At 35.0% G+C, this 230,686-nt stretch carries 243 protein-coding genes and 5 pseudogenes (1 of these 248 cut by a window edge); 76 read left to right on the top strand and 172 right to left on the bottom strand.

From position 1 onward, the window contains the following. The 3 genes from D2K40_RS03155 to cbpB form a co-directional block, all read right to left on the bottom strand. On the bottom strand, window positions 1–252 hold the 5' portion of the coding sequence (locus tag D2K40_RS03155) for an N-acetyldiaminopimelate deacetylase (protein WP_117152904.1). Its footprint begins 864 nt before the window's first position; the window shows 252 of its 1,116 coding nt (coding positions 1–252); it begins with the start codon at window positions 250–252; its stop codon lies off the left edge, out of view. A gap of 160 nt (window positions 253–412) precedes the next feature. Further along, window positions 413–1,135: a 2,3,4,5-tetrahydropyridine-2,6-dicarboxylate N-acetyltransferase gene (dapD, locus tag D2K40_RS03150; protein ID WP_117152902.1), complete on the bottom strand. Its 723-nt coding sequence runs from the start codon at window positions 1,133–1,135 to the stop codon at window positions 413–415. 124 nt (window positions 1,136–1,259) lie between these two features. Beyond that, window positions 1,260–1,715, bottom strand: a complete 456-nt coding sequence (cbpB, locus tag D2K40_RS03145) for a cyclic-di-AMP-binding protein CbpB (protein ID WP_117152900.1) — start codon at window positions 1,713–1,715, stop codon at window positions 1,260–1,262. 332 nt (window positions 1,716–2,047) lie between these two features. Between cbpB and D2K40_RS03140 the strand changes: the two genes are divergently transcribed. After that, window positions 2,048–2,509, top strand: coding sequence for a YkyB family protein (locus tag D2K40_RS03140; protein ID WP_117152898.1), 462 nt, complete (start codon window positions 2,048–2,050; stop codon window positions 2,507–2,509). 18 nt (window positions 2,510–2,527) lie between these two features. Here the strand turns inward: D2K40_RS03140 and D2K40_RS03135 are convergent, their stop codons facing one another. From D2K40_RS03135 to D2K40_RS03125, 3 genes are all read right to left on the bottom strand, one after another. After that, window positions 2,528–2,932: a hypothetical protein gene (locus D2K40_RS03135; RefSeq protein ID WP_117152896.1), complete on the bottom strand. Its 405-nt coding sequence runs from the start codon at window positions 2,930–2,932 to the stop codon at window positions 2,528–2,530. 81 nt (window positions 2,933–3,013) lie between these two features. Beyond that, complete coding sequence (locus D2K40_RS03130) at window positions 3,014–3,865, bottom strand: patatin-like phospholipase family protein (protein ID WP_117152894.1); 852 nt, start codon at window positions 3,863–3,865, stop codon at window positions 3,014–3,016. A gap of 158 nt (window positions 3,866–4,023) precedes the next feature. After that, on the bottom strand, window positions 4,024–4,173 hold the full coding sequence (locus D2K40_RS03125) for an FbpB family small basic protein (protein ID WP_117152892.1): 150 nt from the start codon (window positions 4,171–4,173) through the stop codon (window positions 4,024–4,026). A 119-nt stretch (window positions 4,174–4,292) separates the two neighbouring features. On the opposite strand from D2K40_RS03125, the gene D2K40_RS03120 reads away from it, so the two are divergent. Next, a complete protein-coding gene (locus D2K40_RS03120; RefSeq protein WP_117152890.1) occupies window positions 4,293–5,444 on the top strand; it encodes an aminotransferase A in 1,152 nt (383 codons plus the stop codon). Window positions 5,445–5,480: 36 nt separating this feature from the next. Here the strand turns inward: D2K40_RS03120 and D2K40_RS03115 are convergent, their stop codons facing one another. Continuing rightward, on the bottom strand, window positions 5,481–5,666 hold the full coding sequence (locus tag D2K40_RS03115) for an aspartyl-phosphate phosphatase Spo0E family protein (RefSeq protein ID WP_229666581.1): 186 nt from the start codon (window positions 5,664–5,666) through the stop codon (window positions 5,481–5,483). 383 nt (window positions 5,667–6,049) lie between these two features. Between D2K40_RS03115 and lepB the strand changes: the two genes are divergently transcribed. Genes lepB through nfsA form a run of 5 tightly spaced genes read left to right on the top strand, consistent with a single transcriptional unit; the run spans window position 6,050 to window position 10,425 of the window. Then, window positions 6,050–6,571, top strand: a complete 522-nt coding sequence (lepB, locus tag D2K40_RS03110) for a signal peptidase I (RefSeq protein ID WP_117152888.1) — start codon at window positions 6,050–6,052, stop codon at window positions 6,569–6,571. Window positions 6,572–6,604: 33 nt separating this feature from the next. Beyond that, complete coding sequence (locus tag D2K40_RS03105; protein WP_117152886.1) at window positions 6,605–7,747, top strand: tetratricopeptide repeat protein; 1,143 nt, start codon at window positions 6,605–6,607, stop codon at window positions 7,745–7,747. 20 nt (window positions 7,748–7,767) lie between these two features. Continuing rightward, on the top strand, window positions 7,768–8,904 hold the full coding sequence (locus tag D2K40_RS03100) for a S1C family serine protease (RefSeq protein WP_117152884.1): 1,137 nt from the start codon (window positions 7,768–7,770) through the stop codon (window positions 8,902–8,904). A gap of 19 nt (window positions 8,905–8,923) precedes the next feature. After that, the gene (locus tag D2K40_RS03095; protein WP_117152882.1) at window positions 8,924–9,658 is read left to right on the top strand and encodes a hypothetical protein; all 735 of its coding nucleotides are present in this window, start codon (window positions 8,924–8,926) and stop codon (window positions 9,656–9,658) included. Window positions 9,659–9,678: 20 nt separating this feature from the next. After that, window positions 9,679–10,425: an oxygen-insensitive NADPH nitroreductase gene (nfsA, locus tag D2K40_RS03090; protein ID WP_117152880.1), complete on the top strand. Its 747-nt coding sequence runs from the start codon at window positions 9,679–9,681 to the stop codon at window positions 10,423–10,425. Between the two features lie 193 nt (window positions 10,426–10,618). Here the strand turns inward: nfsA and D2K40_RS03085 are convergent, their stop codons facing one another. Beyond that, window positions 10,619–11,068, bottom strand: a complete 450-nt coding sequence (locus D2K40_RS03085; protein WP_117152878.1) for a hypothetical protein — start codon at window positions 11,066–11,068, stop codon at window positions 10,619–10,621. A gap of 138 nt (window positions 11,069–11,206) precedes the next feature. Here D2K40_RS03085 and D2K40_RS03080 point away from each other — a divergent pair, with 138 nt between their 5' ends. Further along, window positions 11,207–11,707, top strand: coding sequence for a YhcN/YlaJ family sporulation lipoprotein (locus D2K40_RS03080; protein ID WP_117152876.1), 501 nt, complete (start codon window positions 11,207–11,209; stop codon window positions 11,705–11,707). Window positions 11,708–11,795: 88 nt separating this feature from the next. Then, window positions 11,796–12,146: a stage V sporulation protein AE gene (spoVAE, locus tag D2K40_RS03075; RefSeq protein WP_117152874.1), complete on the top strand. Its 351-nt coding sequence runs from the start codon at window positions 11,796–11,798 to the stop codon at window positions 12,144–12,146. 98 nt (window positions 12,147–12,244) lie between these two features. On the opposite strand, the gene D2K40_RS16750 is transcribed toward spoVAE, so the two are convergent. Next, window positions 12,245–12,352, bottom strand: coding sequence for an alcohol dehydrogenase catalytic domain-containing protein (locus D2K40_RS16750; protein WP_373285538.1), 108 nt, complete (start codon window positions 12,350–12,352; stop codon window positions 12,245–12,247). Window positions 12,353–12,424: 72 nt separating this feature from the next. Here D2K40_RS16750 and D2K40_RS03065 point away from each other — a divergent pair, with 72 nt between their 5' ends. After that, complete coding sequence (locus tag D2K40_RS03065; protein WP_117152872.1) at window positions 12,425–12,703, top strand: hypothetical protein; 279 nt, start codon at window positions 12,425–12,427, stop codon at window positions 12,701–12,703. Window positions 12,704–12,715: 12 nt separating this feature from the next. Here D2K40_RS03065 and D2K40_RS03060 read toward each other — a convergent pair whose 3' ends face one another. From D2K40_RS03060 to D2K40_RS03050, 3 genes are all read right to left on the bottom strand, one after another. Continuing rightward, window positions 12,716–14,503, bottom strand: coding sequence for a M3 family oligoendopeptidase (locus tag D2K40_RS03060; RefSeq protein WP_117152870.1), 1,788 nt, complete (start codon window positions 14,501–14,503; stop codon window positions 12,716–12,718). Between the two features lie 85 nt (window positions 14,504–14,588). Continuing rightward, window positions 14,589–15,404, bottom strand: coding sequence for an N-acetylmuramoyl-L-alanine amidase family protein (locus tag D2K40_RS16695; protein ID WP_117152868.1), 816 nt, complete (start codon window positions 15,402–15,404; stop codon window positions 14,589–14,591). A 17-nt stretch (window positions 15,405–15,421) separates the two neighbouring features. Beyond that, on the bottom strand, window positions 15,422–15,664 hold the full coding sequence (locus tag D2K40_RS03050) for a phage holin (RefSeq protein WP_117152866.1): 243 nt from the start codon (window positions 15,662–15,664) through the stop codon (window positions 15,422–15,424). Between the two features lie 212 nt (window positions 15,665–15,876). Here D2K40_RS03050 and D2K40_RS03045 point away from each other — a divergent pair. Continuing rightward, window positions 15,877–16,823: pseudogene (locus tag D2K40_RS03045) on the top strand (potassium transporter TrkG). A gap of 65 nt (window positions 16,824–16,888) precedes the next feature. Here the strand turns inward: D2K40_RS03045 and D2K40_RS03040 are convergent. Further along, window positions 16,889–17,347 carry a DUF6884 domain-containing protein gene (locus D2K40_RS03040; RefSeq protein WP_117152863.1) on the bottom strand — a complete coding sequence of 153 codons (459 nt, stop codon included), beginning with the start codon at window positions 17,345–17,347 and terminating at the stop codon, window positions 16,889–16,891. Window positions 17,348–18,097: 750 nt separating this feature from the next. Here D2K40_RS03040 and ilvB point away from each other — a divergent pair. The 7 genes from ilvB to leuD all read left to right on the top strand — a co-directional run bounded on the left by ilvB (window position 18,098) and on the right by leuD (window position 26,222). After that, window positions 18,098–19,831 (top strand): biosynthetic-type acetolactate synthase large subunit, encoded by a 1,734-nt coding sequence (gene ilvB / locus D2K40_RS03035; protein WP_117152861.1) that lies wholly within the window; start codon window positions 18,098–18,100, stop codon window positions 19,829–19,831. After that, window positions 19,828–20,352: an acetolactate synthase small subunit gene (ilvN, locus tag D2K40_RS03030; protein WP_117152859.1), complete on the top strand. Its 525-nt coding sequence runs from the start codon at window positions 19,828–19,830 to the stop codon at window positions 20,350–20,352. The genes ilvB and ilvN overlap by 4 nt, the downstream gene beginning before the upstream one ends. Window positions 20,353–20,415: 63 nt before the next feature. Beyond that, window positions 20,416–21,447 carry a ketol-acid reductoisomerase gene (ilvC, locus tag D2K40_RS03025; protein WP_117152857.1) on the top strand — a complete coding sequence of 344 codons (1,032 nt, stop codon included), beginning with the start codon at window positions 20,416–20,418 and terminating at the stop codon, window positions 21,445–21,447. Then, window positions 21,434–22,960: a 2-isopropylmalate synthase gene (locus D2K40_RS03020; RefSeq protein ID WP_117152855.1), complete on the top strand. Its 1,527-nt coding sequence runs from the start codon at window positions 21,434–21,436 to the stop codon at window positions 22,958–22,960. Before ilvC ends, D2K40_RS03020 begins: the two co-directional genes overlap by 14 nt. 42 nt (window positions 22,961–23,002) lie before the next feature. Next, entirely contained in the window at window positions 23,003–24,079 is a 1,077-nt protein-coding gene (leuB, locus tag D2K40_RS03015) for a 3-isopropylmalate dehydrogenase (protein WP_117152853.1), read from the top strand. A gap of 42 nt (window positions 24,080–24,121) precedes the next feature. After that, window positions 24,122–25,537: a 3-isopropylmalate dehydratase large subunit gene (gene leuC / locus D2K40_RS03010; protein WP_117152851.1), complete on the top strand. Its 1,416-nt coding sequence runs from the start codon at window positions 24,122–24,124 to the stop codon at window positions 25,535–25,537. Window positions 25,538–25,613: 76 nt separating this feature from the next. Next, window positions 25,614–26,222, top strand: coding sequence for a 3-isopropylmalate dehydratase small subunit (gene leuD, locus D2K40_RS03005; RefSeq protein ID WP_117152850.1), 609 nt, complete (start codon window positions 25,614–25,616; stop codon window positions 26,220–26,222). A 48-nt stretch (window positions 26,223–26,270) separates the two neighbouring features. Here the strand turns inward: leuD and D2K40_RS03000 are convergent, their stop codons facing one another. From D2K40_RS03000 to D2K40_RS02970, 8 genes are all read right to left on the bottom strand, one after another. Then, the gene (locus D2K40_RS03000) at window positions 26,271–26,576 is read right to left on the bottom strand and encodes a hypothetical protein (RefSeq protein WP_117152848.1); all 306 of its coding nucleotides are present in this window, start codon (window positions 26,574–26,576) and stop codon (window positions 26,271–26,273) included. Window positions 26,577–26,711: 135 nt separating this feature from the next. Then, window positions 26,712–27,761 carry a lactonase family protein gene (locus D2K40_RS02995; protein WP_117152847.1) on the bottom strand — a complete coding sequence of 350 codons (1,050 nt, stop codon included), beginning with the start codon at window positions 27,759–27,761 and terminating at the stop codon, window positions 26,712–26,714. Window positions 27,762–27,872: 111 nt separating this feature from the next. Next, complete coding sequence (locus D2K40_RS16330; protein WP_162879122.1) at window positions 27,873–28,022, bottom strand: hypothetical protein; 150 nt, start codon at window positions 28,020–28,022, stop codon at window positions 27,873–27,875. A 102-nt stretch (window positions 28,023–28,124) separates the two neighbouring features. Further along, window positions 28,125–28,727 carry an alpha/beta hydrolase gene (locus tag D2K40_RS02990; protein WP_117152845.1) on the bottom strand — a complete coding sequence of 201 codons (603 nt, stop codon included), beginning with the start codon at window positions 28,725–28,727 and terminating at the stop codon, window positions 28,125–28,127. A 98-nt stretch (window positions 28,728–28,825) separates the two neighbouring features. After that, window positions 28,826–30,124, bottom strand: coding sequence for an APC family permease (locus D2K40_RS02985; protein WP_117152844.1), 1,299 nt, complete (start codon window positions 30,122–30,124; stop codon window positions 28,826–28,828). Continuing rightward, complete coding sequence (locus D2K40_RS02980; protein WP_117152842.1) at window positions 30,121–31,233, bottom strand: DUF58 domain-containing protein; 1,113 nt, start codon at window positions 31,231–31,233, stop codon at window positions 30,121–30,123. The genes D2K40_RS02985 and D2K40_RS02980 overlap by 4 nt, the downstream gene beginning before the upstream one ends. Window positions 31,234–31,236: 3 nt before the next feature. Then, window positions 31,237–32,205, bottom strand: coding sequence for an AAA family ATPase (locus D2K40_RS02975; RefSeq protein ID WP_117152840.1), 969 nt, complete (start codon window positions 32,203–32,205; stop codon window positions 31,237–31,239). Window positions 32,206–32,368: 163 nt separating this feature from the next. After that, window positions 32,369–32,581, bottom strand: coding sequence for a hypothetical protein (locus D2K40_RS02970; protein WP_117152838.1), 213 nt, complete (start codon window positions 32,579–32,581; stop codon window positions 32,369–32,371). A 145-nt stretch (window positions 32,582–32,726) separates the two neighbouring features. On the opposite strand from D2K40_RS02970, the gene sda (D2K40_RS02965) reads away from it, so the two are divergent. After that, window positions 32,727–32,867, top strand: a complete 141-nt coding sequence (sda, locus tag D2K40_RS02965; RefSeq protein ID WP_117152836.1) for a sporulation histidine kinase inhibitor Sda — start codon at window positions 32,727–32,729, stop codon at window positions 32,865–32,867. Window positions 32,868–32,974: 107 nt separating this feature from the next. Here sda (D2K40_RS02965) and D2K40_RS02960 read toward each other — a convergent pair whose 3' ends face one another. From D2K40_RS02960 to D2K40_RS02895, 14 genes are all read right to left on the bottom strand, one after another. Further along, window positions 32,975–33,412, bottom strand: a complete 438-nt coding sequence (locus tag D2K40_RS02960) for a DUF5392 family protein (RefSeq protein ID WP_117152834.1) — start codon at window positions 33,410–33,412, stop codon at window positions 32,975–32,977. A 165-nt stretch (window positions 33,413–33,577) separates the two neighbouring features. Then, the gene (locus D2K40_RS02955; protein ID WP_117152833.1) at window positions 33,578–34,300 is read right to left on the bottom strand and encodes an amino acid ABC transporter ATP-binding protein; all 723 of its coding nucleotides are present in this window, start codon (window positions 34,298–34,300) and stop codon (window positions 33,578–33,580) included. Then, window positions 34,293–34,952, bottom strand: coding sequence for an amino acid ABC transporter permease (locus tag D2K40_RS02950; RefSeq protein WP_117152831.1), 660 nt, complete (start codon window positions 34,950–34,952; stop codon window positions 34,293–34,295). Before D2K40_RS02950 ends, D2K40_RS02955 begins: the two co-directional genes overlap by 8 nt. Window positions 34,953–34,989: 37 nt before the next feature. After that, window positions 34,990–35,721, bottom strand: coding sequence for an ABC transporter substrate-binding protein (locus tag D2K40_RS02945; RefSeq protein WP_420816043.1), 732 nt, complete (start codon window positions 35,719–35,721; stop codon window positions 34,990–34,992). Between the two features lie 132 nt (window positions 35,722–35,853). Continuing rightward, complete coding sequence (locus D2K40_RS02940; RefSeq protein ID WP_117152828.1) at window positions 35,854–37,023, bottom strand: M20 family metallopeptidase; 1,170 nt, start codon at window positions 37,021–37,023, stop codon at window positions 35,854–35,856. Window positions 37,024–37,129: 106 nt separating this feature from the next. Continuing rightward, the gene (locus tag D2K40_RS02935) at window positions 37,130–37,723 is read right to left on the bottom strand and encodes a 3'-5' exonuclease (RefSeq protein WP_117152827.1); all 594 of its coding nucleotides are present in this window, start codon (window positions 37,721–37,723) and stop codon (window positions 37,130–37,132) included. Window positions 37,724–37,873: 150 nt separating this feature from the next. Next, window positions 37,874–38,593, bottom strand: coding sequence for a YebC/PmpR family DNA-binding transcriptional regulator (locus D2K40_RS02930; protein ID WP_117152825.1), 720 nt, complete (start codon window positions 38,591–38,593; stop codon window positions 37,874–37,876). A gap of 347 nt (window positions 38,594–38,940) precedes the next feature. Next, window positions 38,941–40,149 (bottom strand): NAD(P)/FAD-dependent oxidoreductase, encoded by a 1,209-nt coding sequence (locus D2K40_RS02925; protein WP_117152823.1) that lies wholly within the window; start codon window positions 40,147–40,149, stop codon window positions 38,941–38,943. 195 nt (window positions 40,150–40,344) lie between these two features. Beyond that, window positions 40,345–40,521 (bottom strand): FeoB-associated Cys-rich membrane protein, encoded by a 177-nt coding sequence (locus D2K40_RS02920; RefSeq protein ID WP_117152821.1) that lies wholly within the window; start codon window positions 40,519–40,521, stop codon window positions 40,345–40,347. 42 nt (window positions 40,522–40,563) lie between these two features. Beyond that, a complete protein-coding gene (feoB, locus tag D2K40_RS02915; protein ID WP_117152819.1) occupies window positions 40,564–42,576 on the bottom strand; it encodes a ferrous iron transport protein B in 2,013 nt (670 codons plus the stop codon). Further along, the gene (locus tag D2K40_RS02910) at window positions 42,573–42,800 is read right to left on the bottom strand and encodes a FeoA family protein (protein WP_117152817.1); all 228 of its coding nucleotides are present in this window, start codon (window positions 42,798–42,800) and stop codon (window positions 42,573–42,575) included. Before D2K40_RS02910 ends, feoB begins: the two co-directional genes overlap by 4 nt. A gap of 363 nt (window positions 42,801–43,163) precedes the next feature. Further along, a complete protein-coding gene (locus D2K40_RS02905) occupies window positions 43,164–44,054 on the bottom strand; it encodes a GNAT family N-acetyltransferase (protein WP_476704038.1) in 891 nt (296 codons plus the stop codon). A 296-nt stretch (window positions 44,055–44,350) separates the two neighbouring features. After that, a complete protein-coding gene (locus tag D2K40_RS02900) occupies window positions 44,351–45,136 on the bottom strand; it encodes a Cof-type HAD-IIB family hydrolase (protein ID WP_117152813.1) in 786 nt (261 codons plus the stop codon). 76 nt (window positions 45,137–45,212) lie between these two features. Continuing rightward, on the bottom strand, window positions 45,213–46,175 hold the full coding sequence (locus D2K40_RS02895; protein WP_117152811.1) for a LacI family DNA-binding transcriptional regulator: 963 nt from the start codon (window positions 46,173–46,175) through the stop codon (window positions 45,213–45,215). A gap of 169 nt (window positions 46,176–46,344) precedes the next feature. Between D2K40_RS02895 and D2K40_RS02890 the strand changes: the two genes are divergently transcribed. From D2K40_RS02890 to D2K40_RS02855, 8 genes are all read left to right on the top strand, one after another. Next, a complete protein-coding gene (locus D2K40_RS02890) occupies window positions 46,345–46,524 on the top strand; it encodes a YjzC family protein (protein ID WP_117152809.1) in 180 nt (59 codons plus the stop codon). A 67-nt stretch (window positions 46,525–46,591) separates the two neighbouring features. Continuing rightward, window positions 46,592–46,813 (top strand): DUF1659 domain-containing protein, encoded by a 222-nt coding sequence (locus D2K40_RS02885; RefSeq protein WP_117152807.1) that lies wholly within the window; start codon window positions 46,592–46,594, stop codon window positions 46,811–46,813. Window positions 46,814–46,850: 37 nt separating this feature from the next. Further along, window positions 46,851–47,063, top strand: a complete 213-nt coding sequence (locus D2K40_RS02880; protein ID WP_117152805.1) for a DUF2922 domain-containing protein — start codon at window positions 46,851–46,853, stop codon at window positions 47,061–47,063. 64 nt (window positions 47,064–47,127) lie between these two features. Further along, entirely contained in the window at window positions 47,128–47,265 is a 138-nt protein-coding gene (locus D2K40_RS02875) for a YvrJ family protein (protein ID WP_117152803.1), read from the top strand. 611 nt (window positions 47,266–47,876) lie between these two features. After that, window positions 47,877–48,785 (top strand): homoserine O-acetyltransferase MetA, encoded by a 909-nt coding sequence (gene metA / locus D2K40_RS02870; RefSeq protein ID WP_117152801.1) that lies wholly within the window; start codon window positions 47,877–47,879, stop codon window positions 48,783–48,785. A gap of 274 nt (window positions 48,786–49,059) precedes the next feature. Then, window positions 49,060–49,989: an ABC transporter substrate-binding protein gene (locus D2K40_RS02865; protein WP_162879121.1), complete on the top strand. Its 930-nt coding sequence runs from the start codon at window positions 49,060–49,062 to the stop codon at window positions 49,987–49,989. After that, the gene (locus D2K40_RS02860; protein WP_117152797.1) at window positions 49,986–50,723 is read left to right on the top strand and encodes an ABC transporter ATP-binding protein; all 738 of its coding nucleotides are present in this window, start codon (window positions 49,986–49,988) and stop codon (window positions 50,721–50,723) included. Before D2K40_RS02865 ends, D2K40_RS02860 begins: the two co-directional genes overlap by 4 nt. Further along, entirely contained in the window at window positions 50,720–51,493 is a 774-nt protein-coding gene (locus tag D2K40_RS02855; protein ID WP_117152795.1) for an ABC transporter permease, read from the top strand. The genes D2K40_RS02860 and D2K40_RS02855 overlap by 4 nt, the downstream gene beginning before the upstream one ends. 90 nt (window positions 51,494–51,583) lie before the next feature. On the opposite strand, the gene D2K40_RS02850 is transcribed toward D2K40_RS02855, so the two are convergent. The 6 genes from D2K40_RS02850 to D2K40_RS02825 all read right to left on the bottom strand — a co-directional run bounded on the left by D2K40_RS02850 (window position 51,584) and on the right by D2K40_RS02825 (window position 56,652). Further along, the gene (locus D2K40_RS02850) at window positions 51,584–51,757 is read right to left on the bottom strand and encodes an aspartyl-phosphate phosphatase Spo0E family protein (protein WP_229666580.1); all 174 of its coding nucleotides are present in this window, start codon (window positions 51,755–51,757) and stop codon (window positions 51,584–51,586) included. 284 nt (window positions 51,758–52,041) lie between these two features. Further along, entirely contained in the window at window positions 52,042–53,010 is a 969-nt protein-coding gene (locus D2K40_RS02845) for a sugar phosphate isomerase/epimerase family protein (protein ID WP_117152793.1), read from the bottom strand. A gap of 42 nt (window positions 53,011–53,052) precedes the next feature. After that, complete coding sequence (locus D2K40_RS02840) at window positions 53,053–54,078, bottom strand: Gfo/Idh/MocA family protein (RefSeq protein WP_117152791.1); 1,026 nt, start codon at window positions 54,076–54,078, stop codon at window positions 53,053–53,055. A gap of 19 nt (window positions 54,079–54,097) precedes the next feature. Further along, window positions 54,098–54,856, bottom strand: coding sequence for a sugar phosphate isomerase/epimerase family protein (locus D2K40_RS02835; RefSeq protein WP_117152789.1), 759 nt, complete (start codon window positions 54,854–54,856; stop codon window positions 54,098–54,100). Between the two features lie 15 nt (window positions 54,857–54,871). Beyond that, the gene (locus D2K40_RS02830) at window positions 54,872–55,591 is read right to left on the bottom strand and encodes a ThuA domain-containing protein (RefSeq protein ID WP_117152788.1); all 720 of its coding nucleotides are present in this window, start codon (window positions 55,589–55,591) and stop codon (window positions 54,872–54,874) included. 26 nt (window positions 55,592–55,617) lie between these two features. Then, window positions 55,618–56,652, bottom strand: a complete 1,035-nt coding sequence (locus D2K40_RS02825; RefSeq protein ID WP_117152786.1) for a Gfo/Idh/MocA family protein — start codon at window positions 56,650–56,652, stop codon at window positions 55,618–55,620. A gap of 184 nt (window positions 56,653–56,836) precedes the next feature. On the opposite strand from D2K40_RS02825, the gene D2K40_RS02820 reads away from it, so the two are divergent. Beyond that, window positions 56,837–57,601: an AraC family transcriptional regulator gene (locus D2K40_RS02820; RefSeq protein ID WP_117152784.1), complete on the top strand. Its 765-nt coding sequence runs from the start codon at window positions 56,837–56,839 to the stop codon at window positions 57,599–57,601. Between the two features lie 110 nt (window positions 57,602–57,711). On the opposite strand, the gene gtfA is transcribed toward D2K40_RS02820, so the two are convergent. Both gtfA and D2K40_RS02810 read right to left on the bottom strand, forming a co-directional pair. Continuing rightward, window positions 57,712–59,181: a sucrose phosphorylase gene (gene gtfA / locus D2K40_RS02815; protein ID WP_117152782.1), complete on the bottom strand. Its 1,470-nt coding sequence runs from the start codon at window positions 59,179–59,181 to the stop codon at window positions 57,712–57,714. Between the two features lies 1 nt (window position 59,182). Further along, window positions 59,183–60,151 carry a carbohydrate kinase family protein gene (locus D2K40_RS02810; RefSeq protein WP_117153109.1) on the bottom strand — a complete coding sequence of 323 codons (969 nt, stop codon included), beginning with the start codon at window positions 60,149–60,151 and terminating at the stop codon, window positions 59,183–59,185. 272 nt (window positions 60,152–60,423) lie between these two features. Between D2K40_RS02810 and D2K40_RS02805 the strand changes: the two genes are divergently transcribed. After that, a complete protein-coding gene (locus tag D2K40_RS02805) occupies window positions 60,424–61,413 on the top strand; it encodes a LacI family DNA-binding transcriptional regulator (RefSeq protein WP_117152780.1) in 990 nt (329 codons plus the stop codon). Between the two features lie 166 nt (window positions 61,414–61,579). On the opposite strand, the gene D2K40_RS02800 is transcribed toward D2K40_RS02805, so the two are convergent. From D2K40_RS02800 to D2K40_RS02765, 8 genes are all read right to left on the bottom strand, one after another. Beyond that, window positions 61,580–62,395 (bottom strand): carbohydrate ABC transporter permease, encoded by an 816-nt coding sequence (locus tag D2K40_RS02800; RefSeq protein WP_117152778.1) that lies wholly within the window; start codon window positions 62,393–62,395, stop codon window positions 61,580–61,582. Beyond that, window positions 62,395–63,255 (bottom strand): carbohydrate ABC transporter permease, encoded by an 861-nt coding sequence (locus D2K40_RS02795; protein ID WP_117152776.1) that lies wholly within the window; start codon window positions 63,253–63,255, stop codon window positions 62,395–62,397. The genes D2K40_RS02800 and D2K40_RS02795 overlap by 1 nt, the downstream gene beginning before the upstream one ends. Window positions 63,256–63,321: 66 nt before the next feature. Then, window positions 63,322–64,644, bottom strand: coding sequence for an ABC transporter substrate-binding protein (locus tag D2K40_RS02790; RefSeq protein ID WP_117152774.1), 1,323 nt, complete (start codon window positions 64,642–64,644; stop codon window positions 63,322–63,324). Between the two features lie 488 nt (window positions 64,645–65,132). Then, the gene (locus tag D2K40_RS02785) at window positions 65,133–66,155 is read right to left on the bottom strand and encodes a LacI family DNA-binding transcriptional regulator (RefSeq protein WP_117152772.1); all 1,023 of its coding nucleotides are present in this window, start codon (window positions 66,153–66,155) and stop codon (window positions 65,133–65,135) included. Between the two features lie 432 nt (window positions 66,156–66,587). Next, the gene (locus tag D2K40_RS02780) at window positions 66,588–68,252 is read right to left on the bottom strand and encodes a glycoside hydrolase family 13 protein (protein WP_117152770.1); all 1,665 of its coding nucleotides are present in this window, start codon (window positions 68,250–68,252) and stop codon (window positions 66,588–66,590) included. Window positions 68,253–68,273: 21 nt separating this feature from the next. Then, on the bottom strand, window positions 68,274–69,959 hold the full coding sequence (locus tag D2K40_RS02775) for a glycoside hydrolase family 13 protein (RefSeq protein ID WP_117152768.1): 1,686 nt from the start codon (window positions 69,957–69,959) through the stop codon (window positions 68,274–68,276). A gap of 218 nt (window positions 69,960–70,177) precedes the next feature. Further along, window positions 70,178–70,846: a YesL family protein gene (locus D2K40_RS02770; protein ID WP_117152766.1), complete on the bottom strand. Its 669-nt coding sequence runs from the start codon at window positions 70,844–70,846 to the stop codon at window positions 70,178–70,180. Window positions 70,847–70,937: 91 nt separating this feature from the next. Beyond that, a complete protein-coding gene (locus D2K40_RS02765; RefSeq protein WP_117152764.1) occupies window positions 70,938–71,966 on the bottom strand; it encodes a LacI family DNA-binding transcriptional regulator in 1,029 nt (342 codons plus the stop codon). Window positions 71,967–72,368: 402 nt separating this feature from the next. Between D2K40_RS02765 and D2K40_RS02760 the strand changes: the two genes are divergently transcribed. Beyond that, entirely contained in the window at window positions 72,369–73,673 is a 1,305-nt protein-coding gene (locus tag D2K40_RS02760) for a lysine N(6)-hydroxylase/L-ornithine N(5)-oxygenase family protein (protein ID WP_117152762.1), read from the top strand. A gap of 25 nt (window positions 73,674–73,698) precedes the next feature. On the opposite strand, the gene D2K40_RS02755 is transcribed toward D2K40_RS02760, so the two are convergent. Continuing rightward, the gene (locus tag D2K40_RS02755) at window positions 73,699–74,118 is read right to left on the bottom strand and encodes a DUF4395 domain-containing protein (protein ID WP_117152760.1); all 420 of its coding nucleotides are present in this window, start codon (window positions 74,116–74,118) and stop codon (window positions 73,699–73,701) included. 219 nt (window positions 74,119–74,337) lie between these two features. Beyond that, window positions 74,338–75,402, bottom strand: a complete 1,065-nt coding sequence (rlmN, locus tag D2K40_RS02750) for a dual-specificity RNA methyltransferase RlmN (protein WP_117152758.1) — start codon at window positions 75,400–75,402, stop codon at window positions 74,338–74,340. A 299-nt stretch (window positions 75,403–75,701) separates the two neighbouring features. Between rlmN and D2K40_RS02745 the strand changes: the two genes are divergently transcribed. Continuing rightward, complete coding sequence (locus D2K40_RS02745) at window positions 75,702–75,902, top strand: cold-shock protein (protein ID WP_017471671.1); 201 nt, start codon at window positions 75,702–75,704, stop codon at window positions 75,900–75,902. A gap of 134 nt (window positions 75,903–76,036) precedes the next feature. On the opposite strand, the gene D2K40_RS02740 is transcribed toward D2K40_RS02745, so the two are convergent. The 3 genes from D2K40_RS02740 to D2K40_RS02730 form a co-directional block, all read right to left on the bottom strand. After that, complete coding sequence (locus D2K40_RS02740) at window positions 76,037–76,834, bottom strand: alpha/beta hydrolase (protein WP_117152756.1); 798 nt, start codon at window positions 76,832–76,834, stop codon at window positions 76,037–76,039. A gap of 34 nt (window positions 76,835–76,868) precedes the next feature. Beyond that, window positions 76,869–77,849 (bottom strand): DUF4003 family protein, encoded by a 981-nt coding sequence (locus D2K40_RS02735; protein ID WP_117152754.1) that lies wholly within the window; start codon window positions 77,847–77,849, stop codon window positions 76,869–76,871. Between the two features lie 61 nt (window positions 77,850–77,910). After that, window positions 77,911–78,657: a hypothetical protein gene (locus tag D2K40_RS02730; protein WP_117152752.1), complete on the bottom strand. Its 747-nt coding sequence runs from the start codon at window positions 78,655–78,657 to the stop codon at window positions 77,911–77,913. Window positions 78,658–78,877: 220 nt separating this feature from the next. On the opposite strand from D2K40_RS02730, the gene D2K40_RS02725 reads away from it, so the two are divergent. Further along, window positions 78,878–79,729 (top strand): Cof-type HAD-IIB family hydrolase, encoded by an 852-nt coding sequence (locus D2K40_RS02725; protein ID WP_117152750.1) that lies wholly within the window; start codon window positions 78,878–78,880, stop codon window positions 79,727–79,729. Between the two features lie 63 nt (window positions 79,730–79,792). Here the strand turns inward: D2K40_RS02725 and D2K40_RS02720 are convergent, their stop codons facing one another. After that, on the bottom strand, window positions 79,793–80,704 hold the full coding sequence (locus tag D2K40_RS02720; protein ID WP_117152748.1) for an AEC family transporter: 912 nt from the start codon (window positions 80,702–80,704) through the stop codon (window positions 79,793–79,795). A gap of 181 nt (window positions 80,705–80,885) precedes the next feature. Here D2K40_RS02720 and D2K40_RS02715 point away from each other — a divergent pair, with 181 nt between their 5' ends. Beyond that, complete coding sequence (locus D2K40_RS02715) at window positions 80,886–81,674, top strand: HAD family hydrolase (RefSeq protein WP_117152746.1); 789 nt, start codon at window positions 80,886–80,888, stop codon at window positions 81,672–81,674. A 92-nt stretch (window positions 81,675–81,766) separates the two neighbouring features. Next, window positions 81,767–81,877: a YjcZ family sporulation protein gene (locus tag D2K40_RS02710; protein ID WP_117152745.1), complete on the top strand. Its 111-nt coding sequence runs from the start codon at window positions 81,767–81,769 to the stop codon at window positions 81,875–81,877. A gap of 310 nt (window positions 81,878–82,187) precedes the next feature. Here the strand turns inward: D2K40_RS02710 and D2K40_RS02705 are convergent, their stop codons facing one another. The 5 genes from D2K40_RS02705 to D2K40_RS02685 all read right to left on the bottom strand — a co-directional run bounded on the left by D2K40_RS02705 (window position 82,188) and on the right by D2K40_RS02685 (window position 85,446). Next, the gene (locus D2K40_RS02705) at window positions 82,188–82,640 is read right to left on the bottom strand and encodes a Dps family protein (RefSeq protein WP_117152743.1); all 453 of its coding nucleotides are present in this window, start codon (window positions 82,638–82,640) and stop codon (window positions 82,188–82,190) included. Window positions 82,641–82,778: 138 nt separating this feature from the next. After that, window positions 82,779–83,366, bottom strand: coding sequence for a redoxin domain-containing protein (locus D2K40_RS02700; protein WP_308422888.1), 588 nt, complete (start codon window positions 83,364–83,366; stop codon window positions 82,779–82,781). A gap of 26 nt (window positions 83,367–83,392) precedes the next feature. Further along, window positions 83,393–84,136, bottom strand: coding sequence for a cytochrome c biogenesis CcdA family protein (locus D2K40_RS02695; RefSeq protein ID WP_117152739.1), 744 nt, complete (start codon window positions 84,134–84,136; stop codon window positions 83,393–83,395). 48 nt (window positions 84,137–84,184) lie between these two features. Beyond that, window positions 84,185–84,838, bottom strand: coding sequence for a hypothetical protein (locus D2K40_RS02690; protein ID WP_117152737.1), 654 nt, complete (start codon window positions 84,836–84,838; stop codon window positions 84,185–84,187). 32 nt (window positions 84,839–84,870) lie between these two features. Further along, the gene (locus tag D2K40_RS02685; RefSeq protein WP_117152735.1) at window positions 84,871–85,446 is read right to left on the bottom strand and encodes a class I SAM-dependent methyltransferase; all 576 of its coding nucleotides are present in this window, start codon (window positions 85,444–85,446) and stop codon (window positions 84,871–84,873) included. Window positions 85,447–85,603: 157 nt separating this feature from the next. Between D2K40_RS02685 and D2K40_RS16325 the strand changes: the two genes are divergently transcribed. After that, on the top strand, window positions 85,604–85,747 hold the full coding sequence (locus D2K40_RS16325; RefSeq protein WP_162879120.1) for a hypothetical protein: 144 nt from the start codon (window positions 85,604–85,606) through the stop codon (window positions 85,745–85,747). A 46-nt stretch (window positions 85,748–85,793) separates the two neighbouring features. Here D2K40_RS16325 and D2K40_RS02680 read toward each other — a convergent pair whose 3' ends face one another. Then, on the bottom strand, window positions 85,794–86,411 hold the full coding sequence (locus tag D2K40_RS02680; RefSeq protein WP_117152733.1) for a class I SAM-dependent methyltransferase: 618 nt from the start codon (window positions 86,409–86,411) through the stop codon (window positions 85,794–85,796). 69 nt (window positions 86,412–86,480) lie between these two features. On the opposite strand from D2K40_RS02680, the gene D2K40_RS02675 reads away from it, so the two are divergent. Then, complete coding sequence (locus D2K40_RS02675; protein ID WP_117152731.1) at window positions 86,481–87,194, top strand: DUF3231 family protein; 714 nt, start codon at window positions 86,481–86,483, stop codon at window positions 87,192–87,194. Window positions 87,195–87,223: 29 nt separating this feature from the next. Here the strand turns inward: D2K40_RS02675 and D2K40_RS02670 are convergent, their stop codons facing one another. The 22 genes from D2K40_RS02670 to D2K40_RS02565 form a co-directional block, all read right to left on the bottom strand. Continuing rightward, on the bottom strand, window positions 87,224–87,607 hold the full coding sequence (locus tag D2K40_RS02670) for a DUF302 domain-containing protein (protein ID WP_117152729.1): 384 nt from the start codon (window positions 87,605–87,607) through the stop codon (window positions 87,224–87,226). A gap of 46 nt (window positions 87,608–87,653) precedes the next feature. Continuing rightward, complete coding sequence (locus D2K40_RS02665; RefSeq protein WP_117152727.1) at window positions 87,654–87,884, bottom strand: sulfurtransferase TusA family protein; 231 nt, start codon at window positions 87,882–87,884, stop codon at window positions 87,654–87,656. A 54-nt stretch (window positions 87,885–87,938) separates the two neighbouring features. Continuing rightward, window positions 87,939–88,235, bottom strand: a complete 297-nt coding sequence (locus D2K40_RS02660) for a rhodanese-like domain-containing protein (protein ID WP_117152725.1) — start codon at window positions 88,233–88,235, stop codon at window positions 87,939–87,941. Between the two features lie 24 nt (window positions 88,236–88,259). Further along, window positions 88,260–88,739 (bottom strand): DsrE/DsrF/DrsH-like family protein, encoded by a 480-nt coding sequence (locus tag D2K40_RS02655; RefSeq protein WP_117152723.1) that lies wholly within the window; start codon window positions 88,737–88,739, stop codon window positions 88,260–88,262. 91 nt (window positions 88,740–88,830) lie between these two features. Further along, on the bottom strand, window positions 88,831–89,091 hold the full coding sequence (locus D2K40_RS02650) for a metal-sensitive transcriptional regulator (protein WP_117152721.1): 261 nt from the start codon (window positions 89,089–89,091) through the stop codon (window positions 88,831–88,833). A 117-nt stretch (window positions 89,092–89,208) separates the two neighbouring features. Beyond that, window positions 89,209–89,973, bottom strand: a complete 765-nt coding sequence (locus D2K40_RS02645) for a sulfite exporter TauE/SafE family protein (RefSeq protein WP_117153107.1) — start codon at window positions 89,971–89,973, stop codon at window positions 89,209–89,211. A 54-nt stretch (window positions 89,974–90,027) separates the two neighbouring features. Then, the gene (locus D2K40_RS02640) at window positions 90,028–91,155 is read right to left on the bottom strand and encodes an MBL fold metallo-hydrolase (RefSeq protein ID WP_117152719.1); all 1,128 of its coding nucleotides are present in this window, start codon (window positions 91,153–91,155) and stop codon (window positions 90,028–90,030) included. A gap of 143 nt (window positions 91,156–91,298) precedes the next feature. Continuing rightward, window positions 91,299–91,526, bottom strand: coding sequence for a glutaredoxin family protein (locus D2K40_RS02635; RefSeq protein ID WP_117152717.1), 228 nt, complete (start codon window positions 91,524–91,526; stop codon window positions 91,299–91,301). A 33-nt stretch (window positions 91,527–91,559) separates the two neighbouring features. After that, the gene (locus tag D2K40_RS02630; protein WP_117152715.1) at window positions 91,560–91,922 is read right to left on the bottom strand and encodes a rhodanese-like domain-containing protein; all 363 of its coding nucleotides are present in this window, start codon (window positions 91,920–91,922) and stop codon (window positions 91,560–91,562) included. A 212-nt stretch (window positions 91,923–92,134) separates the two neighbouring features. Beyond that, a complete protein-coding gene (locus D2K40_RS02625; RefSeq protein WP_117152713.1) occupies window positions 92,135–92,371 on the bottom strand; it encodes an SHOCT domain-containing protein in 237 nt (78 codons plus the stop codon). Between the two features lie 129 nt (window positions 92,372–92,500). Then, window positions 92,501–93,181 (bottom strand): response regulator transcription factor, encoded by a 681-nt coding sequence (locus tag D2K40_RS02620; RefSeq protein WP_117152711.1) that lies wholly within the window; start codon window positions 93,179–93,181, stop codon window positions 92,501–92,503. 15 nt (window positions 93,182–93,196) lie between these two features. Beyond that, a complete protein-coding gene (locus D2K40_RS02615) occupies window positions 93,197–94,141 on the bottom strand; it encodes a sensor histidine kinase (RefSeq protein ID WP_444543973.1) in 945 nt (314 codons plus the stop codon). Between the two features lie 443 nt (window positions 94,142–94,584). Next, the gene (locus D2K40_RS02610; RefSeq protein ID WP_117152707.1) at window positions 94,585–94,794 is read right to left on the bottom strand and encodes an SHOCT domain-containing protein; all 210 of its coding nucleotides are present in this window, start codon (window positions 94,792–94,794) and stop codon (window positions 94,585–94,587) included. 68 nt (window positions 94,795–94,862) lie between these two features. Further along, a complete protein-coding gene (locus D2K40_RS02605; protein WP_229666599.1) occupies window positions 94,863–97,262 on the bottom strand; it encodes an EAL domain-containing protein in 2,400 nt (799 codons plus the stop codon). Next, complete coding sequence (locus D2K40_RS02600) at window positions 97,262–97,447, bottom strand: hypothetical protein (protein WP_117152703.1); 186 nt, start codon at window positions 97,445–97,447, stop codon at window positions 97,262–97,264. Before D2K40_RS02600 ends, D2K40_RS02605 begins: the two co-directional genes overlap by 1 nt. Before the next feature lie 284 nt (window positions 97,448–97,731). Beyond that, window positions 97,732–98,076 carry a monovalent cation/H(+) antiporter subunit G gene (gene mnhG, locus D2K40_RS02595; protein ID WP_308422887.1) on the bottom strand — a complete coding sequence of 115 codons (345 nt, stop codon included), beginning with the start codon at window positions 98,074–98,076 and terminating at the stop codon, window positions 97,732–97,734. Then, window positions 98,057–98,338 carry a Na(+)/H(+) antiporter subunit F1 gene (locus tag D2K40_RS02590; protein ID WP_117152699.1) on the bottom strand — a complete coding sequence of 94 codons (282 nt, stop codon included), beginning with the start codon at window positions 98,336–98,338 and terminating at the stop codon, window positions 98,057–98,059. The genes mnhG and D2K40_RS02590 overlap by 20 nt, the downstream gene beginning before the upstream one ends. Next, on the bottom strand, window positions 98,338–98,814 hold the full coding sequence (locus D2K40_RS02585; RefSeq protein ID WP_117152697.1) for a Na+/H+ antiporter subunit E: 477 nt from the start codon (window positions 98,812–98,814) through the stop codon (window positions 98,338–98,340). The genes D2K40_RS02590 and D2K40_RS02585 overlap by 1 nt, the downstream gene beginning before the upstream one ends. Before the next feature lie 78 nt (window positions 98,815–98,892). After that, window positions 98,893–100,383: a Na+/H+ antiporter subunit D gene (locus D2K40_RS02580; RefSeq protein ID WP_117152695.1), complete on the bottom strand. Its 1,491-nt coding sequence runs from the start codon at window positions 100,381–100,383 to the stop codon at window positions 98,893–98,895. Next, entirely contained in the window at window positions 100,376–100,714 is a 339-nt protein-coding gene (locus D2K40_RS02575; RefSeq protein ID WP_117152693.1) for a Na(+)/H(+) antiporter subunit C, read from the bottom strand. The genes D2K40_RS02580 and D2K40_RS02575 overlap by 8 nt, the downstream gene beginning before the upstream one ends. Continuing rightward, the gene (locus D2K40_RS02570; RefSeq protein WP_117152691.1) at window positions 100,714–101,136 is read right to left on the bottom strand and encodes a Na(+)/H(+) antiporter subunit B; all 423 of its coding nucleotides are present in this window, start codon (window positions 101,134–101,136) and stop codon (window positions 100,714–100,716) included. The genes D2K40_RS02575 and D2K40_RS02570 overlap by 1 nt, the downstream gene beginning before the upstream one ends. Window position 101,137: 1 nt before the next feature. Continuing rightward, window positions 101,138–103,555 carry a Na+/H+ antiporter subunit A gene (locus D2K40_RS02565; RefSeq protein ID WP_117152689.1) on the bottom strand — a complete coding sequence of 806 codons (2,418 nt, stop codon included), beginning with the start codon at window positions 103,553–103,555 and terminating at the stop codon, window positions 101,138–101,140. Between the two features lie 347 nt (window positions 103,556–103,902). On the opposite strand from D2K40_RS02565, the gene D2K40_RS02560 reads away from it, so the two are divergent. Next, on the top strand, window positions 103,903–104,238 hold the full coding sequence (locus D2K40_RS02560; RefSeq protein ID WP_117152687.1) for a thioredoxin family protein: 336 nt from the start codon (window positions 103,903–103,905) through the stop codon (window positions 104,236–104,238). Window positions 104,239–104,377: 139 nt separating this feature from the next. After that, a complete protein-coding gene (locus D2K40_RS02555) occupies window positions 104,378–104,887 on the top strand; it encodes a CotY/CotZ family spore coat protein (RefSeq protein ID WP_162879119.1) in 510 nt (169 codons plus the stop codon). A 118-nt stretch (window positions 104,888–105,005) separates the two neighbouring features. Here D2K40_RS02555 and D2K40_RS02550 read toward each other — a convergent pair whose 3' ends face one another. Then, window positions 105,006–105,704 carry a CBS domain-containing protein gene (locus D2K40_RS02550; RefSeq protein ID WP_117152684.1) on the bottom strand — a complete coding sequence of 233 codons (699 nt, stop codon included), beginning with the start codon at window positions 105,702–105,704 and terminating at the stop codon, window positions 105,006–105,008. Between the two features lie 307 nt (window positions 105,705–106,011). On the opposite strand from D2K40_RS02550, the gene D2K40_RS02545 reads away from it, so the two are divergent. Then, a complete protein-coding gene (locus D2K40_RS02545) occupies window positions 106,012–106,491 on the top strand; it encodes a PH domain-containing protein (RefSeq protein WP_117152682.1) in 480 nt (159 codons plus the stop codon). Further along, on the top strand, window positions 106,481–107,938 hold the full coding sequence (locus D2K40_RS02540; protein ID WP_229666579.1) for a PH domain-containing protein: 1,458 nt from the start codon (window positions 106,481–106,483) through the stop codon (window positions 107,936–107,938). Before D2K40_RS02545 ends, D2K40_RS02540 begins: the two co-directional genes overlap by 11 nt. Window positions 107,939–107,969: 31 nt before the next feature. Here D2K40_RS02540 and D2K40_RS02535 read toward each other — a convergent pair whose 3' ends face one another. The 4 genes from D2K40_RS02535 to D2K40_RS02520 all read right to left on the bottom strand — a co-directional run bounded on the left by D2K40_RS02535 (window position 107,970) and on the right by D2K40_RS02520 (window position 111,601). Beyond that, window positions 107,970–109,460 carry an HD domain-containing phosphohydrolase gene (locus tag D2K40_RS02535; RefSeq protein WP_117152678.1) on the bottom strand — a complete coding sequence of 497 codons (1,491 nt, stop codon included), beginning with the start codon at window positions 109,458–109,460 and terminating at the stop codon, window positions 107,970–107,972. Window positions 109,461–109,511: 51 nt separating this feature from the next. After that, window positions 109,512–110,726: an EAL domain-containing protein gene (locus tag D2K40_RS02530; RefSeq protein WP_117152676.1), complete on the bottom strand. Its 1,215-nt coding sequence runs from the start codon at window positions 110,724–110,726 to the stop codon at window positions 109,512–109,514. Between the two features lie 100 nt (window positions 110,727–110,826). Next, a complete protein-coding gene (locus D2K40_RS02525; RefSeq protein ID WP_117152674.1) occupies window positions 110,827–111,276 on the bottom strand; it encodes a hypothetical protein in 450 nt (149 codons plus the stop codon). A gap of 118 nt (window positions 111,277–111,394) precedes the next feature. Then, a complete protein-coding gene (locus D2K40_RS02520) occupies window positions 111,395–111,601 on the bottom strand; it encodes a hypothetical protein (protein WP_117152672.1) in 207 nt (68 codons plus the stop codon). A 335-nt stretch (window positions 111,602–111,936) separates the two neighbouring features. On the opposite strand from D2K40_RS02520, the gene D2K40_RS16320 reads away from it, so the two are divergent. The 5 genes and pseudogenes from D2K40_RS16320 to D2K40_RS02500 all read left to right on the top strand — a co-directional run bounded on the left by D2K40_RS16320 (window position 111,937) and on the right by D2K40_RS02500 (window position 119,079). Further along, window positions 111,937–112,104, top strand: coding sequence for a hypothetical protein (locus tag D2K40_RS16320; RefSeq protein ID WP_162879118.1), 168 nt, complete (start codon window positions 111,937–111,939; stop codon window positions 112,102–112,104). 259 nt (window positions 112,105–112,363) lie between these two features. Next, window positions 112,364–113,546 (top strand): annotated as a pseudogene (locus D2K40_RS02515) (glucose-1-phosphate adenylyltransferase). After that, window positions 113,521–114,627, top strand: a complete 1,107-nt coding sequence (gene glgD, locus D2K40_RS02510; RefSeq protein WP_117152670.1) for a glucose-1-phosphate adenylyltransferase subunit GlgD — start codon at window positions 113,521–113,523, stop codon at window positions 114,625–114,627. Before D2K40_RS02515 ends, glgD (D2K40_RS02510) begins: the two are co-directional and overlap by 26 nt. Before the next feature lie 502 nt (window positions 114,628–115,129). Continuing rightward, window positions 115,130–116,557 (top strand): glycogen synthase, encoded by a 1,428-nt coding sequence (locus tag D2K40_RS02505; RefSeq protein WP_117152668.1) that lies wholly within the window; start codon window positions 115,130–115,132, stop codon window positions 116,555–116,557. A gap of 95 nt (window positions 116,558–116,652) precedes the next feature. Beyond that, entirely contained in the window at window positions 116,653–119,079 is a 2,427-nt protein-coding gene (locus tag D2K40_RS02500; RefSeq protein ID WP_117152666.1) for a glycogen/starch/alpha-glucan phosphorylase, read from the top strand. Window positions 119,080–119,223: 144 nt separating this feature from the next. Here the strand turns inward: D2K40_RS02500 and D2K40_RS02495 are convergent, their stop codons facing one another. Next, entirely contained in the window at window positions 119,224–119,733 is a 510-nt protein-coding gene (locus D2K40_RS02495; protein WP_188618768.1) for a GNAT family N-acetyltransferase, read from the bottom strand. Between the two features lie 293 nt (window positions 119,734–120,026). Between D2K40_RS02495 and guaC the strand changes: the two genes are divergently transcribed. Beyond that, window positions 120,027–121,010 carry a GMP reductase gene (gene guaC / locus D2K40_RS02490; protein WP_117152664.1) on the top strand — a complete coding sequence of 328 codons (984 nt, stop codon included), beginning with the start codon at window positions 120,027–120,029 and terminating at the stop codon, window positions 121,008–121,010. 156 nt (window positions 121,011–121,166) lie between these two features. On the opposite strand, the gene pulA is transcribed toward guaC, so the two are convergent. From pulA to D2K40_RS02460, 6 genes are all read right to left on the bottom strand, one after another. Further along, window positions 121,167–123,266: a type I pullulanase gene (gene pulA / locus D2K40_RS02485; protein WP_117152662.1), complete on the bottom strand. Its 2,100-nt coding sequence runs from the start codon at window positions 123,264–123,266 to the stop codon at window positions 121,167–121,169. A 175-nt stretch (window positions 123,267–123,441) separates the two neighbouring features. Continuing rightward, window positions 123,442–123,630, bottom strand: coding sequence for a hypothetical protein (locus D2K40_RS02480; RefSeq protein WP_117152660.1), 189 nt, complete (start codon window positions 123,628–123,630; stop codon window positions 123,442–123,444). Between the two features lie 175 nt (window positions 123,631–123,805). Beyond that, window positions 123,806–124,006, bottom strand: coding sequence for a hypothetical protein (locus D2K40_RS02475; RefSeq protein ID WP_117152658.1), 201 nt, complete (start codon window positions 124,004–124,006; stop codon window positions 123,806–123,808). Window positions 124,007–124,367: 361 nt separating this feature from the next. Next, a complete protein-coding gene (locus D2K40_RS02470; protein ID WP_117152656.1) occupies window positions 124,368–124,733 on the bottom strand; it encodes a hypothetical protein in 366 nt (121 codons plus the stop codon). Window positions 124,734–124,820: 87 nt separating this feature from the next. Beyond that, on the bottom strand, window positions 124,821–125,036 hold the full coding sequence (locus tag D2K40_RS02465; protein WP_117152654.1) for a hypothetical protein: 216 nt from the start codon (window positions 125,034–125,036) through the stop codon (window positions 124,821–124,823). Between the two features lie 75 nt (window positions 125,037–125,111). After that, entirely contained in the window at window positions 125,112–125,462 is a 351-nt protein-coding gene (locus D2K40_RS02460) for a MerR family transcriptional regulator (RefSeq protein WP_117152651.1), read from the bottom strand. A gap of 228 nt (window positions 125,463–125,690) precedes the next feature. Here D2K40_RS02460 and glgB point away from each other — a divergent pair, with 228 nt between their 5' ends. From glgB to D2K40_RS02435, 5 genes are all read left to right on the top strand, one after another. Further along, window positions 125,691–127,604 carry a 1,4-alpha-glucan branching protein GlgB gene (gene glgB, locus D2K40_RS02455; protein ID WP_117152649.1) on the top strand — a complete coding sequence of 638 codons (1,914 nt, stop codon included), beginning with the start codon at window positions 125,691–125,693 and terminating at the stop codon, window positions 127,602–127,604. Then, on the top strand, window positions 127,604–128,743 hold the full coding sequence (locus D2K40_RS02450; protein ID WP_117152647.1) for a glucose-1-phosphate adenylyltransferase: 1,140 nt from the start codon (window positions 127,604–127,606) through the stop codon (window positions 128,741–128,743). Before glgB ends, D2K40_RS02450 begins: the two co-directional genes overlap by 1 nt. A 47-nt stretch (window positions 128,744–128,790) precedes the next feature. Further along, window positions 128,791–129,897, top strand: coding sequence for a glucose-1-phosphate adenylyltransferase subunit GlgD (glgD, locus tag D2K40_RS02445; protein WP_117152645.1), 1,107 nt, complete (start codon window positions 128,791–128,793; stop codon window positions 129,895–129,897). Window positions 129,898–130,058: 161 nt separating this feature from the next. Next, complete coding sequence (gene glgA, locus D2K40_RS02440) at window positions 130,059–131,498, top strand: glycogen synthase GlgA (protein WP_117152643.1); 1,440 nt, start codon at window positions 130,059–130,061, stop codon at window positions 131,496–131,498. Between the two features lie 52 nt (window positions 131,499–131,550). Further along, on the top strand, window positions 131,551–133,974 hold the full coding sequence (locus tag D2K40_RS02435; protein WP_117152641.1) for a glycogen/starch/alpha-glucan phosphorylase: 2,424 nt from the start codon (window positions 131,551–131,553) through the stop codon (window positions 133,972–133,974). A gap of 175 nt (window positions 133,975–134,149) precedes the next feature. Here D2K40_RS02435 and D2K40_RS02430 read toward each other — a convergent pair whose 3' ends face one another. The 11 genes from D2K40_RS02430 to D2K40_RS02380 form a co-directional block, all read right to left on the bottom strand. Further along, entirely contained in the window at window positions 134,150–134,359 is a 210-nt protein-coding gene (locus tag D2K40_RS02430) for an alpha/beta-type small acid-soluble spore protein (protein WP_117152639.1), read from the bottom strand. Window positions 134,360–134,622: 263 nt separating this feature from the next. Further along, on the bottom strand, window positions 134,623–135,816 hold the full coding sequence (locus tag D2K40_RS02425; RefSeq protein WP_229666578.1) for an RNA-guided endonuclease InsQ/TnpB family protein: 1,194 nt from the start codon (window positions 135,814–135,816) through the stop codon (window positions 134,623–134,625). Window positions 135,817–136,004: 188 nt separating this feature from the next. Continuing rightward, window positions 136,005–136,355, bottom strand: coding sequence for an RDD family protein (locus D2K40_RS02420; RefSeq protein WP_117152635.1), 351 nt, complete (start codon window positions 136,353–136,355; stop codon window positions 136,005–136,007). A gap of 222 nt (window positions 136,356–136,577) precedes the next feature. Continuing rightward, the gene (locus tag D2K40_RS02415) at window positions 136,578–140,996 is read right to left on the bottom strand and encodes a hypothetical protein (RefSeq protein ID WP_117152633.1); all 4,419 of its coding nucleotides are present in this window, start codon (window positions 140,994–140,996) and stop codon (window positions 136,578–136,580) included. After that, a complete protein-coding gene (locus D2K40_RS02410; protein WP_117152631.1) occupies window positions 140,983–141,723 on the bottom strand; it encodes a DUF6063 family protein in 741 nt (246 codons plus the stop codon). The genes D2K40_RS02415 and D2K40_RS02410 overlap by 14 nt, the downstream gene beginning before the upstream one ends. After that, a complete protein-coding gene (locus tag D2K40_RS02405; protein ID WP_117152629.1) occupies window positions 141,710–143,224 on the bottom strand; it encodes a replicative DNA helicase in 1,515 nt (504 codons plus the stop codon). Before D2K40_RS02405 ends, D2K40_RS02410 begins: the two co-directional genes overlap by 14 nt. After that, the gene (locus D2K40_RS02400; protein WP_117152627.1) at window positions 143,206–144,231 is read right to left on the bottom strand and encodes a Wadjet anti-phage system protein JetD domain-containing protein; all 1,026 of its coding nucleotides are present in this window, start codon (window positions 144,229–144,231) and stop codon (window positions 143,206–143,208) included. The genes D2K40_RS02405 and D2K40_RS02400 overlap by 19 nt, the downstream gene beginning before the upstream one ends. A gap of 381 nt (window positions 144,232–144,612) precedes the next feature. Then, entirely contained in the window at window positions 144,613–144,888 is a 276-nt protein-coding gene (locus D2K40_RS02395; RefSeq protein ID WP_117152625.1) for a type II toxin-antitoxin system RelE/ParE family toxin, read from the bottom strand. Beyond that, on the bottom strand, window positions 144,889–145,140 hold the full coding sequence (locus D2K40_RS02390) for a hypothetical protein (RefSeq protein WP_117152623.1): 252 nt from the start codon (window positions 145,138–145,140) through the stop codon (window positions 144,889–144,891). It abuts the gene before it with no gap. Window positions 145,141–145,274: 134 nt separating this feature from the next. Next, window positions 145,275–145,547, bottom strand: a complete 273-nt coding sequence (locus D2K40_RS02385; protein ID WP_117152621.1) for a hypothetical protein — start codon at window positions 145,545–145,547, stop codon at window positions 145,275–145,277. 23 nt (window positions 145,548–145,570) lie between these two features. Then, window positions 145,571–146,182: a hypothetical protein gene (locus tag D2K40_RS02380; protein ID WP_117152619.1), complete on the bottom strand. Its 612-nt coding sequence runs from the start codon at window positions 146,180–146,182 to the stop codon at window positions 145,571–145,573. 122 nt (window positions 146,183–146,304) lie between these two features. Here D2K40_RS02380 and D2K40_RS02375 point away from each other — a divergent pair, with 122 nt between their 5' ends. After that, the gene (locus tag D2K40_RS02375) at window positions 146,305–146,484 is read left to right on the top strand and encodes a hypothetical protein (RefSeq protein ID WP_117152617.1); all 180 of its coding nucleotides are present in this window, start codon (window positions 146,305–146,307) and stop codon (window positions 146,482–146,484) included. 196 nt (window positions 146,485–146,680) lie between these two features. Here D2K40_RS02375 and D2K40_RS02370 read toward each other — a convergent pair. The 5 genes and pseudogenes from D2K40_RS02370 to D2K40_RS02350 form a co-directional block, all read right to left on the bottom strand. After that, window positions 146,681–147,082 (bottom strand): annotated as a pseudogene (locus D2K40_RS02370) (GNAT family N-acetyltransferase); the annotation flags it as partial. A 19-nt stretch (window positions 147,083–147,101) separates the two neighbouring features. Then, a complete protein-coding gene (locus D2K40_RS02365; RefSeq protein ID WP_117152613.1) occupies window positions 147,102–147,830 on the bottom strand; it encodes a CPBP family glutamic-type intramembrane protease in 729 nt (242 codons plus the stop codon). 411 nt (window positions 147,831–148,241) lie between these two features. Further along, the gene (locus tag D2K40_RS02360; RefSeq protein WP_117152611.1) at window positions 148,242–148,439 is read right to left on the bottom strand and encodes a hypothetical protein; all 198 of its coding nucleotides are present in this window, start codon (window positions 148,437–148,439) and stop codon (window positions 148,242–148,244) included. 29 nt (window positions 148,440–148,468) lie between these two features. After that, entirely contained in the window at window positions 148,469–149,293 is an 825-nt protein-coding gene (locus D2K40_RS02355) for a metallophosphoesterase (RefSeq protein WP_229666577.1), read from the bottom strand. 23 nt (window positions 149,294–149,316) lie between these two features. Continuing rightward, entirely contained in the window at window positions 149,317–150,141 is an 825-nt protein-coding gene (locus D2K40_RS02350) for a metallophosphoesterase (protein WP_117152609.1), read from the bottom strand. Between the two features lie 292 nt (window positions 150,142–150,433). Between D2K40_RS02350 and D2K40_RS02345 the strand changes: the two genes are divergently transcribed. After that, window positions 150,434–150,883, top strand: coding sequence for a GNAT family N-acetyltransferase (locus tag D2K40_RS02345; RefSeq protein WP_117152607.1), 450 nt, complete (start codon window positions 150,434–150,436; stop codon window positions 150,881–150,883). Between the two features lie 87 nt (window positions 150,884–150,970). Here D2K40_RS02345 and D2K40_RS02340 read toward each other — a convergent pair whose 3' ends face one another. The 12 genes from D2K40_RS02340 to D2K40_RS02285 all read right to left on the bottom strand — a co-directional run bounded on the left by D2K40_RS02340 (window position 150,971) and on the right by D2K40_RS02285 (window position 167,547). Continuing rightward, window positions 150,971–153,856 (bottom strand): ATP-binding protein, encoded by a 2,886-nt coding sequence (locus tag D2K40_RS02340; RefSeq protein ID WP_117152605.1) that lies wholly within the window; start codon window positions 153,854–153,856, stop codon window positions 150,971–150,973. Then, complete coding sequence (locus D2K40_RS02335) at window positions 153,846–154,214, bottom strand: response regulator transcription factor (RefSeq protein ID WP_117152603.1); 369 nt, start codon at window positions 154,212–154,214, stop codon at window positions 153,846–153,848. The genes D2K40_RS02340 and D2K40_RS02335 overlap by 11 nt, the downstream gene beginning before the upstream one ends. Window positions 154,215–154,216: 2 nt before the next feature. Then, entirely contained in the window at window positions 154,217–157,429 is a 3,213-nt protein-coding gene (locus tag D2K40_RS02330) for a hypothetical protein (RefSeq protein ID WP_117152601.1), read from the bottom strand. Next, the gene (locus D2K40_RS02325) at window positions 157,426–158,829 is read right to left on the bottom strand and encodes a glycosyltransferase family 2 protein (RefSeq protein WP_117152599.1); all 1,404 of its coding nucleotides are present in this window, start codon (window positions 158,827–158,829) and stop codon (window positions 157,426–157,428) included. The genes D2K40_RS02330 and D2K40_RS02325 overlap by 4 nt, the downstream gene beginning before the upstream one ends. Continuing rightward, window positions 158,830–159,876 (bottom strand): HEAT repeat domain-containing protein, encoded by a 1,047-nt coding sequence (locus tag D2K40_RS02320; protein WP_117152597.1) that lies wholly within the window; start codon window positions 159,874–159,876, stop codon window positions 158,830–158,832. 13 nt (window positions 159,877–159,889) lie between these two features. Next, window positions 159,890–161,518: a GGDEF domain-containing response regulator gene (locus D2K40_RS02315; RefSeq protein ID WP_117152595.1), complete on the bottom strand. Its 1,629-nt coding sequence runs from the start codon at window positions 161,516–161,518 to the stop codon at window positions 159,890–159,892. Window positions 161,519–161,985: 467 nt separating this feature from the next. Beyond that, on the bottom strand, window positions 161,986–162,942 hold the full coding sequence (locus D2K40_RS02310; protein WP_229666576.1) for a TRM11 family SAM-dependent methyltransferase: 957 nt from the start codon (window positions 162,940–162,942) through the stop codon (window positions 161,986–161,988). Window positions 162,943–163,045: 103 nt separating this feature from the next. Next, complete coding sequence (locus tag D2K40_RS02305; RefSeq protein ID WP_117152593.1) at window positions 163,046–163,246, bottom strand: cold-shock protein; 201 nt, start codon at window positions 163,244–163,246, stop codon at window positions 163,046–163,048. A gap of 191 nt (window positions 163,247–163,437) precedes the next feature. Continuing rightward, entirely contained in the window at window positions 163,438–164,262 is an 825-nt protein-coding gene (locus D2K40_RS02300) for a GNAT family N-acetyltransferase (RefSeq protein ID WP_162879117.1), read from the bottom strand. A gap of 147 nt (window positions 164,263–164,409) precedes the next feature. Then, window positions 164,410–166,008 (bottom strand): ABC transporter permease, encoded by a 1,599-nt coding sequence (locus tag D2K40_RS02295; RefSeq protein WP_117152589.1) that lies wholly within the window; start codon window positions 166,006–166,008, stop codon window positions 164,410–164,412. Then, complete coding sequence (locus tag D2K40_RS02290) at window positions 166,008–166,925, bottom strand: ABC transporter ATP-binding protein (RefSeq protein WP_117152587.1); 918 nt, start codon at window positions 166,923–166,925, stop codon at window positions 166,008–166,010. Before D2K40_RS02290 ends, D2K40_RS02295 begins: the two co-directional genes overlap by 1 nt. A gap of 13 nt (window positions 166,926–166,938) precedes the next feature. Beyond that, window positions 166,939–167,547: a TetR/AcrR family transcriptional regulator gene (locus D2K40_RS02285; protein ID WP_229666575.1), complete on the bottom strand. Its 609-nt coding sequence runs from the start codon at window positions 167,545–167,547 to the stop codon at window positions 166,939–166,941. Between the two features lie 263 nt (window positions 167,548–167,810). On the opposite strand from D2K40_RS02285, the gene D2K40_RS02280 reads away from it, so the two are divergent. Further along, window positions 167,811–168,473 (top strand): SIMPL domain-containing protein, encoded by a 663-nt coding sequence (locus tag D2K40_RS02280; protein WP_117152583.1) that lies wholly within the window; start codon window positions 167,811–167,813, stop codon window positions 168,471–168,473. A gap of 323 nt (window positions 168,474–168,796) precedes the next feature. Here D2K40_RS02280 and D2K40_RS16795 read toward each other — a convergent pair. The 3 genes and pseudogenes from D2K40_RS16795 to D2K40_RS02265 form a co-directional block, all read right to left on the bottom strand. Continuing rightward, window positions 168,797–169,372 (bottom strand): annotated as a pseudogene (locus D2K40_RS16795) (DUF7010 family protein). 177 nt (window positions 169,373–169,549) lie between these two features. After that, window positions 169,550–169,705, bottom strand: a complete 156-nt coding sequence (locus D2K40_RS16315; RefSeq protein WP_162879116.1) for a hypothetical protein — start codon at window positions 169,703–169,705, stop codon at window positions 169,550–169,552. A 109-nt stretch (window positions 169,706–169,814) separates the two neighbouring features. After that, on the bottom strand, window positions 169,815–170,060 hold the full coding sequence (locus tag D2K40_RS02265) for a hypothetical protein (protein ID WP_117152575.1): 246 nt from the start codon (window positions 170,058–170,060) through the stop codon (window positions 169,815–169,817). Window positions 170,061–170,358: 298 nt separating this feature from the next. Here D2K40_RS02265 and D2K40_RS02260 point away from each other — a divergent pair, with 298 nt between their 5' ends. The 3 genes from D2K40_RS02260 (at window position 170,359) to D2K40_RS02250 (ending at window position 173,610) form a co-directional block, all read left to right on the top strand. Then, the gene (locus D2K40_RS02260) at window positions 170,359–171,327 is read left to right on the top strand and encodes an NAD(P)H-dependent flavin oxidoreductase (RefSeq protein ID WP_117152573.1); all 969 of its coding nucleotides are present in this window, start codon (window positions 170,359–170,361) and stop codon (window positions 171,325–171,327) included. A 493-nt stretch (window positions 171,328–171,820) separates the two neighbouring features. After that, the gene (locus D2K40_RS02255) at window positions 171,821–172,522 is read left to right on the top strand and encodes a lysophospholipid acyltransferase family protein (RefSeq protein WP_162879115.1); all 702 of its coding nucleotides are present in this window, start codon (window positions 171,821–171,823) and stop codon (window positions 172,520–172,522) included. A 248-nt stretch (window positions 172,523–172,770) separates the two neighbouring features. Beyond that, on the top strand, window positions 172,771–173,610 hold the full coding sequence (locus tag D2K40_RS02250; RefSeq protein WP_162879114.1) for a YheC/YheD family protein: 840 nt from the start codon (window positions 172,771–172,773) through the stop codon (window positions 173,608–173,610). A gap of 34 nt (window positions 173,611–173,644) precedes the next feature. Here the strand turns inward: D2K40_RS02250 and D2K40_RS02245 are convergent, their stop codons facing one another. After that, window positions 173,645–174,907, bottom strand: a complete 1,263-nt coding sequence (locus D2K40_RS02245; protein WP_117152567.1) for an ATP-binding protein — start codon at window positions 174,905–174,907, stop codon at window positions 173,645–173,647. Between the two features lie 519 nt (window positions 174,908–175,426). Between D2K40_RS02245 and D2K40_RS02240 the strand changes: the two genes are divergently transcribed. Together D2K40_RS02240 and D2K40_RS02235 are read left to right on the top strand one after the other, a co-directional pair. Continuing rightward, window positions 175,427–177,091 (top strand): sensor domain-containing diguanylate cyclase, encoded by a 1,665-nt coding sequence (locus D2K40_RS02240; RefSeq protein WP_117152565.1) that lies wholly within the window; start codon window positions 175,427–175,429, stop codon window positions 177,089–177,091. A gap of 125 nt (window positions 177,092–177,216) precedes the next feature. Beyond that, on the top strand, window positions 177,217–178,347 hold the full coding sequence (locus D2K40_RS02235; protein WP_117152563.1) for a CAP domain-containing protein: 1,131 nt from the start codon (window positions 177,217–177,219) through the stop codon (window positions 178,345–178,347). Window positions 178,348–178,447: 100 nt separating this feature from the next. Here the strand turns inward: D2K40_RS02235 and sda (D2K40_RS02230) are convergent, their stop codons facing one another. Beyond that, window positions 178,448–178,582: a sporulation histidine kinase inhibitor Sda gene (gene sda, locus D2K40_RS02230; RefSeq protein ID WP_117152560.1), complete on the bottom strand. Its 135-nt coding sequence runs from the start codon at window positions 178,580–178,582 to the stop codon at window positions 178,448–178,450. Between the two features lie 466 nt (window positions 178,583–179,048). On the opposite strand from sda (D2K40_RS02230), the gene D2K40_RS02225 reads away from it, so the two are divergent. Further along, entirely contained in the window at window positions 179,049–179,843 is a 795-nt protein-coding gene (locus D2K40_RS02225; RefSeq protein ID WP_117152558.1) for a helix-turn-helix domain-containing protein, read from the top strand. Window positions 179,844–180,171: 328 nt separating this feature from the next. Next, on the top strand, window positions 180,172–180,450 hold the full coding sequence (locus D2K40_RS02220; protein WP_117152556.1) for a DUF1292 domain-containing protein: 279 nt from the start codon (window positions 180,172–180,174) through the stop codon (window positions 180,448–180,450). 44 nt (window positions 180,451–180,494) lie between these two features. Here D2K40_RS02220 and D2K40_RS02215 read toward each other — a convergent pair whose 3' ends face one another. Continuing rightward, the gene (locus D2K40_RS02215) at window positions 180,495–181,388 is read right to left on the bottom strand and encodes a hypothetical protein (RefSeq protein ID WP_117152554.1); all 894 of its coding nucleotides are present in this window, start codon (window positions 181,386–181,388) and stop codon (window positions 180,495–180,497) included. Between the two features lie 233 nt (window positions 181,389–181,621). Between D2K40_RS02215 and D2K40_RS02210 the strand changes: the two genes are divergently transcribed. Continuing rightward, the gene (locus D2K40_RS02210) at window positions 181,622–182,005 is read left to right on the top strand and encodes a hypothetical protein (RefSeq protein WP_117152552.1); all 384 of its coding nucleotides are present in this window, start codon (window positions 181,622–181,624) and stop codon (window positions 182,003–182,005) included. A gap of 194 nt (window positions 182,006–182,199) precedes the next feature. Here D2K40_RS02210 and D2K40_RS02205 read toward each other — a convergent pair whose 3' ends face one another. The 7 genes from D2K40_RS02205 to D2K40_RS02175 all read right to left on the bottom strand — a co-directional run bounded on the left by D2K40_RS02205 (window position 182,200) and on the right by D2K40_RS02175 (window position 189,710). After that, window positions 182,200–183,666 (bottom strand): protein adenylyltransferase SelO, encoded by a 1,467-nt coding sequence (locus D2K40_RS02205; RefSeq protein ID WP_117152550.1) that lies wholly within the window; start codon window positions 183,664–183,666, stop codon window positions 182,200–182,202. 144 nt (window positions 183,667–183,810) lie between these two features. Then, window positions 183,811–184,830, bottom strand: a complete 1,020-nt coding sequence (locus D2K40_RS02200; protein ID WP_117152548.1) for a DUF3231 family protein — start codon at window positions 184,828–184,830, stop codon at window positions 183,811–183,813. Between the two features lie 183 nt (window positions 184,831–185,013). Continuing rightward, window positions 185,014–185,460, bottom strand: a complete 447-nt coding sequence (locus D2K40_RS02195; protein ID WP_117152546.1) for a PTS sugar transporter subunit IIA — start codon at window positions 185,458–185,460, stop codon at window positions 185,014–185,016. 69 nt (window positions 185,461–185,529) lie between these two features. Then, window positions 185,530–186,930: a PTS fructose transporter subunit IIC gene (locus D2K40_RS02190; protein WP_117152544.1), complete on the bottom strand. Its 1,401-nt coding sequence runs from the start codon at window positions 186,928–186,930 to the stop codon at window positions 185,530–185,532. 27 nt (window positions 186,931–186,957) lie between these two features. Continuing rightward, window positions 186,958–187,905: a 1-phosphofructokinase gene (pfkB, locus tag D2K40_RS02185; RefSeq protein ID WP_117152542.1), complete on the bottom strand. Its 948-nt coding sequence runs from the start codon at window positions 187,903–187,905 to the stop codon at window positions 186,958–186,960. Beyond that, window positions 187,898–188,692, bottom strand: coding sequence for a DeoR/GlpR family DNA-binding transcription regulator (locus tag D2K40_RS02180; RefSeq protein WP_308422891.1), 795 nt, complete (start codon window positions 188,690–188,692; stop codon window positions 187,898–187,900). The genes pfkB and D2K40_RS02180 overlap by 8 nt, the downstream gene beginning before the upstream one ends. 208 nt (window positions 188,693–188,900) lie before the next feature. Continuing rightward, the gene (locus tag D2K40_RS02175; protein WP_117152538.1) at window positions 188,901–189,710 is read right to left on the bottom strand and encodes a polysaccharide deacetylase family protein; all 810 of its coding nucleotides are present in this window, start codon (window positions 189,708–189,710) and stop codon (window positions 188,901–188,903) included. Window positions 189,711–189,943: 233 nt separating this feature from the next. Here D2K40_RS02175 and D2K40_RS02170 point away from each other — a divergent pair, with 233 nt between their 5' ends. From D2K40_RS02170 to D2K40_RS02160, 4 genes are all read left to right on the top strand, one after another. Further along, window positions 189,944–190,786, top strand: coding sequence for an SDR family oxidoreductase (locus tag D2K40_RS02170; protein WP_117152536.1), 843 nt, complete (start codon window positions 189,944–189,946; stop codon window positions 190,784–190,786). A gap of 219 nt (window positions 190,787–191,005) precedes the next feature. After that, window positions 191,006–191,590, top strand: coding sequence for a cupin domain-containing protein (locus D2K40_RS02165; RefSeq protein WP_117152534.1), 585 nt, complete (start codon window positions 191,006–191,008; stop codon window positions 191,588–191,590). Window positions 191,591–191,755: 165 nt separating this feature from the next. Then, entirely contained in the window at window positions 191,756–191,929 is a 174-nt protein-coding gene (locus D2K40_RS16310; protein WP_162879113.1) for a hypothetical protein, read from the top strand. A 279-nt stretch (window positions 191,930–192,208) separates the two neighbouring features. Next, a complete protein-coding gene (locus D2K40_RS02160) occupies window positions 192,209–193,096 on the top strand; it encodes a fructose bisphosphate aldolase (RefSeq protein ID WP_117152532.1) in 888 nt (295 codons plus the stop codon). Between the two features lie 108 nt (window positions 193,097–193,204). On the opposite strand, the gene D2K40_RS02155 is transcribed toward D2K40_RS02160, so the two are convergent. From D2K40_RS02155 to D2K40_RS02135, 5 genes are all read right to left on the bottom strand, one after another. Continuing rightward, complete coding sequence (locus tag D2K40_RS02155) at window positions 193,205–193,795, bottom strand: hypothetical protein (protein WP_117152530.1); 591 nt, start codon at window positions 193,793–193,795, stop codon at window positions 193,205–193,207. Window positions 193,796–193,984: 189 nt separating this feature from the next. Beyond that, a complete protein-coding gene (locus tag D2K40_RS02150; RefSeq protein ID WP_117152528.1) occupies window positions 193,985–194,632 on the bottom strand; it encodes a hypothetical protein in 648 nt (215 codons plus the stop codon). Window positions 194,633–194,814: 182 nt separating this feature from the next. Further along, a complete protein-coding gene (locus tag D2K40_RS02145) occupies window positions 194,815–195,453 on the bottom strand; it encodes a DUF4352 domain-containing protein (RefSeq protein WP_117152526.1) in 639 nt (212 codons plus the stop codon). A gap of 34 nt (window positions 195,454–195,487) precedes the next feature. Continuing rightward, window positions 195,488–195,853 carry a DUF4064 domain-containing protein gene (locus tag D2K40_RS02140; RefSeq protein ID WP_117152524.1) on the bottom strand — a complete coding sequence of 122 codons (366 nt, stop codon included), beginning with the start codon at window positions 195,851–195,853 and terminating at the stop codon, window positions 195,488–195,490. A 114-nt stretch (window positions 195,854–195,967) separates the two neighbouring features. Next, window positions 195,968–196,912, bottom strand: coding sequence for a helix-turn-helix transcriptional regulator (locus D2K40_RS02135; protein ID WP_117152522.1), 945 nt, complete (start codon window positions 196,910–196,912; stop codon window positions 195,968–195,970). Window positions 196,913–197,062: 150 nt separating this feature from the next. Here D2K40_RS02135 and D2K40_RS02130 point away from each other — a divergent pair, with 150 nt between their 5' ends. From D2K40_RS02130 to D2K40_RS02120, 3 genes are all read left to right on the top strand, one after another. Next, window positions 197,063–197,296 (top strand): YozQ family protein, encoded by a 234-nt coding sequence (locus tag D2K40_RS02130; protein WP_117152520.1) that lies wholly within the window; start codon window positions 197,063–197,065, stop codon window positions 197,294–197,296. A gap of 434 nt (window positions 197,297–197,730) precedes the next feature. Continuing rightward, window positions 197,731–198,111: a GntR family transcriptional regulator gene (locus D2K40_RS02125; RefSeq protein ID WP_117152518.1), complete on the top strand. Its 381-nt coding sequence runs from the start codon at window positions 197,731–197,733 to the stop codon at window positions 198,109–198,111. Between the two features lie 2 nt (window positions 198,112–198,113). Continuing rightward, the gene (locus tag D2K40_RS02120; RefSeq protein ID WP_229666573.1) at window positions 198,114–199,226 is read left to right on the top strand and encodes a DUF1648 domain-containing protein; all 1,113 of its coding nucleotides are present in this window, start codon (window positions 198,114–198,116) and stop codon (window positions 199,224–199,226) included. Between the two features lie 72 nt (window positions 199,227–199,298). Here D2K40_RS02120 and D2K40_RS02115 read toward each other — a convergent pair whose 3' ends face one another. Together D2K40_RS02115 and D2K40_RS02110 are read right to left on the bottom strand one after the other, a co-directional pair. Beyond that, complete coding sequence (locus D2K40_RS02115; protein ID WP_162879112.1) at window positions 199,299–199,760, bottom strand: GNAT family N-acetyltransferase; 462 nt, start codon at window positions 199,758–199,760, stop codon at window positions 199,299–199,301. Between the two features lie 81 nt (window positions 199,761–199,841). Further along, a complete protein-coding gene (locus tag D2K40_RS02110; protein WP_117152514.1) occupies window positions 199,842–200,864 on the bottom strand; it encodes a serine hydrolase domain-containing protein in 1,023 nt (340 codons plus the stop codon). A gap of 88 nt (window positions 200,865–200,952) precedes the next feature. Here D2K40_RS02110 and D2K40_RS02105 point away from each other — a divergent pair, with 88 nt between their 5' ends. Then, entirely contained in the window at window positions 200,953–201,390 is a 438-nt protein-coding gene (locus D2K40_RS02105; protein ID WP_117152512.1) for a VanZ family protein, read from the top strand. Between the two features lie 66 nt (window positions 201,391–201,456). Here the strand turns inward: D2K40_RS02105 and D2K40_RS02100 are convergent, their stop codons facing one another. The 12 genes from D2K40_RS02100 to D2K40_RS02050 form a co-directional block, all read right to left on the bottom strand. Continuing rightward, a complete protein-coding gene (locus D2K40_RS02100) occupies window positions 201,457–201,654 on the bottom strand; it encodes a hypothetical protein (RefSeq protein WP_117152510.1) in 198 nt (65 codons plus the stop codon). Window positions 201,655–201,735: 81 nt separating this feature from the next. Beyond that, the gene (locus D2K40_RS02095) at window positions 201,736–202,686 is read right to left on the bottom strand and encodes an SDR family NAD(P)-dependent oxidoreductase (RefSeq protein ID WP_117152509.1); all 951 of its coding nucleotides are present in this window, start codon (window positions 202,684–202,686) and stop codon (window positions 201,736–201,738) included. Window positions 202,687–202,813: 127 nt separating this feature from the next. Beyond that, entirely contained in the window at window positions 202,814–203,218 is a 405-nt protein-coding gene (locus D2K40_RS02090; RefSeq protein ID WP_117152507.1) for a hypothetical protein, read from the bottom strand. Window positions 203,219–203,298: 80 nt separating this feature from the next. Beyond that, complete coding sequence (locus tag D2K40_RS02085) at window positions 203,299–203,784, bottom strand: GNAT family N-acetyltransferase (RefSeq protein ID WP_117152505.1); 486 nt, start codon at window positions 203,782–203,784, stop codon at window positions 203,299–203,301. A 420-nt stretch (window positions 203,785–204,204) separates the two neighbouring features. Further along, entirely contained in the window at window positions 204,205–205,149 is a 945-nt protein-coding gene (locus D2K40_RS02080) for an FMN-binding protein (RefSeq protein ID WP_117152503.1), read from the bottom strand. A gap of 185 nt (window positions 205,150–205,334) precedes the next feature. Beyond that, window positions 205,335–206,606: a YjiH family protein gene (locus D2K40_RS02075; protein ID WP_117153097.1), complete on the bottom strand. Its 1,272-nt coding sequence runs from the start codon at window positions 206,604–206,606 to the stop codon at window positions 205,335–205,337. A gap of 632 nt (window positions 206,607–207,238) precedes the next feature. Further along, window positions 207,239–208,171, bottom strand: a complete 933-nt coding sequence (locus tag D2K40_RS02070) for a D-2-hydroxyacid dehydrogenase (RefSeq protein WP_117152501.1) — start codon at window positions 208,169–208,171, stop codon at window positions 207,239–207,241. A gap of 104 nt (window positions 208,172–208,275) precedes the next feature. Beyond that, a complete protein-coding gene (locus tag D2K40_RS02065) occupies window positions 208,276–208,923 on the bottom strand; it encodes an SDR family oxidoreductase (protein ID WP_117152499.1) in 648 nt (215 codons plus the stop codon). Between the two features lie 140 nt (window positions 208,924–209,063). Beyond that, on the bottom strand, window positions 209,064–209,198 hold the full coding sequence (locus tag D2K40_RS16690) for a hypothetical protein (RefSeq protein ID WP_268237302.1): 135 nt from the start codon (window positions 209,196–209,198) through the stop codon (window positions 209,064–209,066). 182 nt (window positions 209,199–209,380) lie between these two features. Next, window positions 209,381–209,680, bottom strand: coding sequence for a TIGR04104 family putative zinc finger protein (locus tag D2K40_RS16790; protein WP_117152497.1), 300 nt, complete (start codon window positions 209,678–209,680; stop codon window positions 209,381–209,383). Between the two features lie 121 nt (window positions 209,681–209,801). Further along, entirely contained in the window at window positions 209,802–211,454 is a 1,653-nt protein-coding gene (locus D2K40_RS02055; protein WP_117152495.1) for an ABC1 kinase family protein, read from the bottom strand. 57 nt (window positions 211,455–211,511) lie between these two features. After that, a complete protein-coding gene (locus D2K40_RS02050; RefSeq protein WP_117152493.1) occupies window positions 211,512–211,814 on the bottom strand; it encodes a phasin family protein in 303 nt (100 codons plus the stop codon). Between the two features lie 214 nt (window positions 211,815–212,028). Here D2K40_RS02050 and D2K40_RS02045 point away from each other — a divergent pair, with 214 nt between their 5' ends. Both D2K40_RS02045 and D2K40_RS02040 read left to right on the top strand, forming a co-directional pair. After that, the gene (locus tag D2K40_RS02045) at window positions 212,029–213,513 is read left to right on the top strand and encodes an MDR family MFS transporter (RefSeq protein WP_117152491.1); all 1,485 of its coding nucleotides are present in this window, start codon (window positions 212,029–212,031) and stop codon (window positions 213,511–213,513) included. 351 nt (window positions 213,514–213,864) lie between these two features. Continuing rightward, a complete protein-coding gene (locus D2K40_RS02040) occupies window positions 213,865–214,209 on the top strand; it encodes a DUF4181 domain-containing protein (protein ID WP_117152489.1) in 345 nt (114 codons plus the stop codon). Window positions 214,210–214,303: 94 nt separating this feature from the next. On the opposite strand, the gene D2K40_RS02035 is transcribed toward D2K40_RS02040, so the two are convergent. The 5 genes from D2K40_RS02035 to D2K40_RS02015 all read right to left on the bottom strand — a co-directional run bounded on the left by D2K40_RS02035 (window position 214,304) and on the right by D2K40_RS02015 (window position 216,719). Next, window positions 214,304–214,852, bottom strand: coding sequence for a DUF3231 family protein (locus D2K40_RS02035; RefSeq protein ID WP_117152487.1), 549 nt, complete (start codon window positions 214,850–214,852; stop codon window positions 214,304–214,306). 239 nt (window positions 214,853–215,091) lie between these two features. Continuing rightward, window positions 215,092–215,376, bottom strand: a complete 285-nt coding sequence (locus D2K40_RS02030) for a hypothetical protein (RefSeq protein ID WP_117152485.1) — start codon at window positions 215,374–215,376, stop codon at window positions 215,092–215,094. A 222-nt stretch (window positions 215,377–215,598) separates the two neighbouring features. Then, window positions 215,599–215,859, bottom strand: coding sequence for a hypothetical protein (locus D2K40_RS16585; protein WP_229666572.1), 261 nt, complete (start codon window positions 215,857–215,859; stop codon window positions 215,599–215,601). 49 nt (window positions 215,860–215,908) lie between these two features. Then, window positions 215,909–216,220 (bottom strand): hypothetical protein, encoded by a 312-nt coding sequence (locus tag D2K40_RS02020; RefSeq protein WP_117152483.1) that lies wholly within the window; start codon window positions 216,218–216,220, stop codon window positions 215,909–215,911. Window positions 216,221–216,224: 4 nt separating this feature from the next. Then, window positions 216,225–216,719 carry a hypothetical protein gene (locus tag D2K40_RS02015; protein ID WP_117152481.1) on the bottom strand — a complete coding sequence of 165 codons (495 nt, stop codon included), beginning with the start codon at window positions 216,717–216,719 and terminating at the stop codon, window positions 216,225–216,227. Between the two features lie 283 nt (window positions 216,720–217,002). Between D2K40_RS02015 and D2K40_RS02010 the strand changes: the two genes are divergently transcribed. Together D2K40_RS02010 and D2K40_RS16305 are read left to right on the top strand one after the other, a co-directional pair. Further along, window positions 217,003–217,236: a DUF3953 domain-containing protein gene (locus D2K40_RS02010; RefSeq protein WP_162879111.1), complete on the top strand. Its 234-nt coding sequence runs from the start codon at window positions 217,003–217,005 to the stop codon at window positions 217,234–217,236. A 34-nt stretch (window positions 217,237–217,270) separates the two neighbouring features. Further along, window positions 217,271–217,447 (top strand): hypothetical protein, encoded by a 177-nt coding sequence (locus D2K40_RS16305; protein ID WP_162879110.1) that lies wholly within the window; start codon window positions 217,271–217,273, stop codon window positions 217,445–217,447. Window positions 217,448–217,678: 231 nt separating this feature from the next. On the opposite strand, the gene D2K40_RS02005 is transcribed toward D2K40_RS16305, so the two are convergent. The 4 genes from D2K40_RS02005 to D2K40_RS01990 form a co-directional block, all read right to left on the bottom strand. Further along, window positions 217,679–218,404: a nuclease-related domain-containing protein gene (locus D2K40_RS02005; protein ID WP_117152477.1), complete on the bottom strand. Its 726-nt coding sequence runs from the start codon at window positions 218,402–218,404 to the stop codon at window positions 217,679–217,681. A 218-nt stretch (window positions 218,405–218,622) separates the two neighbouring features. Beyond that, window positions 218,623–219,765, bottom strand: a complete 1,143-nt coding sequence (locus D2K40_RS16530; RefSeq protein WP_188618764.1) for a hypothetical protein — start codon at window positions 219,763–219,765, stop codon at window positions 218,623–218,625. A gap of 806 nt (window positions 219,766–220,571) precedes the next feature. Then, window positions 220,572–220,796, bottom strand: a complete 225-nt coding sequence (locus D2K40_RS01995) for a hypothetical protein (protein WP_117152475.1) — start codon at window positions 220,794–220,796, stop codon at window positions 220,572–220,574. A gap of 327 nt (window positions 220,797–221,123) precedes the next feature. Further along, complete coding sequence (locus D2K40_RS01990) at window positions 221,124–221,663, bottom strand: GNAT family N-acetyltransferase (protein ID WP_117152473.1); 540 nt, start codon at window positions 221,661–221,663, stop codon at window positions 221,124–221,126. A 655-nt stretch (window positions 221,664–222,318) separates the two neighbouring features. On the opposite strand from D2K40_RS01990, the gene D2K40_RS01985 reads away from it, so the two are divergent. Further along, window positions 222,319–223,599: a glycosyltransferase gene (locus D2K40_RS01985; protein WP_117152471.1), complete on the top strand. Its 1,281-nt coding sequence runs from the start codon at window positions 222,319–222,321 to the stop codon at window positions 223,597–223,599. A 121-nt stretch (window positions 223,600–223,720) separates the two neighbouring features. Here the strand turns inward: D2K40_RS01985 and D2K40_RS01980 are convergent, their stop codons facing one another. Next, window positions 223,721–224,332, bottom strand: coding sequence for a hypothetical protein (locus D2K40_RS01980; RefSeq protein ID WP_240324906.1), 612 nt, complete (start codon window positions 224,330–224,332; stop codon window positions 223,721–223,723). Between the two features lie 304 nt (window positions 224,333–224,636). Between D2K40_RS01980 and D2K40_RS01975 the strand changes: the two genes are divergently transcribed. After that, entirely contained in the window at window positions 224,637–225,125 is a 489-nt protein-coding gene (locus D2K40_RS01975) for a CotY/CotZ family spore coat protein (protein ID WP_117152467.1), read from the top strand. A 190-nt stretch (window positions 225,126–225,315) separates the two neighbouring features. Here D2K40_RS01975 and D2K40_RS01970 read toward each other — a convergent pair whose 3' ends face one another. From D2K40_RS01970 to D2K40_RS01950, 5 genes and pseudogenes are all read right to left on the bottom strand, one after another. Then, the gene (locus D2K40_RS01970) at window positions 225,316–225,849 is read right to left on the bottom strand and encodes a hypothetical protein (protein ID WP_117152464.1); all 534 of its coding nucleotides are present in this window, start codon (window positions 225,847–225,849) and stop codon (window positions 225,316–225,318) included. A 139-nt stretch (window positions 225,850–225,988) separates the two neighbouring features. Further along, entirely contained in the window at window positions 225,989–226,771 is a 783-nt protein-coding gene (locus D2K40_RS01965; protein ID WP_117152462.1) for a GNAT family N-acetyltransferase, read from the bottom strand. Window positions 226,772–226,927: 156 nt separating this feature from the next. After that, on the bottom strand, window positions 226,928–227,209 hold the full coding sequence (locus D2K40_RS01960) for a hypothetical protein (protein ID WP_117152460.1): 282 nt from the start codon (window positions 227,207–227,209) through the stop codon (window positions 226,928–226,930). A 323-nt stretch (window positions 227,210–227,532) separates the two neighbouring features. Next, window positions 227,533–229,344 (bottom strand): group II intron reverse transcriptase/maturase, encoded by a 1,812-nt coding sequence (gene ltrA / locus D2K40_RS01955; protein WP_117152458.1) that lies wholly within the window; start codon window positions 229,342–229,344, stop codon window positions 227,533–227,535. Window positions 229,345–230,299: 955 nt separating this feature from the next. Then, window positions 230,300–230,686 (bottom strand): annotated as a pseudogene (locus tag D2K40_RS01950) (iron-containing alcohol dehydrogenase); the annotation flags it as partial.

The following is a 230,686-nucleotide window of genomic DNA, read 5'->3' as shown; positions in this document are numbered from 1 at the left end:
TACAAAAGGTAATTCTGTTTCCTCAAATACAGGCAAGCCATCAATATCTGTACGATAGCCAAGTGTTTTAGTTGAATTAGTTCCTTTCACTTTTACCAAGATACCAGTTTTCCACTCCTCTATAGTCAAAGCTTCTTGCGGCATTAAAGCAATTTGCTCTAGTAGATAGGACTGTGTTTTCACTTCTTGAAACCCTAATTCAGGTATCTGATGTAGATCCCTTCTAATCTTAACTAACTGTTCCTCATTCATATCATTCACTCCTAGTTAACCCAATTAATACCTAAAACGGTTTTCTATAAACCTGCGTTGTTTTTATGACTAAATTAACATAGAATGTCACTGTTTGAAAAATTAGCCTTATCTAAAAAAAGCAGGAGATAAATACCCCCTACTTTTTTAGTATAAAATCTTACTCCTCATCTAATTTGCGAAGAGCTTGCATAATTTCTGTCTTAGATTTTGTTTGATCATCAATTTTTTTAATCATTTTCGCTGGTGTACCAGCTACAACTGTATGTGGCTCAACATCTTTTGTAACAATTGCTCCAGCAGCGATAACCGCTCCTTCACCAACACGTACGCCTTCAAGTACAACAGCATTTGCCCCTATTACAACGCCATCCTCAATTACAACAGGACTTGCAGAAGGTGGCTCAATTACGCCTGCTAACACTGCTCCTGCTCCAACATGGCAATTTTTACCTACAGTAGCTCGTCCGCCCAGCGTCGCGTTCATATCAATCATAGTGCCTTCTCCAATAACCGAACCGATATTGATCATAGCTCCCATCATAATGACAGCACCTTCACCAATTTCTACTTGATCACGGATAATAACACCAGGCTCAATTCGTGCATTTATTCCTTTTAAATCTAATAGTGGAATTGCTGAATTTCTTCGATCATTCTCAATTACGTAATCTTCAATTTGACCTTTATATGTATCCAAAGCTTCTTTGATTACTTTCCATTCTCCAAATAGTACACCTGTTTCAGCTTGAACAAAAGCTTGAACTTCGTTACTAAATTGAATTTCATTTAAATTGTTACCTTTTACGTATACTTTTACAGGTGTTGACTTTTTACTATTTGAAATAAATGAAATAATCTCATTTGCATCCATCATATTCATCTTTACTACCTCCAACATTTCATATAATTTTCTTTACATTATCAGATAGACTATGTAGTTGACAAGTACGCTGCTTTATTTGCCATTCTACTAATCAACTACAACCTATTCGTCTTTTTTTAATTTAGGCTTTAAACAGATCTTTATTGACGTGAATGTATTTATTCAACTGCTTTAATATGGCTCTTCTCGTTAAAATACCGTCGAAATAACCTTCTTGGTCAACAACGCAGACAAATGGATAATCAATAACTGTTTTTAAGCAAGTTAAAAAGTCATCTTGTTTTTGTACACATGGGATTGTTTGATTCACAACCTCATCGACTCTAACTTCAGACAGTTTCTCCATTTCAAAACGTTCTAATCCAAGAATACGATTTAAAATAATGTTCTTTCCAATTGTGCCTTTGAATTTATAAGATGTGTCTAATACTGGTACAGCAGAATACCCAGACTTAACAAGTATTAATAAAGCATGTTCTAATGGGTTATTCATTTGTACGTGGGCTACTTTTTCTGATGGGATCATCAAAGATTCAGCGGTGATATTTAATAACGGTAGTAGTTTAACATCATTCATTTTATCCACTCCCTTTAACAAGCAGTTGAAGGAGTAAGTTCACGTGAAATCACATCACATTAGTATTTTACCACAAATACAAACAAGACACCAATTAAACATTATCATTTTTCACGTGGCATACTGTTCAATTTCATAAAAAAAGTTCCGCTGATATGATCTCTTATTTTATTATTTCTTCTTTTATTAACTCCAAAGTTTTGCCAAGTAATTATAGTATTTTTGTATGGAAAATGTTAAAATAGTTCCAGTTAAATCTATCTTAATTTTAATGATATTATATTTAATCCTAACATCATACACGTTCCGATGCATAGAAAGGAGGATAAATAGTGAATCATAAAACTACAAACATCGAAGAAATTGCAAAAGCTATATTTATTATTAATCGACATGCTAAAACAGCACTTAATCCACGAGAGCTGTACACGATTAAAAAAGATGCAATTACTAAATTACTAAAAAATAATGACGCACAAAAAATCGGCCTCCATTTCTCAGACCGCCCCAAATTAAGTCGTCAGCACTCTACACTACTAGTAAAGGTAGGAAACTATTATTTCCATATTCCTCCGAATAAACAGGATTTCAAAGAAGTTGAACATCTGGGTAATGTTGATAAAAACTACAGAAACCCAAAGACACAAATGTCACTATCACAAGCGAAAAGAATAGTTTGTGCTTATTTAGGCATCCCTGTACCAAATGAAAATAAAAGATGTTCTACCTACTATACCCCTTCATCACTTGGGAATTGGAATCAATCCTATTTTAAGAATAAACGCAAACGATGAATAGCTAAACAGCATAAGTTAATTGGAGTTTGACTTATGCTGTTTTAAGTATGCGACTATACTGTTTGCTAACAAGACAATCGCCAGAATAATACCTAAACTCACTATATCAAGTAATATAAATGTCATTTCCGAAAAACCTTTCATACCACTCCCATTAACAGTTCGATACAAGTACCCTAATGCTACTATGTTGGAAAATATCAGGATAGTAATTAGGAACGTTAACAAATGCTTCCATTCCAAACCTACTAAGAAAACGATCAAAGGATGAACTACAATAAACAATACCCCGATACAGAATAATCCTATTAAGTAATTGATCTGTTGATCTTCCAACCCAAGCGAATACAACTGTACCTTCTTAAACCATGTAAATCCTACTATACTTCTATCATTTATAAATAACTCTACTATTTGCAACAGTGTACACCCTTTCCCTATCACTATTACAAAATAGTATGTCCATTCTTATGATCTTTCAAACAGCCTCTACTGCTCGAGTTACTTATTCAAAAAGTGTTGTAGTTGCTCCATTTTACTCTCAGCTTCATGATATCCTTGAATATAGAGATCATGTAATCTTTGTTTATTCGTTTCAATCCGACTAACTTTAAGAGGTTTCTCTGGACGAATGACAAAGGCTTCTTTATTCTTTTCCATCTTATTAATTTTTTCTAATGTTTCATTATACTTTCCGTGCCGTTCTTCCAAAGCTTTTACTAAACCTGGATACTGCTTGTATTTTTTTCTTAAAATTCGTATAAACTTCAGCTTATTCTTTAAATATCCTTTATTCCTAGTTAAGATAATGACATGCTTCTTATTTCCAGCTTCAATCGACTGATCAATAGGAATAGGAGTACTTATCCCGCCATCCATCAACTCTCTTCCATTATAGGAAATACTTGATGCTACGAAGGGTATCGAACTTGATGCACGCACAACCTTTAATAGTTCTTCTTTACTATTAAAAGTATCATAGAATACCGATTCTCCACACACAATATCAGTTGTTCCAATAACAAGCTTACTATTGTTATTTTGAAAGGTTTCAAAATCAAATGGAACTAATTTATTAGGTATCGTGTCAAAAATAAAGTCCATCCCGAACAATTGACCTTTCTTTATTAATCGTTTATATGAAATATATTCCGGATGACTCCCATACTCAACGAAAACTTTATAATTTCGATTTCTTTGCTTAGATAGATATGATGTCGCGACACAAGCACCGGCAGAAGTACCAACAACATATGGGATATCGATACCCTTATCATAAAAGAAGTCAAGAACTCCTGCTGAATATGTCCCTCTCATGCCACCACCTTCTAAAATTAATCCTACCTGATCCATACCCTACATCTCCTTCAACAAATTAATATTTTTATATTCTAATACGTCACACCTTATTATACAATATTAGCTAGCCAGCAATGAATGAATTAAAAAATCCCTCTGCATAAAAGTGGCAGAGAGAATTTTTTGTCTAGAATCTATTCGATATGGTATGATCAATTTACGTAATTTTGTTTTTGTTCAGTCAATGTTGTTTGTCTTTCATCTAAGTTTTCTTCCAATTTTTCCATGGCTAACTTATCATTTAATAGTTCTTGTTTATTTTGATTAACTAATTCTTCAAATGTAACTTTACGGACACGCAAGAAAAACACTCCTTATCAATTTAATGTATAATCTTACTGTGATTAACCGCTTTCATTATAACATATATTTCAATTTCAAATAAGTCTAAATTATAAGATTTTTTATAGGAGGCATTCTTATGGAGCATTTATTAAGCCCTAACGTACTGGATATAGAAATTTCTGGAATAAGGAAGTTTTTTAATATGGTTGGAGGTAGAGAAAATATTCTCTCTTTAACGATCGGACAACCTGATTTTAATACACCTGACCATATTAAAACAGCAGCAATTGAAGCTATTGAACATAATCAAACGGTGTATACTCATAATGCAGGGGTATTACCTTTACGAGAAGCTATTGGCGATTATGTTAATGAATATTATCATTTGGACTATGAGCCAGATGAAATCATCGTAACAGTCGGTGCATCACAAGCAATTGATATCACATTAAGAACGATTATTCAACCAGGTGACGAAGTTTTATTACCAGGACCGGTTTATCCAGGCTATGAACCATTGATAAAATTGGCTGGTGGTAAGCCAATTTACATTGATACAAGGGACAGCAACTTCAAATTAACTGCCCAACAATTGGAAGCGCATATTACAGACAAAACAAAATGTGTTATCCTCCCCTATCCATCTAATCCTACTGGGGTAACACTTAACAAACAAGAATTAACAGCGATCGCAAATGTAATAGAAAAGAAAGATATTTTTATCATTGCAGATGAGATCTATAGCACTCTTACATATGAAGAGGAACATTTCTCTATTGCACAGCTTGATCAAGTGAAAATGAAGACGATCGTCATTAATGGCTTATCAAAGTCCCATGCAATGACTGGTTGGCGTATTGGCTATTTACTTGCACCAATTTGGTTGGCAAAACACATATTAAAAGTACATCAATATAATGTGTCATGTGCTACCTCAATTAGTCAGTATGCTGCATTAGAGGCATTCACAAATGGTAAAAACGATCCTAAAGAAATGAGACAAGCATATGTGACAAGAAGAGATTACGTCAATGAACGACTTAAAAAAATGGGAGTAGAAGTAATAAAACCAGATGGAGCATTTTATTTCTTTTTTAAAATAGATACGAGCCTTTCATCATTTGATTTTGCAGTAAAGATGGTAAATGACGTTGGCTTAGCACTTGTACCAGGAGATGCATTTAGTAGTTATGGACAAGGATACCTACGCTTGTCTTATGCATATAGTATGGAAACATTAGAAGAAGGATTAAACAGGTTAGAAAAATTTATCCTAAAATCAAATTAAAAGATAAAAGTTAAGAGAGAGGGTTAATCCTCTCTCTTAACTTTTAATGCTTTGATAGTATTTATCTCTATTTTTTTCATAATCATTTAATAACCTATCCAATTGTTGACTTAACTCTATAGATTCTTGACTAGTAAATCCTTTTTCTACGGTAACCTCGATCATTTTTTTTCGTAAGGTTTCTATTTGGATAAGCAAACACTGCGACTCGTACTTTTTCAATCGAGCTACCTCCCAGATTTATTTTACTATATTACAAAGTGGTTCCAGAAAAAAACTCAACATAACTAGATGCCTTACATAGAATTAAATAATTACTGCGTGTTCAAAACACAAGAATTTGTGGGCAATGTAGCTCTAAAGCACTAAAATGTATACCTTGTTACAAGAAATAACATGTGCAAGTAACCGAAGAAATTCAATGTGTCATTTTTACTGAAATTTTTGAACAAACTTAATTCCCTAAACTTTTGTTAAACCATTTAATTGCCTACTATGATACACTAGAATAGAGAACTATATATGTTATTCTACCCTTTATGCCACATTATTTAAACATTAATATTTACTAGCAGGATTTATTTACAACAAAAGGGGTGTAGCAGATGACACAGAAACAAAAAAAGATCTGGATTGAATTGGGAAAAGTACTCTTTGCAACCCTTATTCTGGTCTTTTTATTGCGTGTTTTTGTTTTTTCAACCTCCATTATTGAAGGGAAGAGTATGTACCCTACTCTAAATAGTGGTGAGCGTATCGTTTATAATAAAATTGCTTACATGAATGCCGAGCCCAACCGTGGTGATATTGTCATTATTAAACGACCTATAAGAAACTATGTTAAACGTATTATTGGTCTACCAAATGAAACAATTGAAATAAGAGATCAACAGCTATTAATTAATAACACTATTTACCATCAATCTTTCATTACTACATCTCAAACTTTCAATACCCCCGATTTTGGCCCTGTTACAATTCCAGAGGATAGTTATTTTGTAATGGGAGATAATCGGCAACTTAGTATAGATAGTAGAAATGGTTTAGGTGTCATAGCAAGAGATGAAATCATTGGCCGCTCAGAATTTGTTATTTTCCCTTTTTCTGAATGGCAATCACTAGAATAATATATTTATTACATCAAGAGGTAGGTGTTAAAATTGTCTTATTGTCCATATTGTGGTAGCACTACAAAAGAAGATGAATCCTTTTGTGTTCACTGTGGTAAAAAACTTCCAGAAGATATCGATTTAAGATTAATGCCCAAGAAAAACATGTCTCGTTTCATATATATATCACTAGCTATCTTTATAGCTCTATCTGGAATTTGTGTAGGTTATTATTATTATTTACAAGAACAGACAGAACAAGCGTTAGAATCCTATAAGGAAGCTGAAGCGTATCTATTAAATGGGGACTATCAACAAACACTAACATCATTGAATAACGCGCTTGAGCATAAGGAAAACTTTCCTGCCGCAATAGAACTTCGAGATTATACAAAGTTAGCAATTATAATTGAAGAAGATCTTAATGTAGAAAATACAGATTATCAAGAATCTTTAATGCTAATTAACGAAGGAAAAAAAGAATTAAGCAATTATTCTGGTAAGGCTGTCGAACAATTACAAGAAAAATTAAACAATGCTCAAGTAAACATTCAACTTGAAAAGGTAAAAGCTAAATTAGCAAATGAACCTAGTATCACTACCTTGCAAACTATTTTATGGGAAGCAGAAGGTATTCAAGATCCTGAAGCGGAAGAAATTGCTCAATCAATCAGAGAGCAACTTATTGCCTATACATCAACAAAAGCGAATCAGCATATTCAGGAAAAACAATATTCCCTTGCACGATCTGTTGTAGAAAATGGTTTGCGTTATGCTCCAAATTCAGAGAAACTATTAAGCTTGAAAACAACAATCGAAAAAGAAAAAACAGCTTTTGAGACAGCGGAAGAACAAAGAATTGAACAGGCAATGTCTGCTGTAGCAGAGGAACAAGAGCGAAATGAAAATGATGCTGTTGAACTAATTAATATAACACTAAGTAAAGATGATCAAAATAACATCGTTGTATCTGGTGAGTTAAAAAGTGTAGCAACCGTTCCTATTAATACGATTAGTGTCATCTATCATATTTTAGATGAAGATGGTGAGCGTATAGTATCAAACGAGACTTATGTCTACCCTGAAACATTATATCCTGATGAACAAGGACAGTTTGATTTCACACACTTTGACTTAGATAACAAACAAGTACATCAAGTTGAAATAGATACCATTACTTGGTTTCTTGATTAAGCTAAACAAGGAGAAATAAGATGAACAAAAAAATTTACTTACCTATTTTATTAAGCCTTATTTTCATATCAGGGGCAATAAGCATGCTTTTTCTTATCCAAAACCATTGGTCATCTACTCCACTCAAAATTGAAAATGCAGTTGCATACACAAAAAAAGAAACAAACACATCACAAGATTTACAAACTATTATTCATGAAACTCAAAAAAATGTGGTGAAAATAACCGTTGAAACTGACCAAAGCGAAAAAACTGGCTCTGGTTTCTTATATAACACAAACGGCGATATTATAACTAACGCACATGTTATCAAAGATGCAGAAGCCATTACAGTTACCATGTCCAACGCTGAAACATATCAAGCTGCTATAGTTGGGATAGGTGATAAAAAAGATATCGCTGTTATCCGAGTACCACAGTTAATCAATCAAGCACCTATTGATATTGCCACAACTAATCGATTACGTGTTGGAGATGAAATAATCGCGTTAGGTAGTCCCTTAGGTTTTCAAAATTCCGTTTCACTCGGAATTATCTCTGGGACTAATCGTTCATTCCAAATCGATGATTTTTCTTATGACAATGTCTTTCAAATCTCTGCAAATATCACACACGGTAATAGTGGTGGCCCACTTATTGATCGAACAACAGGAGAAGTTGTTGGTGTCAATGCTGCTGGTATTGATGATAGTGGAATTGCGTTTAGTATACCGATTGAACATATCCTAGATGATGTTAGAGAATGGTCACAGTCGACAAGTGATAGTGAGTTGATATATCCAAATGGTTCCTTTGATACAAGAATTGAACCAGAACAATTTCAAGATGATGCAGCATATCTTATTAATTACTTTTTTGAAAGTATTCTAATTCGTGATTATATAAATGCTTATGCCCTTCTTGGAAGTAGTTTACAAACAGATACAACGTATACTGACTTTCGTGAAAACTACATCCATCATGTTTCATTAGAAATGAATGACATGAAAACAAACTATCTGAAAGGCAAAGAACAGGTGGTTGTTGACCTTACAGTTACTTCTGTTGATGTCAATTCAGAAAACAAAGAAAAAAAATTGTTATACACATTTACAGTTGGCTATGAAAATGATCAACTAAAAATTATTCACCTAGAAAAACAAGAGGTAACGGATTAAAATTTAGGAGCGATTTAAATTGAGTAAATATTGTGTAACATGGATCATTACATTAATCGTTTTACTTATAGGATGTTCTGAACAAACACCAGCAATTAAAAAAATTGAAACAAATGAAATTCAAAATGAAAGTGTTGCAATTGTAGAGCAACCATCTGAAGATAAGAAAACAGATGCTGTTGAAAAAATTATTGAATTTAATTTACCAACTGAACAAGTATTAATTAATTTAAATCAGGTCCCAATTTTAAAAAATTACCTTTCCCAAATCAAAAGTCAAACAAATGCTATTAATAACATGGAATTAACCAGGGTAGATACAACATCAAGAGATTCACTATATTTACTGGCTTTTGCTTGTCAAGAACTAAGCTGTTCTTATCTTTTATTAGATACAGATCAAGGGAATTCCTTTTTATTGGCTGATATGTCAAATTTTTCTAGTGTAAAAACATCACCCGATCAAACAAAGTTATTATTTCAATTTATGCGTAATACAAGCGATCAAACATGGCAAAAACATAAGTTGGCTGTATTTGATATTGAAAAATGGGAATCAATATCATTAAAAAGTGAATCTAACATTTCTCTAGGTGTCTTCTCATGGCCAATCCAAGAAATAGAATGGAAAGATGATTCGACAGTGCTTGCTACGATACCTGCTGTCGAGGAACCTACATCCCAAATAATCACTGACTGGTTAAAATCAGATCAGGTAACACGTGAAATAGCTCTAACACTTGCTGATAACTAAAAGGAGTATGATCTAACCAAATGAATGAGACAATCCAAACATTATTAAATCACCGCTCTATTCGAAAATTTCAGGATAAAGCATTATCAGAACAACAAATAACAACAATTGTAGATGCTGCACGTTTCGCATCAACTTCCAGTTATTTAATGGCTTATTCCATTATTGGCGTTACAGATCCTAATAAAAAAGCGGAATTAGCTGCGATATCTAATCAAGCCTATATAAAAGACAATGGTCATTTTCTATTATTTTGTGCTGACTTTCATCGCCATACATTACATGCGACACAAGAGGAATACCAGGATATGCTTACAAATCTAGAAAATACAGAACATTTTTTAGTTGCAACTATTGATGCTACATTAGCTGCTCAAAATGCAGCAATCGCAGCTGAATCAATGGGACTGGGTATCTGTTACATTGGAAGTATTCGAAATGATATTGATAAAGTGAATGACTTATTTCAATTACCAAGCCATGTTATTCCCTTGTTTGGAATGGCAATTGGTTACCCTGCCGATTCGCCTGATCAAAAACCTAGATTACCTAAAACATCTATTTACTTTGAGAATGAATATATCTCTGATGATGAGCACAAAACACAATTACAAAAATTTGATGCATCCATTTCGGATTATTATCAGACACGAAAAGAGAATCAACGTATCGACAAATGGACAAGCCAAGTGAAGCAGTCAATAGCAAATCCCAAACGCGCACGTATCTCAACATACGTTAAAGAAAAATTATTTAATAAAAGATGACAAAAACCCCATTCAATAACATGAATGGGGTTAGTTTTTATGCTTTTTTAATTAGGCTCTTACTCGCCCCATCATAAAGCCCTGCCCACGGAAAGCGAGTCCATTTCACTTGGGAGCGGGTCAGAGAAACAAAGAGTTAATGCGCATTCTATTTTAACTGTGTCGTAAACAACGATCCTTTAGAAAAAAGCGTTTAATTAAAAACAATTTCTTTCTCTATTTCAATATCTACTGGTTCGCCTTCTATAAAGAATTGGCAATGGATATATACATCGTGGTGCCCTGCCTCTAATGAATCATAGCTAGCAGGTGTGTTATCGGGTCGGTAGAAATCTCCAGGATGCAGTGTTTTACTCGTTGTACTACCAGTAAAATCACTTTGTCTTGCATCAATCGAAATAGATGTTAGTGGTGTTCGGTGTTCAATTGTAACTTGTTCATCTCCTGTATATTCCAATGAATGTAACACACGAAAACCTTGCTCACTATTTTCAATTCTCATATGTAAAATAAAAGCCTCTTTATTTTCTTTAATCGATAATGTCTCTGCTAATGTGGTTGTTGTTAATCCACCAGCCCAATAAAAAATAGCCACACTAAGACCCGCTACAACTAATGACATAACAAGAAAACGTTTTATCACCAATTTTCCTCCTCATGAAAACTCTCTTCTTTATATGACGTAAGTAAGTGACAAAAAGTTTCAAAAAACGTGAAATATAAATCTTTTTTACCGTATATTTAAAATGATTTTATTTAAACTATAGGTTGATAGTTAAAAATGAAACATAAAAGAAATGTAGGTGATAACATGTCAAAGCATCACGCACGTCAAATAATGGGTGTTTTATTAATTATTCTTATTCTAACCGGTTGTCAACAGGAAGCGAAACCACCTTTAGTTTCGAATCCATTAGATGATAATTTACAACAAGTGAAACAACCAATAAGAGACAATCATTTAATAAGCAATGAAATTAACGGACAAGTAATAGAGGATTTTGACTCTGTAGCAGACGTTATAAGTATGAAGCATAAACAAGAAGTAATTGTTGCGATAAAAGCAACAACCTTTCAGCAAATCAATGAACAAAAAATTGAGAAAAAAGTGAAGAAAAGATTAGAGAATTATAATCCTGATTTAAAGTTCTTCGTCTCATCTGATCAAAAGATCTTTATTGAAATAAACCAGCTTCAAGAAGAAGCAAAAAACGATATTACCAACCAAAAGTTAGAAAAGCGATTTAAAAAAATCAAAAAATTATTAACGGATAATGCTTAACAATAAAGAAATAATAAGAAGATAGATTACTTACTGGCTGAACTTACTGGCTGATTCATGCTTGTGATTGAAATGGAGGTACAAAACAATGGTTTTTTTGTGGGCATTCTTAGTTGGAGGAAGTATTTGTGTAATTGGGCAAATCATGTTTGATGTGTTTAAACTCACCCCTGGACATACATTAAGTATTTTAGTTGTTACAGGAGCAGTTTTAGATGGCTTTGGTTTATATGAACCTTTAATTGACTTTGCAGGTGCAGGAGCTACTATCCCCATTACAAGCTTTGGTAACTCATTGGTACATGGGGCTATGGAAGAAGCCGAAAAACACGGTTTAATCGGTGTAGTTACCGGTATGTTTGAAGTTACAAGTTCAGGTATCTCCGCTGCAATTGTCTTTGCAATGGTTGGTGCACTTCTCTTCAAACCCAAAGGATAAAAAGCACAAGCTAATACTTGTGCTTTTCGTTAATAATGAAAAAATCAGCTGTACTACAAAGTCCAACCTTCCCAAATTTCTTCGCTTTTTCCAAATTATTAGAATTCTGGATTTATAATTACTTTATCACCTACTGAATATGTTGTAACTCCCTTTCCAATTGCTTCAATTATACCAGCAACATCTAAGACTGAATTTTTTACTATATGATTCGAATTTTTGCTAAATTAACTGTGAAATGACATACTACATATATACAAGTGAAAAGGAGTTCCTCTATGTCACAAGCAATTACGCAACATCCTTATGTGATGATCGAACGAAAAATTATTAATAATCAACAAGTCATACATGAAACTGTACACGATCTTTACTTGTATTCAACTTATATTATAAGTACTGAAAATCACATTTCAATAAATAGTGTACATGATATCTCATATAGAGCTTTATCAAGTGACTTCTATTTTCTTTACCTCCACACAAATAAGGGTGTACTAACATTTCAAACAAAAATAAACCCAGAATCTTTCATTGTAGCGTTTCGCAAGCTTTGAACGAAGTAAGTCCTATTTTTCGGTAAGTTGCAAAAATTCCTCTACATCTTGTTTACAAAGCTTTATTCCTTCTTCCCAAAATGCTGTTTCTTGCAAGTTAACTTGTAAATGTTTTTTGGCTAATTCTTCTACATTCATCCTACCTGTATCTTTTAATAATGCATTATAAAACGACTCAAATGATGCAGGATTATCTAGCGCTCGTGCGTAAATGCCAAGACTGAACAAATAGCCGAATGTATAAGGGAAATTATAAAACGGTACATCGGTTATATGAAAATGCAATTTCGACGCCCAAAATGTAGGATTATATTCCGCTAATTGTTTGCCGTAGGCTTCTTGTTGCGCTTCTTTCATCAATTCATTTAAACGTTCAGTGGGTACAGTACCTTGTTTTCTTTCTTGATAGAATTTTGTTTCAAATAAGAAACGCGCATGAATATTCATAAAGAAGGCGACACTACGTTGTATTTTATCTTCCAGTAATGTAATTTTCTCTTCTTTTGTTTTGGCATTTTTTACAGCTGCATCAGCTACAATCATCTCAGCAAGCGTAGAAGCTGTCTCTGCAACATTCATTGCATAATTCTGATTAAGCGTATCTAAATCATCCATTACGTGCTGATGATACGCGTGACCTAATTCATGAGCAAGCGTAGCCACACTTGAAGCGCTTCCTCCATAGGTCATAAAAATACGAGTTTGTTTACTATCAGGAAAACTTGTACAAAATCCACCAGGTCTTTTTCCTGCACGGTCCTCTGCTTCAATCCATTCTTGATCAAAAGCACGTTGGGCAAAGTTTGCCATTTTAGGACTAAACGATGCAAATTGTTCTACAATGGTTCTTGCTGCATCATCAAAAGAAACTTTCTTTGTATCTGTTGTAATTGGGGCTTCTAGGTCATACCAGCTTAATTTATCCACACCTAAAAGTTCTGCTTTTCGTTTAAGGTATGTATAGAATACAGATTTGTTCTCACTAATAGCTTGCCACATTGCATTAATCGTTTCCTTCTTCATTCGGTTATACATTAAAGGCTCTTTTAAGACATCATCCCAGCCTCGATGTGCGTATGTTTGCAACCTAAATCCTGCTAAATGGTTTAAGGTCTCCGTAAAAAGATCTGTTTGTTCTGTCCAGGCTGCTGCTAACTTTTCAAACGCAATTTTACGGATGGATCGGTCGCTATCACTTAGTTTATTTTCCAACTGTCCAACTGACAATTGCTTCGTCTCATTAGCTTCTTCCCAATAAATCATGATCTTTGCAACAATTGCATCATACATTTCTTCCCATGCTTGATACCCATCCACAGCTAAATCAGCTAGCAAAGCCTCTTGTGCAGCAGGAAGTTTTTCTTTTGTTAGTTTGCGACGCTCTTTTAGCACAAAAGCAATTGGCTTAACGGACGGTTGCTCACATAATAGTGTCCAAGTATTTGCTGGAATTTCAGTTAAGTTATTATCGAATGTTGTTAATGTTTTATCAAACATAGCTTGATACGCGTTCCTTTTCCCAACAAGCAGTTTAGCTTGTTTATCATGCACATCTTCTGCTGTCAGGCATCCGATAAAAGAAGAAATTTCTCCTAATTGAACCGTGCATTTTCGCACTAAATCAATCATTGAGTCGAACGGTTCCTTTAGTTCATCTAGTGTTGATCCCTGAAATTGATTCACTTGTTTTTCTAGTGATTCTAAATTTTGTTTTAGCTTTTCCATATAAGCTGTGAACTCGGGTGAATTACTCCCTCCAGCAAAAATACTGTCTAAATTCCAAACTTGCTTCATTACCATGTCAATTCCCCATTTCTATTTCATATATTATTTTTATTTTACTACTTTTCTCAGAAAAATGAAAAAAAGGATGCCGAAGCACCCTTTACACGACTTGGACGTATTTTTCATGTGCAGTGATATAATACGTTTCACCTTTAGAATTTTCAACTTTATACTGCTCTCCATTCCCAACAGTTACTTTTTCAACAATTTTAGGGAAACCTATCCCCTTTTTGATGGTATTAACTAAAGCATCATCTTCCCATGAAGGTTCTTCATAAAAACGAAGATTGTTCACTTTACTCTCGACTCGTTTACCAACATACCAGTCAACATGTCCATTTTCTGCCCGAGAAATAGGTTTATGATAGTCATATCCGGCATATGCACAAAAGCCTTTAACAACAGCCTCAGCATAATCTCTCCAGTTCTCCTTTAATTGAGAACGATCATCTTTAGGTGAATCAGCAAAACCATATTCAATTATAATTGTTTCTACTTTACCTGTTTCGCGATTCATAAAATAATAATCCTTATTTTTATTATATGGTAAGACTTTGCTGAAAATGCGCCTCACATTTTGACCAGTGTCTAATATACTAGTTGCTAATCGTTTAGCCATTTTTCCATCACTATAAATGGAATGAATAAATTCTGCACCATCTCCTCCTCCGGCATTGATGTGGTTGGAATGGCAATAATCTGCCCCACTCATCCGAACAATAGCTACGCGCTTTTCGGGTGGGAGTGATTTGTCATCATGTCTTGTTAGCTCTACTGGTATCCCTAGTTCTTGATACCTTTTATATTGATATAATGAGATTTGTAATGTTAAATCCTTTTCAACCCACTCATTATTTGAGCCACCACCTGGATCAACTCCGCCATGACCTGGATCAATGATTAAAACTGGCTTCAAACACTCACCTTCTTTTCTTATTTCGATAGTCCATGTTGCTTTAAAACGTCTCGTTGCTCCTTTCCCTTTTTTGTTACATAATTATTACCAAACCATGCAACCATTGATGAAATAATCGTAAATCCTGTTGAAATAAACTGCTCCATGACCTCGTCAGAGATTGGTAAAGGCGATTTACCATATAGCACGAGCACTTGATTAACTAATGCAATAAGCAAAGTAGCCGTTCGAATGATCGTACCTTTACTCACATTCTTCACCCCCAGACTTTTTATATTGCGCTACATCATTAATAGATTGTACCGCTACTATATTATTTGCACGTGGGATAGTTTTTGGAACGGCCGTTCACTTATCTGCACCTGTAAATTAATTACTCTACCTATATAATCTGCGTTTTTTCTATGTAAAGTGTTTACCAATATTTTTTTAATGGTAGAATATAATCTATAAAGAAGGCAGAGGAGTACTTATGAAAAAATTAAATTCAAAAATTTTAATACTATCTCCACCACAAATATTAGCAATTAGTTTTTTTATAATCATCTTAATAGGTACTTTACTTTTAAAACTTCCAATAGCGACAACGGGTTCTATAAATTGGATCGATGCTTTATTCACTGCAACATCGGCCACCACAGTGACAGGTCTAATTGTGATTGATACAGCTGTTAGCTTCACTAGATTTGGTCAAACAATTATTATGATTATGATTCAATTTGGTGGAATTGGTCTAATGACTTTTGCGATTTTTACGTTACTAATCATTGGTCGAAAAATCACTTTTAAACAGAGGCTCCTTTTATCCTCTAGTTTCAACCAAGACGCACCAGGAGGAGTTGTGCGGTTAGTTAAATTACTAATGAGTTTTGTTGTTATTGTAGAAGGAATCGCTTTTATAATTCTTGCACTAGATTGGATACCTAAATATGGATGGTCTGATGGACTTTTCCATAGTCTTTTCCACACTATTTCAGCATTTAATAATGCTGGATTTTCGACATGGACAGATAGTTTAATGGGACACGTAAATGATCCAGTTGTAAATATTGTAATTACTTTTCTGTTCATTGTTGGTGGAATAGGCTTCACAGTTATTGCGGATTTAAAAGCGCATAAAGATTGGCTCCCTTTGACATTGCATACCAAATTAATGTTAATTGGTACACTAATACTTAATGTGATATCCTTACTAGTTATTTTTACAATCGAATACAACAACCCTTTAAAGTTGTCTCTGCTTTTGGAACAGTTGGATTATCTATGGGGCTAACAGGTTCATTAACATTAGGTGGTAAATTACTTCTAATGGTCCTTATGTTTATAGGGCGTTTAGGCCCTCTGACATTTGCCTTTTTAATAGCTAGACCACAGAATACGCATATTCGCTATCCGAAAGGTGATATTTATACTGGATAAAGAAAAACACGTGAAGCAAGCAATACTTCACGTGTTTTTCTATTAATTTATTCTGTTCTTACCGACTAATGTAACGATATGTTTTTTTCTATTGCATATTTCAAACGTTGTTGCATCTCTCCTATGCCTTTTGTACCTAGTAATGGGTAGTGAATTTTTATATCTGTCCCAAAAGTATTTTCGATAATAGGTTGATATTTTTTACCTGTAAGCGCAATAACTTGGTCATAATTCATAAGCCCTTTTTGTTCGATTTGAACAAGTAATTCTTCCTCTGTTATTACGGAAAGTTCCTTTTTCATTCCAAATGTTAAATCATAATTGTCGGGGACAATATCGTGAGGTAATAAGTAACCGTGTTTGGCAGATAATACGACCCATTGATTACAGAACATCTCCGCATATTGTTCACACAACCGATGTAATACACTAATATATGCATCCTTCACTTCCGTAGGTCCTTTAGTAGAATCAATATCCCAGATCTTTTTTCGACCACAAGGAATTATAGCTAATTGTTTCATTTACATTCGCCTTCCCTTCATCCTCAATTAAATTATTTCATGTTATCATAACATCTACACTTTTTGTACAGTATTATTTTTAGTCCCCTATTTGATGAAAAGCGCAATTCAGCTTACTTATTTTATCCATCTTCTTTTTTTATTTATCTAAATTAACTAAATTTATTATAAATTTCAGAAAATTTTTAATAAACCTGTTGACCTTACGTCAAAATGATTGTATGATTATCGACAACCAATCAAATAGTTAGTTATAAGAAATAACATTATCTTAATTTACATTGAATTTTTTAAATATTCCGTAAATGAATTACCCAGGTACTTCTAATTTTGTCACATTTGTTTTTATTAGCAGTATAATGAATGACTAATAGTCACTTTACTTTAAAAAAATATATGAAATCGATGAAGAGAATAAAAGAATAAATAATTGCATTTACAGAGATCTGGGGTTGCTGGAAGCCCAGAAATGCAACTTATTCTGACATCGTCTCGGAGTGTTAAATTGAACGGTTAATAACCTAGTAGATTTAGCCGGGTGAATCACAGTTCACTCGTTACTAAAAGAAGTGATATTTTAAACAATTACTTCATGAGACAGTACTTATTAAAGTATTGTGAATCAGGGTGGTACCGTGAAAAGCAAAGACCTTTTCTCCCTTGTAATACTGCAACACATGCAGTTTATTTGGAGAAGTGAGGTCTTTTTTCTTTTATACAAATTCTTTATAACTTTCAGGAGGGATTAAAATGGTAAAGACGAAGATAAAGTATGAAGATCAAGAACAGGTAGTAAAGAAAACACCTAAAACAGGAGCCGATCTTCTAATCGAATCTTTAATTGATGCAGAAGTTGACACATTATTCGGATATCCTGGTGGTGCTGTCTTACCTATTTTTGATGCACTATACAAGGTTAAAGAATCGTTTAATCAAGTATTGGCGAGACACGAACAAGGATCGATTCATGCAGCAGAAGGCTATGCTCGTGTTTCTGGAAAACCTGGCGTGGTCATTGCAACTTCAGGTCCTGGTGCAACAAACTTAGTTACTGGTATTGCTGATGCGATGATGGATTCTCTTCCACTTGTAGTTTTTACAGGCCAAGTTGCACAAGGTGTAATTGGTACAGATGCATTCCAAGAAGCTGATGTTATGGGGATTACTACTCCTATTACAAAACAGAACTATCAAGTACGATCAATTAAAGATTTACCACGGGTTGTTAAAGAAGCATTTCACATTGCTTCTACTGGTCGTCCTGGTCCAGTTGTTGTTGATATACCAAAAGATTTAGCAGCTAATCCTTGCGAAGATCACTATGATACAGATTTCAATTTGCCAGGTTATCAACCGACAATCAAACCGAATCCGATCCAAATTAAAAAGATTGGTGAAGTTTTAGCAACAGCAAAAAAACCTGTCATTCTTACTGGTGCTGGAATCGTTATTAGTAAAGCATCAGAAGAAATAAAAGCATTTGTTGAAGAACATCAAATTCCAGTTGCCTCTACCCTACTCGGATTAGGAGCGTTTCCTGGAGAACATCCATTATTTCTAGGGATGGCTGGAATGCATGGAACGTATGCAGCCAACAAAGCAATCTATGAATGTGACGTCTTAATTAATATTGGTGCTCGTTTTGATGATCGATTAACAGGAAACCTAGATCATTTTGCACCATCAGCTATTGTGGCACACATTGACATAGATCCAGCTGAAATTGGTAAAAACGTCACAACACATATTCCTGTAGTAGCAGATGCTAAATTAGCATTAAACAAAATGCTAAAACAAATTAAAGCTACTGGAGACTATGGTGAATGGGTAGAGCACGTAGAACGTAACAAACAGAATTTCCCACTATGGTATAACAATCCTGAAACAGACATGATTGCACAGTGGGTAATTGATCAAGTATATAAAACAACAAAAGGTGATGCGATCGTTACTACAGACGTTGGACAGCATCAAATGTGGTCAGCACAATATTATAAATTTAATAAACCGAATAGGTGGGTTACATCTGGCGGCTTAGGAACAATGGGCTTTGGATTCCCTGCAGCTATCGGCGCGCAATTAGCAGCACCTGATGATACAGTCGTAGCGATTGTTGGTGATGGTGGTTTTCAAATGACATTACAAGAACTTTCTATCTTACAAGAACGTGGCTTACCCGTTAAAATCATTATCGTGAATAACGCCGCGCTTGGTATGGTTAGACAATGGCAAGAAAAATTTTATGAAAAACGTTATTCTGAATCAGTTTTTAGTATTCAACCTGACTTTGTAAAACTTGCTGAGGCATATAATATTAAAGGCGCAAAAATTGATAACCAAGCCGATTTAGCTAAAAAATTACCTGAACTTATCGCTTATGATGGACCAGTTCTTATTGATTGCCGGGTGCTACAACAAGAAAATGTCTATCCGATGATTGCCCCAGGTAAAGGTATTCATGAAATGATAGGAGTGAAACCATGAGACGAATTATAACAGCTACTGTTCAAAATCGAAGTGGTGTTTTAAATCGAATTACCGGATTATTGCAAAAAAGACAGTTTAATATTGAAAGTATCTCAGTTGGTCGAACTGAAGTTGAAGGTGTTTCAAAGATAACCATTGTAGTTGATGTAGATGCAAGTCAGAAACTAGAACAAGTAACCAAGCAATTAAACAAACAAATTGATGTACTAAAAGTTTCTGATATTACAGATAAAGCAATTGTTGCTCGTGAATTGGCATTAATAAAAATTGTTAGTAACAGTCAATTACGTGCTGAAATCCAAGGTATTATTGAACCATTCCGTGCAATTGTGATTGACGTTAGTAAAGATAGTTTATCGATTCAAGTAACAGGAAAGTCCGAAAAGGTGGAAGCTTTAATCGACCTATTAAGACCATACGGGATTAAAGAGTTAGCTCGTACTGGTTTAACTGCATTTCAACGTGGTCAACAACCACAAGCATTACAAGAGAACAACTCTTTTTCATTATTAAACTAATGCATAAGTAAAATGTATAAAACATTTACTATATAAAACAAAAATTGAGAGGATGTATTCATTATGGCAAAAGTACTTTATCACAACGATATTCAAGAAGAGGTTTTAAAATCAAAAAAAATCGCAATCATTGGCTATGGCTCACAAGGCCACGCACATGCGCTGAACTTAAAAGAAAGTGGCTTTGATGTTGTTGTTGGTCTTCGTAAAGGTAAATCATGGGATAAGGCTGTTGAAGATGGTGTAGAAGTTAAATCTGTTGCAGATGCTACGAAAGCGTCTGACGTGGTAATGGTTTTATTACCAGATGAATATCAACCTACTATATATAAAGAAAGTATTGAACCACACTTAGAAGCTGGAAATGCTCTAGTTTTTGCACATGGTTTTAATGTTCATTTTAACCAAGTTGTACCACCAGCAGATGTTGATGTATTCTTAGTTGCACCAAAAGGTCCTGGACACCTTGTTCGTCGTACATTTGAAGAAGGTGCTGGTGTTCCTGCACTTTACGGTATCTATCAAGATTATACTGGTAAAGCAACTGAAACAGCATTAGCATATGCAAAAGGTATAGGCGCAGGACGTGCCGGCATTTTACAAACTTCTTTCCAAGAGGAAACAGAAACAGATCTATTCGGTGAGCAAGCTGTTTTATGTGGTGGTGTTACTAGTCTAGTAAAAGCAGGTTTTGAAACACTTACAGAAGCTGGTTATCAACCAGAAGTTGCTTACTTTGAATGTTTGCATGAGTTGAAGTTAATCGTTGACCTAATGTATGAAGGTGGACTTGAGGGTATGCGTTACTCTATTTCTGATACAGCACAATGGGGCGATTATGTTTCTGGACCACGTGTTGTTAATGAAGAAACAAAAGCTCGCATGAAAGATGTATTAACAGACATTCAAACTGGTGTATTTGCGAAAGGCTGGATCTTGGAAAACCAAGTTAATCGTCCACAATTTAATGCAATAACTGCTAGTGAAAGCAAACATCAAATTGAAAAGGTAGGGAAAGAACTTCGAGCATTAATGCCATTTGTTAATCAAAAGGCAAAAGCTAAGAAGGAAGTGGTCTCGAATGACTCGAATTAAAATTTTTGATACAACACTTCGGGATGGTGAACAATCCCCTGGAGTGAATTTGAATAAATTAGAAAAACTTGAAATTGCCAAACAACTAGAACGCTTAGGTGTTGATGTGATGGAAGCAGGTTTCCCTGCTTCCTCACAAGGTGATTTTGAAGCAGTAAAAAAAATTGCTGAAACAGTAGAAACGGTAACTGTTACAGCACTAGCACGCGCATACAAATCAGATATTGATCGTGCATGGGAAGCAATTAAAGATGCAAAGAAGCCAAGAATTCATGTTTTTATTGCCACCTCCCCTATCCACATGGAATATAAATTAAAAAAAACACAGGAAGAAGTCTCTGAAATAGCAGTAGAAATGGTGCGCTATGCTAAAGAAAAATGTGAAGATGTTGAATGGTCTGCAGAAGATGCTTCTCGATCTGATTTACCTTTTCTGGCATCCATTATTGAAAAGGTGATTGATGCAGGTGCAACTGTCATTAATCTACCCGATACTGTTGGCTACACGACACCGAAAGAGTATGGCGTAATGTTTCGTTATATCAAAGACAACGTCCCCAACATTGAAAAAGTAGATTTATCTTGTCATTGTCATGATGATCTTGGTATGGCGATCGCAAATTCAATTGCAGCGATGCAAAACGGTGCAACACAAATCGAAGGCACCATTAATGGAATTGGCGAACGTGCAGGTAATGTAGCCTTAGAAGAGCTAGTTGTTGCATTAAAGATACGCGAAGACTTTTATCCTTATACAACAACTCTAGTGTTAAAAGAAATAAAACGTACGAGTGATCTAATTAGCAAGTTTACTGGAATGGTAGTACCAGGCAACAAAGCAATTGTAGGACGTAATGCATTTGCTCATGAATCTGGTATTCACCAAGATGGTGTTCTAAAAAATGCACAGACTTATGAGATTATCACACCTGAATTAGTCGGTATTCAATCAAATAATTTAGTATTAGGAAAACATTCTGGGCGACATGCCTTTAAGGATAAAGTGGAGCAACTTGACTTCACCCTAACAGAGGAACAAATTACAGAAGCGTTTAAAGCCTTTAAGCTTCTGACAGATCGTAAAAAAGAAGTTACAGATGATGACTTATTTGTTATTTTAACTGATATTCAAGTAGATCTAAGTACACTTAAAAAATATGAACTGCTATCTTTCCAAGTACAATACGGTTCACACAACTTACCAACTGCTACTGTTGCTTTAAACACACCAGATGGTAAAAGGGTGGAAACGGCACGAACTGGTCAAGGTAGTGTAGAAGCTTTATATAATACAATTGAAGCGTTAATTGATGAAAAAATACAACTAACTGATTTTACATTAAGCTCTATTGGTAAAGGAAAAGATGCGTTAGCAGAAGTACATGTGACTATGATCGTAGATACGTATCAATCTTCTATGAGTGGTCGTGGTACTGCACAAGATGTCTTGGAAGCCAGTGCACATGCTTTCTTAAATGCGATAAATCGAATCTTTTTCACTAAAAATCAGTAAATAACAATTGGAAGAAATGTCTAATCAATCGGAGGATAAATTATGGATAAAAATATTGTACTTCTTCCCGGTGATGGAATTGGACCTGAGATTATAGATGCTGCAACAGAGGTACTGCAAGTTGTTGGAAAAAAGTTTGGTCATACCTTTATCTTTGACTCTCAAACAATTGGTGGAAGTGCTATCGATTTATATGGCACTCCTCTACCCGATCAAACAGTTACAGCTTGTAATCAAGCAGATGCTGTTTTATTAGGTGCAGTTGGCGGACCTAAATGGGATCAAAACCCCTCTCACCTTCGCCCTGAACGCGGATTACTTGGCATACGTAAAACACTAGATTTATATGCAAATCTACGTCCGGTTAAAGGGTTTAAGAAACTATTAAGTGCCTCTCCATTAAAAGCAGAGATCATTAAAGACAGTGATCTCTTAATCGTTAGGGAATTAACGGGCGGATTATATTTTGGCACACCTAGCGAACGGTACGATAACGGAAATTCTGTTGTTGATACCCTTCGTTATACACGTAATGAAATGGAACGTATTATTGATAAAGCTTTTCAAAGTGCTCAACTAAGAAAGAAAAAACTAACCTCTGTTGATAAAGCAAATGTTTTAGAGTCTAGTAAACTATGGCGTGAAATTGTTGAGGAGAAAAAAGTTGCCTATCCAGATGTAGCTGTTGAACACGTATTAGTGGATGCAGCAGCCATGAAACTCATTACAAATCCTAGCCAATTTGATGTCATTGTAACAGAGAATATGTTTGGTGACATTTTAAGTGATGAGGCTTCTGTCTTAACCGGTTCTTTAGGGATGCTCCCTTCAGCAAGTTTAGCTGAGAATGGGGTTGGCTTATATGAACCAGCACATGGTTCTGCTCCAGATATAGCTGGTTTAGGTATTGCGAACCCTATCGCAATGTTACTATCTGTTGCAATGATGTTACGCTATTCTTTTTCATTTGAACAGGAAGCAGCAGTAATCGAAGAAGCGATTGAGCAGTGTATCGATAACGGCTATCATACTGCTGATTTACACGTTGAAAATGGGATAAAAGTAAACACAAAAGAGATGACAGAAGCTATCATTGCCGCTATTAATCAAACAGTATAAACCTCATTTTTTTAAATTAAAAGCAAAGGAGTGATTTCTAACATGGGAAAAGCCAAAACAGTTATCGAAAAAATTTGGGATAAACATGTGGTGCATCAGGAAGAAGGTAAACCAGACCTTCTTTATATTGACCTTCACCTTGTCCATGAAGTTACCTCCCCTCAAGCTTTTGAGGGTTTGCGCTTAAAAGGACGCACTGTTCGGCAACCAAATCGTACATTTGCAACGATGGATCATAATGTTCCAACCATTCATCGAAACGTGATTAAGGATGAAATTTCAAAAAAACAAATGGATCAGCTTAAGATCAATTGTGATGAATTTGGTGTTCCTTTAGCTGGTATTAACCATCAACATCAAGGAATTGTTCATGTTATTGGACCTGAATTAGGTTTAACACAACCAGGTAAGACCATTGTATGTGGCGATAGTCACACATCAACTCATGGTGCATTTGGTGCATTGGCATTTGGTATTGGAACAAGTGAAGTCGAACATGTTTTGGCAACACAAACAGTTTGGCAACAAAAACCAAAGACATTAAATGTAAAAATAAACGGAAAACTTGGTGTCGGTATTACAGCAAAGGATTTGATTCTAGCAATCATTGGTAAATTCGGCGTAAAATTCGGAACAGGCTATGTGATTGAATATACGGGTGAGGCAATCCGAAACCTTTCAATGGAAGGCCGCATGACGATATGTAATATGTCAATTGAAGCTGGTGCGCGTGCTGGATTAGTAAGTCCAGATGAGACTACAATTGAATTCCTACGTGGTCGAAAGTATGCCCCACAGGGTGAAGATTTTGAAAAAGCTGCAGCGGAATGGAAACAACTAGCTAGTGATGAAGGTGCAACCTATGATGCCATGGTGGAAATGGATGCAGAAGAGATTGAACCACAAGTAACATGGGGAACAAATCCAAGTATGTGTATTCCAATTAGTGCAAATATACCAAACCCTGAAAATGCCACTTCAGAAAGTGATAAAAATGAAATAAAACATGCTTTAGAATATATGGCACTTGAAGCCGATCAACCTATATCATCTGTTCCAATCCAACATGTATTTATTGGTTCTTGTACAAATTCGCGTCTTGCTGATTTGCAACGAGCAGCGGAAATTGTTGGTGACAAAAAAGTTCACCCAGACGTTCGAGCGATTGTCGTACCAGGATCTCAAACTGTAAAAACACAAGCAGAAGAAATTGGTTTAGACCGGATTTTCATTGATGCAGGATTCCAGTGGCGTGGAGCTGGGTGTAGCATGTGTCTTGCAATGAACGGTGACATCGTACCACCTGGAGAACGTTGTGCTTCAACCTCTAACCGAAACTTTGAAGGGCGCCAAGGTGCTGGTGCGCAAACACACCTTGTCAGTCCAGAAATGGCAGCAGCTGCAGCAATTGAAGGATACTTTGTTGATGTACGTAAAATGGCTGTACCAACGGCCTAACATGTGGTGGATAATATTATAAATTTGGCTATCCACCTCTTAATGATTGAGTGAAAACGTTAAGGAGGGACTACAAATGGAACCTATTCGTACGCATACTGGTCTTGTATATCCATTGAATCGAGCTAACGTCGATACGGATCAAATTATTCCAAAGCAATTTTTAAAGCGTATTTCAAGACAAGGGTTTGGTGAATTCTTATTTTACAATTGGCGCTATGATGAAAAAGATCAGCTCCGCCCTGATTTTTCTTTGAATAAACCAAAATATAAAAATGCTTCCATATTAGTAGCCGGTGACAATTTTGGTTGTGGTTCATCACGAGAACACGCACCATGGGCATTACAAGATTTTGGATTCAAAGTAATTATAGCACCAAGCTTTGCTGATATATTTTATAATAATTGTACCAAAAATGGTATTTTACCCGTTCGCTTGACTGATGAAGAAGCACAACAATTAATTACCAATGCAGAGAGTAAGGAATATAAGCTTACTGTAGATTTGGAATTAAAAAAAGTATATGATAGTGAGGGTTTTGAAGCTAGCTTTGACCTTCCTCAATATCAAAGAGAAATGCTGTTAAACGGCTGGGATGAAATTGCAGTAACGTTAACAAATGCTGACAAAATTGATCAATTTGAAGAAAAACATGTTGTGTATCCTAAAACAATCACTAATTAATAGTTGATAATTAAAAACCTCCCATTTGGAGGTTTTTTTCATGAGGAGCTAATGTTTATGACTATGGATTACTTCCTCAGAGGTGACATCTGTTTTAAAATGATCGTGTTCTTTACAATACTTAACCTCAACTCTAATTTTATTTGTTACATTACATGTTTTCTTTTTTTGTATAAAATGATGCCAAACATTAAATGTATGCGAATAAATTGGTATCTCATGCTCTGATACCTCCTGTACCTCCCAAATATGAAGATCAGACTGTTGATTATCTTCAGACACCTCTTTTGCTTGTGTCATGCTTGGTTGTAGCAGAAATGTCAAAGAGCACATACTTATTAACAAAGCTTTCATTTTGCAATCTCCTTTATCAGTCACTTTTTTATAGTTTGTTTTTTATTTATTAAATTATACAAAAAGTTAACCATAAAAAAAGCAAAGGACCTCATCTGCTTACAGATGGTCCTTTGCTTTCTCTATAATATAAGCCTAGTCATTCAAAAATTTCACACAAACTGCTTCTGGTGCAGTAATTCCTGCTTGTATCATCGTTAACTTGCCAGTTGTTTCTTCACGACGAAATAGAGTTAATGTACCAGTTTTTTGATTCGATGCAACCAAATATCTGTTTGATGGATCTAAAACAAAATCTCGAGGCCAATCCCCTTCTGTTGACTTCGACTCAACTAGAGTCAGTTTATTTGTTGCTTGATCTACTTCATAAGCTGCAATACTGTTATGACCGCGATTAGCCACATAAACAAACTTACCGTCTTTAGTTATATGAATTGCACTACCATCATTAACATCATTATAATCCGATGGAATAGCATTAATATATTGCTTTTCTGTAAAGTGACCATCTTCTGCATGATATTCTAAGACAATTACTTCAGAAGTAAGCTCTGTCATCACGTAAGCATGTTTGCCATCTGGGTGAAAAACCATATGACGTGGGCCACTCCCTGGTTTTGTTTTAAGCGTGTGTACTTTTGTTAGTTCACCGTTGTTAACAGCATATGTGGTCAAACTATCGCTACCTAAATCAATAGTAATGACATATTTTTCATCCGGTGTAAAACCTGCAAAGTGCATGTGTGGTTTTTCTTGTCGCTCATGTGGGCCAGAACCTTCATGTTCAACTACATCAGCAACTAATTTTAACGAACCATCAGTATTGATTAAATAAGACTTAATTTTTTTTGTATGATAATTAGCTGTTACAACATTTGTATTATCATCTGTCACACTTACATGACATGGTGGAGAACCTGCTGACGCTTTACTATTTAATTTTGTTAAATCACCTGTTTCGTCATCAATAGCAAAAGCTGTTACACCTCCATTGTCGCCTTCTTTTGAAACTGCATAAAGAAACTTATTATCTTTCGTAACAGTAAGGTATGTTGGATTATTTAATTTTGCAACAGGAGTAACCTCGGTGATAGATTCATCGTCTAAATCCAATGTGAATTTGTATACTCCTTCACTATCTGCCTTAGTATATGTTCCTACATATCCAGTTAATTTTTTCCCCATAAATGCAGAGCTCCTTTATGTATCGTTTTGTTTATTATAACAAAACACTATATAAATCGCTATTTATACAATTGGAAAGCGAGTAGACGATTTCGCCTACTCGCTTTAGTATTACATTTTATTGTTTGTTGGGTTCATTGCATTGGTCATTTGTTTCATTGCTTTGTTACCTCCACCGTTACGGCGCATGCTGTAATAAGTGGCAGCACCTACTCCAATTGACGCAAGCATCGGAAGCATCATACCTCTATTTTTTTGCATATGTTTTCACCCCCTGCTTATACTTTTTACTAATTGTCCAGAAATACAACCTGTAAATTTTGTAAAGCAGGATGACATTTTCATTTATGTCTATAGTAGCAATTAAAAATTATTCTTATACCATTCTTTAGCTGCTTCTACTTCTGAAGCGGATAATTGATGCCCTTGATTCTCCCAGTGAAGAGTTACTTCTGCACCGTTTGATTCTAAAGTAGCAGCTAATTCTTTTGATTCAGCTTCGGTGCATAATGGATCATTATGACCTGCTCCAATAAATACGTTCACATCATTTAATTCTGGTAAGGTAATGCCACGTCTTGGAACCATTGGATGATGCAATATAGCACCCTTTATTGCTTGCTTATGATGAAATAACAAACTTCCTGCAATATTAGCACCATTAGAATAACCAATCGCAACAATATTTGATTGATCAAATTGATACTTTTTTGAAGATTCTTCTAAAAATTCATGTAGCGCATTAGTTTGCTTTACTAAATCCTCTTCATCAAAAACTCCTTCTGCCAATCGTTTAAAGAAACGGTTCAGACCATTTTCAGAGATATTACCTCGCACACTTAAAACGTTTGCTTCAGGATCAATTCTTTCCGCTAAAGGCAAGAGATCTTCTTCTGTTCCCCCTGTTCCATGCAATAAAAGTAAGGTTGGTTTGGTATTATCTCCCTTTTTAAATAGATGTTTCATTTTATGATTACCTCCGAATTAATTTTAATTTGAATTCAAGATAATTATAAGAAACAATTTAGCCAATAGCAAATGAAACAAATTAACAGGAAGACTTATTATTTTTCATTCAATAGTTCTATAAAACCATCTTTACTTAGTTCACTCATTTTTTTATTGCTATAACGTGCTTGATTATATAATTTATCTAAATGTTCCTGTTTCTCTTTGGAAATAGCCTGCTGCAAATCGATTCGGGATAAACATTCATGAGCAGTTTCACTTTTTTTAAAGGTGTAACCATTTCGCCGTGCTTTTATGATTAATTTACGATACAAAAGACGTATCTGATCTACAGCTGAAAGCTCCTCCCATCTTTTCTCTCGTGAAAAGGTCCTTTTCACGAGAGTCTTTGTTTGATTAAGCACTTTCTTACGCCAATTAGATAGATCAAATAGCGTTTCTTTTTCATCATTATATGTTTCACTACTATCAGCTACAGGGCTTTTCTTTCCAAAAAACGTGATCAACTTATGGATAATTTGAAATATTTGTTGCATAATATAACGAAAATGCTTGGAAATTTTATATAAGAAGAAGCCAATACCAATTATCAAGAATATAAAAGCTATAACTGTTGCAACCATCTCTAGAATCTCTACATAAATTGATGGTTCTATTATTTCTTGTACAGAGTTAATTGGCTTTTCTTCAGGTCCTTGTTCAAGCGGTTCTTCTATTGGCGAACCATCACTTATTAATTTAAGCAATGCACTTATTACAAAACTTAGTAATGATTTAATCGTGCCAAATTGTGTTAACAAAAAAATAGCGCCTAACGTTACAACTACATATAATCGATTTTGTTTTTGAATTACTTTATTAACTGCGTTTTTTGGCTTTTTTGCTAAAGTCGCCTGCTGAAGATGATCCGCGTTAGATACGAATAGTAAGATTACAAGAAATATCAAACCACTCGCCGTAATAAACGTATTATATTCTGCTAATGATTCAATATATTTAAATAAAAAGTACCCTATAAAATAGAATGAAACTCCAAAAGACCATTGAAAATGAATTGGCAGTAATAATTGCCGTTCTATATAGCTGTATTGAATCCCACGAAATGCTGCAATACCACCAATTAGAAATAAAGCTACACCACTTATAATTGTCGAATAGAATAGCCACGTAACAATTACAGCACATAATAAACTAAACCCAATATGTATCCAACGTTTTTTTGTTCCGCTTATGCGCCCAAAACATAAACCTAGTACATACAAAAGAAAAACTGTCACTAACCACTCTATTTCTAGTGGCGATGGCACAAATAAAGCAGTTAATAAAAGGATAACAGGAAACAATGTAAGGTATTCTTTTACTACATGCCAACTTATAAGTAAGAAAAATTTCATACTTTTTCCCCTTTCTCTTGTTCCCCTTCTTCTGAGTTCATCCACATTATGTCTACTGCATTACCTTGTCGTTTAAGTCTCTCAATCTGTTGTTTCATTTGGACTGTAACTCTTGAAGTGATAATTAAAAAATCAGTTTGATTAACTTGATTATCTACTATTTCCTCCAATAAATGATGGAAGTTCCCACTGCGTTTATTTGTTAATTGTGCCATTATTTCCAATAGCTCATAAAAATGTGCTTCGCCATTTTCAATTGGTACATGTACAGAAGGTTTAATTTGCAAATTTTTATCTTTTTCAAGTATTGCATTTGCAGAAAAACCGGTTTCGATTCCTCTTTTAATTGCATAATGAGCCGTAGAAGCAGCATATGTAATCGACTGCTCTAATAGATCTTCATTTTGAATTGGTAGCCAAACATCATCTGATTGATCAACATTTAAGAGAATCATTAAACGGTTATCTGCAGTATAATCATGTAAATTTACTTGCAATTGATTTGTACGCGCTGATGCCTTCCAATTAATTGAATGTATCGGATCGGAAGTATGATAATTTCGTGTTCCAACCTTCATAAACGGATCATCCATAATCCATCGTTTTACAGATTGTTCCCCTAGAAAGCTGTGAGCTGGTAGCGGTAGTTCATGCAAATCAAGTAAGTTGGGATATACTGTCAATACCGCGCTTGTTTCGAATTGTTTAAATTGTCCACCAAAACCAAATAGGTCTCCAATCGATAAAGAAACTGATTGTAACGGATAAATTCCGCGCTTTAGACAGGTTACCTCATGTCTTCGTGTTATCTTTTGATATGGAAGGAAACTGAACAACGTCCGATGGAATTGTAAATTATCTGAAACGTCATCATCAAGTTGCTTTAATAGTAAATTTTTATTTATTTTTGATTCTAAACGAACCCAAGGTAAAGGTAGTGCTTTTTTATTTGCAATTTCATCAATCATTTTAACTTTTTGACCGGCAAAGACTTCTCGTTTATTAAAGCTCCTCTGGTACGTTATTCCATGCAACCCCCATTTACGAAAAACTACGCTTTGCACAAAAATAAATAGTAACGTTACGATAATAAACCAAGCAATATTCATATGTTATTGTAGCCTTTCCGATAATACAGCTTCAGTAGGTACAGTAACAGTGTTTAGTAGATCATTAATAACTGTATCTGCCCCATTATTCACTCTACTCGCCATTGGTTTTAATACCAACCGGTGAGATAAAACAGAAGCAGCCATCGCCTTCACATCGTCAGGTTGGACATAGTCTCTGCCATTTATTGCTGCATATGCCTGAATTGCACGTAACAAAGCTTGTGAACCACGTGGGCTAACACCAATTAAAACATCTTTATGGTTACGTGATTCTTCAACAATACCGACAACATATGCCAATAGTTCTTCACTAACATAAACAGCTGTAAAAACATCCTGAGCTTTTATAAGCAATCCTTTATCTATTACAGCATCTAAGTTCGTTAAGGGATTAGTTTGTTTAAATCTTCTTAATATCTCGATTCCCTCTTCTGTACTTGGATAACCCATTTTTATTTTCAAGAAAAAGCGATCCAATTGTGCTTCTGGCAATGGAAATGTCCCTTGACTTTCTATTGGATTCTGTGTCGCTATTACCATAAATGGTTGTTCCAATTGACGAGTTGTACCATCAATTGTTACTTGTCTTTCTTCCATACTTTCTAACAGACTAGATTGGGTTCTTGGTGTGGCTCTGTTTATTTCATCTGCAAGTAAAATATTCGTGAATACAGGCCCTGGTTGAAATTCAAACTCACCTGTTTGTGTGCGATAGATTGATAGACCGGTTACATCTGAAGGCAATAAATCAGGGGTAAATTGAACACGATTAAATGAACAGGATAAGGAAGTAGCTAACGATTTTGCCAGCAATGTTTTTCCAGTACCTGGAACGTCTTCTAATAAGACATGACCTGATGCAATTAAAGCGACTAATAATTGATCTACTACTTCTGACTTCCCAACGATTACGTTATTTACATTGCTTTTTAACTCTGCTGCCATTGTTTGAATTGCACTTATTTCCATTTAAAAAACCTCCACTATAGTTTGATCACGCTTACATTATTTGATAAAAAACTAGTAATAGGAGTAAATAACCGCTTTATTAACTAGTTTTTTTAAATAATAGTTTTATCTTAATAGAAATCGGGAATAATATGTGTGAAATAGTTTTTATGTAACCTTTTCACTAAATAACGATGATAAACCACCATAACAAGAGTGCAACAACTACAATTGTACCCATAATGGTACTCTTAATTGTATAACTAAGCTTGTTTGGTATAAAGGTTAATGCTAGAAAACTTACTAAAATTGCAACAAATACAAATAATAACACATACAAAAATATACCTAATAAGTTATCAACTGGTAATGTCATTGATTCAAGTACAAGATCCAAATTATCCACCTCTTTAACAGTTACTGTCTTCTTATGATTTACTATAAATTAGTACAAAACATATTATAACATTTTTTTTTAACAAACAGCTACAACGTATATAAAATTATCAAATCAACTTAATTAACAGAAAGTGGGCGATGAGATGCAAAAATTAACGGATAATGGATTAGTGGAAGCTTATCTTGTAGCAATTCGAATGCAATTAGAATCCGAGTTTGTTATGTTGTTATTGGATGAAATCGAATCTCGCAAAATCACAATAAAACCATGTGTTATGAGTTAGTTGATCATTTGATTTAATACGTATGATTGTTATCCATATCACAACTTCTTATTATAATTAATAAAAAAAAGCTAATCATTATATTAAGTGATTAGCTTTTTTTAGTGTTATGAATATAGATTCTGTCTTTCTTTATTTTCTTCATTTAAAAAATTGAAAAAAGTTTGGAGACTCATCTTCGACTGCTCTTTTACTAGTTTCACATAAGCCTTTTTCTTCTCATCAGCTATGATACGACTAGTTTTAATGCGTTCAATCATATGCTCTTTTCCTATTTGGTGAATTCTTTTGTTCATATGCTTTGATTCCTTGTACAAGGCCAAACCAATCGCTGTCATCAATGCGTAAATTCCTGTAACCATATCAAGGCTCCAAGTATTCTGTATAAATAAAATAAGTAAGTTTATTCCACCTACTAGCATTAGTGGGAAAGCAAACATCACATATTTTGAATTCTTCTTCATTAAAGGTTGAATTTGTTCAGTAATTTTTTCCATCTCTTTCTTTATAAAAGGAGGCATATTATTAAATAATAAAGGATTCATTTTTAACACCCTCTCCATCAATTTAAATTTAACCTAAAGATAATCCTACTAAAACGAAGGATTACCTTAAATCAATTATATAATGATACCTATTACGGGTCAATTTATATGAATTTATACATATAAAAAAGCTAATCACTATGATTAACCTTTTTACTTAGTTCGTTATAAGATTTTTTCTAAAAAGTCTGCTGCACGATTCGTTTTTGGAGCAGTAAAAAAACTATTTGGCTCCCCTTCTTCCACAAGAACGCCATGATCCAAAAACAACACACGATCTGCAACTTCTCTCGCAAATCCCATTTCATGTGTTACAACTGCCATGGTCATTCCTGAGTGCGCTAAATCTTTCATAACATCAAGCACTTCTTTTACCATCTCTGGATCAAGCGCTGAAGTTGGTTCGTCAAATAACATTAAATCAGGTTCCATTGCTAACGCACGCGCTATCGCAACACGCTGCTTTTGGCCACCAGAAAGACTGCTTGGATAAGCTGTTTCTTTTTCCGTTAATCCCACTTTAGCAAGAAGTCCTCTTGCCTTTTCTTCTGCTTGATCTTTCGATAAGTGCTTCACTTTCATTGGTGCATATGTTAAATTATCCAACACATTTAAATGAGGAAATAGATGAAAGTGTTGAAAAACCATGCCAATTTTTTCACGCACTTTCAAAATATTTGTTTTAGGATCTGTTAAGTTTTCTTCATCAACTAAAATTGTACCCTCTGTTGGTTTTTCTAATAGATTAATACAACGTAAAAAAGTTGATTTACCTGAACCAGAAGGTCCTATAATAGAGACAACTTCTCCCTTTTTAATTTCAGTAGATATATTTGATAAAACTTCATTTTCACCAAATTTTTTTGTTAAATTCTCAACCTTAATCACTCAATCTCAACCTCCGTTCTACAAGCTTTCCTAAAATCGTAAGACCCATTACCATTAACCAGTATAACAAACCAACAAAAAGTAATGGTTCAAAATTACGATATAAATCTGCGCCTACTACTTGTGCACGGCGCATCAAATCTAAGTAACTAATTGTAGATACTAATGCAGATTCTTTTGTTAACGTAATGAACTCATTCATTAAAGCAGGTAAAATATTCTTTAAAGCCTGCGGTAAAATAACATCTATCATCATCTGACGATATGGCACACCTAATGCCTGCGCTGCTTCTGTTTGCCCTTTATCCACTGCTTGAATACCAGCACGAATGATCTCTGACACATAAGCAGAGGAGTTTAATCCAAATGCTAATACAGCCGACAGAAATGGTTGAATGTCATAACCAGTAAGTTGTGGTATAGCAAAGTAAATAATCATTAGCTGCAATATTAATGGTGTCCCACGGAAAATCGATGTATATGCATCAGCAAACCATCTCAGAGGGCGAATGCTGCCAATCTTGAATAATGCTAAAACAGTACCTAATATAAAACCAAATATAATAGCGACAAATACAAATTGTAAAGTTACCCATATTCCTTCTAACATAAAAGGAATATAAGGCACGATTTGGCTAAAATCCAAATTCATGCCTTACACCTCATTTCTTCATTTATTTAAATATAAATTATTCTTCTTCACTTAACCATTCATCTTTTAATTCTTGTAAGTAACCACTTTCTTCAGCATCTGCTAAAACCTGGTTTACTTCATCAACTAATTCGCTTCCTTTTGGAAATGCAACTGCCATTCCTGGTGAACTTGTTGTTGGATCATCAAACCCTGCTAAATCTTGTTCTTCCATATAACCAGTCGCTACCGCTTTATCCATATAAGCAACATCAATTCTATTAGACAGTAATTCTTGTATTAGTACTGACCCATTATCAACAGCTTTTATTTCAAAATCATAATCTTCTTGAAGTTTTTTAGCGCCTTCTTGTTGAATTGTTCCAAGTTGAACACCAACAGTTTTTCCTTCAATGTCTTCTAATGATGCTATTTCTGAACCTTCGAGTGTTAAAAACATTTCACCTGAATGATTGTATGCTGTTGAGAAATCAACGTTTTCAGCACGATCTTCAGTCGCCGACATACCAGCTAACACCATATCAACACGGTCATTTTGTAACGCTCCTACAAGACCATCAAACTTCATATCGGTAATTTTTAATTCATAACCAAGTTCATCTGCAATATGCTGTGCAAGGTCGATGTCAAAGCCAACAATATCCCCTTCTTCATTACGTGATTCGAATGGTGCAAAATCGGCTGAAGTAGCCATCTCAAGTACTTCTTCTTTCTCCTCATTACTACATCCTACTAATACGAAAGAAAATAAACCTATAAGTACTGCCATTAAAAAGAATTGTTTTTTCATTTTTTCCTCTTCCCTTCTCTATCAATCATTTATAATTAATGTATATTTATTCAATATAATGAATTTTAACAAATAATTATGCATTTGGGAAGAGGGAATTTAAAATAATTTTCACTTAATTTTTTGTTGATTCAAAAATTCCTGTTTAATTGTTTCAAACTTATCTTTTTCTTGTATGACATCATATCCAGTCATCGCTAACGCTAATGCACCACGAGCAATTACTGTGTGCCCCTTTTCAGTAATGGTTTTATTAGCAAATTCAGTTGTATGTGCAATTAAGTCTGGTTGATCTAAACCGATGTATGGATGAATAGCGGGAACTACTTGACTGACATTGCCCATATCAATTGAACCGTAAGACGCATTCGCAGGGTGAACTTTTGTTTCACCTGCAGCGTATAAATTTTCAGTAAACAAATCTGATAATGCTTCATTTGTATGCATATCATCATAGCTTAACTCATAATTACTCATTTCAAGTGTTGCGCCAGTCATTGCCGCTGCACCATGAGCTATATTTTTCACTTTCTTCACCACTTCATTTAAATATGAACGATCTTTTGCTCGCACATAAAATTGCGCTGTCGCTTTATCTGGAACAACATTCGCAGCAACGCCACCTTCAGTAATTACACCATGTATTCGGACATCAGATCTAACGTGTTGCCTGAGAGCATTGATAGCATTAAATAGTTGAATTACACTATCTAAAGCGTTAATTCCCTCTTCTGGTGATGCTGCAGCGTGACTCGTTTTGCCCTGGTATGTAAATTGAATCGCATCCATTGCTAACGATTCACCACTTTTTGCAGAAACACCACTAGGATGGACCATCATCGCAACATCAATGTCATTAAAAATTCCCGCCTCTGCCATCGGCACCTTTGCTCCGTTCGTTTCCTCTGCCGGAGTCCCTAGGACAACCACCTTTCCACCTGTATGATCTAGGACTTTACTCAATGTTACACCTGCACCTACACCCATCGTCGCAATCATATTATGTCCACAACCATGCCCCACACCTGGAAGCGCATCGTATTCCGCTAAAAATGCAACAGTAGGACCAGGCTTCCCACTATCAAAAACAGCTCTAAAGGCTGTTTCTCGTTCGACTATACCTGTTTGCACTACAAAATCATTTGAATGCAAAAATTCGACTAATAACTTCATGGAGTTATATTCTTCATTTCCTAACTCAGGATGATGATATAAGTGATCGCTCATATCCCATAACTTTTCTTGAATAGCTTGTATGTGTGTTTGTAATTGATTTTTCAAATTATTCTTCCTCTCTTCTTTTCAACGTATGTTTTTACGATATAGTGAATAAATATAAATGATGAATGCATTTTTATCAAGTGATCTACTTATTTGTTGTTCATGTTTAAACTTTACGTTTAAGCTTTTTTGGCGTTTTATAATTTCTTTCAAATAACTTGCCACATGTTAATGCATGATGATCTAATAAGTGTGTCATATCTCCGACGTTATTATCACGCATTGCTTGCACTAATAACTCAATAACTGCACGAGAATCTGCCAATGCATGGTGATGATCTAACATAATCCCTTTTAAATCAGCTAATGTATTCAGTTTATAGTTAGGTAGCCCTGGCCACACCAATTTAGATAACATTACCGAACAGAGGTAATCGAAACTCGGATAAGGTAAGCGAGTTCTATCTAACGATGCACGCAAAACACTCATATCAAAACTAGCGTTATGTGCAACTACAAGTTGATTATGAAGATATCCTTGCATTGTCGGCCACACTTCTTCAAATGTTGGAGCGGTAATCACATCTTGCTCCGTAATACCGTGTACATATATATTTTGACTTTCGAATCTAGTTTGAGGATTTATTAAACTATAGAATTCATCTATAATTCCATTTTCATTTCCAACTACGATACCAACTGCACATGCGCTATCACGATAACGATTTGCAGTCTCAAAATCAATTGCAACAAAATTCATTCTTATTTCCTCCTAGCTTAGTTGTATCTATTATTCTATCAAATGAGCGCTAGTTTTTATATTAAAAGCATTGCTGTATATCGGACGAGATGTCCACAAAAACACTAAAGACCGACTCAATTTTGAGTCGGTCCTCTTTCAGTAGACTAATTAATCTTGCAAATCAACATTGTGATACACTTGGCGAACATCTTCTAAATCATCCAGCACATCAATCAATTTTTCTAATTGCTCTTGGTCTTCACCTGAAAGAACGACATCATTTTGTGCCAGCATCGTTAATTCTGCAACCTTAAATTCCGTAATACCCTCTTGTTTCAATACTTCTTGTACTGCATGAAACTGATCTGGTTCAGCATAAATAATAACAACATTATCCTCTTCCAATATATCACGAACATCAACATCCGCTTCCATTAATAATTCTAGGGTATCATCGGCTGATTTCCCTTCAAAACCAATAACAGCTGTAGCATCGAACATATAAGCAACAGAGCCATTCACACCCATGTTACCACCATTTTTATTGAAAGCAGCTCTTACATCTGCAGCTGTTCTATTCACATTGTTTGTTAGTGTATCAACAATTAACATCGATCCATTCGGGCCGAATCCTTCATAACGCAATTCATCATAGTTTTCTTCTAGTCCACCCTTTGCTTTTTCAATAGCACGATCAATAATATGTTTTGGTACGTTATACGTTTTTGCACGCTCTAACACAAATTTTAAAGATTGATTAAGTTCTGGATCTGGTTCACCTTGACGAGCTGCCACATATATTTCTCGTCCGAATTTTGCATAAATACGACTTGTGTTTGCATCTTTAGAAGCTTTCTTCTCTTTAATATTATTCCACTTTCGTCCCATTAGGATCCTCTCACTTTCCACTTGCTCTTTTTTATGTAAAAATTAAATTACAGGCGTTAAACACATTATACCGCAAATCCGCTATTTGTTAAGCCTTCTAAGAGGATTAACTTTTCTAATTAGTATCACGGTTAAATCACCAACAAAAAAACCAGCCATAATAGACTGGTTTTACTAACCTAATGAAAATCCTGTTTAATGAAAATCTCTTCTACTCTCATTCTGGCGTGAACATGCTACATATACTACAGTTGATAGCAATGCAAGCAACCCTACAATCAAAGTGTTCTTCATGAACAGATTCCCTCCTTCAAATGATGAAAAAAATCAGTTTTCTGACTAAATGATTAAAACGGTCTGAACTTGCCTTTTTTCAACACTAAACGTGGACCACCTAGCATGAACAAGTATCGATCATCAATAACATGCTTCATCATTTTTGCTGATAAGCCATACAATTTCTTCCCATCAAAAATTGTACCCATTGCATGACGCCCACCTAAAGATGCAACGGTTCCTTTATTATCAAAAACAAATTCCTTTAATGGCTCATCTTTCATTAGCGCTTTTATATTTTCCGCACAGATATCAGCTTCTTGAATGGCAATTTGGGCAGTTGGTGGGTATGGTCGGCCTGTTTCTTGATTCATAACCCATGCACAATCACCTAAAATAAAGACATCCTCATAACCTGGTGCACGTAATGTTCCATCAACATTCACTTTCCCTTTGGTTAATTCAAAACCGGATTCGCCTAAAACAGCGTTAGCTTGTACACCACCAGTCCATACAATCGTTTCAGCTTTTATTTCTTCATTATCGTCGCCAACAATCACACTGTCCTTTGTACATTCTTTGATCATTGTACCAATTTTAAATTCTACACCGCGATCTTCTAAAGAACGACGGGCATATGTAACCAACGCCTCATCAAAACCTGGTAAAATTGTCGGTGCTGCTTCAATATTTACAATTCGAACTTCACTTAGGTCAACATCATACTCCTTGCACAATTGTGGAAGCTTCTCTGCAAGTTCTCCAACAAATTCAATCCCAGTAAAACCGCTTCCTCCTACAACGAAAGTTAATAAACCTTCTTTATCTTTTTCACCATTGCGATAGCGGGAGAATTGATATTCAATGTGTTCTCGGATATAGCGGCTTTTATCAAAACTTTGAATAGATAAAGCATGTTCTGCCATTCCTGGAATACCGAAAGTTGCTTTCTCAAATCCTAAACCAACAACAAGATAATCGTAATCAAGCTCCCCATTTTGTAGCGTGACTTTCTTTTGATCTGGGTTAATTTTTTCAACTGTTTCCTCTACAAGAGTAACTCGAAGCGGATCAATCACATCAGAAATCATGATACGGGATTGATTTTGATCAATCGTTCCTGCGGCTACTTCATGTAACCATGTTGTTTGATAATGATAGTTATGTTTGTTAACTAATATAATCTCTGCTTCTTCAATTGATAATTGTTGCATCAGACGTTTTGTTGTCATCATGCCAGCATAACCGGCACCTAAGAGAACAATTTTTGGTTTACGCATTTACATCCAACCCCTTTGTTTTAATAGAATAATGATGTGTCGTAATCCTTCTCATTATTTGTCTAGAGTTAATTCTCTATACAAAAGGTACACATCAACACTTCTCCCATTCCCCAATAGGTTAAGCAATTCTATTTATATTTTAACAAAAAAGATCGAATAGCTCTAACCAAACACATTATAAGTATTTTACTTCTATTTCTTAGGATAACCACTGCTGTCATCAGTTGGGATAATACAACTATCGCCTGCGCAACTTTTTTTCAGTTCACATGCTGCACACTTACCTTCTTTACTTCTTCTAATCAATCGGACTAATGTCCAGATTGCATAACTAAAGATAAGTACGCCGATTACATAATTAACAAACATATCTATCCTACCCTTCCTGTTTAACGTCCGTGTTAAATTCATCTAATAGCCAAGTAATTTGCCTACTTGATAAATGACAAACACTAATACATAGGCGCTAACAAATCCATATACTATCGATAAGAATGTCCATTTACGTGAGTGTGTTTCTTTTCTTACGGCAGCTACTGTTGCTAGACAAGGAATATATAATAAGATAAAAGCCATAAATCCATACGCAATAAGAGGCGTAAATTGATCAGATAGAAAGCTTTGCAATTCCATTTCAGGTACAAAATAAATAATACTCATGGTTGAAACAACAATCTCTTTTGCTAAAACTCCGGTTAATAACGCAGCAGATGCTTGCCATGTACCAAAACCTAATGGCTCAAAAATTGGAGCAATCACGCCACCTATCATCGCTAAATAACTTTCATCCATCTCGACAGCTAAACCACTTGGACCTGCGTAAGATAAAAACCAAATCAAAACGGAACCACCAAAAATATAAGTGCCTGCCTTACGAATAAAACCTTTCCCTTTTTCCCAGGTTGCGCGCCATAATGTACGCCACTGTGGCAAACGGTATGGAGGTAATTCCATGATAAATAACGACTTTTGCTCTTTAAATGTTGTAGATGATAAAAACTTTGCTAAAATAAGTGCTACTACAATACCTAACACATATAAGGAAAGCACAACTAATGCTTGATTTGAGGCAAAAAAAGCCCCAGCAAACAATGCGTATACTGGCAAACGAGCCGAACAGGACATAAATGGTGTCATCATCATGGTCACTAAGCGATCCTTTGGTTGTTCAATGCTCCGTGCCGCCATTACCCCTGGAACATTGCAGCCAAAACCGATTATTAATGGGATAAATGATTTCCCGTTTAATCCAATTGTCTGCATTAGTCTATCCATTACAATCGTTACACGTGCCATATACCCTGAATCTTCTAATAAAGATAAACAGAAAAACAGCACAAATATCTGTGGTACAAATACAAGTACCCCCCCAACACCTGCAACAATTCCATCAAGGATTAAAGATTGAATAAAGGTGCTAGCACCTATTAGCTCTAAAGTATTTTCCAAAACAAACGTAATCGGTCCTGCAATAAAAGCATCTAGTAAATCTGATAACGGAAAACCTAGCCAGTCAAAGGTAAGCATAAACATCACATACATTAGTAATAAAAAGATAGGAATGCCTAAAAATTTGTTTGTTACAATACTATCAATTTTTTCAGTCCAATTATTTGTTCGAGAGGTATTTACTACTACACTGTTTTGTACTAGCTTTTCAATATAACTTTCTCGGGTATCATGTATGTGTTGTGTTAATGAAGCAACTCTTTGCTCTTTTTTCAGTTTTTGTTCTGCTTTCTCTCGAATGTTTTCAAAAACATCAAAGTTCTCTTCGGAATCAAGCAACTTTTCTACATGCTGATTTCCGTCTAAAAATTGAAGCGCAATCCATCGTTTTGAAACTTTAATAGGCAATGGAGCTAATTCCTCTTCCATTTCTTGAATTGCACGCTCAATAATAGTTCCATAATATAGTGATAAGACATCATTAGTAGTTGATTTGCTTTTTTTAAGTTGTTGATTTAATTGATCGATTCCTTGCTCTGTTCTAGCTATAATAGGAACAACTGGGACACCCAGTGTCTCTTGCAATCTAGCTGAATCAATAACAGCACCACGCTTTTTGGCGACATCAATCATATTTAATCCTACTATTAGATTCTTTCCGCGTTCTAATAATTGAATAGTGACATGAAGGTTGCGTTTTAATTGAGAAGCATCCACAATATTAACGAAAGAAGCGCAATCTTCTTGGATAAGGAAATCTGTTACAACTGCCTCATCCGCAGAAATTGGATTAACCGAATAAATGCCAGGTAGGTCAATCAATGTGCCTTGTTGATTTCGGAGGTATCCCACTTTCTTTTCAACCGTTACACCACTCCAATTACCAACATATTGATAAGATCCAGTCAATGCATTAAAAAGACATGTTTTTCCGGTATTAGGATTACCAATTAGAGCAATTTGCTGTGCTGTCATTTCTTCTGCACCTCAATCAATCGTGCCTCATCGAGACGAAGACTTATGCACTGACCACTTGATTCAAGCATACATGGCCCACCAAATGGAAGCTTTCTTATAAGACATACTTCACAGTCTTGCTTTATTCCTAGTTGACGTAAACGTTTCTGAATTACTATATGTACTTTAGAAAAATCAGTAACTCTGGCAATATCATTATTTGATAACTCAGATAACAACATCTATTCTCCTCCTCATCAATAGCGATAATCATTCTCACTACAGTCTAAAAAAATAAAAGGATGTCTGTAACATTGAAAAAAATAAAATTCAATTGAAAACCATTCTCATTGATAGAAGTATAGCAAATACCTACTTGATATTATGTGACTTATATCACAATTATTACAATAAAGTTAAACTTTTCTTAGTGTGAGTTAGTTTTAATGAATAACAGCTATCTCCTATCTAAAAAAGCTAATTCATGTGTTTTTATTACGTGAGTACATCTAAGCTCACTTGATCAATAACACTGTAATTACCACACAAAAATACTTGAGGCAATTAGATATCCTCAAGTATTTTGTGTTAAATATAGCTAAAATTCACACTTTGGTAGTAATAGGATACTTAAGTTCTGATGGAAAATAATTATCATTTCCATTCATTTTTATAAAAAATACATCGTCTCCATTAAACAGTTCACTCTGTGCATTAATTCCTTTATAGTCAGGAGTGAAGTGGAAGACAATTTTATTTGTATCACTATTAGTAATCTTCGATAAAACATTAACAATGTTAACTTCTTTATTACTAACAATGTCATAAATATCTACTTGCTTATCTTCTTGCTCAAAAATTACAATTGCGCTTTCTTCTTCTATGTAATAAATATTACTTTCAAATACATATATACAATAGAACATTAGAAGATCTTGTGTATTTATTGTTCCAAACAGATTGGAAACAGGCAATCTTTCAGTAGCAATTTTATAGATTAAATTAATATCATCCATATTGTTTCCATCAAGTTTACGAATACCTGTTTTATCTGAATGAGTTGATAAATATGGCATTGAAAATTGATACTCATTAAATGAGTCAAAACCGAATTTAGGATAGAAATCTAGAACATTTTGATTAGCAAATAAATATATAAAATCATAATTCCCTTCATATTCCTCTAATACCGTATTCATTAAACTTGTTGAAAGTCCTTTATTTCGATAGTTTGGATGTGTCATTACTGTACCAATCTGTATTGCACTTTTATTCTTTCCATCAATAACAAAATCTAATAAATTAACGGACACATTTGCTATCACTTTATCCCCATCAATGTATGAATAAGGGACGTAGCGGTTATTCCAAAATCCTTTTTGATACCAATCTTCAAAATTAATACCGAAAACTTCGGTCGCAAGTTCATTGAAACTTTTCCTTAACTTTTCATCATTCTTATAATTTTTTATAAAAGTCAAACTCAACTTGTCCACACCCTCGCTTGGTTTATAATCATACGATTGTTGAACCGCCAACCCGTCTTGCCATTCGAAAGAGAAGAACGTTCCTTGTTGAAGGAAGCAAACATTTTTCGCCTCGCCTTTTAGCTTTTTTGGAACGTGTTCTACGCACGAGTAGTTGTTTTTTGTGCAATATTTGTATTAACTCAAAACCTCCTTAACTAAGTTTTAATAAGTCGATTTTATCATAAAATATTACAGTAATGTTTAATTTTGAAAAAAAGAAAAGGAAACAAATTTTTGTTCTAACGGCATCGAAATAATTATTACTACTTTTCTAATAATCCTACTAGTTCTAATCCATGAACAATGCCATCCTGATCAACATCTTTAGTTATATACTTCGAAACTGCTTTTACTTCTTCTTTCGCATTCCCCATCGCCACACTATGGGTTACGGTTGAAAGCATCTCCAAGTCATTAAGCCCATCACCAAATGCGTATTGATTGTCTTCAGAAATACCTATGGCTTTCATTGCTTGCTTAATCCCATTAGCCTTTGAACCACCTTTTGGCACTACATCAACTGATACTGGATGCCACCTAACAAAATCAAATAAAGGAAATTTTTCTTGATAAAACTTCTCTTCTCCTTCTGTACAAAAAAATAAAGATTGATAAATTTCACGGTCCTTATAATAATTGGGATCATGCGTTGGAAACTGTTTTATTTTAAGAGTAGCAATACTCTCAGAAATAAATTCATGTGAAGGGACATTTGTCTTCATATCCTTATCATCCATATAAACTATTGGGTGATCTTTACTAAGACCAACCGCCGTTAATTCTTCTAATGCTTCTAAGTTTAATGGGTTTGTATAAACAATCTCCCCCTCTACCACAACAAATTGACCGTTGTAACTCACGTACGTATCAATCCCTAACTCTTCTCTCAGATCTTCATACATAAAAGGAGCACGGCCGGTTGCAATCGCAACTATATGACCATCTAATTTTAACTTCTTAATAGCCTTTTTCGTTGATGTAGGTAAATTCTTATCATGATCTAACAATGTCCCATCTATATCAAAAAAAATCACACTTTTTCCACTCATTATTGCATCCCTCTTTCATTCTTTACCTTATATAAATAAGCAGCTTTTCGTACACACATATTTCTATACTACTACCTTACACCGTTTGGCGTTCAATTAATTGAACATTTACTCTTTTCTGTGAAACTTTTTCTCGAGTAATTGCTTGCAAGAACAAATTCTCCCCCATTTCACTTAACGGAATCTCCATTGTTGTTATTCCCATATACTTTGCAATTGGTTGGTTATCAAACCCAATTATCGCTAAATCCTTAGGAACCTGTAAGCCTAGATTGTGACAGCATGTTACAATGCCCGCCGCTACCTGATCACTTGTCACAATTAATGCAGCTGGAGGTTTTTTCATCTGTTTCAATTGCTGCACAACTCTTTCACCATCTTCAAAATTTAAATAACCATCAAAAATGTAGTTTTGATCAAAGGGGATTTGTTTTTCTTTAAGAAAATCATGATAGGCTCTTTCACGCTGTTGACTACTAACGCCATTTTTACGATTAATACAATACCCAATCGATTGATAACCATTCGTGTACAGATGATTTAAAGCTTGATAAAATGCCTGATAATGATCAATGTAAGTAGAAGATACTTGCTCCGTTATGTTCTTTTCTGCTAATACAATTGGACCATAAATAACGTATTCTTCTATCACTTCCCATTCACTAACCCTTGAACAAATAATTAATCCATCAATTTGTTTTTGCTCTAACATGATAAATGCTTCTTTTTCTTTATCTTTTTGGTAATTTGTTTGAATCAACACTAACTTATAATTGTGCTCTAACGCTGCGTTAGCAATTCCTTTTAACAATGTACCGAAATATGGATGGTCAGAATAAGGTAATACCACCCCAATTAAAAAAGTCTTGCCCTTACTTAGGTTAACGGCATTCCTATTTATATGGTAATTGGTTTTCTTCACAGCATCGAGTACTGCTTCTCGCTTCTCTTCACTTACATAAGGGTGCTTATTAAGCACGCGAGAAACGGTGGTAACAGAGACGTTTGCCAACTTAGCTACATCTTTAATATTAGTCATAATATCACCTTTTCGTATTACATTACATTTTCAAACATAAAATTCGGATCTTCATCACTACAACAATACGATATGAAACGCGTTTCATGTCAAACAAAAAATCACTCTACGAACATCTTTTTTTAATTATCCTCACTTTTGGGCAACCTACACCAAAGGAGGTGGTCAAATGGGACAAAATCATCAATTTAATCCAGGTCAGAAAGCGCCAAACAACGGAATTTATGTAGAAATTGGTGAGACGGGTAGTATGGTAACAGATCCAAAGTCAGTTAAATTAACAGCTGGAGATACTTTCCCTGAGACATCAAATCAGGACCGAAAATGGATGCCAAAACGTAAACCTTAATATCGAAAATTACAGACACCTCCCTTCCTTCTTAACACGATTATAGAAGTGAAAGGAGGTGTTTTTCATGGCTGTTACAGAAACAATTGATTCACGGCTGCAATTATTGTTCGAAAGTGGTTACGATGAGGTTAATGGTAAAACCTTGATTACAACAAAATCTTTTAATAATGTTAAAACAGATGCCACTTCAGAACAACTACTTGCAATCGCAGATGCACTAGTGCCATTACAAACGTTGCCTTTACACATGATCAAACGTAATGACACAGAACTTATTACTGCCTAGTAGTTAATCACGGATTACTTAGAAAGGAGGTTAAATTATGAAAACACTTGAATTAAAGTTTGGAAACGAAGAAGACAAAACGGTTACTGTTTCATTAGATGAACCAATAGAACCTGCAGATCCTCAAGCAGTGGCTGCTGCAATGGATAGTATTATAGCACAACAAGCTTTTTACTCGTCTGGTGGAGAGCTTGTAAGTAAAAAAAGTGCTCGTATTGTTGAGCGTAATGTTTTGGAAATCGAAATCTAATGGAAACCTGGGGGCAGATTGTTGCTCCCTTTTTTTATAGCTTACTATGAAAGGAGACATTTTTATGGAGGACACATGGATCTCCCTACTAACTGATGTTGGGTTTCCCGTTGCAGTGACGTTTTACTTGTTACATCGCATCGAAGGAAAATTGAACACATTAATTGAGTCGATCCTATCCCTACCAGCAAAAATAAAGTAAGAAACAAAAGGCTATCTACGAGCATTTTTCAAAGATAGTCTTTTTTATTTTGTTTTTTCTAAAAGGTGTTGTTTATGACACAATTTCTATACACTCCGTCGTAAGCTTCTAATGCGCTACGTCAGCAAATGGATTCCCTTTCCGTGGGCTCAGTCTCAGCTAACTTGGTAAAGAAAAACACTTCACCAAGTGGATCTTCGACTTGAGCTGTTCCCACAGGAGTGTCATCCATTTGCTTCCTACGCTAGTTAGAAGACCTAATGCTTTTGTGCTGTAATGTATTAATATATTTTAGACCTATCTAGCGGATCAAATGAAATTGGCGACACTCCTGCAGGAACAGCGCGAGCCGAAAATCCATTTTTAGAAGGGCTCTTCTTCTAAAAATTAGTTGAGGCCGTGCCTGCGGAAAGGTAGCCAATTTCATTTGAGGAGCGTGTTAGTAATAGTAACTTACGTAACCAGTTATTGCGCAATTAATATCAACTCGAATAGTTACAAGCAACAATCTTTACGAAAAGAGAATTTTTAATTCATCACTATCTGTTGCTCATCTCTGTTAACATAGCTATAATTATGGAAATACCATGCAGGGGGTTGGTGACAAGATTATGCCTATTAAAGTACCTAAACAATTACCAGCACGGTCCATTTTAGAGAAAGAAAATATCTTTTTAATGGATACAGAACGTGCAACAACACAAGATATAAGGCCATTAAATATTCTAATTTTAAATCTAATGCCGGAAAAGGAAAAAACAGAAACACAATTGTTACGTTTACTTAGTAATTCGCCATTACAAGTCCATGTTGATTTCATCCATACTGCAAGTTATCAATCCAAAAATGTAACCGAGTCACATTTAGAACAATTTTATAGAACATTTGGAGATGTTAAGAATAATCGATATGATGGCATGATTATTACTGGCGCACCAATTGAGCACTTAGCATTTGAAGAAGTTGTATATTGGAATGAAATTACAGAAATTATGGATTGGTCAAAGGACCACGTAACATCTGTTTTACACATATGTTGGGGTGCACAAGCCGCGCTTTACCACCATTATGGCATTGAAAAGGAAACGCGTCCTCATAAACTAAGTGGGATTTTTAATCATGAGTTAATTGTACCTACCGCTAAACTAGTTAGAGGAATTAATGATGAGTTTCTTGCACCACATTCAAGAAATACAGATATAGCTTACGATTCGATAAAAGATAATGAGAATTTAATTGCACTAGATAAATCGGATGATGCTGGTCCTTTCTTGATTTTATCAAAAGACGAAAAACATATTATGATCACAGGTCATATTGAATATGATGCAATTACACTTGCAGAAGAATATCAACGAGATAAGAACAAAGGGTTAGATATCCACATGCCTACGGGTTATTTCCCAGAAAATAACCCAAATAAAGCACCGTTAAATCGTTGGCGATCACAAGCATATCTCATCTTCTCCAACTGGCTTAATTATTATGTTTATCAAGAAACACCTTTTAAATGGGATTAATGTCTTGCTATACAAACTCGATCAACAAAATCATCAAGCTAAGTAGCTTGGTGGTTTTTGTTGTTAATCCTATAATCAAGGAATAATAGATGCACCACCTATCTTTTGCTAATTTTTAAACATCCTCAATATATTAAACTTATTTGTACATAAAAAGTTCATAATATCCCCTCTTAATGTTCATGATTTCACATTGCTATATTTGGATTTACTCATTACAATTAAATTAGCAATAAATTTGATAGAAATATAGATGTATTTAGGGGGAGAAGAAATGAATATTTTAAAAAAGATCAGTGTTACCACTCTATTAATCCTAGTTTTAGCTGCGTGTGGCGCAGGAGATGAGCCAGCAGAAGGTGATGCACCAAAAACAGTCGAACTATCGATTGGGTTAATGCCTGCTGTCGACTCTGCACCAATTTTTTTAGCAGATAAAGAAGGGTATTTTGAAGAATTAGGTTTAAATTTAGAAACAACAATTTATACAAATGCGAATAACCGCCAAAGCGCTTTACAAACTAATGAAATAGATGGCACCATGACAGATTTAATTGCATTTTTAAACAATCAGCATAATGGTTTTGAAACAAAAATTGTTACGAGCACTGATGGGAGTTTTGCATTTTTAGTGGGAGAAAATTTTGATCCTGAAGGTACACAGCAACAGTTAGGCCTAATGGAAGTAAGTGTATCCAACTACTTAGCTGACCATTATATTACTCCTGACTATGATTTAGAAAAAGTCTATATTGCTGAGATTCCAGCTCGTTTAGAAATGCTTAAATCAGGAAATCTAGACATGGGGTTTTTTCCAGAACCGATTGCTTCAATGGGAGAATTATCAGGATTAACTAAACTTACATCTGTAACGGATGACGATGGGTTCACTCCTGAAGCAATGGTCTTCACACCAGAAGCATTAGAAGAAAAAAGTGTCGCAATTGAACGTTTTATCAAAGGATATAATCAAGCTATCGAAGCGATCAATGAAGATGAATCTTTAGCAAGAGATATATTAATAGAAGTTATCGATTTAAATCCCGCAAGTAAAGAATTAATCACACTACCAACTTATCACAAAGCTCGTGTACCAAGTGAAGATTACATGAATAAAGTAATTGACTGGGTAGAAAGTATTCAGGATATTGATATTGATTTAGACTACTCTGAAATGATTACGGAAGCGTATCTTGAGTCATGATTGAAATCAATGATCTTGTTATGAAGTATAGTGATAATATAATTCTAAATAAGATTAATCTGCAAATCGATGCCCATGAGACTTGTGCCATTATTGGCCCTTCCGGATGCGGTAAGAGTACTCTATTATACGGACTAGCAGGTATTGTAAAGCCTGCTAGTGGTTCGATAACAATCGATAATAGTATTGTAGTAGGGAATCGAAAAGAAACAGGGGTTATTCTTCAAACATACGGGTTAATGCCTTGGAAAACTGTTTGGGAAAATGCGAGTTTAGGATTATCAATTCGCGGTGTTAAAAAAAATAGCATTGAAGAAAAAATAAGTATCATTCTTAAGCAACTTCATATATATGACCTACGTGATCAATATCCAGTTCAATTAAGTGGTGGGCAACGCCAACGTGTTGCAATTGCTCGTGCACTGTCAATTGAACCTGATTTATTATTAATGGATGAACCCTTTTCTTCTCTCGACGCAATTGCTCGTGAAGAACTTCAGAACGTAGTTGTTGACCTTTATAACCAAAAGGCGATGACAACCATTATTGTGACACATAGCATTGAAGAAGCCGTATTCTTAGGTCAAAAAATTATTATCATGGATCCAACTACTGGAAACATAAAAAAAACGCTAGACAACCACCATTTTGGTGACCATGCTTTTCGAAATACAACTGATTTTCATAAAACGTGTGTCGAAGTAAGGAAACTAATGGAAGTGACTAGCACATGATTAAATCTATTTTATTAAATTACAAAACAGTCTATGCAACGATATTCGTCATTCTTTGCTGGTACTTATTTCACGTAATCATTCAATCAAATATAATACCAAATCCATTTGAAACAATTCTCGTATTCTTTCAACTGTTACAAGATGATCTATTATTACATGTCGGCGTTAGTTTCCTACGTATTGCAGTATCTGTTCTTGTTGCTGTTATATTGGGCGGATCACTTGGATTATTTTTAGGTTTACATGAAAAGTATGATCTATATTTCGGGCCAGTTATTTACTTACTATACCCGTTACCAAAGATTGCATTTTTACCAGTCTTTATGATTTTATTTGGACTTGGAAACACATCAAAGATAGCCTTAATTACCATTATTATTTTGTTTCAAATTCTTGTCACAACACGTGATAGTGTAAAAGGGTTGAGTAAGGAATTATTCTATTCAATTTCTTCTTTAGGTGCAAATAAACGACAAGTCTATCAACATCTCGTTCTTCCTGCTGTCATGCCTAAGCTATTGACTGCACTTCGAATTAGTGTCGGGACAAGTATTTCAGTCTTATTTTTCGCTGAAAATTACGCAACTACCTATGGTATTGGCTACTTCATAATGGATAGCTGGATCAGAGTTGATTATGTAGAAATGTTTGCTGGTATTATTGCAATTAGTTTACTTGGTTTACTCGTATTTAAAGCGATTGATTTACTTGAAGCCAAGTTATGTAAATGGGCTTTACTAGAAAAAGGTGAAAATACAAATTTTTAGTATGAAGAATTTTGTAATGCATCTAACAAAATAAAGAACGTATATTTTAGATCACTCTAAGATATACGTTCTTTTTGCGGCTATTGAAAATTAGACTATGGATTTGATTCGCTGATAACTATTTAACTGACTATCTAGTTGTTGACTTCTTTTTATCGTATGAGGGTGATTTAACCCTTTCACATCTGCAGCATTTATCATTTTTTTTCGCAATAACCTGATTTTTCTCTCTATCTTATTAATTGTTATTTCTTGAATCGTCATTATTATCCTCCTGAAACTGTATATAACCTAACAAAAAATAGCATACAACATTCAAGAAAAGTAGTGAAGTGTTTCGACAAAACTTTTAACTTTTCGTCAATACTTTTAATAGATTTCGTCATATTTGCAATATTTAATGCATATTATCCGTTGAATTTTAGCGCATTTTCTGGAAAATAAAGTATTTTTTAACTTATCATTATAATTAAGTATAATAAACGTCCAAATCAAGATGATTTGGACGTTTACTATCTTTTTTATTCAATTTATTAAATTTTGTTCTCTTATACCCACCACATATCAGCTGGTGGTTCTTCAATATTCACACTATTCAAGTTTGTCACTGCTTTTTTGAATCCTTCATCAATCGACATGATCGGATCCTCATGTTCAATACTTATTACATGATCATACCCATAAGTTCTTAGTGCACTAACAATATTTGACCATTCCTGTACACTATGTCCATAACCTACAGAACGGAAACTCCATGCTCTTGTTTTGACTTCCGAATACAGCTGCATATCTGTTAAACCGTACATATTGACATTTTCTTGATCGATATACGTATCTTTAGCATGAAAATGGTGAATTGCATTTTCCTTACCAAGAATTTTAATTGCAGCGACTGGATCAATTCCTTGCCACCATAAATGGCTCGGATCTAAATTAGCACCAATTGCATCATTTGTTGCTTCACGTAACTTTAACATTGTGTAAGGTGTATGAACCAAGAAACCAGCATGTAGCTCTAAGCCAATCTTCACGTTATGGTTTTTAGCGAACTCACCTTGTTCTTTCCAATATGGTATTAGCTTTTCTTCCCATTGCCATGTAAGAATATCACTATACTCATTTGGCCATGGTGTCACTGGCCAATTCGGATATTTCGCACCTTCATGATCACCTGGTGTACCTGAGAAAGTATTGACTACCGGAACACCCATCATTTCAGCTAATTTTATTGTTTTTACAAGTGTTTCGTGTGATTCTCTTGCAAAATTTACATCAGGTGATATCGGGTTTCCATGACAACTAAAAGCACTGATTGTCAAGCCACGTTCATGTACTTTGTTTAAGTATTCCTGACGCTTTTCTTCACTTTCTAATAGTCCATCTAAATCACAATGTGCGTTTCCTGGATAACCACCTGTTCCAACCTCAATCGCTTTAACTCCAGCATCCTTTACATAACTTAGCATTTCTTCGAATGATTTGTCTGAAAATAGTACTGTAAACACACCTAGTTTCATTTATTTCCCCTCCATTAAAGATTATTTTAGGAACTACTAAAATTACTGACGAACGATCGTTTTGGTTTCTGCCGATTCAATTGCTGCTAAAATCACTTCTAATGATTTCTTGCCTTCTTCTCCACTAATTAACGGTTCTTTGTCGTTAACAATACAATCTACAAAGTTTTCAATTACGTGGGAATTAAATTGTCCACCATCATCATTTGATTGAATATGACCTAATTCATACTTCACAACTTCTCCATTTACATATTGTGCGATTAACGAAAATTCAGGATCATCTTCTATCCGTAAAATTCCCTTTTCCCCATAAATGACAGTAGAATTGTCCGACTCCGGCTGATATGCCCAGCTCGCTGTTAAGGTTCCGATTGCACCACTTTCTGTTTTCAATACACACACAGCGTTATCATCTACATCTGTGTTCTCTTTAGCATTTGTTTCAATAATGCCTGCTACTTCTACAAACTCTTCTCCTAATATATAACGCATTAAGTCAGCTTTATGAACACCAAGGTCACCCATTGCTCCAATAAAAGCTTGCTCTTTTTTAAAGAACCAACTAGACGCACCATCAACGCTCCACGATTCAGGACCATCATGACCAAATGTCGTGCGGAAGCTATTAATTTTTCCAATATCTCCATTTTCAATCAATGCTTTCGCCTTCATATGAGATGGTACTAAACGTTGGTTATGAGCAATCATTAATTTTTTATTATTTTCTTTTGCTGTTTTAATCATGTTTTCTGCTTCTTCTTTTGAAGTCGCCATTGGCTTTTCACATAATACATGAGCTCCCGCTTCTAATGCTGCAATAGTAACAGGTGCATGCAAATAGTTAGGAAGACAGACACTTACAGCATCTATTTTCTCTTCACTTAGAAGCGTTTTATAATCAGTATACACAGCCGCCTGGTATTGTTCTGCCATTGTTTCTGCTCGCTCTTTAACAAGATCACAAACTGCTACAATTTCAACTGAATCATTAAGCGCATATTCTGGTAAATGACGATGCTTAGCAATGCTTCCGCAACCGATAACTGCAACTTTTAATGTTTTCATAATGTAAATCCCCCTATTTTTATGCTTCAAATTTAGATTTTAAGTAATTTAAACTAATTTCAATGCTCTCAAATGGTGTGCGACGGGTTTGATCCTGTTCAACTACCCACCACTGTACACCGACATCTTTTCCAAGATTTAATATAGAATCAACATCTATACCACCTGTACCAAGCTCAGCGAAAAACTGTTCCTCATCCAACGTCATATCTTTCAAATGAACGAGTGGTGCTCTTTTTTTATAGCCTTCAACCCATTTTACTGGATGTTCCCCTGCTTTTTTGAGCCAATAAACATCTAGCTCTGTTTGAACATTGTTTGCACTTGTATCATCAAAAATAGTTTCAAGTGCAGTTCTACCATCAGACAAACGATCCAGTTCAAAATCATGATTATGATAACATAGGGTGATCCCTTCATTCCTGCACGTTTCACCCGTTTGCTCCAAGAAAGGAATAAGCGCTTTATATCCTTCCTCAGTTCTTTGTTCTGGTAGTATAAATGGACAAACAATATATTTACTACCTAATACTTTTTGATCTTGAATAACTTGGTCTAAATTGTTTTCTAACTGATCTAGAGGAACATGACTAGCTGCTGCTTGTAGGCCGTATTGATCTAGTAAACTTCTAACTTCTTTTGCAGTCAATCCACCATATCCAGCAAACTCTACACCATCAAAACCAATTTGCGCGACTTTTTTTAATGTGCCTGCAAAATCTTTTTCTGCCTCTTCACGTAACGTGAACATTTGAACTGCCACTGGTTTCTTATCCATTTAATGACCTCATTTCTATTTTCCTGAAATTTCTTCCAAAGCTTCAACATTCCCATACGTAGGTCTTGGCCTATCAGTAGGGCTAACCCACTTCACACCATTTTTAATAACCTTTTGAATTTCTTTATTATAATAAGTTGGATAGGTTTCATGTCCAGGACGGAAATAAAAAACTTTTCCATTTCCTCGATGATACGTTGCACCACTGCGGAATACTTCGCCACCTTCAAACCAACTTAAAAATATTAATTGATCAGGTGCTGGTATATCAAAATGTTCCCCGTACATTTCTTCTTTTTCTAATTCAATATATTCACCAAGTCCAGCTGTAATGGGATGACTTGGGTCTATTACCCACAAACGTTCTTTTTCATCTGCTTCTCTCCATTTCAAATCACAAGTAGTCCCCATTAACTTCTTAAAAATCTTTGAGAAGTGACCTGAATGTAAAACAACTAATCCCATTCCTTCTAAAACTCGTTTGTGTACTTTTTCAACAATTTCATCTTTAACCTCGTCATGTGCTTTATGCCCCCACCAAATAAGGACATCAGTTTGATTTAATACCTCGTCTGTAAGTCCATGTTCTGGTTCATCTAACGTGGCTGTTTTTACATCTTCTATATCTTCTTTTAAAAAGTCTGCAATGGCTCCATGAATTCCTTTAGGGTAAATATCTGATACGACTTGATTTGTTTTTTCATGACGGTTTTCATTCCATACAACAACTCGCATGTTAACTCCTCCTCTTTTTTTAAAATCTACTTTTTAAAATTCACACGTTCTTTTTTCTTACCAGATTCATAGACTGCTGCAATCATTTTTTGTGTTTTTAATGCATCTTCTCCTGAGATATCTGGCTTGGTGTTATCACGAAGCGCATCATAGAAGTTATTAATTTGTTTAACGTGACTTACTCCCCAATAACCTTTAGCACCAGAATCATAATGGAAAGTCTCTAATGGATTGTTGTCTGCAACAAACGCTCTACCATCATTTAATTTCACATCTGCTCTATCTGCTACCATCTTCGCAATACCCTTTTCACAATGGAGTTCAATTTCTACTGGAGCATCATATGTGTAATAATTTATTGCATGAAAAGCAGTAACAACACCGTTCTTATAAGCAACAACGCCTTCTGCAGCATCTTCTACTTCAATCGTTTCATGCGCACGGTTGCTGATCGTTGCATCTACATAGTTTATTTCACTATCTACAAACCAACGCATTAGATCCATGGTATGGATTGCCTGATCAATGATGACACCGCCACCTTCCATCTCCCAAGTACCTTTCCAATCACTATTTTGGTAATAAGCATCAGATCGATCCCAAGTAACCGATAACTTGCCGGACTTTATTGCACCTAATTCTCCGCTTTCTAACATTTCTTTAATAAGTATAGAACCTGGATTATAACGATTTTGGAAAATAACACCTAACATCACATTGTTTGCTTTCGCAGTTTCTACCATTTCAACTGCATCTTCATATTTAATCGACATTGGTTTCTCAGTTAAGATATCTATCTTTTGTTTTGCGGCCTCAATTGCCACCGGTGCATGTAAATGATGTGGTAAACATATGTGAATGACATCCAAATTTTCTTTTTTAAACATCTCATTATAATCTGTATAAGCGGCACATTCATGTTGCGCTGCCTTGGCATTCACCCGATCTTCCTTTAAATCACACACAGCAACTATCTTTGCATCTTCTCTATCCTTTACTGATTGTGCGTGCATCGGAAAAATATTACCGCATCCTATAATACCTACTCGTAATTGTGTCATTTACTCTTCCTCCTACGATTTATTTATAGCGCTTCCAAAGTATCTAATTTGCTTTTTCAATTTTCTATTTCAGAATATAACAGTTATTTAATTAACTGATTTAATCTTACCTCATCTGTTCCAAATTGAACATAAATGATATAATAAAAACATGCACTATTTTGCTATCAAAGGAATGATGTTAATGAAAATTGGACATTGTGGATACTCTTACCACGAAAATGGATACTTCGCTACACACAAGCACGGCTTTGACTCCTACCTACTACGCCTTCAAACAGAGGGAGAAGGGGAAGCAATTGTAAAAAACAAGCAGATTAATCTAGAAAAAGGGGACCTTTTACTTGTTGCACCTGGTGACTATTATCAATTATCAATAAAAGAAGGACAACCAAGTGGAGATTTCCACCTTATTGTTCAAGGGGATTGGGTGGATCAATGGTGGAAACGCTCCAAAAAACCAGGCACTGTCAGGATAGAATTAGACGACAAAATAATTTCAATTTGGCGTTACTTAGCGGCTGAAAAGAGAAGGCCTATATCTGATAAAAATGATGAAATAATGGAAAATCTAACACGAAGTCTTTTCTTGTTGATTGAACGAGCAATTGAAGATCGGGCTTCGTATGCACGTCCTTTTGTTGTTACAAAAATGATGCGCTATATTGAGGAGAATGCTACAACTGGCTTTACAGTAAATGACGTAGCTTCTTTCGTAGAATTAAGTGTTTCACGCTCTGTGCATTTATTTAAGCAATATCTTGATAAAACAATAATGGAATACGCGCAAGAAATTCGCTTAACTGCCGCTATAGATCAAATGAAATACACGATGATGACATTAGAACACATTGCAGAAAACTGTGGCTTTGGTGCTTATCCTTATTTTCACCGTGTCTTTAAAAAAGCATATGGTGTATCTCCTGGTGTTTATCGGAGAGGGGATTAAAGAAAGTACAGTTATATTCTTATCCTAGATAAAACCCCATCTTAAAATGAGATGGGGTTTAAAACAATGGGACTATTATTACATAAACAAAAACTTTGTGTCACCTTTTATTAAACAAAATACTTTTTCACCTCTCCATTTTCACCTATATAATCTATCACTGTTTTACTCGTTTTTAAATCAATAAATAATGAACAACTTTTCTCACCTTTTTCCCAACCAAGACGAACTTCATCCCTTGCTGCAGGTTGGAGTTTAAATTCACCATTAAAAGCAGGGTATTCATTTCTAAACCGAATAAGATTTAAAAGTCTTTGAACAACTTCTTTATTAAGAGCATTTTCTATTTCCTCAAGATTAAAGTTGTGTCTATTAATTTCCCGACCTTCGCCAGTTCTTTCAACAGCTTCTACATCATTCTTCCCTGCTAACAGACCGACATAATAGACTTGAGGAATGCCAGGCACGAAAAATTGAATTGCTCTAGCTGCTAAATACGCATCATCTTCACAATTTAATATTGAATAATAAGAGCCTCTAATCTGGTGAACATCAAATCCATCAGGCGCTTTATGTTCATCCGATAGAACAAGACTTAAATTTGAACCTCTTTTTACGCATACGTCTACTAATTCCCTAGCTTCTTTTGTATCGATCAGGTCATCCATATCTGGTTTAACTGGAATACCATCATGACAATCGAGCATTGTGAATTGTTTTTCTGGTCTATCCTTTAAATAGTCATAAAGGTTATCACTAGACTTGCTTACTATCGTATCAAGAACAGTATATGGTAGGATAAAATCGTATATCCAAAAACCGCGCTCTGCTAATTTATACTGTGTTGAATAATGGGAGTGTACTTCTGGCAACAACTCAATATCTAGTGAATCAGCTAATCCTTTAATCCAATCTAAAAATTGATAGATTTCAGGTTCCACAAAAAAGCAGCTTGTGCCTAATTTTTTAATTATATATCCAACTGCATCTAATCTTACAATCTTAATATTATTCTCACTGAAATTAACAAAGAATTCCGTTAGTAGTTCTTTAACTTTTTCCGAATGAACATCTAAATCAATTTGTTCGGACGGTTCCGCTTTACCAAATGTTGTCCATACAGTTTCCTTTTCTCCAGTCTCTTCTATTTGAAAAGTAGAATACGGTTTCTTTCTTCTTAAAAACATCTTATCAATGTCTTTCTGTATTGGTTTACCATCACCCCAAATCTTATCTAAAGTAAGAAACAAGTCAGCATATTCAGATTTGCGACCTTTTTCAAGAAAGTCCTGAAAATAACTTGACCGCATGGAGATATGATTAACCATTAAGTCAACTAAAATATCGAAGTTTTCCCCAATTTCTTTAATATCCGACCATGTTCCAAATTCCTCTTCTATTTCTAAATACGTTAAGGGGGCAAATCCCCTATCACCTGATGATGGAAAAGGCGGCAATATATGAATTCCACCTTTAAAAACATCTGGGAAATATTCTAAAAGAACCGTGTTTAAACCTTTTAAATTACCGGCTAATGAATCAGGATATGTTATCAGTTGAACTTGATTTTTCAGTGTCATCTCAACTTCCTCCTTCTATAGAATAGATTTCTTTTATTCTCTCAAGCCTTGGCAGTTCAACCACTGCACCTGTATACTTTAACTTATAAGCACTTACCGCAAACCCTAACTGTAATGCTTCTTTAATGGTATACCCCTCTATCACTCCAGCATAGAAACCAGACCAGAAAGCATCTCCCGCACCAGTAGTATCATTAACTTCTGTTGCTAACGTTTCAAATTTTACTGTTTCTTTACCGTTAGAAACAATTGCACCATCTTCTCCGAGTGTCAATATTACGAGCTGTGCTCCAAGTGTTAGGAATTTTTCAATATAATTTTCATGGCTGTCTTTTCCAAATAATCGTGCTGCATCATCTTCAGATGGCTTGACAATGTCAACTTTTTTTATAATAGACTTTATATATTCAGGACCGTCTTCTCCCTTCTCCCATAGCATAGGATGATAATTGGGATCAAAACAGATGATTAATTTATTAGCTCGCGCTACTTCTATACACTTTTCTATCGTTTGGCGTGATGGAGCTTTTGATAGTGGCCAACACGAAAAATGAACTACTTTAGAATTCTTTATTGCTTCTGTAAGTTTAGAACTATATTCCAAATGATAATCTGCACCACGATAAAATATAGGTTTTGGTGATGATTTACTCTTTGTAATTAACACCATACTCGTTGCATAATCAACCTCTTCAATACACGTTGTATCTATCTGAACTTCCTCTAATTGATTAATTAAAAATTTTCCAAGTCCATCCTTTCCAACAGCTGATACCACACTAGAATTAACTCCTAATCTTTTTGTGTTAATCGCAATATTAGCAGGTGATCCCCCAAAAAATCTATGATAAGTATTACTATCAAAGTTTTCATCGTAGTCAGCTGATATCATATCTACAAGAAGCTCTCCTATCGTCAAAATATCGTTATTTCTATTTAGAAATTCAATATTTTTATCAAAATTAAACATCATTTCACAGCCCCTTCTACTACTCTTGCAATGATTTGTTTTCATAGTCAGTTAATTATTGTATTCGTTTACATCGCAATAATAAAACAACAATATATATATGTCAAACGTTTTCATAAATATTATATTAAAGTTAGCATATAACTTTATTTAACTCATTAAAATTAAGTATTTGGATAGGGTAACGATTGACATATTATTCAGGTTGTTTTATATGTAAATTACGAAAAACTATGCTAATATAGCACTATTACAAATGAAGGAGCATTCCTATGGCAAGTATTAAAGATGTAGCAAAATTAGCAGGAGTTTCTGTCACAACAGTATCACGAGTGATGAATAATAGAGGATATATTGGAAGCAAGACACGTAAAAATGTAGAAAGTGCGATGAAAGAATTAGACTATCAACCAAATCAAATCGCACGCGCATTATTAAAAAATCAATCTCATGTAATCGGTGTCATCATCCCCAATTTGAGTCATCCTTTTTTTGCAGAATTGATGAGTTGGATAGAACAATATGCAAGCTCACAAAATTATAAATTATTAGTATGCAATTCATTACATGAAGCAGAAAAAGAGTTAAACTATATTAAAATGCTTAGACAAAATCGTGTTGACGGTATTATTATGTGTAGTCATACATTAGAAATTGAGGCCTATCAAAACGTCAACTTGCCAATTGTTTCTTTTGATAGGGTGCTGTCCTCCTCGATTCCTTATATTGCAAATGACAACTATACGGGCGGTGAGCTTGCAACAAATCACTTAATTGATCAGGGATGCAATAAATTGCTTCATATCTCAGGACCTTTACACTATGATTTGTTAGCAAACCGAAGAAGTGATGCATTTCAAATCACTTGCATGAAAAATAATATAGCATATGAAACAATTGAGGGAGCACATGTGAAAGCAACATTTGAAGAAAACTGGGATTTTATTCAGCAGAATATTGCTGATAAATTAAGTCAAGTCGATGGTATATTTTGTAGTAATGATATTTTTGCGTATACATTGTATGAGTATGCTAAGTCTGTCGGAATAAAAGTGCCCGAACAACTTAAGATTGTTGGATATGATTATCATAGTTTCACTAGAATGTTACAAACACCCAAACTCACCACCATTAAACAACCAATAAAAGAAATTGGAAATGCTTTAGCATCCAGTTTAATTGATCAAATTGAGAACGGCGTACATGATAATGGGAGTAATACCATTTTAGCTGTTGAATTGATAAAAGGAGAAACTACTTAATTCCTTAATTCAACGAAAGAATTGTTCTATAACCGTATGTTAATAACAAAATTTATCAAACTCCAACACAACATATTTCCTTTGCAAAAAGTTCTCTTTAAAAAATATCAAGCCTGTTTTAAAAAGGCTTGATATTTTTTATATTTTTTATAATTAGTTGATATTATTATTTTAACGCACCTTCTGCTACTCCTGCAATAATTTGTCTTTGAGCGAGGAAATAGCCGATGATGACAGGTATGATCGCAATCGTTAATCCCGCTAAGGCTAAGTGCCATTGTTTTGTGTATTGGCCAAAGAAATAGAACATTTTTAAGGGAATCGTTGCATTACTTTCACTTAACACAAGAGATGGTAAGAGATAATCATTCCAAATCCAGATAACATTTAAAATCCCTACTGTCATGGAAATTGGTTTTAATAACGGGAATATAATATGACGGAACGTTTGAAATTTGTTGGCTCCATCGATTGTTGCTGCTTCATCTAAAGAACGCGAAATTCCTGTCATCGCACCGTGATATAAGAAAATCGATAAACTTGATCCAAAACCTAAGTACATGAAGATCAGACCAAATCGATTTAACATTTCCACTTTACCAAATAAAGCAACCAACGGAATCATTACAGATTGGAATGGGATTAACATTGCCCCTACAAATAGTAGTAAGATCATTGCACTTAACTTACTTTTGTTTCGCGCTAATGCATAACCAGCCATCGAGGAAAAGAACACAATAACCGCAATACTAAGACCTGTGACAATTACTGAATTCAGTAACGAATTTATAAAGTCCAAATCAATAAACGCTTCAACAAAGTTTTTTGTTTGAAATCCTTCAGGTAAGCCCAAAACATCCGTGAAAATTTCTCTCTTCGATTTAAAAGCATTGACAAGCATTAAATAAAACGGGGAAATCCACACTAATCCAAGTAATAATGCTAGTATTTCGCCAATATATTTGTTTCGTTTACTTATCATTACATGTCAACCTCCCGTTTCTTGTTGTAATATACTTGTGTTAATGAAATAACTGCTACAATTATAAAGAAAATTACCGCTTTTGCTTGTCCATAGGCCATCTCATTCGCACCAAATGCCGTTTTTACAATGTTCATCGCCACCATTTGTGTTGATTCAAATGGTCCACCACCAGTTAATGATAAGTTTTGATCATACATTTTAAATGATGTGGATAACGTTAAGAACATACTTACAGTGAAAGCTGGTGCAACCAATGGAAATGTAATACTTTTAAATCGCTGAAAGCTATTTGCGCCATCAATTTTAGAGGACTCAATTAGTTCAGTCGGAATATTTTGCAAGTACGCAATGTAAATGATCATAATATAACCAGCCATTTGCCATACTGTTAAGATTACCAAGCCCCAGAAACCAGTTGTGGTAGTTGATAACCAACCTTGCAAGCCTTCTATACCTAGTAATTTTCCGGCATCATCAAACACACTTACGAAAATAAACTGCCAGATGAAACCTAGAATTAAACCACCAATCAGGTTGGGCATAAAGAAAACTGTCCGTAATAGATTAGAAGATTTTAATTTTCGTGTTACAAGTAAAGCTAGTGCTAAGCCAAAAAAGTTAAGTAAAAATACCGTTACTACCGAGAATTTAATCGTAAACCAAATGGAATTAAGAAAGCCCTCATCTTGTAGTAGTTTAATGTAATGGTCGAATCCGATAAATTTATTAGCTGTTAAGCCATTCCAATCTGTAAAGGAATAAATCGTTCCATATATTAATGGCACAATTACTACTAAGCCTAATCCTAATAAAACCGGGGTTAGAAATAACCAAAAGGCTAGATCACGATTTTTCATGTCAATCCCCTCCGCTATATTTATAATCTAATGGAGCGGCATAAACCACTCCATTAGATATTCTAGTTATTCTTGTCTTGCTTCTTCCCAATCTTCAATAGAATCTTCGACCACTTCGTCCCAAGTCTTTTCTCCAGCTAGATATTCTTGCATGTGGACCGCAAGATTGTTTACACTCCAACCTGTTGGATATCCTGAAAATGTCCAACCAATTGTCTTGCCTTCAGAAGCATAATCGTAAATACCTTTGGAAATAGGATCAACAATCTTAGAAGTATCGTAACCCTCATATGCAGGAATAAAATTGAAATCATTTAGTATAGTTTCTTTTCCAACCTCAGAAGTGTTTAAATAGTCTAGAAAGTCTTTTGCTGCTTGAACAACTTTTTCATCACTTTGCTTGTTAACTCCCCAATAACTTGGTACCCCTACAGGGATGCTTTGCTCATAACCTTCAACTGGCATCGGCATTATTCCTACATTATTTTCTGCAAACTCAGGATCCATCTCGTGAATAGCATTATACACCCAGTTACCTTGCTTAATCATGGCAACACGTTGAAGAGAAAACAATTCTTCTACTTGTTGAGAATAGTCAAGACTTAAAACAGGTTGGACAGAATACTTAGCTTGTAAATCTAGGAAACGTTTCATCTCGTCACCTTTTTCAAATGTAACAGTATCAGCATTATAAGCTGTTATTGCATTGTTGTTGAACTCAGGTGCTAAGTATGTGTTTGCCAAATGCATACCTATAACCCATGTCTCCTTCGCAGCAAGGGCGAATACAGCGTCTATGTTTAAGTCTTCTTTTTGACTATCTAATTTGGTAACAGCTTTTTCTAGATCCTCATGTGTGATAATTTCATCAGGATTAATTCCCGCCTGTTCGAATAACGCTTTATTATAAAGTAGCCCATATCCCTCCTGGTTATATGGCAAACCTAAAACTTCTTCGCCATCTGTAACACCATCTAATGTACCTTTAAGCGCAGCTTTAGCAGAATCAGTATCAGACAGATCCGCAAGATATGTTCTATACTGTTCAACTTCAGCAGGTCCCCCTACACTAAAAATATCAGGTTCATCATTAGAAGAAAAAACTGATTTTAAAGCTTGAGCGTAATCAGTACCTCCTCCAACAGCTTTGAAGTTTATAGTCACATTAGGGTTTTCTTCCTCATACTTTTCAACAAGTTCATCGAATTCATCCTTAAACTCTACCTTTGACTGAAACACATCCACTACAACCTCTTCATCCGCGCTATTGTTAGAACCATTAGAATCATTAGAACCATTAACATCTGATGACGAACAGCCTGAAGCAAATAGAAAAGCCGATGCCACTAATACTAAACCAGTTTTTGAAAAAAGCTTTTTTCTTTTCATAATTTTTCCCCTTTTCCTTTTTAGTTTCAGATTATTAGCGCTTATTACAGCGTCAGCAATCTCATGTTGAAGCGCTTACAAATCTATTTATTAAAAAATTGTTATTTTAATTGATAACAATTTTTTAAACAAACATTAATTACTTACGTAAACGTTTAACTAAGTCAAAGAGTAACACACTACCAAAAACAAAACAATACTTTTTTAGAATTTAATTTAAAAATAAATCGTAATACACATACATGAATCTTTGTTTTACGCAGTTCTTAAAGAAATTAAATTAGGTATTAACCTTCTTAAGAAAAGACTTGTAAAGCATATTGACTCTCTAAAAGGAATCTTATTTTTTCTCACAATAACGACTTTTCATTGCAAAAACATGAACAAAAGTAGATTTATTCAGTAAACGTTTACTGATAAAAACAAGACAAAAAGACCTAGTCCCTCATATCAGACTAAGTCCACAAGTAACTCAATTAAGAAAAGCGCTATTTTTTCTTGAAGTCTTTTAAAGAATGTACACTCTTTCTTTCAATGATTTGATGAGGCATGATACAACTTGGTGTGATCATTTTTGACTCTTGCATTTCAAATAACATTTGAGCTGCCTTCGCTCCCATATCATTCAATGGCTGAGAAACAGATGTCAATGGAGGATGAGACATTTCAGCTAAACGTAGATTATCGTAGCCTATAACCGATATATCCTCTGGAACCCTTTTGTTATATTGATATGCAACAGATATAGCACCAAGCGCCAATTCATCACTTGCCGCGAATACAGCAGTTAAATCTGGCGCCCTTTCCATAAGTGTTTTCATCCCTTGTATGCCGTCTTCAAATAAAAAGTCATCATTGAAAACCATATTGTTCTCATTAACTGCTATGTTATGATCTATTAGAGCTGCTTTATACCCCTCAGCTCTTTGAACACTTGTTAATACATCATCTTCACTTCCACTAATTAGCCCAATATTTCTATGGCCGTTATCGATCAAGTATTTTGTCGCTGTGTAACCGCCAGCTCGGTCATTCACTCTCACATAAGGAACCTGATATTTATCTGATTCTGAACACAAAAGAACCATTGGAATACTCATAGATTCTACATAACTATAGTACTCTTCTGTAAGTTCAGCACTAATAAAGATAATACCGTCTACTCTTTTTTCGTTCAACATTTGTAGGTACTTCATTGTTTTAACACCTTGGAATTCAGTGTAGCATACAATAACATTTGATCCAACTTCATGAGTAACCTGTTCAATTCCGCTTAGTAATTCAGTTGCGAAAGTCCCAGTTAAGCTTGGTACCAGCACGCCCACAGTATGTGTTTTATTATTGATCAGCCCACGTGCAATAGCGTTAGGATGATACCCTAATTCCTCAATCACTCTAAGTACCATTTCCTTTGTATCTTCTGAATAGCCATCCTTTTCATTTAAGATTCTTGATACTGTAGCAATTGACACATTAGCTCTTTTAGCTACATCTTTGATAGTGTGTTTCATTATTTCATCCTCCAAGAGAACGTTTACAAATATACTATAACTTAATAGCTATATTTTATTTCTTCAGTTCTTTTAAGATTGTTAAGTTCTTTTAGAGTATAATTTAATTAAAATATCAAATCAAGAGTTATAACCTCTAAATGATTTTTGAACTACCCACCACTTACCAGCCTCTTTACCATTGAACTATGCCCTTCAAGCGCTTGAAGATGGTGTTTCCTCAACTATTTTAGATAAAATACTCACCAATATATATTATTTTTCTAATCTATTAATATGTAGTATATTCACCTCATATCTGCGATAGATTCTTTAATATTTTGAAAAATTTCATTGATTAAAATTCGGTTTAACATGACATCATTGTTAAGCCGTGTGCGTTACGCACAACGAAAAAAGATAGAACTTATAAGTTCTATCTTTTATTCCAAGCTAATTCAATTGATAAACCCTTGCTTCATAAGGACGTAATTCTAAAGGATTAAAATCATCTTCTGTAACCTTATAATTACTCAATCTTAGCATGCGCATCTTATTTTTCAACTGCTTTGGCAGCGTCATAACCGTTTGTTCATCGAATAAATTTACCACAATAAGAAACGTTTCATCGTCCTCAGTTCTTGTGTAAGCATATACTTGATCATGGTCTGCTGCAACTAATTCATAACTACCATAAATTAAAGCGTCACTTGACCCACGTAGTGCAATTAGCTTTTTATAATAATGGTAGATTGAGTTTGGATCTTGCAAGTTATTCTCTACATTGATATCGGGATAATTAGGATTCACCTTAATCCATGGTGTGCCCGTTGTAAAGCCGGCATTAACATCACTTGACCATTGCATTGGTGTACGCGAATTATCTCGCCCGTTCTTCCAAATCACTTCCATAACCTCATCGTGTGTTTTGCCTTCTGCACGCTCTTTTTTATACAGATTTTTAATCGCTACATCATTATAGTCATCAATGGAATCGAACTGAACATTCGTCATACCAATTTCTTGCCCTTGATAAATAAAAGGTGTACCTTGCATCAAGAAATAAAAGGTAGCTAATGCTTTTGCAGAAGTAATACGTAAATCTGTATCATTTCCCCATGTAGATACTGATCGTGCTTGGTCATGATTTTCTAAGAACAATGCGTTCCAACCTACACCATCTAATCCCTTTTGCCATTTCGTTAAAATTTCTTTTAATGCATGGATATCGATTCTCTTTGTTGTATCTTTACCCCAAAGATCTAAATGTTCGAATTGGAAAATCATATCAAAATAGCCATTTTCCTCGCCAATCCATTGTTCAGCTTCTTCGACACGCACACCATTTGCTTCCCCAACAGTCATAATGTCGTAATTATGCAATGTCTTTTTAGCAAATTCACTTAAGAATATATCAATTCCTGGCTGATTCATATGTCTTTCGAAGGATGGTACGTATTTTAGTTTTTTCGGATTTGGCATATCTGGATAACCTTCTGCTTTTTTTATGTGTGAAATTGCATCAATTCTGAATCCATCAATCCCTTTATCTAACCACCAGTTAACCATGTTATATAATTCCTTGCGAACAGTTGGATTTTCCCAATTTAAATCAGGTTGCTTTCGAGAAAATACGTGCATATAATATTCGTCTGTTTTTTCATCGTATTCCCAAACCGAACCACTAAAAATTGACTCCCAGTTATTTGGCTCTTTACCATCTTTTCCGGGGTGCCACATATAATAATCACGATATGGATTATCTTTTGAAGAGCGTGATTCAATAAACCATGGATGCTCATCAGAGGTATGGTTAATTACTAGGTCCATTATGATTTTCATACCACGTTTATGTGTCTCTTCTAACAGTTGATCAAAGTCTTCCATTGTTCCAAACTCATCCATTATACCCTGATAATCACTAATATCATAACCATTATCGTCATTCGGTGATTGATAAATTGGACTCATCCATATCACATCAATCCCTAAGTCTTTCAAATAATCAAGTTTCTGAATTGCTCCTTGAATATCACCAATACCATCACCATTTGAATCCATAAAACTTCTCGGATAAATCTGATAGGCTACCGCTTCTTTCCACCATTTCTTAGTCATGATTGTTCCTCCTGAAATTGTTTATCTTAAGTTGTATACTCGTGCTTCATAAGGTTTTAATTCTACACTGTCTATTTCTTCAGTTTCATCCACATTATAGTTTGCTATTAGCAACGTTTTATCAACAAACTCCAAATGATTTGGAAGATTGAAACTTACTAAATCACTAGAAAAATTACAGATGACAAGAAGTGTGTCTTCTTTCCATTTGCGGGTATAGGCATAGATTTGTTGATCATCTTTTGCTAGTAACTCATATTTTCCATGTACAATAACCGGATATCTTTTTCGCAGTGCAATTAATTTTTGGTAATAATAGAAGATTGAATCCGGATCAGCTAATGCCTCTTCGACGTTAATCGCTTTATAATTTGGATTAACCGGAATCCATGGCTCACCTTCTGTGAACCCAGCATTTGCTCGGCTAGACCATTGTACTGGTGTGCGCGCATTGTCACGGCCACGTTTATGAATTGCTTGCATTATTTCTTCTTCTGTCAGTAGATTTTTTTCAGTATAGTCTCGGAATGCATTTAAGGTCTCGATATCTCGATAATCATCAATTGATTCGAATGCAACATTAGTCATTCCAATTTCTTCCCCTTGATAGATATACGGTGTGCCTTTTAACATATGCAAACAAGTAGCCAACATTTTACCTGAGAGAACACGATACGCTTCTGAATCATCTGCAAAACGTGAGATTGCTCTTGGCTGGTCATGATTACTCCAATATAAACTATTCCAGCCATCCTCTTCTAAACCTTCCTGCCAACGAGAAAAAATGGTTTTTAATTCTGTTAGATTCCAATGCTCTGGTGTCCATTTACCATATTTACCATTACCGATATCAACATGCTCAAAATGAAAGACCATATTTAATTCCTTACGATTTTCTCCCGTATATAGTTTAGCTTGCTCGGCATTTACACCAGGCATCTCACCGACGGTAATCGTATCGTACTTGCTGAGTACTTGTTGATTCATTTCCTGCAAAAACTCATGTATTCGTGGCCCGTTAAGATAATAAGGCGAACCATCACCATAGCCTGTGTCTTGGATTTCTCCATTTGGAAAACGTTGATCTTTTGAAATCATATTAATAACATCCATCCGAAAACCATCTACACCTTTATCCAACCAAAAGGTCATCATATTGTATACATCATCTCGAACTTTTGGGTTTTCCCAATTTAGGTCAGGTTGTTTCTTACTAAATAAATGAAGATAGTATTCACCTGTGTTATCATCATATTGCCATGCACTTCCACCAAAAGCCGCACCCCAATTTGTTGGTGGAGAACCATCTTCATTCGGCTGTTTCCATATATAATAATCACGATAAGCATTATCTTTAGAAGAGCGTGATTCTATAAACCAACTGTGTTCATCTGAAGTATGATTTACAACAAGATCCATCATTATTTTTATATTGCGCTTATGCGCCTCTTGTAACATCTCATCAAAATCTTTCATTGTTCCAAACTCACTTATAATTGCACGATAATTACTAATATCATAGCCATTATCATCATTTGGTGATTCATATACAGGAGATAACCAAATTACCTCGATTCCTAGTTTAGCAAGGTAATCAAGTTTCTCTGTAATACCTTTTATATCACCAATACCATCTTGATTACTGTCATTAAAACTTCTTGGGTAAATTTGATATACTACCGCTTCTTTCCACCATTGTTTTGTCATAACATTCACTCCTATAACACAAATATATGTTCCCACTTTAAACCGACGTATGTTAACGCCTTCCTTACTCTCTTGTTGATCATAATAAGATCATAATCTACTGATAATTTTTTGACCTTTATGTAACATATCTACTTTATATCCATATTTCAGCTGAGCCATAGCAAACAGCTGTCATTTCACCAGATAGTCTAGACTATATTATCTTTCCAACATTGTTAATTAACTAACCTCATATATAAACGGTAAAATGCAGAAAATGATACAAATGCAATCAGACTAGCTGTAAAAAATAACAGTAAGAATAAGAAGCTATTTATACTTACATACAGAATAACTAAACTAGTTAGTAATATTGCAAAAAACAACATAGGACTACCTAACGTTAACGAAAGGGTATTTTTAAATACCTGACGTAACGTAATATTATAATGGACAAGTACTGAGAAAAAAATGATTGTATAAACATATAAAACAACTACGAATAAAAGAAACATAAAAAATAAAATAACATTTGATTGTTGAAAATAATAGAAATCAACAATTAGAACTGTCCAAACAATTGTTAGTACAAAACCACCTATAAAACTCTGTTTATAGTTAATTCGATAATGCTTCCAGTAAGAACGGATGAGTGATTTTTGTTCTTTTATAAGTATCCAATCTCTAACCATCGCAAACATTGCTGCCGTTGCAGGAGATACCAAGAATGGAGATAAAATTACTGTTACAATAAAAACCATGATCATTGAGAGGTTATCTGAATAAATTGCACTTAATAGAAGAAGAACAACCGGTAAATTAAAGGTTAACCATAACAGATTTACAACGGAAAATCGCATGATCCACTCCGTTGTTTTTAATAAACCATTTGTCATTGTATTCATAGCTATCTACTCCTTTAATCACCTGATCTAAATCTTAAGAATTCTATTTATGCAACGGGACAGCAAGCGTTTGCACCATATCACAAAAAAATCACTCTACTTTTTTGTAGGGTTGAGTCGACTCACGCTTCCTAATTTTTGTTGGAATAATGACACTTTTCGTATGTGTTGATCTTTCTTTTATCTCTTCAATTATACAACGTGCCGCCTCATAACCAAGTTGAAAAATATTCGTATCAACTGATGTTAAAGTTGGATTCATTAGTTCTGCAACTATTGTATTATTAAAGCTAATCAAACTGATATCTCTTGGAACCTCTATGTTTTTTTCTCGTAATACCGACATAATATGCAAAGAAGCTAAGTCATCTGACCCAAGAATTGCAGTCGGTTGAACGGGTAACGCTAATAATTCATCCAAGATAGTTTTGATACAGTCCATGTTTGTTGATTGTTTAATAAAAGCATCGTTTATTGGTATATTATTACTTTCTAACACTTCACGATAACCTTTTAATCTTGAATCAGTAATCTCAAACTCTCTGTCTCCTAGAATAATTGCTATCTCTTGATGACCTAACTGTATAAGATGTTCTGTAGCATCTTTAGCCGCTTGTACATTATCATTATTCACAAACATTATTTCATCTGTGTGAACTACTGGTTTCCCAACAACCACAAATGGTATCCCGCATTTCAACAGATATGGAACCACCTTATCATTCTCTTTAGAGTAAGTAACAATCATACCATCAACGCGCTTGCCTTGTACCATCTTTTCAACATCACGAAAAATCGCTTCTTCCGTCTCACCGGTAGTAATGCTAATACTGAAATCCCGTTTATGTGCATAGGAGCTTATCCCTTGCAATGCTACTGGAAAAAACGGATCATGTAAGGATTCAATCGTTGAATCTTTCATTACAATACCGATATTTTGTGTTGACTGCTGCACTAAGACACGTGCATTTAAGTTAATATGGTATCCCATTTCTTCCATTACTTTACGGACTTTACGCTTGGTTCTGTCACTTATATTCGGACTGTCTGAAATAACACGTGAAACGGTTGAAGTTGCCACATTTGCTTGTTTCGCTACATCTTTAATTGTGACCGCCATCTGTACACCCACTTTACTACTAATGTACTTATTTTAAAGCACCTTCTGATACTACTAAGTGCCATCGAGAGAACACTTAACAATTTATTTTTTAGTAACCTTATGTCAGCAACCACTATTTCGATTTTTAGCAAACGTTTGCACTAAAACAATAACACATGTTTTTAGGGTGTGCAACAAATTTCCCATAAAAGAAATCAATAAATTGAGTAATAACACGTTTGAATAGTTTCATAAAAAACTAGACCTAATTCTTTCAATTTACAATTCATGATAGACTATAAAGCAAACGTGTGCATAAAATACTATATTAAATTAAGAGTAAAAAAGATTCCCCTAATGATTGTTCTCTCTTCTTTTTGGGTATATATAATTTCATACAAATGAAGGCAGGTTTTTAATATGAAACAAAAAAACATATATGATCTAATTGGCATCGGTATTGGTCCATATAACTTAGGTTTAGCGGCATTAATAGATGAGCAAGACATTTTGGATGCTATTTTTTTCGAGCAAAACGCTACTTTTCAGTGGCATCCAGGTATGCTGATTGAAAGAACAGATCTACAAGTCCCCTTTTTAGCCGACCTTGTGACGCTTGCTAATCCAAAAAGTCATTATTCTTTTTTGAATTATTTACACACGCAAAATCGTCTTTATCCATTTTATTTCTTTCATCGGTTCGAAATACCACGTAAAGAATACGACGCATATGCGCGATGGGTAATCGAGCAACTTTCAAGTTGTCATCTCAAATCTGAAGTAGTTGATGTAATTGATCATCAAGACCATTTTGAAGTAAAAGTGAAACATTGGGATAAGGATGAAGTCAAGAGCTACCTAGCAAAGCATGTTGTAATGGGAACTGGAAGCAAACCTGCTACACCAAGTGGAACAAACGGATTACCTTTAGAAGATATCCATCATACCAGTCAATATCTATTCCACAAAGAAAGAACTCAAAAGGCGAAATCAATTACGATTATTGGATCTGGGCAAAGTGCTGCAGAAGTTTTTTATGACTTATTAAAGGAACAAGATTATTATGATTACCATCTTACATGGTTAACAAGGTCTACTGGACTTCTCCAATTAGATGCATCAAAAATTGGCCAAGAAGTTTTTTCTCCAGATTATGTTGATTACTTTCATGACTTACCATTTGACCAACGTATTGAAGCATTGGATAAACTAGGACAGCTACGAAAAGGTATTGATGCAATTACATTACATAAGATTTATGAATGGTTATATCACAAATCGGTTGATGGCAATAAATTAGAGATAACCATTCAACCGTTAACAGAATTAAATAATATTGAACGAAAGGACACTGATTACCAACTTGTCTGCAACCAATGGCAAGAAGGAAGTACATTCACGTTCACTAGTGAAAAAGTTATTTTGGCAACAGGTTACAAACCTAATATTCCTGACTGGTTTTTGGAGCGATTTAGCAAAAGAATAGCTTGGGAAGATGAAAAACGTTATCAAGTAACACGGGATTATCGCCTTGTTTTTCATGAAGAAGTGGATCGAAGCAATCATTTTTTCACACTAACTAACCTTGAACATTCACATGGTAGTGGTGCTACCAATCTTGCACTGGCAGTAGATCGTAATGTTCATATCATCAACAAAATTGCAGGGCAAGAAATTTATCGTGCCAAACAAGATACCCTATTCACACAATTTACGAAAAAATAGATGTGCGAATTTTGCACATCTATTTTTATGCAGATTGTTTTTTACTACGATTATACTTCCACATCATATAGCGATAGCGAACTGTACATCCAATACAGTACCCCATTAATGCTATACCCGCCGCTAAGACAACCATGACACTAAAGATGTATCCAATTATATCTATACCTAAGGCAAAAAATAATAACGCCACACCTAAGCAAATCGTCGCAATCCATTGGTTAAAGATTTGCTGTGCTTTATCTTCTTCTTTGTAGGTATTCAGAGGTTTTCTTAAAATCTGTTTCCCTAATATGATAATAGGATTCTTTTTAGTGATTACTGTATATACGCCAATGATAAATGGGATCAATAATAATGATTTTGCAAAAATTAATCCAATCACAACCGTTAAAACGATAAAGGTCTGATTTAGTTGAACTAATGGTTTTGGAATAGTATTCATTAAATGCATCTCCTTATAAAACTTATTATACACACTTGTTTAATCGGAATAAAGTTATTTGTTTGTTCACACCTTTTTAAGTTTATTATTTCCGAATACTTATAGGATATGACTTAATTTTGATTCCCTCAAGGAAAAACAACCAGGTCTTAGTTTTATGGTTCAAATCAAAAAGCACTGCATTTTCGCAGTGCTTTTTTGGCAAACATTCACATTTAATTATTGTGCTTTTTTCATTTGTTTACTACGCAATTGACCACAAGCAGCATCGATATCTGAGCCCTGTTCAACACGCACTCCGCAATTAATTCCTGCGTTTAGTAGTGTTTCATAAAACCCTACAATTGCATCTTTTTCACTGCGGTCATACTGATTATGCTCTTCTACTGGATTATACGGAATTAAGTTTACATAAGATAAATGACGTTTATTCTTAAGGAGTTTTGCTAATTGTAACGCTTCTTCCTTATGATCATTAACACCTTTTAATAAAATATATTCAAACGTAATTCGTCGATTGGTTTTTTCTAAATAATAATCAACTGCATCCATCAACTTCGCAATTGGAAATGCTTTGTTAATTTTCATAATACTTGTTCGCAGCTCGTCATTAGGTGCATGCAAAGAAACTGCCAGATTGACTTGGAAATTCTCATCAGCAAATTCGCGAATTTTATGCGCTAAACCACTTGTAGACAACGTAATGTGTCTTGCACCAATTGATAAACCTTCTTGATCATTAACAACACGTAAGAAATCCATTGTGTTATTGTAGTTATCAAATGGTTCCCCAATCCCCATTATAACAATATGACTAACCCGTTCGTCTTTCTTTTGTGCATCTAAATGGTGTTGGACTTTCATGATTTGTTCTACAATTTCCCCACCGGAAAGATCTCGGTTTTTCGTTAATAGTCCACTTGCACAAAACGTGCAGCCAATATTACAACCAACCTGGGTTGTCACACAAACGGATAAACCATAGGAAAAACGCATTAATACTGTTTCGATTAAATTACCATCCTCTAGTTTAAATAAAAATTTGATTGTGCCATCTTTTGATTCTTGTTTTATTTCTTCCGTTAATGTTTCTATATAAAAATTTGCTTCTAATAAAGCAATACAATCTTTGTTAAGATTTTTCATTGCATCAAATGTTGTTACACGTTTTTTATATAACCAATCCCAAACTTGTTTTGCTCGGAACTTTTTCTGACCATTTTCCACTAACCAGTCTGTTAGCTTTTCTTTCGTCAATCCGTAAATGGAATGTTTATTACTCATGTTTACCCCTCTTTTAAGCTTAATCATTAAAAAACTTACTTACCTATACTACCTACATTTATCTCATGTATCAAGTCATAGAGGCAATAATATTAATTTCTTTGCATTCTTTTAAATAAATTACTATTTTTTTTGTTAAAACATTGCTTTCTTTAAAATCACTTGTTATAATGAACTTAGCTATTTTGTTCGACAAAACACTTCAAGTAACTAGCAACGTGAAAGTTTTCGTTTTGATTGTATGAGCAAGAATAGTAATACATTTGTGTGGACGATCCACACATAGGAGGAAAAGTAATATGGCACAAGGTACAGTAAAATGGTTTAACGCAGACAAAGGTTTCGGATTTATCGAAGTAGAAGGACAAGACGATGTATTCGTACACTTCTCAGCAATCCAAGGCGAAGGCTTTAAAACACTTGAAGAAGGTCAAAGCGTAACATTCGATATCGAAGAAGGTAACCGTGGACCACAAGCTGCTAACGTTGAAAAAAACTAATAACAGCTATTAGATAAAAACGAACCAGATTAATCTGGTTCGTTTTTTTGTTTGGTCATTTAATTTAATTCGTTAACCAAAAAAACGTCTAACCTCCTAATGGCTAGACGCTACAAAGATCATATGAATCTCTATTAAGTCCTAGATGATAAAGGAAGCCAGTTCAGAACTTGTTGGATATGGTGATCCCAATAGCCCCATTCGTGTGTTCCTTTATCAAATATTGTGACAACATCTAAGTTCGTATGATCACAAATATTCTTAAATGTTACATTTTCTTCGTATAAGAAATCTTCTGTTCCGCATGCTTGATAAATTTTAGGTTTAGGTCCATCTGATCTATCATTTTTTTTAACCAGACTTAACACGTCATGCATTGTATTAGTCAAATCCTGCTCACCATAGACATTATACAATGTTTTTACTATAGGATCATTAGGATCTTGTTTATTTTTTACATGGCTCATGATATCCAAAGCTCCAGATAATGTCGCAGCAGCAGCAAATTGATCAGGTTTATTCAATGCCCATTTCAGGGCACCATACCCTCCCATTGAAAGACCTGCTACGAAATTATCTTCTCGTTTATCTGATAAAGGAAAAAACGAGCGTGCCACTTTAGGTAGCTCTTCTGTAATAAACGTCCAATAATTCTTGCCATACTTCATATCCGTATAAAAACTGTGATCAACATCAGGCATCACTACAGCTATCCCTAATTCTGCAACATAACGTTCAATAGACGTTCGTCGTGACCAAATCGTATGATCATCACTAAGCCCGTGTAATAAGTACAATGTGGGGTGCTTTTGATCTTGACGTTTATTGTTTTGCATGCCAATTTGATTAGAAGTTTGCTCCGGTAAAATCACTGTCATTGATGTGTTTAACATAAGTACTTCTGAGAAAAAATCACATGTAATCCTTGCCACTATTCCTTCATTCCTTTCGTTTAATATACATTTATTAGCTATTGGCACTATTAGCAGCAACTGCTCCAGCTGTTGCCGCAATCATTGCAGCTTGTTGTGCTTGGATAATCGTTTCCATTGTTGTCATCATTCCTGTTTCAACTATACTATGATCGGCTAATTTTTCACTAACAACAAAATTAAAAGCCATCATTCGGTTTAGATCTTTATACCATTTAAATTCTTTCATCTCATTTAATTGTTCCATTACATCACGAATCTTATCGATCTCCTCTATACCATCATCCATTAAAGCAAGCATACCAATTTGCGGATAGTCACCTATTTTTGTTTTAACACCTTTTTGTTGAAATATTTTAGTTATTTCAAAACAACGCTCTGTTAACAAATTCTTTTCAATACTTGGATCTAACGAAAGAATATGGCTTAAAAATTGCAGATTATTACCCTTATAGAAACCATTCTTATCCAAGGTTTGGTAAAAGTACTCCACATGAGCAGTGATTGAATCTACTTCCCCTTCTCGATTTGCCAACAAAACAGCTAATGGATAATCGCCAGATGACGTTAAAATTGGATGATCGCTACGCATTTTTTTATACATCCTATATGCTTTTTCAGCTTTTTGCCCTTTATCCTCATCCTCATCACCTTGTAGTAAAACTAAGGCCGCAATGTACGTAAATGGACCTTTCTTAAATCCATTTGACTTTAATAAGTCATAACACTCAAGTACTTGATTAAATTTGTCTTTGGGATCAGTAAACCGTACATCTAACATTGCAGATATGGTGAAACGTTGCTGCGAATTCAATGATGAGAACAGACCAACTTTAGACTTGATATAGTCTGCAGTTTGCATGAATTGCTTTAACTCAAATGGGTGATTGTTCACCACATAAGTTGCAGCAACCATCATGTTAATTTGGTTGTTACTAACTTTCCATTTCAGCTTTTTCTTCAACACTTGATAAATCCCTTGATACTTCGTGATTTTCTCCTCAAGCTCCTTCATCTCATCACACCTTCTTTAATTATGCTATATATACGATTCTATTAGATGAAAGTTTCATTTCTTACACATTATCTTCTGAATCCAATTCCGAGCCTTGTTCGACCGATTCTGAATCGGGATCTGTTACTGGTTCTGAGTCTGATTCGGCCGCAGGATCTTCGGTTGAGTTTGTATCTGATCCATCTGCGTCTGATTCTTGTTCTGTTAGTGGTTCAGAATCTTCAGTTGGCTCTGTGTCTGATTCTACACCTGTCTCAGAATCAGTTTTGGGTTCTGATTCGGTTTTGTCCGTTTCCGAGTCATCATTTGATTCTTCCTTGTCTTCTTTCTCCTGTTCAGACTCTGTATTAGTAACTGTTTTTGAACCTTCGTCTTCTTCGCTAGAATCATTGTTATTATTAGTTTGAAGAGATTCATCTTCTTCATTTTTTTTATTTGTTGTAGTTTCGGTTGTTTTAGTTGAATCTTGATTACTGCTAGTTTCGTGTTCATCAACAGTACTACTAGTGCTAGTTTGCTCATTTACTACCACAGAAGAACTTTGGTCCTCTATCTCATTATCGTTCTGTTCCTCTTCTTCCTCTAATTCCTCTTCAAGATCTTCTGGTTCCTGATCTTTTAGTTGGATTAATTGTTTGTTTCTTGTATCTCTAACCGCTCCACTAACTAATTCACTTGTATCACTTATATCATATGTATCAATCTTTGCTTCTTGTTGGCCTGGTTCACTGCTTAATACTAAAGGCACCATGATGCCAATTATTAGTACTAATAATAACCCTGTTAGAATAATTCGAAAACCATTCATCACTAACTCCCTTTCCACTTTTAAACTGTACGAAGTAATTCTCCATATTAACTTTAGCATATTTTGTCACATAATAGGAGGATTCTTGCTTTTTTTGGATTGTTTAGTAGAAACTCATTCATTGCAGGGGCTATTTTTTTTGTGTATCCTAATACTAGAAATAAATCTTATGTTACCTAAGTTAGAGTTAGGTGATTAGATACTTAAGGGAGCAGATCAAATGAAGCTTATCGCTACAGATTTAGATGGAACATTATTAAACGAAAACGGAGAAATAAGTATTGAAAATGCCACAGCAATAAAAAAAGCCATTGATGCTGGTATTCAAGTTGTTGTCGCAACTGGTCGTTCTTATTCAGCTGCAAACAAACCATTACAACAAGTTGGGTTAAACTGCCCTATTATTTGTTTGAATGGTGCAAATGTTTATACAGAGAATGGAGAGCGACTAAGTAATATCCCATTATCCAAATCGATTAGTAAGAAGATTTTACACCAATGTCAAGTTAATAATACATATTTTGAGTTATATACCAATCAAGGAATTTATTCTCCTGATCGTGCAAAATTTATGGATGTTTTACTTAACATCATGCTTTCTGCCAATCCTGATATTACGCGTGAAGAAGTAGAAGAACGTGCAGCATTAAGGTTTCAAGAAGAAGAATTTAAAATAACAGATGATTTTGAAGGTTTACTTGCAGATGAAAATATTGAGGTATTTAAAGCCCTTGCTTTCTGTCTAGAAGCAGATACCCTTGAAAAAGTAAAAACACCATTCACTGACGCGGACAATGTAGTAATTACTTCGTCGGGTTTTGACAACCTTGAATTTAACCACCCAGAAGCACAAAAAGGCATTGCACTCTCCATTTTTGCAGCTGAAAAAGGTATTGCTCTAAAAGATACCATGGCCCTTGGAGATAATTATAATGATTTATCGATGTTAAAAATCGTTGGTCGTGGTGTGGCAATGGGAAATGCTGAAGAAGGAATTAAAGCAACATGCGATTACCATACCGTCACAAATAACGAACATGGCGTTGCAAAAGCAATTGAAGCGATTTTATAATCTTTAAAAATAAATAAACAAGAAAAAATGCCGTTCTTTATCAAAAGAAACGGCATTTTCATTTTAAAATGTCACGTTAATAATTACCCAGATTAAAACAAAACTTAGTAAGATCGTCATATTGGAGACTGTACCTACAAACCTCTTATCATAACCGAATTCAACTGCATATGGCAGTGCTGAAACAGGTATAGGTAAAATTAAACCGATTAATAATGTGTAACGTATCATTGGTTCAAAAGGTAACAAAATAAATAATAGTATTCCTAGAAGCAAACCAATACCATATCGGGCCATTAAGAAGTTGCTAACGACACGTAAATATTCTTTATGAAAAGTAAAGTTTAAATACACACCTAATAACAATAACGATAACGGCATATTCGCGCTTGATATGATCGAAGCTGTGTCTATAAATAACGAAGGTAATGGAATATGTAAGACATTGAGTAAGAAAACAATCATATAAGTCATTAATGGAATCGACTTAACTAATTTAAGACTAATATCTCTCATACTCACTTTTGTTTCTTCACTAGTATAATAACTACCCAGTAAATAACTTAAACCAAATACGATAAAAGCATTACCAACATCAAACAAACCAAAATATTTAATCCCTTCTGTTCCCCATATACCTTCAACAAGCGGATAGGCGAATAGACCAACATTATAACCAGGTATCATCATGATCAGCATTCCTCTAGTACTTTTTTGTTCTTTTTTAAATAATAGAATACCTATAAAGGAAAGAAAAATCCCTGCTACAATTGCAGCAATGACAAGAACCAATAACGTAGGCTCAATCGTTAGATCATGAAAAGTCACAATAATAAGTGAGGGTAATGTAAGGTTAAAAATAATGCGTGCAAGCGCTTCTCCATCACGTTCTTTTAATATGTTTGTTCGTTTGACTAAATACCCTAAACCGATAATTATTATAGAAAATATAAATTGCTGATTAAATCCGTCCAAGATGAATACTCCTTATGTAAAAATGGTTATAAGATTACTATATCATAACAATGCAACCCGTAAGCCGATATAATGGCTAACTCTCTCTGTATATTCACTTAAAAATTGGTGAATATATTCTCACTAATACAAAATTATGATACACTCCTACTATACTTTAACAAACAGACAGGAGACAGCTATGACTGAATACAAAGCACTTTTTTTAGATATCGACGGAACCATTTTAAAACCAGATCATACAATTGAGAATTCAACGAGAGAAGCTATTCGACAAGTTAAGGCTAAAGGATTGGAAATTTTTCTAGCTACAGGTAGACCATTACATGAAGTAAGTCATATTGCAGAAGAATTAGATATCCATTCTTTCATTGGTTACAATGGAGCGTTTGCCATTTACCAAGATCGAGAAATTTTAAATGAAGCAATGAAAAAAGAAACAGTAGAATATTACCTTAAAGTTTGTGAACAACATGATCATGAAATGGTACTTTACACAAGTGATAAAAACCTATTTACTTCTCTAGATAAATCGTATGTAAAACAATTTATTGCAAATTTTGATTTAAAACAAAATCATCTATTCACAACAGATCAAGCGGAAAATATTCTGGGCATCACAATCATGAATTTAACAGAACCTGAAATACCGTTATATGAAACCAATGAGCCTATTTTCTTTTCCCAAGTAAACGTTGCCGACTTTACACACAATTATGATGTTATTCGGGAAAATGTTAATAAAGGTAGAGCAATTAAAATAGCATTAGATGAGTTAGGATTTGAACCTTCTAACGCAATTGCTTTTGGAGATGGTATGAACGATAAACAAATGCTTGAATATGTAGGAGAAAGTTTTGCAATGGGAAATGCGCATCAGGATTTATTCGCTTATGCAAAGCATCAAACCACAACAGTTGAAGATAACGGAATCTATAATGGCTTGAAAAAAATAGGATTAATTGATTAAAGCCCAAATAAACACTTTATAGTCATCAGCCTACAACACAATCATCGATTTACATATTGTATAGTAGTCAAGACAATAAGGTGGTGAAAAAAATGGGTCACTATGGTGGATGTGGCTATCCTCAAGCCGGCTATGGCGGAGGCTTTGCCTTAATTGTAGTTTTATTTATCTTGTTAATTATTGTCGGCGCTTCTTTTTATTAAAAAGTAATGCAACAAAATAGTGGTAAGGGGTTGAATTAACCCTTTTACCACTATTTTATTATATACATTAATCTGGCGAAATTATTTACATGCAAGTGCTAGCGCCCTATCTTAAGGCTGCCAACAAACCGTTACAAAGATTGATTTTGTTTGGAATGGTTTCTTCTATAACAATAGTCTGTTACACTTTGATTGTAGGTGAGATTTGTTCATGACTTCCCCAAAGTTCTATATACAATGTTCTCACCTACTAAAGGTATAATGGCAAACAAAAGAGCCCCTTACCCATAATAGTAAGAGGCTCGTATTATTATCTTACGTAAGCGGTCAGCATCCATAATGTTTTATCTACACTTGTTTTATAACCAATCATCAAGTCTTCACTAATATCATCGCCAGCTTCACCTGCAAGCTGTATCCCTTTAGCTAATTCTTTCTGAATAATTTTATAATCGTTAATCACTGATTTAACCATTTCTTCAGCAGATACTTCCTTACTATATGGCTTTTCATCAATTGTTGCATTTTCTAAAAACTCTTTTAAAGTAGAATACGGACTTCCACCGATTGTTAACAGACGTTCTGCAAATTCATCAAACTTTTCATTTACTTCATTATATAATTCCTCAAACTTTTCATGTAAAACAAAAAAGTTGTGCCCTTTTACATACCAATGGTGTTGATGTAATTTTGTAAAAAATACACCATGTGTTGCTACTAATTGATTTAGTTGTTGTTGTAATGCTTGATTTTCATTTGTCATTTGTAATACCACCTTATTGTTTTAATTATTACTTTATAATTATTATAATATAATGATTGTAAGGTGTCCACTTCATTGCTTCACTTTACATTACTTATTTTAGCCAAAAAGGTTTTATAATAGACAAAGGATTTTAACTTATTCCATCACATTCAATGCTTGAACCATTTGTTCATAATTCATTGGTCCAAAAGACTTTTGCTGAATAATTCCATTTGAATCAATCATATACGTAGTTGGAATCGGTCGAATTGCATATTCTGTTGCTACGTTCGTGTTTTCATCCATTAGTATAGGAAAAGTTAACCCATACTCCTCCACAAAATCATGAACATCTTGCCTTGCCGCTTCTGATTCTGTTAAATTAACAGCTAAAATTTTTATATCCGTTTGCTCATGGAATTTTTGCATATCAGGCATCTCTGCGCGACAAGGTGGACACCATGTTGCCCAAAAATTGAGCATAACGCGCTCTCCACGATAATCCGCTAGTTGAACCTTCTCACCCGATAAGGTCTCCAAACTAAAATTTGGTGCTTCATTACCAACTTGTATACCTATATTTCCTTTATCCTGCTCTTGTTCACTCACTTCACTCTCATTTTCCCTTTGACCTGTTTCCACTTCTGATTCATTGATCGTTTCAAAGTCTGACCTATCTGTTTCTTCATTATCCGTTAAATCATAAACAGCCCAACCGAACATTCCTACTAAGATCAGAACCAAGATTGTCTTTTTGATATAAACCCCTCCTATCCCAAGTTAGCTAACCATGAGTCTTGAACGACTCGTAATAAAAAATTCGATATTCTTGCTAATTGTCCCGTAAAGAGCAATACACCAAACAAAATCATGATCGCTCCACCTACTTGGGTAATTTTTTTTGTATAACGCACAAGCCATTTAGCGTATCCTAAGAAAAAAGTTAGAACGAGAAATGGTAAAGCAAACCCTATAATATAAAAAACAGTATAGACAGCACCCTGTGTTGGATTACTACCAGCAATAACCAAAATGGAAGCAAAAATTGGTCCAATACAAGGAGTCCAACCTGCTGCAAATCCAATTCCAATAAAGAAGCTACCAATTAATCCAGACGGTTTCTGCTTAAAACGTAAGCGCGTTTCTTTCAATAATGGCTTAAATGTAAACCAACCACCAACAAATAACCCCATGATGATAATAAAAATACCCGCAATACGCTGAATGAAAATGCCAGACTCACCTGATAATAGACCTTGCATCCATTGACCAAACATTGATACACCGATTCCTAAACTTAAAAAGATCATCGATACACCCAATAAGAAAAATATCGCATGAAATAATAGACGTGCTTGTACATTCTTTTCTTTATGTCCTTGCAGTTCTTTAACACTCATTCCCGTTATGTAAGACAGGTAGGCTGGAAAAAGAGGTAATGTACAAGGAGATAAGAAAGATAACATACCTGCACCAAAAGCAAGCCATATTGTTAAATCTGCAGCTTGTTGCATAAAAAATACCTCCTTATCACGTTAAAAAGTATGATTTCAACTACTATTTCATACCTTTTTGCTTCGAACCAAAAGAAGAACCCCAATTAGCCCTATCATTATGAAGAACCAACTATCCACCGAAAACTGAAATATAACTTGTTGGTTAAATAATCCTAATAAGCCATGACCTACTCCCCATATTACCAGGCTTATACCTATCAATAAACCATCATTAACTTTTCCTTGTACCAGCAACATAAGTAGCACCAATACAAAATATAAACCGAGTTGCAAAACAGAAAAGGGACTTGTAAAAAAGACCAATTGACTAAATATAAAGCTAAAGGAAGCCACAATTAAGACAAAAATCAATGTTAGCAGAAAAGGTTTAACTTCAAACAAAGCTTTTTTTATTTGATACCAACCATATCCACTTAATAAAATAATCGCTATATAAAACGCCGTAGAGTTACTTGGAAAAGCTAACACCGCAATAGGGTCTTTAAGAAAGATAGAAAAATGAAGTGCTATTTTACTAATCCAAAGTGCCACGACAAAAATTATTAAATAATTACTGACATGGTCAAGATAGCGTTTTGTTTTTTCTTTGGTATACGGACCATTAAACCAAAATACAAAAAAACCTATAATAAAACTGATTACAGTAAAAATTAAAGAACTTTTCATTACTATTGGGCCTAACATAAAAGCTGCCGGCATTAAATAACCTCCCTTTTAACGCAATTTAACATTTACTTCTTAGATGCAACTGCTAGATAGTTAATTTGATTAATCGCTTCTATATTAATGTCGCCAAAATTACGATTTAATAAGTCAGCTAATTTATCCCTACTAATTCGAATAGCTAGTGGTGGTCCAGACTCTGACTCAATTGCTTCAAACTCAACAATTCCCAGCTTACCATTCGGTTTTAGGATGCGCTTGATTTCAAGCAGCGTTTGCTCCAAATCATCTACTTCGTGCATCACAAAAGCTGCCATTACACGATCCACTGATGCATCTTCAAGTGGGATCTTGTCTAAGTTACTTTCTATATATGCAATATTAGTTGTATTATTTCTTAATGCATTATCTTTTAAGAATTCTAACATTTGGGGTGCAATATCAATCGCATAAACAGTATCTTTCGTCCGTTCTGCCATTGGTATGGTAAAAAAACCAGACCCAGCACCCAAATCAGCAACACTATTAGTTTCACCAATTTCAAGAGAATCAATTAACTTCTCAGGTTGTAACTTATCGTATCTTTCAGCTGCCATTAATTTTGTAGCTTTTGCAGGATCAAAACGTTTATCATGATGTGCCATTTTTAGTTCTCCTTTAGGTTGTTTATTAAAAACTTTTATGTGATTACAACTTTATACCCTAGTACGTATAAAGTCAATTAGTTCACTTTATCCTATTTTTCTCAGTGTTAATATTTGTTAAAATAGGTGAGATATCTTCGCAAAAGGGGGTATAGATATGAGTTTAAAGTCATCTATTTATAAAATGCTTCGCGTGTGGAATGACATTGATGCGGTCAAAAAAGGTAAGGTAGGTAAGCGCGTTGGTCGACGAGTAGCAGGAAAAGCTACAGGAAAGGCATTTAAGAAGCTGTTTAAATAAAAGAATAAAAGCATGACACGCCTTGTGTCATGCTTCTTTTTATCCATTATTTCTCACAAACAACAATCCCAAGCGGATGATACTCAAGTGTGGCATGGTCTCTTGGTTCAATTAACGCGCCCTTTTGCACATAATGCGTTACAGATGAATAGTCAGAAAAAAGACTTGCAAATTCAGCAGGCGTTAACTGATGAACATGAAACGGTGAGCCACATGGTACGTCCCTACCCTTTCCAAATGGCGTTGACAATACTAATTTTCCACCAGGCTTTAGTAAATTATAAATATTAGATAAGAACTGTTCCTCTGCTTCTACATGTTCAATTGTTTCAAAACTAACGATCGTATCAAATTGACCAAATTGTTCTGGAAGCGTCGTGTCTGTTACATCCGCTTGATAAAATGATGATTTTGGATGATAGTAATGGTGTTTCGCGTATTCTAACGTAGAATCATCAATATCAACACCTATTATTTCAGTAATTTCCTTCTTTTTCTTTTTTGCAATAATGTGTGTACCAAACCCTGAACCACTCGCAAAATCCAATACACGACCCTTGATGAATGGAAGTGCAAAATGATAACGCGCCACATGTTCAATTAATAATTCATTTGTTATTTTCATATTTTCAGGAATAACACGTTCCCCTGTGTCTTCTAACATATTTTCACCGCTTTTGATCAAGTTTGTTTACTTCATTAAAATACATATATACAACAGTATAATGGACAAATGAGAGAAATTAAAGCATCCACTATTAATAGGCCAATATTTATACAATGTAAACTCTATTTTATCGAGAAGCTAACAGCTTTCTTCAATGAAGAAAAAATCCCGGTTCCTAATGGATTTTCAGTTGAAAATGATGTGAGTAATGAAAACCCGCGTCTATTTACAGATGATTTCTATATCGTATTTATTCAAAATTTTTCTAAACTAGGTATTGGGAATCGCAGACCAATGAATGTGGTCGAAATAACCGGTATCTACTATAATATGATACGTAACCAGTTGGGACGAACATTGTGTACTGGGTTCAGTCAAGTTGCAAAATTAGAAAAAGTCCGTGATTATATGATTAGAGGGAGAGATATTGCTGATAAACACGTTGAAATATTTGGTTCCACATTAGGTGATGAACTACTTCCTTCAGCAAGTTCATGGGATACATTACCAACAGCATCAACCTCCCCTACTTTTTCAGATAAAATAATGATGTTTAATATCTTATCATTAAATGGAATAGGCATAGGAAACTATGGGCGGAACCTTGGCACAACCCAAAGACATGATTTAGCAGTAACTTACATAAGGCTTATAACAGAGGTTGGTGCTTATGCAGAAGATGGTGCCAATATAATGATTCAAAACGGCTGGATGGAACAAGCTCCACAAGCACCTGATAGAGACCAACTAGCACACAAAAAAGCAGATAAAAAGGGCTAACAAATATTGTTAGCCCCTTTTCTTTTACCTTATTTACTTTTTTCAATTGCATTTATTAATTTGTTCTCTATATCTTGTGCTAGTGCTACTAACTCTTCTTCGTCCACTAAATCAATTAATGATGTCGGTTTTGGCATACCAATTTTTGTTTTGCCCTCATCTTGATACAATACAATCTTACATGGTAAGAAATAACCTACCAATTGATTTTTAGTTAAAAGATTCGCCGCTTCTTTTGGATTACATACTTCTAAGACAAGATATGGCTGCTCAAAATCAATACCTTTATTATTTAATGTTTCTTTTATATCAAATTGCCAAAGGATACCGAACTTTTGATCTTTTAAATTTTCCTCTAAAGCCTGTACTGCTTCTTGCATCGTCTTGTTTGATTCTACCGTATAATGAAACATAAAACATCTACTCCTTTACGGTTATAGTCGACTAACTTGTTAGAAATTATTCACCTTTTTTAAGCCAGAACTTGAGTACGTCACCTTCATCAGTATCTTTTACTAATTCATGACCACCAGCTTTAGCCCAAGCTGTTAAGTCACTTTTAGCACCTTGATCTGTTGCATGTACTTCTAAAACTTCTCCAGCGTTTAACTCTGCCATTGCTTTTTTTGTTTTTACGATAGGCATTGGACAAGCCAATCCTTTTGCATCTAATACTTTTGTTGCTTCCATTATAAAATTCCTCCTGTTGTGTAATTTATCTTTTTAAACATTTACTTTTATTACTTACTTAACTTCTCCTGGCCAAGCAATCATGCCACCAACCATGTTTGTCACATCAAAACCTTTTTGTGTTAAGAATTGACATGCATTACCACTTCTACCACCTGAGCGGCAAACCATGTAGTAATGTTTATCTTTATCTAATTCGCTTAAACGGGCTTCAACTTCTCCAAGTGCGATATGCTTCGCTTGTGGAATCTTTCCCTCTTCTACTTCAAAATCTTCGCGAACATCAATAATGTTAACATCCTCATTAGCTGCCAGCTTGTTTGCTAGCTCTTCTGCAGTAATTTCTTTCATGTTAGAATACCCTCCATTTAATAATTATATAAATAAGTTGACATTTCCATCTTGCGCATCGCCAATGTATGCTGCAACGCCACCATATTCTAAATCATCTAACAACTCTTCTTTTTGTAATCCTAGTAGATCCATTGTCATTGTGCAAGCAATCAGCTTAACATCTTGTTCTTGTGCCATCTCCACTAATTGTGGTAAAGGCATCGCATTGTGCTTTTTCATTACTGATTTAATCATTTTAGGACCCATTCCCATATAATTCATTTTAGATAAGCCCATTTTGTCAGCGCCTCTAGGCATCATTTTGCCAAACATCTTTTCAAGAAACCCTTTTTTCACAGCGACTTGATTATCTTTTCTAAGTGCATTTAAGCCCCAAAAAGTATGGAAAATTGTTACCTCATGATCGTATGCTGCTGCGCCGTTTGCAATGATATAAGCTGCCATCGCTTTATCATAGTCCCCACTAAACAACACGATCGTTGTCTTCTTTTTCTCTGTCATAGTGTTATCCTCCCAAAAATCTATTTATTTATTAATACATATACACGTAAAGGTATTGTAATAGTTTAAAAAAATACATACCTGATTTAATTTATCTACTTTTAACAAGTAAGTCTACTGCTTCTTGAATCAATTCTTCTGAGCTTTCGTCGTTACCTTTTTCTTCAATAATACATTTTTGTAAATTTGTACTTACAATAAGTGCTGCAGTTCGGTCCATTGCACTACGTACTGCTGACATTTGTGTTACAAGGTCACGACACTCTTTTTCTTCATCCATCATTTTTAATAAACCACGTACTTGACCTTCAATTCGCTTTACTCTGTTCTTAATTTTAGTATCATATTGCATGAACGATCCTGCCCCTTTCTTGAATTACTCATTTACTAACGTACATTATATACCCTGATCGGTATAAAAGTCAACCAAGCCGTTTAAAACAGCTGCAAATTATATTCCTTAATAAAACTAAGCTAAAATATCAAGCCAAATTTTTATTGCAGTTCCTACAATCAATACAGCTAAGATCACTTGTAGAACTGTTGCATTTACTTTTTTCCCAGCATTAGCACCAAGTGGAGATGCAATCAGACTCGCAACAATCATAATCGCTGCTGGTAAATATTCTACTTGCCCTGTCGTCACTTTCCCGACAGTAGACCCAATCGAAGAAATAAATGTTATTGCCAAAGATGATGCAATGGTCATACGTGTTGGGATTTTTAAAACGACAAGCATGATCGGCACTAATAAAAATGCTCCCGCAGCTCCTACAATACCTGCCCCGATTCCAACAATTAAAGCGAGTACAGATGCTAAAGGTTTGTTAAAACGCACTTGATCAAAAGCAACATCATCTATTCCTTTTTTCGGAATAAACATCATTGCTGCAGCAATTAAAGCTAGGACACCGTAGACAAAATTAATCGCATCGCCTGTCATTAACCTAGATCCGAATCCGCCAATAAAACTCCCAACTAAAATGCTACTCCCCATATAAAGAATCAATTGTTTGTTTAGGAATCCACCTTTTCGGTAGGCCCAAACACCACCAATTGTCGCAAATAATACTTGAACAGCACTTATTCCAGATACCTCATGTGCTGAGAAAGCTGCCAGTCCAAATAGTGATGGGATATATAAAAGCATCGGATATTTAATAATCGATCCACCTATTCCAAGCATTCCCGAGATATAGGAACCGATGAATCCGATAAGGAAAATCACAATCATAAACTCAATACTTAACTCCACTTATAAAACCTCCTAATCCTATTTGACTGTGAATTATCTAACAGCACAACGGTTAGGACCAATTTCCATTTCACGTTGTTTCTCATTATCTGGTGTGATTTTACCCATATTTGTTTCACGAATTTTTTCGTATGCATTTGGTTGTGGTGGTAGGTTCTCTGTCACCATTTTTCTGAAAGTCGCTTCATCTTCAATATTCAAGCCGTGATTTGTAGCAAACAAATTACCTAATGTTTCTGCTACTGTTCCATCATCATTTAATTCATCAATAATCATGAAGTGTGCAGGCAAAACAACTAGATCATCAGATAGTTTTTGGTAACGCTCATACAGGCTGTTACGTAGATCTCCAACCCAATCTTCCGCTTTACCAGCTAAGTCAGGACGTCCAATTGAATCAATAAATAAAATATCTCCTGTTAATAAGAATTTCTCATCAATGATAAATGACGTTGAACCAATTGTGTGACCTGGTGTGTATAGTGCTTGAATATCAATCTTTGTTGAGCCAACTGTAATTATTTCACCGTCAACTAGTTCTTGGTAATCAAAAGTAACTTCTTCTGCGTCTTTAGGTGGTAGCCAGTAAGTTGCACCTGTATTTATCGCGATATTACGTCCACCCGAAATGTGATCAGCGTGCAAGTGTGTATCCAATACATTAGTGATCTTAACACCTTTTTCATTCGCAAAATCAGTAAACACATCTGTCATACGAACTGCATCAATTATTGCTGCTTCACCAGCTGAAATTACCATATAAGATAGGCAACCTTTACCAATACGAACAAATTGATATAATTCGCCTCCGTCTTTTAGATCGGATACTTTAATTGGCTCTAAATGTTCACTCCATGCTTTCATTCCACCTTTTAGATAGGAAACGTTTAATCCAGCCTCAGCTAACATTTCAGCTACCATGACAGATGAACCTTCTTTTGCACAGACAACTAAAATATCTTTGTCTTTTGGAAGCTGATCTAAAATACCTTCTACTCCATCAATTAAATCAAAATAAGGTACATTTAGGTATGTGAAGTTTTCTCCTTCAATTTTCCAATCAGCATATTCTTCTTGGTTGCGCACATCCAAAATAAATAGTTCCTCTTTATTGATCACCTTTTTTGTTACTTGCTTTGTTGTCATCTCTTGCATTGCCATTCTAAATGACCTCCTGTTGTTTTGTTTTTATACTTTTTACACCTTTTTGTTTGTAAAGTACCCAAGAAATTAGACGCCCAGTTAAAATCACACATTAACTATAACGTCTTTATTTAAAAGTTTTTTTAATAGAGCTTTTTTGTTTATAACGCCGCTTTGATGCTTTCTGGATCAAAGCCGATTATCCACTTTCCGTTTACTTCGGATTGTGGTACACCCATTTGTCCTGTGGCTTCAACAACTTTTCTCATCATTTCTGGTTGTTTCTCCACATTAATTTCGTTAAATGGAATATCTTGATCTTGCAAATAATTTTTCAACATCACACAATACGGACATGTATTTGTTGTATATACATTTACATTACTCATATATAATTCCTCCTAAAATTTTTTTGATTTAATCTAGCGCCAAGCATTCATGCCACCTTTTACATTTGTCACTTGATCGTAGCCTAATTTCTTTAATTGCTTACATGCTTGTTGACTTCGCATGCCGCTTTGACAGATCACAACAACTTCTTTCTCTTTGTTGATCTCTTTTTCTGCTTTTTGCTTCAGCTGATGCAATGGAACATTTTTAAACTCTTTAATCTTGTTCCCTTTGAATTCATTTGGTGTACGAACATCAATAAACTGCTTCTTTTTATCTTTCAGTTCATTTTTTAGTTTGGCAGTAGAAATTGTCTGTACACCTTTTGTCGGCACCATACGTTTAATCATGATGTAGGTTAGGAAAATAACTGCAATATATAATGTGTATTCCAAGTTTTTCTCTCCTTTTTAATAATCATTAATACCCCTACAGGTATAATAATAACAAAATAAAAAAGTTTGTCAACTTTTCAACAATTTTTCTAAATTCGACAAAATTGTGTCAGCAAACTGTTAACCCAATTATATACCCCTATAGGTATGAAATCAACCCCTAATTTAAAATTTTTGTTGCCAGCACCAAAGGTTACTGGCAACACTACTTTTTATTCATTTACTTTATTCTTCAGACGGTCATATTCTTCTTCCGATATTTCGCCTCGGGCTAACCGCTGCTTTAGTGTCTCTAGCGGCTGATCTTTTCGGTTTGAATTTGTTCCAGTATTTGAACCTGCTTTAAGCACCCAAATAACCAAAACAATTAAACCAATAAAAATTAAAAAACCAAACAATCCAAACATTAACATACCTGATCCATAACCATACATTGCTTCTTGCATCATAGTAACTCCTCCTTCTTTTTTCTCTCCATACTCTATGAGGTATTATACATTTCAAGTTTATACAACTCTTATCCTCTATATTAAAGACAAAATGTTGAGAAAGTATCGATAAAATTAAAGTATTTACTTTTATTCCTTAGATTTATTTACCCATTTATAGCCTATTCCCCAGACAGTATGAAAATAATCATCGATTGGAAATCCAGTTTGCCGAATTTTATCACGTATATTTCGAACATGTGAGTCAATTGTTCGTCCTTCCGTATTGGAATCAAATCCCCATAACAACTCAATTAATTGTTCTCTTGCATAAACTCTTCCAGGATGCTGCATAAGATGACCAATCATCATAAATTCCTTTGGTGTTACTTTTATATGTTGTCCACGATAGGTAAGCGTATACTTATTCTCATCCCAGACTAACCCTTCCACCTCAGTCATTTGTTGAGATGGAACGCGCCTTAATAGTGCTTCCATTCTTGCGATTAACTCTTGTCCATCAAAAGGTTTCGTTATATAGTCATCTGCACCTAACTTTAAACCTTTGACAACATCCTCTTTTTGATCGCGTGCTGTTAACATAATAATAGGAATGTCTAATGTTTCCCGGATTTCTTGACAAAGTTCAAACCCATCTGTTTCTGGCATCATAATATCCAATAAAATAATATCATATTTGTTTTTTTCTAAGAATGTTCTTGCTGCTTTGGCATTGATTGCTTGATCATGATCAAAACCATATGGTTCTATAAAAAGAGAAATCATATCTAACATTCTTTGTTCATCGTCAATTATTAAAACATGTGCCATTGTCATCCTCCAACATCAATATTTAGGTAACTTAATCGATACGAAGGTTCCCTCTCCTAGTTCACTTTCTATCGAAATAGTCCCCTGATGTGCATCAATAATTTCCTTTACGATTGCTAAGCCTAATCCAGTTCCACCTGTTTTTCTCGAACGAGACTTTTCAACACGATAAAATCGAGTAAAAAGATGCTTAAGTGCTTCTTTTTCTATACCAATGCCATTATCCTGCACGTTAATACAGACTTCTTCTACATTTTCAATAACTTCCACTTTTACTGTCCCTTGATCTGATAGATATTTCCGTGCATTATCTAAAACATTCCACATTACCTGGTTGAACCGATCAGGATCAATAAAAACTTCAATTCCTCCAGGACAGTTAATCTGTAGCTTATGTCCATTTGCTTCAAAAGCTGGTGTAACCCGATCAACTACTTGCTTAATCACATCACATAACAATACTTCGCGGCGACTGATTTCAAATTGGTTACTATCTAGCTTTGCTAAATCAAACAATTGTTGAATCATTCGTGTCAGTGCTTCCACTTCTTGCCGAATAATATCAAGATAAGCTGCACGCTCTGTTTCACTAATCGTTGAGCGTTGTGCAATTTCAGCATACCCTTTTACATAAGTTAAAGGTGTACGTAATTCATGAGAAATACTTGATAAAAAGTCGTTACGTTCCTTTTTTAATCGTGTTAAATCCGTTGATAAACCTGAGATAGCTTTAGCCAGCTCTCCTAATTCATCTCTCCGATAAACTTGCAAGGGAACATGTTCTTTGCCTTCTCGCAACTGTGTTGTTGCATCTTTCATCTGTCGGACTGGTAGCGTGATTAACCGAGATAAAAGTAGAACAATAACTAACGTAATGAGTAAAGAAATGCCGCCAATTACTAGAAACTGCTTCTGTAGGTTTTGAACAAGCCCTTGGATATAATTCGTATCAGCAAACATATAAACATAACCAAGTAGCTTATCGTTATGAACAATTGGACTAACTGTCGCAATAAAGGTAGAATTGGCCCAATCATCAAACACGGTCGATCCATTTTGCTTATTACTAACTTCCCTAGAGATAACCTCTCGCATCTTTTGGGAAACCTGGTTTGATTGTTCTATTATTTGTTGTTCTCTATCGGTGATGACAACGGAGTAATTCGCCGATTCTTCCATTAATGCAACGTGTTCTAATGTAGTCGGATTGAAATAATCTCCCAATACAGCACTATGAGCATTCCCTCGATCTAAAACACTCTCAAACACTTCTCCAACACGATCATTAACCAAATTAGAATACAAAAGCAGATAGAAAAAGGATAAAACGGCAATTAATAAGATAAAAAAAAGTGAGCCTATTCGAAATGATAATCTATCTAACATAAAAAACCTCTTCCATCTTACTTATCTTGTTTTAGTATCTTCTTTAGTCTGTTATATTCTTCTTCGGTAATTTCACCCTTAGCCAAGCGTTCTTTTAGAATCTGAACTGAAGGATTCTCTCTGCCTCCAGTCAAATAATTCATTACTAGAATAGCACCGATTAAGATTAAAACTGACCATAGAATAAAAAACCAAATCATCGGCGCAAACATTGTTTGATGCATCATCAAGGATCCCTCCTCATCTTACATACATTAAGCATAACGTGAAATTATCGAGATTTTGTGCATAAATATTATTTTGAAAATACATGCAACTTTTCTTGATAAATCTTATCAATACTTGATTGTAAATTAGTATAATCAACTGGTTTACTAAACCAAAACCCTTGAAAATGGTAGCATCCTAATTTGTGTAGAATACGAACATGTTCCTTCGACTCTGTACCTTCTGCAATTACCGTTAATCCAAGCACGCGCGTCATTTCCATTATTGCCTGAACAATGGCAAAATCATTCGAATCTTCATGAATATTTGTAACAAAAGCTCGATCAATTTTCAAACAATCAATTGGAAATTTTTTTAAATAAGATAAAGATGAATAACCGACACCAAAGTCATCGACAGATATCCGAATACCTAAAGCCTTCAGTTCAAGTAAAATCTGCATAGATAATGATAAATCTCTCATCAACATACTCTCTGTAATCTCAAAAGTTAAAAGCTCTGCTGGACACGCTGTCTCTTCTAGGATCGCTTTTACATTATCTATAAATCCATCTGATTCCATTTGACGGTAGGAGATATTGATTGATGCAGTACGCTTAATACCCTGTTTATGCCATTTCAACGTATCAAGACAAACTTGACGAATGATCCATTCACTAATCGGAACAATCCATCCCGTGCCTTCAGCAATCTTGATAAATTCATCAGGGGAAACCATTCCTAATGTAGGATGTTCCCAGCGAATTAAAGCCTCTACTCCATCGACCGACATTTCTTCTAAATTCACTTGTGGTTGATACATCATCTTAAACTGATTTCGATCTAAAGCATGATACAAATCATTTTGAATCGCAATTGATGCCCTTATACCTTTATGCATTTCATCAATATAAATATGATAACGATGTTTACCTGTTTTCTGAGCTGTTTGTAGGGCTAAATCTGCTTGTATACGCAGTGTATCTGCAGTTTGTTCTTTGAATAAAGCTACCCCCATACTAACAGTTGCTACAAATTCCTGGTTATTATAGTGCCATGGTTGCTCTAATACCTGTAATAGTTTATTAACCTGTATACCTATTGTCTCACTATCCTGATTTTGTTCTATCAATATCGAGAATTGACTCTCTCCAGTTCGAGCGATCATTTTTGTTGGTAAAGTGTTATTGACCTTATCTGGTAACTGACTTAACACAAAATCTGCTGTCTCTTCACCATATAAACTACGAATTACCTTCATTTGATCAAAATCTAACAGTAGTAATGCAAATGGTTGGTCTTGTTCAATTATTTGCGATAGTGTTTGTTTAAAATAATATTGATTCGGTAAATTTGTTAATGCGTCATAATGTATTAAACGATTTAAAGTATCCTCAAAATCTTTACGTTCAGTGATATCACGGGCTACAAGTAAAATCTTTATTTGCTGTTCTTCCTCATCATGGAGTTGACTTCCTTTTACTTCTAACCAATGCCAACTGTCATCTGTATCTTTTATTTTTATTTCAATAGTATCGTGTTGTTTATTTAGTTTTAAGAGGTCAATAAATGCAATTACCTTGCTGAAAGATTCCTCTGAAAACACCTGTTTTATACCAGATAAAGAAAACTCCTCTCCCACTATTTGTGTATATGCTGGAGATATATACTCAACTTGTAATTTCTCATCAAGTAAACAAACCAAGTCAGTTGAATTTCCTTCAATTAGGCGATATCTTCTTTCGCTTTTTTCAAGTTTGTCATTATATTGCACATTTTGTAATGCCATTCCCAAAATAGATGAATAGCTATCTAAAGCGTGCAAATTCACCTGATTCATATTCTTTTTATTAGCAGTATACACTGTAAAAATCCCTAATATTTCTCCATCATTCGAATGCATCGGAGTCGACCAAAGGGCTTTATATCCACAAGCTTTAGCTATTTTCCAGAATGGTTTAAAACGATTGTCATTGTAAATATCGTCAATTAGTAATGTTTCCTTAGTAAATACATCATACGGATTGGAATCTAATTTCCCAAAAGAATGACAGTTAATCGATTCTTTAAATAGATCAGGTACAGAATTAGAGGTGAATAATTGATATGTTTCTTGTTTATAATCATAACGGAGAACTGTACATGCCATCCCTAAATGTCCTTCGATCAACTTGGGAAATTCAACGAAGTTAACTGTAGGATTTCCAGTTACTAGCATATTACGAACAAATGCCAACTGATTTTCAATTAATAGTGTTTGATTCTTTTTTGCTGTAATATCAGTTTGAATACCTGTGTAGTAATGTAATTTATTTTGCTTATTATAAATCGGTGAAATTTTCAACTCATTCCAGAATGAGCTACCATCTTTACGAAAATTCTTAACTTCAACTTGTATCGGTTGTTTACTGATTAAGGCTTGTCTAATTTTTTCTTTTATTGCTGCTTTTAAATCTGTACCATGTAAGAAACGTGGGTTTTGTCCAATTACTTCTTCTCTTTTATAGCCGGTAAAATCGCTGTAGCACCAACATAAATAAATCCTTTATATGTTTGCAATTGGAATAAACCACCACGTTCTTGAGGAATCGATTGTATCAAGTTATCTGAAAAAATGATCCAAAGTAAACCTGTAATTAAATAAATAGCACTGATTCTCAAAGCAGATCTCATCTAGTAAGCCACTCCTTGTTAGACACTCTCTAGTCACACATATATCGTAAGATAATGCAATTAATGTCGAAAAATAAGTTACTTTTAGATTACTAAAGTTTCTTTAATTCCGCTAGTATTTTTAATGATTTCCTTAAATTATAAGATTTCAGCGAATGACAGATTTTGTTATACGCATTTTCATCAATCCCAAAATATTGAAGAAAAACAATGTTTACGGAACTTGTTCAAACAAAAAACTGCTAAAAAGGGGATAAACCTTCTTAGCAGTTTTTAATAATATTTTACTTTTCTTTTTCAATCATAGCTTTCTTCAAATCATCTCGAACACTTTGTTTCCAGATTGGAATTCCAGCATGATAAGCTGACCTTGCCATCATAAAGCCAGAAATAGGTGCAGTAATAAAAACAAATATAATTGTTAATAATATTTTACCACTTACACTACCATGAATATAAATGAAAAATAGGAACAGTCCAATCATTATCCCAATAACACCTAATGTGGAGGCTTTAGTAGCTGCATTGATTCGTGTATATGTATCAGGTAAGCGAATAATAGCTACCGCCCCTAACAACATAAATAATGCACCAACTAACACAAAAAAGCTAATCACTATCTCTGTCAATGACAACGCCTCCTTCCATATACTTCGACAAGGCTATTGTTCCAACAAAGGCAAGAATACCTAATACTAAGACAACTTCCACATATACCAACGTATTTTGAATAATCATTATCATACCTACAAAACCAATCATGGTTATCCCAAGAAGATCTAAAGCAACAATCCGATCAAACATGGATGGACCTTTAATCATTCGAATGAAACAAAGGACAATAGCAACAGATAACATCATTAATACAATCCAAGCAACTGTTTCTAACATTAATCTGTCACCTCCAAAATTCCCTTTTCAAAGCTTGATTTAATCCCAGCAATAACTTCCTCTTTACTATCAATGTCTAATGTGTGGACGTAAAGTGTCTTTTGATTATCTGAAAATGACATCACAAGTGTACCAGGAGTTAATGTTATTAAACTAGCTAAAAGAGTTACTTCGAATCCAGACTTTAGCTCTGTTGGATATGCAATAATTCCAGGTTTAGCTTTCATTTTTGGAGAAAGAACAATTTTTGCAACATTCAAGTTTGCGATAATCATTTCTTTAATAAAAACAAGTACCAATCTAACAAAAGCAATAATTTTCGAAAAATAAATATCAAATTTTAAGATCTTTCGGAACACATATAACAGTAATATACCTAGTACATACCCGATAAGAAAGGATGAAAAAGTAAACTGACTAGATAGTAACATCCAGATTACTGCCAAACTAAGATTTAATAAGATTTGTAAAGCCATAGCACTACCCCTTTAATTAGAAAAACAAACGTCACTATTGCCTGCTTTTCTTATTCCTGTTCTAACATGCATGTTATATTATTTACCTAATACTGCATTCACATAATTTGCTGGGTCCAGAATTTGTTCAGACACCCCTAATGAATATTGGAAAATCGGCTCTGCAAAAAATCCTAAGCAAATTGTTAATACTACCAACGGAATAATTGGACGTAATAATGCAAACATTTCTTTTCTATTCACTTTATCTTGTGAAATCTTTGGCTCTCCCCAGAAAGCATACATAAAAATTTTCATCATAGAGAACAATGTTAGAATCCCTACAACTAAAGCTACAACAACAATATAATAACTTTCTTTTTGTACAGCTGCTAAAATTAAAGCAAATTTACTAAAGAAACCACTAAGTGGCGGAATTCCCGCAAGTGACATTGCTGAAATGAAGAATAGCCAACCTAACCATGGGTGAGTTTTCAAAAGCCCTCCCATTTTCTTTAATTCTGTTGTACCGGTAATTTTTTGTGTTGCTCCAGCAAACAAGAACAACGCAGACTTCACAATAATATGGTGCGCGATATAGTAGATCGCACCCGCAAGTGCTAGTGGTGTATAGACACCTAGTCCCATCACCATATATCCTACCTGACTAATAATGTGATACGAAAGAATACGTTTAAAGTCAAATTGTGATACAGCACCGAGTACACCAAAGAACATTGTACCACCAGCTAAAATCAAGATGATTGTATGTGTAAATTCAGTATTATGTACAAAGATTAAAGTGAACACTCGAATAATTGCATATATACCTACTTTAGTTAGCAAGCCACCAAACAATGCTGATATAGCCGCCGGTGGTCCATAATATGACTTGGGTAACCAGAAGTAAAGTGGAAACAACGCACCTTTAGCACCGAAAACAAATAAAAACAAAATGGCAATTCCATTTAAGATACCTTCTTGTTCCAACACTTGAACACGCTCAGCTAAGTCAGCCATATTCAATGTACCAGTAGTTGCATATAAATAAGCAAGTGCAACTAAGAAAAATGCAGAAGCAACCATATTCATTACGACATATTTAAATGATTCACGTAACTGATACCCTGTCCCACCATGTACAATTAAAACGTAAGAAGAAATTAACATTACTTCGAAAAAAACAAACAAGTTAAACATATCACCAGTTAGAAAAGCGCCGTTTACGCCTGTTAACAAGTAAAAATAAAATGGGTAAAAATAAAATTTCTCACGATCACTGTGTATTGTTTTAAATGCAAAGAATAAACAAACTACCCCAACAATACTTGAGAGTATGACCATCATTGTCGCAAACATGTCCGCTACCAATACAATCCCAAATGGTGCAGGCCAATCACCAATTTCTAACGTGATGATTTGACTTGGATCTGTATACACGATGTAACCTAGATAAATCGCAACACCTAACAATGAAAGAGCAGAAAATCCAGCAATGACACGTTGTAGCTTATGTTTCTTTGCAAAAAAGATTAATATAGTACCAATGAACATCGGCAGTAGTATTGGTAGTGTTAAAAAATTACTCATCTAATCTTCCCCTTAATTTATCTAAATCATCGGTTTGATGTACTTTATAAGTACGGTATGTCATTACTAGTAACAAGGCTGTCATTCCAAAACTAATAACAATTGCTGTTAAAATTAATGCTTGTGGTAATGGGTCTGTATAGCTAGATGCCCCTTCTCCCAATAACGGAGCAGAGCCAACACCTAGACCACCCATTGTTAAAATTAATAAATGTGCACCATGAGACATTAACACCGTACCTAAAACAACACGAAATAAGCTTTTTGTTAAAATGAGATAAGTTGAAACCGAAAATAATACACCAATTAATAGCGCTATTAAAATTTCCATTATTCATCATCCTCCGCAATCGTTGTAATTATGAGAAGCGCAATTCCGATCACGACGATAAAAACACCAAGATCAAACATTAATGCTGTCGTTAATTCTACTTCACCTAAAATCGGTAATGTTGTATATTGAAAAAATTGTGTTAAGAATGGGTATCCAAATAGTGTACTACTTACACCAGTACCCATTGCAATAAGTAACCCTGTTGCAATGAAATAAGGATAATAAAGAGGTAGCACATTCTTAATTGTCTTTAGATCAAAACTGACATACAACAATACAATGGCAGAAGCAGCCATTAACGCTCCAATAAATCCCCCACCTGGATTATTATGACCAGCAAATAATAGATAAAAGGAAAAGGATAATACGATGAACACTGAGATCTGAGCAACTGTATGCAATGATATGTTGTTTTTCATCTTAAACATCTTCCTTTCCGTTCATCCGTAATTTTATCAACGTAACGACCCCTAATGCCGCAATTCCTAACACAAGAATTTCAAGCATCGTATCCATTCCACGGAAGTCTACTAAGATAATGTTAACGACATTATCCCCTCCAGCAAGATCATGCGCATTATCAATGAAATATTGAGATATTGCTTCAAATGGTTTTTTATTACCAAATGACATTGCACTTAAAGCCATCGTTGTTACCATCGCACCTACCCCAACTGAAATAATTACATTAATCCATTTAAATGTTGGCTTGAACTTTTCTTTTCGTAATTCTGGTAAATGGTAAAAACAAAGTAAGAACAATGCTGTGGTTACTGTTTCAACTAACAATTGTGTCAATGCCAAGTCAGGAGCACGGAACAAGACATAAAACAATGAAACTAAAAAGCCAACAAATCCAACCGATATAATTGAAGCGACACGATTATTAATAAATGGAACTGCTATTGCTGCAGCTGCAACAACTCCAACAATGATCCAGACATAAAGTGGAATTGGTGCAACATTTGTCGTATCTACTCCAAAGGAATCAAAGTGATACAACGTATAAAACGCTAAACCTATTAAGAAAATATTCATATATACAAAATAATCACGTAACAATCCAGTCATTTGTAAATTAGTTACTTTAGCTGATCCAGATACTAATTTATCTAATATTCCATCATAGATATAGTTGATTGGATCCTTTTTATGCAAGCGTAAGAACTGATAAATTTTTTGCCATTTGGATAGTGTTAAATAAAGTATCAATCCTACAGCGATAATACTAATTGTCATCCATAATGCTGGTGAATCAAATCCATGCCAAGCATAAATGTGAATATCAAAATGGTCTATCCCAGTTAATGACGTTGGATAAATTGCCTGTACAGCTGGTTCAATGATGCTGTGTGACAATATATTTGGGAAGAATCCAAATAAAACTACTAGACTTGCTAGCACAATTGGGGGTAACAGCATACCAATTGGTGCTTCATGCGGTTTTTTGTCTAATTTATCGGCTTGATATTTCCCAGTGAATGTCTTAAACACGAGAATCATGCTATAGATAAAAGTAAATACACTTGCTACCCAAGCAATGACTGGGAATAGCATACCAAATGTTTGCATATTAAAATCTGTGATGTGTAAAGCATGAACCATACTTTCTAAGAACATCTCTTTACTCAAGAAACCATTAAATGGATAAACACCTGCCATAGAAAAGGCACCGATAATTGCGATCGTAAAAGTAATTGGCATAAAGGTCATGAGACCACCCAATTTACGAATATCACGTGTTCCTGTTTCATGGTCCACAATCCCTGCAACCATAAACAGACTACCTTTAAAGGTTGAGTGATTGATTAAGTGAAAAATCGCTGCAATCGTTGCCGCAGTATAGCCACCTTCATAACCATAGTAAGCAGCCGCAGACCCTACACCTAGCATACTCATAATCATCCCTAGCTGACTAATTGTTGAATAAGCTAAAATCGATTTTAGATCTGTTTGTCGAACAGCATTAAAGGAACCCCAGAATAATGTAAATAAACCAACACCAGATACGATCCAGAACCATTCAGGTGCACCTGAGAATATTGGACTAACACGCGCTACTAAATAAATCCCCATCTTAACCATTGTTGCGGAGTGTAAATACGCGCTAACTGGTGTTGGAGCCTCCATAGCATCTGGCAGCCAAATATGAAAAGGAAACTGTGCTGATTTCGTAAATGCCCCCATAAGGATGAGTAACATTGCCGGTATAAATAAAGCACTAGAAGCAACAACATCTGCTTGTCCGATTATTTCTGTAATTGTAAATGAACCTGTCATAACATATAACAAGGAGAAACCAGCAAGCATCGCGAATCCACCCGTTACAGTAATTAACATTGACTTTTGTGCGCCATAACGTGATTTCTCGCGGTGATGCCAATAACCAATTAATAAAGATGATGATAGACTTGTTAATTCCCAAAAAACATATAAAACCATCAAATTACCTGATAAAACTACACCAAGCATCGCACCCATAAACATCAATAAATAGAAATAAAAATTATGGAGTGCTTCTCCTTTTTTGGTTAAATAAAATACAGAATATAAAACCACAAGGGCTCCAATTCCTGTTATCAATAAGCCAAAAAGAAGTGCCAAACCATCCAAATGAACATCAAAATTAATCCCAAGTGATGGTACCCATGCAAATTGTTTAACAACTGTTTCTCCAGAAGAAATTGTAGGAATAAAGCTTAGAAGATAACCAAACAAGATAGTAGGTAAAATAAGTACAAACCAGCCTGTATGGATTTTTGGTACTTTGTTATACAGCAATGGTATAACTAATGCAAATAAAAACGGTACTATAATTGCAATATGTAGTGCTGACAAGAGCCAAGACCTCCTCAAATTAAAAAACTTCTATTTTTATAAAGTGCCAAATAACGCTATCATTATCCTTGTTATTATTAGACATTATAAAAAAGTATACATGATTTATTTTTTACTCGCAATTAAATTACTGTCACAAATGGCTTTGTATTACGTATTTTTAAATATGAAGAAACTCATCAAATTTTTTTTATTTTTTTATTCCCATTTAATCAAAAACATCTTTTATCCTTTCGTTTTTTTACATTTATAAGTGAAATCACAGCCCTTCTTAAGCAAAAATAATGCATATTTTTCACCGTTATGGTTAAATTGATAAAACTAATTTTAATTAGAAAGGGATTTTTATGTCATTTAAAACAATTGAAACGAACACTGATTTAGAACAATTTATTACGGATAATGAACTGGCATTTCTATATATTTCAAGACCAAACTGTAGTGTTTGCAAAGGATTATTACCACAAGTAGAAGAGATCATGAAAAAGTATCCAAAGATTGCACTTGGGTATGTAAATGCTGATCAATTACCTGACGTAGCTGGAAAGTTTTCAATTTTCACTGTGCCTGTCTTACTATTGCTTGTAGATGGAAAAGAGTATTTGCGTGAAGCTCGAATTGTTCATCTACAACAGTTTGAAGAAAAAATCGAGAAAATCTATCAAGGTTTTTATAGTATATAAAGTCAGTGAGGCTTACTCCCTGTTAACACTTGACAAATTAGATCTATTCATTATTTTTATTAAAAGTAGATAATCTAAACATGCCATTTCCTTCCCTGTTACGTATTGTATAGTAACTTAACTGAAGGGAGGGATTAAATTGAATACTAAAAAGCATAATTTTGATGAATGTGTATGTGAAATTGTCCAAAGTATTGTAGACGCACAAGATTCAGTAGTTAATCAATGTTGCACTTCAAGTTGTGAACAATCAATACAACAATTACTCTCACCACGAGTAACACCTGCTGCTAACACAACCATACCGTTTATATTGTATTGCAAAGATTGTGAACCATTTATCGGAAGTGGGGTGTTTCAAGATGAATTGGGTAGCTCTGGAAACACGTTTTTCGGGTGTGTAGAAACACCCATATTCCGCGCGAAAAAGTTTTTAAATAATAGTGATTGTTGTGTCCAATTAGAACTATTGCTTCCAGTCACACAAGGTGGATCTACTCCAGAACCGACAAATCGTGATGTTTGCAGTTATTTCCCTGGAAATAACATTAGAAACTTTCAAGCTACTGGTATCTGCTTGACAGTTGACTTGAACTGCTTCTGCGGTATTACGTGCCTGGACCCAATCACACCGTTGCCTGCTTCTTAATTCACTATCTGTAACAATGATGATCAAGATTTATTGAATTGCTTATCACACTAAAGAAACTGCATGCCAAAAACACCCTTGTTCTATTATTAGAACAAGGGTGCTTCTTTTGTGAAAGTTATGGTATTTTTATTAAATCATTTGTTGAAATCATACCTAATAATGCTTGATGCTCTTTCCCTTCTTCGGTAATTAATAGTGCATCTAGTCTTTTATATTTTTTTAATTGTTCTAAAAAAATTCGTTCTGCTTGATAAATTGTCATCTCTTTGCTAATAAATTCATAGTTGCGAACACTTTTATTTTCTTCAATTAAATTCATTACTGGCGTTAGAAGCAATTGATCAATATCCCCATTTGTGTTGCGTGCAAGCCAATGCGTTATTCCTTTATCCGTTACTAAACCTACAAATTGCTTACTACGATATACGGGAAATTGTGAAAAATCCGTTTCCCGAATTACCTTTAGGACATCTTTCACCGTATCTTCTGCTTGCATTGTTCGTAGTTCTTTTTGAAAAGTAGGAATAACTAACTTTGGAGCAGTTAATTCTTGTTCAATTTTTTCAATTCGTTCGACCACTTCATCATGCGGTTCTGCAATTGCATAATGTGCTTCTGTCCGTTCATGAATAATAGCATTGCGCAGCTCAGAATACTCCACAAGGTCATCTTGATAGCGATCGATTGTGGCATTTGTATGCTTCAACAATTGTACTGATCGATAAAATGGGATATATTTCTTCTCGTTTATTTCTTTTTCAAAAAATTTCTCAATCTTATTAAATGCAATAATAAATCGCTCAGAATTCTTCAAAAGAACACACTCCTGTCAAGTGGCATTGTATTTTAATTATACTAATAACTTGCTCAAAAAATCTAATAAAAATAACCTTAATTCTGCATTTGCTGAATTAAGTTAGTATTTGCCGGAATAATGTACTAGTTCGCCGGATTAATCTTAATTTTGCCGAATTAATGCTACGTTTGCCGGATTAGCCTTTAATCCATCCTAATTCTCGTAATCATATTCTACTAAAAAATTTAATAGTCTGTTAAAATTGAAACAATATAACAATTTAAACGTATACATGAATAGAACTTATTTAGAAAGGATGATTTGCTTGAGACAATCACCAAACGAACGGATTGCGGAAGATGCAATCAAAGCTTGGAAATTACTTGCTATACTGATGGCTATAATACCATTCTTACTTACGCTCACTTTATTTATTTTGGCATATATTTTCACTTTTTCCTATTGGTATGGAATTGGACTACTTGCCATTACTCTAGCAGAGGGTATTATCACAATATTTATTATTCCTAAATTACGTTGGCGTCGTTGGCGTTATCAAATCTATGATCAAGAGATTTATATTCAGCATGGTATTCTGATTGTAAATCGTACCCTTGTACCTATGATTCGAGTCCAGCATGTTGACACGAAACAAGGACCTATACTTAAAAAGTACGGACTTGCTAGCTTAACTATTTCAACTGCCGCAACAACACACGAAATCCCTGCTTTATTAGAGGATGAAGCGTATGCATTACGAGATCAAATATCTGAACTAGCGAGGGTGGAGCAAGATGATGTCTGAAGCAAAACGGTTACACCCTGCCGCGATAATTTTTCGTATCATAACGATTGCACGGCAATCAATCTTTGGTTTATTACCAATTATTCTTTTAGCATCTAATGATGGCTTCTTCTCTTATTTGTTATTTGGTGGTGTTTTTCTATTATTGCTCCTTATTGGTTATAGTATTTTAAGCTGGATGCGTTTTACATATCGAGTTGAGGAAGATCAGTTAAGGATTGAGCAGGGTGTTCTCATTCGTAAAAAAAGGACAATATCAAAACATAGAATTCAATCGATTGACTTATCACAAAATGTAATCCATCGCATTTTTGGCTTAACCAAAGTGCAAATTGAGACAGCTGGAAGTGACCGTACTGTTGATGCGGCACTTAGTGCAGTAACATTTGTTGATGGAAAATTGTTGCATGACGAATTAAAGCAAAAAACTAAAGTAGCGGAAACAATTGAAGAAGAAACAACAACTGATTCACACCCAGATAAAGCCTATCCATCACGTAAAATATCTTTCCCAAAATTATTTATTGCTGGGTCAACTTCTGGAAGCTTTGGTGTTATCCTTGGGTTGTTTGCATTTGCATTATCTGAGGCGGAATCATTTATCCCTGATACAATTTATCAAGAAACAACGAATTGGTTGATATCACAGGCAATCCAAACCATCGTAATATTAGGATTATTAGTTTTCATTGGCATTTGGTTGATTGGTATTTTAGGCACTGTTATAAAATATGGAAATTTCACCATTACAAGATATGAAGAAGAATTATATATTACACGTGGCTTGTTAGAAAAGAAACAAACAACAATCCCTTTAAAACGTATTCAAGCTGTAGGGATCAAAGAATCGGTTATACGTCAGCCTCTCGGATTCGCTGCTGTTTTCGTTGAAATTGCAGGTGGAGAAGTTGATAAACAAGAAGGAACACAAACATTACTCTTCCCATTAATGAGAAGAAGTAAAGTGCAGGGATTTTTACAAGAAATTGTTCCTGAATATCAAGACTTACCAGAAAGTTTTACCGCTTTACCAAAACGGGCATTACCATATTATCTGGTTCGAGCTAGCTGGATTCTTTTACTAGCAATCATTGCAGTAGCTATTTTCTTAACGGAGTGGGTTTGGATTCCTATCGTATTGTTGGTTTTCTCTGCTATACTTGGTGTTCTCAGACATCAAACAAACGGTTTTCATTTAACAGACAGTTTATTAACAATACAGATGCGCCAATTTTCAAAAGAAACGATCATGTTAAAACACAAACGAATTCAAGCCTTTGAAAAAACACAACATATTATACATCGAAAACAAGAACTAGCTACAATGAAAGGGTCAATTCTTAATAACTTTTTTGGTAGACACTACAAATTATCCGATCTCGAACAAAAACATGTCGATCAAATAGCAGATTGGTATTCACTAAGAGAAAAACAGGGTTCCGACTAATACGTCGAGGCCCTGTTTTCTTAATCAATCACTATTCTTTTCCATGTTGTTTTAAAAAAACTGCCACACAATCTGCATCCCACTGAGACCCAGCACCGCTTCTAATAATCTCATATGCTCGTTCTTTAGGCATAGCATTTCGATAAGGCCTATTTGAAGTCATCGCATCAAAAGCATCTGCGACAGCAAGAATACGTCCGAAAAATGGAATGTTTTGGCCTTCTAACTGATCTGGATAACCCTTTCCATCTATACGCTCATGATGCGATCTAACACCGGGCAATATTTTTTCCATCTCCGCTTGTGGTTTAACTTGAGTCAGAATGTTTACACCCAGTATTGGGTGCTGTTTAATTTTAGAAAACTCTTCTTCAGTTAACTTACCATCTTTTAACAACACACTATCTTCTACATCGATTTTCCCAATATCATGAAGGAGGCCAGCCTTTCGTAAGAGAATTAGATCCTCTCCTTCTAATCCTAATGCTTCTCCTATTTCTACAGCTGTTTGTGCTACCCTAATCGAATGGCCAGCCGTATATGGATCACGTGCATCTAATGCTGCAGCCAATGTCGTTATAAAACTCTCGAGCAGCTGCTGATTGACTGCGTCTTTTTCCTGTAGTGATTCTACCATCTGATTGAAACCATCAATTAATTTGGAGAAATCATTTGAATAATTATCATGAGCAACTACAGTAAACTCTCCTGCTTGCACTTTTTGCATTGAATCGTGTAGCCCACTAATCGGGTCTTTTATCGATTTTGCAAACAACCATGCAGCCAATGATGCAAATAACATACTCATTACAACAATAGCGCCAGCCCAATTCCAGTAAGCAGTCGCAATTCCTGGTGCTACTTCTTCCAATCTTATTTGTGCCGCTAAAGTAAATAATAAAACTGGTGACACACCGATAACTAATGCACTGGCTATTAAAGTTTTTCTAATCGTAATAAAAATGTTTCCTTCAATTGATAACTTAATTTCATGATTATCTTTTGCATTTTTTCTCATTTTAGCTAAAACTGGCTTAATTGCTTCAATAGTTAAATAATATTCAACAAGTCCGTGCATAATTGCTACAAGAACAGATCCAATATATGCATATATCACATATTGATAAGAAATATGCAAGATATCCAGATAAATACAAACTACTGAAATAGCACCCGCTGGTATTGAAAATCCTAGCAAATGCGGCAACAGAATCCTACGTACTGTTAAATACGGGAAACGATGCGCTTGTTCATATGCAAGCTTTGTCTCCTGATTAGAAAGATGTTGACTTTTTAAAATTGCATACTTAATTTTCTTTAGGTCTTTTTTTAATACATAAAACTCTGATACCATCATAATAAAGATAGAAACAATAATAATAGCTAACATAACAGAGAGTTCAAAGTCTGGAATCTCTAATGTTGTAAATATAAATGTACCACCAACTAACAAAACTGCCGTTATTGAACCAATCAAATAATTCCTTATAATACGACGTACAAAATTGCGATAAGTTTGCAACAATTCACCTACTTTACTAACAATATTGAATGCTCCTTAATTGATTGATCCTTATATTAACAAGCATTCATGGTCATAGAGAAATGTGTAACGGATATCAATGAATAAGAAATCTTCACTGGATAATGGATAACTAAAGGTGCGGATTAATTCTCTTGTTTCTATGTCAGAATAAAGATCAGACAGAATCCCTGTTTTTCTAGTTTTCATTTGCATCATATTTTCTAAAAAGTAAGGTCGAAATGCCCAATTTGACCCTAGTTTTTCAGTCTCTATTTTCCATGTATCATTTAGTTTTCTGAAATTGGCGGATATTTGTTTGCCATTACTATCACAGATATACATTCGAAAACTTTCTTCATTGAAATAATTTGTTACCACTTCAATAAATCCATCAACACTTTCTAGTGCTTTCCATTGTGGAAGCAGTACTTTCAACTTTTCTTCCCATGATAGAATATAACCTAAACGCTCTTCTATTAACTTTTTTTCTCGTTCAATATATTCAATAACTTTTCCACTAATATTCTCATTGAATGGTAGCATGGAACCTAAATCAAAAGTTGGTTTTGCTAAATAATAGCCCTGATAATAACGGCCGCCATTTTTCCATGCATAATATTGTAGGAAATCATCTTCTATGTTTTCAAAAAGCAAAGCAGCTCCAATCCGATGTGCTAGTAACGATAGAGAATACATGATATCTTGAAAACCACCTGACTGACTCCCAATAATAATTCTCGTATTAATTTTTAAGATATGTGGTTCGAGTTGACGGATACGATCTATATTAGCTGTTTTTGCTCCGACATGATCTATCGCCAATTGAATTCCAAATGTTTTATAGTAGAGTAACAGATGATGTATATTCTCAAAGTCTTCATTAAAATCTTGCTCCGCTACTTCAATCACAACTCGATTCATAGCGAAGCCTTTTTTTTCAAACGTTTGTAATGTTTCTAATAAGTCTTCACCATTATTAACAAGTAATTCTTTTGCGGATCGATTGACACATAAGAAGGTATCTTGTTCTGATTCTAATAGTTCGCTAAGTGCAATATGTAATAGGTGTTGGTCTACCTCAACTTTAAACTCTTCTGGCACATCTACATCATGAAAAAATTCAGCTAAACTTATCCATTCGTTTCCGTTATAAAACCTTCCTAGCAGTTCATAACCAGTAATGGAATGAGTTATCGCACTGAAAATTGGCTGATACGCTGGCTTTACCCTATCTAAATTCCCAATAATTTCAAGTGGGTCCATCTGTTTTCCCCCCTCCTTAGCACGCCATTATTGTATCATATGATTGCTTAAAAGTGCTGCTTTCACCTACATTGATAGTATATTTGTTTTTTGCTAATTCTTAATCAGCTATAAACTTTTTGTAATACGCGATTAAAATATTTAATAAAATCACATCCAAAACTGCAGAATATCCTAAGTTCCACCATCCATAATTAAAATACCCCCATGGCTCTGGAAGCAAGGCGATTAATTCATATCCTAATATAACGATTGTCCAGTATAAGATATAACGTGTTTTTATCCATAGTGATCGATGAAAAGGATACAAATTGATAAACACCATATTAACTGGCGGAATTAGAAATGTATGAGGAAGAAAAGCAGCCCAATCTATATCAGGCGTAAAATACCAGTACCCAAGATATTTTAGGTCAACATAAACATCAAATGACAACTGTAGGGCGATTGTAAAGACCCATACATGTGCTATTTGCTTATAATTCAATATCTTATTTGTTTTGAAGGCAATAATATTAAAAGTAAGTATGGCAAGAATAAGTCCGATCATAGCAAAATCCCTTTTTTTTACATTACAATTCCCTTAATCACCTTAGACTATACTTAATTTCATATAGAAAAAAAGGTTATACCCTAATTGGCAGAACCTCTTCGTTTGATAACATTATTTAATCTTCTATATTTGCATATATTTTCTTAAAATAGCGATAAAACACATAGTTCATAATCATTCCGAAAACTAAAAGAATCTCAATAAAGATCGCTAACTTATTATCAGGAAATTTTGTCACGATTAAGTAACCAAGTCCTATGAAAGCTAGTAAATGAAATCCACCCATTACTATAAAAATCTTATACCTTGCAAAATCTTTCAATGTAGAAGCCCCCAACTAAAATATTTACACTTATTCTATTACTATTTTAGCATAATTTAACCTCTCTGTTTCCAAAAAATCAGTAATTCAAAAGATTAATTTCTATCTGTCACAATGAGCAAATCTTCTAAAAAGGTTATAAAGTTACACATACCAGCGTATATCTAACAGTAAGTATTTACTAGTGTTGCATTATACAAGTAAATCTATCTTATTTCCTTTCAAATCTATCACAATCAATCTATTACTCAACATACCAGGAGGTTTTTACATGACAGTCTCAATTTCAAACGACCAGAAATACAAAGCTTTCTTATTTCAAATGCGATTTTTGGTTGGAAGAGTGCCACATTGATGGGCTTCAAATCGATGCTGTTGCTAGTATGACTTCATTTAACTTCGACCGTCAAGATGATAAAGAACAACTTAGGAACAGTTATGGTGGAGATGAAAACTTAGAAGCACTCGCATTCATTAAAAAGTTAAATGAAATCTTTTTTTAATTTTTTCCTAACTGCACTGATGATGGCAGAAGATAGCTCTGACTTGCCTGGAATAAGTAGACCTACGTATCTCAGTGGTCTTGGGTTTAATTTCAAATTTTAGCATTTAAGGTGGATCAGATCAGTATACTACATCCTTACTTGATAGTTTTCCATCCAAATGGCACGGACAAGCACAACACATTAGAGTCAAAATTCCACCACTCGCCATTTGTATATTTAAACTTTATAAAGACTTACCATTGGAGGGAGATTCATTATGAAAAAAGAATGTGTAACAATGCTACTTGCAGGAGGCGTTGGAAAACGATTAGGATTATTAACCAAAAACCTAGCAAAGCCCGCTGTACCTTTTGGTGGAAGATACCGAATTATTGATTTTGCTTTAAGTAATTGCTTAAACTCCCATATGTATACAGTTGGGGTTTTGACACAGTATTCCCCATTGGCGCTCCATAAACATATCGGCGTTGGAAAACCTTGGGACTTAGACCGATTGGATGATGGATTAACCACTCTTTCCCCATTCATAGAGAACGAGGGTGGTAACTGGTATCACGGCACAGCAGATGCGATCACAAAAAACATAAAATATATTGAAGGCTATGACCCCGATTATGTGCTTGTTATCTCAGGTGACCATATTTATCACATGGATTATGACAAAATGTTGCAACAGCACAAGGAAACAAACGCAGATGTTACAATCTCTGTTATCGAAGTTCCTTGGAAAGACACTTCGCGGTTTGGCATTTTACATGCAGATGAAAATCTTCGTATTAATGCATTTGAAGAGAAACCTACAAACGCAACTAGCAATCTTGCATCGATGGGAATCTATATCTTCAATTGGAAGTTATTAAAAGAATATCTATTACAAGATGCTGAACTGGAAGACTCTGATCATGACTTCGGGAAAAATATCCTCCCAACAATGCTGGCTGACCATCAAGAACTCTATGCTTATCAGTTTGAGGGGTACTGGAAAGATGTTGGAACGATTCAGAGCTATTGGGAAGCACATATGGATTTATTTGATAAGGATTTAGCAAAGTTATTAAGTAATAAAGACTGGTCAATCTATTCACATGACTCGCAGTTTCCAGCACAACTCATTGAAGAGAATGCAGTTGTTCATCGGTCGTTAATTAACAATGGCTGTATTGTTTCCGGAAAAATTGATTCCTCTGTTTTATTTGAAAATGTAGTTGTTGGTGAAGGTGCAAAAATCAATCAATCAATCTATTATTCTTCCTGGTGTACGGATAGGTGAAAATGTCTCCCTTGAACGTGTAATAGTCCAAGGAAATATTACTATTCCTTCTGGGACAGAAATTATTGCCAAAGAAAACGAAGAACCAATTGTCATATCAGATGAAATGATTCAAAAAATGCTTCATACTGGAGGTAAGAATAATGGAAACAATGATGGGTCTTATTAATCTAGAACACGAGCAAGATTTTTTGGAAGAATTAACGTATTTTCGTAGTGGGGCTTCTATGCCTTTTGCTGCACGCTATCGCTTAATTGATTTCACACTTTCTAATATGGTGCGTTCAAATATTCAGGAAGTTGCTATTTTTGCCCGAAATAAATACCGCTCTTTAATGGACCATCTTGGTTCTGGGGCAGATTGGGATTTAGACAGACGACATGGTGGGTTATTTATTTTGCCACCAGATTGGAATGATCCAACTGATATTTCAAAAGGTGATTTAAAACATTTCCATAACAATCTCGACTATTTTAAAAGAGGCAAATCTGATTATGTGTTAATCAGTGGCAGTCAATTTATTTCTAATACCGTTTACGATGACCTGTTTCAACATCATCTTGACAACAAAGCCGATGTAACACTGTTAACAACAAGCTATGATACCCCACTGCCAGAGCATGATAAATGCATGAAAGTAGATATAGATGAGAACGGATGGGTTACAGGATTATCGAATGATAGAAAAAAACAACGTATTTTTAGTGGTGTCTATATCATTAATAAAGCATTACTACTCGATGTTATCCAGGATTGTATTGCACATTATAAAGATCATTTCTTCTTAGACGGTATCAGTGCAAACCTTGAGAACCTAAATGTGCAATCCTATCATTATGATGGCTACAGTGCGATTGTTAATTCAGTAGATAGTTATTACAGACAAAATATGAAACTACTAGAAAAAACAGCTTATAAAGATTTGTTTTTGACTGGTGAACATGTGTTGACCAAAGTTGGCAATCAAGCTCCTTCCAACTATCAAGAGCATGCAAATGTGGATCATTCGTTAATTGCTACTGGCTGTGAGATTAATGGCGAAGTAACCAACAGTATCTTGTTTCGTGGTGTGAAAGTTCATAAGGATGCTGTTATTAAAAATTCAATCATTATGCAGCGTTGCAACATTGAAGCAGGCGCTCATCTAGAAAATGTCATTCTAGATAAAGACGTAACCATCACAAAAAATCAAGCACTACACGGAGCAAAAGAAAAACCATTCGTCATCGCTAAAAGGAAGAAAATCTGAGGTAATACGTATTTTATATAAAATGTGCATTAAACACTTACTCGCTCCTCAAGTGAAATTGTCTCCCTTTCCGCAGGCACGGCTTCAGCTAACTAGGAAGAAAGAACACTTCCTAGTGGATCTTCAGCTCGTGGGACTGCGATTACTCGCCCCATCAAAAACATCCGCTGTTCCTGCTGGAGTGTCGACAATTTCACTTGATACGCTAGATAGTAAACTACAATCCACTTATTAATGCGATTTTTGGGCCTGTGGTTACTCGGCCCACCGAAGACATTTGCTTTACTAAGTTAGCTAAGGCCGTGCCCACGGAAAGGGAAAGCCTTTGGAGTTGCGATTACTCACCCCACCAAGAACACCTGCTTCCGGAACGGGTTAGTAACTTATGTTATTAGTTAATGCGCATTTTATCAACTGCTAAACTGATCTTTTTTTAAAAAAAAGTTTCTGAAAATATCTTTATTAAAATAATCTAAAATAACACAGTGAAGGAGTTTGGGTTTTGAAGAATAATATTATATTTGTTGCATCTGAATGTACCCCTTTTGTTAAAACTGGTGGATTAGCTGATGTGGTTGGATCTTTACCACAGACGCTTAATCAACATGAAAATATGGAAGTTAGAGTCATTCTCCCCCTCTACAAGGAAATTATTGAAGGGTGGTTCGATCAATTAGAACTAATGGAGTCCTTCCTCGTTCCTGTGGGGTGGCGTAATCAGGAAGCGAAACTATATAAACTCAGCTATCATGGGGTTGTTTATTATTTCATTGGTAACGACTACTATTTCAGTCGCAAAGGCACCTATGGCTATTACGATGATGGCGAACGGTTTGTCTTTTTCTCCCGAGCTGTTGTTGATGCACTAACCAAACTTGATTTCAAACCAACCATCCTCCATGGCCATGATTGGCAAGCAGGGTTAGCAGTTGCTTTTGCGAAAATACAACAACCGATCGAACAATTAAAAACAATTTTCACCATCCATAACATTAAATATCAGGGTATTATGCAAACCGAGGCCTATGATGAATTATTTAACGTCCCACGTAATCACATTGGAGGTTTGGAATGGAACGGCTTATTGAACTGTATGAAAGCTGGCCTTTTCCACGCTGATAAAATAACGACTGTCAGCCCTAGCTACGCCGAAGAAATCAAAACACCGCATTATGGTGAAGGACTTTATCCAATTCTAACCGAACGCCATGAAGACCTGGTGGGAATAATCAATGGCATTGATACCGATGAATATAATCCTGAGACAGATAAACATATCTCATTTACTTACAAACAATCTCAGGTAAAGAAAAAGGAAAACAAAAAAAGCCTGCAAGAAAAACTAGGCCTTCCAGTTAACGCAGAAAAGCCGCTATACGTAATAGTTACACGTTTAGTAGAACAAAAAGGACTTCATTTACTTCAGGCAATTATCGATGAGTTTTTACAAGAGGATGTACAATTTATTTTGTTAGGAACCGGTGAGCATGAGTTTGAAGACTATTTTTACCATGCAGCCGAACGAAATAAAGAAAGACTTGTTTCCTATCTAGGTTTTGATGAAGGATTGGCTAGACAGCTATATGCTGCAAGTGATTTCTTTGTCATGCCATCTCAATTTGAACCATGTGGATTATCACAATTGATCGCACTTCAATATGAGTCGGTTCCAATTGTTAGAGAAACGGGTGGTCTAAAAGATACGGTAACACCATATAATGAACATACTCGGACTGGAAATGGATTTAGTTTTGCCAACTACAATGCACACGAATTATTGCACGTATTACGCTACTCACTTGAAATCTACCAGAACGAAGAACATTGGGCGACATTGTTACAAAATGTATATAACAGCCACTTCAGCTGGAATGATTCAAGTTTATTATATGCCGAACTCTACGAAGCAGTTGCACCCTCTAAATTTTAGAGAGGATAAGTAATCAGTCTTAGAGTCAAACAACAAACACCTCTTCTTTTAAAGGAGAGGTGAAAATTTTATCCGTTAAAAAGGGGGACGACGTATTGACGAAACCAACTGTCGACAAGTTTGTCGAAATGATCAAACAGAAAATGGAAACGATGTACGCGAAGAAAATAGAAGATGCTACACCGAATGAAGTTTATTATGCACTCTCTTCTCTAGTCAGTGAAATATTAAATAAAGATTGGCTTCATACTGACGAGAAATATGACCAGCGTCAACCAAAGCAAGTCTATTATTTATCAATGGAGTTTCTTATCGGTCGATTGCTCGAAAGTAACTTGTTAAATATGGGGCTGCGGGAGATTTGTAATGAATCACTAAAACAACTTAATTTCTCACCAGAAGATATTTATAATGAAGAAAATGATCCTGGTTTAGGTAATGGTGGTTTAGGACGATTAGCCGCGTGTTTTTTAGATTCCTTAGCCACTTTAAATTATCCAGGTCATGGATTTGGTATTCGTTATCGCTATGGCATGTTTGAACAACGATTTATTAATGGTTATCAAACTGAACTACCTGATTATTGGTTAAAGAACCCTTACGCTTGGGAAACGAGAAAAGCAGATGAAGCGATCGAATTACACTTTGGTGGATCCGTTCATATGTTTGAACGTAACGATGGTAAATTGGAATTTAAATACCAAAACACCGATAAAGTCTTAGCTGTCCCATACGACGTACCCATTGTTGGTTACCATAACAAACTGGTTAACACCCTACGCTTATGGAATGCTGAACCCATAAACAGAACAGATCAACCTGCCGATGATTCTTCCTACTACAAACACTTGAAAAACAATCATGCCATCGAACAAATTTCTAGTATGCTATACCCAGATGATTCAAATGACGATGGGAAAAGACTCCGTATTAAGCAGCAATACTTTCTTGTTGCTTCTAGTCTAAGAACCATTGTAAATAATTACAAAAAAAACACAAGAGAATCATTGATCCACCTTCCTAAAAAGGTGGTAATTCAAATCAATGACACCCATCCAAGTTTAGCCATACCTGAACTGATGCGCATGCTGATGGATGAGGAAGGTTTCAGTTGGGAACATGCGTGGCAGATTACAACAAATGTATTTGCATATACCAATCACACTATTATGTCAGAAGCATTAGAGAAGTGGCCGGTTAAAATGATCCAAAGTTTGTTACCGCGTTTATATATGATCATCGATGAAATCAATGAAAGATTTTGCCAGAACATTTGGTTTGATCATCCGGAATTACGAGATAAAATCCCGGGAATGGCTATCATTGCACATGATCAGATTCATATGGCTCATCTAGCGATTGTTGGAAGTTTCAGTGTCAATGGAGTTGCTAAATTACACAGCGATATATTAAAGAAACAAGAAATGAAAAACTTTTACAACTTATACCCAAATCGTTTTAACAATAAAACCAATGGCATTACACATAGGCGCTGGTTACTAATGTCAAACCCTCGCTTAGCTGATGTTATTTCAGAAACAATTGGGCAACGCTGGATTCAACGACCGCGTGAATTAACCCATCTTCTTCGCCATACCAAGGACAATACTTTACTTGAAAAACTTTCACAAGTGAAGAAAAAAAATAAGCGGAATTTAGCAGAATATATTCATGAGACAACTGGTATCTTGGTTGACGAGAACTCAATTTTTGATGTTCAAATTAAACGACTACACGAGTACAAGCGACAATTACTCAATATTTTTCATGTCATCTACTTATACAATGAATTAAAAGACAATCCTAGTTTGGACATTACACCTAGAACTTTCATTTTCGCGGCAAAAGCAGCGCCAAGCTACTATTTTGCAAAAGAAGTAATTAAATTAATTAATACTGTCGCATCTGTTGTGAATCATGATCCGACGATTCAAGACAAAATTAAAGTTATTTTTCTAGAAAACTATAACACCAGTTTAGCTGAAAAGATCATCCCTGCAGCTGATGTGAGTGAACAAATTTCCACTGCAGGTAAAGAGGCTTCAGGTACTGGAAATATGAAAATGATGATGAATGGCGCCCTTACGATTGGCACATTGGATGGAGCCAATATTGAAATAAAAAATCAGGTTGGGGATTCGAATATTTTTATCTTTGGGTTGCACGCTGAAGAAGTTTATAACTATTACCAAGACGGTTCCTACAGTCCCAATGAAATCTATCAAAATGATGAAAGAATCACCCAAATCATGGACCAACTACGTAGCGGGGCATTCGGTCATGATGTTGAATTCACTGACATTTACTATCACTTATTATCAACAAATGATCCTTACTTCATTTTAAAGGATTTTGAGAGTTATGTAGAAACACAGCAACAAGTAGATCGTATTTATCGCGACCAAAACAAATGGCTCTCCAAAAGTTTAATTAACATTGCCCATTCTGGTAAATTCTCAAGCGATCGGACGATACAAGAGTATGCCACCGGTATATGGAAGCTGCAGAAACAGTACTTTTAAGTAAACTAGGATAGATGGTGACAATAATCATTTTAAGTAGTTCAAGTACCGTCCATCACATAACAACTAACATAAGGTTCTTCACAGTACAAAGAGAAACACTTGGATAAGTGTTTCTCTTTGTCTACATTAAAAATCGTTATGTTATTTGATCCAAACATAATAAACAAAAGATATAAGGTTACCATTCATCTTAAATTCATCATTACTTTTCTCTATGTACTTAAATCCATTTTTCTCTAATATTTTTTGAGATGCTATATTATTAGTCGTCGTTTTTGCTAAAATTCGGTTTATCCCTAATTTTTCTGTGTGTTCTAATAAGAGATTGATTGCTTTGTTAGCAACTCCTTTACCAGTATATTCCTCAGCTACTCTATAACCGATATGACCAATACCCCTTGACTTTTCAATATCCACTAAGTTCATCCTCCCAAGAATTACCCCATCTTTATCCGTAATCAGATAAAAATGGGATAATTCCTGATCTTGTTCATCTAGCAGTGCTATGTTCCTCATTTTGAAGGTCTCAAAATTGTAGTAATCATCGCCACGACTGGGTACCATCTCCTCAAAATAAGCCCTGTTTTCACTTTCGAATTCATATAACTTCTCTAGATCTGCATTTTGTAATTTCTTAATTGTAATTTCCATTATAACTACCTCTATTTCACCATTATTTTTTTCAACTAGCCGGTCGTTAATTTTAATAGATATAATTTCACAATTTCTTATACCTCTATTATAGCATGTAGTCACACTCACCCTATAATTACCAATTAATTATTCACATTAGGATTTCTGCACTGCAAATATGCAAATAATCCTATTTCTTTTTAAGTTATAGTTTCTTCTTTGACACTTTTGTAAATATGCGATATATTATCCTATGGGCGAACGATTTTAGTTAACCTTAAGTTTAATATTCGTATTTAGAGGTGTTAAAAATGGAAAACGTATTTGATTATGAAGATATTCAATTAATTCCCGCAAAATGTGTCGTAAATAGCAGAACAGAATGTGACACAAGCATAACATTAGGTGGTTATACATTTAAATTACCAGTTGTCCCTGCAAATATGCAGACAATTATTGATGAAAAAATCGCTTTACACTTAGCAGAGAATGGATATTTCTATATCATGCACCGTTTTGATACAGAAAAACGTTTAACTTTTGTAAAAGATATGCAAGCTCGTAAGTTAATTGCATCTATAAGTGTTGGTGTCAAAGAGGAAGAGTATCTGTTTATCCAACAATTAGCAGCCGAGAATATTACACCAGAATTTATTACAATTGATATCGCACACGGCCATTCCAATGCCGTGATCGAAATGATTCAACATATTAAAAAATATTTACCTAACAGCTTTGTGATTGCAGGGAATGTTGGAACGCCAGAAGCCGTAAGAGAATTGGAAAATGCCGGTGCTGACGCTACAAAAGTTGGAATTGGACCAGGTAAAGTATGTATTACTAAAATTAAAACTGGATTCGGAACTGGTGGCTGGCAATTAGCAGCACTACGCTGGTGTGCCAAAGCAGCAAGTAAACCAGTTATTGCTGATGGCGGTATCCGTACACATGGTGACATTGCAAAATCGATTCGATTTGGTGCATCAATGGTCATGATTGGCTCTTTATTTGCTGGACATGAAGAGTCACCAGGCGAAACAGTTGAACAAGACGGAAAGCTTTTCAAAGAGTACTTTGGATCAGCATCTGAATACCAAAAAGGTGAAAAGAAAAACGTTGAAGGTAAGAAAATGTTTGTTGAGTACAAAGGTGCACTGCAAGACACATTAAACGAAATGCAACAAGACTTGCAATCTTCTATTTCCTATTCAGGCGGAAAGAAATTAGACGCCATTCGTACCGTCGACTATGTTGTTGTGAAGAACTCCATTTTTAATGGAGATAAAGTGTATTAAAATCTGTTTTGATCGAATAAATTAGATTTTTGATCGAATTACTGAAATTATTGATCGAATTATCAAAAGTTTTGATCGAATAACGTATTTTTTTAATCTAATCATACTAAATCTTTCCCAATTAAAAAGGATTTCGCCCTCGCGAAATCCTTTTTTCTATTTCCTCTGTTTTTTAAATATCGCTAATTCATAAGATGCTACCTCTGTCTCCATTTGCAATGGGCAACTGATTGGTGTGATAGCCCCACTATGGTTACTTAATAATTTTATCCATATCCCATGTGCAGGCAACCTTATTGGCACCGTTTTATGCGTTGGATTTGCAAAAACAACTAAGTCCTCTCGTTCTCCTGCTAACATAAAACCAAAAACTGGATTAGGTGTGGAAATGATATGCAGTCGATGTTCAATTTCTTTTGTACTTCCAAGTCGAAGTAAACGATATTGTTTACGAAGCTCAAGTAGCTGGCGTATCCATTGGACGTTTTGATCTTCACTACCTCGGCGTTCCCATTCTAGTTGGTTGATCGCATCACCCGAAATGTAGCTATTTTCATCCCCATTTTTTGTACGGAAAAACTCCTGCCCAGCATGTAAAAACGGAATGCCCTGACTTAGTAATGTTAATCCTGTAGCTAATTGATGCATTTGTTTACGTTCGAGATCTGTCGCTTCTGGGTTTGATAATAATAAACGATCCCACAATGTGTGATTGTCATGACATTCTACATAATTTACAGATTGAAGCGGATCCGAAAACATCTTGTCACCAAAACGGTTTTGAGTTGAACCTGCTACTAATTGTGGCAATCGCTCGACGTAATAGCCGTTTCCATTCGCGAACCCTTTAGCATGTTGATCAAACAAATGACCTTTCAGACTGTCTCTAAACCTATCATTAAAGAAACTAACACCCGAGAGCTGATCTGATTGCGCATTTGTTGCTTTTTGTTCTGCTGGAAGTGGTGTATCTAAATCCCATCCTTCACCAAGTAAGAGAATTGGGCGATCTTCTTGTTCGCAACGATCACGAATAGCTTGCATCGTTTCTAAATCGATCACACCCATCAGATCGAAACGAAAACCATCAACATGGTATTCTGTTAACCAATAATCAACACAATCTAAGATAAACTTTCGAACCATCTTTCTTTCTGTTGCAAGATCATTTCCTGTGCCTGTTGCATCACTTACCTCACCGTTAGTACGATAACGGAAATAATAACCAGGAACTAATTTTTCAAATGCCGAATTCTCTCGTTCAAATACATGATTATATACGACATCTAAAATAACAGATAACTCTTCCTCGTGAAATGCTTTAATCATCTTCTTACATTCATTGACACGTGTAACAGGATTGTTTACATCTGTTGCATAGCTTCCCTCTGGACTAAAGAAAAATAGAGGATCATAGCCCCAATTATAGCCACTATTCGGATCTAAGTCATTTACACGAGCGTAATCTTGAACAGGTAATAACTGCACATGTGTAATACCTAATTGGCTTATATAAGATAACGCTGTTGAATAACCATCTGGACTTTTTGTATTCCTTTCCGTTAAACCAAGAAACTTCCCTTTATGCTTAACCCCGTTTGCTTTTGAAATTGTCGCATCACGGATATGGAGTTCATATATTACCGCATCTTCTCTGTTCACTTCTGGATATGTTACCGAACGATAATCAACTGGATCTGTCCTTCCTAGATCTAGCACTACCCCCTCTTCACTGTTCGGAGTCAAACTTTTAGCATATGGGTCATTAACTTTTTGCTGCTGTCCATTTACTGTTACTAAAAAATGATAACGAGCCAAATGATAATCGCCGAATACCGTAGTAGTCCATACCCCTCGTGATTCTTTTGTCATCTCATATTGTTGTCCTTCCAAGACAAGCACGAGCTTCGTTGCGGTTGGTGCCCAAACTGAAAATGACGTCTCTTCTGGTGTGTAAATACAGCCAAGTTTCTCACCGCTGGCATCATACATTTCTTCAAAAGTAGCTGTTCGTACAACCCCTCTTGGATAAATCGGCATTTCTAGACCTTGCCAGTTTATTGAGATTGAACTCTCAATTGGAGCGTTTTGTTCAAGCTTTATTGTTGCAGTATCATTATTCCATGTTAAAGATTTGACCGGTATAACTCCTTCCCCTTTTTTGATAACGGGGTCTGATGACGGTCTTGACTGTTGTCCAGTTAAATCCACCCTTACGATATTTTCTGCATCTAACCATGCTTGAATATTGCTCATTTATTTTCCCACCTCTAAAAAAATACTTTCTACTGTTAATATCCTATTATAAAAAAAGCAAACGTGTACTTATTAATTACAGCAATATTATTGATCATTAATCGATTATTGAAACAGAGAAATGCTCAGAAGTTTTAAGTTCTGAGCATTTTCTATAGCTTTCTTGCTAGCAGCATTATTTTTCCTTTTCAGCTAACAACTTATCTAGTTTCGCTTCGACTCTTTCTAGTCGTTTTCCTTTTTTCTTAGAAGTACTAAAAAGTAATACAATCCCTACAATTACAGCTATAATAAATAAAAAAGAAAACAATGTAAAGAGAATATCTCCCCAATGTAAACCGCCTGCAGATGCTGCTAAAATCATACTCATTCTCCTTAATTTAGATTATTTTTGCTCTTCTTGTGCGATCCTGGTTCTTTTATTCTAATACTTATACGGATACTTTTAGGAAAACGTTCCATCTATTATTCAATTAACTTTCCTTGCGTGCACAAACCTACTAACCCTATAAAACCCTGCGACGATAATAGAGTTAACACTAAATCCCACCACCAATTCCGCCTGGTGGTCCGTTTCTTCTAGATTTATTTTTTTCAATTTCTCTTTCAACTTCTTTCTCTTGCTCTGTTTTTTCACGGTATGGTGTATGGAATTTCTTTTTTTGTTTTCGTTTATCACGAAAAATCATCAGAGCTATAAACAACACTAAAAATAAGCCCCACAAAATATTTAAAAGCAATACAAGCCCTCCTCCACCATATTTTTTCTAATAATACCCATTTATCTCATAAAGTGAACCTTCAATCAGTCGGGGTGTTAGCGTCTGTTTACTCCCACTTAAACAACTTTGACTTTTCTCGATCTTTTGAAATGGGAGTTTTACGGACGATTACACCGGGATAACTTAAATACGATTTACAGTGCAAATAGTTTCAATTGTTACTCTATATTCCAAGAGCGAACCTGTTACTTCAGATACGGTCATATTAGTAAAATTAACTACTCAATTAGCAGTTGTAATAACGTTTTGATTTGGTTCTATACTTGGATTACAAAACACACAATCTTTCATAATAAATTCCTTTCATCCTAAAAGCCTCTTATTTAAAGATTGATTTTAATTCATCGGGAATAATTGTAACATCTTGTATTTCATACTTTGCATCTGTTGTTAAGTTAAGTAATACCATTTCACCGTTTTCAAATTCTAATAGTTCATAGGTGTTAAAACTTGTACCAGCGCTCATGACTTCATTTACTTTATTTAATGTTTCGTCACTGATATGTTCTTGTCTGCCTTCGGCTATCAGTGTTTTAGCGCGTTCATAATTTCCAACTCGAACTGCTTCTTTAAAAGATAGTCCAACATCAACAGGGCCTTCTTGTGTTGTCTCATTATAAAAAAGAAAGCCCAATACAACATTTAATAAAACAGATAATGCAATGATAATATTTTTGATTTTCATACGTTACCTTCCCCTCCTGTTTTTTGCTCGTAGTCCAACCACAATTATTTGTTCATTAAGTTCAGCAATCCTTAGCACAAATAACTATTAATTTTTTCTTTTCTTCTCTATAAAAGTATAGATAAATGTAATTGTTGCACCTGCTACAATACCTGTAGAAGCTAAATACGAAAAACCCAATATCGGTCCTGGCCCGTTTTCTGGACGGATAATATTTACTTCTACCAGTAGCGATAATATTACAATGATATAGCCAAACCACTGCATCGCTTTAACATCGTTCATCCTTTGTTCTTGACTCATTTTATCCCCCTTAATCGTTACTTGTTATTTCATTAAACCAACGTTACTGAATATCAGCTATAAAATATAACACTACTACCACTGGTTATGATTCTTATACTCTAACCATTTATCTATCTCTTCTTTTAAAAACCTTACCTGACCTTGAATTTCTAAATATGGCAGAAATCGATAAGTGTCATAGCTAGTTAATTTCGATTTTTCAATGCCATCTATCTTTATAATGTATTCGATTGATTGTTCGTTTATCTGAAGATATTCGGAGAGTTGCGTTGTAGTCATTACTTCAGGTGTTGAATCTGTTGACGTTTCTAAACTATTGATATCACTCATTGCTCCAGAAATACTATTACTAAAAATAAAAGCGGATATTACCAATGCTACTCCCAATATGACTGCACTAATTAAATAAGTTATCTGCTTCATGTTTTAACCTCCCAAAAAATAATCTTTTAAACAATTCTGTTAGTTTATTTTAGCATAAATATCCATTAAATTAGCATGCAATTCCAATTCTTATTAAGTTTACAAATTCGTCGTTTTTATCTTTTTGTTAAAGGGTATCGGTGTTATATAACATTATTCTAGATTATGGAGATAGCAGTTGATGATTAACGAATCAAACAACCCATAATCAGCAAAGGAGGTTTTTCCATGTCGATCCCCGTTTCTGATTCAGATGTGTTTTTATTTCATGAAGGGACGAACTATCAAAGTTATCAATTACTCGGTTGCCATCAGAAAACATACAACAATAAAAAGGGGCTTCGCTTCATTGTCTGGGCACCTCATGCTAAGGCTGTTGAATTAGCTGGTGATTTTAATGACTGGACTGGTAGTAACTATCCCTTAGAAAAAATCAATCAAGCTGGGCTTTGGGGTGGCTTTTTTACTGATATTAAGCCTGATTCTCGCTATAAATACCGAATCACTCCGCAACATGGTTCCGTTATTTTAAAAGCAGATCCATATGCATGGACTGCTGAAGTTCGACCTAACACAGCATCTTTAACACCTTCTGAAGAGAGTTATCGTTGGGGTGATACCAAATGGGAAGAAAAAAAGAAAACAAATAATCCATACAGTGAACCTATTAACATTTACGAAATGCATGCTGGGTCATGGAGAAAAAAAGAAGATGGCAGTTTGTATTCATACAATGAATTAGCAGATCTTTTGATTCCTTACATAAAAGATCTTGGTTACACCCATATTGAATTACTTCCATTGGCCGAGCATCCATTTGATTTATCATGGGGCTATCAAATTACGGGGTACTATGCAGTAACAAGCAGATACGGGAGCCCGAATGATTTCAAATATTTTGTGGATCAATGTCATCAAAATGATATTGGCGTGATTATGGATTGGGTTCCAGGTCACTTTTGCAAAGACGCTCACGGCTTACGACAATTTGATGGGGAGCCATTATTTGAATATCAAGATCCAAGAAAAGCAGAAAAAAAATCATGGGGTACACTCACCTTTGACTTTGGTCGACCAGAGGTACAGAGTTTCCTAATATCAAATGCGATATTTTGGTTAGAAGAATACCATATTGATGGGATTCGAGCTGACGCAGTAGCTAGTATGCTATTTCTAAATTTTGATAAGCAAGATGATGAAGAGCCAATTAAAAATGGATATGGTGGCGAGGAAAACTTAGAAGCGTACGCCTTCATTCAAAAATTAAATGAAGTTGTGTTCCGCTACTTTCCAACTGCATTAATGATGGCTGAAGATAGCTCTGACCTTCCAGGTATTAGTAAACCGACTTATCTTGGAGGGCTAGGATTTAACTTCAAATGGGACATGGGTTGGATGAACGACACGCTCAAATATATGGAGTATGACCCAGTATATCGAAAATGGCACCACAACCTGCTGACATTTTCTTTTATGTATATGTATTCCGAAAATTTCGTTCTACCACTTTCTCATGATGAAGTCGTCCATGGAAAAAAATCGCTTTTAAACAAAATGCCTGGTGATCAGTGGCAACAATTTGCTAATTTACGCCTATTATATGGCTTTATGATGGCACACCCAGGAAAAAAACTATTGTTCATGGGGGGTGAATTTGGCCAATATATCGAGTGGCGCGATCAACATGAACTTGATTGGTTATTATTTGATTATCCAATACACGCCAAGTTGTTTGACTATGTTAAAGATTTAAATCACTTTTATCGCGAGCATCCATCTCTTTACAAGTTGGATCACGACTCAGCTGGCTTCACGTGGATTGATGCGGGGAATGTTGAACAAAGTATTATAGCATTTCAACGACAGAGTAACGATGCTTCTCAAAATTTACTTATCATATGCAATTTTACACCTACTGTTACTTACGATTATAAAATTGGTGTTACAAAACCTGGATACTATCAAGAGGTATTTAATTCTGATTCAGAACGTTATGGAGGATCAGGTCAATGTAATACTGCATTGCATAGCAGTTTTCCAGAAGCTTGGCATGGTCAGGAACAGCATATTAAGGTAAAAGTTCCGCCATTAGGGATTAGTATATTCCAACAACATATACCCTTATCTGAGGAGGATACATGATGAAAAAAGAATGTGTAACCATGTTATTAGCAGGCGGAAAAGGGACACGGCTGCAAGACTTAACGAAAGATTTAGCAAAACCAGCAGTTCCATTTGGAGGTAAATATAGAATTATTGACTTTGCCTTGAGTAATTGCGCGAACTCCCATATGCACACAGTTGGCGTATTAACGCAATACTCCCCCCTTGAGCTACACCAACATATCGGTGTAGGAAAACCATGGGATTTAGACCGTATGCATCACGGATTAACCGCACTTGCACCTTTTACCAAGGATAGTGGTGGCAGTTGGTACAATGGGACCGCAGATGCTATTACGAAGAATATCGACTATGTTGAAAGATATGACCCAGAATACGTACTCGTTATCTCTGGGGATCACATCTACCATATGGATTATGACAAAATGTTGCAACAACATAAGGAAACGGGAGCAGATGTCACAATCTCAGTCCTTGAAGTGCCTTGGGAAGACACATCAAGGTTTGGCATTCTCAACACGGCAGAAGATCTCAGAATCTATGATTTTGAAGAAAAGCCAACCAATGCAACTAGTAATCTAGCTTCAATGGGAATCTATATTTTCAACTGGAAATTATTAAAGAAATATCTTCTGGATGACGCGCAGCAAACAGACTCAGAACATGACTTCGGTAAAAACATCATACCCTCAATGCTAAGGGACCAACACAACCTTTTTGCCTATCGTTTTGAAGGCTATTGGAAAGATGTTGGTACGATCCAAAGTTATTGGGAAGCACATATGGATTTGTTTGATAAAGATTTAGAAAAATTAGTAAGCAATAAAGATTGGAGAGTCTATTCACATGATTCTCAATTTCCACCACAACTTATTGAAGACAATGCTGTTATTGATCAAGCATTAATAAATAACGGTTGTATTGTCTCAGGGACAGTAACTAAATCGATTTTATCTGAAAATGTCCATATCGCAGAAGGTGCGACTGTTAACCAGTCTATAATCTTCTCTGGGGCTCGAATAGGGGAAAATGTCCACCTTGAACGGGTTATTGTCCAGGAAGGTGTTGTCATTCCACCTAACAATACGGTGATTTCAGATCCAAACGAAGAACCAATTATACTATCAGATGAAAATATAAAAACAATCCATAACTAAGAATCTAACAATCTTTAAAAAAGCTAGTAATGCCGGAGGTGCTATACATGAAAACAATGATGGGGTTAATTAATCTGGAGCCCGAATTAGATCTTTATGAAGAATTAACGTACTTTCGTAGCGGAGCTTCACTTCCGTTTGCTGGACGTTATCGTCTAATCGATTTCACTTTATCAAATATGGTTCATTCAAGTATTCAAGAAGTTGCTATATTTGCACAAAACAAATACCGCTCTTTAATGGACCACGTTGGATCTGGAGCAGCTTGGGACTTAGACAGACGACATGGCGGGGTATTTATTCTCCCACCAGATTGGAATGATCCGACTGATATTTCAAAAGGTGATTTGAGGCATTTCCATAATAATATTGATTACTTCACAAGAGGAAAATCAGAGTATGTATTAATTAGTGGTAGTCAGTTTATTGCGAATACTTCTTACGATGACTTTTTTAAACATCATCTTGATCAGGAAGCAGATGTAACATTATTAACAACATCCTATGAAACCCTACTACCAGAACATGAAAAATTTATTAAAGTGGACACAGACAGTGATGGGTGGGTTACTAGCTTGTCTCATGACAAAAAGAAGCAGCGCCTTTTCACTGGGGTATATGTACTGCATAGAGACCTGCTACTCGAACTCGTTCAAGAATGTATTGCACATTATAAAAGTAATTTGTTTATGGACGGTATTATGGCTAACCTTGATCAACTAAAGGTACAAGCATATCACTATGATGGCTATAGCGCAGTAGTAAACTCAGTTGATAGTTATTATAGACAAAATATGAAACTACTTGAAACAGAAAATTACAAGAAATTATTTTTATCAGGAAATGATATTTTAACTAAGATAGGAAATCAGGCTCCCACTATCTATCACAGCGGAGCAAACTCAACTAATTCCTTAATTGCAACAGGGTGTGAGATTAATGGTGAAATCAATAATAGTATCATATTTCGAGACGTAAAAGTTGCTGAAGACGCTGTTATCAACAATTCCATTATTATGCAACATAGTACCGTTGAATCTGGTGTCCATTTAGATAACGTTATTGTTGATAAGGATGTCATCATTACCAAAGACCAAGCACTACAAGGTGCAAACGGACAACCCTTCGTTATACCTAAGAGAAAGACTATTTAAGTAGTTATTAAGAAAAGGCCACATTGTTTTATAGATAGACTCTTTCCGTAAATATTGTTGTTCATAAATATTCAGACTTTTAAATTGTGTCATAAGCAACAATCTTTTAGAAAATGGCTATAGATAAGATTTTTTTAATACGAAGCAGAGGAGTAATTATTATGCAGAATAATATATTATTTGTTGCATCGGAGTGTACACCATTTGTTAAAACAGGAGGATTAGCAGATGTAGTTGGCTCCCTACCACAAGTTCTTAATCAACATGAAAATACCGAAGTCAGGGTTGTGCTTCCACTTTACGAAGAGATCATTGAAAAATGGCATGAAGAATTAGAACAAGTCACTTCATTTGTTGTTCCTGTTGGCTGGCGGAACCAAGAAGCAATTCTTTATCAACTTTCCTATCATGGTGTTGTTTATTATTTTATTGGCAATGATTACTACTTCAGCCGAAAAGGAACGTATGGGTACTATGATGATGGAGAACGATTCGTTTTCTTCTCCCGTGCTGTGATTGATGCGCTATCGCTATTAGATTTTAAACCAAATATTCTACATGCACATGATTGGCAAGCTGGCTTATCAGTAGCACTTGCAAATATATTACAACCGATCGAAGCCTTAAAAACCATTTTCACGATTCACAACATCAAGTACCAAGGAATCATGCCACTCGACGCTTTTCATGAACTATTGAATCTGCCTAATGATCACATCGGTGGTATGGAGTGGAATGGGTTAATTAATTGTATGAAAGCTGGACTTTACCATGCTGACAAAATCACAACCGTAAGCCCTAGCTATGCAGATGAAATTAAAACAACTTATTTTGGCGAAGGACTTTACCCGATTTTAAACGAGCGTCATGAGGATCTTGTTGGGATTATAAACGGGATTGATACAGATGAGTATAATCCAAAGACGGACCAACATATTGCTTTTAATTACAGCCATTCACGCAAAAAGAAAAAGGAAAATAAAGAAGATCTTCAGGAAAAATTGGGACTTCCGATAGATGGAGAAAAACCTTTATATGTCATGATCACAAGACTAGTAGAACAAAAAGGACTTCATTTGGTGCAGGCGATTATCGATGAATTTTTACAAGAAGATGTTCAATTTGTTTTATTAGGAACTGGCGATTATGAATTTGAGGATTATTTTTATCATGCAGCTGAACGAAATAAAGATAAATTGGTGGCTTATTTAGGTTTCGACGAAGCAATAGCAAGACAACTCTATGCTGCTAGTGACTTCTTTGTTATGCCATCATTGTTTGAACCATGTGGTCTATCACAGCTCATCGCGCTTCAATATAAAGCTGTTCCAATCGTGAGAGAAACTGGTGGGCTTAAAGATACGATAACACCTTATGATGAAAAAACTGGTACTGGAAATGGATTTAGTTTTACCAATTATAATGCGCATGAATTATTACACGTATTACGCTATGCGTTAAATATCTACCATGAGCCTGATCACTGGGCAACTTTACAAAAAAATATCATCAAGAGTCACTTCAGCTGGGAGGATTCAAGCTTAGAATATATTGATTTTTATCAAAACATATTATCTACTGAAGAAAAAACACAAGATTAATGAATGAGCAACCATTTAAATAGAAATACTTGTCCAAAGGGGGATTTCAACAATGACTAAACCAACTGTCAATCAGTTTGTCCAAATGATCAAAGATAAGACCGAAGAATTGTATGGAATGGGAACGGATGAGGTAACGAATAACGACCTGTATTATGTTGTTTGCGAAATTGTCAATGAAGAAATCAATCAAGACTGGGCTAAAACTGAAAAAACATATAAACAAGAACAACCAAAGCAAGTTTATTATTTATCGATGGAATTTCTCATCGGTCGTTTACTTGAAAGTAACTTATTAAATTTGGGGATGAGAGAAGTATGCAATGACGCACTTAAGCAACTTAACTTATCACCAGAGGATATCTACAAGGAAGAAAACGATCCTGGATTAGGTAATGGTGGGTTAGGAAGATTAGCTGCGTGCTTTCTCGATTCAATCGCCACATTAAATTATCCAGGTCATGGGTTTGGTATTCGCTATCAATACGGTATGTTTGAGCAACGATTTATTAATGGATATCAAACCGAACTCCCTGACTATTGGTTAAAAGAAGCCTATCCTTGGGAAAGAAGAAAAGTAGACGAAGCAGTTGAATTACAGTTTGGTGGATCTGTTCATATGTTAGAGCGTAACAATGGTTCATTGGAATTTAGATATGAAGATACTGACAAAGTATTAGCGGTGCCATATGACGTACCAATTGTTGGGTACAATAATGAAATTGTTAACACCTTACGTTTATGGAATGCAGAGCCTGTTACTTCCATTGATCCAACTACCGATGAACAATCTTACTTTAAACAGTTAAAAAATAATCATGAGATCGAGCAAATATCTAGCATGCTCTACCCAGATGATTCAAATGACGAAGGTAAAAGACTGCGAATCAAACAACAATATTTTCTTGTTGCATCAAGTCTAAGAACGATTTTAACTAATTATAAAAAAGAGACACAGCAGTCATTGATCCACCTTCCTGAAAAGGTCGTTATCCAAATCAATGATACACATCCAAGTTTAGCTATACCTGAACTAATGCGGATTTTAATGGATGAAGAAGATTTTGGTTGGGACGCAGCTTGGGAGATTACAACCAACGTTTTTGCATATACCAATCACACTATACTGTACGAAGCATTAGAAAAATGGCCAGTGAAAATGATTCAAAATCTGTTGCCACGCCTATACATGATTATAGATGAAATTAATGAAAGATTCTGCCAGAGTATTTGGTTCGACCATCCGGAATTGCGAGATAAAATAGCAGAAATGGCTGTCATTGCAGACGATCAAATTCATATGGCTCATCTTTCCATTGTAGGTAGCTTTAGTGTCAACGGTGTCGCAAAATTGCACACTGATATATTAAAAAATCAGGAAATGAGTAATTTTTATAACCTATTCCCAGATCGCTTTAACAACAAAACAAATGGAATTACCCATAGACGTTGGTTATTATTATCCAATCCGAGGTTAGCTGAAGTAATTTCTGAGACCATCGGTGAGCATTGGATTGAACGACCACGTGAGTTAAACAACCTGCTTCGCCATACGAAGGACAGTGCTTTACTGGATAAACTAAAAGAAGTAAAAAAGAAAAACAAGCAAGATTTAGCAGAATATATCCATAAAACAACTGGTATTTTGGTTGATGAGAACTCGATTTTCGATGTACAAATCAAACGACTACACGAATATAAACGCCAGTTACTCAATATTTTTCATGTTATCTATCTGTATAATCAATTAAAGGATAATCCCAACTTAGATATTACACCACGAACGTTTATTTTTGGCGCAAAAGCAGCACCAAGCTACTATGTTGCAAAAGAAGTAATTAAATTAATTAATACTGTCGCATCCGTTGTAAATAATGATGCAACGATCCAAGGGAAAATTAAAGTTGTTTTCCTTGAAAACTATAACACCAGTTTAGCAGAAAAGATCATCCCAGCAGCTGATGTGAGTGAACAAATCTCAACTGCAGGTAAAGAAGCCTCTGGTACTGGGAATATGAAAATGATGATGAACGGTGCATTGACTCTTGGTACATTAGATGGGGCAAACATTGAAATTAAAGACCAAGTTGGTGATTCTAATATTTTCATATTTGGCTTAAATGCAGAGGAAATAAATGAATACTATCAAAATGGTTCATACAATCCAAATGAAATTTATCAAAACGATGAACGCGTCACTCAGATCATGGATCAACTACGAGACGGCGCGTTTGGTCATGACGTCGAGTTCACAGATATTTATTATCACCTGCTATCGACAAATGACCCTTACTTCGTTTTAAAGGATTTTGACAGTTATGTAGAAGCGCAGCAATTAGTTGATCTTCATTATCGAGACCAAGATAAATGGTTATCTAAAAGTCTGATTAATATTGCACATTCTGGAAAATTCTCAAGTGATCGCACGATCCGAGAGTATGCTACTGGAATCTGGAATTTACAGAAGCAATTATAGCTGTCTATTTGTAGACGTTAGAAGTGTTTTGATCGAATCATTCCATTTTAAAAAGGATTTCGCACCCGCGAAATCCTTTTTGTTTTACGCTCTTTTCGCAAATATCGTAGTATCAATATACGGACTTGAGATAAACTCTGGCGCAATTAGTAATGTAAGATTATGATACCGCTCCTCAAATAAAATTACCACCGATATTTCCGCCAACTTTACCTGCATCTTTTGCTTTAATCTCTCCATTATACCCTTTGTTTAATGTGACACCTTGCTCTTTAGCGATCTCATATTTTGCTTCTTGTTCATTGTTCACGCGTGAAACCTTAGCTTTTAACTCATTCAAACCTTTTCTTGCTTCTGGTACGAGTATCTTATTTCTTCTTGCCATACATCCATCTCCTCTAATGTTGAAAAATAAAATTGTCTATCCAACATTAGAATTAGTATTCCATGAACACTCCCGCCACTTAATTTTCTGACGAAAATTTGAAGTGGGGGTTTCTTGTCAAAACCTTCAGGTTCCTTCTAAGTAGTTCGAGGTTTGCTCAAATCTACACGCACATTAGTGCGGAAGAATACGCATAAGGGTACAGCAAGCAACACGCACCGTAGGCGCGAGGGTCGTGACAGACCATCTACTACTTCTTGCCGTTAGGCAATACGTAGATACGTTATGTTTTCGATATCGATTTTAAGGTCTCGAATATCTTTATAGATATACTTCGAAAGGATATTCCGAGCCCCGTGAATATCTCGGTGACATTCATAACCACATTTACATTTATAATTTCTAGAAGAAACTTTCTTTTTCTTCCCGCAAACGGGACACGTTTGCGATGTGTAGGATTCTTCCTGTTTGTTAATAGACATGCCTTCGGCATGCAATTTATATTCTAGATATTTGTAGATTTGACCAAACTGCCATTGAGCAGTTTTTTGGTTTGTCTTACGACTTCTGCGTTTCTTTTTATTTTTCTTTCGCTTTGATGTATTTCGTTGAACACCTTCAACATCATCGATAGCGACCTCTTTGATCTCGTTTTCTTTACACCATTCCACGAATTGGCGTGTGGTTTTATGCAGTGCATCTTTCAGTTGTCTTTCGGACTTTGATAGGATGTAGCGCTTTGCTCGATTGTATTTTTTCCATTTCTTCGAGCCTTTTTTGCATTTGGACATCTTCTTTTGAAGTTCACCCAACTTCTTATTGCGCAGTCGCTTAATGGAACGAACCTTTCGCCCCGTAATAATGGTTGCTTGCCCATTTTCTGCGAAAGCAGAAATGGAGTGGATCTCTCCTGGATCAATCGCGACGCGATTGGTGTTAGTGTTTTCTTTTTCTTCTTTTCCATCGTCATAAGACATACTTAGCCAGAGACCGTTATCATAAGAGAGCTCAATCTCTTTGATCTTCCCTTCGGGAAGGTTATCAGGTTTAACCCATACGATAATAGGTTTTCTTCCGCGGCCTAGACTTAATTCAATTTTTCCATTTTCATAGATTTTGTAGCCAAGGTCCACCCATTTTGTATTGAAGTGTTTTTTCTTCTTATAAGGATATTTGGTATCTTTAAACCCTTTGTCTCGAGCTTTCTTTGTAGCATCTCGAGAGAAGAGATACTTATGGCATACTGCTTGTATCGATTGAGAATGGATCGGATAATTTCCTTTGGTTTCCGCCTGCAACTGTGTTTTGTTAACCCATTTTCCGTGCGAGACATAATAAAATTTTGCGATTTCTAGTACATCATTCCAAATCTCTCCAGAGATTCGATTGCATTCGAATAATCGATCGATATTATATTTCGTAGCAAAAAACTTTGTTTTATGCGCTCGGATCATCATTTTCACCTCCTAGAACAAGAATATACGTTCTTAATAAATTATAACAAACTATCTAATTTTATCCAATATTCATCTTTTTCTAATCGGAAAAGAAATAAAAAAGAGCGATTCATCCCCCACCTTACACTCCGTAGGAGGTGGAGGAATTCTCGCCTAAGATCGTTAAAAGATGATTTTTACTAAAAGCACTACTCTTGCTCTGGCAAATTGGATGTAACATACGTGGAAGCCAACAAATCATGAATCGATCGCTTATCATCTCTCGTATGCACCAAGTAGATGCTGATGATCGTTAATTTACCATCTGATACATGGCTTATTCTTATACCAATTAATCGCTTGCCAATTGTATACCCATCCCAAAGCACTGGTAATATGATTGCATAGAATAATGAAAGAATAACACCCATGACTATAATTGGCTGATCTATTATAAAAAAATGAATTAAAATTACAATAGTAAAAGTGATTATTATGTCAATAAAAGTTGCAAACGCTCGCTCTGGTATACCCACCGGACGACTTTTAAGAATGTTCATAAAACCCTCCTCCAATCACATTTCTAATTCAATCCTAATTCTACACGTTCATTTAGGACTTGATTAAATTCAGCAATACTTATGTTTTAGCTTCCTGACCTGATTCTTCTGAATACAGACCTTACTATCATATTAACATAAATATCCATTAAAACTTGTTAAAAAACAAAAAACCCCCAACAAGTTTCATGATGTTGAGGGATTTTTCTACGTCTATCTATCCTATTCAAACAATGCCATTTGTTCATTCTCTCCAAGTCGGTCAATTGTAATTGGATCGTGATCTTGGAAATAGGCGTGATGCAGCCATTTTTCTTTTGTCATTACTTTCTTACTGGCATCAGTTGAAGCTCGTAAGCGACAGCTATAAATTACTGGGAAGTAATCTTGCAAGAACTTCCCTTCTGCATGCGCAGTTAATGCAATGATTTGGAAACCTAATTGCTCAGCTATAAAGAAAACTGGACTTAAAACGTGATCACTTGATGCTTTACCAAACGGGTTATCAAGAATCACCGTTCGGTGCCGCTTCATTGATGATTGAATATGCTTTTTCTTCTCTGCGACATAATTCAGAATACCAAGAAACAGTGTCATGTTTTTACTCCACTTTTCTCCGCCAGACCAGAGATTACTTTGTTCCCATGAATACGGGCGAGTGGTTACCTGAATGTCATTGGTTACTTTACGACAATTCACTTTCATCACTTCATTGTTCATGACCATTTGCAGCAGTTGTTTCGATTGCAGCCACATTTCAATTTGCTTTCTGACTTTCCCGTCATCTTGTAAACCAGATTCATTTGAAAATTGGTCTGATTCTAATTGTTGTAAAATCCATTCAACATAGTCTCTGATCCGCATCTTGCCAACTTCTTCTTCCCACTCTGGAATCGTGAATTTATAAATTTGTTTCCATTCATCACCGACTTTTACACGTGTTTTCTTCGGAATTTGTTTTAACTCTTCCACAAGTGTTAGGAGATGGGAATGAATTTGGTTAATAAACAACTGCAAATCTTCATCACTTTTACGAATATGTTCATTCGCATAATGGGAAATCTTCTCGATTCGGATCAGCATGTTTTTCTTGAATTCTGTAATCGCTGCATAGTTCTGTTTATTCTCCACGCCATTGATTGCCATTTTCTTCAATTTAACATCAGAGATGGTGTTGATACAGAAGTCTCTAAATTTGCGCTTGGCAGCTTCAACATCTTTTCGCTCAGTATCAACTTTCTTTTTGTTGTCACGTAACCGATCAGTTATCGCTTTAACAAATTGCTTGCGATTATACGTGAACTCCATGGATTCTTCTGTTGATAAAGCAATAGCTTCAATATCTGGTGCTGTAAAGTGATGTGCTTCTTCAAACATTTTCAGATCATAATTGGCACTATTTATTTCCTTTAATGCTTTTTCGATCCGACTTAACTCTTGATCAATAAATGTTTTTCTTTCACTTAGGTACGTTCGCTCTGACTCTAATGTAGCCCTGATTTCTTCCTCTGTTTCCTCAAAAAGTATCACTGCATCATTTGGATAATCCCGTTTGAATTGATCAATCTTGGATTTCCATTTTCCTTTTTGTTCATCTAGTGTTGTTTTCCTTTGCTGCATGTCTTCCGTCAATCTTTCAACCCGCTCATTTAAATCAATCATATCCGCCCATAACGTGCGCATAACTTGCTTGCCATCACTAGGAAAACTTCGATCCTGATCAATTGCAGGATGTTCTTGTAATACATCTACTATGCTTTGGTCGAGTCGTTCAAGCGCTTTAACCAAAGCTTGTTGCTTCGCGATCCATTCTCCTTGTGCCACGTTAATTTCACGAATCTTCATTTCAAGGGTGAAAATTCGTTCCTTTATAACGCCTTTACCTTCATCTACATACAATGGTGTGAGCGTTTGTAGCGCGTTATATTCTTCCTCTTGTTCGATCATTTTTAAGTGTGCATCCAAATTATTGAGTCGTTCTTGAAGTTGAATCCGCTCATCTTCAAAGCGATTCCAGTTATTTTCAATTCTAGTCAGTTCTTTTGTGAGTTGTGCTACCTTTTCAGTCGCATCTTTCTCTTTTGACTGCTCTACTTTTATCTCTTTTTCAAATTTAACATATTGAAATCCTTTTTCAATTTTTCCATCAATACCTTGTTTTTCATCACGATAGGTCTCAATTTGTTTTCTGTTTTGCCCAATCTTTGCTTGCTGTTCAGCAATGAAACGCTTTTCTTTCTCCATATCTGCAACTAATTCTTGCTGTTCATTTTTCAACGCCGAAAATTGTTCTTGAAGCTGTGTCACGTATTTATATGGATAGGCCTTTAAAAATTGGTTGAAAGCTTTTAGGCCATCTTCCCATCGTTTAATCTCAGCTTCCTTTTCCTCACGTAATACTGTTATCTCTTTTGCACGCGATTCAGTTTGTTCCTTCCAATTGATAAAGGAATCATAATCGATATTGTTGTCCCAATGACTAGGTGCAACCCACGACTGATTTGTCGTTCCTTCATGCATTGCCACCGCTTCTTCTGTAGTGATCACAATAATCGGGAACTGAAGATTATCAGACACATGACGGACTTTATCAATCACCTTCTGCTTCAATTTATCTGTTGTTACAAGCGTGATTGCCCAAAGTGGATAATTAGTGAGTCTATTTTTTTCTTGTTCACCAACTACTTGCAAGTACTCGACACCTGTAACTAAATAATCAAATTGATTTTTCCAGGAAGCAAGTTGTTCTGCTAAATAGGCATCCCCAAAAAATCGCTCTTGCTCGGCGTGATCATCAACAAACCGGTAAGATACACGTTCACGCGATAACAATCTATTTCGTTCATTGACTCGTTTATCAATTTCCTCTATTAGCCGCTTCTCAATCGAACCTTGTGATAAATAAACATTCTCTACCGTAGCCCATTGCTGTCTTAACATAGTTAAATTCGCCACTAGTTCAGTCTGATTTTTTTCCATCTCATCTAACTGATAGGCAACTTTATTTTTGTTGTTTTCAATTTCTGAGAGTTTAATTTGATTTGCTTCATTTCGTTCCTGTGCTTGTTTTTCTTCAGCACGTAACTGCTTCTCTTCACCGTTCAACCGAATGATTTCTTCATCTAAAAATTGACTCCGCTTTTGCCAGACTGCAAGCTGTTCCTTCACATCTTCTTGATCCGGATTTGAGAGGAGCTGCTGTTTTAGCTGATCCATATCTTTCTTGCGAGACTCAATAATACCTTTCATTTTAGAGAGAATATCACGCATTTCTTGTTCATTTTTAACTAAATCTCGTTTCTTTATATCCAACTGCTCCATCTGCTCTTGGATTGGACGTAATTGATAGTTTTGCGTTTGCTTATCCTTTTCAAGTTTTTCTATCTCTGTTAAATACCAGCCTAGTAAACGTTGCTTTTCTTCCTCTAACTTTTCTTGGTAATCAGTGATTTCAGCGGTTTGATCAATAGCAGCTAGTTCTGCTTCAATATGACGCAACTCATCAGCTTGTTCTTTGCGATCTTTTTTTAACTCGGCTACTTTTAATGAGTAGTAATCCTTATCGTATTGTTGTAGTAGTTCCTCTTGTTCTGTTTTCTTTGCTAACGCCTGTTTATACGTCGCTTCCAGCTCTTGATAAACCATTTCTTCTTGAAAAATATCAAAAGACATTTCCTTCACACGATAGGCGTGATCGTTTTTATTCCACTCCTCCAATTTCGCTTCAACATTTGACTGTTCATTTTCAAATTCACTCCGCTGCTTAAGCGTTTCGTTCCAAACACCTTTAGCTTGTTGCTTTACTTTTTGATACTCCAGTTCTCGGTCATGTAGTTTTTCATAAGTATTTACATAAAACTCCAACTGCTCTTGGATTACATTATTTTCTTCAAGTGTCTCTTTTAATTTCTTATAGTTTTTAAAACTCGTATGTTGTTGCTCAAACATATCTGCAAAAATCGTTGCGTCATGTCCAACGATCGAGCTCTCAACAGTTGGAATTAACAGCCTATCAAATAATTGATTGGTACTTTTACAATTATCAAAAAAAGCTTCTACGCCACCTTCTGAACTGTTAATCTTAACAATACTGTCCCACTCGCTAGCGATAATATGATATTGTTCTTCTAGAAAACTTTGATACGCTTTGATTGTTTGAAATGTTTGGGCATTATGCGGACTTTTATCACGCATATGGCTATAGTAATCCTGCATTTCGCCGAGCTCAGCTGTCCGTTTTCTGTCTTTTCCTTTGCGAACAAACGGGATTCCTTCGATACTATTCGGGTCATTGGCATCATATTCATAAACATAACGTAACGAATCTAAGCCATGTTTTGTTGTAAATAACGAAACCGCCGTTACGACATAACGTCGTGGCTGGTCATTAGTTATCCATTCGATCGCAATGTGAGCAGGTGCATTTTCTAGCATTAATGTCCGTTTCATTTTTCGATCAGCTAAATCAACATGCGGAATAATCGCTTGTAAAGCTGTTTGAATCAAAACGGTCTTTCCGCCACCATTTTCAAGTAAAACAGCACCATTATGGCCATCAAATAAAAACAGTTCATCATTATAACGCTTTCTTCCTTCTTCATAAACGATATTCGTTAACCGAATTTTACTAATCGATGGCATTTTCCACATCCCTTTCAAAACCATAAATAAATTCAAAGATCCCTTTGTTGTATTCCACTTCCATAAAGTATCGTTGCACAATTGTTTTTGCTTTTTCCGTTAAAGCTAGTTCATCATTACCAATCTCTTGAACAAGTTCTTGATCGACTAAAAATCGTTTCACCGTATCCATAAAACTAAATCGACTGATTGTGTTACCACTCTGCTTTTTTGACGTCTCTTTAATATCATCCATGTCTTCCCACTTCTCGATGATCAGACTCCAATTATAGGAGAACTCTTTTTCAAGCTGCTTTAACTCTTCTTCTTCATGTGTTTTCAATTGGTCAATTCGTTCTTGAATTAAACGTACCCATTCATCTAAACGAAGGAATTGGCGCGTTGGTTCCTGGCTTTGATAGGTATCATAAAAGGTTCCGAACAGAATAATCGTTGAAAAATAAAGCAAATAGATATCGCCATTCGTTGCACCTGACTTTAAATAACGGCGTTTAATCCAATCATTGCTGACATGAAAAGGAGACAACCGTGTTTCTGGCACTAAAAATAACTGCTCACTTGTTCCGACTACAACACAATCAACCTCACGTCCAAAAGCATCTAATAGACCGCGAATTTCATCATCCGCACGATACTGCTGGACTGTTTCTTTATCTGCAACACCATCTCGTGCTAGTTTTGTATAAATTTGAAAAGCTTTAAGAACTGTTTGTTCAGCGTAATGCATCGGCTGTCTCCTCCAATCTTATCTGAAATTCTTGTATAGAAAAGCGTTTATACCGGTTAATAATTCCTTTGCCCTCTTCGACAATCAACGTGCGATCTTCAAGTAAAGCAAGTGCTTCACCTAATAATGTTTGGCCTTCCTCTTCATCGACATCTCCATTTATAATCGGAGAGCGTTGATGCAGAATTAGCCAAAAATCATAAAAATAGCGTTGTTCAAATAATGTTGCCTGCTCACTTTTGTCAAGGTAGTCGATAAAATCAGATAATGACTCTCCCTGACCTTCATCATAGGCAATTAAAAAGTGTTCCATTAATTGTTTGTACTGCTCCATTAACCAAGCTCTGTACGGGTTGTCCTTTTCACTTGTATCGACTTCTATAAAACTTTGATCAACTTTCTCTTCGCGGTCTTCTGTGATATTTTGTTCAGCAAAAACAGTTAATGGCGACCACACTTGATTTTCTTCGACTTTTAATAATGGGTGGAGTAAACCAGTCATTGCTTCAAGTGGTAATGGTGTGGAGATAACTTTAGAGACAAGATCTTGATCAAAGTTAAATGCTTGTATCCCTGTATAGTAAAGTGATTCTTGCGCCGTCACCAATGTTGTATTTTTAAGTGCTAATGTCTGTTCCAATAAGCGCGAGTGGTCATAATGAACCGATTCTAACTCTCTAATAATCTTTAAAATTAATGAATAGGTTTTCTGTTCTTTTTGATGAATATCCTTGGAATAAAGTCGTTCACGTGTTTCTTTAACAAATTGTCGAAGCTCTTTAAACTCCTCGTCTTCACGTGTTAAACGTCCATAGATATCTTCAAGTAGTTCTTTATAGCGTTCAAACGTTTCTTCAGAGACAATACTACGCTGGATTTCATGGTTGAGTTTGATCATTCTTTCTTCTAAACTTTCCACATCAATCTGCATCTCATTAATCTGTCGAAGCGCTCCTTTGAACTCTCCTTTATCCAGCTGTTTACGAAGCATCAATTGATTAATAGATAATTGAAATTCGCTGTAGAACTCCTTAGTTGCAAAAACAAGCTCAAGACCATCCTCATCAAGTGTATAATATTGCATATTGGTCTCACGATCAAAATTATTTGCTTTTAAAAGCGAGTATTCCATTGCTTCTTCTTGAGCCGTTTCCCAATTAAAAAAAGTATAACTGCGCTTTTTCCCAGTAGTTGGCCTGAATGTGTGTATAATTGTTCGGGCAATCCGTTCATATTCCGCTTCATCTAACCGATACTGCCTTTCTGTTACCAGTTGCAAGAATGCCGCAAGCTGCTTTGCCCCTGTTTTATACTGCCGCATTAATTTTTGTTCAAAAAAGAAAAGCAATGTTAGTAAGCCAAGGCCTTTCATATCAATCATTGTCTCGGACTGATCCTGTTCACGTTTTCGATCTAATTCATACAAGGGATCAAATAAAGCCAACCGACGCATTCGCTCCCGGTAACCTCCCGTTATTTCCACTATATCAAGTTGGTCCAATCTGATTCCCTCCATATCTGTTGCAATTCTTTTGTTTTTAGTGTTTCTTGCGGATGGTATTTTCCGTTAGCTAGCATCTCTTTCATTTGCTCTTGTTGTTCATCTGAAAAAAAGGGTAAAAACTGTTCAAGTGATGTGATTTGTTCACGCTGGTATTCCTTACCTATAGATGGCGTTTTTACTAAGCATGCCTGATAGAATGGCATTGCTAATATCATCTTTATTTTCTTATCTAGAGAATGCCAGATTGCAATTCCTTCACGATCGATATCACCAAAATAAAAGAAGTGGTGCTTAGCTTCGACTGGATATTGCATCGAAAACTGTTCCATACTTTTAATCACAGCTTTGCCACTTCCATAGATTAAGCTTGCAAACATTGTTTCCTTTAAAGCAGGTAATAACCCTTGATAGGTTGTTTTATTTTCTACGATTAAATGGTATTGACTAGCTTCGTGTATTTTTTTGGGGTTAATTGCAAACATAAGTGGTTCTGAAACGGGGATAATTTGTAATCGATCAAAAAGACCAATTCGTTCAAGCACTTCTTTTCCACCCTTTTCCACAATCCACTTCTCATCACCTACAAGCGCATAGCTACGTTCTGGTGCAGGTACTTGGTCGTCAGGAAATCCGTGCTCTTTTATGTACGCATCAATTTTTAAAATAGCAGGTAGATCCTTTTTCCATAGCGAAGGATCTTTTCCGTAATACAGATCAAGGTTAATTGCAGCGTGTAAAGTGCTTCGATAGTGTTGCAGTTCGACATGAAAATCTTCTACAATTAGATTTTTATTAATGCGGTAATTGAATGCTAATGAGGGTGTTCGGGATGTCCGACCTTTTGCCTTTACCATAACTAGTATCCCTTGCTTTTCTAGCTGTAAAACTGCTTCTGCAAAAGCTGCATAGGTAGGTAAGAAGGATTTCATCAAAAACTCTAGTTCAGCCAGTTTGATCGTTTTCTTTTTGTATGTAGCTAGTAATCTTTTTATTTGCTGATCCATGCACAATACACCTCTAGTCATTTAACTAATTCTTTTGTTTAATTGTACTAGATTTTGCCGGAAAATGCAGTTTATTATCACTTGTTTAGAAGATTTCCTAAGGAGGAGTATATCGATCTCTTGGAGCAACAATGTTATCAATTTCTTTCCAAATTAAAAAGACATCTCTCCATGTTAGGAGAAATGCACACAGTACAGTTGGAAAAATAGTATTTGTTGTCATCCAATGAGTTTCATTAATGAATATCTTTTATTCGTGCCATACACAGTGGAGCTCCGCAATTAATAACTTCTTGTTTCACATTTGCAATCGTTAACACAAAGACACAATATAAAATAAGCTAGAGATGATATTTAAAATTACTTCAATATTATCCCTAGCTAACGCCTTTGTCTAGAGTGCTTAAAATATTCTATATAACACGTTGTGCGATCATCTGACAACGAATAGTAAATAATATATTTATCAATAATTAGCTTATAACTACCTTTCCATTCTCGTTCATTTACTGGGATACTAGTACCTAAAAGTGAAACCTTTTCTTCAATATTTTTCACTAAACTTTTTTTATATTCTTTTGTCTCCTGCATAGTAAAATGCTGACTTTTAATGTTTTGAAATCCTTCTAATGCTTGATTAGCCCATTTTATCTTCATCTACAATTCACCTTGTTCTATCATCTCTAATACGTCTTCAGTTGAATGGAAATTACCATCTAACACATCTTTTTTTGCTTGAAGTAATTTTTGTTTTAGCTCCGCATCAGCATTAACGTCCTCTTTTACTGTAGATTCTGGTTTTTCGATTAAAGTTAAATGATATTTTTTGCCGTCTAGCTCTATAACTGATTCTACATCATGAATAATACTTTTAATCAACTCTGCCTCGTAACCATCAAGTTTTCTCATACTCTTATTCAACCTCCATTTCATATTACTTTCCCCTAATTATACTACAGTTTTTATATACATTGAAATTGGTAATTAGATTTAGTAAGATTAATCTAACACATCTGTTTGTTTAATGAGTAGCCGCCTGAATTCTATGCTTTTACTTCCTTGATTATCACAAACTGCAAAATTATAAAGTTTATCCAAGTTATAAGTGGAACAGCAAATACTAAGTTATGAAGATGTGAATGCCCAAAAGTTCTTGCTTCATCATCCATTAATATCCACATCATTAAAATTAAAAATACAAGGTTAAAGCAAAAAGCCGACAGCATACTCAATAATTTATTGTTTTTCTTTTTTAAAATGGAAACTGACAAAACTGTTGAACCCAGCAAAGACAGTGAAATAATAATGTGATTCAAGCCACACCACCTTTGTATTATTGCTACTCCATTAAATCTTCTTCATTTAAATAAATCGATTTTCCTTCTTGTAAGCGTGCCATATCTTCACCTGAAATAATAACAGTGGAATTACCTTTACCTTCAATAGAAATCCTAAAGGAAGCAAGATCAGAAACATTCTCATCAAAAGGGATAACATAGAAATTTTCTCCGTCTATCACTTCATAGAAAGTAGCATCAGCTGATTCATTACGCGTGACAACTGTTATTCCAGTGATTGCTGTGTCTTTAACAACTCCCAACATTGTAGGATTAATATCCTGTTCTTCACTCAATACCTGTAACGATAACACAAACGGATCATTCATCGGGACATCTTGGTTCACATGTCCACCACCACCTACCCATTTGTAGCCGGTTAATCCATTCCTCACCATATCAACAGTATACATTGAATTTTTGCCGCTATTTGCTTCACCTACCGCATAAACCATTGTTCCATTTTCCGTAGTTACCGTGTCAATCATTTCAATATTTTCAACTGTTCCTTCTCTAAGCTCACGTATTGGTTCTAACGGGTCTCCGCTTTGATAAAAAAGAATTAGTAAAACAAATCCGATAATAAGTGCACCTATCGTAAATATTTTTTTCACTTTTATACCCTCCCCTAACAAATACTAATTTTTGTTAATTTTAGCGTATCATATATTGAATGCGTTTAAAATAAATTTTTTTAACACAACTTGGACATATTAGAGAGATAGGAGGTGAGAATATGAGTAAAAAGGATTTAAACAAAATGGAATTCAACAAACAAAATGAAGAAGCTAGCTATAACGCTTCGCTAGAGGTACAACAAGAGGAAGGTTACCAAGATAAAAGATACAGAAAAAATGCGCGTGCTACAGCTTCTGTTGAACCAAATTATCCAAGGATCGATACTGGTAATATATAATAAAAGACGAACAAGGAAACTACTCCAAACCTAGCTGTGTTCTGTCTTTTTACATATACCTTTTTATACACAAACTGATTGTCACACCATAAATTGTAAGCAGAAATACAAAATTAAAAGTGCTGCAAACTGCTCAGCAGCACTTTTTCACAACAAATAGCTAAAGTTCGATAGAAAATCTTATATGATTCCAACTCTAAGTATTTCGTTTGTTGATGATAAATTCCCATTCTTTTCTCAATATCCCCATCTTAATTGCATCAAAATATTCACCATTGACCATTCTTGCATCTCTTATTCTCGCTTCTTCTTTCATTCCCAATTTGTCCGCAACCTTTATCATTCTTGTGTTTCCTGACCACGTTGACATACCTAACCTGTGTATATCAGTTGAGGTAAAAAGGTAATCAATCCAAAGCTTATAAGCTTCAGCACCGAATCCGCCGTTCCAAAATCTGCTGTCATAAATAACAATCCCTGTTTCAAGCCAGTTTGTATTTTGATCTACCCAATAGCACCCAACGTAACCGATAGTTTTGGCGTCGCATTTTATAGTAAGCGAAGCCGGTATATCTGGAAAGATTTCTTTATTCCAATCTTTTCTATAATCATCCATTCTAGGTCAAGGATATAATTAGAATTGTTATGATAGCTTGCAAGTCTAATAAAAAATGCGCAATCATAATTGGAAAAAGCCGTTTGTTAGAAAAAAAGATAACTGCCAGCATTAAAGCTAAAGGTAAATAAGAAAAAACACGCCAAAGCATAAATTGATAATCAAAAAGTAAAGGTAGAGAAATATGTTGAAAAGCAAAAGCGAAGGAAACAATAAATAAAGCACTCCACTTACTCTTTAACATGACCTGAAGTCTTGGAGAAGCATATCCCAAATAAAGTGGGGTTTCAACAGCCGCTACAGATACTGGCATCAAAAACAATGCAATAAAAACTGCCCAAATTGGTAACGGCTGAATCATTGTTTCTGGAGGCATTCCTCCATAAATAATAAAAGCACTTCCATATAACCCAATACCACCAACTAGAGCTGATAGTACACCTAACCCTAATCCTAACCCCAAATCTTTTACTACTCTTTCCTTTTGAAAACTAATAAATTCAAGATATTTTATCCCCTCTCGTTTCAATAAAAACATAACAAAAATAAAGGTTAAAATACCAACTAAAATAACTTGATATGTCCACCAGACTGACGCTTGTTCGAGTGGATTTTCACTGCCAAAAATTGAAAAGTAAAAAGCAAAAATCAATCCAGTTATGGCAAAGAAAGCTGTACGAAAGATAAGTGCTATAACAACTAATGAACTTCGAGCATAATTTTGATTCACTGTTCCAACCCCTTTAACTAGTACCAATTCAACTAACCTACTCAGTGCAATTAAAAAATAACCTGTTCTATCAAATTTATTTCCTAAACCCTCCTCTTCTAGTTCTTACTCAGTATTCAATTATCCTCCCTTTAAGTAAGATTAAATTCTTGGCTTTAACAAAAAAGCTTATATTCAATACATTTATTTTCTATTTAACAACTTTAGAATTAATTTAAGCTTCTATTTTTATATTTTTGATAAATGTAAAAAGTGCAAACTAATAAAATCTCTCTTAAAACAAATACACCATATCAATATGATATGGTGTACAACCGCTCCCAGAGGACCGCCAAAAATAAGGTAAATAACCCAAGAAGAACACTTATAAATTTTTTCATTTCTTTTAAAACTCAGCCTTCGTTCTAAGTATCAGTAATACTTTGTTGGTCTGAATGTTTCATTAAGTTCGCTTGTCTTTTCATCAATACGTTTTTCAACACTGTCAAAGTAAGGTTTAAGATCTTTCACAACCTCACCCTTCATACTCGAAACTAACTTTTTAAGTTCTTCCTGTTCCTGTTTAATTACTTTTAATTCATCGAGAATTAATTTCAACGTTTCATCCATTAAAATCACTCCTATTCTAATTTTTAAAATCACTTCGATCCTTTGACCGTAATCAAACTACATTGGCTCTGATTTAGAAAACGAAATGGTAATCCTGTAGTGCCAATACCACTATCAACATAGATATATTTCCCATCTTGCTGTGGATATAATCCTTTATCTAAGCCTGTAAAACTGTGTCCCCGCGCTACAACCGATCCAACAATCGGAAATCGTATTTGTCCACCATGTGTATGACCACATAACGTCAAATCAATTGGCTTTTCATGAAATGTACCAATAATATCAGGGGCATGTGATAACAGCACAGTATAAGCTGTTTCATCGATCCCATTTAGCGCTTCTGGTAAGTGATCATGCGCAGTAGTAAAATCGGCAACGCCAGCTAAATTGAAAGTCACATCACTTAGTTGAATTTTCTTATTGGTATTATCAAGCATTGTCACTTTTCGCTCTTTCAATCCAGTGAAAAATTCTTCTGCTTTCGGGTTCCCCCATTCATGATTCCCAGAAACAAAATAAACATGTTTATTCATTGCAACAAGCTCTTCAACTAAATGAAACATTTGACTAAAATCACTCGTTTTCCGATCAATCAAATCACCTGTAATCACAATGATTGAAGCATTTAATTGCTTCACTTTACGAATTAACATCTCATTTTGATAACCAAATACATTATTGTGTATATCACTTAACTGTAAAATTGTAAAAGATGACCCTTTTGGAATTTTACTCGTATCAACTTTGACTCGCTCTACTTTAAACAATTTTGTATCATAAAATATTTTAACCAGTGTAGAAATCACGGTAGCTAAAATTGTAAATAAAATAAAACCCGTACGCATTCTCATCTCGACATTCTCACCTCTTCATGCTATTCTGCTTCAATAGTTATCACACTAAATTGACTCTGATTCAAAAAACGAATTGAAAGTAAACTCGTTCCTAGTCCGCTATCAATATAGAGATATTTTTTATTTTCCCATTCATATGTACCTTTGTCTAACGCAGGAAAAAATCCCTGATCTGGTGCAATTACTCCACCAATCAATGGAAAGCGAACTTGCCCTCCATGTGTATGGCCGCTTAATATCAAGTCAACTGGTGTTGATACAGACATGTCGCTAATATCAGGTGTATGCGATAGTAACACCGTATAGTTCTCTTTTCTAACACCTGCTAGAGCCTTTATCAGGTCATCATGCATTGTTGAACTATTTCCAACCCCAGCTAAAGTTAATGTCTGATTACCTAATGTAATGGTTGTATTCGTATTATCCAGTATTGTCACATTCCGTTCCTCTAATCCTGCAAAAATAGCTGCAGTATGCGTGTTACCCCACTCATGGTTCCCAGAAACAAAATAGACATGTTCATTTTGTGTAATTAATTCTTCAACTAAATGGAAGACATCCGTTAAATCATTTGTTTTTCTATCAACCAGATCCCCTGTTATCACAATAATATCAGGATCTACATGGCTCACTTCGTTAATAAGGGATTCATTCCCCTCACCAAAATCATGATTATGTATGTCACTTAATTGCACAATTGTCACAGAAGATTCCTCAGGCAATTTATCCGTCTGGAATGCGACATGATTTACCTTGAAAAAGTTGGTATCATAATATACTTTAATGCTCACAGCTACAAGCAATAGAATACTAATATATAAGAAAATCCGCTTCCTGCTCCACATACCTCGTCCCCCTGACAAACTGGTTTATGATGTCAATTTTATCATGCTTTTTACGTGAATGATCGAATAGTTTAATTTTTTTAATCTAATCCATATCTTTCACTTTAATCTCTTGTATCGAAATGGATTAGAGGTTAATATCTTTAAAGTAACAGACTAGGTCCACTTGTAGTCCTAATAAGTATAATTCGTTTTTATTATATTTCTGGAAAAACAAACACATCAGCTTGTTATATGGTAATATTTTGGTATAAAGAACTGTTAAATAGTAAAAGTTGAATGAGGGATTACCTTGATTAAAAAAATTGATATAAAAAACAGAAAAAGTGCTGAAAGAGTTTTTAACATTCAAATACCATCATACATGGTAGAGGCTGAAACAATTAACTTTTATGAAATACCGCCATTAAACGATACAGTTAATACTTTGCAACAATGCAAGGAAACTTTTTTTGGATATCATCTAGAGGAAGAACTATGTGGAGCAATATCAATAAAAGTATATAATAATGAAATTGATATACATAGGCTATTTGTACACCCAAGCCATTTTAAAAAAGGAGTAGCCCAGATGCTTCTAAATTACATTGAAAGTAATTTCGAGGTAGGAAAAATCAAAGTAGGAACAGGGTCAAAAAATATCCCAGCAGTTAGCTTTTATAAAAAGAATGGTTTTAAAAAAATCAAAGAAGTGATAGTAAGTGAAAAGTTATCCCTATCCTTCTTTGAAAAGAAACTATGATTCCCTCGTTATTCATAGAAGAACAAAAAACTCAGGCACTGAAATGGAGTTCACTCCATTTCAGTGCCTGAGTTCTTCTATCACAATCTATTCATCTTTCTTCGGGTCTGGAATAAAAATTTGACCTCGTTTTTCTTTTTTCAATAGGGTTTGAAGAAGTGTTCTTGATAAATCACTTGCTTTATACGGTTTAACTAAGTAATCAGCAGCACCAAGGGCAAGGCTCTTATCTTGTTCTTCTAGTGCAGAAGATATAATAATTGGGATATCACTATATGGTACTTGCATACTCTTTAATTCACGCATAAATCCCCAACCATCCATCTCGCCAGCTTCAAGGTTTAAGTCAAGTACGATCGCATGAGGTAATTCAACCTTCAACTGTTTTAATGCATCGGTTGCTTTGGTAAAGCTATGAACAAAGAATTTATTTTCTTCTAGCTCTTGTTCAATTAAACCTGCGAGACTGCGATCGTCTTCAATAATAAACACCTTATAACCTTCATCCGCTTTTGTACTTTCAATTGGATCGGTCGTATTTGATATCGTCTCTACCAATGGTAGTTTAATAGTGAATGTACTTCCTTTTCCATATTCAGAAGAAACAAACACATCACCATCATGGGCATAACTAATTTCTTTTACAATAGCTAAGCCTAACCCTGTTCCACCAATGGTTCTCCGATCGGAATTGTCAACACGATAGAATTTAGAAAATAACTTATCCAAGGCATCAGTTGGTATTCCTAAACCTTCATCTTTGATTGCCGTCTGAAGGTAACCACTATCTTGATAAAGTTGAATTTGAATTTTCCCACCATTGGGACTGTATTTAATAGCATTGCTAATAAGATTAGTGAAAACTTGCTTCAGCTTATCTTTATCACCAAGAACAGTTGTGAAACTGGTATCAACCTGTACCTCAAAATGATGTTCCGTCGTGTTTATCTTTTGCGAATCTACTACTTTTTCAATTATTTCTAGCAAATCAATGTATTTTTTTTCATAGCTCTGTTTGCCTGCTTCCATTCGTTGTACATCAAGGAAATCATTGATTAAAGAAGTTAAACGTTTGGTTTCTTGATAGATCGTGGTCAAATACTTCTTCTGTCTCTCTGGTTTCAATTCACGATTCAACATTAGCTCGGTATAGCCATAAATACTGGCAAGCGGTGTCCGTAATTCGTGACTTACTGTACTAACAAACTCTGATTTCATTTGATCGATCTCAGCTTCTTTTGTAATATCTCGATGAACAAAAACAGTACCAATCTTCTCCTCATCGTGGAACAAGCTATTTGCATAAACTTTATACACTTTATTGGTATTATTTATTCTGTAAGTAAAGGAGTCATCTATATCAACTGCTTCTATCGCTCTAGTTAGAAATAAGCTAAAGTCATCTTTTTCTTGAATATAGGACTTCATCCCGTCAAGCCACTCTACCATCGACAGACCAAGAATTCCATTTGTCCAGCTGTTACAACCAAAGGTATTACACAACTTTTGATTGACTTGAATCGTTTTCCCGTCCAGATCGACTAACTGTATCCCTTCAAGAACCGTATTAAGTATATCTTGATTTCGCATCCGGTCTTCTTCTGATTGATCATACATTTGGATGTTCTCTAATGAAATCGAGATCTGCTTTGCAAACCCTTCATATTCTTCCAACTGCTCCTCTAAAAATGGAGAGCCAAACCGACTTAGAACAAGCACTGCAGTCACTTCATTTTCAACATCTACAATTGGTAGATATAAATCATAGCCATAACTCTTTTCTTCATGAAAACCTTTTTCATTCTGATCTAACTCCCGCTTAACTGTAAAGCTTTCTTTATAGCGGACTAATTTTTCATTTAAGCCGTTATCTAGATTATTAAGAAATTGTTCCTCTCCTGCTTTTGAGATGCCATAAGAGGCATAATCATCTTCATCCAAAAAAGAAATGATTCCTTGATCTGCTTCTGTTATCTTGCACATATTGACAATGATCTCATCTAAAACCGTTTGTTTATTAAGGGAATTAGAAATACCTTTCACAAAATCATTTCGGTGTGTTAAGTTATTTTCACTTCGCTTTAAATTTGCCAAAGCAGTTTCTAGTTCAACCTGTTGTGCTTCAAATTCATCTTGTTGTGCGATCAATTCTTCATTGTGTCCAATTAGATCCTGTTCCTTATCTTGAAGAGATACAACCATTTTCTTAAAAGCGACAGATAACCTGCCAAGCTCGTCTTTTCGATTACTAATAAGATTGACATTCACATCGACTTCTTTACCAGCGGCAATTTCATTTGCTACTTCTGCAAATTCACTTAATGGTTGGCCTACATTCTTAAACATAATACGCGTCATTCGGAACAAAATCACTATGATGCTTAACAGATAAATACCGACTATGATCAAGATATAGCTGTTCCTTTCGGTAAGCAACTCATAATTTGATTCAATTTGATTGTCAACTTTACTGCGATAGTTTCGAACCTCCGTTTGGAATGTGCTTAATGTCTTCGTTGCGCCTTGATTGGCCACTTGTTGCACTTCTTCCCGATCACCTTGCTCAAATTCAGTAATCACTTCTGGTACTAATTCTCCATAATAATAATCTAAATACTCCCTAACATCATCAAGAAAAATATGATCTTCAGGTGTCTCAGCTACTTCCTCAAAATCTACTAGTAAACCACGCAATTTTTCTTCTTGTGCGTAACCACTTGCTTTTAATGCTTCATTTTCAAAAGCAAAATACCCTCTAAAATCAAAAAAGGCTTGATTAAAACTATTATCAATTTGCTTAATAATTGTTTCTTTTTGTTCTAATAAATTATTTTGGTTCGCATGGAACTGATTTAGTTGACGATACCCAAAAGCAATAACAACAGCACCAATTACAATAAATAGTAAGACACGAAGCATTAATCCAACAAATTGTAATGATAAACTTTGCTGTAAATAATTTTTAATTTTCATTAATAATTTCCTCTACTTTTTCTAATAAAGCTAATGGACTAAATGGCTTAGACATAAAGTAATCAGCACCTATATCTAATATCTTTTCTTGCTCGGACTGTTGATTTTTGGCAGACAACATTAATATTTTTGCATCTTTTTTAAGCGGATTTTTTCTAATATTCTCTATTACTTCTAGCCCTGTTACTTGAGGCATCATGTAATCTAGAATAAGCAGATCATAATCCGCTTGTTCGATTTTCTCTAATGCCTCTTTCCCATCAACCGCTTCATCTATTTCATATCCCTCATCTTCCATCGTATCAACGATCAACATTCGAAGCACTTCTTCATCTTCTGCTAAAAGGATCTTTTTCATTGTTATTCCTCCACTATTTCAGCATTTTTATATAAATCTTGCATGATATAATACGATTTCTTTAATCGTTCATGGTAAGTTGGTAGATTCCAAGTATCCCATGAATAATGCGAGCTAAATTGATGGCTAATGGCATTATCTTCAGTTGCAGCAACACCGATGTTGATCCCATCAATAAATTGGCTACTATCTAATCCACCATCCCACACATCTCCCATAACTTCCTTTAAACTTGGGTCTTTAACATTTAACAGTAGCCAAGGAATACGTATTTCTATCATTCTTTGATCTTCACCAATACTTATATCGGTTAAAGAATTAAAATCTGAATGATTCGGATTTCCATTACCTATTAAAAGTTCCCCTGTTTCATACGACTCAAATGGCAAGCTAATATCTACTTCAGGTATGATTAACTCTTTATTTAAAGCTAAACGAATCGGATGGAAAACACCATTATCCTTCTGGTCCGCATAGGCTTCTTTTGGAATCATTTCTAAGGTGTGACCATATTGATAGTGAAATACATCATAATAACTATCAACTAGTAACCTTGCATCTTCTGGACTTTTTAGCTCTAGTTTAAAATCTGTAGCAAAATCAAACCGCGCTTGCTGCCCATTCGTTAGACTCAATTCTGTTTGACCTTGTCCCGTTATAGAATCCAGTGCAATATAAAAGTCATTCTCGTCCCAATCAATTGGCTTTGATAAATCAAGTCGCATATATAAATATGCTTGATCCGCATCCATGTACATGTTCTTAATCAACTCATTTGAATTTTCAGCTTGATAGAGCGGTTCTTTAGCTTTTCTTTCCCAATCTACACTATTTCCATCTACATAAATAATTGATTCCGTTGTGCCTGGATCAAAGCTCAACAAACCAAAATGCTGTTCATTTGTCTGGTAATCACTCCAATAAGGTCTGCGATCTGGGTTATCATAATCCATGGTATTCCATGTTCGTTTAAACCACTCATCATGCCATGCAAATACAAGTCCACCAGCATAGTCTTCCTGGACAATGGATTCAAACAGTTTAGCATTAGCCTTTCCTTGTTCAGTTTCAGAATTGTGTCCTTGATCCATGCCATGCACATTTCTGTGTGTTAACCCACGTGAAGCTGGCACACCAAACTCTGCTACAAGAACAGGCATGTCATGGGCTTTTCTTAGATCGTTTAAATAACCTGCATAATTATTTTTCTCACCCTTATGATCCAGATAATTTTGATAGTCTGGATTTAGGTTTAAAAAGTCAGGATAATACGGATACACATGATAAGAAGCAAACATACCACTAGTAAATTGATCTGTCGTTCTAATATGATTTGGATTAACCGATACAAGATCCTCTTCTTCTAACGGCTCATAAGGATGTTCCAATAAATCCGTTGTTACCCAGTTGGTAAAACTAAGCGCATGTTGCCAGTTGTATTCAGCTGTTTCATATTGAGCAGTATACTCCAACATTTGCGCAAGCCACACTTCAAACGGTGAAGCATCTGTTGTTTCTACAAATTCACCTTTAAATTGATCTATTTTCTCATTTTTACTATTTGTGTTTTTAACAACGTAAGGATCCCACTCTGTCCCGAAGATGTAACCCGCCACATAGGGCGAAACATCCTTTGTATATGCACCAGAAGCATGTCCTGGGCGTTCCGGTAAGACAACATTTCCGTGCACCACATCAATCATGCGCTTTATTTCTGCTTGCACTTCATCAACAATTATTGATGAGAACATATCTTGTGTTGTAAGCATGTCTTCCTCATTAACCCATAGTCCATGAAAAATAAATAAGGGTTCTTTCGCTCGTTGGTTATACTCATATAGAGCTTCATAGAAAGCAGGTGGATGTATTGTATATACTCTGATTGTATTCGCATGCATATCACCTATTTGCTGGAACCAGCGGAAATATTCATTCTTAGTAATTGCTGTTTCACCAGGGAAAGCACCAGGTTTGGCAATACCCATATTTACACCTTTTATTAATAGATCCCGCCACTCTCCATCTTTCAATACTTGAATATGAGAACCATTAGTCTGCATGTTGGTTTGAATGCCGTTCGTTTCTGCAATATTGACAGTCTCTTGTTCCACTGTATTTTCACTAGATTGAGCCAAAATGGTTTCCATAATAGGAACATAAGCATCCCAATAAAACGTTTGGTTTCCCTGCAATTGTCTGATAAAGTCCAAACCTGTAGATTGATAGATTCCTGGAACTTCTCTTTGATCCGCGTAATCTCCAGCAAAATAATAGGTACTAAATCGTGCATTTTGCTGCTTAACAATTGCTGGGAACTGATTTGAAATACCGAGAGACTGAAGTTCTTCTTTTTCTTTTTCAACTAACGGTAATGTATAAGTAGCTAATACTTCCTCTTTATCATTTGCAGTAATTACATCAAACCAATAGCCATATGATGTTGTTATTTTATCACCAAAAAACGCTTCCCCTTCATCTGTTGTTTGAAAAAGCACCCCATCTTCTGTGATCCCTTCTTCAGAGACCACATGAACGAAGTCATTATCGCTAACAAAAACAAACCCAGGTCCCTGAAAGTTCCACGCTTGACCTTGCGCGTCTAGATTTCCTTTCACCCAATTCGGCACTTCTGAATTAGCTAAATCAGGGAAATACCTCCCAATCCAGCCATTCCACTCGATGTTTAAGAGATTATACATTCTCTCACGAACAGCTGGTTCTGTTGGGCTAGCAAATGTATTAAATTCAGCAATTAAAGTCGTCCCATTTTCATACAATGCTTGCTCAAGCATATCTACTTCTGCCATTTGTAATCCACCATACATTAGCTCGGATCTAGCACCTGTTTCATTTGCACCATAAAACTCTTCTTCATAAACCCCATAAGAATCTGCTAAATAAATCATGTCATAAGAATCCATTTGTTCAGGCAAGGTGCTTGTTCTATATTGATCGTTATTTAATGGATGAAACCCAACATAATCTTCTGCCTGATTATAATTCGTTCCATCTGATTTCTTGTACTTATTGTTATTCAAAACCCAAGTCAATCCTTGATGTTCTTGATACGTTTGATTCGGTACCGTTTTATCAAAAATTAAGACATCAAGCGTCTCAGAAGGCTTAATCTGCCAAAGCCAAAAAGGGCTCGAGATAATAAGCAAGAACAAAAATATATAAATAATAAAATAATATCGACCGGATAGTTTCTTCATTTTGATACACCTTTTCTTTTCATATCGCCCCAACTATGGTCACGTCGAATAATTTGCCAAATTCCCTCACATCTCCATAAAACCGTAAGCGGACGATACCACATCGTTTCTGTTAGGGCATATAGGAATAATTTAATAATGTCTAATACTTTCGGGTATTTTCGTAAACTCCATTCTTCTAAAAGTACAGATGCCATGGAAAAGATAGATCCATAAAGCGCTGATAGTAAAAATAAAAGAATAGCAAATTCAATATAAACCCCACCAGCAAATAAAGAAAAAATAATAAACACATATCCAGAAAGTTCTACAATTGGTCCTAAAAATTCAATCAACCAAAAATAAGGAATCGAAACTAATCCAATTGAGCCATATTTCGGATTAAGCGTTAACTTACGATGTCTCCACAAGCTTTCAAATAACCCTTTGTGCCAACGTCTCCTTTGACTCCTGAGAACACCAAAACTCTCTGGCACTTCTGTCCAACAGACTGGATCAGGAACGTAGACAATCCTTTTGTTTAATCCCTTTTCCTTTATGATTCGATGAAGTCGAACGACCAACTCCATATCTTCACCAACTGTATTTCTCTTATAACCTCCCGATTCTATTACCCAATGCTTTGAAAAGACACCAAATGCGCCGGAAATAATCAATAAAAGGTTATGACGACTTAACCCAATTCTCCCCATTAAAAAAGCACGTAAGTACTCAATTACTTGCATCACAACAATAGGTGAATTAGAAAGACCTATTTTCACTAAATTACCATTTCGAATATCACAACCATTCGCAATTCTGACACTTCCTCCAGATGCAATTACTTCCTCACCAGAATCGATAATTGGTTTCATCACTTTAAGAAAAGCATCATTCTCTAAAACAGAATCTCCATCTAACGAACAAAAATAAGGATAATGAGCAAAATTTAAACCAGCATTTAATGCATCTGCTTTTCCACCATTCTTTTTATCTATCACATATAAGTTTGGTAATGTTTTAGACTGATAGATTGCTTGAACCTCTTCTGTTTCTAATTGTTTTCGCACGATCTTATTAACTTTAACCATTTCGTACTGCTCCATCATCATGAGCAACGTTCGGTCTTTTGACCCATCATTTACAACGATAATTTCAAATTGCGGATAATTAATCGTCAACAAAGATCGGACACTTTGCACAACACCAGCTTCCTCATTATATGCTGGTACAATAATGGACACTGGTCTCGTAAAGCTTTCATCCATATAATCTTCATATGGTTCCGTCCGATTTAACCGATATTCCTTTCTAATTTGAAGCATAGAGAAAAAAAGAATAATGGTATAAAAAACAATAACGGTCACCATATAAATTGTAATGCTCCAGGCATAAACTTCTAAAATCAAATTCCAATCCATTTATGTTAAGACTCCTTTATTTAACCACTCTCTCGCCATATCTTTTGCGTAATTGTCCTGACTCTGTTCAATAACTTCAATTAGAATTTCATTTCCATTCGGAAAACTTGCAATAGTATCACCTGCTTGTTGACGTACCCACCAATACTCGTCATGCAGTAACTTCTTTAGACAACTGATTGTTCGATTATCTTGTAACATTTTGAATAGCTTTGCTACAAGCATTCTTTCTTGCCATACAGGTGAGTCACATAAAGGCATATAACGTGTGATGTCCTCCACATACCCAAGATTAGCAAGTGTTTTTAATGCCCGTAGTTTTACTTCTCCACTATTTTTCTCGAAAGTGGACTCCAAAAAGGTGACATACTCCAAATTCTTTAACTGGCTAATTCTTTCTAATATCGCACACTGTAAGTTTAGAGAATAATTTTCAAAACGATCAATCAAGTAATCTAACTGCTCCTCTTCTACTCTTCGAAGAATATTTCTCAGATCAAACTCTAACAGTTCTTCATGTTTTAGTTCGATATATTCTTTGAATTTCGGACTATTAAAACGTGCTAACACGCATAAACTTTGGATAATTTCATCCTTTGATGATGCTAGATTGTCTAGGATCTCTTTTTGTACATCCGCTTCTAAATTTTTCATATAAAAATCTTCAATATAATACAACGTATTCATCCGATTACTCCACTGTCTACTTGTTAAATTTTCTCGATACAATTCTGATAAATGACGTTCTGCATAGTTGGATAGATTCAATCGTGTTTCTTCTCCCTCCAATATGTCAGAAAAATCTCTTAATAATTCCTCTATCGCTAGTTTTCTATCCTTACCAATCGGTTCTATTAAGCGCGTTACTTCTCCTGAACTTAAGTAATCATACACAGGAACCCTATATTTCTCTTTATAATTATTAATACGTTTACGTACCTTGTTCTCTCTTGCTTTTCTTATTAGCAAGTAACCTAAAAGTACCGTAAGTAATGTGACAACAAAAATCATTAGTACTGATAGGACAGACAATTCTGTAGTAAGCATCCCCTCTACCCCTCTACTCAATCCGTTCAAGTAATCGTTGAATTCTTGCTTGTAGTTCTGTTATATTAAATGGTTTTGTTAAATAATCATCCGCACCTAAAGACAAAGCCCGAACAATGTCGTTTTCACTTTTACGACTTGTTAACATCAAAACATTAAACATTGCTGCATGCTCTAGTGCTTTTAGTTTCTGTAATACCTCAATTCCGTCCATGACAGGCATTACGCCATCTAAAATAACAAAGTGTGTTCCAATTATTTCATGGCGCTCACTCTCAAAGAACTTCGCACCATCTTCAAAAACCTCAATGTCTAACTCAGTGTGATCTAAGGTAATATTGTTAAATATTTTGGTTAGAATTGTTCGAATGATCACTTCATCATCAACAATGGAAATATACAGCTTTTTCTTAGAGGACTCTTGCAAAAAGTCATTCCCTATTTCAATTCCAGCGCGTCCATTTTCCTTCACTTTATATAAAGCAAGATCTGCTTTTTCAAGCGTAGTTGCTAGTTCTACTTGATCTTCGTAAACCGTAAAAATTCCAGCTGAAAAAGTCAGAGAAAATGACTGTCCATTTTCTGTATGTTCTATTTCTCTGTAATTTGTCAGCATGACCTCAAGTTTTTCTTTAACAACATCATACGAAGCATCTGGAAATAAAATAACAAATTCCTCGCCACCATATCGAAATACAGTATCCGTACCCCTCACGTTTCTAGTCAAAAACTGTGCAAAGTGATGCAACACTCTATCACCTGCTGCGTGTCCATAGGTATCGTTGATTTTTTTGAAAAAATCAATATCAAGCATCACAATAGTAAACGGAATCTCGCTAACAGAAAGATTCTCTAGTTGTCGTTGGTAGACATCATATAATAACTTTCTATTATATACTTGTGTTAGTTCATCAATTAGAACAGATTGATCAAATAATGTCTTTCTTTGAATATGACGTCCGATTCTGACAACAAATTCCTCAATATCAATCGGTTTACCAATAAAATCATCTGCCCCCATCTTGAAAGCAGCAATCCGTTCTTCTCGTCCTTGATTCGCACTTATAATTACTTTTGGGATAAATTGCTTTTCATTATGTTCATGTATATCTTTTAATATTTCAAATCCATTTTTTGTTGGCATTTCGAGATCTATTACTAAACAATCTGGTAGCATGTCAAAATATTGATTGGTTGCTTTTACTGGATCAGTATTAGCAAGAACCATCCACCCCTGTTCTTCTAATGCATCTTTAAGCAGGATCAGCATGGATACATCATCATCGATTAAGTGTATAAGTGGGGCTTTTTCATTTCGTTCAATGGTAGGTTCTAATTCTTGCGCTATTTCCTCTTCGAAATTTTCATACTCATAACTGATTTGTAGTAATGGATATAAATATTCACTTAGTTCAGAACTTTTCCAGTTCTTTTCTTCTGTTTGGTCAACTTCTGCAAGTAAATTTGATGTGAGCTGGAACAAACCCTTCAACTGTATTGTTCCTGAAGTTCCTTTTATTGAATGAAGAAAACGATACACTTGCTCATTTGGAATTTGTTTTTGCTTCCCAGTTTCAAACCATTCAACTGCTTGTTTTTTTATGTTGTTAAATAATAACTGTTTATATTTCTCTAGATCCATTGAGGATCCCCCCTCTTAATATACTCTATGTATTACCCAAAGATAGAGGTGTTTTAACCTTTTCAGAGAAATTGTTAACCTAGCAAGAGTTGGTTAATAATTTCTGAAATGAAAACCCCATTAATTTATTTATTGAACAAGCACGCCAGTAACTATTTTTCGCTCGTATTTCATACTATTTTGTCGATTCTATTATTATTTTATAATAACACGTAGTAGTAGATTGTGCTTTGTTCAGTATATGAATACAGAAAAAAGCCGGCACCATTACTGGTACCGACTTTTCTTACACTTGACTCATCAAGTGTCATGTACGTTTTGCGGCAAAGAACCGTTGACCACATTCAACGTTAGCACTAAAGCTCGTCCTTCGACTTACGCAAAATAGCTCATCGCTCTAATACTATACCACGGCTTGATTAGAAGTACAATGTTAATTTATGGAGACTATTCAGGACGAGCTACAATCACTCACATACAATAACCTCACGTATGAACTGCCCTTTTTTAGCCACTGCACGATCGACAATGTTAAAATCAGCCTTATCAAGAACGTCATCGATTGGCTCAACCGTAACCACAACAACTTTCTTTGCAAAGCTACGTGCGCTTTGAAGCATTTCCAACTGTTCTTGATACGTTATCACAGAACACAAATTATAAGGCAAATCAATAATTGCTACATCATATTGGCCTGTCACATCTCGGATATCTTGTAAATGTATTTTCCCAGTAAAACCAAAGTGTGCGCTGTTTTCTCTTGCACCATCCATGATCAGAGGGTTTCGATCGCTTCCCACAATATCAATACCCATTGACTGGGCTTCAACTAGAACTGTCCCAATCCCGCAACATGGATCAATTGCCTTTATGCCAATTGGATTTGGAATTGCAATGTTGACAACCGCTCTTGCAACACGTGTATTAAGTGAAGTTGAGTAACTATGCGGCTTGTTTTGATGATGTAACCAAACAGGCTCATTTTTAGCATAATCGCCAAATATCCAGCGTCCGTTTACATGCATGACACCTAGCAAACGATCTGGTGAATCTAGATCAGGCTCTCCAGTAACATGCAAGCCAACCTCTTTCTCAACAGTGCGCCTCATCTCGAAATCTTCTTTTTCATCCTTAGCTAAACCTGGATTTTTGACATAAATAATTTTAAATGTTTCTCCATTTAACTCTACTTCTTTCACTTGTTCAATGAGTTCCTCTATATTTTCACCTTCACACATCACATGAATTCTTTCCTTAAGAAATGGACTACGCGTAGGATCAACTGCTATCGTGCTTTCCAAAACATTAGATGTAGATTCTTTATTAAAAAATGCACGCATTTCTAAAGCGCACAACGATTTTTCATCCTCAGGATAAGCGCAACTATATACATAGTGCGACAACTGCTCTTCTTTTATATTCAATATAATTTCATCCTTTAATGTTGAATTTCAGATATAGTTAACTTTATCATAAATTACTACACAAAAAAAAGAACTCTAAAATAGAGTCCTTTTTAAAAAGTTATTATATTTTGTTAACGTTAGTAGCTTGTGGTCCACGTTGACCTTGTTCTACTTCAAAACTAACTTTTTGGCCTTCATCTAATGTTTTAAACCCTTCGCCTTGAATAGCTGAGAAATGAACGAATACGTCTTCTCCTCCGTCAACTTCGATGAAACCGAAACCTTTGTCTGCGTTAAACCATTTTACTGTACCTTCTTGCATGTTTGTTTCCTCCTATGTGGATATATTCCACAATTTATTACTATTGATGCTCAATTAGATATTAAAGGCGAAAAGTTCAAATATCTACTCTTTCCTTACTACTCACTAAACATTAATAACATGGTTAACTATAACAGCTACTTCTAATAAAAGCAACTATTTTAAAAATAAACTAGGATATTGTTTGATTGTTAAGAGATAAATTCAAATGAATAGTCATCTTGTTTGATAAAACCCAAGGATTCATATGTCTTTTTTGCTATAGGATTTGATGACGAAGTTTGTGTTACTGGTATCTTGTTAACAGACAAAATATCATCAACCATATATGCCATTAATTTTTTCCCGAAGCCTTTCCCTCTATAGTCTGGATCAATATAGACAGTAGTGATATCTATAAAATTCTTAGTCTTCCCACTATATCGAGCCATCCCTATTGGTTGCCCTTTATATTCAATAAAATAAATGCCTACCTTTAAGTCTTCAAGTAATTTGTTTTTATCAGTTAGATCCGCAATTCCCTTCTCACTTGTAGGTTTAAAAAAGCCTATCATAAATTCACTAATCTTATTCATATCACTTTGACAGCAAGTAGCGACTCTAAATGTAATATCTGGATATGTAGTCTGCTTAAAGTATTGATTAACATCAAATTTATAATAAATATCTGGGGCAGATTTCAGGTCTTTAGTAAAATAAGATAAGATCTTAGATACATCTTTCCTTTTCCCTGATAGTAATACTCTATTATAATTTAACAATTGAAGTTGTTCGGCAATTGCACGATAACCTTTTTCATTTTTAGGATAAAAGTTTGTAAAGTATGAATTACCATCAAACTTCATATGTAGAATATTCTCAACACAACCGTCTGATTCTGTGATATATAATTCGCCTATATTTTCAGGTTGATTTTCTATAAAATGAATAAGGAATGGATTAAACAATTCATCTTCATAGAGAAAATTTAATATTTTCTTTTTTAATTCATCCCGCATTAATGAAACATACTTCATTGCTCTTCCACCTTTAAGTCCTAACATTGTTTGATAACAAAATAAGCAGTTCAACTCATCTGTCAATTGGACTGCTTATTTATTTTAACTTATTAAACCGAACACGATAAGGTGTCAACTAGGTGGTGTTTTCAAAACTAGATCACATTAATCTATATCACGTTTATTAAAACCAATAAACCCAATAACCATTAATACAATTGCAATAACAGTTAACATTACTAATGTCATAACAGATACATCTTCACTTGGAACCTGTGGAATGTAGTCAAATGGAGACAGTTTCCCTACCCACTCTGGGAATTGCATTAATCCGCCCAAATAAAGAACGATAAAAGAATAGAATAGTTCTAGCCACACAAGCGTCGTATACTTTGGAAAATAGCCCATAAGAAACACCGCAAGCCCTATCATTACGAGAACCGCTGGAAAATATGACATCGAAGCACCGTAAATCATGCTGAACTCTAAGCCTTCCTCCATCACAGCTGTTCCAGCAGACCATAGACCGATAGCAGAAAGAGAAACCATCACAAAGCCATTCACAACAGAAAGAACTACATATCCACCCATAAGTCGTGTTCGTGATACCGCTCTACCTAGCAAATGTTCAAGCCGATCTTTTTTCTCTTCCCCACGTAATTTATTCATTGCCATTATAGGCGGGATTGTTGACATAATCGCCATCACAATTAGCAACATAGGAATAAATTGCTCTGTAATAGAACCTCCCTCAGTCAATTGAAACATTTGCTCCATCATTTCATTACCTTCAAAAAATGTTTCCATATCCCCTAAAACAGAACCGTAAGAGATACCTATTAAAAATATACCAACTGCCCAAGCAATCATTCCTGTACGTTGAAGTCTTATCGCTAAACCAATTGGACTTTGCAAGAAACGTGTTGCTGTTCGTCGACCTGGTTTAGATGGCAAAAAGCTTCTCTCTAAATCTCGTATTGCATGCAAATAGTTTGCTAGAATAAATAAAAGTACAGAAACACCTATCAAAATAAAAATAGGACCCCAATGGTTAGCATCATACGCTTCTGTTTTGGTTACCCATCCTAATGGTGAAATCCAAGAAAGTGCCTCATCACTAACATCTGTAATAGCTCTAAAAAGGTAAGTGAACAGTAAAATTGCTATAGACCACCCGATTGTTCCTCGAGAAGTTTCAGCTAATTGAGCAAAGACAGCCGTAACTCCAGCAAACAATAAACCTGTTCCACCAAGTGCAGCACCATACAGTAAAGACCCTTCCAGATCCATACTTTCAATCCCGAGTGCATATAACCCAAAACCTGTGATTAATGCTAATGCAACACTTACCCCGCTTATAACTAGTAATGAAGCATTTAAATAAGAAAGACGCCCAGTAGGTAAAGACCGAATCATCTCGATTAACCCATCTTCTTCATCAGCTCTTGTATGACGTGTTAGAAGTAAAATGCTCATTATCCCGACAACAACAGCTGTTATCAATAACATTTGGTGAGCAGTCATTACGCCAGTCGTATAATTTTCTATATTACCAGGCCCAACCATTGCGATCATCGCTGGATTCTCCATTGTTACAGCCATAGCATCTCTTTCCTGCTGATTCTCATACAAACCAGTATAGGCAACTGGAACGATCAATGTAAAAAAAGTAAGACCAACTAACCATAATGAAATTCTAAATCGATCCAGGCGAAGGATAAATCGAGTAAGATAACCTGTTTTAACAAATGAATTGTTAGCCATTACTGCGCACCTCCAGCTCCTGATACATCAACTTTTTCAGTACCCTCATAATGACGCATAAATAAATCTTCCAATGTTGGTGGCGCACTTTCAATCTTCACAATACCAAACTGACTAATGTGCCGCATCACTTGATCCATTTGATCTGTATCTACTTGGAACGAAAGACCTTGTTCTGTTTCTTCAATTTCATGCATCCCTTTTAATTCAGCTAACTTCTCAATCGGCTGCTTTGTATCAACAAGGATCTGTGTTCGTGTTAGGTGACGCAACTCATTTAATGTACCAGTCTCGATAATAGTCCCTTCACGAATAATTGCTACTTTATCACATAATTTTTCTACTTCTGAGAGAATGTGGCTAGATAACAACACACTTTTTCCTTGTCTCTTTAAATCAAAGACACATTCTTGGAAAATTTGCTCCATCAACGGATCAAGTCCTGATGTTGGTTCATCTAAAATATACAAATCAGCATCAGAAGAAAACGCAGCAATCAACGCTACTTTTTGACGGTTCCCTTTGGAATATGTCCGACACTTCTTAGTTGGATCTAAGTCAAATTTCTTAATCAACTCTTCCCGTCTACTCTTGTTATTGGACCCGCGTAACTTAACAAATAAATCGATCACTTCTCCACCTGTAAGGTTAGGCCATAAATTCACATCACCAGGTACATAAGCAACGCGTCTATGAATCTCAACCGCGTCACTCCACGCATCCTTATCAAAGAGTTTTACATCTCCATCTGTTGCTTTTAATATACCTAAGAGTACGCGAATTGTTGTTGATTTTCCTGCACCATTTGGGCCAATGAAACCATATATTTCCCCTTTATTCACTTCTAGGTTTACCTTATCTAAAGCGGTAAACGTCCCAAATTTCTTCGTTAAATTTGTTACTTTCAATAGACTCATCGTTATTCCTCCCTTATTTGTAAAAACAACGTCTCAATAACTCTGAATAATTGTGCCATTCCTTATATATTTCAATATCAATATCTTGAACGGAATCAACATTACCCTCTTTCTCTGCAAAACCAATCATCGTCCAATTTATAATTTCAATTGCTCGTTGAATATCAATATCTTCACGAAATTTGGAGTAGTCAATATTTTGATAAATTTTCCCCAAGCCCTCTTCCAACGTGTCGTCAAGTATTTTAGCAATATCCGCTCTCACTTCGTCTGCTTCCTCTTTCTTAACAGATAAAAGAAAATCAAAAATTTGAGGCGTTTTTTTTTGAATCGCAAATTTAGTTAGACCAAATTGCTCCAACCTATTAAAAATGTCTGTTTCTGTTAAATCTATTTCATCATAAATCGTTTCAACTACTTTAAGAGAATGTTCAATTAAAAAGAAATACAGATCCTTTTTATTATTAAAATAATTGAACAATGATCCTTTTGAGATTCCAGCTCCTTTTACAATCTCATTTGTTGATGCTTTTTCAAAACCATTTTTGACAAACTCTTTTAAAGCGGCATTGATGACACGTGTTTGTTTTTCAGCATGTAGACTGTAAAAGTTTTCATTCACTAAAAACCCCTCCTCTTTTAACATTTGACCAGTTCGGTCATTTACAATATAACAATAATGACCAGTTCGGTCAATGGTTTCATGGAATTAAATCTGTAATTTTTACAATAAAGTGACATTCGTTTGGCGTGGGATAGTTTAAATTTACACTTCACATACACATAAGGAACTTTTCTACACGTTTTTTTAATAAAACAGACATAAATGGCCGGAACTAATCATGAAATTAAAATAATAAATAAATTGGAAGCGGGGAATAGAGAATGTATAATCCTCCTGTTCATCAAACAAGTAACTTAAATAATCGAAGTATTAATGTCTATGGCAATAGTCAAATTTTAATGATACCGAATATATCAGAAATTCAATTAGGTGTAGTCACGGAGGGGGTAGAGCTTAAACTTGCCCAGCAGGAAAATGCACGAATCATTCAACAGATAATTCAATCCTTAATCAATCTAGGAATTATTCAAGAGAATATTCAAACAGTCGATTTCACTATTTATCCAAGATATGATTTTGTTGACGGTATTCAACAATTAAAAGGGTATCAGGTTACACACTTACTTTCGGTTACCATCGAAAAACTTGATCAGACAGGATTAGTGATTGATACTGCTGTGCTTAATGGTGCAAACAGGGTATCAAACATTACATTCACAGTAAAAAATAAGGATATGTATTACCAACAAGCATTAAAAAAGGCATTAAAAGATTCTGTAACTAAAGCACAAACAATTGCTAATACAATGAGACTTAACCTGGATCCAACACCTGTTAAGATTTCAGAACAAATAATAGAGCGACCTTCTACTCCATTTCGAATAGCCAGTTCAGAAGTGGTGGGTGGTATTTCAACACCTATCCAACCTGGACAGTTAAAGATAGAGGCTAAAGTTGAGGTAGAGTTTCAGTTTGTTTCTTAAGATTGAAAGGTACTGCGCAAATTACTGGCAATGTAATTATCGGAGTGTCTAGTTTAGTGATTTTATTCATTATGTGTATTATTGTACTTACCTCTAAACCAGATCCAAAAAAGGTATCCGTGCAAATTATTAGATAATTTGTGGTTAGTATCTTTCGTGGACATTTGTCTCTGAAAATGACACTAACCTTTTTTATTATTGCTCTATTATCATATAGTTGTTTCATTTTTGAAAAACACCGTTCGCATCCTTAGCAAGTCTTGATCACAACCCACAGGAAAACCATCCTGTGGGTGTCGGTTGACTTAATAATAATGGTATGATCAAATGTAATTCTGTTTTGTTTTCAACTGTTGAGAAGAGGCTTTTATACGATAATCCAATAATAGCCAAACGTTTAAAATGATAAGACTTATAATCATAGTCAGCGGGATATACCAAAGCTTGTTATGCTCCACTTCCCATCCAATGACGGTAATCAAAACAGATATGACAGGCGCCATGACATAAAAGGCTTTCGTATTGTAGTACCAACCATAAGGGAAGAAATGAGCACCAGTAATGATAGCAAAAAATATAATCATATCCTAAGGACTTTTGGAAAATGCCCAAAATAAAATTGGGAAGTAAATGAGCTGTGCTAGGTTTATGTATAGACCTAGGATTCCAAAGGGATGATCATTCATTCTCCAATCAGCTCGAATAAGTTTAGAGATGACAACAGCCAAAGGAAACATTAATCCTGTTCCATAAAAGGCTAATATGTTCTTTGTTTCAATACTCATTTCTAATAAAAAAATCACTAAAAAAACAACCCAAACAACTGCTGCTGCCATTAAGAATGGTAAACCATTTTTACCTCGTAATGATAATTCGTTTCTCAAACATTTAATATCCATCTCTTTACCTCCTCTATACCAAAAGGGCATTATTCTAATTAAATCAAGCCTGATTTCTTCTTCAACTCTTCCCGTTAGCAAAATAAAAAACGAATTTCTATTAGTGGTTTAGTTGAATTAGTAATAGTACCTGCAACATCACAGCTCCTTGTTTAACTTAAGCACCTGTTAGTCTAGTTACTTCTCCATTTTATTCTTATCGTTAATGTTTAAAGCAATATATAAAAGTAAGCCAAACGCAGCTCCACCTAGTAAAACTATTCCAATTTCTCCAAGGAATAATAGAGCATATGACAAAATCATACCGAGCAATACTAATAAAAACACTTGCATTTTAATAGCCCCCTTATAAAATTTTTAACATACTTCTTTGCATTAAATTAGTTGAGTAAACAATAAGACTAGAAATCCTGTTCCAATCTAGTCACAGTAAGTACAATATTTATCTTTTAAAGAAACCCATTACACCAATCACAATGCCAAAAATAACAAAACCTAATTCAACGGAGAGAATGATAGAATTTTTTGTTAGATTAGGCTCGACTAAAAAAATACCACCCGTTAAAATAAATAAAAGCCCAAACAACATAACTTCCATACTGCTTTTCTTTGATAGAACACTTTTTAAACCAACTTCTAACATAACTACTATTAAAATAATAACCAAAAGCAAAACCCATATTGTCATCATACCCCATCCTTTTTATTTGATATTTATTCTCATGGTTAATTAATAACATATTCTACATGAACTATCTTCCTAATTTTAACATAAAAACCACTCTAACCTTTGAGAAACTTAAAATTATCTTGTATAAAAAACAAGGCAATTACCCGCACATGACAGATGTCATATCAATAACTGACACTTGTAACTTCTTTCACTATTCTATGTCTTGTATGATGAATTTAGGTTAATACTCCATATAAGCAACACATTGATTATCTCGTTTAAAATTAATTTATGAAATGAGGCAATAATTAAAATGGATCACACATTACAAATCGGACATGTAAAACCAAATTTCCCAATCATGCAAGGTGGAATGGGCGTAGGTATTTCATTAAGCAAACTTGCTGCCGCTGTAGCAAATGCTGGTGGAATCGGTACGATATCTGGAACAGGGATTTCAGTTGAAGAACTAAGAGATCATATTAAAACAGCCAGAAAACTCACTAACGGCAAAGGATATATTGGGGTTAATGTGTTATTTGCAATGACTGACTTTGCTGAAAAAATGAAAGCAGCAATGGAAGAAAAAGTTGATTTCATTATTTCTGGTGCAGGCGTATCCAGAGATATGTATGCTTGGGGTCGCGAATATGGGGTACCAGTCATTTCGATTGTTTCTACTGCGAGATTAGCAAAGATCTCTGAACGATTAGGTGCAGCAGCAATTGTCGTAGAAGGCCATGAAGCTGGTGGACACTTAGGAACAGATCGGGCTTTATTTGATATCCTGCCAGAAGTCGTTGATGCTGTAAAAATTCCGGTAGTAGCCGCTGGTGGTATTTTAAATGGAGAAGATATTGCAAAAGCCTTAGAATTGGGCGCATCTGGCGTTCAGATGGGGACACGTTTTGTTGCAAGTGATGAATGTGACGCACCATTAGCATTTAAACAAATGTATGTTGATGCAAAAAAAGCAGATACAAGATTAGTTAAAACAACAGTTGGTTTAGAAGGCAGAGCAATTAGTAACCGATTTACAGAACGTATTAGCGATGGTGGAAAAATTAAAATCGAGAAATGTTATAGATGTCTTAAAAAATGTTCCTTCCAGTTTTGTACATTGGATTCATTATTTAAGTCAATGAACGGCGATGTCGAAGATGGTTTAGTCTTTTCTGGCGCAAGAGTTCATGAAATCAAAAACATCTCGCCAGTTAAAGATATTATCACTCGGATTATGGAAGAATACCAATTCAGCAAAAAGCACGCTGCTAATTTATAAGTTACATCTTCTTTTGTCGAGGGTTTTAAAATCTAATTGTTTTATGACACAATTCAGATAAACTACGTATTAAGTTAACTAGAGCTACGGAAGCAGTGGTATTGGTGTGCGAGCAATCGCATTCACAAAGGCTTATCCTTAACACTATCTAGCGTATCAAATGAAATTGGCGAGACTCCACGAAAATAAAATTCAATTTTCTTTGTGCGATGTATTTTCATTGAAGCATTCCTTGTCCTGCAGGAACAGCGAATGTTTCCGATGGGGCGAGTAATCGCAATCCCAAGAGCTGAAGATCCACTCGGAGGCGCTTTTTGCCTCCGAGTTAGCTGAGGCCGTGCCTGCGGAAAGGGAGCCAATTTCATTTGAGTAGCGGGTAAGTAATAGTAACTCACGTTACTGTAATGGGAATTTTATATCAAGTCCGAATTTTTAAAAGAAACAATATACGAAAAGAGCCTAATACAAACACAACATGAAAAGAGGTACAACAATGCGCACACTACTATTTCAAGGATATATGTGGGGATATATTTTAAGCAAATCAAACAAAACATTTACCATCAATAAATTGAGCAAAGCAGGTAAGAACAAGGAAAAATTAGAATTAATGGATAAATTCATTTTAAAATGTACAAGGAAATTAGTTAAAATTTCAGGTGCAGACCTCACGGTAACAGGAACTGAGAATGTACCAGTAGATGAACCAGTATTATATGTTTCTAATCATCAAGGAAACATGGACATCCCACTTCTATATGCAACAGCACCACAAACAATGGCATTTGTTGCTAAAAAAGAGATGGAGAAAATTCCGTTATTGGGGTATTGGATGAAAGAACGAGGCTGTGTGTTTATCGATCGAGAGAACCCGCGTAGCTCCTTAAAAGGGATAAACCAAGCGATTGCTAGTTTAAAAGATGGCCATCCAATTGCTATTTTTCCAGAGGGAACTAGAAGTAAAAGCTGTCAAATGGGAGACTTCAAATCTGGAAGTCTACGCATTGCGATCAAATCAGGTGTTAAAGTTATTCCTGTTTCGATTAAAGATTCTTATAAATTAATCGGTAAAAAAGGGAAAAACATTCCCGCAAAAGTTTCGATGCATTATTCTGACCCAATTGATCCAACTAACTTTAAAGACACAAACGAACTAGCAGCAGAAGTGTTAAAACATATAAAGCAACACTTATAATTGAGTAGGACAAGAGGTGAATTTACCTCTTGTTTTTTGCTTTGATTGAATAAATGGAATTTTTGATCGAATTATTGATTTTTTTAATCGAATCACTAAAATTTTTGATCGAATAACGCAATTTTTTGATCGAATCAGCAACCTTAACAACTCACCACACCTCAATCATACTCACTAAAGTAACCAATTACCTAATAAAACCATACCCTATGTATATACGACCATTATTTATTGGAAGGGGCATTATTATGTACTATCATACTTTCAAGAGAGCTGGTGCAAGCATTCCAGAAGCTCACTTTGATCAAGCTCGTCAGTATTTTAATAAATGGGAAATGTATAAATTATTAGCCCCGTATGATTTCCCTTTTAAATTGCCTTATACTAGCGATTTAACGCGCCAATCATTAGAGCAGTTCACCTATATGGGAACACCCTTTTTTGTAAAGCCTGTTAACACGTGGGCTGGCAAGAAAATTTCACTTGTTTCTCGTGTTTATAATGGATTTCTCGTTAAACAACCAAATGGTTCTGGTCATACCTTCCCTACTATAGAAGCGTTGTGGCAAAACCTAGCTCATAAATATAACCTTTCCCAAACGATTATTCAGATGCAAGCTCCCCTCGCCTCTTATGACTCAAGAGCTTTTGATATACGAGTCCACTTACAACGGAATGAGGAAGGCAATTGGTCATATGCTGGTGATTTAATCCGAATTGGTGGGTACAATACGATTGTTTCGAATTTGTTTACAAATGCCGGAGGAGTTGTTGAAACATCATCCATCTTAGAAAACTTATACCCGCATTATAAAGTGGTAATGATACAAGAAAATCTAGCAGAATCTGCTTTTGAAATAGCAAAACTTCTCGATACTCGATTTCCTTTTACTGATATTGGTGGAGATTTTGGTGTTGATCGTAACGGTGACTTGTGGTTAATAGAAGTGAATACAAATGATCGAAACGGGCGCCCATCTTATGATATGTTTAAAAAATTAACTGATAAAAGTATTTATAAAAAAATGAAAGCAATTGATAAACGCCGGCACAGAATTTGGAAGATGAAAGGAATGTTTTTTAGATAATAAAGTGACAGAGATTTTTTTCTCTGTCACTTTATTACCTATCTTGATATTCTTCTAAGATAATCTGAAATTCTGTTCCCTTTCCTACTTCGCTCTCCACCTTAATTTTCCCATTCATTGCATAAATAGCACTATAACTAACCATCATGCCTAAGCCTGTACCTGTTTCTTTTGTTGTATAATAAGCCTCGCCTAATTGACTTATCTGCTCTTTTGTCATTCCAACACCAGTATCTTTAATAGAAATGATAACTTTACTATTACTAGAACGTAACTCAACAGACAGTAAACCACCATCCGGCATTGCTTCAATACTATTCTTAGCAAAATTAATTAAACTTTGTTGTAATTGATGTTGATTATATTTCACTAACAAATCATTATGTATATCTGTAGTAATTTTAACATTATGTATAAGAGCATATGGTTTTAACACATTAGCAATATAATAAACATCATCTTCCATCGTAGCTACTATGTTCTTTTCAGGTTTTGTTTTTGTAATAGATAAATAGTCATTTATTATTACTTCCGCTCGCTCTAATTCTTTTAAAGATAAGTCAGCATAACTCTTTCTATTTTCATAACTAACTTCAGGTGACATTAATAATTGTAAAAAACCTTTTGATACAGTGATTGGATTACGAACTTCATGCGAGACACTAGCAGCAAGTTCACTGATTACTTTTAACTTCTCTGTTTTAAATAAATCTTCTCGCATTCTTAAATTTTTTATTGTGGACTCAACTATAAAAGCTGCACTTAATGCTCCTAATCCCTGTATAATGACAAAATTTATTGAGGTAGAATACTGATGATAGGCGAGGCCGTCACTGGCCATATAAGATAATGCTATAACAAGCAGTGCGATTATAGCCGAAATCAATGTAATCGATATCATCTTTCCTCTCAAGGAAAATTTGTGATAGTCTTTTTTTAGTAGTGGCAAAACAAGGAACAGTAATGTCGTAGCAGCAAAACTTATGTATATACCATCGCCACCTATCAGAAAACGGGTTACTATTATTGCGAGGTAAAGCACTGTTCCTACTCGCCAACCATAATAAAGAAAACCTAAGATAAATGGAATCTGTCTTAAATCAAAAATAATACCTTCTGAAAAGGTGATCGGATGAGTCATACAAAGTATAATAGACACAACACCTAAAATAGTCATAATAACTTTGCTATACGTATGATGTACCCGACCCTTATCAAGCCAAAATGTTTGGAATAACAAGAATGGAATAAAGATAAATAGAAAATTTAATAGTAATTCCTCATAATTTTGTATCATTTAGGTATACCCCCATAAGTTCCATTCTCCCATAAATTAGATTTTTATTCAATAACTATATTAATTTAACTTTTGACACAATAATTACCTGTATTTACAAATATTACAATCTCTTTTAGCAACCTTTAGAATGTGGAATTTCATGATGACTAGCCATATCATAGACAGTATCCGTGTGCACTACAAGGTACTGTGCGCCAGTTCTTTTACTATAATAATCTGACATTCCATATTTCTACCTCTTTAATATATCCTCTCTATACTAATCGTTTGCCGGTATGTATAAAGTGTTGCTTTCTGTTAAAATAAGTTTTATTAATGATAGAAACTGTCAATTTCGATTGACTTTTATTCTAATAGGTAAAATCTAAAGCTAATAAAGTATTTTCAACACTTGAATCAAGTGAATTATCATATAAGAAAATTTATACTACGAGAGTTTTACTACCCATGAATCTAGGATAAACTAGGAAAGTAAGCTCTCCTGTAGAGATAGATGAAAGGAATAGTGAGGATAAAGTGGAAGTTTCATTTGATAGAATTTTAATGGACGGAATAAGCGACATGGTATTTGTAATGCGCGTAAAAAATGATACGGAATTTGTTTATGATTTTGTTAATCGTGTCGCAATGGATAGTACCGGAATGACACAGGACGATTTAGGAAAAACCATTCATGAAGTTCGTCCACCTGCTCATGCGAACTTGTTGTATCAAAATTATTATCAAGTAATCACAACCAGGAAGACTGTCACGTTTGAAGACTATTTTGTTACTTCTACTGGTGAAAAGCAGTACACTGAAAGTACATTAACACCTTTGTTTGACGCTTGCGAAAATTGTGAACAAATCGTGTCACTTACCAAAAATATAACAAAAGAAAAACAAGCTGAATTTGAAAAAAATCAGGCATGGAACAAACTTAATGCAAGTAGAAAAAAATACAAATCACTTTTTCATTATAATTCTGATGCCATCATTTCGTTAGATATAAATGGTCATATCACCAATGGAAACATTGCCGTAGAAACGGTGACTGGATATGCACCGAAAGAACTGAACGGTTTAACTCTAAATCAATTCGTCCCCACAAAAGATTTAGACAAAATAGAAACACTTTTCATGAATGCTTTAGTTGGAAATACAGAAGATTCACAATTAATCTTCCTGCATAAAACAGGAAAGAAGATTAACATTTTATTAAAAGTTACGCCCCTAGTCATAGATGGTCAAGTTATTGGGATCTATGCCATTATACGAGACGTTTCCAATTTCGTAACTTCACAAAAAAGACTAGAAGAAAGTGAAGAACGATTTCGCATCATTGCAGAATATGCCCATGATCTAATATCACTAATTAACGATGAAGGGGATATCATATACGCATCACCCTCTTATAAAAAGATTTTAGGGTTTGATAATAAAGAATATGAGGGAAATTCCTTTTTATATAATATACATCCAGATGATATAGATCTCGTCAGGGAGAAAGTGAATCTATCAATAGAAGATAGACATCCTTTCATTGTTCAATTCAAGCAATTCACTTACAATAACACGTATATTTGGTCCCAATCACATGGTGCACCAGTTTTTGATGACCAGAACAATTTCAAACATTTGGTAATTATTACAAGAGATATCAGCTTGCAAAAAGAATACGAATCCAAACTCAAACACTTTGCAAATCACGATCCATTAACAAACTTGCCCAACCGCCGCTTATTTAAAAGTCGTTTATGTGACGCCCTTGATGATGTAAAACAGGACAACAAAGATGGGATAGCGCTAATTATGATGGATATAGATCATTTCAAGAAGATAAATGATACATTAGGGCATGACATTGGTGATAGTGTGATTGAAGATTTCGGTGCACGTATTAGTCAGTCTATTCGTGAAACTGATACGGTTGCCCGGCTAGGTGGAGATGAATTTGTTGTTCTTTTACCGCATATCCATTCAAAGGAAAATGTTGTTTCTATCGTAGAGAAAATTCAAAAATCATTGCAACACTCTTGGGACATTCATGAACACAAATTAGAAGTTACAACTAGCATGGGGGTCGTAATGGCCAGTAAACAAGGGACGACATCATTTTCTATATTAAAAAATGCAGATATAGCGCTGTATGAAGCAAAAAATGATGGAAGAAATACGTATAAAATTCGCGAATTGACCTAAACTGTAGTTTTGTTAGATGGCATCTCTCATCACTAAAGACATACACCTAGCCGTCTTTTTGCTTTCAGTATTAAAACTTGCTACAATTAGTCACTATATTAAAGAAGCAGACAGGAGTGTCGCTTTTGTCAAAAATACGGAATATGATCCTTTTGATAATTGTTGGAGCGGTGTTTTGGCATTTTTACGGAGATACATTTGACCGCGCTGGTGTACTAGGCGTTTTTGATGAGGTAAGTTCCGACCTTAATGGTATAAAAGAAAACCCCAAAATTGCTCGTGCAGTTGATTCTATCACCACAGAGCTCGACCTTTTATTTGATACTTTAACAGAAAATATAGAAGATCAAGAACAAACCAATCAGTCTGGTCCAGAAAAACCAGAATTAGAGCATCCTTCTGAACAACTATTTTCTATTCATAATATTGAACTAGGTGACATGAGATCTGATGTTGAAGAGCAAGTAGGTCTCCCGAAGCGTTCAACAATGAATGAATATGGGACTAACTGGTACGCGTATCATGAAAACTACCATAACTTTTTTATGGTGGCATATAATACAGATGACGAAGTGGTTGGACTTTACACGAATCAGGCTTTAGTAACCTCTTTAGAAGGGATCAACTTTGATAGTACAAGAGAATCGGTTCTTTCCAAATTAGGAGAGCCGCTAAAAGCGATTAGAAAAGGGTTTGTGAACTATCAAATTGCGAATGACCAAGTACTTGATATGTTTCTGATTCACGATTATTATGTAACGATCTTTTATGATAAACATGAAAATAGCACAGTCACAGCAGTTCAAATCATTAGTGAAGAGCTTGAAAACCAAAAAGACGGCTATTATGCAGAACCAAACACCGCACTTAAAGAAGGTTTTGAATATCAATTGTTCGACCTTACCAATGCAGCAAGAGTGAACCATGATCTACCTGTATTAAGTTGGGATGAGTCAGTAAGAATGACTGCTCGTGACCATAGTAAAGATATGGCGATAAATAACTACTTTAGTCACACAAACCTAGAAGGTCAATCCCCATTTGACCGTATGACTGAAGATAATATTAGCTATCGAATGGCCGGGGAAAATCTAGCTGCAGGTTTATCAAGTAGTATTTTCGCTCATGAAGGTTTAATGAACTCGATTGGTCACAGAGAAAGTATACTTCAACCAGGATTTGAATCACTCGCTGTGGGGGTGGCTTTTGATGCAGAGTCAAAACCATTTTATACCGAGAATTTTTTAGCTAAATAACAGTCATTCCATTTTATAATTGCTATACCACGACAAAAACGAACTATATTATTCCTATAGTTCGTTTTTTCATTCCACAAAAATAACTCTTACGTCACTTTTAAAGGTCTTTGTTAGGTGAAATATTTCTTCTAATCAATTCTTGCTTTAATAATTCAATAAATTTTTTATCTAAATTTAATTCAATTGCTTCTTTATAAGCTTGAATTAATTTAGCATCACTCAAATGCTTCATATAAAATACTCTCCCAATCAATCTCCAACACAAATCTATTATTATTTGATAGTCCCCGAAGTATATAACGAAGATTATATTGTTATTAATCATAGCTATGTTGAATAGCGTTGAATGTGTTATGTATAATTAACATACTTCATAATACGTAAACTAACTTATGTAAATCAAGCGAAACCCCTTCTATGTGTCATATTGCCACATTTGAGTTGATTTTTTTAATTTAAAGTAACAAGTGTGGCAAGTTGCCACACTTAAACCAGACTATATTTGATAAAGTCTTAAGGGAGCATGAAAAAGTTTCGTTGAAGTTACATTAATATAACGTAATATATTCCATTATTTAATTATGCATACATTTTGATTAAACTATGATTTACTTTTATATATACCTAATGTTGCTTGTTTATCAAACGCTTACAGATATATGATATAAAAAATCGCACTTGTGGTTGGGAGGAAATTCATGAAGAGAGAGTGGTTAATACAATTTCGCAAATCGAAACAAATGACTCAGGAACAAGTGGCATCTGCGGCATTTATTGACCGAGGATATTATTCTCAAATTGAGAATGGGAAACGCAATCCTGGTCTTAATGTTGCCATAAATATAGCTAATGTATTACATTTTGATCAATTGCTATTTTTTCAGGATTATCAAAATCACAATTCATACGAAGACATTTCCCAAAGTTTCAAGCATTTAGATAAAGGAGAGATATTATATCTATACGATGGTCTAGAAATTTTCCTTGAAAATCTTGTGATTTTTCTCTTGAAAGGTGTCGAGCAAGGAAGTTACTGTATAGTTATTACTGATAATGAAACAATCGACCTCTTACAAAAACGTATGGATACGATATTGAATGATAGGGCTTTAATGAAAAAAGTTCTTTTAATAAGTAAAGAGGACATTGAAAAATCCAATACGAAAACGATCATTGAAAAGTATCGTAATCTAAAATACTATTTTTGTAATGGAAATGTGCGTATTTGGTTGACTGAAAAACCAAACTGTAATAATGATTGGATAGATCGTTTAAATCATTATTTAGATACGCGCGATAACAAATTTACTTTTAGCAATATTTTATTTGTTCGATCCTACAATGCTTCGACAATACCAGCAGGATCTTATATTAAAATGATGCGATGTTATCCATATCTTATGACCGATTTTGAAATAGTACATTCACCATTTTACTATCCTAGTAATAAATCGTTTGTATTTCCTTCATTTTTCATTCAAGAAGATATGTAGCTAAGAAAACGTTAACACTTCAATAAAACTACTATTTAAAATGTTAATGCATCTTTTAAGAATAACTTGATAAAAAACACGAGTATCTGATGACAGATAAAGAATTTGTCCGCTCTTCTTTTTATAATACTCCTGATAACAAATTGGGATAAACGTGATCTTTTTTTAAATTTTTTTAACATAACTTGCATTAATTTGTTAAAAGAGGGAATCTATATTTTAGGTGTGATTCTATATATATGAATCAATACTTGAAATGTATTATTCTCACACTTTAAGGAAAACTATAGCAGTATGCATTTATCTATAGAAAGAGGAGGAATTTTAAATGGATAAAATCCAAGTAGGCGATATTTTCACTATTAGTGATGAAACTGATGTGGAACAAGAGGTTGAAGTATTAGCAAACCTCACAATAGAAGGAACAGACTATCTAGCTGTAAGCTTTTTAGACGATTTAAAAGAAGGACAAGAAGGCGATATCGATGTCTTCTTCGTAAAAACTGACAGTGAAGGTGACCTAGCTGCTATTGAAACAGACGAAGAATTCGATAAAGTTTCAGAAGCATTTGATGCTATTTTACAAGAAGACGAAGAACAAGAATAAAAGAAAGAGACAAGATTCCCCTCTTGTCTCTTTCTTATTCTCCACTAGTATATTTCCCTTTCAAACGTATCGCCATTGTTGTAAACCACTTTCAAGACTACACGCATATCTTCATACTGTTCTACTTCAGTTAAATGAAAATGGCGTGGTCTATTGGGGTGCTCCTCTTCCTCTGGCTCTGACTCTAACTTTTCTTCACTTACCTGTGCTTCATTTTGATACACCAGAAGGTAAGCTTCTTCTACACGAATAACAGGATTCGTCCGATGATTCGTTACGGAAACAGACAGAGTTTCATCATGCTTCCTATTATCCATATCTACATGGATAATTCCATATTGACCTGTTCCAACATATCCTAAATTTTCTCTGTGTAACGCACTACTTTTGACAATATCATTACTAGAAACCGATACATAATACTTCAGTTCAACAGCGCGAGATTCTGCGATTTTTTTTTCTTCTATGATCCATTCTTGCTCTTCTCCATATGACATAATTTCCCATTGAGGCTCTAAGTCCAAATCAAAAGGTACTTGCACATTAAAAATCCCCGTTTCCGCCTGCTCTGCTGGAATATCTTCATATGTTTCTGTATTCCCAAACGCATAATGGAAGATAACTTCTGCATCTTCATGAAGTTCCTTCACTTGCCATTGAAAGCTTGCCTTCGTTTTTTCATCTTTTAATTCATCTGTATTGATGTCCATTGTTATTGCGCTAATCCAACTTTGTTCCTCTTTAAAATCATTTAGTATATGGTTGATATTGTTTGTTTGATTGCTAATGTTATCCGTAATTTGATATTGACTGTCAGCTAAATAATTCACTTGATTTTCTAATCCATTTATTTTAGACATAAGGGTGAAATTTATTGCTAAACTAATAACTAAAACAATAATTACAATGATTTTGAAAAAATTTATATTCTTATTCAAACGTTAGTCTCACTCCCTAAAATTCAAATTATAAAACTACTATAATAGTATCTCTTTTTTTACATACTAACAACACTATTCAAAGGAAAAAAAATGTTTTTTTGAAGTATATGGGTAAATTCCGCGTAACATACATACAATGTATTAGAAGTTTTTAAAATTACTGATAACGGGTATAGATAAACTATATAAGTATCATACTAGCATTAGAGTGGTGAGGAGGAATATATTCTATGACATTAGCATATATATTATATTTTGTGAGTTTAGGAGCTGCTTTTTTTGTTAGCTATATATATGTAACTTATTCAATGAAAACAACGAACATTAGTCTGATCACAAACCTATTTGTTGCTAGCATGATGCATGTGGCAATCTATTCATTCGCAATCTTTGTCTGGTTTCTACAAGCGCTGCAACTAAATGAGGTTCAATTTTCATCTGGACTAGAGCTTGCTTTTTGGTTATTTGTTGTCAGTGAAATCGCACTACTAACTACTATGATCTACAAGTACAGAAAAGAAGAAGTAATTACTGGCACAAGAACAATCTTGCAATTTATTAAAAGAAATAGCACAAAAGCCTACAATGGCATTAAAAACATTCCAAAAACATAATTTTAAAGAAAACTTGGCTAGCACCAAGCCTTCCGGCGCCGGTGATTGCCCAGTTGCACTTATACTGATTTCCTAAAAATTTTTACTACGTTGACTATTCACCCATGCTAAAATTTTATACTTTCCTATCAGTGTAAAATAAGGTCAGACCAGTATATTCATACCGGTGCTGACCTTTTTCATGTTTATCGGAATCAAGTCCCACAGTATGTCTGATATGGATTGCTTGATGGTGGAGCTGGTTTGCAGTATTCAGTTTGTTCCGGTGTATGCCCATATGGGTTTGAAAGTACCTTTAGAAGTCTTTCCAACACACTATAATCTGCTTTTTCTACCGCGGCCTCTAAAGCCTCTTCCACCCGATGGTTTCGAGGGATCACCGCAGGATTATTATTTTTCATTAATTCACGTGAATCTGTCTTTGATTCCTGCTGTCTAGCTAATCTTTCTTGCCATGATGCCTGCCAGTTTTTAAATGCCTCTGAATTAAACAGATCCACTTCATCATACTTTTCAAAAGTTAATCCTCGAAAAGTATTGGTGTAATCAGCCCTATGTTTTTCCATCATATTGAGGAGGTTTTGAATAAGGGATTGATCTTCTTCTTCTTCATTGAAAAGTCCTAATTTTTTACGCATACCTGAAAGCCAATTAGCTTGATGCAACACAGTGAATTCTGAAATAGCATCCTGGGCTAGTTTAACAGCCTCATCCTGATTTTCATGCAGCAAGGGCAATAAAGTTTCCGCAAACCTTGCCAGATTCCAACCTGCAATAGGAGGTTGATTCCTAAAAGCATAGCGGCCTTGTCGATCAATAGAACTAAAAACCGTTACCGGATCGTAGTTATCCATGAATGCACAGGGTCCATAGTCAATTGTTTCGCCACTAATAGCCATATTATCTGTATTCATCACTCCGTGGATAAAACCTACTAACTGCCAATTGGCAACTAACCTTGCTTGGCGCTCAACCACTTTTTTGAGTAGCAAAAGATATTGCGCATCCTCCCCTTCCACTTCAGGAAAATGTCGCTTGATCGTATAATCAGCTAATTCTTTCACCTCATCAGGATTGTCACTTCCTGCAGCATATTGAAACGTCCCAACACGTATATGACTTGTAGCTATACGTGTTAATATTGCACCCGGAAGATTTGTTTCGCGGATAACATCTTCACCAGTAGTTACCACCGCTAAACCACGAGTAGTTGGGATACCAAGCGCATACATCGCCTCACTGATGATGTATTCACGTAACATCGGTCCTAGTGTTGCACGTCCATCACCACCGCGCGAGTATGGCGTTCGACCTGATCCTTTCAACTGGATATCGAACCGTTCACCAGAGGGCGTGATCTGCTCACTAATAAGGACCGCTCGCCCGTCACCTAACATTGTTAAATTTCCGAACTGATGCCCTGCATATGCCTGAGCAATTGGTGAAGCTTCTTCAGGGATTTTGTTACCAGCCATTACAGATACACCATCATCTGTTTTTAGTGCATCCGCATTAAGCCCAAGAGATGATGCCAATGTGTCATTAAAAATAACTAATTCTGGCGCTGGTACAGGGGTTGGGTTTGTTTTTGTAAAAAACACCTCCGGCAAACGAGCATAACTGTTGTCTAAATTCCAACCTGCATCTTTTTGTTGTGTCATCCTATCCCCCTTTTCTTGTTTTGATCGAATAAATCAATTTTTTGATCGAATAAACGGAAATATTGATCGAATAACTCCGATTTTTGATTGAATAATAGAATGTTTTGATCGAATCAAACTTTCCACTTAACCAAGAGCAATACGTCAAGTCAAATTAGACTTATTTTTTGCTAACTTTTCACGGTCTGTAGCTTGTGGTGGTTGTTCTAACCATTTATTTTTAATCATTATATTCATTCCATCTTCAGCAAAAAGTCCTACTTCAGCAATTAACCGGCTAAAGTCTACTGGAAAATCACGTCTCATGCTGACTCCCATTCCTAATCCATAATAACCTATACCAACGCCATTTAATGCATTCACAAGGAACAACATTAGTTTATCAGAAAATGGTGGAAGAGTAGAGTTTGAAATATTAATATTCCACGTTAGTGAACCAGATACATCGTTATCTTTCAAAATTGACTCAAAAATTTCTACATGCTTTTTTGATATTTCTTTTCCTCTCATAAAAAAGCTTACTAATTCTTTTGATTGGGCTACTTGGGCAAATCCCGTTAAAAGATACATTCCTAAATCATTTCGATGAACATTAAAAAAGAATTCTGTGATTTCTATTGCATTTATTGGTCTTTTTTCACCGATCCACCCTGTTAAAAAGTTTTGTTTTTCTACAAAATCAATACCTTGAGGTGTAGGTATATGTGGTGCTCTCCTTGCTAACCCCTTAGATAATAAGACCTCAGAACTTTCATTGTAAAGGGTTACAGTTTCCTTAACACACTCACTAAAAAAGTTTCTAATATCTTCTCGAATGACATTAGAAAGCATTAAAGAGTAATTGTGCAGTCCAATTCTTGACATAGCATAAGTATATATTAGATAGAACTCATCAGAATATAGTCTTGGCGTCCCTACATTATAGTCAGCATCTGTAAAACCCATAGGAACTGGATATTGTTCTTGTCTAAAAATATGAGCTATTTTTTCTACATGTTTTTCCGATAGTGTTAGCGCTCGTTCTATGATCGTTTTTGTCTCTAAATCTTCCACAGTTTCTTTAAAGTGTTTAGAGATACAAATAGAGGCAGTATCACTAAGATATACAGCCCACATACTACCAATTTCCGGCGCTGTTAATTGGATGTTTTTCCCTTTTTCCATCGATAGGTACACTCCTAAAATTACTTCTTTTTTATACTTTCTCCTTTTTTCCTAGTAATATTCCATATAAAATTTATCTTTTGATGTGTGGATCACGTTGTCCAAAATAATAAAGAGCCTAGTTCAAAATTGAACCAGGCTCTTTATAAAAATACATATTTTATTGTGGCTTTGACAGATAATTTATTCCAATGATTGAATTAATTCATCAGTGGAGTTTGTAGTCATCAGTTTTTCTCTAAAATCGTCATGCATCAGTTTTCTAGATAACTGCGAAAGAATACGCAAATGTTCATCACCAGCATGCGTTTCTGGAACTGCAATTAAAAAAACAAGATGAACCGGTGAACCATCAAGCGATTCCCAGTCAAGACCTTTCGTGACACGAGCAAAAGCAAGTCCTGGTTTTGACACCCCATCTGATTTACCATGGGGAATTGCTACACTGAATCCAATACCAGTAGTGCCTTCTTCTTCTCGTGCTATTACAGCTGCTTTATAAGCATTTGCATCATGCACAACCCCTTGCTTCACAAACACATCTATCAACTGATTAATACAATCTTCTTTTGAATTTGCTTCAATGTCTAATAAAACTTGTTCTTTTGTTAATAATTCTGCTAGTGCCATATTTATTATCTCCTCTGCTTTTCAAATAAAAGATGCTACCCTCGAGTAACATCTTTTATTTAAATTTTTCTAGCTAGCTTTTTTGGCTGTATTCTCTAGTGTTGCTGTTCCAACATCCTTCTTTAATAAGGACACCATAACAGCTGTTATAACGGTACCAATTACAATTGCGATAAAGTAAAGTAGCAAGGAACTAACTGCGTTTGGAATTGCTAGAACGAAAATACCACCATGTGGTGCACGTAATTCTGCTCCCACTACCATTGAAAGTGCACCTGTTACAGCCGAACCAACCATCAATGACGGGATTACTCTAAATGGATCAGCTGCGGCAAATGGAATCGCGCCTTCTGTAATAAACGAAATACCTAGAACACCAGCTGCTTTACCAGCATCTCTTTCTTCTTTTGTAAATTTATTTTTGCGAATTAAAGTAGCTAACCAAAGACCAAGTGGCGGTGTCATACCCGCTGCCATAACAGCTGCCATTGGTTCATATAGATTACTTGCCAGTAGTCCTGTTGCAAATGCATATGCTGCTTTGTTTACTGGTCCACCCATATCAAATGCCATCATAGCACCAAGAATTAACCCTAAGAATACAGCATTCCCTGAATTTAAACCAGTTAACCAATTTTCTAAACCAGTCATAATGGAGCCCATTGGTTTTCCTAACACATAAATCATTAGTAACCCTGTAGTAAGTGTAGCAAGTACAGGAATAATTAAAATTGGTTTTAGTCCTTCTAAGTTTTTTGGTAGTTTGATGTAATCTTTAAAGAATTTCGCAAGGTAACCTGCTAGGAAACCAGCAACAATACCACCTAAGAATCCAGATCCTCCACTTGAAGCCAACATACCACCAACTAAACCAGGAGCAAGACCAGGCTTATCAGCAATAGAGTACGCGATAAAACCAGCTAATATCGGAACCATTAGCGCAAATGCTGATGCTCCTCCAATTTCCATCAGTGCGCTCGCTAAAGACCCTTCTACGTCAATCCCACCAAACAAGAAGGAAAGCGCGATCAAAATACCACCAGCTACAACAAGTGGAATCATAGCTGATACACCATTCATTAAGTGCTTATATGGTCCTTTTCGTTGGCTACTTCTTTCTTGTTTCAAACCTTGAACTTGATCAACATAATCTGCTGAGGAAGCTTTTTTCGCTAATGCCTCATCAATTAACTCTGGAGCACTTTTAATTGCTTTTGCTACAGTAGAATAAACAACTGGTTTTCCTTCAAAACGACTCTCATCAGCATCCGTATCAACTGCTAAGATAATCGCATGTGCATCTCGGATCTCCTCTTCTGTTAACCCGTTTTCAACACCTACACTACCTCTTGTTTCAACCTTAACTTCTATCCCTTTTTCCTTACCAGCCTTTTCAATTGCTTCAGCCGCCATATACGTATGAGCAATTCCTGTTGGACATGCCGTTACTGCCAAAATCTTTTTAGCCATTAATAATTCCTCCCTTACTAAGATAAATTAATATAATTGCAACGCTTGCAGCTTAGAGTAAGTGTTCTCCACCTCATCTAATGTGCAAACGGTAGTACCTTCTTTTGTTGCGGTAACAGTACCCGCTGCTGTTGAGAATTTAGCAGCATCAACCAGTGAATATTGCTGAAGATAACTATAAGCAAGTGTAGCAACCATCGAGTCACCAGCTCCTACAACACTTTTTGGTGTAATCTTCATTGGTGTAATATGATATCCTTCTTCACTAGTTAAAAAGATCGCGCCATCTTCCCCTAACGAAATACAGATCAACTCAACTCCTTTTACTAAGATGTTTTTACCTGCTGCAATAATTTCATCTGTATTTGTTAATTTCATTCCAGTATACTGTTCAAGTTCGAACAGATTAGGTTTAATCGCATATGGTTGAGCGTCTATACCTTGCTTTAATGACAAACCATCTGCATCTAAAATAACCTTGACACCCTTTTCCTTCGCAATCTCAATATATTGTTGATATACATCTGCTTGGATCCCATTAGGTAAACTACCGCTTAGAATCAAGAAAGACGCATCATCTAATAAGTTAATAATTTTATTCTTAAGTAATACTTCTGCTTCAGCTGTCACAGAAAAACCCGGTTCATTTATTTCAGTTGTTTGATTGGTCGAAACGTCCACTACTTTCAAGTTCGTGCGGACTTCTCCATCCATTACTTCTGTAAAATCACTCTTAATTCCTAGTTGGTTCACTTTATTTTCTAATTTCTTTCCAGACTCACCCGCTATAAATCCAGTCGCAACCACATTTGCACCAAATCCTTGCAGTACTTTTGCTACATTAATGCCTTTTCCACCTGGATCTACCAGAGGACTTTGTTTGACTCTGTTTAATTCACCTAACTTGAAGGTCTCAAGTGTAATTGTCTTATCCATTGCAGGATTCAATGTTACTGTGACGATTCGCTTATTCATGCTCATCTCCTCCAATCGATACTTTAAAAGTTTCTACTCCAAACCGTTCAAGTGATTGTAATATATCGTCTGGCGCAAGATCGTCCGTAATACAGTAATTTATTTGCTCAAGATCACCGAATTTCGCGAAACTATGGCGATTAAATTTACTATTATCACACATTAAAATCACTTGGTTCGATTGCTCAATCATTTTTCTTTTTGTTGCTGCTTCTGTCAGATTTGGTGTTGTTAGACCAAGTTTTAGATCAATCCCATTTGTTGCGATAAATGCTTTATCAACATGTAGCTGGCTTAAGCATAATTCAGTTAAAGGACCGACAAGCGCTAATGTTTCTGTGCGAAGTTTTCCTCCTAACAGAATAACTTCTATTTGTGGATACGTTTCTAATTCATTTGCAAACAAAACCGAATTTGTTACAACTGTTAACTCTGAGAGTTTTTTTATTTCCTCTATCAATGGTCTTGTTGTTGTTCCTGAATCAATTAGAACTGTATCGCCTTTTTTAATTAATTGAACAGCTTTTCTTGCAATTGCTGTCTTTTCATTTAATGAACGAATGGCCTTCTCTGAAAAAGTCGGCTCGAAATTAACACTATCCTTTGCAATCGCTCCACCGTGTGCTCGTTGAAGCAATTCTTTCTCTTCCAATACCTTCAAGTCACGACGTATAGTTGACTCAGAAACTTCAAATTGTTGGCACAACTCATGAACTGAAGCTCTACCTTGATTCTCTACGTAACTTGTAATCTTTTGCTGCCGTTCTTGTTCAAACAATAGAATCACCACTTATTATGATTTATGAATCCTTATGATCATTTTATGACCATCTGTGATTACTTATGATTATATATAACAAAGAAAGCGTTGTCAATACTTAAAAAAACATTTTTAATTCGACTTTATCTGACTGTTTATGATTGTTTATTTGCATTTACCCTAAAAATATAACCTGCAGCCGATAAGGCGCAGGTTATATAAAGAGTACGGATCATTACTTGTAAGATATATCAACTAACTCTGGAACAGTAACAAATTCCATCCCTTGCTCTTTTATTGCTGGGATAATTTGACGAAGCGATTTAATTGTATTTGTTCTGTCACCTTCCCACGCAGCACCGTCATGCATCAGAATAATAGCACCTGGGTGAATATTATTTAACACATTATACGTGATAATTTCAGGTGCTTGTTCTTGCCAATCTAATGAATCAACCGACCAGCCAACTACAGAATAGCTAAGGTCCTTCAGTTTTTCAACTAACTCATTATACAGAAAGCCATAAGGTGCACGGAACAATTTCGTCTGGTAATCAATCAAATTCGCTAATGTATCCTCTGTCTTTTTTAATTCATTTACAAGAGTTGTAACATCTGCTTGTTCAACAAGATTAGGGTGCCAATATGTATGGTTACCAATAATATGTCCCTCATCAATAATTCGCTTAACTATATCCGGATAAGCCTCCGCCCTAGCACCCATCACAAAAAATGTCGCCTTTATATCATTCTCTTTAAGTACATCTAAAATTTGTGGAGTGAAGCGTGGATCTGGTCCATCGTCAAACGTTAATGCCACCTTTTTTTCTGTTTCATTCCCACTTAATACAAGCGTATCTGGGTATTGTTGCTGCAAAATGGTGTTAGATACTGGATAGCGCACACGTTCTTCTAGTTCTGATCCACCCTTTGGTTCCGGCAAATCTTCAGATCCCAGTTGCGCCTGTAGCTGCGTTCCGCTAAGAGTCCCAACAAATAAGAACATTGCGATAAACAATAGCCACCTGTAGCTTTTTTCATTCATATGTACAACCTCCATTTCTTGATATATTGTTATTTTCCATAAAAAAACATCCTTTATTCATGCTAAAATGGAGTAATACTTGTGTTTGATCGAATTATAGGAATTTTTGATTGAATTATCGATTTTTTTGATCGAATAACGGAAATTTTTGATTGAATTATTCATTTATTTGATCGAATAACGCTCGCTACCTTCCCTTATACATACACTTCACAATCAAGGAGAGATTTTTCATGAAAAAAATTGCAGTTGTTACTGGTTCATCAAGCGGATTTGGATTACATACAACAATCGCACTAGCAAAGACAGGATTCCATGTGATTGCAACAATGCGTAATAGTAATAAAGCTAAGCTATTTCAAACAATCACAACCGATCAAGTCGTACTAAATAGAATTGAAGTTTTTCAACTAGATGTAACAAATGAACAGTCAATTGAAGCCTTTCGTCATAAGATAGATAGCCTTGAGCGCTTAGATGTACTTGTTAATAATGCAGGGATTGCTATAGGTGGATTTGTTGAACAGATCTCAATCGAGGCTTATCGGAAGCAATTTGAAACAAATGTCTTTGGATTAATGGCTGTCACCAAATCAGTGCTACCAAAATTGCGCGAACAAAAAAATGGGAAAATCATTAATTTGAGCAGTATTAGTGGTAAAGTTGGATTTCCTGGACTCTCTCCTTACGTATCATCCAAGCATGCAATTGAAGGATATTCAGAGAGTCTACGTTTGGAAATGCGCCCATACGGCGTCCAAGTCGCTTTAGTTGAGCCTGGCTCATTCCAAACGAATATTTGGTCGTCTGGAATGGCGATAGAGGGCACTTATGACAGTAATTCCCCTTACTATACTTATATGAATCAATTAACAACAACACTAGATGCCGGAAAGAAGAATCACGAAGACCCTAGACTCGTCGCGGATCTCATTTGTAAAATTGCCTCAATGAAACGGGTAAAAAATCTCAGATATCCAATTGGAAAAGGTGTTAGTTTGCAATTCAAATTAAAACATTTATTATCATGGCAACAATGGGAAAAAATCGTCATCCGAACTATTTTCAAAAAATAAACTAAGATATTTTGAGACCAGCCCAAATTTAGTACATTCCCCTAATAAAAGCATAGGATAATTTTATAAAGTTAAGCTTCAATCAGGGCGAGTTAATCTAAGAGCTCTTGAATGAATAAGACTTTTACAAGCAGTTGTCTCAAGACCAGTTTTCTATTGTTTTGTTGAGGCATTACTGCTTATTAATTAAGGGTAAATTTGGAAAGGATTGAGAGAAAAATGTACTATGATCCCCGTATGTATCAAAATCAAAATTACTACCCCTATTATGTTAATGCGCCAATGTTTCCAATGTATGATTATGAACGGCAATCTGTATACTGGGATTACCCTGCTGAGGTAGCACCCGTTAATAGTTATAATCATTTTCGTTCTTCTATCGGAAACGGAAATAATATGCTAAAAGATTATGGACCAAACCCATTCGTAATTAATATCGATCAAGCAACAAAGCAAAACGCGACATATCGTACTGCTTTATGGACAGGAGAATACTTGCAAATCACGTTAATGAGTATTGATGTTGGTGGAGATATTGGCCTGGAAATGCACCCTGACGTCGATCAATTTATTCGTGTTGAACAAGGCCAAGGCGTTACTCGAATGGGTGACAGCGAAAATAATTTAGACTTTGAAAGAAACATCTATGATGATTCTGCAATAGTAATCCCAGCTGGTAAATGGCATAACCTAATCAATACAGGAAACGTTCCATTAAAACTTTACTCTATCTATGCACCACCGAACCACCCATTCGGAACAGTTCATAAAACAAAAGCAGAAGCAATGGCCGCCGAAGATTAAGGCGGTGCCTGTCACTTCCCGTTTTTTGTCGATTAAACTAAAGGAAGACATCCAAAAAGTGATTTTTGGATGTCTTCCTTTTTTAATTACATAATTTAAATGCCAAAAACACATTATTGTATTATAATAGAAAAGTATAACAGAAAGTTGAAGAGGAGATAGAAAATGTCAACCGAAAAGAAATTAACTACACAAGAAATTGTGAAGCAACAACTGGAAAGAAAGAAACAAGCACAATCCAACGGAAAAAACGCAATGAACCTGAATAGCGGGAACCACCGCATGAAAAGCCAACAATCAAAGAAGCCAAGTAACACACGTCGAAAAATCGGCGGTTGATCTGTAGAGGATATATATAAACAAAGCGCATCGATTTGCAAAAATCAGATGCGTTTTTATTTTTCCTAAAAAGAAAAACTTCCTCAACAAAGGAAAAATGCTCGTTAATAGTCACAAAATATTCACCTAATGTAATTGATTTGCGTTTTAATGTGTTAATTTATTTGTGTTGGGTATCAGTGTAAGTAGAGCAAATAGTTCACTTACGCAAAATCACATGTACGCTCTATTTTAAAGTCAATTAATTGACTTTTTTATAAAATTTAAGGAGTTGAAATTATGAATAAGGAGCAGTTAGAAGTCATTAAAAACGGTCAAGGTTTTATTGCAGCATTGGACCAAAGTGGTGGTAGCACACCAAAAGCTTTAGAGCAATATGGCATCTCAAAAGATTCTTATTCTAGTGAAGAGGAAATGTTTAAGCTTGTTCACAAAATGAGAACACGTATTATTACATCACCTACTTTCAATTCTAAATACATTTTAGGTGCTATTCTGTTTGAACAAACGATGGACAGCAAAATTGATGGTCTATTTACAGGCGATTATCTATGGATTAAAGAAGGAATTGTGCCATTCTTAAAAATTGATAAGGGATTAGCAGATGAAGTTGATGGAGTACAATTAATGAAACCTAATCCTACATTAGATAATTTATTGGAGCGAGCAAACGAGAAAAACATTTTTGGAACTAAAATGCGTTCGGTTATTAAAGCAGCAAATCCTGAGGGGATTAAAAAATTAGTTGATCAACAATTTGAAACAGCCAAGCAAATCCTGGATGCTGGTTTAGTTCCAATCATTGAACCAGAAGTAGATATTCACAGTACAGATAAACAGACGTCTGAAGAAATTTTAAAACAAGAAATTTTAAACTATCTGGATACATTAGATGATAAGCAAAATGTAATGTTAAAACTCTCACTTCCAACTAAAGATAACTTCTACACAGAACTAATCGATCATCCAAATGTTTTACGCGTGGTTGCCCTTTCTGGTGGATATTCTCAAGATGAAGCGATTAAAAAATTAGAAGATAACAATAATCTGATAGCAAGCTTTTCCAGAGCTTTATCTGAAGATTTAAACGTAAACCAAACAGAAAAAGAATTTAACACCAAGATCGGTGAATCCATCAAAAGAATCTATGGCGCCTCTATATTGTAGGTTCAGTGCCTGTCACTTCCCGTATTTTGTCGAATTAAATTTTAGATATTACTCAAAAATAACGTATAGGCAAAAGGTTAAACCCTCGCTTATACGTTATTTTCATTTTTAATAATCACTCTTAAACGGTTTTTGATCTGCTTGATATGGAGATATATCTTCGTCTATCTTAACAACTTCCTCACCATTATCTGAAAGACCAACAATTTCAAACTTTGAACCTTCAAATCCTTTCATATACATGAGCCAAATCTTCATATCATCTACGGTTATTATTTCTGCTTGACGTTTTTTGTCTCCCGCTTCTTCAGTAACTTCAATTTTAGTAATGTCAGAATCACTAACTAATCCAAAGAATAGTGGTAGAGCTGTATCCTCAATAGCAGGTAAATAGCTTAAGGTCAGTGCAAATTCACTTGTAACCTTCTCAATATCCACTTGAAGACCATTATAAACAACTTCATGTCCAGTTAATTTCTTACTTACAACAGCTACTACTAAATCATCTTGATGTAAATGACTATAAAATACGATTGTACCTTGATCATTTTTTTCTTGATATATAATATCCTTAGGCCCTGGATCAAACGTATGAATGGCTTCTTCTACTGTCCTTGCCCCTGCATTCACTTTAAACACAACAAATACTGAAACAATCGAAACAAGAAGTATGATGAAAATCCATATTTTCTTTTTCATATACGTTTCCCCCCTATAATGCGTACGAGTTTTTGGATAATATTGTTAAACACAGTATAATTATATCATACATCAGCAGTGTAGATGGGGCTTTCTTTTGTTGTCATTGTCGTTTGCATATCTAAACTTATAGCAACAAAAAATCTTACAAACAGTATCACCCATCACTGTCCGTAAGATTTAATTAATTTACTCACCCATATCGTCGGGATATATAATTTCGTCAAAGACTTCTCCTGTAGCTTCATCTTTCACAAAAATTGTTGCTTTCGAATTATCTAGATCAGCCCCATCATATAATTGATAAATCATACTAGACAAACCTAAGCTAAATGCTGCAAAAACATCCATGCTATTTTCAAATGCCTCTCTGTCTACCAGTAAAGTAAACTCGGTAAATGAATTATTATGTGTAATATCTTTAATTGAAGGAAACCCTTCATCATTTTTCATTTCATTAACAGTTTGTGTGAGGGTTGTTTCAATTTGTTCCATCATCTCGTTATGTTTCGACTTAGACATTTTATAAGTGAAAGAGCCATTATCATTTCGTTTTACTTCCATACCTTCTTTTTCTGCATCAGCTTCAAGCGTCTCAACTTCCTCTTCCTCAAACATTGACGCTGGAAGTGTTACTTCTACGCTTAATAGACCTTTATCCACATCAACTGAATCATTCTCAGTATTTTCTTCCATTGTGTTTTCTGTTGATTCATCTGTTCCATCTTTTTCTGATTGATCCTCAGTAGTTTCATTTTCTTGTTCATTTGTCGAACAAGCAACTAGAAAAAGTGGTACTATTGCCAAAACAAAAAGTGTTACGAAAAATTTCTTCATTATAAAATCCCCCTAAAAAAATAGCCTCTATATTTCATTATTGTTATTATACTACATTTTTATATATTAAAAAGAAGCTACGTGCAATATAGGTATTACCTCCCATAACACAGGATTCCTGCTAAAAACATCATCCAAAAAACACCACGAACACTATCAATCAGCATTCGTGATATTAATTCTTACTGAATATCTGAACTATTAATAACCCATTGGATCTCAGCATTTTCTTTAAATGTAAATGTTGGTTCATAATAAACTTCAAAGTACTCTGAATCAGCAGTATCAAACTCTAATGCACCTGAACCATTCTTACCTTTCTTTAAATCGAAAGTAAACATATTCGTATCTGCATCATCACTACCATAATATTCACTTACGGTAGAGCCATTTGCATCATAAACATCAAATTCTGTATTATCAACAAAACCACTCTCAGCTGATTCATTATGAAAACTTACTTCTAACCTAAGAACATTTCCATTTTCAGCTTCAATGTATTCATTCGCTTCCACCCAACTTGCGCTATCAATTGTAACTTCCATTCCATCAATCGCTACTGTATCACCGATCCCATATACCTGATCCTCAACAGGTTCACTTTCTTCCTGACTTTCTTCTGCATCCGCTTCTTCGCCAGTATTCTCCGTATCAGATTCAGTATCATTTTCTGTTTCCGCATCAGAATCAGCTTCTGCACTTTCCGCATTCTCTTCTGCTTCATTATTACTATCATCCACTTTACCAACTTCAGCTTCACCACACGCTGTCAAAACCAAAACAAACACTACAGCAAGTATTAGATAATATAGTTTCTTCATACAAAATTGCCCCCTTTTAATTGATTACTTAAACTTAAGCACCTATCGAATCAGAATTCGTTTCTGGATTTTTCTTTTCTTTTCGTACTAACCCCATAATCCCTGCAATTCCAATTAATACAGCTGATATTAAATAGAAAAAGGAAATACTAATAAGTCCACCAACAGCAGAAACTAATAATAAAGTACCGCCTAATTTGGCCTTCGATTTAACAACAACAGACCCTACAATCGCTAACGCGGAAAATAAGAAAGCTGACCAACCTAAACCGGTTAAAGAACTCGAACCAGTTTCACTAAATGCTGCATCTACTCCACCAATAAAAAGTGCTAAAATGGCTCCAAAAAATCCAAGAATACCACCAATAAGACCTAATACAAATTCTGTTGTTCTACTCATACAAAACGCATCCTCTCTAATTTTTTTAGTAAGTAAAAAAGAAACAAACCTAATGTTTAGATTTGCTTCTTAGTATACAAGGCAATGCGGCTGTATTTATGTCACATTAAAAATTTATTTACTATAAATACCAATCAAATTTTCTACTTCTTGTTTAATTTCATCTCGAAGTGACTGCGGCTGAATTACTTCAGCTTTAGTACCCATTCCAAGAACCCATTTCCTAATCGACTGTTGTCCATTTAATGTTGCCTTAAAACGAATCACATAGTTATCTAACTCTTCAATTACTTGATCATCACTATGAATGGATTCCTTGATACGATTTGCTAGTGGCGGATAGATCAATAACTCGACTTGAATTGGATCCTTAATGAACCCCAAATTCGGAAACTCTTGTCGAATATCATATCCATCAGGTATTAAATAGCTATCCTCCAATATAGTTGCCCTTTGAATACGCATAATTTTAAAATTACGCATTTCCTTTTTAGCTTCACAAAAAGCTGTACAATAAAGGTTTTCATCATAGACAACAAAAGCATATGGATGAATAATACGCCGAGTGGTTTCATTGGTTGAAGCGGCCATGTAGACAATTTCAACACTGTTTCGTTTGTTAAATGCTTCATATAACAATTTATAATGCAAAGAGGCATTGCCAACCTCATTGTTTATCAGATAATCATTGGCAAAGTAAAAATGGCGACTATTTAAATCATGATCACGTTGTGCTGCCTTAATTTTTTCAAGCGCACGATTTAATGTAGCAGACTCATCTGTTTGTTTTGATAAAAAACTTTTAATCGCGATCTGCAATTGTTGGATTTCAGTTTCGTTAAAGTTTCTAATCGACAGAAACGAGTTTTTATTTAAAAAGTAACCACCATTCGCTCCACGTTCGCTTTCTATGTAGATTCCCGCTTTTTCTAAATCATCTTTATACACACGAATCATACGCGGATTTACTTCTAACTCTTCTGCGAGTTCCTCAACTTTCATCTTCCTACGAGCCATTAGCAACTCCATCATACTGAGACAATTGCTTACTTTACTCAATGGACGATTCTCCTTTATGTATCTTTCTTTTCTCAATCATAAAAGATAACCCTATGATCTGCAATTGTTTTTTTGGAAAAGAAAGGAATTGATAATTTGTTTATTTTCACAAAAGCTAACGCTATGAAGAATAAGGAGGAATGAATTATTATGGCTAAAAATAAAAAAGGAATTAGTGAGAACGAGAAAAAGGTAGCAGAAAAAACATATGATGTCTCTGATTATCAGAGCAGTGACCCAGTAGATCAAGGTCTAGCAATAACACATGAACAAGTCTCAGATGATTATATGGAAGGCACTATTGATGCCAAAATCGACAAAGTTAACAAAGATGATGAGTTAAAAAATCATCAAGGCAAAGAATTTCCTCGTACCGGATTTTAATAGAACTACAAACGAGTTACCCCATTCAGTTGGTGGTAACTCGTTTTTTTAGTACGCGGTGCCTGTCACTTCCCGTTTTTTGTCGTTTTTGTGAGCAGTCGCTGGCACCCCAATTCTTCACTTAGAAACATATATAACTATATAACAAAAAGAACCCCACAAATTAATGTAGGGTCCTTCACCGTTGACAAGTCATTTGGCAGGGTGGCAATCCTGCATCTCTTTTAAGACCTAGAAGGTGTGACGGCTGCCTGTTCCGTCCTCAAAGTAACTTGTCTTATATATCCTATGTATACATTATCATCTTTATAAGAACACTTCAATGAAAATGGGCTTCAAACCGCAATGTTTGTTATAGACGAAATAGAACAGATTTGTTATAGTGTATATAGAACAAATAAACTTAAATTAAAACAAGATCGGAGGGGATACAGATGCTCAGCCTAAATAATGATTCAGATATTCCTTTGTACAGCCAACTCAGCACGCAAATCATGGAAAGCATTGTGCGAGGGGACTTATCAACTGGTGATACATTACCATCTGTCCGGGTATTAGCTGGAGATTTGGGTGTCAACATGCACACTGTAAATAAAAGCTATCATGAACTCGAGTCAAAAGGAATCATTGAAATCGTTCCAAAAAAAGGAGCTGTCATCAAAGCGAACGAACAAAAAATCTCCGCAAAGCGTATTGAGATCTTATCAGAGGAATTCAGACCGATCGTTGTTGAAGCGCTAGTAAATGGAATGAAGAAAGAAGAGATACACCAGATAATTACAAACATTATCATTAAAATTAAGAAGGAGGACTAATTATGGAATTTGCTATTTTACTGATCACCATCTTATTTGTTAGTTTATTTCAGATTGCTGTACCATTTTTCGTAAAACGTACAGTTGTTTTCGGGGTAACCATCCCTTATGAAGAAGCAAGACATCCTAAAGTCATGCATTATAAAAAGCTATATGCAATAATAACAGCTATTGTCTCATTAATCGCAATAACCGGATTTTTCATATGGAACCAAGACACTACATTAGGTGAAACAAAATTGGTTCTAATCGGAAGCCTAATCCCGTTTGTCATACTAATTACAGGCCTAACACTCTACTTCTATTTTCATTATAAAATGACAAAATTAAAGAAAGAACAAAAGTGGTTTGGGGAAATAAAGCAAGTACGTGTAGCTGACTTAGAAGCTCGATCAAAAGATGAAATGCTAGCATCAACTTTTCATCTTATCCCTGCTGTTATATCAGTCACACTTATCATTTTATCGATGAATTTATTTGATCAATTACCAAATCAAATTCCAACACATTGGGGCCCTGACGGTACGCCAGATGCATTCACAGATAAAAGTTGGTTGTCCGTATTAAGCTTACCGATCATTTCACTCGTATTTCAATTTATGTTTTTTGGGATTAACCTGTTTACCAAGCAATCTGGCATTAAAATTAACGCTGGAAACGTCAAATCCTCTAAACTACGTCAATTGCGCTTACGTAAATATACAAGTTGGTTTTTATTTTTGACAAACATTCTAATGACATTACTGTTTGCCTTTTTACAACTAAACCTACTATACGAGGATTTGTTTAGTGGTTCATTATTACTCTTAGTGCCATTTGGCTTCACAGCGATCATATTAGCTGGGGCACTTATACTAGCTATTAAGGTCGGGAGTGTTGACTCAGATTTTGAAGGAAAAGTTATAGATGATCAATCAGCGAACAGCAAAACAGAAAGCGTTGATGAAGATAAATACTGGAAAGGTGGACTAATTTATTTTAACCCAAATGATCCTTCTATCTTTGTAGAAAAAAGATTTGGAATTGGTTGGACATTAAACTTTGCAAATCCGATTGGTTATTTTGTTGTACTTGTTCCGATTGCGCTAATCTTAATTTTATCATTTTCGATTTAAGAGAAGTTTATAGTAAAATGTAGATTGCAGTACTTAAACAGAACGCTCCGATTTTATATCAGGCGTTCTGTTTTAATGGAACAACTGTTTCTCGTAACAGCTTACAACCCTTCCACACCATTCACTGTTATCATAAAACTCAAATCCCAAAGCCCCCCAAAATTCTTTAGCATTTTTATTACTCTCTAATACTCCCAATCTAACATTATTTAATTTTTGTTGTATTATTTTCTCCTCAAAAGAAAGGTATGCCTTTTTTCCATATCCCATAGAATGATAATCACGATGGATCATTAATAGTCCTAACCATGGATGATTGTCTTTGGGATTATTTTTCAGAAAATCTAGCACACCAATATATTTACCTTCATGTTTTATTAAATAACTGTCAGTAGATGGATTAAGAAAATCAATACTTATTTCTTGTATCGTTCTTAAAGGGTCTCCATTTTCAAAAACATTATAAGAAGAGTTTGAATTTACTATATCCAATACTATTCCTAGTGATTCTTCAGTAATTGATTCGAAATCCATTAAATTCACTCTCCTTACCCGTAGCATTACTGTTATTCTATTTGTATAAACACTTATAAAGACTACATTGGTCACTTTAAATCAGTTTAAAATTTCTTCCTCAATCTCTCTCATAATATTAAATGCACCTTGCGATCTGTTGGAACATATTACAGTTTTAATCGAATTTTTAGGATAAAAAGCAGAATGGAAACTAACTCCAGGGTCATAACCCATAATATGAAATTTAAGAATTTCATCAGCATTTTTCTCTATCCATACACCATAACCATAAAAGCCATTTTTATTATTCCTTTGAATATATGGAGTTAGTAACTTATTAGTGTGTTCTTCATTAAGTAATTGTTTATTCAAGAGTGCATCCCATAAGTTAGCCATATCGTTAACCGTTACATATGCCCCACCATCTGAACCACCCTTCACAGGTAATGAGTAAATATTTGTTTTCCACTTTCCATTTGGAAAATCAATATAACCAAGTGCTGTATGTCTTGGGAGCGAATCAAATTCAAAATAACCTGAGTCCTTCATATTTGCTTCTTGAAAGATATTTTTTTCTACATATTCAGAGAAGTTAAGTTGACTTGCTTTTTCTACAATTAAGCCAAGCAAAATGTAACCAGCATTGTTATAATGAAATCTTTCTCCTACATTTAATTTCATCGATTTTTTCTGGAATAAGGGTAAGAAGTCTTCTAAGTTTCTTATATTGTACATTGGATTTTCAAGCCACAATTCTTCAAAATCATTCATAACTTCTTCATCAAAATAATCAGGAATTCCTGAAGTGTGCGTTAAAAGATGATGAATCGTTATACCTTTATCAAAATTCGGGAAATGCTGATCAAGACAATCTTCTAATGTTAATTCAAAAGAAAGCTTTCCTGCTTCCACCAGCTGACAGATTGCTATGGATGTAAAAAGTTTACACCCAGACGCAATACCATATTTTGTGTATGCGGCATTATTAATTTGCTCAGAACGATTAGCATATCCATAGCTTAATTCTGTTAAGATATCATTGTTTTCTTTTACAAGAATACTTCCAGAGAAATTCACTTTTTCTTGGGTGGCGGTAATACGATTTATAATATCGGTGCTCATTATAATCCCTCCCATACTATTTGGTCTAGCAATCTTTTCATACGAACCTTCTAATAGCCATACACTGTTTAAAAAGAAGGTGAATAAAATGAAATCATTATATAATAAAGAGGTAACCATTAATATTGTATTTTTCTCATACATATTTGTACTATTTATAATAAGTTTTTGGGGAACTAGTACCTTTTCTCCAAGGAACCTGTTTGATTACAGTGGAGCAAATTTCACCCCACTAAGTACTATTTCAACTTACATATTAAATTTTCATCATTATAATTTTGATACTTGGTTTTATAATACAATTGGAAATGTGCTTATGTTTATACCCTTTGGAGTTTTACTTCCAGTTAATTTTAAGTTTTATAAACGGCTCCCACAAATTATTATCGCAACAATTATTCTAAGTTCTTCTATTGAATTAACGCAGTATCTAACTAACCTAGGGATATTTGATATCGACACTATATTACTTAATCTCATTGGAAGTCTGATAGGTTTTATGGCAGTAAAAAATAAAAATAACTAACAAATAAAAGGGTTCATTTTTGTAGAAAATGCCCCTTAATATTAATTACATTTTTTCACAAAATAATCATATTCGGAACAAAAGGCTGCTACCAAAAAGCCAGATCATTGGAGTTAGAATAACCAACAAAAATAAACCTGTGAACATATATTTAATATAAAGTTGTTTATTGACACCTTCTCTTAATTCCCAAAGTCCTAAAGTAATGAAATATAAACCAATCAGAATTGAAACGATTGGAAGAACCACAACTAAAGCCCTCATGAACACATCACCTTCCCAACATCTTTATTTAATTCCTGTTACAAAAAAAACAAAAACAATAAACGTTTCTATCAAAATAATTTAATAATCTACTTGAATCGTAACCTCCTGACACAAACTCCACATTTCATCTTGATTCTCATGTTGATCAGCATAGACTGGATAATAGTGAGACCTTATTAGTTGTTTAACTTGCATAGTTAGACCAGGATTTTCTTCTCCTCTTTTCATGATTTCTTTCTTGTCATTAATGAGCTTTCCTGTAATGTTCTTAAAATGCTCTGATGTACACATATGAAAATAAATTTCTGACATTTTTTCTGCTGGTGGAAAGTAAAGGTTTTGAATTCTTGCTATAAACCTCCATCCTGGCGTTAGCTTTTGGAGGGTGTTCTTTGACATTTTTGCACCGTTTATTTGCAATGCGTTGACCTTAATTCCATATTTATCATACTCTTTTGCCATTTTAAAAGTAAGCAATATAAGGCCCATTTTAGACTGACAATACATATCATAAACGCTGAAACCTTTCGTATCTTCCATCTCCCCAATTAGCTTATTAAAATTAATTTTTCGTTTTGGATCAAAAAAATGCTTTACTATGTTACTTGAGGCATTTAGGATTCTAGCATCTTGAGATTTTTTTAGATGACCTAACAATAATTCGGTCATTAAGTAAGGTCCAAACACATTCGTAGCAAAAGTGAGTTCAATATTGTTAGGACTAAGGCGGAATTTCGAACCGTGATTAAAATAGGCAGCATTATGTATTAATATATCTAATCGTTCATATTTTTCCTTGAATACAGAACAGAATTCACGGATCGATTCAAATGAGCCCATATCCAGCTTCATTAGATCAATTCTATCATTGCTAGATAACTCCTTAATTTCCTGTTGAACAAGTTGGCTTTTCTCAAGGTTACGGCAAGCCATTATAACTGTATAACCCTCCATTGCAAACCTGTGAGCAGCTGCTTTTCCGATTCCTGAATTTGCACCAGTAATAATAACAATTCTTTCTTTTCCCATTTCCTCTCCCCTTTCCTTTTAGCAGATTCATAAATTTATTATATGAATCTTATTATTGTAGAAATTAATTTACAACCCTATCTTATTGAAATAAGCATTTTGACTATTGGTAAGAATTAATTATTTATTAAAATTTTATCTGATTAATATTGTTGTATAGTATATTTTCGCCGACAACCGAATAAGTACCTGCATACCCAAAGTGAATACCCGTTTTCCCCAACCCTATATCATAATCTCTTTTATTTGTATGGATGATAATAAGATAATCCATTGAGGGTAGGTCATTCTGTTTTCTTAATTGCATTTCTTTTGGTTTCTCTATAATATCGTCAAATAATTCCTTATCTTCGATAGTTGTCTCTATATAATTTCTTTTATCTTCAATGGTAATCTCAATGATTTGCTCGGATTCATCAATCATATCTGACATGACATTTTGATAAGATGTACGATTCAATTGATCATAGATTAAGAAGATTCCTACCCCAAAAATGATAAGTGCTAGAATAGTAATTAAATTTTTCTTCAAGAAAATATTGCCCTCCCTTTCTGTTAATCCAATAATGGCATTTAGAAATCATTTTACTTTTCCACCTGTTAACTTAATAATTACACCTTTAACACCATTCGAACTGTCTTAAGGATCTGGCCGTCAAAATTATCATCAAACTCTTCAACTGTTTTAAAACCTTTTGCATCGTAAAAAGTTTTCCCTGCCTCATTTTCCTTTTCTACATCTACATAAATTTCTCTTACATTCTCCAATTTCTTCACACCTTCTTGTAATAGAGCCGTTCCAATACCTTTACTCTGATGTTCTGATTTGAGATATATTGCACTTAATTCCGCTTTACCTTCTCTAACAATTGATGAGAAGTTAGCAAAACCTACAATATCATTTTCTATTTCTGCAACAAGAAGTATTGTAGCTTCCAAACGTTTTTCCATCATTTCATTGTTATATGCTGCATTTAGAAATCTTTCTTGTATTTCCCGAGAAATAATTCCTTCATACGTTGCATTCCAACTTGCTTTTGCTACATCTTGAACTTCTTTTATATCTTCTTTTACCATTTCGCGGATTATGACATTCATTTGTTACTAAACCTCCAATTAACATTTTTACTCACCATCTTTTTTCTTCCCCATCATCGCATACGCAATAGCACTACAGATATCAGCAATAACAGTAAATATAGCTACCATCAGTATCAACTCCTCTATATTTTTCGTGTCCCTTAATTTAACACTCTACATTACAATGCACTCAATAATTCTCACTTTTAGTTTAACATTATTTTTCCAAATATTTGTCTAAATAAAGTGTTTTTATTGAATTTTTTAAAGGATTTATACCTAGTTTAAACTATTAAACTCTCATCAAAAAAATACACCATTTCGAATGATATGGTGTGGGCAAATTTAAACCAAAAAGAAAAACGCTCCAAAGTAGCTTACCTACTATGGAGCGTGATTAAATCACTTAATTGACAAAGGTGTCAATATATTTACTATTTATTTTGCGTCAGCTAATGCCTGATCAGCTAGATCAAAGAACTCAACAACGTGAATTGATACACCAGAGATTGCATCTGTATGTCCTTCATCAGTTGAGTATTCAATTGCTGTTGGATCTTGTATATCAAGTAGGTGTGCTTCTGCTTGTTCAGCTTGAACATGCCATTCTGATTGAGCACCACCATTTTCAACCATTCCGTATTCACCATTTTCTGATACGGTATCCTTGTTATCTCCACCATCTTTATGAACACCATTCCAGTCAGCAGCAACAATGTTACCATTAATTACTGTTAGAGAAGCAGTATATTTCCAACCACTCTTTTCACTGAAACTATCTTCTTCTGCATAGTAAGCTCCATCTTTGTAAGGACCTTTACCAACAGGGCCATTTTCTAAAGCTTGATTTGCTAAATCAAAGAATTCAACAACGTGAATCGATACACCAGAGATCGCATCTGTATGTCCTTCATCAGTTGAGTATTCAATTGCAGTTGGGTCTTGTGTGTCAAGTAAATAAGCTTCTGCTTTTTCAGCTTGAACGTGCCATTCTGATTGAGCACCAGCCTTTTCAACCATACCGTACTCGCCATTTTCTGATACAGTATCTTTGTCATCTCCACCAGATTTATGGGCGCCATTCCAGTCAGCTGAAACTATTTCGCCATTTTCAACTTCTAGTGTTGCAGTATATTTCCAACCGCTTTTTTCAGAAAAACCATCTTCTTGCGCAAAGTAAATTCCATCTTCATACTTTCCAGCTTCTTCTTCATTTGTTGCATCGTCTGTTTCATTTGTTGCATTTTCTTCATTTGATGCATCTTCATTTTCATTTTCATTTGTTGTTTCTCCACTTGCATCATCCGCGTCAGATCCACATCCTACGATAAAAGATAAAGACATTATTGCAGATAAAGCTAAAATCAACCATTTTGATTTCATTATGAGTTCCCCCTCATACTTGATATTGTTAATCTTTTCACAATCATTATATAACAGGGAAACTTAGTAATCTATAAAATGTGAAATCTTTCACATTTTTGTAACATTATATACCAATTTTTAAAATATCTATCATACTTTTAGTTCTAGAACAGGAGAATGGTTGTCATTCCCCTGAAAGTTTTCTAAAAAATAATATGTGAGATTGCTACAATAATTGGCAATGTGATAATTGTCCGTAGTAAGAAAATGAAAATTAGATCTTTTAAACTTACAGCCAACTTAGAAGCTAACAACAATCCGCCGATCTCAGACATATAGATTAATTGCGTAACCGATACACATGCAATAACAAATCGGGTCATTTCTGATTCAATTCCGCTTCCAATAACAGCTGGTAGAAACATATCAGCAAAACCAATTACCATCGTTTGTGACGCTTCTGTTGCCTCAGGTACTTGTAATAATTGCAAAATTGGGATAAAAGGCATACCGATAATATCAAATACAGGCGTCGTTTCAGCAATGATCACAGCAATTGTACCTAATGCCATAACAACTGGTAAAACACCAAACCACATATCAAATACATTTTTAACACCACTCGATACTGTCGCTCTTAGATCTGCATTTTTTTTCGCTCGTTTTACTGCTTGCGTTAATCCTAGTCGAAACCTACCCTCTCCACTGTCAGTTGGTTCTTTCATCTCTTTATTTTCAACCATATATATGTTAGCCTTCCGTGAAAGCGATGGAATTCTAGGCATTATTAACGCTGCAGCTAAACCAGCAACAACAATCGTAATATAATAAGGAACAAATAAATGATCCAAATCTAAATAAGAAAGAATGACAATACTAAATGTAATGGAAACGACAGAGAACGTTGTACCAATAACAGCCGCTTCTCGTTTCGTATAAAACCCTTGTTCATATTGGTTATTCGTTAATAATACACCAATCGTACCGTCTCCCATCCATGATGCCAAACAATCAATCGACGAACGTCCCGGTAATGTAAATAGTGGTTTCATCACTTTATCAAGCAACGTCCCTAATAATTCTAATAAACCAAAGTTCAATAATAATGGCAAAAATAAGCCCGCAAATATAAAGATAGAAAATAAAAGCGGCATTAAATCATACAGCAGCAGTCCTCCTGTAGCCCCTGACCACACCCATTCAGGTCCGATTTTCATAAGAGTCATTCCTGCCAAAATAAAACCAACAATACGAGTCAACAACCAAACTGGATGAACAAAAAATAAACTTTTTATGAAGCTCCTCTTCAACGCCCACTCTGGTTTCACGTAAGTCACAACAGTCGAAAGAACAGCAACAAACAATAGAAGCACTGTCATTATAACCGGCAACCCAGATTTCAAGCTTTCCTCCACAAATCCTGCCATCAGTGCAACAGGAATACTAATTTCTCCGTCATATGAAAGAGGCACCATAAATAAAAGAATTCCTATAAATGAAGGAATAATAAACCGTAAATAATCATTTGCATTAAAACGATCAAGCGCTTTATCTTGTGAATCTCTATCTCTCAATTTGATCTCTCCCTTTATTATTTCTTATATAACTATCCCACATTAGAAAGGTATTTAAGCATTTTGAATGAAATTTTTAGCAGATATGCTGATAAAATCGAGTTTGCGCTGATAAAGAGTGCTCCTCCGCTGATAAATCCATTCCTGCATAAAAAAAGGAAGGCAGGTGAACTATACTCTGCCACTCCGATATTTTGAATGAAATTTTATAAATATGCATTTCGAATTTTTATTATATGACTGATAAGCAAGAATAATCAAGGGTTTATGCTAAAATAAAAATTTTCTAACATTAATAAAAGCTTATTAAAATACAAAAAAGTCTATATGTTGAAATATATTAGATGGTATTCTACTAATGAGGCAGTTGTTCGTTCAATAAATATAAATGGATTTAATACTAGATTCTAAGAAAGTTGTTTTTTGAAAAATTGCTATCCTAATCTTGATCCGCTGATAAAAAGAGCCCAAGCGCCGATAAAATCAATTCCAACGCACACATAAAAAAAACAGGAGAGCTATCCTCCTGCTTCCTAATATCCTTTTACTGTATCTACTTTATTTGTTAATACTTCGTTATTCTCAAGCTTTTCTAATGTTTCTACGAAGCATTCAGCAGCTTCTTCTGCAGTTGTTACTGCTGAAATATGTGGCGTGATGATTACATTTTTTTGTTCCCACAGTCGACTCGCTTCAGGTAATGGCTCCTCTTTAAACACATCGAGCACAGCCAATCTTAAATTTTCACCTTCTAAAGCCTTCAATAATGCTGACTCCACTACTGAAGCTCCTCGTCCCACATTGATAAACATAGCATTCGTTAACGCTTCAAATACCTCTTCATCAAAAAGTCCATTCGTTTTTTCTGTTAACGGAAGTGTATTGATCACTAAGTCTGTGCCAGATAATACATCCTGTTGTTCAGAGACCGGATACACATCGTGAAAAGTTGCTTTTTTCTTACCACTAAGCGATACACCGCAAACCTTCATCCCGAAAGCCGCAAACATTTTTGCTACTTCTTGACCGATCTCCCCTGTTCCATACACCACCACTTTTTGGCCATCGATTAAATCAGGAGTCACTGGCTGCCATTCTTTTTTTGCTTGGTTATTTTTAAAAAAATCATGTTGCTGTAAATCTCTCAAATAATAACTCAAACTGTATTGACTAATCCGTTGCCCAAAGGAACAAACAGTCCGCGTTAGTAATACCTCTTGATTCCATTCTCTATTAAAAAGAAAACGATCCACCCCTGCACCAAAGGAATGTACCCACTTAATATTATGAAAATTAAAATTAACAGTCGGTTTAAACGCTACATAAGCATTAGCCCATTGTAAGTCATCATCCGTTACTTGCTCTTCTTCTAAAAAACGAAAAGCTTGCTTATATGTATCAATATCTATTAAATTTTTAATATGATGCGCAAGATCTCCAGCTACTAAAATACGCTTTATATCCAACAGTAGTCCCCCTTTGTTTTTTTACTATCATAACATAAACGAACAAAAGGATTAGACACTACATCTAAGTAGCACCTAATCCTTTTTCAAAAAACTATACATCATTAAACAGATTTAACTGCATCCTCAATCGGTTGATCTCCTGAAACTACTTGAAATTCCTTCCCAATTGTTGATTCTTCTTCTAAGCAGTTAATTATGACACGTGCTACATCTTCGCGTGGAATTTTCCCTCGTTCCACTTCTGAAGCAGCTTCAACTTTTCCTGTTCCTTGATCATTTGTAAGTCCGCCTGGATGAACAAGTGTATAATCTAAATCACTTGATTTTAACCAGACATCCGCATAATATTTTGCTGCAGCATATGGTTTAAACCCTTCTGGTGCGTCCAACCATGTTTCACGTCGTGTATCAAACGAACTTACAAGTACAAAACGCTTTACACCAGCCATTTCAGCCGCTTCCATTGTTTTAATTGCTCCATCTAAGTCAACTAAAATCGTTTTATCTTTACCAGTATGCGGCCCAGATCCTGCTGTAAATACAACCGCATCAACGCCTTTAGCCGCTTCTGCAATCTCCTCTACACTACGTTCCAAATCAACGACAGCTGTCTCTGCATCTTTATCTATAAAGTAAGATGCTTGCTCTTCTTTCCGAATCATTGCTCTTGCTTGTTTGCCACTATCTTGAATAAAATCAACCAAATGTCTGCCGATCTGACCATTTGCTCCGACTACTAGTACTTTCAAGTCATCTCATCCTTTCGATATTTGGAATAAACTATACTACCATCATAATATATCCACCATCTGGAATCTAATCTTATGATTATAACTGCATGACGAAAGCGTATCTATATAATCAAGATACGCTTTTAAAAAAGTGATCTTCAATTCTGAGCAGAGAAGAATCCGGAAAAGAAAGAAGCAAATGTAACTGCAATCATAGCCCAAACTAGCTCTTCTGTTGGAATAACAAGACTAGCTAAATAAGTGAATATAAGTGCAATAACAACACTAATCACTGCTGACTTTAATCCTTTTACCCAATTGATAAAATCACCTCCATTTATTCAATTACCCATCTGTATCATTTTAAACATAATAAGTCAGATTCCTTCCAAAATTAGATTGTTAAATACTAATATATTAAATTAATTTAACTTCTAAAAGAACACCATTGCTAAGATATGTAATTGATCCTTGTTTAAGTATTTTCATTATCAACCCTATATGTATACAAAAACGGAGTTAGCAGAGATCCAAAGAAACCAACAACAATTCCAAGAGCAATAGTTACTAGAAAATTATCAGAAGGGGAGAAATAGTTCATAAAAATTATCATTGGCAGTATAACCAAAAAAGTATTTACGAATCGATTACGAATATTTGAGCGATGCCTCGCACCACATGTTTCACAAATAATTAAGTCATCTCTCCCCTTCCAAACCGAACGGTAGACCGTACTCCAACTGAATTTTTCATTACAATCTTTACACTTTTGCATAAAAAAACCACCTTTTATCTGTTTGTCTGATTAAAAAATAAACCCTATCAGTAAAAACAAGCACTACATTATGAACAGATAGTTCTAATGCAGTGCTTGTTGTGTTGATTATTAAGAGTAGTCAAAACCTGCCTGATCGAAAAATGGAATAGAGTAACCATAGGAACATTAAAATCGCTATCACAAACCCAATTTCGATCGCTGGAATACTCCACAACAATGACGCTTGTCCACTTATTGCTGAGCCTAAAATTAATCCAACCATAATAATACTAAACGAAAGTAACACAATACTAAACGAGATTCGGTTGCTAATTCGATCTAACTTTCTAACAGCCCACTCCGCTTTTGGCAAATTAACTTCGATTGGTATTTTGCCATTTTTAGAAATTGAAGCTAGCTTGTGTAGCTGTTTTGGTAAATCAGTTACGATATCTTCCATTTCACTCCATTGATCAAATAAATCTGCTGCAATTTTTTTCGGATGATACCGTTGTTTCAACAAATGACGGCCAAATGGTTCAGCAATCTTAACAATACTAATTTCAGGATCAAGCTTCTCTACCATTGCCTCCATATTAAGAAGGGCTTTTGCCACCAATGTTAGTTCAGTTGGTATCTGAATGCGATGTAAATTTGCTACCGTAAATAGATCATTAACCGCTTCCCCAAGACTAACCTGGCTCATCGGAACATCATAATATTTATCTCTTAGCTCATCCACATCCAGCCGTAATCGGTCCATATGCACATCATCTGGCAACGTACCCATTTGTGTTAAAGCTTTAATCACACCATCTGTACTTTGACGCATCAATGCAATTACTAATGTAGAAAAATGCGTTCGCATATCAGGGGTAAGGCGACCTACCATGCCAAAATCAATAAAAGCTACAACATCTTTCGGTAATGCTGTCACATTCCCCGGATGTGGATCGGCATGAAAAAAGCCATCAACTAAAATTTGCTGGAAGACAGAATGTGCAACACGTTCAGCCAAAACTTTGGCATCATTTCCATCCTCGGCGATTGCATCTAAGTTATTTAACTTTGTCCCTTTGATATATTCCATTGTTAACACTTTTTTCGATGTATGTTCCCAATATATTTTTGGAATATAAATAGTTGATTCATCCTCAAATTGTTTCGCAATTCTATCGGCATTGCGCCCTTCCACATTATAATCCAGTTCTGCTAGAATGGCTCTTGAAAATTCATCAACCACTGCTTTAATCTGATAATTGGCTGCCCAGGTTAATCTGTGCTCAGCAAGCACCGCTAATTGCTGGAGGATTTCTAAGTCGGTTTTAATTCTTTTGGCAATATTAGGACGCTGCACCTTAACCGCAACACGTTCACCTGATTTAAGCACCGCGTAATGGACTTGCCCGATTGAGGCTGATCCTAGAGGGGTTTGATCAAACACATCAAAAATCTGATCCATATCCTCCCCAAGTTCTTCTTCGACAATCATTTTTACTTCGTCATATGTAAATGGTGGGACGTGGTCTTGTAGTTTCTCTAACTCCTGGATAATGTCAGGAGGGATTAAATCTGATCGCGTACTAGCTAATTGCCCCATTTTTACAAATGTCGGGCCCAATTCTTCTAAGAAAAATCGGACCCGCTCTCCAGTCGTTTTTCTATGTGTTTCTTGCTCATTAAGAAATAAGCGTCTTGGTAAGGAAAGGAGCTCGTATAATCCTAATTCTTTAACGATATAGCCAAATCCATTGTGAGAAAATGCCATCGCTATTTCTCGGTAACGCTGCATGTACCTGATTCTTCTCTTAAAAATAGGAAACCCCTCCTTTCATACCAAAAATACTTTTTACTCTGTTTTGTTCAATTGATCTTCCAATTGTTGAATACGACGCTCTAATGCTGTAACATCTTCTTTCGTAGCTACTTTCAAATCGGACATTAGTTGTGTGAACTTCTTCTGCACTTTCTCATCAATCGCTTTTTGAGACTCTTCCCCTTTCTTCGATAGATCTTCAATAAATTGACTTGATTCCTGTTTCGTTAATTCACCTTTTTTAACAAGCTCATCGATCATCTTTTCAGCCTGCTCTTTACTTGTTGCCGCTAAACCCAAACCAAGTGCCATACCTTTTCTCAATGTATCTCTCATTTTACTCCGCCTCTCTAAAATGGATTATTTTACAATTTGTATATACCCCCATTCTATCAGACCAGGGCGGTGCCTGTCACTTCCCGCAATTTGTCTATATATGTCGAACACGTACAACACACCTATTTCCCCTTTCTTTCTACTTACAGGTTGATTTTTTTCTTGTATAAGGTACATTAGAGGAATAGTTTAAACGCGAAAGAAGGCTTTACATATGAATAAATTACGCGAATATTATCAATCCAAACAAACCCATCGGCCGCTCGTATTAACGGCATTAGTGATCGCTATGTTCATGGGCGCAATCGAAGGGACAATCGTTGCAACGGCAATGCCTAATATCGTCTCTGATCTCGGGGGTTTTTCTTTATATAGTTGGGTGTTTTCTTCCTTCCTGTTAATGCAAGCTGTGACAACCATCATCTATGGAAAGCTTGCTGATTTATATGGCAGAAAACCGATTTTCGTTATAGGTGTTGTGATTTTTCTAATCGGCTCCATTCTTTGTGGCTTGGCACCTACAATGACGATGTTGATTGTCTTTAGAATCATTCAAGGGATTGGAGCAGGCGCGATCCATCCAATCGTTTCGACCATGGTCGGCGATATGTACACAATTGAAGAAAGAGCAAAAATACAGGGATACTTAGCCAGTGTTTGGGGAATTTCCTCTGTAATTGGACCACTTCTCGGTGGATTTATTGTTCAGTTTGCAGATTGGTCTTGGATCTTTTGGATGAATATCCCTTTAGGTATTATCGGATTGATTGGCGTCCTCTTATTCTTCCATGAAGAAGTTACGAAAGAAAAGAAATCGATCGATTACATCGGTGCTGGATTATTCTTTATCACCATCTCCTCGCTCGTCATTGTTTTAGTACAAGGAGGTTCAGCTTGGGATTGGAACTCACTCCAAATCATCAGTCTAATTAGTACTTTCATCGTAGGTACTGGGTTATTTATATGGCAAGAAACAAGAGCAAAAGTACCAATGATGCCTTTATATCTATGGAAAAATAAATTAATCACTGTTGCTAACCTTGCAACATTAACGTCAGGCATGATTATCCTTGGGTTATCTAGCTTTCTACCAACATACGTACAAGGTGTTATGGGTTACTCTCCGATTATTGCAGGCTTTACGCTCAGCACACTTTCACTTGGTTGGCCAATCGCAGCTACACTTGCTGGTCATCTCGTCTTGAAAATCGGGTTTCGTCGTACAGCTATTTTAGGTGGCTTGGCATTACTCTTAGGTGGTACGCTATTTCTTAACCTTGACCCTGGAAAAGGACCGATCTATGCCGGATTCTCATCCTTTGTCGTCGGAATAGGAATGGGACTAACGAGCACAACCTTTATCGTGGCCATACAAAACAGTGTCGACTGGAAAATGCGCGGTGCTGCAACATCGCTGAATATGTTTATGCGGATTATTGGTAGTACAGTAGGCGCAGCAGTACTTGGCGGTATATTGAATCAAAGAACCAACCAGCTCTTGACCAGCCAAGGCGCAGACCTTTCGATTGGTAATACAGATGTTTTATTAGATGAAACATCTCGAAGTCAATTGCCACAAGATGTATTGGAATTATTACAAGGCACCCTTTCAACAGCATTTCATAGTGTTTTTATTGGAGTATTCATTATCGCATTGATTTCATTTATATTCACGTTGCTTTTCCCAAAAAATAAGTGACGATGGTTAAGCTCTTTCAAAAAAAATGAAATAAAATTATTTAGGGGATGTTAAACGAATTGCATTTAACATCCCCTATTTTATGGACTTAATTATTATTTTGTCTTGCTCCCCTTTTTAAACACAGTAGTGGAATTTTATGTTAATATAAAGTGAACCTTCAATCAGTGGGGGGTTTTGTCCTTCCCCCACTGATTGTTAACTGAACCATCTCGGGGTGTTAGCGTCCGTTTACTCTCACTTAAACAACTTTGATTTTTCTCAATGTTTTGAAGTGGGAGTTTTACGGACGATTACACCGAGATAAAATTAATAATGTGAATAGGTGTGTTTAATCTAGGAGGAATTTCTATGGGGTATTTAGTTATAATAAGTATAATTATTTTATATTTTTACTTAGACAAACTTTTGACAAAAAAGTGTAATATACCAAAGAGAAATTGGGTCTACAAACCCGAAAGTAAATGGTTTGCTATTTTATTTTTTCTTACTTTTATAGCTTATGTTTTTATCGTATTTATCTATTCAGATGCAAATTTTTTCTTTATTTTTCCGTTTATTGGAGCAACAGTTAAGTTAATTTTTAGTGCCGAACAATTTATCTATAAAAGGGAAAATAGATTATTTATAACTTATCTTTTAGAAGCGTTTCTTTGGGTCTTATTAGGGATAACTGCTATCATCTTTTTTAACTAACTGGTTGGCATTAGTTTAGCAAGCACTAGGAGTTGCCAAATCGACAACTCCTTAATCTACTGTACCTACCCTTATTTCAAGAACATTCCTCGGTCTATTTATCCGGTCGTCCATTAGGAACATAATAAGGCGGAACTTTAATCCATCCTCTTTTTCGCATAATTGGCATATAGTAACCACTGAACTTGACTCGGACATTTAAAAAGTCATACCACATTGCTCCAATATCCGTTCGTAACGATTGACTAAGTCCAACCCCACAAAGAGAAATTGCAGATACTAATTTCATAACAACTCCATTCGCTATCTCATCGTCCGTTAGTTTAACTCCTAATGGTACATCATTCGGCTCTGATTTAGGTTTTGGTTCACTAGTTGGTGGTAAACTAACGCCTTCTTTAGTAAATAACGCTTTTATTTGTTTCACTTGCTTGTTACAATCACTCCAACTATGCTTTAGCGCTTCTATTAACTCTTTATCTGTTGTTGTATTTAAGGCAATTTCGACAAAACGATTTGCCTCCTCTAACATCGTTAAGTACGTCCATAAATTCATCACTTCCCCTACATGTAATGGATTTTTAGGTTCATCATCAACAACAGTATTCAATACATTTTTAAGTGACTCCCCGATATTTGTCATTCGCACATCTCCTTTATGGGATTATGGTTTGCTACTTGTTAGTATCACAACAACAATTAGACGTTAAAATAAATCAACCGGTTTGTTGTACATAATGGAAACGAATAAGTGCATGATAATAACTCCTAACCAAATATAGAATTATTGTGTCCCATTTTAAATTCTGCTATTCTGTTGCATTAATACAATAAGCAATAGGAGCTGCCATTTTGACAACTCCTACTCTACTATGTCACCTGTTATTTAACTTTATAATAAAAAATGAAACTAAAAATTGCGGTTATAAGCCCTGTTCCCAGAAGTATGTATGCTCCATCCCAATAAGTTGAGCTTCCTGATATAGTCCAAACTTGATAAGGAATAAATATCATTGCTGCAATTATTACGACTCCCCATAATAGCGAAATGACATTCAGTTTAGCTTCTTTTAAAGTGGAAGCATCCTTAGAATATTTAACCTTCGACACTTTTGTTAGTGCAAATAATAATAAAAAGATTGAAATAATTAGTAACAAAAAATCCATTTTAATTTCCTCCCCTTTGAACGGCAAACACTATAAGTTACTCATTCTAACACTCTCCCCAATATTAAGACCTACCCAGGCTCCGATAAGCGGGAAAACATCTTTAGGGAATTCCATTCTTACAGTATTAAAATCCATACTAAACAAAAAGACTGTCAGAACAACACTTACAACACTGATAATTACAACCTCTATAATGCTTCTTCTCTTCCAACGTTTTTCTCACAAACGATCTCTGTCGAATTCTTGCAAACGTCTACTTGTTTTTGTACCGATCGGTTTTCCTGTATTTAGCGTGTACAGCATTATAGCTGTAATCCACCAAAAAAATACGGCAAAAAATACATTAAGGACGAATTCCTTATTGTTTTCAACAAGGTAACCAAACAACACGAATATCAACAGCATCAAGAGATTATATTGAACTAATTGCTTCTTTTTTAAACGCTTTACTTCTTTTATATCCCATTGTGTTTCATCCATTTTATCCTCCCTTTCATTTAATCACGCTTACTTTTGAGATGGATATTTTCTATTTAACATTTGAATCTAAGTCTTTTTTCTTATAAATTTTATCCGCTACGGATTTTACAACCAAATAAACAATAAATACATTCAAAGCAAAAGGAACAATGTTTATTGCCAATCCAGCATTTCCATTAAAGAAATTTTCTAAAAACCACATACTATTAGGCTCTCGTTGATAGATTGTTATATATTTTAAAGGGAAACCAAATGAATAATTACCCATACCTTCATTTGAAAAGTTACTTGGAATAAAGATTGGTATTACAATACAGAATAGTAAACTCCACATCATATATTCTTTATTTAACTTCCTCATAGAATCACTCGCTGTCTATTATATTTTCAGGAATAAATTCATTATCCTGCCAGTAATAAAATTCCAAATTTCTCTCGTCTTCACCTGCAACGGTATAGCCTATAGCATAAAGATTCTCTTCGTCCATCTCATCAACGTACTCAATCGTGACACTTTTATTATTTACTTTATCTTCAATCACATCATAAGCTGCATTCTTCAATTTCATTTGTTCAACATATAGAAACGACATCGCTATTAAAGCAATAAGACAAATCAAAATTCCTAGCCAATTTATTGCACTTGTTTTAATATTCTTTATCTTATTGTAAAAGATTAATTGTAATACTAACCTAATCAATACAAACGTTAAAACAATTATATTCATAGCCAATAAAGAAATTTCAAATACCATTACTATATATCCAAATACAATACCAAAGAAAAGTAGAATAACAAACTTCTCCACTCGATATTTTTTTTCGTTAAAAAGGAACTCAATAACTTTATCCTTTGACAAAAAAACACTCCTTTATTTCATCACCCTGCTCAATCTCATAAGACATATCACGTTTATTTTCGTTCTCTGTTTTGCTAACATTCTTACCTAATGCAATAAATAACACTTTAAGTTTTCCCTAGTAATTACTACGGTTCTTTAGGAGAAAAGGTTTCAATCAACTTACTAATATAATATTGCACACTCATCAATTTTCAATAGTATAATAGTGACATGGAATTTTATGTTAATATATATATGTACATCATAGGAAGGTTAGCTTCAAAAAACAGAGAGGATGGTTTTGCTGAGAATTTTACTGGTGGTATTGTCAATAATCGTTACTTCATTTATTTTTTATGGGGTAATCACGCAAAACTTTGAATATATTTATTTAATGCAATTTTTCTTAGGTTTAGCTTTTTTCGTAGTTGGATTAGAAGAATTTAAAAAAGAGCGAAAAGCAAGCGGTTGGTTTTATGTTGTGTTATTTTTAATAATGCTATCTTCTTCTATTTTTAGTTATTTACAAAAGTAACGTGCTTGCAATTCATTACATGGGAGGTGAATTTATGGGTTTTATGAGTTTTAATATATTCGCTTTATTCTCAATTTTATTTGTATATGTCGGAGTACCTTTAGTCATAATATATCTTTTAATTTGGGTTTATCAAATCAAAAAGAATAGTGACCAGCAGATTAAGCAAAACAATGAAATCATTGATTTACTAAAAAAATTAGATAAATGATTTCCTTTGTCTTTGAGATGTCATCCCAGGAAAACTTGGTGTTTCAGTGATAGGAGGATGTCACTACACATATTAACGCTATGGTATGATTCAAGTAAGAGCATCGTATACTAATAGACCACAGCGCTAACTGTGGCCTATAAATAAGCGGTTCCCCCAGAGGAATCGGCTATCTAGTTCGAACGATAGACCTCTCCTAGTCACTCGTGGGTAAATAGGGAGGTCTATATTCTATTGATCAACGTTAGGTGTGATTGAACCAGCCGCTTTCGCATTCAACGCTTCATTATGTTTTTCCCGAATCACCGGATCAGTAATATTCGCATCTAGTAAGTCCTGATAGATTCGATCTATCTCTTCTTCTGTTAATAAAGGCTTTTTCCGCTCTATCTTTAATACATTTAATTTTCTTAGGATAAATTCCGATAATTCAATATCATAGATAATCAAATTATTCGACGTGATCTTTCGCAATTCCGTGTCAATTTTAAAAGTACAGCGTTTTGTGAAAGATACCATTGAAATAATATGATCTTTATACTTATTACCAGCCACCTGTAGCAACGCTTTAATGTGGCCATAGTTTTGATTAAAAGGATTCATGAACTTGAACTTTCCATTCACAAGCCATGTCTTTCTATCTTTTCCACCATAGATCGTTCCTTGATAATTTTTCGTCTCAATCACGAAAATCCCATAAGGTGTAAGCACAATATGATCAATTTGAGAATAACCCGTCTTTGATTTTAGATTCTTGATCATCACATCATTCACGTAACGGTATTCTTTTGGCATCTGCGTGAGTTGGATAGCAATTTTGTGCTCACCAATTTGCCCTTTCACAGCTGCAAGTTCATCATTACTTCTACCTGTTACCGATTTATTTATTTGTTGCTTTGGCTTCACTTGTGTATCTTTCGTTTCCATTTTATTTCTCTTTTTAAAAAATTTTAGCATAGGTAGTGCTCCTTGTTGATGTTATTAATTATCTTAAACCACTTAAAATCCCCTTAAAAATATACTCATCATACTATAACACCTGCTAGGCTTAATAACTATACTTTAATATGAATTTTTCCTATAAAAAAATTAAAAATCCTCTCAAATCCAGAACGATTCAAGAGGATTAATTTTGTATAACAAAAATTCACTTAGTCTTCGTTGGTACCATCAAGTCACTCCGATTTTCTAATACATACCTTAATAATATCTTTTTCAACAAGTCTCCAATAAACATCTTCAGTACCTGGTGCCGATAAAGCTGGACGGGTACCTCTGTTTATCAATCTAGGTGTCCCTTCACATAATACAGCATACCCAACTACGTCAAATTCGTCACCTTCATTTGCATCTTCTCTATCGATCACACATTGGAATGAAGCTTCGTCGACTAGAGTGTTAGGGATTTGATCTCCGTTTTCAAGTACTGCAGTATAATTAATAACCTTTGTTAATTTACCACAAACAACAACTTTTTCTGGACAAACTAGCTCTATTACTGGTGGCTGGTTAAAAAACACATCAGTAGTAACATCATTAATCGCTAGTGCTGGTGGTACAATTTGCGTTTTAAATTCAACCACGTGTTGGCAACAGCTTTGTGGATTTGCTATTGGACATACTGTAGTAGTTGTGGTCGTTGACGTTGTTGAAGTAGTAGTGCTTGTCGTAGTAGTTGTACTTGTGCTCGTTGTTGTTGACGTGCTTGTCGTAGTAGTTGTACTCGTGCTCGTTGTTGTTGTCGACGTGCTTGTTGTCGTAGTTGTACTCGTGCTCGTTGTTGTTGTCGACGTGCTTGTCGTAGTAGTTGTACTTGTGCTCGTTGTAGTAGTTGTGGTCATTGGTGGTGTACAAGATGGGCCTGGAATTGTCTCATTTCCAGTATCTGAGTTTTCACCCGCTTTGCCACTAACCAAAACACAACCTAAGAATAAAGGTTGTTCTGTATCAATTGTGACGCAAAATGTTACAGGTAAATCTGGATCATCTGGCTCCAATTCTATCCCATCGAATTTGAAACCTCGCACTTCATCTGTAGCTGGGTCTCTCACAACCTCACACTCTACAAGATCTAAGCTATCTGAACGTGTACAAAATAGATCGTCATCCTCCAACTCGTCTAGCAAATTCGGGCAATTTGTCTCATCAATTCCTACAGTAAAATGGCTTAAATCTTGTGGATTACCTACAGGTTCAACATCATAGCAAAAAGTATTAGTAGGAGGATCTGATTCTATTTCGTTATAGGTGATTTGCCAACCATTGACCATTTGAGTAGATGGAAAAAATAGCGTTGTTGTATTTGAATCACATACCATTTTTGATTTCACTCCCTTTTAGTAAACTTCAATATCATAATATTAATGTACTGCATATTTGATTGGACAAAATGCATATGCAACAGCCTTTTAAAGGAAAATAATTAAATTAAGAAAATTACCCAGCATTAACATGCAGCACCACACCACTTTCGATTGTTGTTTTTAACTTTAAAACTACTTATAAATTACTATCCTTTAACTGCTGTTTTAATATGTTATGTAGGTTTACTTTATCGGGAAAGGCTGAAACACTAACCAAAAGAAAAAAGATTATTAAGTAACCGGATAGTTACCTATAACAGAACTCTATATTGCAGCGATTTTGTTTACAAAAAAATAACCCAGTTCAATTCTGAACTGAGCCATACTAATATTATATATAAACCCTTCTTAAGCTAATCCATCCGTTAATTGAAAAAGAAAACTAGTTGTTTTTATGTTAATTTTCTTTTGAAATATTCATATAAAGTGAACCTTCAATCAGTGGGGTTTTTTGTCCTCCCCCACTGATTGTTAGCTGAACCATTCGGGGTGTTAGCGTCCGTTTACTCCCACTTAAACGACTTTGATTTTTCTCGATGTTTTGAAGTGGGAGTTTTACGGACGATTACACCGGGATAAAAAGTTATAAAGTTTGATACTCTCATAATTGAATTAGAAGTCTCTCAATCTAATTCTCAACATTTAGATACAATGCTACATTCCACCTGGGTCTGTTTATCAAAGATGATTATATTAGTTTAATTAACCTGCTACGTTGAACAAGAATACAATTCCTAATTCAAGAAAAACTCCCCTGATACTTATTTTATGTGATTTAGCTTTTTTACATATTTAGCAGCGCTAAAGCAAATTATGCTCGGCAACAAAAAAACTATACTTCTACCAATTATAAAAACATAGAACGGTGTAGAATTGATAGTATTCTGGTATTTATAATAATCAGCGCCTAAACGAATAACAAATCCTAATACCAAAAGAACGGATGCAACAATTAATACTTTATCTATCCTAAATATGTTTTTCATCCCCATACCTCCCGTAAATATGAATAATCATCAATATTATCAGAATATGACTAAAGTGTAGATCTCTAGAATATTCAATTCTTTAATTCTTTTATAATCCTGCCAGTTAGCTCAATAAGCAATAGTAGCTGCGACATTAACAACCTACCTTATTACGCCCTAATACAAGACTATATTACTAAATGAATGTACTTCCTATAATAATTAACCCACCAATAGTAATTGTTTTCCAAGCATTCTTTGTATTCGAAAAACCCCATCCATATTTTTTGGGGAACCAAATAGCACAATAAAGCGATTGCTCTTTTATTAAACAATCGCCACCTGTTACTTAAAGAATTCTTGTTTAAGAATACTCATTCTTAACCGGTCAACAAACTCTCCATTTCTTAAACGGTCTTGTCTTAAAATTCCTTCTTCTACATAGCCTGAACGTTTATAAGATTTGATTGCTTTTTTATTATCCACTTCAACTCTTAACCAAATCTTATTTAGTTCTAGTTCATTAAATCCCCATATTAGCATTTCTCTCATTGCTGCAAGTCCAAAACCTTTGCCCCAATAGTTTTTATCGCCAATAGCAATACCTAATTCAGCATGTTTATTTAACTTATCTATGTTTTTTAAATCAACCCACCCAATGTGTTTTCCCTCCTCTGTTAGGATGGCTTTTTGTTCATATCCGTTTGTCTTATTCATACACATCTTAATCCAATTTTGAGTTTCTTCTCTGCTAAAAGGTGGATACTTCTCTGGCATATTTAAGTGTTTTGTCAGTTCTTTATCTAAACACCAATGATAACGGTCTTCTACGTCTTCCAGAGTTAACTCTCTTAATTGTACTATCGGTAAATTGTTTATTTTCATCTCGCTATCTCCAAAAATTTATTTCTGATTACTTTAATTCACTTCGAAACATTAAGCAATACCTTCTTCAACTCCACTGCCCTAGTTTAAGTAATTATTTCACATCTCTTTTTACATTTTAACATAAATAACCAATTATACTTTAATAAATGGAATAAATCTAAATTTTTAATTATTCAATTGTGTCCAAATTAACAAGCGCCAACATGCAATTTATGTCCAACTTAGTTAAATTTCAAGGGGATGGAGCCAGTTAGCGATAAGGTGCTTTTGCCGGTTTTATCGAATCTGAAAGTATTGTTTTGACTTTAATGTGTTGAATAAACAATAACCCTTAATTATATCCGTATCTAAATCATCTGAACAAAGATTATCGTATTTCCCTTTTTCCCTGTTGTGATTTGAAAATTAGAAAACATTTCATCTGTATGCCAACAGTGAATACGAGGATGATCTTTAAATCACTCTGTAATTATGTGAGCAGTAAGGGTCGTTGCGAGTTTAATTACAACACCCTTTCGCAGTTCCTTTTTTAAATCAAAATCATATACTATGAAGAGTTTGACGCTATTCATTTAAATGAATAATAGAAAAATATAATTCATATTTTAAAAGAAATGCACCTGGATTTATTATTGGAAAGAGAGGTAATGAAATGAAAGTAGCACTTTTAACGATGTTTAACGGTTTAGATAGCACTTATTCCTTAGTTAACGTAGTAGCAGAACAGCTAAGAATGATGTTACATGATGAGATTACACCAGTAATGCTTGTAAGTGAAGACTGTTCACTCGATACACGGTATGGCATTTTCCTAGATGATAGAATTGAATGGAGAAAAGTAGTTAACAGATTGAATGGTAAACAAATACATTGGCGAGATTATACCCAAGCAAATGGTAAAGTCCATGATACATTTTACCAAGAAGCCGATGTAATTGCTGACGATTTAGTTAAAAAACTAGCTGATGTGGATGCTTGTATCATGCATGATATCCACTATCAAGGTTGGCATTTCATTCATAATATAGCTGTTAGAAAAGCCCAAGAAAAGCTACCCGATTTAAAATTTATTGCTTTTACACATTCAGCTCCAGTAAACCGTCCGCAGAATATGGAATGGCCCTTTACAGCACGATTTTCTCCAATGCCAAATACACTATATGTTTACCCTACACAATCAGGCATTCCAGCATTAGCTAAACAATATGATGTGCCAGAAGGACTTTGCAGAGTAGTTAATAATAGCCTTGATCTTTTGAGTTATACAAGTGACGCTGTAAAAACACTAGCAAATGAAGTGGATTTATTTTCACCTGAAATTTTAGTAGTATATCCTGGTAGACTGACACAAGGGAAGAAATTTGAGAAAGTTGCTGCTTTGTGTGGGGCAATAAAGAAAAACTGCGAAAAGACAGTACAAGTGATTTTTTGTGATTTCCCAAGCGGTGATATTGCTTCTGGTAAGTATAAAAAATTTATCAAATCAACTGGTATTTCTTTTGGCTTAGATGAAGAGGATATGTTTTTCACTTCTGATATAGAAGCTTACAAAAATGGATTTCCTAGACAAGGTGTTTTGGAGTTATTCTCCTTTTCAAACCTTTTTATATGTCCTTCATTCTCCGAATCGTTTGGTCTAACTGTATTAGAAGCTGCAAGTAAAGGCAATTTTCTCGTTTTAAATGAGAGAGTTCCTGCTTTAGAGGAGATAGGAAAACAATTAAATGCTTACTTTATGAAGTGGGATGCAAGGAATTTCGGGTATGATACGCATGAAAAATACCAGCCATCAGAAGCAGCATATCTAAAGGAACATGCAGAAATTATTACTAATTTAATGCGCGAGAATCAGATAATCCATTCCAAAACGAAAGCAAGAATTCGCTATAGCCCTCAATGGATATGGGTTAATCAACTTAAACCAATGCTATGATGTAAGAGGTTTATTCTTAACAAAAACTCCCTCTTTGTTTTCATACAAAAAGGGAGTTTTCATATATTTTTTACCACATAACATACACATAAGAAAATGATAAAAATATGGATCATAAACTCTAAGCTTCGTTCTTTTCAATACAAACTTTAATAACATCTTTTTCAACATATCGAAACGCCACTGTATCATCCGTCTCTTTATTAGATGCAAAATTAGCCTCTGATCCTGTAACCTCACAAATGATCTCTAACACACTTATTCTAAAATCGTCTCCTGATTTAATATCCTCTCGATCAATCAAACAATTAAAAGGTACTTCGTCAACTAATTCATTATTAACTCTATTACCATTAGAAAACATCTGGTACTTTAATTTTTTCTTCAATATACCACAAATCACAACTACTCCATCACATACCTTAACAATATCTGCTGACAAAATTTTTTCTACAGTCGTTGAGCCTACTATAGCTGAAGGCACCAATTGTGTGGCGTGCTCTAATATGAAATGACAGCATAAAGGTTTAGGTTGCCCTGGAGGTCCTGGAGGTCCTGGAGGTCCCGGTGGGCCGGGCGGGCCTTGATCGCCTTTTGGTCCTTTTTTTCCTGGTTCTCCTTTTGGTCCGGGTGGTCCCGGTGGGCCTTGATCGCCTTTTGGTCCTTTTCTACCCGGTTCTCCTTTTGCTCCAGGGGGGCCGGGTGGGCCTTGTTCACCTTTTCGACCTTTCATCCCTCTATCACCCTTAGGTCCAGGCGGTCCAGGGGGGCCGGGTGGTCCAACAGTACCTTTTTTACCTCTTTTTCCTGGAGGACCGATACAGCAGCACTTCTTATGACCACATTTATCGCACATTATTTCACCTCACTAACTACGTTTCTATATACTATGTTACGGATGCCTTTATCGAAAGCCATTTTCAAAAAATCCGCTAATATCTCATTTTAATAGACAGGGGACAATCGTCTAACACATACAGCCATAGAATTTATATATTATAGATAAGAGGTCTTTTGTGTGAGAGGAGTGAAACGGTTTGTTATATGAAGAGAAAGATGCAGGTACAGAACAAATAAAAGACGACGATAAGAAAAAATACGATTGTAAAGATTGTATTTGTGAAATGCTTCTAGATATTCTAGAGAAGCAAGAAGCTTATCAAAAGGTAAAAGTTAATCCATGTTCTCTACTAAATCCTGATCGATCGACCTTGCACGAAGTAATTCCATTTATTTTACAGACTCCTTATGGACATCCATTTTTCACTTGGGGACAAATTGGAACAGATGATTGTTTCATCACTACTTTCTTTAAAGTTGTAAAAGTAGATTGTGAACAAAATTGTGCTGTATTACAGCTATTACGTCCTAATGTATCTATTGTTGATCCAGAAACAAGTTGTGTTGAAACGGACAGTCTATGTGACGTTGACTTTGTTACCCCTACAAGAGAATGTGTACTAGTAGATTTGTCTTGTTATACATCAATTAAATGCATTTCACCAGAATTTGTTGTAAACAGATAAATAACAAAGCAAGAAGGTTGATAAGTATTTCAGTTTTGGAGTACAAACAATAAAAATCAATTATTAATTGAGCATTAAATTGCACAGTAATTTGATGCTTATTTTTTTATCGTTTTATGTTCATTTTCATTTTTTAAGACCACCAAACACGATTAGAAAGATAGCATCCTTTCGTTAAAAACAATTGCTATTAACAATTCTCTTTTACATCTATACTAAAGATCGCTTCTTCCTTACTTGGAATTTTAATCTTAACTATTCCCACTTCCTTGAATGTAAAAGCTGATACTCGGTAAGTCATTTTATTTCCAGCCTTTTCTATTAAAGATATTTTTGTATCCCAAATTTCTTCTTTACCAGAAGGATATTGCACAAAAAAAATTGGGTATTCCAAAAACAAGTCTTTCCACGAAACTAAATATAGATTCGACTGTTCACCTTTGACGATTTGTTTCTCTGCGTAATAGCCAAAATTTCCAATGTCCCCAAAGAAATAATAAGTATTACCATTTGTTTTGATAGGAGGAACTTGTAATTGATAAGGCACTTTAAAGTAGATTCCATTCCTAATAAACCTTAAAGAAATTTCATAAATTGATACTATCAACTTATCATATTTAATTTTTTTTAAAATATCTTTTTCTATACGATAAACAGGTAATTTAGCAGGCTGAAATACCCAAAAATATATGAGAACTACAACAACTCCTATAAAGATATGCATATTATTCACTCCTTGCTCTTCAACTCAACAAGCAGAGCTATATTCAGCATGAATCAATAGCTGCCTTTTCTTACATATTCATAACCCTTTACTTTAAGTACAATAATTCACAGACTAAATCATTAAATAAAGTTAGGCTTTATTTTAAAAAGAATAAAAGCTCTGTTTTTTCACCAATTTTTATAAAACCATTCTTCTTATACATTTCTTTTGCAGAGTCTGCACTGTCTGTAATTAAATATGCTATCTCTGTGCTATTGTTATAAGCATTTTCAATTATATATCTTAAAACTGATGTTCCGAAACCTTTTCTTTGATACTCTTCTATGATATCGAAATCCTCTAATTTAACAATTCCATTTAACTGCATATACTCAATATTACCAATAGGAACTCCATCAATATAACACACAAAGAGTTGTAGTGGGCTATCATCATTCCTGTAAATCTCAGCCTTTCTATTTATTCTTTTCTGTGCAAAATCGCACCCCATTTCTTTCTGATTGGCATTAATATCAACGGCAATCCCATCTTCTAACACCTTATTATCTCCAGCTCTTAATATGGTACAATCTTTGTTACCTTTAAGTCCTTTAAACTTTTTAGTTTCAATGTACATAAGCTCATATGTACTCACTTCTGGTTTAACGTTTAAATTCTCAAAATGTTCACTATTTATTCGATAAGGTGTCTCTACCCTTAAAAAGCCTTTTTCCTTCGTTTCATTTTTTTCAAGTTGTTTAATAATAAATTCAAGCAAACCTTGATTTGATTTATATAAGCTAAAATTATGAGTGTACATATTTGGTAGTTCAGAATCTATGAATTTAATAGTATCTTCTTCTTCAATTACTTCAGAAAATAAACTTACATAATCATTCTCCATTTCTAACATTCGATTTAGTAATGTACATTTTTCCATTTAGCGAACTCCTTTAGTTATCACACTTTTATTAACCTGCTCTTTTGTTTAATAAGCAATAGGATCTGCTACATTAACAACTCCTTGTTCCATTAAAGCCACTCATTTGTTTAAATAATTTTGTTCACAATGAGTAAACATTTATCATCGTTTTCTCTAATCTCTGATTCCTGTATCAATAAGATTTCTAAAAATGTAATATTCATAATAGGTTACTCCCGGAAAGTCATCTTCTGGCATAAAATTTCCTTCAATCACAAAAGAATACCCTAAACCTTTATATACTCCAGAACCACCATCATCAGCGGTATTTGTTGCGATTATGAATATTGGCTTTTCAAATCCTTTTACTCGAGAATAATCTATTACTCCTATTCCACCCCATAAAAAGAGTACTACTAAAATCATATACAATATAACCTTAGCTTTATTTCTCATTTTCTCAACCCCTATAATTTAATTTACAATTATAACTAATATACTAAACTACCTTTTCTTTAATGAAAGTAGCATGGTACAAAAGCTTCCCTTATTTCTGCTTTAAGAACGTACTCCATTTATTTTCTTCTTGGAATTTCTTGAACTTAGTACATTCCTTTCCATAATCCCTTATTCATACGGATAGGTAAGGGTTTGAAGTTATCACTCCCTTTTCCCCCCGTTCACACCGTACATGCGACTTTCACCGCATACGGCGTTCCAACTAATCCAATTCATTCAATCTTATGTATTTTCTAGATTTGACTTTGCTTTCTTGGAAATCAAACTGTTTGATTATGACAATGTAATCGAAGTTCGTTAAGTTTTTCTATTTGCTTTTTGGAAAGATTTAAGATTTTTATTAATGCTATAATTTTATCATTGTCTTTCATGTGTACTATTCTATGGACCGATTCATGCAGTATTACTAGATTAGAGAATGAATCATCTTTTGAAAGATGATACGGATGCTTATGGTGACAATGCCAATCATTTAGACCTAGTTCTATTCCAGAAATGGCACACTTACCATACTGAGCGATAAATTTACTTATTCGATTGTCGTTATATTCAATTGTCCGATTTGGAATAAAACTTTTCATGATGTAAGATAAAACATCTTTATTTATAGCTTTTAACCCTTTGTGTATCTTTTGTCTACCTTCGGTCGTGTAATTGCACGTATCCTGGGAAAAGCATAAATTCGTTTTATATTTTTGGGCATGAATGGGTACAAATACCATCTTTTGTATCTTATACAGTTTGCATTTGTATCCTTTATACCTTTTTTGTAATGTCTTGGTCATGTCATGAAATGCTGCGTCAGTTCTAAGAATCTTTAGGCGATTATACATCGTTTTTCGTAGATAAGAGTTTAACTCATTAAGATTTATCGTAATTCTAGTGGCTGCTGAATAGTAATTTTGTATTCCCATGACGATTGTGTTAAAATTCCATACGGTTTGATTACTAGGATGTTTCTGAACAGCTTTGATTGCTTCTTTCATTTTGTTAGAAGCATTTAGCTTGGCTTTCTTCGACATATTTGATTTGGCTACATAGCCAAACCTCGTTTTGCCTTTTCTCACTGCCTTTATGGAAAACCCAAGAAATTCGGAAGAATTTTTCTTTAGGTTTATTACCTTAGACTTTTCTTCACTAGTTTCGAGGTGTAGTCTAGTCATCAAGAAATCTTTAATTGCGTAGTTCATTCTGAATGCTTGTGAACGTGTGCGACATAAAACCTTGAAATCGTCTGCATATCGGACGATATAACATTCTTTTAGTTCAGATTTCTTTAGTGCTTGATATTTAATCCCATTTGTTTTGTATTGAAAGTCTGGTGTGAAAGTTTCCCATTGATTACTTATCCACCAATCAAGTTCATTTAAAACAATATTTGAAAGTAGTGGAGAGAGGATACCACCTTGCGGTGTTCCTTTAGATGGTACACCTTCACCGTGAATTTCAGCTTTTAGTAGTTTTGAGATAATGGCGATTAATGACCTATCTCTTATGCCTAAAGACCAAATTTGTTTTAAGAGTTTACTATGATTAACATTATCAAAGAAGCCTTTTATATCAACATCAATACAGTGGTGAAGCCCAGATTGATTGATTAGAAATTCAAATCTTGCTTTCGCATGATGAGTATTTCTATTCGGTCTGAATCCATAACTATGCTTATGAAACTTCGCTTCACAAATAGGTTCTAATACTTGCATAATGCACTGTTGAAAAATCCTATCCCATATAGTTGGGATTCCTAGAGGTCGAGTCTTACCATTTGCTTTTGGAATCAAAACACGCCTAACTTTTTGTGGTTCATATGATTGAAACATCTCTTGAACCTTTACTATTACATCTTCCACTGACATGTGACTAATATCTTTAATTGTTAATTTATCTGTTCCTGCCGTTTTACTTCCAGTGTTTCTTTTGATATTTCGATAGGCAAGACGTATATTTTCATTAGAACTCATCAATTCTATTAATCCATAAAATTTTTCACCATTGGTACTACGAGCGTAAAGAGTATCGAAATACTCTTGTAGATTGTAATACTCGTTATGCCTCAGTTTCTTCCGTTTCAATAAGTTGGCTACCCCTTTCGGAGTTAAACCTCTTTTAGTCTCACGAGAACCTTATTAACCGATAAAGACCTGCCTTACATGGTTGAATGATTCTTCATTAGTCTAGTGGCTATCCCTCTGTGTTGATTAGACACTTCATTGGTACCGTACCACCACTTTCACTGATACAAAAATAAGTTATACAATAACTATTGTCATTATGGCTTTCCTTATTAACATTTCATCAGAAGTAAGTCCTCCACGTTATCAGCTTACAACGTTGAATTATATCTATTATAGAATGGACTTAGGTGCTTCCTGTAAGCCTGTTAACTTTCATACGCCTGCAACGTATCATGGATTTTCATATATGTTAGTCTTACTCATCCACAGTTAACCTCACATTTTGGTGATATACACATTTCTATATATTGCAGTTTTAGACCCGTACATTCAGAAGTTTGTCAGCTTAACCTTTTTCTTTTAGGTATATTCGCATACTCACCATATCCATTCAACTCAAGCATCATGATTTACACCACCCCCGCGGGTAGGCTTTCGTCAGCTAAACTTCACTGTTACGGTAAATTCTAACGCCTTTTCACCGAGCTCTTAACACTGTCAACCTTACTGAATCCAGTGCTAATCGACTAAGAGAGAACCCCTCCGAGCGTTACCTCTTCATTTGATTCTTCGATATAATCCTTCAATTCCACAAGGAATTGCCTAGCCTTTACCAGAGAAATGTGACCATCCTCAATTTAAGCTAGGAACATTTCGCACAATATATCTGCCACGTCAGTTTAAGTGCATTTCTTCACATAGTTATATTTATTTTAACATAAATAACCAATACACCTTGTGAATAATACAAACAAATTTTATGGTGTGAAACAACCTTTATAAAAATGAAAAGCGTCATGATCTCATGATCATGACGCTTTTCTATATAGAAACTTTAAGGGGTGAAACAGTTTTAGCCTTTAAAAGCATTACGGTAAACATCTGCTAATTCAGTTACTAATGGTAATTTAGGGTTAGCAGGAGTACATTGATCTTCAAATGCACGGTCTGCCAAGTAATCTACCTTCGCTTCGAATTCTTTCTTGTCTACGCCGTTTTCAGCAATGCTCATAGGAATGTTTAGTTCTTTTCCTAATTTATAAATTGCTTGCACTAAGCTTTCTACACCTTCAGCAGTTGTGCTAGCTGGTAAGCCTAATACTCTAGCGATTTCTGCATAGCGTTTGTCAGCAACAAAATACTCATATTTAGGGAATGAAACAAATTTTGTTGGCTTTTTAGCGTTATAACGAATAACGTGTGGCATCAAGATTGCATTGGCACGTCCGTGAGCAATATG

It is taken from the genome of Paraliobacillus quinghaiensis (genome assembly GCF_003426025.1).
GTDB lineage: Bacteria > Bacillota > Bacilli > Bacillales > Amphibacillaceae > Paraliobacillus_A > Paraliobacillus_A quinghaiensis.
Note: the sequence above shows the minus strand (reverse complement) of the source record. Positions and strands in the feature narration are given on the sequence as shown.

Coding starts and splice junctions, on each gene's coding strand:
- D2K40_RS02330 (WP_117152601.1), bottom strand. CDS start 157,429: ATGAAGAAACTATCCGGTCGATATTATTTTATTATTTATATATTTTTG.
- cbpB (WP_117152900.1), bottom strand. CDS start 1,715: ATGAATGATGTTAAACTACTACCGTTATTAAATATCACCGCTGAATCT.
- D2K40_RS02160 (WP_117152532.1), top strand. CDS start 192,209: ATGAATAAGGAGCAGTTAGAAGTCATTAAAAACGGTCAAGGTTTTATT.
- D2K40_RS16530 (WP_188618764.1), bottom strand. CDS start 219,765: ATGGTATGTGATTCAAATACAACAACGCTATTTTTTCCATCTACTCAA.
- D2K40_RS02115 (WP_162879112.1), bottom strand. CDS start 199,760: ATGGATTTCGAATCAATTACTGAAGAATCACTAGGAATAGTATTGGAT.
- D2K40_RS02575 (WP_117152693.1), bottom strand. CDS start 100,714: ATGGAAATTTTAATAGCGCTATTAATTGGTGTATTATTTTCGGTTTCA.
- D2K40_RS02295 (WP_117152589.1), bottom strand. CDS start 166,008: ATGGCTAACAATTCATTTGTTAAAACAGGTTATCTTACTCGATTTATC.
- D2K40_RS02610 (WP_117152707.1), bottom strand. CDS start 94,794: ATGATGCATCAAACAATGTTTGCGCCGATGATTTGGTTTTTTATTCTA.
- D2K40_RS02415 (WP_117152633.1), bottom strand. CDS start 140,996: ATGCCATCGATTAGTAAAATTCGGTTAACGAATATCGTTTATGAAGAA.
- D2K40_RS01960 (WP_117152460.1), bottom strand. CDS start 227,209: ATGAGAAATAAAGCTAAGGTTATATTGTATATGATTTTAGTAGTACTC.
- rlmN (WP_117152758.1), bottom strand. CDS start 75,402: ATGAGTAATAAACATTCCATTTACGGATTGACGAAAGAAAAGCTAACA.
- D2K40_RS02245 (WP_117152567.1), bottom strand. CDS start 174,907: ATGATACAAAATTATGAGGAATTACTATTAAATTTTCTATTTATCTTT.
- D2K40_RS02790 (WP_117152774.1), bottom strand. CDS start 64,644: ATGAAAAGAAAAAAGCTTTTTTCAAAAACTGGTTTAGTATTAGTGGCA.
- D2K40_RS03000 (WP_117152848.1), bottom strand. CDS start 26,576: ATGAAAGCTTTGTTAATAAGTATGTGCTCTTTGACATTTCTGCTACAA.
- D2K40_RS02900 (WP_117152813.1), bottom strand. CDS start 45,136: ATGAGTGGAAAAAGTGTGATTTTTTTTGATATAGATGGGACATTGTTA.
- sda (WP_117152836.1), top strand. CDS start 32,727: ATGCAAAAATTAACGGATAATGGATTAGTGGAAGCTTATCTTGTAGCA.
- D2K40_RS02660 (WP_117152725.1), bottom strand. CDS start 88,235: ATGAAAGAAATTACTGCAGAAGAGCTAGCAAACAAGCTGGCAGCTAAT.
- D2K40_RS02995 (WP_117152847.1), bottom strand. CDS start 27,761: ATGGGGAAAAAATTAACTGGATATGTAGGAACATATACTAAGGCAGAT.
- spoVAE (WP_117152874.1), top strand. CDS start 11,796: ATGGTTTTTTTGTGGGCATTCTTAGTTGGAGGAAGTATTTGTGTAATT.
- D2K40_RS02175 (WP_117152538.1), bottom strand. CDS start 189,710: ATGAATGAAAAAAGCTACAGGTGGCTATTGTTTATCGCAATGTTCTTA.
- D2K40_RS02615 (WP_444543973.1), bottom strand. CDS start 94,141: ATGTTTGCTGATACGAATTATATCCAAGGGCTTGTTCAAAACCTACAG.
- D2K40_RS02020 (WP_117152483.1), bottom strand. CDS start 216,220: ATGAGGAAGTTAAATAAAGAATATATGATGTGGAGTTTACTATTCTGT.
- D2K40_RS02030 (WP_117152485.1), bottom strand. CDS start 215,376: ATGGATTTTTTGTTACTAATTATTTCAATCTTTTTATTATTATTTGCA.
- D2K40_RS02410 (WP_117152631.1), bottom strand. CDS start 141,723: ATGCATTACGCTGAACAAACAGTTCTTAAAGCTTTTCAAATTTATACA.
- D2K40_RS02990 (WP_117152845.1), bottom strand. CDS start 28,727: ATGAAACATCTATTTAAAAAGGGAGATAATACCAAACCAACCTTACTT.
- D2K40_RS02705 (WP_117152743.1), bottom strand. CDS start 82,640: ATGACAAATGAAAATCAAGCATTACAACAACAACTAAATCAATTAGTA.
- D2K40_RS02670 (WP_117152729.1), bottom strand. CDS start 87,607: ATGTTTCATTATACGGTAGAATCAAACAAGACGATGCAAGAAGCAGTA.
- D2K40_RS02075 (WP_117153097.1), bottom strand. CDS start 206,606: ATGGTGCCTCTTTCATATGACGGAGAAATTAGTATTCCTGTTGCACTG.
- D2K40_RS02685 (WP_117152735.1), bottom strand. CDS start 85,446: ATGGCACATCATGATAAACGTTTTGATCCTGCAAAAGCTACAAAATTA.
- D2K40_RS02335 (WP_117152603.1), bottom strand. CDS start 154,214: ATGAAAAAGATCCTTTTAGCAGAAGATGAAGAAGTGCTTCGAATGTTG.
- D2K40_RS16305 (WP_162879110.1), top strand. CDS start 217,271: ATGGGTTTTATGAGTTTTAATATATTCGCTTTATTCTCAATTTTATTT.
- D2K40_RS03065 (WP_117152872.1), top strand. CDS start 12,425: ATGTCACAAGCAATTACGCAACATCCTTATGTGATGATCGAACGAAAA.
- D2K40_RS02710 (WP_117152745.1), top strand. CDS start 81,767: ATGGGTCACTATGGTGGATGTGGCTATCCTCAAGCCGGCTATGGCGGA.
- D2K40_RS02355 (WP_229666577.1), bottom strand. CDS start 149,293: ATGAGAATGCGTACGGGTTTTATTTTATTTACAATTTTAGCTACCGTG.
- glgA (WP_117152643.1), top strand. CDS start 130,059: ATGCAGAATAATATATTATTTGTTGCATCGGAGTGTACACCATTTGTT.
- D2K40_RS02765 (WP_117152764.1), bottom strand. CDS start 71,966: ATGGCGGTCACAATTAAAGATGTAGCGAAACAAGCAAATGTGGCAACT.
- D2K40_RS03130 (WP_117152894.1), bottom strand. CDS start 3,865: ATGGATCAGGTAGGATTAATTTTAGAAGGTGGTGGCATGAGAGGGACA.
- D2K40_RS02040 (WP_117152489.1), top strand. CDS start 213,865: ATGGGGTATTTAGTTATAATAAGTATAATTATTTTATATTTTTACTTA.
- D2K40_RS02255 (WP_162879115.1), top strand. CDS start 171,821: ATGCGCACACTACTATTTCAAGGATATATGTGGGGATATATTTTAAGC.
- D2K40_RS02140 (WP_117152524.1), bottom strand. CDS start 195,853: ATGAGTAGAACAACAGAATTTGTATTAGGTCTTATTGGTGGTATTCTT.
- D2K40_RS02205 (WP_117152550.1), bottom strand. CDS start 183,666: ATGACACAACAAAAAGATGCAGGTTGGAATTTAGACAACAGTTATGCT.
- D2K40_RS02570 (WP_117152691.1), bottom strand. CDS start 101,136: ATGAAAAACAACATATCATTGCATACAGTTGCTCAGATCTCAGTGTTC.
- D2K40_RS02945 (WP_420816043.1), bottom strand. CDS start 35,721: ATGGCAGTACTTATAGGTTTATTTTCTTTCGTATTAGTAGGATGTAGT.
- D2K40_RS02650 (WP_117152721.1), bottom strand. CDS start 89,091: ATGCAATATGATACTAAAATTAAGAACAGAGTAAAGCGAATTGAAGGT.
- D2K40_RS02860 (WP_117152797.1), top strand. CDS start 49,986: ATGATTGAAATCAATGATCTTGTTATGAAGTATAGTGATAATATAATT.
- D2K40_RS02095 (WP_117152509.1), bottom strand. CDS start 202,686: ATGGGAAAAGAAAGAATTGTTATTATTACTGGTGCAAATTCAGGAATC.
- D2K40_RS02585 (WP_117152697.1), bottom strand. CDS start 98,814: ATGGCTTTACAAATCTTATTAAATCTTAGTTTGGCAGTAATCTGGATG.
- D2K40_RS02830 (WP_117152788.1), bottom strand. CDS start 55,591: ATGCGAGTTGTTGTATGGAATGAAAACCGTCATGAAAAAACAAATCAA.
- D2K40_RS02805 (WP_117152780.1), top strand. CDS start 60,424: ATGGCAAGTATTAAAGATGTAGCAAAATTAGCAGGAGTTTCTGTCACA.
- D2K40_RS02980 (WP_117152842.1), bottom strand. CDS start 31,233: ATGAATATTGCTTGGTTTATTATCGTAACGTTACTATTTATTTTTGTG.
- D2K40_RS02155 (WP_117152530.1), bottom strand. CDS start 193,795: ATGAAAAAGAAAATATGGATTTTCATCATACTTCTTGTTTCGATTGTT.
- D2K40_RS02260 (WP_117152573.1), top strand. CDS start 170,359: ATGGATCACACATTACAAATCGGACATGTAAAACCAAATTTCCCAATC.
- D2K40_RS02420 (WP_117152635.1), bottom strand. CDS start 136,355: ATGAACATTCTTAAAAGTCGTCCGGTGGGTATACCAGAGCGAGCGTTT.
- D2K40_RS02280 (WP_117152583.1), top strand. CDS start 167,811: ATGTATAATCCTCCTGTTCATCAAACAAGTAACTTAAATAATCGAAGT.
- D2K40_RS02760 (WP_117152762.1), top strand. CDS start 72,369: ATGAAACAAAAAAACATATATGATCTAATTGGCATCGGTATTGGTCCA.
- D2K40_RS02680 (WP_117152733.1), bottom strand. CDS start 86,411: ATGTTAGAAGACACAGGGGAACGTGTTATTCCTGAAAATATGAAAATA.
- D2K40_RS02195 (WP_117152546.1), bottom strand. CDS start 185,460: ATGGCACTAGCAGAATTATTAACAAAAGAACAAGTTTTATTAGACATT.
- D2K40_RS02200 (WP_117152548.1), bottom strand. CDS start 184,830: ATGGAAAAAGGGAAAAACATCCAATTAACAGCGCCGGAAATTGGTAGT.
- gtfA (WP_117152782.1), bottom strand. CDS start 59,181: ATGACACTGAAAAATCAAGTTCAACTGATAACATATCCTGATTCATTA.
- D2K40_RS02145 (WP_117152526.1), bottom strand. CDS start 195,453: ATGAAGAAACTATATTATCTAATACTTGCTGTAGTGTTTGTTTTGGTT.
- D2K40_RS02360 (WP_117152611.1), bottom strand. CDS start 148,439: ATGGATGAAACGTTGAAATTAATTCTCGATGAATTAAAAGTAATTAAA.
- D2K40_RS02540 (WP_229666579.1), top strand. CDS start 106,481: ATGATGTCTGAAGCAAAACGGTTACACCCTGCCGCGATAATTTTTCGT.
- D2K40_RS02825 (WP_117152786.1), bottom strand. CDS start 56,652: ATGACACAATTACGAGTAGGTATTATAGGATGCGGTAATATTTTTCCG.
- D2K40_RS01990 (WP_117152473.1), bottom strand. CDS start 221,663: ATGAAAATAAACAATTTACCGATAGTACAATTAAGAGAGTTAACTCTG.
- D2K40_RS16310 (WP_162879113.1), top strand. CDS start 191,756: ATGTCAACCGAAAAGAAATTAACTACACAAGAAATTGTGAAGCAACAA.
- D2K40_RS16585 (WP_229666572.1), bottom strand. CDS start 215,859: ATGGATGAAACACAATGGGATATAAAAGAAGTAAAGCGTTTAAAAAAG.
- D2K40_RS02865 (WP_162879121.1), top strand. CDS start 49,060: ATGAATATTTTAAAAAAGATCAGTGTTACCACTCTATTAATCCTAGTT.
- D2K40_RS02890 (WP_117152809.1), top strand. CDS start 46,345: ATGGGACAAAATCATCAATTTAATCCAGGTCAGAAAGCGCCAAACAAC.
- D2K40_RS02130 (WP_117152520.1), top strand. CDS start 197,063: ATGGCTAAAAATAAAAAAGGAATTAGTGAGAACGAGAAAAAGGTAGCA.
- D2K40_RS02495 (WP_188618768.1), bottom strand. CDS start 119,733: ATGGAAATTACAATTAAGAAATTACAAAATGCAGATCTAGAGAAGTTA.
- D2K40_RS03020 (WP_117152855.1), top strand. CDS start 21,434: ATGACTCGAATTAAAATTTTTGATACAACACTTCGGGATGGTGAACAA.
- D2K40_RS02225 (WP_117152558.1), top strand. CDS start 179,049: ATGAAGAGAGAGTGGTTAATACAATTTCGCAAATCGAAACAAATGACT.
- D2K40_RS02080 (WP_117152503.1), bottom strand. CDS start 205,149: ATGAAATCAAAATGGTTGATTTTAGCTTTATCTGCAATAATGTCTTTA.
- D2K40_RS02170 (WP_117152536.1), top strand. CDS start 189,944: ATGAAAAAAATTGCAGTTGTTACTGGTTCATCAAGCGGATTTGGATTA.
- D2K40_RS02930 (WP_117152825.1), bottom strand. CDS start 38,593: ATGGGACGAAAGTGGAATAATATTAAAGAGAAGAAAGCTTCTAAAGAT.
- D2K40_RS02745 (WP_017471671.1), top strand. CDS start 75,702: ATGGCACAAGGTACAGTAAAATGGTTTAACGCAGACAAAGGTTTCGGA.
- D2K40_RS02730 (WP_117152752.1), bottom strand. CDS start 78,657: ATGAATGGTTTTCGAATTATTCTAACAGGGTTATTATTAGTACTAATA.
- nfsA (WP_117152880.1), top strand. CDS start 9,679: ATGAATGAGACAATCCAAACATTATTAAATCACCGCTCTATTCGAAAA.
- dapD (WP_117152902.1), bottom strand. CDS start 1,135: ATGAATATGATGGATGCAAATGAGATTATTTCATTTATTTCAAATAGT.
- D2K40_RS02300 (WP_162879117.1), bottom strand. CDS start 164,262: ATGAAGTATGTTTCATTAATGCGGGATGAATTAAAAAAGAAAATATTA.
- D2K40_RS02150 (WP_117152528.1), bottom strand. CDS start 194,632: ATGAAGAAATTTTTCGTAACACTTTTTGTTTTGGCAATAGTACCACTT.
- D2K40_RS16790 (WP_117152497.1), bottom strand. CDS start 209,680: ATGCAAAAGTGTAAAGATTGTAATGAAAAATTCAGTTGGAGTACGGTC.
- D2K40_RS02840 (WP_117152791.1), bottom strand. CDS start 54,078: ATGAAAACATTAAAAGTTGCAGTTATCGGTTGCGGAAGCATTGCTAAG.
- D2K40_RS02960 (WP_117152834.1), bottom strand. CDS start 33,412: ATGAATCCTTTATTATTTAATAATATGCCTCCTTTTATAAAGAAAGAG.
- D2K40_RS02725 (WP_117152750.1), top strand. CDS start 78,878: ATGAAGCTTATCGCTACAGATTTAGATGGAACATTATTAAACGAAAAC.
- D2K40_RS02775 (WP_117152768.1), bottom strand. CDS start 69,959: ATGACAAAACAATGGTGGAAAGAAGCGGTAGTATATCAAATTTACCCA.
- D2K40_RS02850 (WP_229666580.1), bottom strand. CDS start 51,757: ATGACGATTCAAGAAATAACAATTAATAAGATAGAGAGAAAAATCAGG.
- D2K40_RS02985 (WP_117152844.1), bottom strand. CDS start 30,124: ATGAAATTTTTCTTACTTATAAGTTGGCATGTAGTAAAAGAATACCTT.
- D2K40_RS02625 (WP_117152713.1), bottom strand. CDS start 92,371: ATGATGCAAGAAGCAATGTATGGTTATGGATCAGGTATGTTAATGTTT.
- D2K40_RS02845 (WP_117152793.1), bottom strand. CDS start 53,010: ATGAAACTAGGTGTGTTTACAGTACTATTTTCAGACAAATCATTCGAA.
- D2K40_RS02975 (WP_117152840.1), bottom strand. CDS start 32,205: ATGGAAATAAGTGCAATTCAAACAATGGCAGCAGAGTTAAAAAGCAAT.
- D2K40_RS02835 (WP_117152789.1), bottom strand. CDS start 54,856: ATGGATAAGAAACCAGTGGCAGTTCAAATGTTCACGTTACGTGAAGAG.
- D2K40_RS02640 (WP_117152719.1), bottom strand. CDS start 91,155: ATGGCAATGCAAGAGATGACAACAAAGCAAGTAACAAAAAAGGTGATC.
- ilvB (WP_117152861.1), top strand. CDS start 18,098: ATGGTAAAGACGAAGATAAAGTATGAAGATCAAGAACAGGTAGTAAAG.
- glgB (WP_117152649.1), top strand. CDS start 125,691: ATGTCGATCCCCGTTTCTGATTCAGATGTGTTTTTATTTCATGAAGGG.
- D2K40_RS02795 (WP_117152776.1), bottom strand. CDS start 63,255: ATGAAAAATCGTGATCTAGCCTTTTGGTTATTTCTAACCCCGGTTTTA.
- glgD (WP_117152670.1), top strand. CDS start 113,521: ATGGAAACAATGATGGGTCTTATTAATCTAGAACACGAGCAAGATTTT.
- D2K40_RS03060 (WP_117152870.1), bottom strand. CDS start 14,503: ATGGTAATGAAGCAAGTTTGGAATTTAGACAGTATTTTTGCTGGAGGG.
- D2K40_RS02400 (WP_117152627.1), bottom strand. CDS start 144,231: ATGGATCAGCAAATAAAAAGATTACTAGCTACATACAAAAAGAAAACG.
- D2K40_RS01965 (WP_117152462.1), bottom strand. CDS start 226,771: ATGGAAAAATGTACATTACTAAATCGAATGTTAGAAATGGAGAATGAT.
- leuB (WP_117152853.1), top strand. CDS start 23,003: ATGGATAAAAATATTGTACTTCTTCCCGGTGATGGAATTGGACCTGAG.
- D2K40_RS02190 (WP_117152544.1), bottom strand. CDS start 186,930: ATGGCTAAAAAGATTTTGGCAGTAACGGCATGTCCAACAGGAATTGCT.
- metA (WP_117152801.1), top strand. CDS start 47,877: ATGCCTATTAAAGTACCTAAACAATTACCAGCACGGTCCATTTTAGAG.
- D2K40_RS02690 (WP_117152737.1), bottom strand. CDS start 84,838: ATGCCGGCAGCTTTTATGTTAGGCCCAATAGTAATGAAAAGTTCTTTA.
- D2K40_RS02895 (WP_117152811.1), bottom strand. CDS start 46,175: ATGACTAATATTAAAGATGTAGCTAAGTTGGCAAACGTCTCTGTTACC.
- D2K40_RS02290 (WP_117152587.1), bottom strand. CDS start 166,925: ATGAGTCTATTGAAAGTAACAAATTTAACGAAGAAATTTGGGACGTTT.
- D2K40_RS02375 (WP_117152617.1), top strand. CDS start 146,305: ATGAGTAAAAAGGATTTAAACAAAATGGAATTCAACAAACAAAATGAA.
- D2K40_RS02665 (WP_117152727.1), bottom strand. CDS start 87,884: ATGGAAGCAACAAAAGTATTAGATGCAAAAGGATTGGCTTGTCCAATG.
- ilvN (WP_117152859.1), top strand. CDS start 19,828: ATGAGACGAATTATAACAGCTACTGTTCAAAATCGAAGTGGTGTTTTA.
- D2K40_RS02165 (WP_117152534.1), top strand. CDS start 191,006: ATGTACTATGATCCCCGTATGTATCAAAATCAAAATTACTACCCCTAT.
- D2K40_RS02925 (WP_117152823.1), bottom strand. CDS start 40,149: ATGCGTAAACCAAAAATTGTTCTCTTAGGTGCCGGTTATGCTGGCATG.
- D2K40_RS02120 (WP_229666573.1), top strand. CDS start 198,114: ATGGAATTTGCTATTTTACTGATCACCATCTTATTTGTTAGTTTATTT.
- D2K40_RS02695 (WP_117152739.1), bottom strand. CDS start 84,136: ATGCAACAAGCTGCAGATTTAACAATATGGCTTGCTTTTGGTGCAGGT.
- D2K40_RS02785 (WP_117152772.1), bottom strand. CDS start 66,155: ATGAAACACACTATCAAAGATGTAGCTAAAAGAGCTAATGTGTCAATT.
- D2K40_RS02105 (WP_117152512.1), top strand. CDS start 200,953: ATGAAATCATTATATAATAAAGAGGTAACCATTAATATTGTATTTTTC.
- D2K40_RS02770 (WP_117152766.1), bottom strand. CDS start 70,846: ATGAATACAATGACAAATGGTTTATTAAAAACAACGGAGTGGATCATG.
- D2K40_RS02635 (WP_117152717.1), bottom strand. CDS start 91,526: ATGAGTAATGTAAATGTATATACAACAAATACATGTCCGTATTGTGTG.
- D2K40_RS02430 (WP_117152639.1), bottom strand. CDS start 134,359: ATGGCAAGAAGAAATAAGATACTCGTACCAGAAGCAAGAAAAGGTTTG.
- D2K40_RS01995 (WP_117152475.1), bottom strand. CDS start 220,796: ATGAAAAACATATTTAGGATAGATAAAGTATTAATTGTTGCATCCGTT.
- D2K40_RS02590 (WP_117152699.1), bottom strand. CDS start 98,338: ATGTTAGAAACAGTTGCTTGGATTGTATTAATGATGTTATCTGTTGCT.
- D2K40_RS02395 (WP_117152625.1), bottom strand. CDS start 144,888: ATGAAGATAAAATGGGCTAATCAAGCATTAGAAGGATTTCAAAACATT.
- D2K40_RS02210 (WP_117152552.1), top strand. CDS start 181,622: ATGACATTAGCATATATATTATATTTTGTGAGTTTAGGAGCTGCTTTT.
- D2K40_RS02450 (WP_117152647.1), top strand. CDS start 127,604: ATGAAAAAAGAATGTGTAACCATGTTATTAGCAGGCGGAAAAGGGACA.
- D2K40_RS03040 (WP_117152863.1), bottom strand. CDS start 17,347: ATGAAACAATTAGCTATAATTCCTTGTGGTCGAAAAAAGATCTGGGAT.
- D2K40_RS01970 (WP_117152464.1), bottom strand. CDS start 225,849: ATGCATATCTTTATAGGAGTTGTTGTAGTTCTCATATATTTTTGGGTA.
- D2K40_RS02265 (WP_117152575.1), bottom strand. CDS start 170,060: ATGACAATATGGGTTTTGCTTTTGGTTATTATTTTAATAGTAGTTATG.
- D2K40_RS02675 (WP_117152731.1), top strand. CDS start 86,481: ATGAGAGAAATTAAAGCATCCACTATTAATAGGCCAATATTTATACAA.
- D2K40_RS02735 (WP_117152754.1), bottom strand. CDS start 77,849: ATGAAGGAGCTTGAGGAGAAAATCACGAAGTATCAAGGGATTTATCAA.
- D2K40_RS02035 (WP_117152487.1), bottom strand. CDS start 214,852: ATGACAAATATCGGGGAGTCACTTAAAAATGTATTGAATACTGTTGTT.
- sda (WP_117152560.1), bottom strand. CDS start 178,582: ATGAAGCATTTGAGTGATGCTAAATTAATTCAAGCTTATAAAGAAGCA.
- D2K40_RS02085 (WP_117152505.1), bottom strand. CDS start 203,784: ATGAATGTCATAATCCGCGAAATGGTAAAAGAAGATATAAAAGAAGTT.
- D2K40_RS02950 (WP_117152831.1), bottom strand. CDS start 34,952: ATGAATTTGGATTTTAGCCAAATCGTGCCTTATATTCCTTTTATGTTA.
- D2K40_RS02110 (WP_117152514.1), bottom strand. CDS start 200,864: ATGAGCACCGATATTATAAATCGTATTACCGCCACCCAAGAAAAAGTG.
- D2K40_RS02910 (WP_117152817.1), bottom strand. CDS start 42,800: ATGTTGTTATCTGAGTTATCAAATAATGATATTGCCAGAGTTACTGAT.
- lepB (WP_117152888.1), top strand. CDS start 6,050: ATGACACAGAAACAAAAAAAGATCTGGATTGAATTGGGAAAAGTACTC.
- D2K40_RS02600 (WP_117152703.1), bottom strand. CDS start 97,447: ATGAGATCTGCTTTGAGAATCAGTGCTATTTATTTAATTACAGGTTTA.
- D2K40_RS02780 (WP_117152770.1), bottom strand. CDS start 68,252: ATGACTAAGAAATGGTGGAAAGAAGCGGTAGCCTATCAGATTTATCCG.
- D2K40_RS02350 (WP_117152609.1), bottom strand. CDS start 150,141: ATGTGGAGCAGGAAGCGGATTTTCTTATATATTAGTATTCTATTGCTT.
- pulA (WP_117152662.1), bottom strand. CDS start 123,266: ATGAGCAATATTCAAGCATGGTTAGATGCAGAAAATATCGTAAGGGTG.
- D2K40_RS02055 (WP_117152495.1), bottom strand. CDS start 211,454: ATGCAGCGTTACCGAGAAATAGCGATGGCATTTTCTCACAATGGATTT.
- D2K40_RS02045 (WP_117152491.1), top strand. CDS start 212,029: ATGAATAAATTACGCGAATATTATCAATCCAAACAAACCCATCGGCCG.
- D2K40_RS02715 (WP_117152746.1), top strand. CDS start 80,886: ATGACTGAATACAAAGCACTTTTTTTAGATATCGACGGAACCATTTTA.
- D2K40_RS02005 (WP_117152477.1), bottom strand. CDS start 218,404: ATGCTAAAATTTTTTAAAAAGAGAAATAAAATGGAAACGAAAGATACA.
- glgD (WP_117152645.1), top strand. CDS start 128,791: ATGAAAACAATGATGGGGTTAATTAATCTGGAGCCCGAATTAGATCTT.
- D2K40_RS02100 (WP_117152510.1), bottom strand. CDS start 201,654: ATGAGGGCTTTAGTTGTGGTTCTTCCAATCGTTTCAATTCTGATTGGT.
- guaC (WP_117152664.1), top strand. CDS start 120,027: ATGGAAAACGTATTTGATTATGAAGATATTCAATTAATTCCCGCAAAA.
- D2K40_RS02425 (WP_229666578.1), bottom strand. CDS start 135,816: ATGATGATCCGAGCGCATAAAACAAAGTTTTTTGCTACGAAATATAAT.
- D2K40_RS02875 (WP_117152803.1), top strand. CDS start 47,128: ATGGAGGACACATGGATCTCCCTACTAACTGATGTTGGGTTTCCCGTT.
- D2K40_RS03100 (WP_117152884.1), top strand. CDS start 7,768: ATGAACAAAAAAATTTACTTACCTATTTTATTAAGCCTTATTTTCATA.
- leuC (WP_117152851.1), top strand. CDS start 24,122: ATGGGAAAAGCCAAAACAGTTATCGAAAAAATTTGGGATAAACATGTG.
- D2K40_RS02885 (WP_117152807.1), top strand. CDS start 46,592: ATGGCTGTTACAGAAACAATTGATTCACGGCTGCAATTATTGTTCGAA.
- D2K40_RS02320 (WP_117152597.1), bottom strand. CDS start 159,876: ATGCTTACTACAGAATTGTCTGTCCTATCAGTACTAATGATTTTTGTT.
- D2K40_RS02220 (WP_117152556.1), top strand. CDS start 180,172: ATGGATAAAATCCAAGTAGGCGATATTTTCACTATTAGTGATGAAACT.
- D2K40_RS02340 (WP_117152605.1), bottom strand. CDS start 153,856: ATGAAAATTAAAAATTATTTACAGCAAAGTTTATCATTACAATTTGTT.
- pfkB (WP_117152542.1), bottom strand. CDS start 187,905: ATGAATAAGCGAATCGTCACAGTAACATTGAATCCTGCAATGGATAAG.
- D2K40_RS02755 (WP_117152760.1), bottom strand. CDS start 74,118: ATGAATACTATTCCAAAACCATTAGTTCAACTAAATCAGACCTTTATC.
- D2K40_RS02480 (WP_117152660.1), bottom strand. CDS start 123,630: ATGATTTTAGCAGCATCTGCAGGCGGTTTACATTGGGGAGATATTCTC.
- D2K40_RS02655 (WP_117152723.1), bottom strand. CDS start 88,739: ATGACAGAGAAAAAGAAGACAACGATCGTGTTGTTTAGTGGGGACTAT.
- D2K40_RS16325 (WP_162879120.1), top strand. CDS start 85,604: ATGAGTTTAAAGTCATCTATTTATAAAATGCTTCGCGTGTGGAATGAC.
- D2K40_RS02800 (WP_117152778.1), bottom strand. CDS start 62,395: ATGATAAGTAAACGAAACAAATATATTGGCGAAATACTAGCATTATTA.
- feoB (WP_117152819.1), bottom strand. CDS start 42,576: ATGACAGCACAGCAAATTGCTCTAATTGGTAATCCTAATACCGGAAAA.
- leuD (WP_117152850.1), top strand. CDS start 25,614: ATGGAACCTATTCGTACGCATACTGGTCTTGTATATCCATTGAATCGA.
- D2K40_RS16330 (WP_162879122.1), bottom strand. CDS start 28,022: ATGCAAAAAAATAGAGGTATGATGCTTCCGATGCTTGCGTCAATTGGA.
- ilvC (WP_117152857.1), top strand. CDS start 20,416: ATGGCAAAAGTACTTTATCACAACGATATTCAAGAAGAGGTTTTAAAA.
- D2K40_RS03080 (WP_117152876.1), top strand. CDS start 11,207: ATGAAACATAAAAGAAATGTAGGTGATAACATGTCAAAGCATCACGCA.
- D2K40_RS02525 (WP_117152674.1), bottom strand. CDS start 111,276: ATGATCGGACTTATTCTTGCCATACTTACTTTTAATATTATTGCCTTC.
- D2K40_RS02050 (WP_117152493.1), bottom strand. CDS start 211,814: ATGAGAGATACATTGAGAAAAGGTATGGCACTTGGTTTGGGTTTAGCG.
- D2K40_RS02580 (WP_117152695.1), bottom strand. CDS start 100,383: ATGAGTAATTTTTTAACACTACCAATACTACTGCCGATGTTCATTGGT.
- D2K40_RS02390 (WP_117152623.1), bottom strand. CDS start 145,140: ATGAGAAAACTTGATGGTTACGAGGCAGAGTTGATTAAAAGTATTATT.
- D2K40_RS02645 (WP_117153107.1), bottom strand. CDS start 89,973: ATGATTGTGATTTTCCTTATCGGATTCATCGGTTCCTATATCTCGGGA.
- D2K40_RS02820 (WP_117152784.1), top strand. CDS start 56,837: ATGAAAATTGGACATTGTGGATACTCTTACCACGAAAATGGATACTTC.
- D2K40_RS02620 (WP_117152711.1), bottom strand. CDS start 93,181: ATGGCACATGTTTTAATAATTGACGATGAACAAAGAATGTTAGATATG.
- D2K40_RS02855 (WP_117152795.1), top strand. CDS start 50,720: ATGATTAAATCTATTTTATTAAATTACAAAACAGTCTATGCAACGATA.
- D2K40_RS16315 (WP_162879116.1), bottom strand. CDS start 169,705: ATGCAAGTGTTTTTATTAGTATTGCTCGGTATGATTTTGTCATATGCT.
- D2K40_RS02315 (WP_117152595.1), bottom strand. CDS start 161,518: ATGGATCTAGAGAAATATAAACAGTTATTATTTAACAACATAAAAAAA.
- D2K40_RS02305 (WP_117152593.1), bottom strand. CDS start 163,246: ATGCAAGAAGGTACAGTAAAATGGTTTAACGCAGACAAAGGTTTCGGT.
- D2K40_RS02920 (WP_117152821.1), bottom strand. CDS start 40,521: ATGTTTGTTAATTATGTAATCGGCGTACTTATCTTTAGTTATGCAATC.
- D2K40_RS02470 (WP_117152656.1), bottom strand. CDS start 124,733: ATGAAAATCAAAAATATTATCATTGCATTATCTGTTTTATTAAATGTT.
- D2K40_RS02435 (WP_117152641.1), top strand. CDS start 131,551: ATGACTAAACCAACTGTCAATCAGTTTGTCCAAATGATCAAAGATAAG.
- D2K40_RS02250 (WP_162879114.1), top strand. CDS start 172,771: ATGTACTATCATACTTTCAAGAGAGCTGGTGCAAGCATTCCAGAAGCT.
- D2K40_RS02880 (WP_117152805.1), top strand. CDS start 46,851: ATGAAAACACTTGAATTAAAGTTTGGAAACGAAGAAGACAAAACGGTT.
- D2K40_RS02465 (WP_117152654.1), bottom strand. CDS start 125,036: ATGAGTCAAGAACAAAGGATGAACGATGTTAAAGCGATGCAGTGGTTT.
- D2K40_RS02810 (WP_117153109.1), bottom strand. CDS start 60,151: ATGTTTAATTTTGATAAAAATATTGAATTTCTAAATAGAAATAACGAT.
- D2K40_RS02560 (WP_117152687.1), top strand. CDS start 103,903: ATGTCATTTAAAACAATTGAAACGAACACTGATTTAGAACAATTTATT.
- D2K40_RS02935 (WP_117152827.1), bottom strand. CDS start 37,723: ATGAATTTTGTTGCAATTGATTTTGAGACTGCAAATCGTTATCGTGAT.
- D2K40_RS03120 (WP_117152890.1), top strand. CDS start 4,293: ATGGAGCATTTATTAAGCCCTAACGTACTGGATATAGAAATTTCTGGA.
- D2K40_RS01980 (WP_240324906.1), bottom strand. CDS start 224,332: ATGAAAGGTCGAAAAGGTGAACAAGGCCCACCCGGCCCCCCTGGAGCA.
- D2K40_RS02125 (WP_117152518.1), top strand. CDS start 197,731: ATGCTCAGCCTAAATAATGATTCAGATATTCCTTTGTACAGCCAACTC.
- D2K40_RS02325 (WP_117152599.1), bottom strand. CDS start 158,829: ATGGATTGGAATTTGATTTTAGAAGTTTATGCCTGGAGCATTACAATT.
- D2K40_RS01985 (WP_117152471.1), top strand. CDS start 222,319: ATGAAAGTAGCACTTTTAACGATGTTTAACGGTTTAGATAGCACTTAT.
- D2K40_RS02460 (WP_117152651.1), bottom strand. CDS start 125,462: ATGAAGCAGATAACTTATTTAATTAGTGCAGTCATATTGGGAGTAGCA.
- D2K40_RS02530 (WP_117152676.1), bottom strand. CDS start 110,726: ATGGACCCACTTGAAATTATTGGGAATTTAGATAGGGTAAAGCCAGCG.